This is a genomic window from Micromonospora xinjiangensis (assembly GCF_056150165.1).
Genome location: NZ_JAXCFO010000001.1, coordinates 400,285 through 630,970, shown reverse-complemented (window position 1 = coordinate 630,970; position 230,686 = coordinate 400,285). Strand labels below are relative to the sequence as shown.

208 protein-coding genes, 4 other RNA genes, 1 pseudogene and 1 riboswitch (2 of these 214 running past the window's edge) are annotated in these 230,686 nt (G+C 73.2%); of the genes and pseudogenes, 125 read left to right on the top strand and 88 right to left on the bottom strand.

Features of this window, described 5'->3' with window-relative positions; genetic code table 11:
* The 13 genes from SM573_RS03020 to SM573_RS02960 form a co-directional block, all read left to right on the top strand.
* Positions 1 to 681: the 3' portion of an amidohydrolase family protein gene (locus SM573_RS03020; RefSeq protein WP_474613914.1), read on the top strand. Its footprint begins 399 nt before the window's first position; only the last 681 of its 1,080 coding nucleotides appear in the window; the start codon falls outside the window, past its left edge; it ends in the stop codon at positions 679 to 681.
* Positions 682 to 856: 175 nt separating this feature from the next.
* Positions 857 to 2,263 (top strand): proline--tRNA ligase, encoded by a 1,407-nt coding sequence (proS, locus tag SM573_RS03015; RefSeq protein WP_474615416.1) that lies wholly within the window; start codon positions 857 to 859, stop codon positions 2,261 to 2,263.
* Between the two features lie 76 nt (positions 2,264 to 2,339).
* A complete protein-coding gene (locus SM573_RS03010) occupies positions 2,340 to 2,987 on the top strand; it encodes a ribonuclease FAU-1 family protein (RefSeq protein ID WP_474613912.1) in 648 nt (215 codons plus the stop codon).
* Positions 2,988 to 3,277: 290 nt separating this feature from the next.
* On the top strand, positions 3,278 to 3,724 hold the full coding sequence (gene rpsP / locus SM573_RS03005; RefSeq protein ID WP_474613911.1) for a 30S ribosomal protein S16: 447 nt from the start codon (positions 3,278 to 3,280) through the stop codon (positions 3,722 to 3,724).
* Positions 3,699 to 3,959: an RNA-binding protein gene (locus SM573_RS03000; protein WP_474613910.1), complete on the top strand. Its 261-nt coding sequence runs from the start codon at positions 3,699 to 3,701 to the stop codon at positions 3,957 to 3,959. The genes rpsP and SM573_RS03000 overlap by 26 nt, the downstream gene beginning before the upstream one ends.
* 2 nt (positions 3,960 to 3,961) lie before the next feature.
* Entirely contained in the window at positions 3,962 to 4,516 is a 555-nt protein-coding gene (gene rimM / locus SM573_RS02995) for a ribosome maturation factor RimM (RefSeq protein WP_474614027.1), read from the top strand.
* A 27-nt stretch (positions 4,517 to 4,543) separates the two neighbouring features.
* Entirely contained in the window at positions 4,544 to 5,317 is a 774-nt protein-coding gene (trmD, locus tag SM573_RS02990; protein WP_474613909.1) for a tRNA (guanosine(37)-N1)-methyltransferase TrmD, read from the top strand.
* Positions 5,318 to 5,460: 143 nt separating this feature from the next.
* Positions 5,461 to 5,817, top strand: coding sequence for a 50S ribosomal protein L19 (gene rplS / locus SM573_RS02985; RefSeq protein WP_120328493.1), 357 nt, complete (start codon positions 5,461 to 5,463; stop codon positions 5,815 to 5,817).
* A 181-nt stretch (positions 5,818 to 5,998) separates the two neighbouring features.
* Positions 5,999 to 6,871 carry a signal peptidase I gene (lepB, locus tag SM573_RS02980; RefSeq protein WP_474613908.1) on the top strand — a complete coding sequence of 291 codons (873 nt, stop codon included), beginning with the start codon at positions 5,999 to 6,001 and terminating at the stop codon, positions 6,869 to 6,871.
* A 10-nt stretch (positions 6,872 to 6,881) separates the two neighbouring features.
* Positions 6,882 to 7,514: a signal peptidase I gene (lepB, locus tag SM573_RS02975; protein ID WP_474613907.1), complete on the top strand. Its 633-nt coding sequence runs from the start codon at positions 6,882 to 6,884 to the stop codon at positions 7,512 to 7,514.
* Between the two features lie 48 nt (positions 7,515 to 7,562).
* Complete coding sequence (locus SM573_RS02970; RefSeq protein WP_474613906.1) at positions 7,563 to 8,045, top strand: NUDIX hydrolase; 483 nt, start codon at positions 7,563 to 7,565, stop codon at positions 8,043 to 8,045.
* Complete coding sequence (locus SM573_RS02965) at positions 8,039 to 9,010, top strand: ribonuclease HII (RefSeq protein WP_474615415.1); 972 nt, start codon at positions 8,039 to 8,041, stop codon at positions 9,008 to 9,010. The genes SM573_RS02970 and SM573_RS02965 overlap by 7 nt, the downstream gene beginning before the upstream one ends.
* Positions 9,007 to 9,330: a DUF2469 domain-containing protein gene (locus tag SM573_RS02960; RefSeq protein ID WP_007075222.1), complete on the top strand. Its 324-nt coding sequence runs from the start codon at positions 9,007 to 9,009 to the stop codon at positions 9,328 to 9,330. The genes SM573_RS02965 and SM573_RS02960 overlap by 4 nt, the downstream gene beginning before the upstream one ends.
* A gap of 183 nt (positions 9,331 to 9,513) precedes the next feature.
* Here SM573_RS02960 and SM573_RS02955 read toward each other — a convergent pair whose 3' ends face one another.
* Both SM573_RS02955 and SM573_RS02950 read right to left on the bottom strand, forming a co-directional pair.
* Positions 9,514 to 10,644: a sulfite oxidase gene (locus tag SM573_RS02955; RefSeq protein ID WP_474615414.1), complete on the bottom strand. Its 1,131-nt coding sequence runs from the start codon at positions 10,642 to 10,644 to the stop codon at positions 9,514 to 9,516.
* A gap of 129 nt (positions 10,645 to 10,773) precedes the next feature.
* Positions 10,774 to 11,409: a class I SAM-dependent methyltransferase family protein gene (locus SM573_RS02950; RefSeq protein ID WP_474615413.1), complete on the bottom strand. Its 636-nt coding sequence runs from the start codon at positions 11,407 to 11,409 to the stop codon at positions 10,774 to 10,776.
* A gap of 305 nt (positions 11,410 to 11,714) precedes the next feature.
* Between SM573_RS02950 and SM573_RS02945 the strand changes: the two genes are divergently transcribed.
* Complete coding sequence (locus tag SM573_RS02945) at positions 11,715 to 12,404, top strand: peptidoglycan DD-metalloendopeptidase family protein (RefSeq protein WP_474615723.1); 690 nt, start codon at positions 11,715 to 11,717, stop codon at positions 12,402 to 12,404.
* On the opposite strand, the gene SM573_RS02940 is transcribed toward SM573_RS02945, so the two are convergent.
* Both SM573_RS02940 and SM573_RS02935 read right to left on the bottom strand, forming a co-directional pair.
* Positions 12,338 to 13,519: an aminotransferase class V-fold PLP-dependent enzyme gene (locus tag SM573_RS02940; RefSeq protein ID WP_474615412.1), complete on the bottom strand. Its 1,182-nt coding sequence runs from the start codon at positions 13,517 to 13,519 to the stop codon at positions 12,338 to 12,340. The genes SM573_RS02945 and SM573_RS02940 overlap by 67 nt on opposite strands.
* A gap of 43 nt (positions 13,520 to 13,562) precedes the next feature.
* Positions 13,563 to 14,681: a tyrosine recombinase XerC gene (locus SM573_RS02935; protein ID WP_474615411.1), complete on the bottom strand. Its 1,119-nt coding sequence runs from the start codon at positions 14,679 to 14,681 to the stop codon at positions 13,563 to 13,565.
* A gap of 289 nt (positions 14,682 to 14,970) precedes the next feature.
* On the opposite strand from SM573_RS02935, the gene SM573_RS02930 reads away from it, so the two are divergent.
* Positions 14,971 to 16,398, top strand: coding sequence for a M28 family peptidase (locus SM573_RS02930; protein WP_474613900.1), 1,428 nt, complete (start codon positions 14,971 to 14,973; stop codon positions 16,396 to 16,398).
* A 138-nt stretch (positions 16,399 to 16,536) separates the two neighbouring features.
* Here SM573_RS02930 and SM573_RS02925 read toward each other — a convergent pair whose 3' ends face one another.
* The 3 genes and pseudogenes from SM573_RS02925 to SM573_RS02915 form a co-directional block, all read right to left on the bottom strand.
* Positions 16,537 to 17,745: a DNA-processing protein DprA gene (locus SM573_RS02925; protein ID WP_474615410.1), complete on the bottom strand. Its 1,209-nt coding sequence runs from the start codon at positions 17,743 to 17,745 to the stop codon at positions 16,537 to 16,539.
* A pseudogene (locus SM573_RS02920) lies at positions 17,742 to 19,274 on the bottom strand (YifB family Mg chelatase-like AAA ATPase); the annotation flags it as partial. The pseudogene SM573_RS02920 and the gene SM573_RS02925, both read right to left, overlap by 4 nt.
* A gap of 27 nt (positions 19,275 to 19,301) precedes the next feature.
* On the bottom strand, positions 19,302 to 19,661 hold the full coding sequence (locus SM573_RS02915; RefSeq protein WP_474613898.1) for a YraN family protein: 360 nt from the start codon (positions 19,659 to 19,661) through the stop codon (positions 19,302 to 19,304).
* Positions 19,662 to 20,267: 606 nt separating this feature from the next.
* Between SM573_RS02915 and SM573_RS02910 the strand changes: the two genes are divergently transcribed.
* The 8 genes from SM573_RS02910 (at position 20,268) to SM573_RS02875 (ending at position 29,252) form a co-directional block, all read left to right on the top strand.
* Complete coding sequence (locus SM573_RS02910; RefSeq protein ID WP_474615722.1) at positions 20,268 to 21,257, top strand: hypothetical protein; 990 nt, start codon at positions 20,268 to 20,270, stop codon at positions 21,255 to 21,257.
* Between the two features lie 259 nt (positions 21,258 to 21,516).
* The gene (gene rpsB, locus SM573_RS02905) at positions 21,517 to 22,344 is read left to right on the top strand and encodes a 30S ribosomal protein S2 (RefSeq protein WP_474613897.1); all 828 of its coding nucleotides are present in this window, start codon (positions 21,517 to 21,519) and stop codon (positions 22,342 to 22,344) included.
* A gap of 135 nt (positions 22,345 to 22,479) precedes the next feature.
* Positions 22,480 to 23,307, top strand: coding sequence for a translation elongation factor Ts (tsf, locus tag SM573_RS02900; protein WP_474613896.1), 828 nt, complete (start codon positions 22,480 to 22,482; stop codon positions 23,305 to 23,307).
* Positions 23,308 to 23,467: 160 nt separating this feature from the next.
* Positions 23,468 to 24,235 carry a UMP kinase gene (gene pyrH / locus SM573_RS02895; RefSeq protein ID WP_474613895.1) on the top strand — a complete coding sequence of 256 codons (768 nt, stop codon included), beginning with the start codon at positions 23,468 to 23,470 and terminating at the stop codon, positions 24,233 to 24,235.
* A gap of 81 nt (positions 24,236 to 24,316) precedes the next feature.
* A complete protein-coding gene (frr, locus tag SM573_RS02890) occupies positions 24,317 to 24,874 on the top strand; it encodes a ribosome recycling factor (protein WP_474613894.1) in 558 nt (185 codons plus the stop codon).
* Positions 24,875 to 25,164: 290 nt separating this feature from the next.
* Positions 25,165 to 26,745: a phosphatidate cytidylyltransferase gene (locus SM573_RS02885; RefSeq protein WP_474615409.1), complete on the top strand. Its 1,581-nt coding sequence runs from the start codon at positions 25,165 to 25,167 to the stop codon at positions 26,743 to 26,745.
* A gap of 100 nt (positions 26,746 to 26,845) precedes the next feature.
* Positions 26,846 to 27,994, top strand: coding sequence for a dual-specificity RNA methyltransferase RlmN (gene rlmN, locus SM573_RS02880; protein WP_474613892.1), 1,149 nt, complete (start codon positions 26,846 to 26,848; stop codon positions 27,992 to 27,994).
* A 31-nt stretch (positions 27,995 to 28,025) separates the two neighbouring features.
* Entirely contained in the window at positions 28,026 to 29,252 is a 1,227-nt protein-coding gene (locus SM573_RS02875; RefSeq protein WP_474613891.1) for a DivIVA domain-containing protein, read from the top strand.
* Positions 29,253 to 29,336: 84 nt separating this feature from the next.
* Here the strand turns inward: SM573_RS02875 and SM573_RS02870 are convergent, their stop codons facing one another.
* Entirely contained in the window at positions 29,337 to 29,558 is a 222-nt protein-coding gene (locus SM573_RS02870; RefSeq protein ID WP_474613890.1) for a DUF2631 domain-containing protein, read from the bottom strand.
* A gap of 248 nt (positions 29,559 to 29,806) precedes the next feature.
* Between SM573_RS02870 and SM573_RS02865 the strand changes: the two genes are divergently transcribed.
* Together SM573_RS02865 and SM573_RS02860 are read left to right on the top strand one after the other, a co-directional pair.
* Entirely contained in the window at positions 29,807 to 31,375 is a 1,569-nt protein-coding gene (locus tag SM573_RS02865) for a Rieske 2Fe-2S domain-containing protein (RefSeq protein ID WP_474613889.1), read from the top strand.
* 149 nt (positions 31,376 to 31,524) lie between these two features.
* Complete coding sequence (locus SM573_RS02860; RefSeq protein ID WP_474614024.1) at positions 31,525 to 32,145, top strand: TMEM175 family protein; 621 nt, start codon at positions 31,525 to 31,527, stop codon at positions 32,143 to 32,145.
* 39 nt (positions 32,146 to 32,184) lie between these two features.
* On the opposite strand, the gene SM573_RS02855 is transcribed toward SM573_RS02860, so the two are convergent.
* Positions 32,185 to 33,780 carry a phytoene desaturase family protein gene (locus SM573_RS02855; protein ID WP_474613888.1) on the bottom strand — a complete coding sequence of 532 codons (1,596 nt, stop codon included), beginning with the start codon at positions 33,778 to 33,780 and terminating at the stop codon, positions 32,185 to 32,187.
* Positions 33,781 to 33,969: 189 nt separating this feature from the next.
* On the opposite strand from SM573_RS02855, the gene SM573_RS02850 reads away from it, so the two are divergent.
* Both SM573_RS02850 and SM573_RS02845 read left to right on the top strand, forming a co-directional pair.
* Positions 33,970 to 36,150 carry an MMPL family transporter gene (locus SM573_RS02850; RefSeq protein ID WP_474615408.1) on the top strand — a complete coding sequence of 727 codons (2,181 nt, stop codon included), beginning with the start codon at positions 33,970 to 33,972 and terminating at the stop codon, positions 36,148 to 36,150.
* A gap of 68 nt (positions 36,151 to 36,218) precedes the next feature.
* A complete protein-coding gene (locus tag SM573_RS02845; RefSeq protein WP_474615407.1) occupies positions 36,219 to 37,382 on the top strand; it encodes an alkaline phosphatase PhoX in 1,164 nt (387 codons plus the stop codon).
* Between the two features lie 326 nt (positions 37,383 to 37,708).
* On the opposite strand, the gene SM573_RS02840 is transcribed toward SM573_RS02845, so the two are convergent.
* Positions 37,709 to 40,801, bottom strand: coding sequence for a DNRLRE domain-containing protein (locus SM573_RS02840; protein WP_474615406.1), 3,093 nt, complete (start codon positions 40,799 to 40,801; stop codon positions 37,709 to 37,711).
* Between the two features lie 452 nt (positions 40,802 to 41,253).
* On the opposite strand from SM573_RS02840, the gene SM573_RS02835 reads away from it, so the two are divergent.
* The 6 genes from SM573_RS02835 (at position 41,254) to ispG (ending at position 56,359) form a co-directional block, all read left to right on the top strand.
* Positions 41,254 to 49,056 carry a ricin-type beta-trefoil lectin domain protein gene (locus tag SM573_RS02835; RefSeq protein ID WP_474615405.1) on the top strand — a complete coding sequence of 2,601 codons (7,803 nt, stop codon included), beginning with the start codon at positions 41,254 to 41,256 and terminating at the stop codon, positions 49,054 to 49,056.
* Between the two features lie 697 nt (positions 49,057 to 49,753).
* The gene (locus tag SM573_RS02830; RefSeq protein ID WP_474614023.1) at positions 49,754 to 50,245 is read left to right on the top strand and encodes a YcxB family protein; all 492 of its coding nucleotides are present in this window, start codon (positions 49,754 to 49,756) and stop codon (positions 50,243 to 50,245) included.
* Positions 50,246 to 50,460: 215 nt separating this feature from the next.
* Complete coding sequence (locus SM573_RS02825) at positions 50,461 to 52,305, top strand: LamG-like jellyroll fold domain-containing protein (RefSeq protein WP_474615404.1); 1,845 nt, start codon at positions 50,461 to 50,463, stop codon at positions 52,303 to 52,305.
* Between the two features lie 411 nt (positions 52,306 to 52,716).
* Positions 52,717 to 53,928 carry a 1-deoxy-D-xylulose-5-phosphate reductoisomerase gene (gene dxr, locus SM573_RS02820; RefSeq protein WP_474615403.1) on the top strand — a complete coding sequence of 404 codons (1,212 nt, stop codon included), beginning with the start codon at positions 52,717 to 52,719 and terminating at the stop codon, positions 53,926 to 53,928.
* Positions 53,928 to 55,178, top strand: coding sequence for a M50 family metallopeptidase (locus SM573_RS02815; protein ID WP_474613881.1), 1,251 nt, complete (start codon positions 53,928 to 53,930; stop codon positions 55,176 to 55,178). Before dxr ends, SM573_RS02815 begins: the two co-directional genes overlap by 1 nt.
* Before the next feature lie 8 nt (positions 55,179 to 55,186).
* A complete protein-coding gene (gene ispG / locus SM573_RS02810) occupies positions 55,187 to 56,359 on the top strand; it encodes a flavodoxin-dependent (E)-4-hydroxy-3-methylbut-2-enyl-diphosphate synthase (protein ID WP_474613880.1) in 1,173 nt (390 codons plus the stop codon).
* A gap of 72 nt (positions 56,360 to 56,431) precedes the next feature.
* Here ispG and SM573_RS02805 read toward each other — a convergent pair whose 3' ends face one another.
* The gene (locus tag SM573_RS02805; RefSeq protein WP_474613879.1) at positions 56,432 to 57,013 is read right to left on the bottom strand and encodes a PadR family transcriptional regulator; all 582 of its coding nucleotides are present in this window, start codon (positions 57,011 to 57,013) and stop codon (positions 56,432 to 56,434) included.
* A gap of 120 nt (positions 57,014 to 57,133) precedes the next feature.
* On the opposite strand from SM573_RS02805, the gene SM573_RS02800 reads away from it, so the two are divergent.
* The 3 genes from SM573_RS02800 (at position 57,134) to SM573_RS02790 (ending at position 62,982) form a co-directional block, all read left to right on the top strand.
* Entirely contained in the window at positions 57,134 to 58,342 is a 1,209-nt protein-coding gene (locus SM573_RS02800; RefSeq protein WP_474613878.1) for an MFS transporter, read from the top strand.
* Positions 58,343 to 58,398: 56 nt separating this feature from the next.
* The gene (locus SM573_RS02795) at positions 58,399 to 59,238 is read left to right on the top strand and encodes a GNAT family N-acetyltransferase (protein WP_474613877.1); all 840 of its coding nucleotides are present in this window, start codon (positions 58,399 to 58,401) and stop codon (positions 59,236 to 59,238) included.
* A 264-nt stretch (positions 59,239 to 59,502) separates the two neighbouring features.
* Complete coding sequence (locus tag SM573_RS02790; RefSeq protein ID WP_474615402.1) at positions 59,503 to 62,982, top strand: ATP-binding cassette domain-containing protein; 3,480 nt, start codon at positions 59,503 to 59,505, stop codon at positions 62,980 to 62,982.
* 107 nt (positions 62,983 to 63,089) lie between these two features.
* Here the strand turns inward: SM573_RS02790 and SM573_RS02785 are convergent, their stop codons facing one another.
* The 4 genes from SM573_RS02785 to SM573_RS02770 all read right to left on the bottom strand — a co-directional run bounded on the left by SM573_RS02785 (position 63,090) and on the right by SM573_RS02770 (position 67,486).
* Entirely contained in the window at positions 63,090 to 64,157 is a 1,068-nt protein-coding gene (locus SM573_RS02785; protein WP_474615401.1) for an NADH:flavin oxidoreductase/NADH oxidase, read from the bottom strand.
* An 87-nt stretch (positions 64,158 to 64,244) separates the two neighbouring features.
* A complete protein-coding gene (locus SM573_RS02780) occupies positions 64,245 to 65,546 on the bottom strand; it encodes a dicarboxylate/amino acid:cation symporter (RefSeq protein WP_474614022.1) in 1,302 nt (433 codons plus the stop codon).
* Positions 65,547 to 65,892: 346 nt separating this feature from the next.
* Entirely contained in the window at positions 65,893 to 66,528 is a 636-nt protein-coding gene (locus tag SM573_RS02775) for a DUF998 domain-containing protein (RefSeq protein WP_474613874.1), read from the bottom strand.
* On the bottom strand, positions 66,521 to 67,486 hold the full coding sequence (locus SM573_RS02770; RefSeq protein ID WP_474615400.1) for a glutathione S-transferase family protein: 966 nt from the start codon (positions 67,484 to 67,486) through the stop codon (positions 66,521 to 66,523). Before SM573_RS02770 ends, SM573_RS02775 begins: the two co-directional genes overlap by 8 nt.
* A 129-nt stretch (positions 67,487 to 67,615) precedes the next feature.
* Between SM573_RS02770 and pcaF the strand changes: the two genes are divergently transcribed.
* The 8 genes from pcaF to SM573_RS02730 all read left to right on the top strand — a co-directional run bounded on the left by pcaF (position 67,616) and on the right by SM573_RS02730 (position 80,057).
* The gene (gene pcaF, locus SM573_RS02765) at positions 67,616 to 68,821 is read left to right on the top strand and encodes a 3-oxoadipyl-CoA thiolase (RefSeq protein WP_474615399.1); all 1,206 of its coding nucleotides are present in this window, start codon (positions 67,616 to 67,618) and stop codon (positions 68,819 to 68,821) included.
* Between the two features lie 93 nt (positions 68,822 to 68,914).
* Positions 68,915 to 69,730 (top strand): SAM-dependent methyltransferase, encoded by an 816-nt coding sequence (locus SM573_RS02760; protein WP_474613871.1) that lies wholly within the window; start codon positions 68,915 to 68,917, stop codon positions 69,728 to 69,730.
* Positions 69,731 to 69,735: 5 nt separating this feature from the next.
* Complete coding sequence (locus SM573_RS02755; protein ID WP_474615398.1) at positions 69,736 to 71,901, top strand: putative bifunctional diguanylate cyclase/phosphodiesterase; 2,166 nt, start codon at positions 69,736 to 69,738, stop codon at positions 71,899 to 71,901.
* 40 nt (positions 71,902 to 71,941) lie between these two features.
* Entirely contained in the window at positions 71,942 to 72,442 is a 501-nt protein-coding gene (locus SM573_RS02750) for a DUF456 domain-containing protein (RefSeq protein ID WP_474613869.1), read from the top strand.
* 260 nt (positions 72,443 to 72,702) lie between these two features.
* Positions 72,703 to 74,067, top strand: a complete 1,365-nt coding sequence (locus SM573_RS02745; protein WP_474615397.1) for a glutamine synthetase family protein — start codon at positions 72,703 to 72,705, stop codon at positions 74,065 to 74,067.
* 87 nt (positions 74,068 to 74,154) lie between these two features.
* Entirely contained in the window at positions 74,155 to 75,510 is a 1,356-nt protein-coding gene (locus SM573_RS02740; protein ID WP_474615396.1) for an aldehyde dehydrogenase family protein, read from the top strand.
* Positions 75,511 to 75,512: 2 nt separating this feature from the next.
* Positions 75,513 to 76,280, top strand: coding sequence for a 3-oxoacyl-ACP reductase (locus tag SM573_RS02735; protein ID WP_474613866.1), 768 nt, complete (start codon positions 75,513 to 75,515; stop codon positions 76,278 to 76,280).
* 132 nt (positions 76,281 to 76,412) lie between these two features.
* On the top strand, positions 76,413 to 80,057 hold the full coding sequence (locus SM573_RS02730) for a SpoIIE family protein phosphatase (protein ID WP_474615395.1): 3,645 nt from the start codon (positions 76,413 to 76,415) through the stop codon (positions 80,055 to 80,057).
* 21 nt (positions 80,058 to 80,078) lie between these two features.
* Here the strand turns inward: SM573_RS02730 and SM573_RS02725 are convergent, their stop codons facing one another.
* Positions 80,079 to 80,393: an STAS domain-containing protein gene (locus SM573_RS02725; RefSeq protein ID WP_474613864.1), complete on the bottom strand. Its 315-nt coding sequence runs from the start codon at positions 80,391 to 80,393 to the stop codon at positions 80,079 to 80,081.
* Between the two features lie 94 nt (positions 80,394 to 80,487).
* Between SM573_RS02725 and map the strand changes: the two genes are divergently transcribed.
* Together map and SM573_RS02715 are read left to right on the top strand one after the other, a co-directional pair.
* Positions 80,488 to 81,345, top strand: a complete 858-nt coding sequence (map, locus tag SM573_RS02720) for a type I methionyl aminopeptidase (protein ID WP_474613863.1) — start codon at positions 80,488 to 80,490, stop codon at positions 81,343 to 81,345.
* Positions 81,342 to 82,058 carry a VIT1/CCC1 transporter family protein gene (locus SM573_RS02715; protein ID WP_474613862.1) on the top strand — a complete coding sequence of 239 codons (717 nt, stop codon included), beginning with the start codon at positions 81,342 to 81,344 and terminating at the stop codon, positions 82,056 to 82,058. Before map ends, SM573_RS02715 begins: the two co-directional genes overlap by 4 nt.
* A 39-nt stretch (positions 82,059 to 82,097) precedes the next feature.
* Here SM573_RS02715 and SM573_RS02710 read toward each other — a convergent pair whose 3' ends face one another.
* The 7 genes from SM573_RS02710 to SM573_RS02680 form a co-directional block, all read right to left on the bottom strand.
* Positions 82,098 to 82,835, bottom strand: a complete 738-nt coding sequence (locus SM573_RS02710) for a nucleotidyltransferase domain-containing protein (protein WP_474613861.1) — start codon at positions 82,833 to 82,835, stop codon at positions 82,098 to 82,100.
* A 183-nt stretch (positions 82,836 to 83,018) separates the two neighbouring features.
* Positions 83,019 to 83,519, bottom strand: coding sequence for a nitroreductase family deazaflavin-dependent oxidoreductase (locus SM573_RS02705; RefSeq protein ID WP_474613860.1), 501 nt, complete (start codon positions 83,517 to 83,519; stop codon positions 83,019 to 83,021).
* A gap of 76 nt (positions 83,520 to 83,595) precedes the next feature.
* Entirely contained in the window at positions 83,596 to 86,415 is a 2,820-nt protein-coding gene (locus SM573_RS02700; RefSeq protein WP_474613859.1) for an FtsX-like permease family protein, read from the bottom strand.
* Complete coding sequence (locus tag SM573_RS02695; RefSeq protein WP_474613858.1) at positions 86,412 to 87,146, bottom strand: ABC transporter ATP-binding protein; 735 nt, start codon at positions 87,144 to 87,146, stop codon at positions 86,412 to 86,414. Before SM573_RS02695 ends, SM573_RS02700 begins: the two co-directional genes overlap by 4 nt.
* Positions 87,143 to 87,739: a PadR family transcriptional regulator gene (locus SM573_RS02690; protein WP_474613857.1), complete on the bottom strand. Its 597-nt coding sequence runs from the start codon at positions 87,737 to 87,739 to the stop codon at positions 87,143 to 87,145. The genes SM573_RS02695 and SM573_RS02690 overlap by 4 nt, the downstream gene beginning before the upstream one ends.
* Positions 87,740 to 87,816: 77 nt before the next feature.
* Entirely contained in the window at positions 87,817 to 88,266 is a 450-nt protein-coding gene (locus SM573_RS02685; protein ID WP_474615394.1) for a ferritin-like domain-containing protein, read from the bottom strand.
* The gene (locus tag SM573_RS02680) at positions 88,263 to 88,715 is read right to left on the bottom strand and encodes a hypothetical protein (protein ID WP_474615721.1); all 453 of its coding nucleotides are present in this window, start codon (positions 88,713 to 88,715) and stop codon (positions 88,263 to 88,265) included. Before SM573_RS02680 ends, SM573_RS02685 begins: the two co-directional genes overlap by 4 nt.
* Before the next feature lie 231 nt (positions 88,716 to 88,946).
* Here SM573_RS02680 and rimP point away from each other — a divergent pair, with 231 nt between their 5' ends.
* From rimP to SM573_RS02630, 10 genes are all read left to right on the top strand, one after another.
* Positions 88,947 to 89,618, top strand: a complete 672-nt coding sequence (rimP, locus tag SM573_RS02675; protein WP_474615393.1) for a ribosome maturation factor RimP — start codon at positions 88,947 to 88,949, stop codon at positions 89,616 to 89,618.
* Positions 89,615 to 90,658 (top strand): transcription termination factor NusA, encoded by a 1,044-nt coding sequence (nusA, locus tag SM573_RS02670; protein WP_474613854.1) that lies wholly within the window; start codon positions 89,615 to 89,617, stop codon positions 90,656 to 90,658. Before rimP ends, nusA begins: the two co-directional genes overlap by 4 nt.
* A gap of 15 nt (positions 90,659 to 90,673) precedes the next feature.
* On the top strand, positions 90,674 to 91,006 hold the full coding sequence (locus tag SM573_RS02665; protein WP_474613853.1) for a YlxR family protein: 333 nt from the start codon (positions 90,674 to 90,676) through the stop codon (positions 91,004 to 91,006).
* 93 nt (positions 91,007 to 91,099) lie between these two features.
* On the top strand, positions 91,100 to 94,084 hold the full coding sequence (infB, locus tag SM573_RS02660) for a translation initiation factor IF-2 (protein WP_474615392.1): 2,985 nt from the start codon (positions 91,100 to 91,102) through the stop codon (positions 94,082 to 94,084).
* A gap of 92 nt (positions 94,085 to 94,176) precedes the next feature.
* On the top strand, positions 94,177 to 94,470 hold the full coding sequence (locus SM573_RS02655; protein WP_474613851.1) for a DUF503 domain-containing protein: 294 nt from the start codon (positions 94,177 to 94,179) through the stop codon (positions 94,468 to 94,470).
* 165 nt (positions 94,471 to 94,635) lie between these two features.
* Positions 94,636 to 95,124, top strand: a complete 489-nt coding sequence (rbfA, locus tag SM573_RS02650) for a 30S ribosome-binding factor RbfA (RefSeq protein WP_474613850.1) — start codon at positions 94,636 to 94,638, stop codon at positions 95,122 to 95,124.
* On the top strand, positions 95,121 to 96,194 hold the full coding sequence (locus tag SM573_RS02645) for a DHH family phosphoesterase (RefSeq protein WP_474615391.1): 1,074 nt from the start codon (positions 95,121 to 95,123) through the stop codon (positions 96,192 to 96,194). Before rbfA ends, SM573_RS02645 begins: the two co-directional genes overlap by 4 nt.
* A gap of 76 nt (positions 96,195 to 96,270) precedes the next feature.
* Positions 96,271 to 96,678: a hypothetical protein gene (locus SM573_RS02640; RefSeq protein ID WP_474615390.1), complete on the top strand. Its 408-nt coding sequence runs from the start codon at positions 96,271 to 96,273 to the stop codon at positions 96,676 to 96,678.
* Complete coding sequence (locus SM573_RS02635) at positions 96,678 to 96,887, top strand: DUF6186 family protein (protein ID WP_474614020.1); 210 nt, start codon at positions 96,678 to 96,680, stop codon at positions 96,885 to 96,887. Before SM573_RS02640 ends, SM573_RS02635 begins: the two co-directional genes overlap by 1 nt.
* Before the next feature lie 1,199 nt (positions 96,888 to 98,086).
* Positions 98,087 to 99,412: an MATE family efflux transporter gene (locus tag SM573_RS02630; protein WP_474613847.1), complete on the top strand. Its 1,326-nt coding sequence runs from the start codon at positions 98,087 to 98,089 to the stop codon at positions 99,410 to 99,412.
* An 18-nt stretch (positions 99,413 to 99,430) separates the two neighbouring features.
* Here the strand turns inward: SM573_RS02630 and SM573_RS02625 are convergent, their stop codons facing one another.
* Entirely contained in the window at positions 99,431 to 100,444 is a 1,014-nt protein-coding gene (locus SM573_RS02625; RefSeq protein WP_474615389.1) for a hypothetical protein, read from the bottom strand.
* An 88-nt stretch (positions 100,445 to 100,532) separates the two neighbouring features.
* Entirely contained in the window at positions 100,533 to 100,832 is a 300-nt protein-coding gene (locus SM573_RS02620) for a hypothetical protein (RefSeq protein ID WP_474613845.1), read from the bottom strand.
* 146 nt (positions 100,833 to 100,978) lie between these two features.
* On the opposite strand from SM573_RS02620, the gene truB reads away from it, so the two are divergent.
* The 7 genes from truB to SM573_RS02585 all read left to right on the top strand — a co-directional run bounded on the left by truB (position 100,979) and on the right by SM573_RS02585 (position 109,031).
* Entirely contained in the window at positions 100,979 to 101,863 is an 885-nt protein-coding gene (gene truB / locus SM573_RS02615) for a tRNA pseudouridine(55) synthase TruB (RefSeq protein ID WP_474613844.1), read from the top strand.
* Between the two features lie 78 nt (positions 101,864 to 101,941).
* Entirely contained in the window at positions 101,942 to 102,871 is a 930-nt protein-coding gene (locus SM573_RS02610) for a bifunctional riboflavin kinase/FAD synthetase (protein ID WP_474615388.1), read from the top strand.
* A gap of 239 nt (positions 102,872 to 103,110) precedes the next feature.
* Positions 103,111 to 103,380 (top strand): 30S ribosomal protein S15, encoded by a 270-nt coding sequence (rpsO, locus tag SM573_RS02605; protein WP_474613842.1) that lies wholly within the window; start codon positions 103,111 to 103,113, stop codon positions 103,378 to 103,380.
* Positions 103,381 to 103,605: 225 nt separating this feature from the next.
* Entirely contained in the window at positions 103,606 to 105,960 is a 2,355-nt protein-coding gene (locus SM573_RS02600; RefSeq protein WP_474613841.1) for a polyribonucleotide nucleotidyltransferase, read from the top strand.
* A 184-nt stretch (positions 105,961 to 106,144) separates the two neighbouring features.
* Positions 106,145 to 107,446: a M16 family metallopeptidase gene (locus tag SM573_RS02595; protein WP_474615387.1), complete on the top strand. Its 1,302-nt coding sequence runs from the start codon at positions 106,145 to 106,147 to the stop codon at positions 107,444 to 107,446.
* Between the two features lie 157 nt (positions 107,447 to 107,603).
* Positions 107,604 to 108,377 carry a 4-hydroxy-tetrahydrodipicolinate reductase gene (gene dapB / locus SM573_RS02590; RefSeq protein WP_474613839.1) on the top strand — a complete coding sequence of 258 codons (774 nt, stop codon included), beginning with the start codon at positions 107,604 to 107,606 and terminating at the stop codon, positions 108,375 to 108,377.
* A gap of 165 nt (positions 108,378 to 108,542) precedes the next feature.
* Positions 108,543 to 109,031 carry a GNAT family N-acetyltransferase gene (locus SM573_RS02585; RefSeq protein WP_474615386.1) on the top strand — a complete coding sequence of 163 codons (489 nt, stop codon included), beginning with the start codon at positions 108,543 to 108,545 and terminating at the stop codon, positions 109,029 to 109,031.
* Between the two features lie 60 nt (positions 109,032 to 109,091).
* Here the strand turns inward: SM573_RS02585 and SM573_RS02580 are convergent, their stop codons facing one another.
* On the bottom strand, positions 109,092 to 111,209 hold the full coding sequence (locus SM573_RS02580; protein WP_474613837.1) for an amylo-alpha-1,6-glucosidase: 2,118 nt from the start codon (positions 111,207 to 111,209) through the stop codon (positions 109,092 to 109,094).
* Positions 111,210 to 111,353: 144 nt separating this feature from the next.
* Here SM573_RS02580 and SM573_RS02575 point away from each other — a divergent pair, with 144 nt between their 5' ends.
* The 4 genes from SM573_RS02575 to SM573_RS02560 all read left to right on the top strand — a co-directional run bounded on the left by SM573_RS02575 (position 111,354) and on the right by SM573_RS02560 (position 115,709).
* Positions 111,354 to 112,346 (top strand): LacI family DNA-binding transcriptional regulator, encoded by a 993-nt coding sequence (locus SM573_RS02575; protein ID WP_474615385.1) that lies wholly within the window; start codon positions 111,354 to 111,356, stop codon positions 112,344 to 112,346.
* Positions 112,347 to 112,372: 26 nt separating this feature from the next.
* Positions 112,373 to 113,620, top strand: coding sequence for a sugar ABC transporter substrate-binding protein (locus tag SM573_RS02570; protein ID WP_474613835.1), 1,248 nt, complete (start codon positions 112,373 to 112,375; stop codon positions 113,618 to 113,620).
* Between the two features lie 72 nt (positions 113,621 to 113,692).
* A complete protein-coding gene (locus SM573_RS02565) occupies positions 113,693 to 114,814 on the top strand; it encodes a carbohydrate ABC transporter permease (protein WP_474615384.1) in 1,122 nt (373 codons plus the stop codon).
* Position 114,815: 1 nt separating this feature from the next.
* Positions 114,816 to 115,709 (top strand): carbohydrate ABC transporter permease, encoded by an 894-nt coding sequence (locus SM573_RS02560; protein WP_474615383.1) that lies wholly within the window; start codon positions 114,816 to 114,818, stop codon positions 115,707 to 115,709.
* A gap of 73 nt (positions 115,710 to 115,782) precedes the next feature.
* On the opposite strand, the gene SM573_RS02555 is transcribed toward SM573_RS02560, so the two are convergent.
* Entirely contained in the window at positions 115,783 to 116,388 is a 606-nt protein-coding gene (locus tag SM573_RS02555) for an N-acetyltransferase family protein (protein WP_474612439.1), read from the bottom strand.
* Between the two features lie 35 nt (positions 116,389 to 116,423).
* On the opposite strand from SM573_RS02555, the gene SM573_RS02550 reads away from it, so the two are divergent.
* Positions 116,424 to 117,701: a glycosyltransferase 87 family protein gene (locus SM573_RS02550; RefSeq protein WP_474612438.1), complete on the top strand. Its 1,278-nt coding sequence runs from the start codon at positions 116,424 to 116,426 to the stop codon at positions 117,699 to 117,701.
* On the opposite strand, the gene SM573_RS02545 is transcribed toward SM573_RS02550, so the two are convergent.
* Positions 117,600 to 118,154 (bottom strand): N-acetyltransferase family protein, encoded by a 555-nt coding sequence (locus SM573_RS02545; protein WP_474615382.1) that lies wholly within the window; start codon positions 118,152 to 118,154, stop codon positions 117,600 to 117,602. The two genes, SM573_RS02550 and SM573_RS02545, sit on opposite strands and share 102 nt — an antisense overlap.
* A 79-nt stretch (positions 118,155 to 118,233) precedes the next feature.
* Here SM573_RS02545 and SM573_RS02540 point away from each other — a divergent pair, with 79 nt between their 5' ends.
* The 5 genes from SM573_RS02540 to SM573_RS02520 all read left to right on the top strand — a co-directional run bounded on the left by SM573_RS02540 (position 118,234) and on the right by SM573_RS02520 (position 124,386).
* On the top strand, positions 118,234 to 119,463 hold the full coding sequence (locus tag SM573_RS02540) for a winged helix-turn-helix domain-containing protein (protein WP_474612436.1): 1,230 nt from the start codon (positions 118,234 to 118,236) through the stop codon (positions 119,461 to 119,463).
* Positions 119,453 to 120,175: a DUF2752 domain-containing protein gene (locus SM573_RS02535; protein WP_474612435.1), complete on the top strand. Its 723-nt coding sequence runs from the start codon at positions 119,453 to 119,455 to the stop codon at positions 120,173 to 120,175. Before SM573_RS02540 ends, SM573_RS02535 begins: the two co-directional genes overlap by 11 nt.
* A 753-nt stretch (positions 120,176 to 120,928) precedes the next feature.
* Entirely contained in the window at positions 120,929 to 121,672 is a 744-nt protein-coding gene (thyX, locus tag SM573_RS02530; protein WP_474612487.1) for an FAD-dependent thymidylate synthase, read from the top strand.
* Between the two features lie 46 nt (positions 121,673 to 121,718).
* Positions 121,719 to 122,645 (top strand): 4-hydroxy-tetrahydrodipicolinate synthase, encoded by a 927-nt coding sequence (dapA, locus tag SM573_RS02525; RefSeq protein WP_474612434.1) that lies wholly within the window; start codon positions 121,719 to 121,721, stop codon positions 122,643 to 122,645.
* A 52-nt stretch (positions 122,646 to 122,697) separates the two neighbouring features.
* On the top strand, positions 122,698 to 124,386 hold the full coding sequence (locus SM573_RS02520) for a ribonuclease J (protein WP_474612433.1): 1,689 nt from the start codon (positions 122,698 to 122,700) through the stop codon (positions 124,384 to 124,386).
* Positions 124,387 to 124,469: 83 nt separating this feature from the next.
* Here SM573_RS02520 and SM573_RS02515 read toward each other — a convergent pair whose 3' ends face one another.
* The 3 genes from SM573_RS02515 to SM573_RS02505 form a co-directional block, all read right to left on the bottom strand.
* The gene (locus SM573_RS02515) at positions 124,470 to 125,543 is read right to left on the bottom strand and encodes a hypothetical protein (RefSeq protein ID WP_474615381.1); all 1,074 of its coding nucleotides are present in this window, start codon (positions 125,541 to 125,543) and stop codon (positions 124,470 to 124,472) included.
* A 170-nt stretch (positions 125,544 to 125,713) separates the two neighbouring features.
* Positions 125,714 to 127,399, bottom strand: coding sequence for a YbjN domain-containing protein (locus SM573_RS02510; RefSeq protein ID WP_474615380.1), 1,686 nt, complete (start codon positions 127,397 to 127,399; stop codon positions 125,714 to 125,716).
* Positions 127,396 to 127,875 carry a YbjN domain-containing protein gene (locus tag SM573_RS02505; RefSeq protein ID WP_474615379.1) on the bottom strand — a complete coding sequence of 160 codons (480 nt, stop codon included), beginning with the start codon at positions 127,873 to 127,875 and terminating at the stop codon, positions 127,396 to 127,398. The genes SM573_RS02510 and SM573_RS02505 overlap by 4 nt, the downstream gene beginning before the upstream one ends.
* 290 nt (positions 127,876 to 128,165) lie before the next feature.
* On the opposite strand from SM573_RS02505, the gene SM573_RS02500 reads away from it, so the two are divergent.
* The gene (locus tag SM573_RS02500; protein ID WP_474615720.1) at positions 128,166 to 130,445 is read left to right on the top strand and encodes a DNA translocase FtsK; all 2,280 of its coding nucleotides are present in this window, start codon (positions 128,166 to 128,168) and stop codon (positions 130,443 to 130,445) included.
* Positions 130,438 to 130,818 carry a VOC family protein gene (locus SM573_RS02495; protein ID WP_474615378.1) on the top strand — a complete coding sequence of 127 codons (381 nt, stop codon included), beginning with the start codon at positions 130,438 to 130,440 and terminating at the stop codon, positions 130,816 to 130,818. Before SM573_RS02500 ends, SM573_RS02495 begins: the two co-directional genes overlap by 8 nt.
* Positions 130,819 to 130,909: 91 nt before the next feature.
* Here SM573_RS02495 and SM573_RS02490 read toward each other — a convergent pair whose 3' ends face one another.
* Both SM573_RS02490 and SM573_RS02485 read right to left on the bottom strand, forming a co-directional pair.
* Positions 130,910 to 131,152 (bottom strand): hypothetical protein, encoded by a 243-nt coding sequence (locus SM573_RS02490; RefSeq protein ID WP_474612428.1) that lies wholly within the window; start codon positions 131,150 to 131,152, stop codon positions 130,910 to 130,912.
* Between the two features lie 124 nt (positions 131,153 to 131,276).
* On the bottom strand, positions 131,277 to 131,591 hold the full coding sequence (locus SM573_RS02485; RefSeq protein WP_474615377.1) for a DMT family transporter: 315 nt from the start codon (positions 131,589 to 131,591) through the stop codon (positions 131,277 to 131,279).
* Positions 131,592 to 131,651: 60 nt separating this feature from the next.
* Positions 131,652 to 131,719: riboswitch (guanidine-III (ykkC-III) riboswitch) on the bottom strand.
* Between the two features lie 128 nt (positions 131,720 to 131,847).
* Between SM573_RS02485 and SM573_RS02480 the strand changes: the two genes are divergently transcribed.
* The 7 genes from SM573_RS02480 (at position 131,848) to pspM (ending at position 138,434) form a co-directional block, all read left to right on the top strand.
* A complete protein-coding gene (locus tag SM573_RS02480) occupies positions 131,848 to 132,771 on the top strand; it encodes an ornithine cyclodeaminase family protein (RefSeq protein WP_474615376.1) in 924 nt (307 codons plus the stop codon).
* Positions 132,772 to 132,833: 62 nt separating this feature from the next.
* Positions 132,834 to 134,369, top strand: coding sequence for a 30S ribosomal protein S12 methylthiotransferase RimO (gene rimO / locus SM573_RS02475; protein WP_474615375.1), 1,536 nt, complete (start codon positions 132,834 to 132,836; stop codon positions 134,367 to 134,369).
* Between the two features lie 74 nt (positions 134,370 to 134,443).
* Positions 134,444 to 135,046 (top strand): CDP-diacylglycerol--glycerol-3-phosphate 3-phosphatidyltransferase, encoded by a 603-nt coding sequence (pgsA, locus tag SM573_RS02470; RefSeq protein ID WP_474612424.1) that lies wholly within the window; start codon positions 134,444 to 134,446, stop codon positions 135,044 to 135,046.
* A 160-nt stretch (positions 135,047 to 135,206) separates the two neighbouring features.
* Positions 135,207 to 135,758: a CinA family protein gene (locus tag SM573_RS02465; protein ID WP_474615374.1), complete on the top strand. Its 552-nt coding sequence runs from the start codon at positions 135,207 to 135,209 to the stop codon at positions 135,756 to 135,758.
* Positions 135,759 to 135,965: 207 nt separating this feature from the next.
* Positions 135,966 to 136,418, top strand: coding sequence for a helix-turn-helix domain-containing protein (locus SM573_RS02460; protein WP_474612422.1), 453 nt, complete (start codon positions 135,966 to 135,968; stop codon positions 136,416 to 136,418).
* Between the two features lie 337 nt (positions 136,419 to 136,755).
* Positions 136,756 to 137,625, top strand: coding sequence for a PspA/IM30 family protein (locus tag SM573_RS02455; protein WP_474615373.1), 870 nt, complete (start codon positions 136,756 to 136,758; stop codon positions 137,623 to 137,625).
* 23 nt (positions 137,626 to 137,648) lie between these two features.
* The gene (gene pspM, locus SM573_RS02450; RefSeq protein ID WP_474615372.1) at positions 137,649 to 138,434 is read left to right on the top strand and encodes a phage shock envelope stress response protein PspM; all 786 of its coding nucleotides are present in this window, start codon (positions 137,649 to 137,651) and stop codon (positions 138,432 to 138,434) included.
* Between the two features lie 13 nt (positions 138,435 to 138,447).
* Here pspM and SM573_RS02445 read toward each other — a convergent pair whose 3' ends face one another.
* Both SM573_RS02445 and SM573_RS02440 read right to left on the bottom strand, forming a co-directional pair.
* Positions 138,448 to 142,104, bottom strand: coding sequence for a hypothetical protein (locus SM573_RS02445; protein WP_474615371.1), 3,657 nt, complete (start codon positions 142,102 to 142,104; stop codon positions 138,448 to 138,450).
* Between the two features lie 170 nt (positions 142,105 to 142,274).
* Positions 142,275 to 143,114: a DNA-formamidopyrimidine glycosylase family protein gene (locus SM573_RS02440; RefSeq protein ID WP_474615370.1), complete on the bottom strand. Its 840-nt coding sequence runs from the start codon at positions 143,112 to 143,114 to the stop codon at positions 142,275 to 142,277.
* A 110-nt stretch (positions 143,115 to 143,224) separates the two neighbouring features.
* Here SM573_RS02440 and SM573_RS02435 point away from each other — a divergent pair, with 110 nt between their 5' ends.
* Positions 143,225 to 144,496, top strand: coding sequence for a hypothetical protein (locus tag SM573_RS02435; protein ID WP_474615369.1), 1,272 nt, complete (start codon positions 143,225 to 143,227; stop codon positions 144,494 to 144,496).
* Between the two features lie 79 nt (positions 144,497 to 144,575).
* Here the strand turns inward: SM573_RS02435 and SM573_RS02430 are convergent, their stop codons facing one another.
* Positions 144,576 to 145,415: an SAM hydrolase/SAM-dependent halogenase family protein gene (locus tag SM573_RS02430; protein WP_474612416.1), complete on the bottom strand. Its 840-nt coding sequence runs from the start codon at positions 145,413 to 145,415 to the stop codon at positions 144,576 to 144,578.
* Between the two features lie 22 nt (positions 145,416 to 145,437).
* Complete coding sequence (locus SM573_RS02425; protein WP_474615368.1) at positions 145,438 to 145,929, bottom strand: GNAT family N-acetyltransferase; 492 nt, start codon at positions 145,927 to 145,929, stop codon at positions 145,438 to 145,440.
* Positions 145,930 to 146,080: 151 nt separating this feature from the next.
* Between SM573_RS02425 and SM573_RS02420 the strand changes: the two genes are divergently transcribed.
* Positions 146,081 to 146,635, top strand: coding sequence for a hypothetical protein (locus SM573_RS02420; protein ID WP_474612414.1), 555 nt, complete (start codon positions 146,081 to 146,083; stop codon positions 146,633 to 146,635).
* A gap of 75 nt (positions 146,636 to 146,710) precedes the next feature.
* On the opposite strand, the gene SM573_RS02415 is transcribed toward SM573_RS02420, so the two are convergent.
* Positions 146,711 to 151,342, bottom strand: coding sequence for an ATP-dependent helicase (locus tag SM573_RS02415; protein WP_474615719.1), 4,632 nt, complete (start codon positions 151,340 to 151,342; stop codon positions 146,711 to 146,713).
* 189 nt (positions 151,343 to 151,531) lie between these two features.
* Between SM573_RS02415 and SM573_RS02410 the strand changes: the two genes are divergently transcribed.
* The 10 genes from SM573_RS02410 to SM573_RS02365 all read left to right on the top strand — a co-directional run bounded on the left by SM573_RS02410 (position 151,532) and on the right by SM573_RS02365 (position 161,920).
* The gene (locus SM573_RS02410; protein WP_474612413.1) at positions 151,532 to 151,966 is read left to right on the top strand and encodes a hypothetical protein; all 435 of its coding nucleotides are present in this window, start codon (positions 151,532 to 151,534) and stop codon (positions 151,964 to 151,966) included.
* 213 nt (positions 151,967 to 152,179) lie between these two features.
* Positions 152,180 to 155,017 carry a Na+/H+ antiporter subunit A gene (locus SM573_RS02405; protein ID WP_474615367.1) on the top strand — a complete coding sequence of 946 codons (2,838 nt, stop codon included), beginning with the start codon at positions 152,180 to 152,182 and terminating at the stop codon, positions 155,015 to 155,017.
* Positions 155,014 to 155,496 (top strand): Na(+)/H(+) antiporter subunit C, encoded by a 483-nt coding sequence (locus tag SM573_RS02400; RefSeq protein WP_474612411.1) that lies wholly within the window; start codon positions 155,014 to 155,016, stop codon positions 155,494 to 155,496. The genes SM573_RS02405 and SM573_RS02400 overlap by 4 nt, the downstream gene beginning before the upstream one ends.
* 25 nt (positions 155,497 to 155,521) lie before the next feature.
* Complete coding sequence (locus SM573_RS02395) at positions 155,522 to 157,027, top strand: Na+/H+ antiporter subunit D (RefSeq protein WP_474612410.1); 1,506 nt, start codon at positions 155,522 to 155,524, stop codon at positions 157,025 to 157,027.
* A complete protein-coding gene (locus SM573_RS02390; protein WP_474612409.1) occupies positions 157,024 to 157,617 on the top strand; it encodes a Na+/H+ antiporter subunit E in 594 nt (197 codons plus the stop codon). The genes SM573_RS02395 and SM573_RS02390 overlap by 4 nt, the downstream gene beginning before the upstream one ends.
* On the top strand, positions 157,614 to 157,877 hold the full coding sequence (locus tag SM573_RS02385; RefSeq protein ID WP_474612408.1) for an MrpF/PhaF family protein: 264 nt from the start codon (positions 157,614 to 157,616) through the stop codon (positions 157,875 to 157,877). The genes SM573_RS02390 and SM573_RS02385 overlap by 4 nt, the downstream gene beginning before the upstream one ends.
* Entirely contained in the window at positions 157,877 to 158,209 is a 333-nt protein-coding gene (mnhG, locus tag SM573_RS02380) for a monovalent cation/H(+) antiporter subunit G (protein WP_474612407.1), read from the top strand. The genes SM573_RS02385 and mnhG overlap by 1 nt, the downstream gene beginning before the upstream one ends.
* Before the next feature lie 228 nt (positions 158,210 to 158,437).
* Complete coding sequence (locus tag SM573_RS02375; RefSeq protein WP_474612406.1) at positions 158,438 to 159,796, top strand: hemolysin family protein; 1,359 nt, start codon at positions 158,438 to 158,440, stop codon at positions 159,794 to 159,796.
* Positions 159,793 to 160,857, top strand: coding sequence for a hemolysin family protein (locus SM573_RS02370; RefSeq protein ID WP_474615366.1), 1,065 nt, complete (start codon positions 159,793 to 159,795; stop codon positions 160,855 to 160,857). The genes SM573_RS02375 and SM573_RS02370 overlap by 4 nt, the downstream gene beginning before the upstream one ends.
* Before the next feature lie 130 nt (positions 160,858 to 160,987).
* Positions 160,988 to 161,920, top strand: coding sequence for a sporulation protein (locus SM573_RS02365; RefSeq protein WP_474612404.1), 933 nt, complete (start codon positions 160,988 to 160,990; stop codon positions 161,918 to 161,920).
* A gap of 111 nt (positions 161,921 to 162,031) precedes the next feature.
* Here the strand turns inward: SM573_RS02365 and leuE are convergent, their stop codons facing one another.
* The gene (leuE, locus tag SM573_RS02360; RefSeq protein WP_474615365.1) at positions 162,032 to 162,700 is read right to left on the bottom strand and encodes a leucine efflux protein LeuE; all 669 of its coding nucleotides are present in this window, start codon (positions 162,698 to 162,700) and stop codon (positions 162,032 to 162,034) included.
* The gene (locus SM573_RS02355; protein WP_474612402.1) at positions 162,700 to 163,968 is read right to left on the bottom strand and encodes a bifunctional pyridoxamine 5'-phosphate oxidase family protein/GNAT family N-acetyltransferase; all 1,269 of its coding nucleotides are present in this window, start codon (positions 163,966 to 163,968) and stop codon (positions 162,700 to 162,702) included. The genes leuE and SM573_RS02355 overlap by 1 nt, the downstream gene beginning before the upstream one ends.
* 36 nt (positions 163,969 to 164,004) lie before the next feature.
* Here SM573_RS02355 and SM573_RS02350 point away from each other — a divergent pair, with 36 nt between their 5' ends.
* The 8 genes from SM573_RS02350 (at position 164,005) to rny (ending at position 172,943) form a co-directional block, all read left to right on the top strand.
* Positions 164,005 to 165,345 carry an aminotransferase class I/II-fold pyridoxal phosphate-dependent enzyme gene (locus tag SM573_RS02350; RefSeq protein WP_474615364.1) on the top strand — a complete coding sequence of 447 codons (1,341 nt, stop codon included), beginning with the start codon at positions 164,005 to 164,007 and terminating at the stop codon, positions 165,343 to 165,345.
* Between the two features lie 115 nt (positions 165,346 to 165,460).
* Positions 165,461 to 166,165: a UdgX family uracil-DNA binding protein gene (locus SM573_RS02345; protein ID WP_474612400.1), complete on the top strand. Its 705-nt coding sequence runs from the start codon at positions 165,461 to 165,463 to the stop codon at positions 166,163 to 166,165.
* 121 nt (positions 166,166 to 166,286) lie between these two features.
* Positions 166,287 to 167,612 (top strand): MFS transporter, encoded by a 1,326-nt coding sequence (locus tag SM573_RS02340; RefSeq protein ID WP_474612399.1) that lies wholly within the window; start codon positions 166,287 to 166,289, stop codon positions 167,610 to 167,612.
* 4 nt (positions 167,613 to 167,616) lie between these two features.
* A complete protein-coding gene (locus tag SM573_RS02335; RefSeq protein ID WP_474612398.1) occupies positions 167,617 to 167,817 on the top strand; it encodes a DUF3046 domain-containing protein in 201 nt (66 codons plus the stop codon).
* A 184-nt stretch (positions 167,818 to 168,001) separates the two neighbouring features.
* On the top strand, positions 168,002 to 169,048 hold the full coding sequence (gene recA, locus SM573_RS02330) for a recombinase RecA (RefSeq protein WP_474612397.1): 1,047 nt from the start codon (positions 168,002 to 168,004) through the stop codon (positions 169,046 to 169,048).
* Positions 169,049 to 169,056: 8 nt separating this feature from the next.
* Positions 169,057 to 169,761 carry a regulatory protein RecX gene (locus SM573_RS02325; protein WP_474612396.1) on the top strand — a complete coding sequence of 235 codons (705 nt, stop codon included), beginning with the start codon at positions 169,057 to 169,059 and terminating at the stop codon, positions 169,759 to 169,761.
* A 159-nt stretch (positions 169,762 to 169,920) separates the two neighbouring features.
* A complete protein-coding gene (locus tag SM573_RS02320) occupies positions 169,921 to 170,634 on the top strand; it encodes a 3-keto-5-aminohexanoate cleavage protein (protein ID WP_474612395.1) in 714 nt (237 codons plus the stop codon).
* A gap of 545 nt (positions 170,635 to 171,179) precedes the next feature.
* Complete coding sequence (gene rny / locus SM573_RS02315; protein ID WP_474612394.1) at positions 171,180 to 172,943, top strand: ribonuclease Y; 1,764 nt, start codon at positions 171,180 to 171,182, stop codon at positions 172,941 to 172,943.
* Between the two features lie 104 nt (positions 172,944 to 173,047).
* Here the strand turns inward: rny and SM573_RS02310 are convergent, their stop codons facing one another.
* From SM573_RS02310 to SM573_RS02295, 4 genes are read right to left on the bottom strand one after another with little or no spacing between them, the layout of a single operon-like run.
* Positions 173,048 to 174,019: an amino acid ABC transporter permease gene (locus tag SM573_RS02310; RefSeq protein WP_474612393.1), complete on the bottom strand. Its 972-nt coding sequence runs from the start codon at positions 174,017 to 174,019 to the stop codon at positions 173,048 to 173,050.
* Positions 174,016 to 174,723 (bottom strand): amino acid ABC transporter permease, encoded by a 708-nt coding sequence (locus tag SM573_RS02305; protein ID WP_474612392.1) that lies wholly within the window; start codon positions 174,721 to 174,723, stop codon positions 174,016 to 174,018. The genes SM573_RS02310 and SM573_RS02305 overlap by 4 nt, the downstream gene beginning before the upstream one ends.
* A 25-nt stretch (positions 174,724 to 174,748) precedes the next feature.
* Positions 174,749 to 175,633: a glutamate ABC transporter substrate-binding protein gene (locus SM573_RS02300; RefSeq protein WP_474612391.1), complete on the bottom strand. Its 885-nt coding sequence runs from the start codon at positions 175,631 to 175,633 to the stop codon at positions 174,749 to 174,751.
* 56 nt (positions 175,634 to 175,689) lie between these two features.
* Positions 175,690 to 176,445 carry an amino acid ABC transporter ATP-binding protein gene (locus SM573_RS02295; protein WP_474612390.1) on the bottom strand — a complete coding sequence of 252 codons (756 nt, stop codon included), beginning with the start codon at positions 176,443 to 176,445 and terminating at the stop codon, positions 175,690 to 175,692.
* 199 nt (positions 176,446 to 176,644) lie between these two features.
* Between SM573_RS02295 and selD the strand changes: the two genes are divergently transcribed.
* Positions 176,645 to 177,634, top strand: a complete 990-nt coding sequence (gene selD / locus SM573_RS02290) for a selenide, water dikinase SelD (protein WP_474612389.1) — start codon at positions 176,645 to 176,647, stop codon at positions 177,632 to 177,634.
* Between the two features lie 221 nt (positions 177,635 to 177,855).
* Positions 177,856 to 178,335: a hypothetical protein gene (locus SM573_RS02285; RefSeq protein ID WP_474612388.1), complete on the top strand. Its 480-nt coding sequence runs from the start codon at positions 177,856 to 177,858 to the stop codon at positions 178,333 to 178,335.
* A gap of 16 nt (positions 178,336 to 178,351) precedes the next feature.
* On the opposite strand, the gene SM573_RS02280 is transcribed toward SM573_RS02285, so the two are convergent.
* Positions 178,352 to 178,606 carry a DUF2277 family protein gene (locus SM573_RS02280; RefSeq protein ID WP_474612387.1) on the bottom strand — a complete coding sequence of 85 codons (255 nt, stop codon included), beginning with the start codon at positions 178,604 to 178,606 and terminating at the stop codon, positions 178,352 to 178,354.
* Positions 178,607 to 178,659: 53 nt separating this feature from the next.
* Between SM573_RS02280 and miaB the strand changes: the two genes are divergently transcribed.
* Entirely contained in the window at positions 178,660 to 180,159 is a 1,500-nt protein-coding gene (gene miaB / locus SM573_RS02275; protein WP_474612386.1) for a tRNA (N6-isopentenyl adenosine(37)-C2)-methylthiotransferase MiaB, read from the top strand.
* A gap of 137 nt (positions 180,160 to 180,296) precedes the next feature.
* On the opposite strand, the gene SM573_RS02270 is transcribed toward miaB, so the two are convergent.
* On the bottom strand, positions 180,297 to 181,505 hold the full coding sequence (locus SM573_RS02270) for a DUF349 domain-containing protein (RefSeq protein WP_474615363.1): 1,209 nt from the start codon (positions 181,503 to 181,505) through the stop codon (positions 180,297 to 180,299).
* Positions 181,506 to 181,657: 152 nt separating this feature from the next.
* On the opposite strand from SM573_RS02270, the gene SM573_RS02265 reads away from it, so the two are divergent.
* Genes SM573_RS02265 through dapF form a run of 3 tightly spaced genes read left to right on the top strand, consistent with a single transcriptional unit; the run spans position 181,658 to position 184,243 of the window.
* The gene (locus tag SM573_RS02265; RefSeq protein ID WP_474612384.1) at positions 181,658 to 182,431 is read left to right on the top strand and encodes a class III extradiol dioxygenase subunit B-like domain-containing protein; all 774 of its coding nucleotides are present in this window, start codon (positions 181,658 to 181,660) and stop codon (positions 182,429 to 182,431) included.
* Positions 182,428 to 183,390, top strand: a complete 963-nt coding sequence (gene miaA / locus SM573_RS02260; RefSeq protein WP_474612383.1) for a tRNA (adenosine(37)-N6)-dimethylallyltransferase MiaA — start codon at positions 182,428 to 182,430, stop codon at positions 183,388 to 183,390. The genes SM573_RS02265 and miaA overlap by 4 nt, the downstream gene beginning before the upstream one ends.
* A gap of 7 nt (positions 183,391 to 183,397) precedes the next feature.
* Positions 183,398 to 184,243: a diaminopimelate epimerase gene (gene dapF / locus SM573_RS02255; RefSeq protein ID WP_474612382.1), complete on the top strand. Its 846-nt coding sequence runs from the start codon at positions 183,398 to 183,400 to the stop codon at positions 184,241 to 184,243.
* 28 nt (positions 184,244 to 184,271) lie between these two features.
* Here the strand turns inward: dapF and SM573_RS02250 are convergent, their stop codons facing one another.
* Positions 184,272 to 185,744, bottom strand: a complete 1,473-nt coding sequence (locus SM573_RS02250) for an NAD-dependent malic enzyme (protein ID WP_474612381.1) — start codon at positions 185,742 to 185,744, stop codon at positions 184,272 to 184,274.
* 226 nt (positions 185,745 to 185,970) lie between these two features.
* Here SM573_RS02250 and hflX point away from each other — a divergent pair, with 226 nt between their 5' ends.
* Together hflX and SM573_RS02240 are read left to right on the top strand one after the other, a co-directional pair.
* Positions 185,971 to 187,416, top strand: a complete 1,446-nt coding sequence (hflX, locus tag SM573_RS02245; protein ID WP_474615362.1) for a GTPase HflX — start codon at positions 185,971 to 185,973, stop codon at positions 187,414 to 187,416.
* 49 nt (positions 187,417 to 187,465) lie between these two features.
* Positions 187,466 to 189,133, top strand: a complete 1,668-nt coding sequence (locus SM573_RS02240; RefSeq protein ID WP_474615361.1) for a hypothetical protein — start codon at positions 187,466 to 187,468, stop codon at positions 189,131 to 189,133.
* 97 nt (positions 189,134 to 189,230) lie between these two features.
* On the opposite strand, the gene lexA is transcribed toward SM573_RS02240, so the two are convergent.
* Positions 189,231 to 190,016, bottom strand: coding sequence for a transcriptional repressor LexA (gene lexA / locus SM573_RS02235; protein ID WP_474612378.1), 786 nt, complete (start codon positions 190,014 to 190,016; stop codon positions 189,231 to 189,233).
* Positions 190,017 to 190,642: 626 nt separating this feature from the next.
* Here lexA and nrdR point away from each other — a divergent pair.
* Both nrdR and SM573_RS02225 read left to right on the top strand, forming a co-directional pair.
* Entirely contained in the window at positions 190,643 to 191,143 is a 501-nt protein-coding gene (gene nrdR, locus SM573_RS02230) for a transcriptional regulator NrdR (protein WP_474612377.1), read from the top strand.
* A 37-nt stretch (positions 191,144 to 191,180) separates the two neighbouring features.
* Positions 191,181 to 194,078 (top strand): vitamin B12-dependent ribonucleotide reductase, encoded by a 2,898-nt coding sequence (locus SM573_RS02225; RefSeq protein ID WP_474615360.1) that lies wholly within the window; start codon positions 191,181 to 191,183, stop codon positions 194,076 to 194,078.
* Positions 194,079 to 194,330: 252 nt separating this feature from the next.
* Here the strand turns inward: SM573_RS02225 and SM573_RS02220 are convergent, their stop codons facing one another.
* A complete protein-coding gene (locus SM573_RS02220; protein ID WP_474615359.1) occupies positions 194,331 to 195,491 on the bottom strand; it encodes a Shedu anti-phage system protein SduA domain-containing protein in 1,161 nt (386 codons plus the stop codon).
* Positions 195,492 to 195,882: 391 nt separating this feature from the next.
* Positions 195,883 to 196,995, bottom strand: coding sequence for an FAD-dependent monooxygenase (locus SM573_RS02215; RefSeq protein WP_474612375.1), 1,113 nt, complete (start codon positions 196,993 to 196,995; stop codon positions 195,883 to 195,885).
* Between the two features lie 188 nt (positions 196,996 to 197,183).
* Between SM573_RS02215 and SM573_RS02210 the strand changes: the two genes are divergently transcribed.
* Entirely contained in the window at positions 197,184 to 198,119 is a 936-nt protein-coding gene (locus tag SM573_RS02210) for a DUF2332 domain-containing protein (RefSeq protein ID WP_474615358.1), read from the top strand.
* Positions 198,120 to 198,122: 3 nt separating this feature from the next.
* Here the strand turns inward: SM573_RS02210 and SM573_RS02205 are convergent, their stop codons facing one another.
* Complete coding sequence (locus SM573_RS02205) at positions 198,123 to 199,403, bottom strand: MFS transporter (RefSeq protein WP_474615357.1); 1,281 nt, start codon at positions 199,401 to 199,403, stop codon at positions 198,123 to 198,125.
* Positions 199,404 to 199,706: 303 nt separating this feature from the next.
* Here SM573_RS02205 and SM573_RS02200 point away from each other — a divergent pair, with 303 nt between their 5' ends.
* Both SM573_RS02200 and SM573_RS02195 read left to right on the top strand, forming a co-directional pair.
* Positions 199,707 to 199,991, top strand: coding sequence for a DUF5522 domain-containing protein (locus tag SM573_RS02200; protein ID WP_474612372.1), 285 nt, complete (start codon positions 199,707 to 199,709; stop codon positions 199,989 to 199,991).
* A gap of 91 nt (positions 199,992 to 200,082) precedes the next feature.
* Entirely contained in the window at positions 200,083 to 200,631 is a 549-nt protein-coding gene (locus tag SM573_RS02195; RefSeq protein WP_474615356.1) for a hypothetical protein, read from the top strand.
* Between the two features lie 28 nt (positions 200,632 to 200,659).
* Here the strand turns inward: SM573_RS02195 and SM573_RS02190 are convergent, their stop codons facing one another.
* A complete protein-coding gene (locus SM573_RS02190) occupies positions 200,660 to 201,349 on the bottom strand; it encodes an iron-dependent transcriptional repressor DtxR (RefSeq protein WP_474612370.1) in 690 nt (229 codons plus the stop codon).
* Between the two features lie 98 nt (positions 201,350 to 201,447).
* On the opposite strand from SM573_RS02190, the gene SM573_RS02185 reads away from it, so the two are divergent.
* Genes SM573_RS02185 through SM573_RS02175 form a run of 3 tightly spaced genes read left to right on the top strand, consistent with a single transcriptional unit; the run spans position 201,448 to position 206,103 of the window.
* Positions 201,448 to 202,302 (top strand): sulfurtransferase, encoded by an 855-nt coding sequence (locus SM573_RS02185; protein ID WP_474615355.1) that lies wholly within the window; start codon positions 201,448 to 201,450, stop codon positions 202,300 to 202,302.
* Between the two features lie 47 nt (positions 202,303 to 202,349).
* Positions 202,350 to 203,531, top strand: coding sequence for an acetoin utilization protein AcuC (locus SM573_RS02180; protein WP_474612368.1), 1,182 nt, complete (start codon positions 202,350 to 202,352; stop codon positions 203,529 to 203,531).
* A 22-nt stretch (positions 203,532 to 203,553) separates the two neighbouring features.
* Complete coding sequence (locus SM573_RS02175; protein WP_474615354.1) at positions 203,554 to 206,103, top strand: bifunctional acetate--CoA ligase family protein/GNAT family N-acetyltransferase; 2,550 nt, start codon at positions 203,554 to 203,556, stop codon at positions 206,101 to 206,103.
* Positions 206,104 to 206,158: 55 nt separating this feature from the next.
* On the opposite strand, the gene SM573_RS02170 is transcribed toward SM573_RS02175, so the two are convergent.
* Together SM573_RS02170 and SM573_RS02165 are read right to left on the bottom strand one after the other, a co-directional pair.
* On the bottom strand, positions 206,159 to 206,566 hold the full coding sequence (locus SM573_RS02170) for a VOC family protein (RefSeq protein ID WP_474612366.1): 408 nt from the start codon (positions 206,564 to 206,566) through the stop codon (positions 206,159 to 206,161).
* Between the two features lie 148 nt (positions 206,567 to 206,714).
* The gene (locus SM573_RS02165; RefSeq protein WP_474615353.1) at positions 206,715 to 207,665 is read right to left on the bottom strand and encodes a helix-turn-helix transcriptional regulator; all 951 of its coding nucleotides are present in this window, start codon (positions 207,663 to 207,665) and stop codon (positions 206,715 to 206,717) included.
* Between the two features lie 58 nt (positions 207,666 to 207,723).
* On the opposite strand from SM573_RS02165, the gene SM573_RS02160 reads away from it, so the two are divergent.
* On the top strand, positions 207,724 to 210,030 hold the full coding sequence (locus SM573_RS02160; protein WP_474615352.1) for an ATP-binding cassette domain-containing protein: 2,307 nt from the start codon (positions 207,724 to 207,726) through the stop codon (positions 210,028 to 210,030).
* Between the two features lie 136 nt (positions 210,031 to 210,166).
* On the opposite strand, the gene sigB is transcribed toward SM573_RS02160, so the two are convergent.
* Complete coding sequence (gene sigB, locus SM573_RS02155; RefSeq protein ID WP_474615351.1) at positions 210,167 to 211,183, bottom strand: RNA polymerase sigma factor SigB; 1,017 nt, start codon at positions 211,181 to 211,183, stop codon at positions 210,167 to 210,169.
* Between the two features lie 244 nt (positions 211,184 to 211,427).
* Between sigB and SM573_RS02150 the strand changes: the two genes are divergently transcribed.
* Positions 211,428 to 212,216 carry a sporulation protein gene (locus tag SM573_RS02150; RefSeq protein WP_474612362.1) on the top strand — a complete coding sequence of 263 codons (789 nt, stop codon included), beginning with the start codon at positions 211,428 to 211,430 and terminating at the stop codon, positions 212,214 to 212,216.
* Between the two features lie 44 nt (positions 212,217 to 212,260).
* Here the strand turns inward: SM573_RS02150 and dtd are convergent, their stop codons facing one another.
* Both dtd and SM573_RS02140 read right to left on the bottom strand, forming a co-directional pair.
* Positions 212,261 to 212,683, bottom strand: coding sequence for a D-aminoacyl-tRNA deacylase (gene dtd, locus SM573_RS02145; RefSeq protein WP_474615350.1), 423 nt, complete (start codon positions 212,681 to 212,683; stop codon positions 212,261 to 212,263).
* Between the two features lie 166 nt (positions 212,684 to 212,849).
* Complete coding sequence (locus tag SM573_RS02140) at positions 212,850 to 214,319, bottom strand: DUF7782 domain-containing protein (RefSeq protein WP_474615718.1); 1,470 nt, start codon at positions 214,317 to 214,319, stop codon at positions 212,850 to 212,852.
* A gap of 200 nt (positions 214,320 to 214,519) precedes the next feature.
* On the opposite strand from SM573_RS02140, the gene SM573_RS02135 reads away from it, so the two are divergent.
* The 4 genes from SM573_RS02135 (at position 214,520) to SM573_RS02120 (ending at position 218,602) form a co-directional block, all read left to right on the top strand.
* The gene (locus SM573_RS02135; RefSeq protein ID WP_474615349.1) at positions 214,520 to 215,743 is read left to right on the top strand and encodes a S8 family peptidase; all 1,224 of its coding nucleotides are present in this window, start codon (positions 214,520 to 214,522) and stop codon (positions 215,741 to 215,743) included.
* A gap of 288 nt (positions 215,744 to 216,031) precedes the next feature.
* Positions 216,032 to 216,328 carry a hypothetical protein gene (locus tag SM573_RS02130; RefSeq protein WP_474615348.1) on the top strand — a complete coding sequence of 99 codons (297 nt, stop codon included), beginning with the start codon at positions 216,032 to 216,034 and terminating at the stop codon, positions 216,326 to 216,328.
* A 281-nt stretch (positions 216,329 to 216,609) separates the two neighbouring features.
* A complete protein-coding gene (locus SM573_RS02125; RefSeq protein WP_474615347.1) occupies positions 216,610 to 216,750 on the top strand; it encodes a hypothetical protein in 141 nt (46 codons plus the stop codon).
* A 190-nt stretch (positions 216,751 to 216,940) separates the two neighbouring features.
* Positions 216,941 to 218,602 (top strand): recombinase family protein, encoded by a 1,662-nt coding sequence (locus tag SM573_RS02120; protein ID WP_474615346.1) that lies wholly within the window; start codon positions 216,941 to 216,943, stop codon positions 218,600 to 218,602.
* Between the two features lie 45 nt (positions 218,603 to 218,647).
* On the opposite strand, the gene SM573_RS02115 is transcribed toward SM573_RS02120, so the two are convergent.
* The gene (locus SM573_RS02115; protein ID WP_474615345.1) at positions 218,648 to 218,791 is read right to left on the bottom strand and encodes a hypothetical protein; all 144 of its coding nucleotides are present in this window, start codon (positions 218,789 to 218,791) and stop codon (positions 218,648 to 218,650) included.
* 96 nt (positions 218,792 to 218,887) lie between these two features.
* Between SM573_RS02115 and SM573_RS02110 the strand changes: the two genes are divergently transcribed.
* A complete protein-coding gene (locus SM573_RS02110; RefSeq protein WP_474615344.1) occupies positions 218,888 to 219,172 on the top strand; it encodes a hypothetical protein in 285 nt (94 codons plus the stop codon).
* A 173-nt stretch (positions 219,173 to 219,345) separates the two neighbouring features.
* Here SM573_RS02110 and SM573_RS02105 read toward each other — a convergent pair whose 3' ends face one another.
* The 30 genes from SM573_RS02105 to SM573_RS01960 form a co-directional block, all read right to left on the bottom strand.
* Entirely contained in the window at positions 219,346 to 219,585 is a 240-nt protein-coding gene (locus SM573_RS02105; RefSeq protein WP_474615343.1) for a hypothetical protein, read from the bottom strand.
* Positions 219,582 to 220,112, bottom strand: a complete 531-nt coding sequence (locus SM573_RS02100) for a hypothetical protein (RefSeq protein WP_474615342.1) — start codon at positions 220,110 to 220,112, stop codon at positions 219,582 to 219,584. Before SM573_RS02100 ends, SM573_RS02105 begins: the two co-directional genes overlap by 4 nt.
* Positions 220,109 to 220,459, bottom strand: coding sequence for a hypothetical protein (locus tag SM573_RS02095; protein WP_474615341.1), 351 nt, complete (start codon positions 220,457 to 220,459; stop codon positions 220,109 to 220,111). The genes SM573_RS02100 and SM573_RS02095 overlap by 4 nt, the downstream gene beginning before the upstream one ends.
* The gene (locus SM573_RS02090) at positions 220,456 to 220,650 is read right to left on the bottom strand and encodes a hypothetical protein (protein ID WP_474615340.1); all 195 of its coding nucleotides are present in this window, start codon (positions 220,648 to 220,650) and stop codon (positions 220,456 to 220,458) included. Before SM573_RS02090 ends, SM573_RS02095 begins: the two co-directional genes overlap by 4 nt.
* Positions 220,650 to 221,918: an RNA ligase family protein gene (locus tag SM573_RS02085; protein WP_474615339.1), complete on the bottom strand. Its 1,269-nt coding sequence runs from the start codon at positions 221,916 to 221,918 to the stop codon at positions 220,650 to 220,652. Before SM573_RS02085 ends, SM573_RS02090 begins: the two co-directional genes overlap by 1 nt.
* Positions 221,919 to 221,925: 7 nt before the next feature.
* Complete coding sequence (locus SM573_RS02080; RefSeq protein ID WP_474615338.1) at positions 221,926 to 222,312, bottom strand: hypothetical protein; 387 nt, start codon at positions 222,310 to 222,312, stop codon at positions 221,926 to 221,928.
* A complete protein-coding gene (gene thyX / locus SM573_RS02075) occupies positions 222,309 to 222,989 on the bottom strand; it encodes an FAD-dependent thymidylate synthase (RefSeq protein ID WP_474615337.1) in 681 nt (226 codons plus the stop codon). Before thyX (SM573_RS02075) ends, SM573_RS02080 begins: the two co-directional genes overlap by 4 nt.
* Before the next feature lie 23 nt (positions 222,990 to 223,012).
* The gene (locus SM573_RS02070) at positions 223,013 to 223,255 is read right to left on the bottom strand and encodes a hypothetical protein (protein WP_474615336.1); all 243 of its coding nucleotides are present in this window, start codon (positions 223,253 to 223,255) and stop codon (positions 223,013 to 223,015) included.
* A gap of 15 nt (positions 223,256 to 223,270) precedes the next feature.
* Positions 223,271 to 223,690, bottom strand: coding sequence for a hypothetical protein (locus SM573_RS02065; RefSeq protein ID WP_474615335.1), 420 nt, complete (start codon positions 223,688 to 223,690; stop codon positions 223,271 to 223,273).
* Positions 223,691 to 223,752: 62 nt separating this feature from the next.
* Positions 223,753 to 224,145 (bottom strand): hypothetical protein, encoded by a 393-nt coding sequence (locus tag SM573_RS02060; protein WP_474615334.1) that lies wholly within the window; start codon positions 224,143 to 224,145, stop codon positions 223,753 to 223,755.
* 75 nt (positions 224,146 to 224,220) lie between these two features.
* Positions 224,221 to 224,535: a hypothetical protein gene (locus tag SM573_RS02055; protein ID WP_474615333.1), complete on the bottom strand. Its 315-nt coding sequence runs from the start codon at positions 224,533 to 224,535 to the stop codon at positions 224,221 to 224,223.
* Positions 224,532 to 225,152 (bottom strand): deoxynucleotide monophosphate kinase family protein, encoded by a 621-nt coding sequence (locus SM573_RS02050; protein ID WP_474615332.1) that lies wholly within the window; start codon positions 225,150 to 225,152, stop codon positions 224,532 to 224,534. The genes SM573_RS02055 and SM573_RS02050 overlap by 4 nt, the downstream gene beginning before the upstream one ends.
* Entirely contained in the window at positions 225,152 to 225,565 is a 414-nt protein-coding gene (locus SM573_RS02045; protein WP_474615331.1) for a hypothetical protein, read from the bottom strand. Before SM573_RS02045 ends, SM573_RS02050 begins: the two co-directional genes overlap by 1 nt.
* Before the next feature lie 43 nt (positions 225,566 to 225,608).
* Entirely contained in the window at positions 225,609 to 226,223 is a 615-nt protein-coding gene (locus SM573_RS02040) for a hypothetical protein (RefSeq protein WP_474615330.1), read from the bottom strand.
* A gap of 23 nt (positions 226,224 to 226,246) precedes the next feature.
* Positions 226,247 to 226,310, bottom strand: an RNA gene (locus SM573_RS02035) — hammerhead ribozyme type II.
* Positions 226,311 to 226,565: a hypothetical protein gene (locus SM573_RS02030; protein WP_474615329.1), complete on the bottom strand. Its 255-nt coding sequence runs from the start codon at positions 226,563 to 226,565 to the stop codon at positions 226,311 to 226,313.
* 93 nt (positions 226,566 to 226,658) lie between these two features.
* Complete coding sequence (locus SM573_RS02025; RefSeq protein ID WP_474615328.1) at positions 226,659 to 226,856, bottom strand: hypothetical protein; 198 nt, start codon at positions 226,854 to 226,856, stop codon at positions 226,659 to 226,661.
* 5 nt (positions 226,857 to 226,861) lie between these two features.
* Complete coding sequence (locus SM573_RS02020) at positions 226,862 to 227,215, bottom strand: hypothetical protein (protein WP_474615327.1); 354 nt, start codon at positions 227,213 to 227,215, stop codon at positions 226,862 to 226,864.
* Positions 227,212 to 227,466 carry a hypothetical protein gene (locus SM573_RS02015; RefSeq protein WP_474615326.1) on the bottom strand — a complete coding sequence of 85 codons (255 nt, stop codon included), beginning with the start codon at positions 227,464 to 227,466 and terminating at the stop codon, positions 227,212 to 227,214. The genes SM573_RS02020 and SM573_RS02015 overlap by 4 nt, the downstream gene beginning before the upstream one ends.
* Before the next feature lie 15 nt (positions 227,467 to 227,481).
* An RNA gene (locus SM573_RS02010) (hammerhead ribozyme type II) lies at positions 227,482 to 227,561 on the bottom strand.
* The gene (locus SM573_RS02005) at positions 227,562 to 228,020 is read right to left on the bottom strand and encodes a hypothetical protein (protein WP_474615325.1); all 459 of its coding nucleotides are present in this window, start codon (positions 228,018 to 228,020) and stop codon (positions 227,562 to 227,564) included.
* Positions 228,021 to 228,039: 19 nt separating this feature from the next.
* Positions 228,040 to 228,103: hammerhead ribozyme type II (locus SM573_RS02000), an RNA gene on the bottom strand.
* A 2-nt stretch (positions 228,104 to 228,105) separates the two neighbouring features.
* On the bottom strand, positions 228,106 to 228,387 hold the full coding sequence (locus SM573_RS01995; protein WP_474615324.1) for a hypothetical protein: 282 nt from the start codon (positions 228,385 to 228,387) through the stop codon (positions 228,106 to 228,108).
* A 125-nt stretch (positions 228,388 to 228,512) separates the two neighbouring features.
* Entirely contained in the window at positions 228,513 to 228,980 is a 468-nt protein-coding gene (locus SM573_RS01990) for a hypothetical protein (protein ID WP_474615323.1), read from the bottom strand.
* A gap of 81 nt (positions 228,981 to 229,061) precedes the next feature.
* Positions 229,062 to 229,445 carry a hypothetical protein gene (locus SM573_RS01985; protein ID WP_474615322.1) on the bottom strand — a complete coding sequence of 128 codons (384 nt, stop codon included), beginning with the start codon at positions 229,443 to 229,445 and terminating at the stop codon, positions 229,062 to 229,064.
* 82 nt (positions 229,446 to 229,527) lie between these two features.
* Positions 229,528 to 229,758: a hypothetical protein gene (locus tag SM573_RS01980; protein WP_474615321.1), complete on the bottom strand. Its 231-nt coding sequence runs from the start codon at positions 229,756 to 229,758 to the stop codon at positions 229,528 to 229,530.
* On the bottom strand, positions 229,758 to 230,129 hold the full coding sequence (locus SM573_RS01975) for a hypothetical protein (RefSeq protein ID WP_474615320.1): 372 nt from the start codon (positions 230,127 to 230,129) through the stop codon (positions 229,758 to 229,760). The genes SM573_RS01980 and SM573_RS01975 overlap by 1 nt, the downstream gene beginning before the upstream one ends.
* An 82-nt stretch (positions 230,130 to 230,211) precedes the next feature.
* The gene (locus SM573_RS01970; protein ID WP_474615319.1) at positions 230,212 to 230,526 is read right to left on the bottom strand and encodes a hypothetical protein; all 315 of its coding nucleotides are present in this window, start codon (positions 230,524 to 230,526) and stop codon (positions 230,212 to 230,214) included.
* A gap of 18 nt (positions 230,527 to 230,544) precedes the next feature.
* Positions 230,545 to 230,608: hammerhead ribozyme type II (locus SM573_RS01965), an RNA gene on the bottom strand.
* A protein-coding gene (locus SM573_RS01960) for a hypothetical protein (RefSeq protein ID WP_474615318.1) crosses the window boundary here: on the bottom strand, positions 230,609 to 230,686 show its 3' end. It continues 129 nt past the right edge of the window; the window shows 78 of its 207 coding nt (coding positions 130-207); its start codon lies off the right edge, out of view; it ends in the stop codon at positions 230,609 to 230,611. It lies immediately after the preceding RNA gene.

The following is a 230,686-nucleotide window of genomic DNA, read 5'->3' as shown; positions in this document are numbered from 1 at the left end:
GTGGCCGCCCAGGCCCGGGCCGGCAACGGCTGGGTCAAGCTGGTCGGCGACTGGATCGACCGGGGGGTGGGTGACCTCGCCCCCGCGTGGGACGCGGAGACCATGACCGCCGCCGTCGAGGCGGCCCACGCCGCCGGGGTACGCGCGGCCGTGCACACGTTCTCCGAGTCGGCGGTCGAGATCATGGTGCGCGCCGGGGTGGACTCGGTCGAGCACGGCACCGGCCTGAGCCTGGACCTGATCGACCTGATGGCCCGCCAGGGCACCGCCCTGGTCCCCACCATGATCAACATCCGGACGTTCGGCGGGATCGCGGACCAGGCGCGCGCCAAGTTCCCCGGGTACGCCGACCACATGCTCGCCCTGCGCGACCGGTTCCCGACCGTGGTCCGGTCCGCGTACGAGGCGGGGGTGCCGATCTACGTGGGCACCGACGCCGGGGGTGGCATCGACCACGGGCTGGCCGCGGAGGAGATGCTGCTGCTGCACGAGGAGGCCGGTATGGCGCCGGTGGACGTGCTCGCGGCCGCGTCGTGGGGGGCCCGGGAGTGGCTCGGCTTCCCCGGTCTGGTCGAGGGTGGGCTCGCCGACCTGGTCGTCTACCCGGAGGACCCGCGCACGGACCTGCGGGTCGTCCGCAGCCCCGCCCGCATCATCCTCCGCGGCCACCTGGTCCGCTGACCCGCTCCCGCCCTCCCGTCTCCGCTGCCTCGCCCGGTGACCAAGAGGTTCGCGCCAGCATCCGCTCGCGTCGACGCGAACCTTGATCGCCGGGGCGGAGGGGGCCGGGCCGGGGGGAGGGGTTGGGCGTGGGCGGTGGTGGGGGAGCGGGGTCGGGCGCATAGGATGTGCGGTCATGGCACGCGTGCTCACTCCCCGTGCGGAGGACTTCCCCCGCTGGTACCAGGACCTGATCGCCAAGGCGAAGCTGGCCGACAACGGCCCGGTCCGGGGGACCATGGTGATCCGACCGGCCGGCTACGCCATCTGGGAGCAGATGCAGGCCGAGATGGACACCCGGATCAAGGCGGCCGGCGCGGAGAACGCGTACTTCCCGCTCTTCATCCCGGAGAACTACCTCAAGCGCGAGGCCGAGCACGTCGAGGGCTTCTCGCCGGAGCTGGCGGTCGTCACCCACGGTGGCGGGAAGCAGCTCGCCGAGCCGGTGGTGGTCCGCCCCACCAGCGAGACGGTCATCGGCGAGTTCATGGCCAAGTGGGTCGACTCGTACCGGGACCTGCCGCTGCTGCTCAACCAGTGGGCCAACGTCGTCCGCTGGGAGCTGCGCCCCCGGATCTTCCTGCGCACGAGCGAGTTCCTGTGGCAGGAGGGGCACACGGCGCACGCCACCCGCGCCGACGCCCGCGCGTACGCCCGGCAGATCCTGCACGAGGCGTACGAGGACCTGATGGTCAACGTGCTCGGGATCCCGGTCGTGGTCGGCCTGAAGACCGCCCGCGAGCGGTTCGCCGGTGCGATCGCCACCTACACGTGCGAAGGCATGATGGGTGACGGCAAGGCGCTCCAGATGGGCACGAGCCACGAGCTGGGCCAGAACTTCGCCAAGGCGTTCGACATCACCTACTCCTCGGCCGAGGGCGGCCGGGAGCACGCCTGGACCACCTCCTGGGGCACCTCGACCCGGATGCTCGGCGGCCTCATCATGTGCCACGGTGACGACAACGGCCTGCGGGTGCCGCCGAAGGTCGCGCCGGTCCAGGCGTACGTCATGGTCGTCAAGGAGGGCGACGGCGTCGCCGAGGCGGCGGCCAAGCTGCGGGACGCGCTGCGCGACGCCGGAGTCCGCGTCGGCCTGGACGACCGCACCGACACCCCGTTCGGCCGCCGGGCGGTCGACGCCGAGCTGCGCGGCTACCCGGTACGCGTCGAGGTCGGCCCGCGCGACCTGGCCGCCGGCAACGCGGTGGTGGTGCGGCGCACCGACGGCTCGAAGACCCCCACGCCGGTGGCCGACGTGGTCGGCGCCGTGCTGGCCGCGCTCGATGCCGACCAGAAGGCGCTGCACGACCAGGCGCTGGCCTTCCGGGAGTCGCGCACGGTCGACGTGGGCACCCTCGCCGAGGCGATCGAGGCCGCCGCCACCGGCTGGGCCCGCGTGCCGTGGTCGGCCGTCGGCGCCGAGGGCGAGGCCGAGGCGAACGCTCAGGGTGTGACGGTGCGCTGCCTGCTGCGCGCCGACGGCTCGGTGCCCGACGCCGAGGACGAGCCCGACCTGGTGGCGATCCTCGCCCGCTCCTACTGACGTTCCGTCCCCGGGCCCCTTTCCGTCGCCGCGGCGACCGGGCGGGGGCCCGGTCACCGCGCGGGGGGTGACCGACGTGCACTTCGAGACCGGACGGCTGATCATGCACCGCAGCGTGCGGCGCGGACGGATCGGCTGGGTCCGGCCGGGCCGAGTGGTCAGCGACGACGAGCGCGGCCTGCTGATCTGGATCGCCAGCGACTCGCCGGTGGCCCACGAGGTCACCGAGGCGGGCCTCGGCATGCGCGCCGTCTCGTTCGCGGAGTGGATCACCTCGTCGTACCGGCTGGAGCAGGGCCGCTGGAGCGGGCCGCCGCTGCTGAAGTTCCTGCCGCCCGACGCGGCCCACTCGGTCTGGTGGTTCGCCGACGCCCGGGGCCGGTTCTCCCACTGGTACGTGAACCTGGAGGAACCGGGCGTCCGCTGGGACGACGGTGACGTCGCCGGGGTGGACGTGGTCGACCAGGACCTGGACGTGGTGATCCGGCCCGACCGCACCTGGCAGTGGAAGGACGAGGACGAGTTCGCCGAGCGTCTCGCCTACCCGGGCGACTACTGGGTGGCCGACGAGGCGGCGGTCCGCGCCGAGGGCAAGCGGGTGATCGCCCTGGCCGAGGCGGGCGAGTTCCCCTTCGACGGCACCTGGTGCGACTTCACCCCGCCGCCGGAGTGGACCGCTCCGGCCGCGCTCCCGGCCGGCTGGGACCGGCCCCCGGTGCGCTGAGGCCCGACCGCCGGGCGCGGCGCGGGCGCGCGGCCTCCGGCCCATCGGCTGTGGCGCGCCTCACCCTCCCGGCGACCCGCACGGGGTTGTGCGGCCTCCGGTGTGAGAGATCGGCGCCGGATCTGGCAGAATGGGTCGCTGGTATCCGGCGCGCGCTCCGGCGCCCTCTAACCCGGGCGCGTCGCCAGTCCACCGAGCAGTCTCCGGCCCAACCCCACTGTGCCGGTCGGCGCTCACCCGTGCACACCGCCCGGACGGGCCGGTGAGATCGCAACAGGAGCGAAACAACTGTGGCCGTAAAGATCCGGCTTCTGCGGATGGGCAAGATCCGCAACCCGCAGTACCGCATCGTCGTCGCCGACTCGCGCACCAAGCGCGACGGGCGGGCGATCGAGTTCGTCGGGATCTACCAGCCGAAGGAGGACCCTTCGGTGATCGAGGTCAAGTCGGACCGGGTCCAGTACTGGCTGTCCGTCGGCGCCCAGCCGAGCGAGGCGGTGCAGCGGCTGCTGGAGCTGACCGGTGACTGGCAGAAGTTCAAGGGCCTGCCGGCCCCGCCGCCGCTGAAGGTCGCCGCCGAGAAGGCCGACCGGACGGCGGCCTACGAGGCCGAGGCGAAGGCCGCGGCCGGGCTTGGCGAGGCCGAGGCGAAGCCGGCGAAGAAGGCGGCCAAGGCCGCCGAGGCACCGGCCCAGACCGAGGAGCAGGCCGGTGCGGACTCCGGCGAGCAGGCCTGACATGACACTGCGTCCCGCGCTGGAGCACCTGGTCAAGGGGATCGTCGACCACCCGGACGACGTACGGGTCCGGATGATCGACTCCCGTCGGGGCAAGCGGCTCGAGGTCCGTGTGCACCCGGAGGACCTCGGCACGGTCATCGGGCGGTCCGGCCGGACCGCCAAGGCGCTGCGCCAGGTGATCGGCTCCATCGGCGGGCGCGGCGTGCGCGTCGACATCGTCGACTCGTACTGATGCTGCTCATCGTCGGCAGGATCGGTAAGCCGCACGGGATCCGCGGTGAGGTCACCGTGGAGGTGCGGACCGACGAACCGGAAGCACGGTTCGCCCCGGGGGCGGTGCTGCGCACCGAACCCGGGGCGACGCCCCGGTCGGAGCCCGCGCCCGGGCCCGGCGTGCCGTTCCGGGTCCCGGCCGAGCTGACCGTCGAGTCGGCGCGCTGGCACCAGGGTCGGCTGCTGGTCGCCTTCGAGGGTGTGCTCGACCGCGACGTGGCCGAGGCGCTGCGCGGCACCCTCGTCGGGGTGGACAGCGCCGACCTCACCCCGCCGGAGGACCCGGAGGAGTTCCACGACCACCAGCTCGTCGGGCTGAGCGTGGTCACGCCGGCCGGCGAGCGGTTGGGCGAGGTGGCGCGCATCGACCACGCGCCCGCCTCCGACCTGCTCGTGCTGCGCCGCCCCGAGGGGAAGACGGCGCTCATCCCGTTCGTCAAGGCGATCGTCCCCGAGGTCGACCTCGCCGGCGGTCGCGTCGTCGTCGACCCGCCCGGCGGCCTGCTCGACCTGTAGGGCCCGCACCCGCTGGAGCACCCCGTCATGCGCGTCGACATCGTGTCGATCTTCCCGGAGTACTTCGCCCCGCTGGACCTGTCGCTGATCGGCAAGGCCCGGGGCAACGGCACGCTGCGGCTGGCCGTACACGATCTGCGGACCTGGACCCACGACGTGCACCGCACGGTCGACGACACCCCCTACGGCGGCGGTCCCGGCATGGTGATGCGGCCCGAGCCGTGGGGTGAGGCGCTGGACGCGTTGGCGCCGGCCGACGCCCCGCCGCCCCGGCTGCTCGTGCCCTCGCCGGCCGGCACGCCCTTCAGTCAGGCGATGGCGCACGACCTGGCGGCCGAGGAGCACCTGCTCTTCGCCTGCGGCCGGTACGAGGGCATCGACCAGCGCGTGCTCGACCACGCCGCGACCCGCATGCCGGTCACCGAGGTGTCCCTCGGCGACTACGTGCTCTTCGGCGGCGAGGTGGCGGTGCTGGTGATCCTGGAGGCGGTCACCCGGCTGCTGCCCGGTGTGCTCGGCAACGCGGGCTCGCTGGACGAGGAGTCGCACGCCCACGGGCTGCTGGAGGCTCCGGTCTACACGAAGCCGCCGAGCTGGCGGGGGCACGACGTTCCCGAGGTGCTCCGCTCCGGCGACCACGGGCGGATCGCCCGGTGGCGGCGCGAGGAGGGGCTGCTGCGCACCGCCGTCCGCCGCCCGGACATGCTCGCCGGGCTGGACCCGGAGAGCCTGGACAAGCGGGACCGCGCCGCGCTGGACCGGGCCGGATTTCAGGTGCCGCCGGGGGATGTGGCAAAGTAGAGGGGTTGCCGCAGTCGGCCGCGCCGCGGGCGGCTGCGAGGATCCTCGACCGGGGTCGGCTCCACCGATCGCCACCCGGGGATCAGAATCACCCATTCGCGCACCGACTGACGGTGCGCCGTGAGCCTCACGAGGACGCAGCGATGAACATCCTGGACGCCCTTGACGCCCAGTCGAAGCGGGTCGACATCCCCGATTTCCGCGCCGGTGACACCGTCAAGGTGCACGCGCGAGTGGTCGAGGGTAACCGGTCCCGTGTCCAGATCTTCCAGGGCGTCGTCATCCGCCGCCAGGGTGACGGGCTGCGCGAGACCTTCTCGGTCCGCAAGATCAGCTTCGGCGTCGGTGTCGAGCGGACCTACCCGGTGAACAGCCCGGCGATCGACCGGATCGAGGTCGTGACCCGCGGTGACGTCCGGCGGGCCAAGCTCTACTACCTCCGTGAGCTGCGGGGCAAGAAGGCCAAGATCAAGGAGAAGCGCGAGAAGCAGCCGAGCTGACCTCCCGCTCGCCACGCCTGAGCTGCACCTATGCCGTACCGGTACGACCGCACTACCCTGGTCGGCGCGGGCGCAGCGAGGCCATCGCCCCGCGACGTCGCGGGAAGCCGTTCACTGCCGCCCGGGGAGCCTCGTCGAGGTTCCCGGGCGGTGGTGTCGTTTCAGCGGACTGGGGAGTGGCGTGGCGCAGTCGATTGACGAGGACGGCACCGTCGACCCGTGGCGCCGTCGCGCCCGGCGCCCCCGCCGACAGATGCCGCTCTGGCAGGAGTTGCCGCTGCTGCTGGTCGTCGCGTTCTGCCTCGCGGTGCTGATCCGCACCTTCCTGCTCCAGGCCTTCTTCATCCCCTCCGGCTCGATGGAGGACACGCTCCTCGTCGGTGACCGGGTGCTCGTCAACAAGGTCGTCTACGACGTACGCGACCCGGCGCGTGGCGAGGTCGTGGTCTTCCGGGGCACCGACCGGTGGGCGCCGCAGGTCGGCGAGGAGCAACAGATCGGCTTCGTCGACAAGGTCGGGCGCACGATCGGCGACCTGGTGGGGGTGAGCCGCCCCGGCGAGAAGGACTTCATCAAACGGGTCATCGGCGTGCCCGGCGACCGGGTGCGGTGCTGCGACGAGCAGGGCCGGGTCACCGTCAACGGCGCGCCGCTGGACGAGACGTACGTCATCCGCGACTCGCCGCTGGACGTCCCGCCGAACCCGAAGGAGTGCCGGTCGCGGCGCTTCGACGAGGTGGTGGTCCCGCCGGGCCAGATCTTCGTGATGGGCGACCACCGATTGGTCTCCCAGGACGCCCGCTGCCAGGGGCCGGTGCCGATCGACAACGTGGTCGGCCGGGCCTTCCTGGTGGTCTGGCCATCGTCCCGGTGGAGCACCCTGCCCGTGCCCGAGACGTTCGACGACGTGCCCGGGCCCGTCGTCGCGGCGCCGGCCGGGCCGGGGCCGGTGCGACCGGCCCCGGAGGGCGGTGTGCTGCTCATCCTGCCGCTCACGGCCGCCCTGGCCCGTTCTCGCGCGTTCCGGTCGGTGGCGTCCGGTCGGGCGACGTAGGCTCCTTGGCGTGATTGACGAGCAGACCGACAAGCCGCGCAGCTCCTTCTGGAAGGAGCTGCCGATTCTGCTGGGTGTGGCGATCCTGGTCGCGGTGCTGGTGCGCGCCTTCGTCCTGCAGACCTTCTTCATCCCCTCCCCGTCCATGGAGAACACCCTCCAGATCGACGATCGGGTGCTGGTCAACAAGCTGGTCTACGACTTCCGGTCGCCGCACCGCGGCGAGGTCATCGTCTTCAAGGCGCCGATCGAGTGGAGCGGCAAGGAGGGGGAGGACTTCATCAAGCGGGTGATCGGGGTCGGCGGCGACCACGTGGTCTGCTGCGACGAGCAGGACCGCCTGGTGATCAACGGCCAGTCGCTGGACGAGCCGTACCTCTTCTCCGACCGCGGCCAGCGGGACAAGCCGGCCGACCAGGAGTTCGACATCACCGTGCCCGACGGGCGGCTCTGGGTGATGGGTGACCACCGGTCGGCCTCGGGTGACTCGCTGGAGCACTGGCAGCAGTCCGGGCAGGACATCACGGCCGCCACCATCGCCGAGGACGAGGTCGTCGGGCGGGCCTTCACCGTTTTCTGGCCGGTCAACCGGGCGAAGTGGCTGAGCGTCCCGGAGCAGTACGACGGCATCCCCAACTCCTAGCGCCGGGCGGGCGTGGGCGATGGGGGATGGGTCTGGCAGGCTGGGGCGGTGACCGTCTACACCCCTCGACGCGCGGCGCGTGTGCTGCTGGTCGACGCGGACGGCCGGGTGCTGCTCTTCGCCGGCTTCGACCCGGCCCGCCCCGAACACCGGTACTGGTTCACCCCCGGCGGTGGACTCGACCCGGGTGAGTCCCCGGCCGCGGGCGCGGCCCGGGAACTGGCCGAGGAGACCGGGTTGCGGCTGAGCCCCGCCGAGATGGGCGAGCCGGTCTGGCGGGAGACGGTCGAGTATCCGTTCGACGGGGTGTGGTACCGCCAGGAGCAGGAGTTCTTCCTGGTGCGGGTGCCGTCGTGGGAGGTGGACACCGCGGGCTTCGACGACGTCGAGCAGGCCAGCGTCACCGGGCACCGGTGGTGGTCGGCGACCGAGCTGGCGGCGAGCGGGGAGGTCCACTACCCGGTGGACCTGGCGGCCATCCTGACCCGGGTGCTGGCCGGTCCGGCCGCCGCGGGGGGTGCGCCGTGCTGACGCCGCCGCGCACCATCGTGCGCCGGGAGGCCGGGCTGTACGCGCTGGAGCGGGCGTTGCAGCGGCGCGGCTTCCGGCACGTGGCCGGGGCCGACGAGGCCGGGCGGGGCGCCTGCGCCGGCCCCCTGGTCGCCGCCGCGGCGATCCTCCCTGAGGGGCGGCGCGGCGAGATCGAGGGGTTGGCCGACTCCAAGCTGCTCACCCCGGCGAGCCGGGAACGGGTCTACGACGAGGTGGTCGCCCGGGCCCTCGCGTACGCCGTCGTGGTCATCCCGGCCGAGGAGGTCGATGCCCGCGGGCTGCACGTGTGCAACCTCGCGGCGATGCGGCGGGCGCTCGCGTCCCTCACCACGCGGCCGGAGTACGTGCTGACCGACGGCTTCGGGGTGGACGGCCTCGACGTGCCCGGTCTGGCGGTCTGGAAGGGTGACCGGGTGGCGGCCTGCGTGGCGGCGGCCAGCGTACTCGCCAAGGTCACCCGGGACCGGATCATGGTGGAGCTGGACGGGACGTACCCGGCCTACGGCTTCGCGGAGCACAAGGGCTACATCACGCCGGAGCACACCGCCGCGCTGCGCGAGCACGGGCCGTGTCGCGAGCACCGGTTCTCGTACGTCAACGTGGCGACCGTCTCGGGTCGGGATGGCAGCCCGCCGCGGGCCCGGCGGCCCGTGTCGGCCGGCCGGCGCCTGCTGGCGGGCGAGGCCCCGGAGACGCTCTTCGGCGAGGCGGCGGACCTGCTCGCCGACGGCGCCGCGGGCGGGCTCCGCGGCGGGGCTCCCGCAGCCCCGGGCGACGGTCCGGCAGCGCCGGGTGACGCCCCGGCGGCGCTCGGCGACGCTCCGGACGAGCCGATGGAGCGCTCTTGCGCGGCAGGGAGTACCGTCGGCGTGGCGTTGGGCGAGCGGCCTCGACCGCCCGCGTCGGTGGGGGAAGATGTGGTCATGGAAGGCGGAGAGCGATGAGCGCGGAAGATCTCGAGAAGTACGAGACCGAGATGGAGCTGCAGCTCTACCGGGAGTACCGCGACATTGTCCGCCAGTTCTCCTACGTCGTGGAGACCGAGCGCCGGTTCTACCTGGCCAACCAGGTCGACCTGCACGTGCGCAACTCCGACGGCGAGGTCTACTTCGAGGTCGAAATGCACGACGCCTGGGTGTGGGACATGTACCGTCCGGCCCGGTTCGTCAAGAATGTCCGGGTGATGACCTTCAAAGACGTCAACGTCGAGGAGCTGGAGAAGCCGGACATCTCCCTGCCCGCCGACTCCGGCTTCGGCGGCTGACCGGCCCGCCTTCCCCCCGGCGGGACGCCGCCCACCGCCGCGCCCGGCGCCCCACCCGCCGGTCGCGCAGCCGATCTCCCACCTCGATCGCGGCCGCCAGGCGGCCCCGCCGCTCCCGGTGACGTCGCCCCACTCGTGTCGGGCACCGACCCCGCTCTGCTCGGCGGGGACGGTGCCCGCACCTCACTCCGGGACGACGGCGACCTCGACGCGCTGCACCATGTTGTTGGCGAAGCCGCCCCGGTTCCACGGCTGGTCCACCGGCTGGGTCCGCCCCGACGCGTCCGTGGCCCGCGCGCTCAGCACGTAGCGGCCCGGCTCCGGCGCCCACTCGAAGCGCCAGCGCCGCCAGGCGAAATCGCCGCCGGCCGGGTCGTCCAGAGTGGCCGGTGCCCAGGTGGCGCCACCGTCCGTGGTGACCTCCACCGCCACCACCGGGGCGTGGCCGGACCAGGCGCGACCGTCCACCGTGCACGGACCGGGTCGCAGCACCCGCCGACGGGACATGAAGTCGGGGAAGCCGGGCGGCCGGACCAGGGCGCGCGGCTCGATCCGGGTCACCGGTACGCCCGGGTCGTCCGCGTCCTGCCGCAGCCGGTACGCCACCGCGTTCTGGTAGCCCTCGAACGGCTCGGTCACCACGCGGATCGAGCGGAGCCACTTGACGTGCGCCATCCCGTACCAGCCGGGCACGATGAGCCGCAACGGGGCGCCGTGCTGCGGCAGCAGGGGCGCGCCGTTCATCTCGTACGCCAGCAGCACCTCCTCGCGCAGCGCGTCCGCCACCGGGAGCGCCCGCTGGTAGTCCTGCTCGACGCCGCGCTCGACACCGTGGTCGGCGCCCGTGAAGACCACGTCGACCGCCTCCGGCGCGATGCCCGCCTCGCGCAGCAGGGGCGCCAGCGGGGTGCCCGTCCACTCCGCGTTCCCCACCGCCTCGACCAGCCAGGGCTGGCTCACCGGACGCGGGTCCAGCAGCGCCCGGCCGTTGCCGGCGCACTCCAGCGTGACCCGACAGGTGACCCGGGGGCGGTCACGAAGCTCGGCCAGGCTCAGCGTGAGCGGTCGGGCCACCTCCCCGTCCACGACGAGCGCGTGCGTCGCCGCGTCCAGCTCCGGGATGTCGTAGTGGATGAGGAGATAGTGCAGACCGGCCGGGGTCACGTCGTAGCGCAGCGCCTCCAGCGGGATGCCGTGGTTGCGCGCGGCGAGCTGCAACTCCTCGGCGCTGATCCCCTCACCCGGGTCGGCGAGCCGGGACGGCCCGCTCACCTCGCTGACGGCCGGAAGGTTCAGGTCGTCGACGGTCGTCATGGTGATCTCCCCGTCCCACGGCGGTGGCTCCGCCGCACCGGCCCCAGCTTAGGGCGCACCCTCCCGGTGAGGCAGATCCCGCCCGCGTGAGCGGTGCGGCGCCGATCGTCAGGCCCGGTCCACCGGTCGTCAGGCCCGGTCGACGAACTCGAACATCCGGGTGCCCGCGCTCAGCGGGCGGGGCCGGCCGAGGAAACGGTGCATGCCGACCCCCACCCCGTCGGCCGGGGTGGTCACCGCGACGGGGACGAACTCCTCCTCGGCGAACCACGCGCAGATCGCCGGCACCAGATCGGGGGCGCCCCGGTGGCGGGTCCAGAGCACCGTGCCGCCCGTCGCGCACAGCGAGGCGCAGTGCCGCACGGTGGCGCGGACGTCCGCGTCCGAGATGTTGCCGAAGACGCCGCACACGAGCACCAGGTCGGCAGGGGCGAGGTCCGCGTACGCGTCGGTCCGGGCGGCGTCGTCCACCACGACCTCCACCCCGGCCAGGCCGGCGGCGCCGGCGGCAGCCGCGGCGATCTCCGCGTTGCGCGGGTCCAGCTCGACGAGGCGGGCGGTCACGTCGTCGCGGCGCGGGTGGGTGGCGAGCACCGGAATCAGGTCACGACCCTGGCCCGCGCAGAGGCTGACGGCGCGCACCGGCCCGGCGGGCGCCCGGTCCAGCGCGTCGCGGACGTGCCGCTGCACCTCGGCCAGCCGGCGGGCCAGCGAGGATCCGGGCCGGTCGTAGTCGTCGTGCCACGCGTACCAGTCCCGGGTCATCGGCCCAGCATAGGAGGGACCGCGCATAGCAGATCAACCGTGAGGGCGGGCGCTGTCCACAGGGCGCTCGGTCGTCCACAGCGGAGGGACCGGACGTGGCGTCGGCCGTCCCCCCGGGGCACGCTCGCGCCATGCCACCGCCTCCACCGGTTCGTGCCGCCCCGGCAGGTCCGACGTCCGGGTCGGCGCAGACGCCCGGGCCGGCTCGCACGCCGGTGTCCGCCCGCACGCCCCCGCGCACCCGCCGCGTTGCGGTGACCGGTCCCGTCCGGGACGGGCCCGTCCCGGCGGCGCGTCGCGTCGCGATGCTGCTCAGCGTCCTACTCTGCGTGGCGGTGTTTCCGGGCGCCCCGCCGGTCGCCGCGACCCCGTCCAGGCCCGGCGGGGTCCCGGTGCCGGCCGCGGGCGGCCCGGCGAACGGGCCGCATCCGGGGACGCCGGCGGCGTCGACCGGGGCGGACCCGGCCGGTCCGGATGCCGCGGCCGGGCGGTTCCGCTGGCCGGTCGACGGGCCGCCCCGGCCGGTACGCCGGTTCGACCCGCCGCCCCAGCCGTGGCTCCCCGGGCATCGGGGCGTCGACCTCGCGGCGGCCGCGGGTGCGCCGGTGCGGGCGGCCGGCCCCGGAACCGTCCTCTTCGCCGGCATGGTGGCCGGCCGACCCGTGGTGACGGTGGGGCACGCCGGTGGGCTCCGGACCACCTACGAGCCGGTGCGCCCCGACGTCACCGCCGGCGAGCCGGTCGTCGGCGGCTCACCGCTCGGCGTGCTGGTGACCGGCCACCCCGGCTGTCCCGCCCCGGCGTGCCTGCACTGGGGGCTGAGGCGCGGCGCGGAGTACCTCGACCCGCTGGCCCTGCTCGGCCTCGGCCCGGTCCGGTTGCTTCCGGTCGACGCTCCACCCCGCGCCGCCGGCCAGGCCCGTGGCGCTCAGCGCTGGGCGAGCAGCGCGGGCAGTCGCACGGCGAGGCGCTCGTACTCGTCGGGTGAGTTGTAGACCTGGCCGCACAGTCGCAGCCAGCCACGGCCACCCCAGGACATGACCGCGACCTCGGTGGCGAGCCGCTCGGCGATCCGCTGCTGCAGGGCCCGCGCCTCGTCGATCGTGGTGGCCAGGCCGGGCGCCAGCGGAATGAGCCGCATGGCCACCTCGGGTCCGCCGGGGTCCGGCAGGTGGGCGGGCGCCACCCCGAGCGCGTCCCCGACCACCCGCTGGCCGTACGCCGCCAGCCGGGCGTTGTGCGCGCGGACCCGGTCGACACCGAGGCTGCGCAGTGTGAACAGGCCCACCGGCGCGGCCAGCCACGACGTGTAGTCGAGGGTGGCCTGCCACTCCAGGCGGGCGGGGAAGCCGCTCTCCTGCTCCCAGGAGACGACCAGCGGCTCGATCCGGTCCCGCCACTCGGGGGCGACGACCAACACGGCGGTGCCGCGTGGGGCGTACCCCCACTTGTGCAGGTTGCCCACCCAGAAGTCGGCGCCGACGCTCGCCACGGTGGTGGGCAGCATCCCGGGCACGTGCGCCGCGTCCACCAGGACGGGCACTCCGTGTTCGTGGGCGACCCCGACGATCGCCGCGACCGGGAAGAGTCGCGCGGTGGCCGAGGTGAGCTGGTCGACGACGAGCAGGCGGGTCCGGCCCGGGCGCAGCGCGCCCCGCACGGCCTGGACGACCTCCTCGCCGGTGGCGGCCAGGGGGATCGGCAGGACGCGGCTCTCCGCCCCGGTGCGCCGGCACTCCCGTTGGATGGAGAGCGCGACCGCGCCGTACCCGTGGTCGGTGCTCAGGATCTCGTCACCGGGGCGCAGACCCAGCGACTGGAGCACCACTGCCGCACCGGTGGTGGCGTTGCTGACCAGGGCCGTGCCGTCGGGATCGGCGCCGAGGAAGGCGGCCAGGTGCCGGCGGGAATGCGCGATCCGGTCGACCAGACCCTGGGTGAAGAAGCGCAGCGGGTTGGCCTCCATCTCGTCGCGCAGCCGCTGCTGAGCCCGCTGCACGCTGATCGGCACCGCGCCGAACGAGCCGTGGTTGAGGTGACTGACCGCCGGGTCCAGCGAGAAGAGCAGGCGGGCACCCGGAATCGGCTCCGGTGGCTGCGGGACGCTCACCAGATGATCGTAACCGTGTGTGAATCACCGTCGGCCGGTTCGGTCAGGCCCGGGGGTGGGCCTGCCGGTACGCGGCGCGGAGGCGCTCCACCGAGACGTGCGTGTAGATCTGTGTGCTCGCGAGGGAGGAGTGGCCGAGCAGCTCCTGCACCGCGCGAAGATCCGCGCCGCCCTCCAGCAGGTGCGTGGCGGCCGAGTGCCGCAGTGCGTGCGGACTGGTCCGGGGTAAACCGGTCGCCTCCGCGTAACCGCTGACGATCCGGCGCGCGGTCGTCGGGTTGAGCCGGCCGCCACGGGCGCCCAGGAGCAGGGCGTTCCCGGACCGGGGGCCCGCCAGGGCCGGCCGGCCACGGCGTACCCAGTCGTCGAGCGCGCGCTGCGCGGGCGCCCCGTACGGCACGGTCCGCTCACGTCCGCCCTTGCCGAACACCCGGACGACCCGGCGACCGTCATCGACGTCCGACAGGTCGAGCCCGCACACCTCGCTGACCCGCACACCCGTGCCGTAGAGCAGCTCCAGCAGCGCCCGGTCCCGCAGCACCACCGCCTCGTCGAGACCGCCGGCCGTCGCGCCGGCCGTCCCGCCGGCAGCGCCGCCGACCGCCTCGTCGGCGGTGGCGTCGCCCGTCCCGGTCGGTCGGTGTCCGTCGGTGGCGTCGCCCGTCCCGGTCGGCCGGCGTCCGCCGGCGAGCTGTCGGGCGCGGTCGAGTGCGGCAGCCGCGCCCGCGGACCGGGTGGGGGCCTCGACCAGCGCGCTCGCCTGGTCGGCGCGGAGCACGGCGGGTAGCTCCCGATGCGCCCGCGGTGTGGCCAGCAGGGCGCCCACGTCCGCCGGCAGCAGCCCGTGCCGGTGCGCCCAGGCGCTGAACACCCGGGCCGAGGCGGCCCTGCGGGCCAGCGAGCTGCGCGCGGCACCGGCGGTGCGCAGCCGCGCGAGCCAACTGCGCAGCACCGCCAAATCCACGCTCGCGACCTCGTGGCAGCCCATCCGCGACGCGTGGTCGAGGAGCGAGACCACGTCGGTGACGTACGCCCGGACGGTGTGCGCCGAGCGGTTGCGTACCCGGGCCAGATGGTCGGCGAACTCGTCCACCGCCGCCCGTAACGCGGGTGGCAGTGCCTGGTGGGTGGCCCGGGTGCCACCGCTCCGCTGACCCGTCACCACGCCACCGCCTCGAGACCCGGGCTGCGTGGCGTCGGCCCGGACGTCGTGTCCGCTGGCATGCCGCGAGCCTAGGCCGTGCTGCCGGAACGGTGCACCCGGCGCGCTGCCGCTCGGGTGACCGGTCCCCGCGGGCGTCACCCGGCCGGCCTGGTCAGACCGCTGTACGGCGTGTATACGACCGCCCGAACGGATCTTGGGAGACCGCCGGGGAGCGGATACGGTCACAGGACTTGTGAGCCCGCTCACCCGCCCGGTCGGCGGACTCCACAACGGATCAGGAGGACCCATGAGCAACGGAGGACAACCCGTCTCCCACTCGACCAACCCGATCAGCTCCACTGTGAACCGGCGGCGGATGCTGACCATCGCCCTCGGTGGCGCCGCCACCGTGGCCCTTCCCGCTCCGGCCTGGGCGGCCGCCGACCAGCGGCCCGGCGCCCACCGACCGCCGGCGCTCACTCCCGCTGACCGTAAGGTCATCGCCCAGGTGTCGGCCGAGCGGGCACTGTCGCACCTGCGCGCTCTCAGCGTCGACATCGGGCCGCGCATCGGCGGAACGGCCTCCGAGCGCCGCGCCGCCGACTACATCGCCAAGGAGCTGGACCACCTGCGGTACGACGTCCGGCTGGAGCCGTTCCCCGTGGCGGACAAGTTCCTCGCCCAGCTCGCCTCGCCGGCCGGACTCCCCGCCGACCTGAACTGGCAGGCGGGCGCCTCCCCGCACGCCGCGCTGGACACCGCGGTCAACGGTGACGTGGTGGACGTGGGGGCCGGCGCACCGGAGAACTACCCCGCGGACGTGACCGGCCGCGTCGTGCTGGTCGACTACGTGGCCGCGCGGCGCGAGCAACTGGTGGCCACCGCCGTGGCCCGTGGCGCCGCCGCTGTCGTGTTCCTCGCCGCCGACGGCGTACCGCCCCGGCGGACCTCCGCGTTCTCACCCACCCTGCCGGGGTCGGCCAGCTCACCGGTGCCGATTCCCGTGGTCGGGGTGGCGCAGGCGCAGAAGGAACGGCTGCGGGAGCTGCTGGCCGCCGGCCGGCTCACCCTCGCCGTCTCCACCTCCGCGCACCGGGGGCTCACCTCGCACAACGTCATCGCCGAGCGGGTGGGGCGCTCCGGCCCGGGCGGGCCGGTGGTGATGGTCAGCGCGCACTACGACACGGTCATCGGCGCCCCCGGGGCCAACGACGACGGCTCCGGCACGGTGCTCTGCCTCGAACTGGCCCGGGTGCTCAAGGCCATTCCGGTCGAGGCCACCCTGCGGTTCGCCCTCTGGGGCTCGGAGGAGCAGGGGCTGATTGGCTCCCGCCACCACGTCCGGCAGCTTCCGCAGGAGGAGCGGGACCGGTTCCTCGCGGTGTACCAGAACGACATGGTCGCCACCAGCTGGGACCCGGCGACGCGCTACTGGCTGCTGTCGTTCACCGGCCAGTCCAACCGGGCCACCGACGAGGTGGCGGCCGCGGCCGTCCGCCTCGGATACGACCCTCGGATCTCGCCGGTGACGCAGCGCGGTTCCAGCGACCACCAGGCTTTCCAGGAGGTCGGCATCGCCAGTGCCAACTTCTCCTGGCGGGGTGAGGAGTCGCCGGCGTTGCTCGAGCCGCCGTACCACACGCCGGAGGACACGATTGCCAAGAACATCAGCCTCGAACGCCTCCAGGTGTCGCTCGAGCTGATCGGCTGCGCCGCGTACGCGACGGCCCGCTGACCTGCGCCCGTGGTGCTGGAGCTGGCACCACGGACACGACGGCGACGGGCACCGGCTCCGGGACGAGCTCCGGGGAGGTGCCCGTTGTCGCCCGCGCCGACCTGTCGGGCGGTCCGCCGTGCCGAAGCGGTGTGACCGTCACCCGGGGGTGGGTGTGCCCCGGGACCGACGGCCGTTCCGGTCCGGCGGGGCGAGGGCGTAGCCGTCGTCACGGCGTACCACCAGAGCCAGCTCCTCCAGCATGGACAGCTTGCGCAGCGCGGTGCGGAGGGTCACACCGGAACGGGCGGCCAACCGTTCGACGCCCATCGCGCCGCGACGGGGCATCGCCTCCAACACCTGCGCCGCCTCGTCGTCGAGCCGGTCGCGCGGCCGTTCCGGCGCGCGGGCGGGCGGCGCCAGGTCGTACCCGATCCGCCCCACCTCCTCCAGCACGTGCGCCACCCCGGTCACCAGCCGGGCCTTCGGGTGATCCCGGAGCAGCTCGTGGGTGCCGACCGACATCGCGGAGGTGACCGGCCCCGGAACCGCCATCGCCGGCCGTCCGACGGCGAGGGCCCGGTGCGCGGTCTGCGTCGCACCGCTGCGCGCCGACGCCTCCACGACCACCGTGCCGAGGGTGCCGGCGGCGATGACGCGGTTGCGGATGAGGAACCGTGGTCGCAGCGGATCGGCGCCCGGCGGCCACTCGCTCACCAGCAGCCCGGTATCGGCGATCCGCTCGAAGAGCGACGCGTTGCCCATCGGGTAGGGCCGGTCCACACCGCACGCGAGCACGGCGACGGTCAGGCCGCCGCCGGTGAGCGCGCCGCGGTGCGCGGCGGCGTCGATGCCGTACGCGCCACCCGACACGACCGTCCAGTCCCGGCCGGCCAGGCCGTAGCCGATCTCGGTGGCGACGTGCGAGCCGTATCCCGTGGCGGCCCGCGCGCCGACCACGGCCACCGAGCGCTCCAGCGCCTCGGCCAGCGGCCAGGAACCGCGTACCCAGAAGCAGAGGGGCGGTGCCGTCTCGGTGTCCACCTTCCGGTACGCGTCGGTGAGGTGGAGCTTCTCCAGGTCGACGAGGCGTGCCGGCCACTCGTCGTGCTCAGGGGTGACGATGCGGGCGCCGAGCCGCTCACCACGCGTCACGGCCTCGGCCGCGACGGCCCGCGGGTCGCCGTCGGCCGTCCGGGCGGCGACGGACGCGCGCAGCTTCTCGTCCGGCGCCTCGCCGGCGAGCAGCAGGTCAAGCGTCCCCACCGGGCCGAGGCGGGACACCAGCCGGTACACCGACCGGGTGCCCGGCTCGGTGATCCAGGTCAGCGCGATCCTGGCCAGCGTCCGCTCCTCCTGGGTGCTCATGTCGCGTCCCCCGTTCGCAGTTGGATGGCCTCCAGTACGTCTTCCCGGACCGGCCGCGCGCGGCCGTCGAGGTCCGCGATGGTCCAGGCCAGCCGGATGATCCGGTCGAAGCCCCGGGCCGAGAGCGACCCGGAATCGAGCCGGGCACGCAGCTCCGCGGTGTCGCTCGGAGGCAGCCGCCACGGTCGCCGACGCAGGTGCGGCCCGGGAACCTGGGCGTTGAGCCGGTGACCGAGCCCCGCCCACCGCTCGGCGGCCGCCCGGCGTGCCGCCGCCACGCGGCCCGCCACGACCGCCGACGACTCGCGGTCGCCGTCGCCGGCCATCAGCTCTGCCGCGCGGACCGCCGGCAGGCTCACCTGTACGTCGATGCGGTCCAGCAGCGGCCCCGAGAGCCGGCCCAGGTAGCGCCGTCGCGCCACCGGGCTGCACTCGCAGTACGCGTCGCCGGCCGGCTTCGCACACGGGCACGGATTGGCGGCCAGGACGAGTTGGGTCCGCGCCGGGTACTCGGTGCCGCCCCGGCTGCGGGCCAGCTGGACCCGGCCGTGCTCCAACGGTTGGCGTAGCGCCTCCAGCGTGCCCTTGCTGAACTCGGGCGCCTCGTCGAGGAAGAGCACCCCGCGGTGGGCGAGCGACACCGCACCCGGCCGGGCCAGCCCCGAGCCCCCACCGACCAGCGACGGCACGGTCGCGGTGTGGTGCGGGGCCTGGAACGGCGGGCGCCGCAGCAGCCGGCCACCGGGTGGGAGCAGCCCGGCGATGGAGTGCAACGCGGTGACCTCCAGCGCCGCGCCGTCGTCCAGCTCCGGCAGGATCGACGGGAGGCGCTCGGCGAGCATGGTCTTGCCGGCCCCGGGCGGCCCGAGCAGGGCCAGGTGGTGCCCGCCGGCGGCCGCGACCTCCAGGGCGCGACGGCCGAGCTCCTGCCCGGCAACGTCGGCCAGGTCGGGCCCCCCGGTGACCGGCGGCGCCGCGACCTCCGGTGGCTCGATCAACGGCGTCCCGTCGCGGACGAAGGCGACCAGCCGGTGCAGCGTGTCCACCGCGCGCACCCGTACCCCGGGAATGACGGCCGCCTCGGCGGCGTTCGCCACCGGGACGATCACCCGCTCGACGCCGGCTCGGGCCGCCGCGGCGACCATCGGCAGGACCCCGCGCACGGGACGCACCGTCCCGTCGAGGCCCAGCTCACCGAGGACCACCACCCGCTCCAGCGGCAGCAGCGGCAGCTCGCCCGAGCCGCCGAGCAGTGCGGCCGCGATGGCCAGGTCGAACGCCGAACCGAACTTCGGCAGGGTGGCCGGCAGCAGGTTCAGGGTGATCCGCCGGTTGGGCCAGCGCTGGCCCGAGTTGACGACGGCGGCGCGGACCCGGTCCCGGGCCTCGTGCAGCGCGGTGTCCGGCAGCCCGGAGATCACCACCGCCGGCAGCCCGGCGGCCAGGTCGGCCTCCACCTCCACGAGATGGCCGGTCACCCCGACCAGGCCGACGCTGAGCACCTTCGCGTAGCTCATCTGCCGCCCGGCCCTTCCGGGCTGGTGACGCCGCGCATCTCAGAACGCCCCCTTCAGGTGCTCCACCCGGGCCGGACCCGTGTCGGCCAGCCGGACCGAGAGCACGTCGAAGCGGACCTCCTCGGCGGTGGTGCCGGTCTCCGCCAGCCACCGGGCGGCGAGGACGCGCAGCCGCCGGGCCTTGGCCGGCACGACGGCCTCGGCAGGGCTGCCGAACCCGTCGTCCCGGCGGGTCTTCACCTCGCAGAAGGCGAGGACGGGGCCGTCCCAGGCGATGATGTCGATCTCGCCGGCGGGGCAGCGCCAGTTTCGCGCCACCGGCCGCAGGCCCGCCCCGATCAGGTGCCGGACGGCGCATCGCTCGCCGTACGCGCCGACCGCCTGGTTCCGCGTCGTCATGACCGGCACGGTGCCGTGCGCCGCCCGCTCGCGGCGACCCCGCACGGGTCCGGCTGTGGACGACGGTCGTCCTGTGGACAGTGGGCCGATCATGTCGCGGATGTGCTACGGGCGTGCCGCCGCGGTGCCGACCGGGGCCCGCCACGTGTCACCTGGGCCGGGGCGGGATGACGAGGGCCGCACCGGTCGCATACCGTGCCGCACGTGGACGGACGACGGAGCTTCCCCGAGGATCAGGAGTCACGGTGGTACGCCGGCGAGCGTGGCCCGGCGTACGAGCCGGAGTGGCGTGCGCCGGAAGAGCCCCGTCGCCGGGACGAGGAGTTCCGCGTCCCGGAGCAGCGGAGCGCCGCCGAGGAGGCCCGCTACGGCGATGCCCCCGGCTACCGCGAGCCGGCGCGCTTCGGTGCCGAGCCCGAGCCGGCGCGCTTCGGCGCCGAGCCCGAACCTGCGCGCTTCGGTGCCGAGCCCGAGCCGGCGCGCTTCGCTCCGGATCCGGAGGCCGCGCGGTTCGCCGACCCAGAGCCTGCCCGGTTCGGTGGCGATCCTGACCGCTTCGCCGCCGTCGACCCGGAGCCGAACCGGTTCGGCGCCGGCCCCGAGCCGGTGCGCTTCGACGGCGTGGACGGGGGCACCGGCCGGTTCGCGTCGGCCGATCGCGACGGGGATCGGTTCACGTCCGGGGACACCGACTCGGGCCGGCTCACGGCGGCCGAGGCGGGCGCGCTGCGCTATCCGGGCTACGTGCGGGCGGAGGAGCAGTCGGCGCGTTTTCCGGTGAACTCGCGGGGCGACGAGGATTCCGGGCGGTTCGGCGCGGTCGACGCGACCGGTGACGCGAGGGCGCAGGCGATGGGATCGCCGACGGACCGCCCGCGACGGGAGGAACCGGACACGCCGGTCTCCGGCGACCAGACCGGCCGGCGAGCCGGGCGACGGGCCGCGTGGGAGGCCCCCGCCGCACCCGCACCCGCACCCGACCCGGTCCGGGAGGCCCCGGCCGGGCCCGGCCCCGTTCCGGAGGTGCCCGCCGCCGCGGCGGAGACGGCTGCCGGCCCCCACCTCGCCCGGGAAGCCGCGACCCGACCCGCCGCCGGTCGGGACGGCGGGCCCGCTCCGACCGAGGCCGTCGACCCGCTACGCCCGTTGGCCGGTTACCCGATCGTCGAGCCGACCCGGCCGGGGGAGCACCCGCACCCGCTGGAGGCGCCGACCGGCCCGATGCCGCCCGTCGGCCCGCGCGCCGACGTCCCGCCGTATCTCCCGGGTGGTGTTCCCGGCCCGGGTGGTGACGGGGTCTACCGGACGCGCCGGCCCGTCCTCGCCGTCTTCTTCGCGCTGCTGGTCCTGGTCTTCGAGGTCCCGGCCCTGCGGCTGCTGGCCGCCGGGGCGACCGGGGATCCGGTCTCGGCCGGGAACGTCGTCGCGGGGACCTTCCTGGTCGCCGGGCTGCCGATCTTCGCGATCGGGCTGTACGGGCTGCGTACCGGCGGGCTGTCCCTGGCCGAGGGGAGTCGCGGCTGGCTCCGCCCGCCGACGGCCTACCTGACCGTCGCCCTGGTGCTCTTCGTCGCCGCCGCGCTCGCCGCCGGCTGACGAGCCACGCCGGTGAGCGCCCGCCGCGCACCCGGGGTCTGCGCAGCGGTGGAGGGGCGTACACTGGTCGACTGGCGACCGCCTCGCGCGGTCGACCTCGCGTGCCCTCTCCACGGTTCGATCCTCGTCACGGTTCGATCGTGGGGCGACGGCCTCCCTGGTCCCGATCTTGATCGGGCCCATCATGGCCGGCGACCGGGCGCCAGGACGCCCGGCCGCCGGCCGGGCGGGACAACCAGGGATCACAAGGAGCACCTACATGGCCGTCGTGACCATGCGTCAGCTGCTGGAGAGCGGTGTCCACTTCGGGCACCAGACCCGGCGCTGGAACCCGAAGATGAAGCGCTTCATCTTCACCGAGCGCAACGGCATCTACATCATCGACCTGCGCCAGACCCTCGACTACATCGAGAAGGCGTACGACTTCGTCCGCAACACGGTCGCCGAGGGCGGCAGCATCCTCTTCGTCGGCACGAAGAAGCAGGCCCAGGAGGCCATCTCCGAGCAGGCGACCCGGGTCGGCCAGCCGTACGTCAACCACCGCTGGCTGGGCGGCATGCTGACCAACTTCCAGACCGTGTACAAGCGGCTGCAGCGGATGAAGGAGCTGGAGGCCCTCGGTGACCTGAGCGGCACCGCCGCCGGCTACACCAAGAAGGAGACCCTGCAGCTCTCCCGCGAGAAGGAGAAGCTGACCCGCACCCTCGGCGGTCTGCGGGACATGCAGAAGCTCCCGGCCGCGATCTGGGTGGTCGACACCAAGAAGGAGCACATCGCCGTCGACGAGGCCCGCAAGCTGGGCATCCCGGTGATCGCGGTGCTGGACACCAACTGCGACCCCGACGAGGTCGACTTCCCGATCCCGGGCAACGACGACGCGATCCGCTCGGCCGAGCTGCTGACCAAGGTCGTCGCCTCCGCCGTCGCGGACGGTCTGATCGCCCGCTCCGGCCGTCGCCGGGGCACCGACGAGAAGCCCGAGTCGGGTGTCGCCTCCGACGAGCCGCTGGCCGAGTGGGAGCGCGAGCTGCTCGAGGAGAAGAAGGCCGACGAGCAGGAGCAGCCGGCGGCCGCCGCCGCCGAGTGACCGTACCGTCGCTGCCCCGCTGTCCGTTTCGACGGAGGGCGGGCAGCGGCGGCCCCGGCGGGCACATCGGGCCCGGATCCGGGTAACCGGCACCTCCGACCATCCACACGCCGTCTCAACACCGAAGAGAGAGCCATGTCCCAATTCACCGCCGCGGACGTCAAGAAGCTCCGCGACCTCACCGGCGCCGGCATGATGGACAGCAAGAAGGCGCTGACCGAGGCCGAGGGCGACTTCGACAAGGCCGTCGAGATCCTGCGCGTCAAGGGCGCCAAGGACGTCGGCAAGCGGGCGGGTCGCACCGCCGCCAACGGTCTGGTCGCGCACTCCGGCCAGGCGCTGCTCGAGCTCAACTGCGAGACCGACTTCGTGGCGAAGACCGACTCCTTCATCGCGCTCGCCCAGAAGCTCGTCGAGCACGGCGCGGCCACCGGCGTCACCAACGCCGAGGAGCTGCTCGCCAGCACGCTGGACGGCAAGACCGTGGCCGACCTGATCCAGGAGCAGTCCGCCAAGATCGGCGAGAAGCTGGTCCTCAACCGGTTCGCGAAGCTCGACGGCACCACCGCCGTCTACCTGCACCGCAAGGCGCAGGACCTGCCCCCGGCGGTCGGCGTGATGGTGCAGTACACCGGCAAGTCCGACGAGGCGGGCGACGCCGACGCGCGCGGCGTGGCCATGCAGATCGCCGCGATGCGGCCGCAGTACCTCACCCGCGACGAGGTGCCGGCCGACGTCGTCGAGTCCGAGCGGCGCATCGCCGAGCAGACCGCCCGCGAGGAGAACAAGCCCGAGGCCGCCCTGCCGAAGATCGTCGAGGGTCGGGTGAACGCCTTCTTCAAGGACTTCGTGCTGCTGGAGCAGGCGTCGGTCACCGACAACAAGAAGTCGGTGAAGCAGGTGCTGGCCGAGGCCGGCATCGAGGTCACCCGCTTCGTGCGGTTCGAGGTCGGCCAGGCCTGAGCCGGCACCGGGCGCCGCGGCGCCCGTGGGCAGGAAACGTCGACGAGGAGGTCGCTGGTGTACGTGACAGGCACCGCGGCCTCCTCGTCCCATAGGGTCGGCAGCGGCAGATTCGCGGTACGCGGCGCACGGGGCGCCGGCGTGGGAAAGGGCGGGGCGGATGACGCAGGTTGTGAGTGACCGGACGCTGGCGGTGGACGACCCCACCGCCCCGCCGCCCGGCCGGGCTCGCCGGGTGGTGCTCAAGCTCTCGGGCGAGGTCTTCGGCGGCGGCGCCATCGGTGTCGACCCGGACGTCGTCCAGGCCATCGCCCGGCAGATCGCCACGGTGGTCCGCCGGGGCGTGCAGGTCTCGGTGGTCGTCGGTGGCGGCAACTTCTTCCGGGGCGCCGAGCTGCAGAAGCGCGGCATGGACCGGGCCCGCGCCGACTACATGGGCATGCTCGGCACCGTCATGAACTGCCTCGCCCTCCAGGACTTCCTGGAGAAGGAGGGCGTCGAGACCCGGGTGCAGAGCGCCATCACGATGGCCCAGGTCGCGGAGCCGTACATCCCGCTGCGCGCCATCCGGCACCTGGAGAAGGGCCGCGTGGTCATCTTCGGCGCCGGCGCCGGCATGCCGTACTTCTCCACCGACACGGTCGCCGCCCAGCGCGCGCTGGAGATCCACGCCGACGTGGTGCTGATGAGCAAGAACGGCGTGGACGGCGTCTACACGGCCGATCCCCGGATCGACCCCACCGCCAGCAAGTTCGACTCGATCACCTTCTCCGAGGTGCTGCGCCGCAACCTGCGGGTGGCGGACGCGGCGGCGTTCAGCCTCTGCATGGAGAACGACCTGCCGATGCTGGTCTTCGGCGCGCAGGGGGAGGACACGATCGTCCGCGCCGTGGGTGGCGACAAGATCGGCACCCTGATCACCGCCTGAACGGTCGCCCCCGGCGACGGCAGCGGCCCTCCGACACACAGCAGAGCCCACCACGAGCACAAGAAGGAGGCGAGGAGACCGGTGATCGACGACACCCTCCTCGAGGCCGAGGAGAAGATGGAGCGTGCGATCGAGCACGCGAAGGAGGAGTTCGGCGCGATCCGGACCGGCCGGGCCACCCCGGCCATGTTCTCCAAGGTCATCATCGACTACTACGGCACGCCCACGCCGCTGACCCAGATGGCGTCCGTCGCGATCCCCGAGCCGCGGATGGCCATCATCAAGCCGTACGACAACTCGCAGATCAACGCCATGGAGAAGGCGATCCGCGACTCGGACCTCGGCGTGAACCCGAACAACGAGGGCAACCAGCTGCGCATCCTGCTCCCGCAGATGACCGAGGAGCGCCGCCGCGACATGATCAAGGTGGCCCGGCACAAGGGCGAGGAGGCCAAGGTGGCCATCCGCAACGTCCGCCGCCGCGGCAAGGAGGAGCTGGACCGGATCGTCAAGGACGGCGAGGCCGGCGAGGACGAGGTCCGCCGGGCCGAGAAGGAGCTCGACGACCTCACCCAGCGCTTCGTGGCGACCGTCGACGAGCTGGTCAAGCACAAGGAGACCGAGCTTCTCGAGGTCTGAGCCACCGGCGGCGAGCCGACGGCAGTCCGAGGCCCGTCCCCGTGTGGGGGGCGGGCCTCGTGGTGTACGCCGGGGGCGCGGTGGTGGGCGCACGCGTTCCGCGGCCCGCCTCGTCCGCCGTGCCCGGGCGGCGGGTGCAGTAGGCTCGGCACGATTCCCGGCCACCGGGCGGTGAACGCCGGGAATCGACCGGCCGTCATGTCGGTCAATCCGAAGGAACAGTCGCGCGTGTAGGGGATGCTTGTGGTCTTGCGTCATGTGGTGGTACTCGTGCCGCTTCGCGGTGCGTGATGTCCCACCCCGACCCCTACGGCGGCGCTGAGCCCCGCGCCTGGGACCGGCCGGAGCGGCCGGTGTCCCTGCCCTGGCCGGAGCCGGAGATCGACCCGGGCACCTGGACGCGGCACCGGGGCGCCGGGCCGGAGCTGTACGCCGAGTCGCGGACGCGGCCCCGGCCGCAGGCCGACCCGTACGGCGACCGGGGCGCACCCTACCCGCCGGACCCGTACGACGAGGGCGGCCCGTACCCACCGGACCCGTACGACGACCGTGGACGCCCTCCGGCCGGGCCCCGTTCGGAGCCGGGCGGGCCGCCGCGCCGTGGCCACCGGGGCCCGCGGCAGGACCGCCGTCCCGACCCGTACCGCGACGACGAGCCGTACCGCGGTGAGCCGTTCCGTGGTGACGAGCCGCACCAGGGGCCTCGGCCCGACCCGTACGACGAGCCGCGGTACCCGGACCGTCGGCCCGACCCGCACCGGGACCGGTACGTCGACGAACGCGGCCCCGCGCCCCGGTACGACGACGACCGGCACGACGGCGGCCGCGACCCGTACCACGAGCGGCCCGACGAGCGGCACCGCGGCGAGCGGGACCCCGGCGGCTACGACGGCCCCTCGCGCGCCGGTGGCCTCGACGACGCGACCGCCCAGCTGGAGCCGGTCCGGGTCGAGTTCGCCCCGGAGGCGGAGCCCGAGCCGGAACGGCCCCCGCGCAAGCGCGGCCCGGGCCGGCGGCGGGCCAGCGCGGAGCGACCGGCCACCCAGCAGACGCCGAGCCGGGCGGGCCGCAACCTGCCGGCCGCCATCGGTGTCGGGCTCGCCCTGGGCGCGCTCATCCTCTTGACGCTCTTCCTCTGGACGCCGTCGTTCCTCGCGGTGATCGTCGCCGCGGTCGGCATCGGGATCTGGGAGCTGGCCCGAGCGGTCCGGCGCAGTGGTGCGCACCCGCCGGTGGCGCCGTTGGTCGCGGGCGGCGCGCTCACCGTGGGGCTGGCCTGGTTCGCCGGCCCGGACGCGCTCAGCCTGGGTCTGCTGGTCACCGTGCTCGGCACGATGATCTGGCGATTGGGCGACGGTCCCGGCGGCTACCAGCGTGACCTCACCGCCGCCACCCTGATCGCGGTCTACGTGCCGTTCCTCGGCGGCTTCGCGGCGCTGCTCGCGGCGGCGCCCGACGACGGCCCGTGGCGGATCCTGGCGACCCTGGTGGCGGTGGTGCTCTCCGACACCGGTGGGTACGCGGCCGGGGTGTTCTTCGGCAAGCACCCGATGGCCCCCTCGGTGAGCCCGAAGAAGTCGTGGGAGGGCTTCGCCGGCTCGGTCACCGCGGCGGCGCTCGGCAGCGCCCTGCTGATCTGGCAGGTGTTCGACGTGACCCCGTGGTGGGGTGCGCTCTTCGGGGTCGCGGTCTCCGGCGCGGCGGTCCTCGGCGACCTCGCCGAGTCGATGATCAAGCGCGACCTCGGGGTGAAGGACATGAGCAACCTGCTGCCCGGGCACGGCGGGCTGATGGACCGGCTCGACTCGATCCTCTTCGCGGTGCCGACCGCGTACCTGCTGTTGGCGGTCTTCGCGCCGGTGGCGGGGTGAGCCGTCCGGCCGGCGCCGCCGCCCTGACCGGAGGGTCGGGGTCGGTTCGGCACCTCCGGACAGGTGCGTTCGCCGTTCGGCGTGACAGACTGGACCCGCCATGACGAGCCTGCCCCTGATCCCCGTCGCGCCCGGCGCCCCCGCGCGCCGCGCCGCCATGCCCCCGCAGCACCTCGCCGACCTGGACCTGGCGGCCCGCCAGGCGCTCGTCGCAGAGCTGGGCGAGCCGGCGTTCCGCGCGAAGCAGATCTCCAACCACTACTTCGGCCGGCTGGTCCGCGACCCGCAGCTGATGACCGACCTGCCGGCCGCCACCCGTGAGCGGCTGGCCGACCGGCTGATGCCCCACCTGCTCACCCCGGTGCGGGAGCTGGCCTGCGATGACGGCGCGACGCGCAAGGCCCTCTGGCGGCTGCACGACGGCTCGCTGGTGGAGAGCGTGCTGATGGGCTACCCGGACCGGGTCACCGTCTGCATCTCGAGCCAGGCGGGCTGTGGCATGGCGTGCCCCTTCTGCGCCACCGGCCAGGCCGGGCTGACCCGCAACCTCTCCACCGCGGAGATCGTCGACCAGGCGGTCTACCTGGCCGGTGTGGCCGCGTCCGGGGCGGTCGTCGGGTCCCCGGCCCGCCTGTCGCACGTGGTCTTCATGGGCATGGGCGAACCGCTGGCCAACTACAACCGGGTGGTGGCGGCCATCCGGCGGCTCGTCGCACCGGCGCCGGAGGGTCTCGGCCTGTCGCAGCGGCACATCACCGTCTCGACGGTCGGCCTGGTGCCGGCCATCCGCCGACTGGCCAGCGAAGACCTCTCGGTGACCCTTGCGCTGTCGTTGCACGCCCCCGATGATGATCTGCGCGACGAACTGGTGCCGGTCAACCAGCGCTGGAAGGTAGCCGAGGTGCTGGACGCAGCGTGGGACTACGCGGCTCGGACGGGACGCCGGGTGTCGATCGAGTACGCGATGATCAAGAACGTGAACGACCAGCCGTGGCGAGCCGATCTGCTCGGCCGGCTGTTGGCCGGCAAGCTGGCCCACGTGAACCTCATTCCGCTCAACCCGACGCCGGGCAGCCGCTGGGATGCGAGCCCGAAGCCGGTGGAGCGGGAGTTCGTCCGGCGCTTGCGTGCCGCGGGGGTGTCCACGACGGTGCGGGACACCCGAGGGCGCGAGATCGACGGCGCGTGTGGGCAGCTCGCCGCCGCGGAGGACAGAGACATCGAGAGCGCCGCGGCGGCATCGGCGTGACCGGGCGTGGCGAACGAATCCAGGAGACATAGTGGCGAGTCAGGGTCAGCGTTTCCGGCGTAAGGCGCTCCGCCGGGGATACAAGGTCGACGAGGTGGACGCCTTCCTCGACCGGGTGGAGGCGACACTCGCCGGCCAGCCGGTCGGCGCGCCCGTGGCCTCCCAGGAGGTCCACGACGTCGTCTTCCGGGTCCGGTTCAACGGCTACGACGAGTGGCAGGTCGACCTGCACCTCGACCGGGTCGAGCGCCAGCTGGCCGAGCTGGAGGAGCGGGGCGGCGTCGCCGGCCGCGGCGGCGACTCCCGGATGGGCCCGCCGGATCGGATGGGGCCGCCCGACCGGTTGGGCCCGCCGATGCGCGACGACCGGGGCCTGTCCCCGGTTCCGCAGCCGCTGCCGCCCCGGCCGATGCCGGCCCAGGCCGGTCCCCCTGACCGCTACGGCCGCTACGACGAGCCGACCGGCGCCTTCGCCGGTGGCTACGACGCTCCCCGTGGCTACGACGGTCCGCGTCCGCCGGCCGGCCCCGGCATGCCGATGGGCCCGGGGGCCCCGATGGGTGGTCCCGCCGGGCCCCAGCGCGGCCTGCCCCCGGGAGCGGGCGGTTACGGTCCGGACGACCGCCCGGGTCCGGGTGGCTACGGTCCGGACGACCGTCCCGGTCCGGGTGGCTACGGTCCGGACGACCGTCCCGGTCCGGGTGGCTACGGTCCGGACGACCGTTCCGCCGGCTACCCGCCGGAGGAGCCCCGCTTCGACGGCTTCGAGGCAGGTCGCCGCGCCCGTCCCGACATGACGGCCGAGATCCGGATGCCCGAGCGGGACCCGCGTGACATGCGACGCGGCCCGGTCGGTCCGCCGCCGGTGCCGCCGCAGCAGGGCTTCGGTGGGCCGCCGATGGCGGGTCCGCCGGCCGTGCCCGGCCCGCCGGTCGGTGGCCCTCCGATGGGCGGTCCCCCGGTGGGTGGCCCTCCGATGGGTGGCCCTCCGATGGCCGGCCCGCCCGGCAGTGACCTCTACCGGGTCGACCAGATCCGGCGCCGCTTCCAGGTGCGCCGCTTCGGCAGCGGGTACGACCCGGACCAGGTGGACCGGTTCTTCGAGAGCCTGCTCGGCGGGATGGCCGGCCGCAACCCGATGCCGGTCAACCCGAAGGACCTGGACACGCTGCGGTTCGGCCTGGTGCCCGGTGGCTACTTCGAGGCCGAGGTCGACGCCGCGCTCAAGGACGTGCAGGACATCCTCTTCGGCCGCTGAGGCCGGGTACGACGAGGGCCCGCTCTTCCCGTGGGAAGGGCGGGCCCTCGCGCGTGGTCAGACCGGGTGCGCCCGGCACCCGGGTCAGGACCGCAGGCCGTTGCGCCGCAGCACGGCGTCGCCGATCACGATGATCAGCAGCAGCGCGGCCAGGCCGATCAGCCAGATGTCCTCGACCCTGCCCTCGTGGTTGCCGCAGATCATCGCCACCAGTGCCAGCGCAGTCAGCACCGCGCCGATGCGCCCGGCCTTGCGGTGCCCGGGCTTGTGCTGGTCTGGCGCCGTTACCGGCTCGCTTCCTGCCACTGTCGGTCCTTCCCTCGCGATCGGATCTCCGGTTAGTCTGGCACGCCCCGTGACGGCCGCGGCGCAGGGTCCGGCCCGTTGAGGTCGCCGAAGCGGCCGCACCGACGCGCGACGCCGCCGGCCGCCCGGGCCGAAGGACCTGGTCGGACCGGGGCATTCGGCACTACCGGCGTCGCGGGCCGGGGGCCACAGTCACTCCGGTAGCGTTTGTCGTACACCTTGATTGTCTTTTTGAGGGGGAAACTGCGGTGCGAGTGACCGGTACCGGGCACGCCAGCATGCGGATCGACACGGCCGCGGGCAGCATCCTGTGCGACCCGTGGGTCAATCCGGCCTATTTCGCCTCCTGGTTTCCGTTTCCCGACAACTCACAGCTCGACTGGGAGTCGCTCGGCCAGGTCGACTACCTCTACGTCTCCCACCTGCACCGGGACCACTTCGACGCGAAGCACCTGCGCGACTTCGTGTCGAAGGACGCCACGGTGCTGCTCCCCGAGTTCCCCACCTCGGAGATGGAGGACGAGTTCCGGGAGTTGGGCTTCACCAAGTTCATCAAGGCGCCGAACGAGCAGGTCGTCGAGCTCGACGGCGGCTTGAAGATCATGATTCAGGCGCTGACCAGCCCCACGGACGGGCCGATCGGCGACTCGTCGCTCTGGGTCGAGTACGACGGGGTGCGGCTGCTCAACCAGAACGACGCCCGCCCCACCGACCTGAGCGTCTTCGCCGAGCTCGGCCACGTGCACGCGCACCTGCTCCAGTTCTCCGGCGCGATCTGGTACCCGATGGTCTACGAGCTGCCGCAGGCGGCCAAGACCGCGTTCGGCAAGCAGAAGCGGGACCGGCAGTTCGACCGCACCTGGCGCTACATCGACGACCTGAAGGCCTCGCACGTCTTCCCGATCGCCGGGCCGCCGTGCTTCCTCGACGACGAGCTGTGGCAGTTCAACGACATCTTCGGCGACGAGGGCAACATCTTCCCGGACCAGTCGGTCTTCCTGCGGGAGTACGCCAAGGTGGGCGGCACCAACGGCGTGGTGCTGCTGCCCGGCAGCGTCGCCGAGATCACCACGGAGAGCTGCGAGACCACCCACCCGGTGCCGGTGGAGGAGTTCTTCGCGAACAAGGTCGCCCACCTGGAGGAGATGCGGGAGCGCAAGCGCCCGATCATCGAGGCGGAGAAGGCGTCCTGGCGGCACCCGGAGGTGGATGTGCTCGCCGAGATGAAGCGCCGGATCGAGCCGCTGCTGGACGAGTCGATCTACCTGGCCAAGGGCGTCGGCGGTCCGGTCCGGTTCGATCTGGTCAGCTACGACGGCGAGAGCGTCGAATCCATCGTGGTGGACTTCCCGGGCAAGGAGGTGCGGCCGTACGCGGACGAGAAGGTCCGCTACCGGTTCCGCACCGAGCGGGCGCTGATCGAACAGCTGCTGCACAGCGGCGAGGTGGACTGGGTCAACTCCCTCTTCCTCTCCTGCCGCTTCTCCGCGGCCCGCATCGGGCAGTACAACGAGTTCGTCTACGCCTTCTTCAAGTGCCTCTCGGAGGAGCGGCTCCAGTACGCCGAGGGCTGGTACGACGAGCACGAACGGGCGGTCGACGCGGAGGACATCACCCTGGGCGACTGGGTCGTGCAGCGGCGCTGCCCGCACCTGAAGGCCGACCTGAGCCGCTTCGGCATCGTCGAGGGTGACCAGCTGACCTGCCAGCTGCACGGCTGGCGGTTCGACCTGGCGAGCGGGCGCTGCCTCACCAGCGTGGGGCACAAGATCCGTGCCCACCGCGCCGACGAGCAGGCGCCGGCCTCCGCGAGCTGATTCCGGTCCGTCCCGCCCCCTCGGGGTCGATCATGGGTGTGTGGTGCGCCGTCAGCCCTTGACGGGCACCGCACCTCCACGATCGACGGGAGCGGGGAGTGACCGAGGGGGACGACGAGTCGCGGTACCGGTACGGGCGGGACCGCGAGATGGCCCGGGACGCGTCCCGGGTGGAGGCGTTCAGCGACGCGGTGATCGCGATCGTGCTGACGCTGATGGCCGTCGACCTGCTCCAGCTCGGCCCGGCCCGCAACGACGGGTCGGGGCTGGTGGGCGCGCTCCTGCACGAGTGGCCGGCCTACCTCGCGTACGTCATCACGTTCGCCATCGTCGGGCAGGTCTGGCTGACCCACCACAACATGTGGCGGTACGTGGTCCGCGTGGACCAGACCCTGCTCGTGTTCAACCTGCTCCTGCTGCTGTTCGTGGCGACCATCCCGTTCGCCGCCGACCTGCTCGCGGACAACCTGCGCGGCGGCCCCGCGGAGCAGCGGCTGACCGCCGGGCTCTATGTCGGCGCGGTGCTCGGCGAGGCCCTCTTCTTCAACCTGAGCTGGTGGTGGGCGCGCCGCCGCCAGCTGCTGCATCCCGAGATGGACCCCCGGCTGGCGCTCGCCGTGGCGCGGCGCTTCCTGATCGGGCCGGTGCTCTACGTGATCGCGTTCGCGTTCGTCTTCGTCAACCCGATCCTCAGCCTGGGCCTCTACCTGCTGCTGGTCGGCGTCTACCTGATCCGCGGCCCCGGTGACCTGCCCTCTCACGCCCGCTGAGCAGCGCGGCCCGCAGGGCCGTCCGCGCGTCCGGGCCGGTCAGCGGCTCAGGTCGGTGAGGATGCGGCGGGCCGCGTTGTGCCCGGCGGCTCCGATCACGCTGCCGGCCGGGTGGCAGCCGGCGCTGCCCGCGTACACGCCGTCCACGCCCGTGGCGTACGGCATGCGGTCGGTGAACGAGACCGTGTTGTCGACGTGGTGGATGTGCCCGCCGGTGATTCCGAAGTGCGCCTCGATACCCGGCGGGGGCAGCGGCACGGCGTCCGCGATGAGGTCGCCCGTGCCGGGCGCGTACCGCTCGCAGATCTCCACCAGGCGCTCGACGTAGCCGGGCAGCGCCGCCTCCCAGCTGGTGCCGGCCAGCTCGTACGGGACCGACTGGACGAACAGGGCCGACGAGTGGTGTCCCTCGCCGTCGGAGAGTGACGGGTCGACGGTGGTGTGCAGGTACCACTCGATGGTCGGCTCGGCGGGCAGCCGCCCCGCCCGCACGTCCGCCCACATCCCGCGCAGCGCCGCCATCGGGGACTCACCGCCCCCGTCGACCAGCGACGCCGAGCCGGGCAGCAGGTGGATGGTCGAGCCGAACGGGCTCGGCGCGTCCTGCGGCAGGCAGGAGAAGCGCGGCAGCCCGGTCAGCGCCAGGTTGAGCTTGAGGGTCGTGCCGGGGCGGCGGACCGCCGCCATCCGCGCGCCGAGCGGCGCCGGGAGCGCGCCGTCGGGCAACAGCTCCATGAGCCGGTACGGGTCGCAGGCCCCCAGCACCACCCGGGCGGCCACCTCCCGGCCGTCGGCGAGGACCACACCGCTCGCCGCGCCGCCGTCCAGCGTGATCGCCCGCACCGCCGCGTCGGTGGCGATCCGCGCCCCGGCCGCCCGGGCGGCGTCGGCGAAGGTCCGCGAGACCGTGCCCATCCCACCCTCGGCGATCATCCAGGTGCCGCCGGAGCCGGGCAGCCGGCACATGTTGTGCACCAGGAAGTTGTGCCCGGTGCCCGGGTCGTCCGGGCCGGCGTTCAGCCCGGAGAGACCGTCGGTGACCGCGTACATGCTGACCAGCAGCTCGGAGCGGAACTCGAAGCGGGCGAGGTAGTCGGCCACCGAGCCGCGGACGAGGTCGATGAAGACCTGCCGCAGGCTCGCCCGGACGTACCGCTCGGCGGTCTCCTCCACGGGCAGCGGCTCGGTGAGCCAGGCCGGCGCCAGGTCCTCCCGCAGCGCGGCCAGCTCCGCCTGGAGGGCGTCGTCGGCGGCCACGTCGGCGGGGGAGAAGAACTCGGCGAGCTGCGCCCGGGTGGCGGCGGTGTCGCTGCCGAAGAGCAGGTAGGGCGAGCCGAGACCACCCGGGGTGGGCAGGAAGTAGTGCGGGTCGCGGCGCAGCACCGGGATCCGGACGTCGAGGGTGGCGATCAGCTCGGGCGGCATCAGCCCGAGCAGGTAGGAGCCGGTGGAGTGGCGCAACCCGGGCACCTTCGGGAACGGGTTCTCCGTCCGGGTGGCCCCGCCGACGACGTCCGCCGCCTCGAGCACCAGGACGTCCAGGCCGGCGCGGGCGAGCAGGATCGCGGAGACCAGGCCGTTGTGCCCGGCACCGACGATCACCACGTCGGCGCGGCCGGGAAGCTCACTCCTCATGCCCCCGCACCCTAGCCCTCACCCCCACCCGGCGCCGCCCCTCCCGCCCCTTCCGGTCCGGACCAACCCCTGGTGATCGAGAGGTTTGCGGGGATCCGAGGATCGGACCTGCCGAAGACCTCCTGATCACCGGGGGAGAGAAGCGGGCGGCGGTGGGGGAGCATGGGCGGGGATGGGAGGGAGGCGGTCGTGTTCGGGTGGTGGGGACGAGCGGTCGTACGGCTGCGCTGGGCCGTGCTCGTCGGGGCGGTGCTCCTGGCCGCCGTGGGCGCGACCTGGGGCGCCGGGGTCTTCGGGCAGCTGACCGGAGGCGGTTTCGACGACCCGGCGAGCGAGTCCAGCCGGGCGTACGAGCGGATCACCGACGAGCTGGGGCCGCAGGGGGCGGACGTGATCGTCCTGTGGTCCAGCGACACCGCCACGGCCGACCAGCCGGCGTTCCGCGACCCGGTCACCGCGACCGTGTCCCGGCTGCGCGCCCAGCCCGCCGTGACCAGCGTGACGACCTGGTACGACACCGGGGCGCCCGCGCTGCTCGCCACGGACCGGCGGGCCACGTACGCCCTCGTCCAGCTCCGGCCCGACGACGAGGACGGCAAGACCGAGGCGTACCGGGAGCTGCGCCCGGTGCTGGCGACGCCCGGGGTGCGTACCCAGACCGGCGGCAACGTGCCCTTCCTGGACGAGGCGAACACCCGCACGACCGAGGACATCACCCGCGCGGAGCTGCTGTCGATGCCGGTCCTGCTGGTGCTGCTCGTGGTGATCTTCGGCGGGCTGGTCGCCGCGACCACGCCGCTGCTGATCGGCGGGCTGGCGATTCTCGGCGGCTTCATCGCGGTCCGGGTGGTCAACCTCTTCACCGAGGTGTCGATCTTCGCGATCAACGTGATCACGCTGATCGGTCTCGGCATGGCCGTGGACTACGCGCTCTTCGTGGTCAGCCGGTTCCGGGAGGAGCTGGCGGCCGGGCACGACACGGCGGAGGCGATCCGGCGCACCATGGCCACCGCCGGGCGTACCGTGCTCGTCTCGGGCCTCACCATCGCCCTCGCCATGGCCAGCCTGCTCATCTTCCCGCAGTCCTTCCTGCGCTCCATGGGCCTCGGCGGGATGGCGGCCGTGCTGGTCGCCATGCTGGCGGCGCTGACCGCGCTACCGGCCCTGCTGGCGGTGCTCGGCCCACGGATCGACGCGGTGCGCGTACCGCGGTGGTGGCGGCCTCGGACGGCGGGCGGGCGGCCGACGGCGGACGGGGCGACCGGCGCCTGGGCCCGGATCGCACGCAGCGTGATGCGCCGCCCGGTGCGTTACCTCGTGGGGGTCGCGGTCCTGCTGGTGCTGCTCGCCGCGCCGTTCCTGCGCATCACGTTCGGCGGCTTCGACGAGCGGGTGCTACCCGCCGGCGCCGAGCCCCGGGTGGTCTCCGAGCGGATCGCCGCGGAGTTCCCCGGCGGCACCGTGGCGCCGGTCGAGGTGCTGGTCTCCGGCGCGCCCGCCGCGGCGGTCCGACCGTTCGCCGACCGGGTCGCCCGGGTGCCCGGGGTGACCGGGGTGGCCGTCGCGGCCAGCCGGGGCGAGTCGACCCTGCTCACCGTCACGTACCCGGGGGAACCGACCGGCGACGTGGCCCAGGACGTCGTACGGGCGCTGCGGGACCTGCCGGAGCCGGCGGGGGCGGAGGTGCTGGTCGGCGGCCGGCCCGGCGCCGACCGGGACCTGCTGGACAGTCTCGGCGCGCGGCTGCCGTGGATGGCGCTGCTGATGGCCGCCGCGACGTTGCTGCTGCTCTTCCTCGCGTTCGGCTCGGTGGTGCTGCCGGTCAAGGCGGTGCTCATGAACCTGCTCTCGATCGGCGCGTCGTTCGGCGTGGTCGTCTGGATCTTCCAGGACGGTCACCTCTCCGACCTCCTCGGCTTCACCCCGACGGGCTTCATCGAACCGAGCAACCCCATTCTCATGCTGGCCGTGCTGTTCGGGCTGGCCACCGACTACGAGGTCTTCCTGCTCTCCCGGGTACGCGAGGAGTGGGACCGCACCGGGGACAACGCCGCCTCGGTGGCCGCCGGGCTCCAGCGCACCGGCCGCATCATCACCGCCGCCGCGCTCCTGCTGATCGTCGTGGTGGCCGGGTTCGCGACCGGCAGCATGGCCTACATCAAGCTGATCGGCGTCGGCATGATCGTGGCGATCGTGGTCGACGCGACGCTGGTCCGGGCGCTGCTGGTCCCGGCGACCATGCGGCTGCTGGGCCGGTGGAACTGGTGGGCGCCGGGTCCGCTGGGCCGGGTCTACCGCCGCTTCGGGCTGCGGGAGTCCGACGCACCGGCCGGCGCCGGGGAGAGCCGTCACTCCGCGTTCACCGGATAGTGGCATCCATCGATGCCTTGCCGGCCCTAGCGTCGACGGGGCATCGACCCACGTCCGGGAGGTCCCCGATGGATCGTCGTACCGTCCTGCGCTCCGCCGTCGCCGGCACCGCCGCCTTCTCCGGCAGCCTCTGGGCCGGCGCCGCGCTGGCCGCCCCCGCCCAGCCCGGCCCCAGCCCGTACGGTGAACTGCTCGCCCCCGACGCCAACGGCCTGCAACTGCCCGCCGGGTTCTCCAGCCGCGTCATCGCCCGCTCCGGGCAGCGCGTGGCCGGCACCTCGTACCTGTGGCACTGGGCCCCTGATGGTGGCGCCTGTTTCCCGGCCGGCACCGGCTGGATCTACGTCTCCAACTCCGAGGTGCCGTTGGTCGGTGGCGCGTCGGCGGTGCGGTTCGCCGCGGACGGGACGATCGCGGCGGCGTACCGCATCCTCGGCGGCACCAACGTGAACTGCGCCGGCGGCGCCACCCCGTGGGGCACCTGGCTCTCCTGCGAGGAGGTGCCGCTCGGACGGGTCTTCGAGACCTGGCCGGACGGCAGCCGCGAGGGCGAGGAGCGCACCCGGATGGGCCGCTTCACCCACGAGGCCGCCGCGTGCGACCCGGACCGTCGGGTGGTCTACCTGACCGAGGACGAGGAGGACGGCTGCTTCTACCGCTTCCTTCCGGACGCCTGGGGCGACCTGCGCACCGGCAGGCTCCAGGTGCTCTGCGCCCCCGCCGACCAGGTCGCCGGCGCGGTGACCTGGCGGGACGTCCCGGACCGCGACGGTTTCCCGATCCCGACGCGTCTCCAGGTGGGCGCGGCGAAGCACTTCGACGGTGGCGAGGGGTGCTGGTACGACCGGGGCACCTGCTGGTTCACCACGAAGGGCGACAACCGGGTCTGGGCGTACGACGCGGTCAACCAGCGCATCGACCTCGCGTACGACGACTCGCTGGTGCCCGCGGGCGCCGCGCCGCTGACCGGTGTGGACAACATCACCGGTACCGCCGGTGGTGACCTCTACGTGGCCGAGGACGGCGGCAACATGGAGATCAACCTGATCACCCCGGCCGGCGTGGTGACGCCGTTCGTGCGGATCCTCGGCCAGTCCTCGTCGGAGATCACCGGCCCCGCGTTCTCGCCGGACGGCTCCCGCCTCTACTTCTCGTCCCAGCGCGGCACCAGCGGTGACCGGACGGGCAGCGGCGGCATCACGTACGAGGTGACCGGCCCGTTCCGCCGCTGACCCTCGCGCCGAGCCGTGTTGATCAAGAGGTTCGCGTCATCCGCGCGACCGTTCCCGGCGCAGACCTCTTGATCAACGCTGGTCCTCCCCGGGGCTGGCGGGTGTGGTGGGCGCGCCAGGCGGCGTGCAGCGAGAGGTCGCGTCCGCGCACCGGCCGGAACCCGGCACCCGCGATCCGCGTCGTACGCTGCCACGCGCTGCCCATCGCGGTTCCATTCCCCGGACGGGTCCCGGCCAGTCCTGCGCCGGGCTGGCAAGATCGTGCGGAGACGCGGAACGGGCCCGGACAGTCGCCTGTCCGGGCCCGCCTGCGTCGGTGCCTCCGCTCAACCGAAGGACTTCATGACCCTCCAGTCGTCGCCCAGGACGACCTTCACCGGCGCGTTGGTGTTGGTGGTGGACGGGTAGTAGATCCGCATCTGCCCGTCGACGCCGGACCGGGCCCACATGTCGGGCACCCGGTCGCCGTTGACGTCGGGGATGCCGACGAGCGCGCTGACGTTCGTCTCCGTCCAGCTGGTGCCGTAGGCGACGTCGCCGCTGCGGGAGGCCGCGGCCGTCTTCAGCGAGTCCAGGTTCACGCTGCCGGCGACCGACCCCGGCTTCCCGTGCCGGACGTACATGTTGCCGTTGTCGAGGTTGCGCCACAGCAGGTCCGGCGTGCCGTCCAGGTCGACGTCCGCGATGTTGACGATCTCCCGGCGGGCCCACGCGTCGGCGTTCATGAGGGTCGCCTGCTGGAAGCTGGCCCCCGTGTAGCCGGACAGCACCCAGAAGGTCAGCCCGGACCGCAGGACGAGGTCCGGCTGCTTGTCTCCGGTGATGTCGCCGACCGCCTTGATCTGCGTCCAGGTCGCCGGGTCCGGGGTGCCGGGCGGCAGCAGGACCCGCAGGCGCTGGTCGACGTTGAACGTCCCGTACCCGTCTCCCGGATAGAGCCAGAACCCGCCGTCGGGAGTGCGCGCGAACAGGTCGGTGGTGCCGTCACCGGGGTAGGCGTCGTTGTACTTGGTGATCAGCGCGGCCTGACCGGTCCCGGAGTTGAACCAGTGGCCCGGCGGGTTCAGCGTGCCGGCGTCGTCGTACGAGCCCTGGAGCCACGCGTACAGCTCGCCGCCCTCGTCTCCGACGTAGTTGCGCAGCTTGCCCGCGGAGTCCACGAGGAGCAGGTCGACGATCCCGTCGCCGCCGGTGTCCCCCGGCCCGTCCGCGGTGTCCCGCGGGGGCACGTAGAAGTAGTAGTCGGTGCGGGCACTCCGGTTGCCGACGGCGTCGTACGCGTACACGTGCAGCGTGGTCGGGCCGGCGTGCCGCGGCTTCAGGTCGGGCACGGTGGCGGTGCCGTTGGTCGCGGCGACCTCCTTGGCGCCGATGGCCTCGAACGCGTAGCTGAACTTGGTCGCACCGGCCGCGGTGAAGGTGATGGGGCCGGTCTGGCCGAACTTGACCTTCGACCAGGTCGCGCCGTCGGGCGTGGCCTCCAACCACACGTCACTCGTGACATCGGGTGCGGGGGGAGCCGAGGCGTCGATCGTGAGGCGGCACGGCTCGTTGCCGGGCGGGAAGTACGACGACATCTTCCCCGACTCGTCCTCCGCGCGCACCTCCCACGAGTAGGTCGTCTTGTCCACGAGCGTGGTGGTGGGGATCGTGACGCTGGCCTTGCCGTTGCTCGCGGCGGTCACGACGGTGTCGGCGGGTGCCGTGGTGCCGTTCTTCCAGAACCGGAACCGCAGGCTCTTCAGGTTGCCGTCGGGGTCGGTGGCGGTCGCCGACAGGACGAGGTTGGTCTTGGCGACGGTGACGCCGTTGCCGGGGCCCGGAACGCAGGCGCCGCCGGGCGACGACGCGCCGCCGGTGGGCTCGCGGGGCGGGCGGTTGTAGGTGACGCTGAGCTCCGAGGAGCTGACCTTGAACTTGCGCCAGGTCAGCGTGTCGGACTCGCTGGTGGCACGCATGCCCAGCGTGATGTTCGACCAGCCCTCGTCGGAGGCCTGCTGCGCCGCGCCCTTCACGTTGAAGCTCACGTAGTCGTCGGCGCAGCTGCTGCCGTAGCCGTGGGCGAAGGACCTCCGCTGCTGCTCGGCCCGCCAGGTCGGCTGCTTGTTCCAGGTGGTGCCGGAGGAGATCGCGCCGGTGAGCCAGAGCTGCATCTCCCGCGCCGTGCAGTTCCAGGAGTGGTTGTTCAGCACCTTGAAGGTGGCGGAGCTGACCTCCGCGCCCTTGAGGCCGCTGTTGTAGCCCATCCGCCAGAACGAGCGGGCCCGCAGCGGGGTGTCCTCTTCGTAGCCCACCCGGGCGTCCGTCGTGCCCGAGTTGAAGTTGGTGCCGTTCCACGTGTTGGTGTTGGCGTGCTGCGAGTAGACGGTCGCCCAGGCCTGCCAACCGCTGATGAGGGTCGGGTCGAGGAAGACCGGGAAGAGCGCGTCCGCGCGGGTGAGCAAGCCGGTGGCCGCGGCGTCCAGGCGCAGGCGGGCGTCACCGGTGCCGTCGCCGTCGAGGCGGGTGGGGATCGGGGCCCGCCGCGCGCCCGGCTCGGCGCCGGCGAGGCCGGAGAGGTTCAGGACGTCGGACGGGCTGGACACGGCGGTGCGCGGGGCCGCGTCGGGGTTCTCCGGGTCGCGGCCCGCGGAGTCCCACGCGAACGGCGTGGGGATCGAGCCGATCTCCGTGCCGCTGGCCCGGTCGAGGGCGCGGACACCCCCGGTGGTCGCGTCGTGCCGGAAGACGAGCGTCTCGGACCGTAGGCCGTAGGCCAGCGTCCGGACGGCGTCGATGGTCTCGGGCGCGCGGCTCTTCACGATCAGCAACTGGGCGAAGCCGCCGTCCTCCCGGGCCACGACGAGCAGGTCCACCCCGGGGCGGACCTCCGGGTAGAGGGCACGGGGGCCGTCGAGCACCGGCGTCGGCAACGGGCCGGGCCAGGTGTACGCGACGGTGTGGCCGTTCATGTCCACTTCGGCCAGTACGGTCTCCGATCCGCCGGCGCCGCCGCCGGAGAAGCGTACGGGGCTGGGCGGGTTGACGGGGCGGACGTCCAGGCCGCTCGTCGTGGTCCCGCCGCGGGTCAGCGTGTTGTCGACGGGCACCCACCGCCCCTCGGCGTTCTTCGTCCGCTGGGCGATGGCGTGGATCGTGGTGCGCAGCTGCCCGTCGGGGAGCGCCCAGGTCTGCGAGGTGGCGCTGGTGGCCGTGTCGACGAGCACCTCCTTGCCGGTCTGGAGGGCCTCGGTCATGGCGGCCACCTCGTCGCGCGGGGCGACCGGCACCGGTGTGATCCGGGTGGACGCCCTCCCGCGTTCGTCCGGCCCGGGCCACCAGGGCAGCAGGGCGGCGATGAGTACCAGCAGGAGGCCCAGGCTGAGGGTCAGCCTGGTGCGCGTGCGCACGAGGGGGTTGAGCAGGCGAGGCGCGGTCACGGCGGGTCTACTCCCGTGGGCCAGGCGGACAGGGGGAAAGGCGCGGACAGGCAGCCCGGTCCGGCGGGCCGCCGGGCAGAACGCGGGCACACGATCGCATGAGGGAAGGCACTCTCGTCCATCCCGAGACCGTTATCGATCCGTGACGTTAACAGCGCGCACACGGATGGTTACGGCGGAAATTGATGGCGTGTGCCCGGTTTGGCGGTGATCAAATTAGCCGATCTGTCCACATCGGGGTGGAAGGACGGGGTCCGCCGGAGATTGATGATCATCGCGGCAATATTCGTGTGGCCCACATCACAAAAAATCGATTGCGGTCACCCTTCGTGACCTTGAGTGGCGATCGCTCCTCCCGCAGAGTGCTCACGCACGTGCCGTGCCCGGCGCGTGCCTTCGCGGTCTTTCCGCGCCTTCTCTTTCGTCTTCGCGCCTGGTGGGAGTCGACGCGTATGCGTGGTATCGGTTTGCTGCGGTGGCATGGCCGACGGATCCCCATGGAGCGTCGCCGGATCGCGCCGGAGCCGGGCCGCCTCCGGTGGCGTCGCGCCCGCACCGCGATGGTGGTGTTCCTCTCCACCACCCTCGTCGGCACGATGGTGCCCGCCGAGGCGTGGGCGGTGCCCGGCCCGGGCATGCAGCGCGAGGAGATGCAGGTCGATCTCCCCGACCTCCCGGCGAGCGAGCGCGTCGGCCAGGACGAGAGCGCGGAGACCAACCTCACCACCGCCGACCCGGTGCCGGTAGACCCGTACGAGCCGCAGGCCGTCACGCCGTGGCAGCAGGACAGCGGCGTCGTGGACCTGACCGGCATCGCGCCCGGTGAGACCAAGCCCGTGGACGACCTGCCGGTCGCCCTCGGTGTCCCGGAGGGCGGCGACCCCACCGCCATCGCCGGCAACTGGACCGTCGACCTCGCCGCTCCCGAGGCGTCGCAGGACGCGGGCGTCGCCGGCCTGATCATGAAGATCACGCCGCCAGCGACCGCGGACCCGGCCGCCGAGGTGGCGCTGAGCGTGGACTACACGCCCTTCGCCGACCTGTACGGCCCGCAGGCCGCCGACCGGTTCGGCGTCGTGCTGCTGCCCGAGTGCGTCTACGACGCCCCCGACAGCGGCGACTGCGCGACCGGTGACGGCACCGGAACGGCGGGGCTCACCCTCTCCGCCGGGGACGCCGCCCAGGCCCTGCCGAGCGAGGTGGAGCTGGTGCCCGCGACCAAGGCGCCCGCCCGGATCGCGGCCGCCGAGGACGCGCCCGTGCGGCGCGTCGTGACCGGAAGCGTGCCCGTCGGCCAGCTCCTGGACACGGACGCCGCGCCCGCCGGCCGGGCCACCACCAGCGCCGCCGAACCGTCGGCCGCGTCGGGGGTCGTCGGCGTGCTGGACACCGGAGCTTCCGCGGCCGGCGACTACACGGCCACGCCGCTGCTCTCGTCGGGATCCTGGGCCGCCGGCTCCTCGTCCGGCGCGTTCACCTACTCGTACCAGGTGCAGGTGCCCGAGACCGCCGGCGGCCTCATGCCCAAGGTGGCCCTCGGCTACTCGTCGCAGTCCGTGGACGGCCGCACCTCCGCCTCCAACAACCAGGCCTCCTGGATCGGCGACGGCTGGGACTACCACGCGGGCGCCATCACCCGCAGCTACGCCACCTGCCGGGAGGACTCGAAGAAGCCGGGTGCGAACAACGAGAAGCACCGCACCGCGGACCTCTGCTGGGGCTCGAACAACGCCACCATGTCCCTCGGTGGCACGACCACCGAGCTGGTCTGGGACTCGGGCAAGGACGCCTGGTTCACCGCGAACGGCGACGGCTCGAAGGTCGAGCTGCTGAAGGACACCGGCCGGGCCAACGGCGACGCGTCCGGCGAGTACTGGGTGGTGACCACCCGGGACGGCACCCGCTACCACTTCGGCATGAACCGACTGCCGGGCTGGTCCGACCACGGGACCGCCGCCGACGACCCGGTCACGAACTCGGTGCTCACCGTGCCCGTGTACGGCAACCACGCCAACGACGGCAACCCGGACGAGACCTGCTACAAGGAGGGCAACTGGGCCGGCTCCGTCTGCACCCAGGCCTGGCGGTGGTCCCTCGACTACGTCGAGGACGTCCACGGCAACGCCATGAGCCTGTGGTGGGCCAAGGAGACGAACCACTACGCCCGGAACTTCAACTTCAAGGACCCGGTCCCGTACGACCGGGGCGGCTACCTGACCCGGATCGACTACGGGCAGCGCAAGGACAACATCTTCTCCGCCGCACCGCTGGCGCGGGTGGCCTTCACCGTCGAGGAGCGGTGCTTCGCCGAGGGCTCGATCACCTGCACCGAGGCGAACTTCACGAGCAAGAAGCCGAGCGAGTTCCGCATCTGGTACGACACCCCCGCCGACCTGCGCTGCGCCGGCGGCCAGAAGTGCTGGAACGCCTCACCGTCGTTCTTCTCCCGCAAGCGGCTCGACAAGATCACCACCTCGGCGCAGCGGATCGAGGGCAACAGCGCCCTCCAGGTCGTCGACGAGTACCAGCTGAAGCAGTCCTTCCCGATCCTGAAGACCGGCCCGAACACCGCCCTCTGGCTGGAGTCGGTCACGCGGACGGGCTGGGGCCGCGGCGGCGAGAAGATCACCCTGAACCCGGTGCGCTTCGAGTCCAACACCGAGGACATGCCCAACCGCGTGAAGCGGGACGACCGCCCCGGCTTCTCCCGGCTGCGCATCGCCCGGGTCATCAACGAGTACGGCGGCGAGACCGTCGTCACCTACAAGGCGCCCACGGGCGACTGCGCCACCGGCACGGGCCTGCCCGGCAAGAGTGACACCGCCGAGCTGAAGGCCAACAACCGGCTCTGCTATCCGTCGTTCTGGCACCCCGACCCCGAGGTCGAGGACATCGACTGGTTCCACAAGTACGTCGTCGAGACCGTCGAGGAGCTGCCCGCCATCGACGGCGCGCTGAGCACCGTCACCCAGTACACCTACGCCAACCCGGGCTGGCGCCTCGCGGAGCAGGAGTTCACCAAGAAGGCCACCCGCACCTACTCGCAGTTCGCGGGCTTCCAGCAGGTCACCGTCGTCACCGGCGCCGACGACCCGGACATCGGCAGCAAGCGGACCAAGTCCGTCGTCCGCTACTTCCGCGGCATGGGCGACACCGTGTCGGTGAAGGACATCGCCGGCGTCGAGATCGCCAAGGACGAGGAGCCCTTCGCCGGCCGCGTGGCCGAGGAGCTGACATACGCGAGTGCCGGCGACGCCGACGGCGAGTGGCTCACCCGCAGCGTCACCTACCCCGACGCCCGGGAACTCGCGGTGCGGGTCCGCGACGACGGGCTCAGCCCGCTGCGCGCCTGGCGGGTCACCGAGCCGCGCCAGGTGTCGTACACCCGGTCGTCCGGCACCGGCGACGACACGCGCACGCTGCGGGTCGTCGAGACGAAGACCACCTTCGAGACGACGCACGGCCTGCCCACCCAGATCGAGGTGCTCGGCGACACCGGCAAGTCCGGTGACGAGTCCTGCACCTCCATCGAGTACCTGCACCAGCTCGACAAGAACGTCATCGGGCTGACCAAGCAGACCCTCACGAGCCCCACCACCTGCGCCGCCGCCACGTTCGGTGACCTCAGGACGCTCAGCGGCGCCGGCCGGGTCGCCTACGACGGCAAGGCGTACGGCGTCGGCCTCGACGGCGCGACCCGTGGCCTCGCCACGCAGACCTGGTCGCTCAAGGGCGACGGCTCCGGCTTCCAGTCCGACGGCACCACCGGCTTCGACCAGATCGGCCGGGTGACCCAGCGCACCGACCCGGACGGCAAGATCTCCAAGATCACCTATTCGGCGACCGTCGGTCAGTCCTACCGGGTCACCGAGGAGAACTCGCTCGGCCACAAGCAGGTCCAGGAGCTCGACCCGGGCCGCGCCGTCACCGTCAAGACCACCGACCTGAACGGCCGGATCAGCGAGGCGAAGTACGACGCGCTGGGCCGCCTGGTCGAGGCGTGGGCGCCGGGCCGCACCCCGTCGGCCGCGGCCGTTCCGGACTTCAAGGCCGAGTACGCCGTCCCGGCCGGCAAGCCGCCCTACATCACCACCTTCAGCCGCGGGCACGACAACCGGATCCAGACCTCCGTCACCCTCTACGACGGCCTCGGCCGAGAGCGGCAGACCCAGGAGGAGGCCACCGGCGGTGGCCGGCTCATCACCGACACCCTCTACAACAGCTCCGGCGAGGTGTGGCAGACCAACAACGCCTACTTCGCCGAGGGCTCCCCGATCGGTCAACTGTTCACCCCGCTCGCCGACACGGCGGTGCCCAACGCCACCCGCTACACCTACGACGGCCTCGGCCGGGTGACGAAGGAGACGCCGGTCCTGCGGGGCGTGGAGACGCCGGCACGGGCCACCAGCTACACGTACGGCGCAGACCACTCCACTGTGGTCAACCCGGCGGGGGCGACCTCCTACCGGATGTTCACCGACGCCCTGGGCCGCACCTCCCGCGTCGACACGTTCACCAACGGCGCGCACACCGCGTTCACCTCCATGCGGTACGAGTACGACAGCCGCGGCCAGCTGGCGAAGGCCACCCACTCGGCCGACCCGAGCCACCCGTGGACCTGGCGCTACGACCAGCGCGGTCGGCTCGTGGAGAGCAGCGACCCGGACGCCGGCACCACCCGGCTCACGTACGACCACCGGGATCGGCAGGTCACCGCCACCAACGCCCGCAACATCACCGTCTGGAACGGCTACGACGAGCTGTCCCGCCCGACGCGGCAGCGCCTCGGCGACAGCACCGGCACGCTGCTGGCCGAGTACACCTACGACACCGTGGCCGGCGGCAAGGGCCTGCCCGCGACGGCCACCCGGTACACCGACGGCCTGCCGTACAAGCAGTCGATCGGCGGCTACACCCAGGACTACCAGCCGACGTCGACCACCCTCACGCTGCCGCAGGCGATCGCCGACACGTGGGGCCTGAAGACCTCGTACACCTACGACTACACGTACACCGACACCGGCCTGACCGAGTCGGCGACGTTGCCGGAGATCGGCAACCTGCCGTCGGAGAAGGTCCTGGTCCGCTACACCAAGGACGGGCTGCCGCTCTCGGTGTCCGGCAAGGACTGGTACGGGTCGGAGACCGTCTACTCGCCCTACGGGCAGGTGCTCCGGTCGACGCTCGGCGCGCAGCCGTACCGGGTCTGGTCGATGGCGACGTACGACGACGCCAGCGGCGCCCTCACCGACCAGCAGGTCTACCGGGAGCAGACCGGCGACAAGGGCGTCGTCGGCGGCAACCTGGTCTCGCACCGCTCCTACTGGTACGACTCCGCAGGCAACGTCACCGCCATCCGGGAACGCTCGCTCGGCATCGAGGAGCGGCAGTGCTTCCGGTACGACGCGACGGGCCAGCTGACGACGGCCTGGACGGCCAAGGACCAGGCATCCTGCCAGGCCGACCCACTCGGCTCGGACGGCACCGTCAACGTCACGGCGGGGACCGACGGCGCCGGCTACTGGCAGGAGTACGAGTACGACCTGCTCGGCAACCGCACCAAGCTGGTCGAGAAGGACCTGACCGGGAACACGGCCAAGGACGCCACCAGCACCTACGCCTACGGCAAGGCCGACGGCAGCCAACCGCGCACCCTCACGAAGGTGACCAGGAAGTACGTCACCCCGGCGGGTGCCCAGGTCACCGCGGAGGCGGAGCGGCTCTACGAGCTGACCGGCGAGACCAAGTCGGTCAAGTCGATCGAGAACGGCGACGAGCAGACGCTCTCCTGGACGTACGACGGCCAGGTCGAGCGGATCACCGGCCAGGGCACGAAGGGCCGGACCGAGTACGTGGGTCTCGCCGGCAAGTGCATCGACCTCAGCGCCGGCCAATTGGACCCGGGTCGCCCGCTGCAGCTGTACGGCTGCAACGGCACGCCCGCGCAGAAGTGGGCGTTCACCCCGACGCCGGGGCAGACGAACGCGAACCTGGGCACCCTGACCGCGTTCGACAGCACCTGGTGCGTCCAGCCCGCGGCGAGCACGGCCGGCTCGGCGTTCGGCATCCAGAAGTGTGACGGGTCCGCGATCCAGCGCCTGGAGCGCACCACGACCGGGCAGCTCAAGCACACCGCGTCCGGGCTGTGCGTCGCCGTCAAGGACGGGGCCACCGCCAGCGGCACCCCGATCGTGCTGGCGACCTGCGACAGCGCCGCCCCGGCGCAGCTGTGGGAGGCGCAGGCCGAGACTCGCTACATCTACGGGCCCGGCGGCACCCGCCTGCTGACGATCCAGTCGCGGCAGGCCACGCTGAACCTCGGCGAGTCGATGATCACCGTCCAGCGCGGCGGGGTGCTGCTCGGCGCCCAGCGCACGTACGCCGTCCCCGGCGGCTCGATGGTGCGCTACTCGCACGGAGGCGGGTCCCCCAGCCTGGTCGCCCTCGCGGGGGACCACCAGGGCAGCCCGTACGCCGAGATCGTGCTCTCCGGCGCCATGTCGGTCCGGATGCGCAAGCAGGACCCGTTCGGCAACGTCCGCGGGCGCCCGTACAACCTCCAGGCCAACGCCGGGTTCCTCGGCGCACCCCGGGACGACGCGTCCGGCTACGCGCCGCTGGGCGCCCGCATGTACGACCCCGTGGTCGGCCGGTTCCTCTCGGCGGACCCGGTGCTGGACCTCACGGACCCGGCGCAGAACAACGGGTACGCGTACGCGCACAACAACCCGGTGACCCTCTCGGACCCGAGCGGCCTGTCGGTGGCGCTGACCGCCAGCGAGATGGCGGCGGCCCTGGCCGGTGCCGGCCTGTCGGCCGCGCAGGTGGCCCAGGCGCAGTCGGACATGAACCGCTCGCTCCTGTCGGTGATCCTCGATTCGGCCTGGTACGTGCTGAAGGAGTTCATCGGTATCAACGACGCCATCAACTGCTTCGGCGGTGACATGTGGGCGTGCGGCAGCCTCATCATCGGGGCGATCCCCTGGGGCAAGATCGGCAAGATCCCGGCGGTGATCCGGGCCGTGGACCGGACGATCGCCGCGATCCAGGCGTGGAAGGCGGCCAAACGCGCGGCAGAGGCGGTGATGGCGGCCGCCCGGGCGGCCGAACAGGCGGCGCTGAACGCCAAGAAGCTGGCCATCGAGCGGGCGAAGAAGGCCGCCCAGGCCGCGAAGAAGAAGGCCGCGGACAAGGTCAACACGACCAGTAACAAGGCCGTCAACAATTCGAAGAAGACCGGCAACCCGGTCCAGAAACAGGCCCAGGCCAAGTCCAACCCGAAGGGTTCCTCGGCCGGCTCGGGTGGTGCCGGAGGCAAGGGCGCCGGCGGCGGCGGCAAGGGCGACTCGAAGCCCGGTGGATCGACTGGGGCCACCAACCGCAGCAACGGCGGCGCCAGTGGCAACGGCGGCGCCGGTCGGGTCGAGGGCGGGGATTGCAACAGCTTTGTTCCCGGCACCAAGGTCCTGATGGCTGATGGCTCCACAAAGCCGATCGAAGATGTCGAGCCGGGCGACAAGGTCGTGGTGACTGATCCTGAGACGGGTCGAGCTGAGATAGAGACCGTCACGGCGGCGATCAAGGGCGACGGGCTCAAGCACCTGGTGAAGGTCGTGATTGACACCGATGGCAAGCGCGGTCAGGCGACGGCCGAGGTCACAGCCACTGATGGTCACCCGTTCTGGGTAGCCGAGCTGGGCCAATGGATCGAAGCCGGCGACCTGCACTCCGGCCAATGGCTGAGGACGAGTTCCGGAACTTATGTCCAGATTACGGCGGTCCAGCGTTGGACAGCTTCCCGTGCCACCGTCCACAACCTCACTGTAGCCAATGTTCACACCTATTACGTCCTGGCGGGGAGCACTTCCCTGCTGGTTCATAACACTGCAGTCGGAGCCTGCCCGGTGAATGGAGCCCCCCATGGTCCGATGGGGGCGGCGGCTACGCGCCAGAGGCTGGAGAACGAGGGGTATACGAACATCACCCCGGAAGTAACCTTCTATGCGAGTGATGGAACCGAGTTCCGCGCGGACTTTGTTGCACAGCATCCGGCAGGGCATTGGGAAGCGATTGAAGCCAAGGTCAATACGGGCGACTACACTCCGAATCAACGGATTGGCTACCCGGAGTTGGAGACTATCGGTGCCGAACTCGGAACAGACAAGCTGAAAGAGTTCGGCTTCCACAACGGCGATATGATGCCCCCGATGCCCGTAAAGACCGACAGGTGGTGGTGCCCCGTATGCACGCCTTAAGGGACGAGGTGGTGGGGCTGCTCGATGCAGCCCTCCAGAGAGGCGGGTGGGTGCGGACTGGTGCGCGGAGCGACGAACCGAGGTTCGCTAGGCATCAACCGGGCGGCATCGTGTACAGCATCGGTCTCGTTCCGGAGTCCTTCCCGACGCAGGTGACCTTTCATCCCAACCTGGGCATAGGGCACGCCGAGGTGAGTCGCCTGGTTGCAATATTCAAAGGGCGCCAGCCGCGCGGGCTCGCAGACGCTTCCTCATTTGGAAGGGGTTTGGCGGATATTCTGCGTGAGCGGGGTGTGAGAAATGCTCCGTATGAGCGGTGGACTGCTGGATCGTCAAGTGCGGTCGAGTCCCTGTCGACTGTTCTGCTTCGCGATTTGAATGAGGCGGGAGGCGGATTTTTCGAGGGATTTGAGAGCTTGGATGACATGATCTCTTGGATGCTCGCCGCCCGCCGATATCAGGAGATGAGTGGCCACCTCGCAATTGCTTGTGCCATCAGAGGGCGGGAGTCGGAGGCGCTTTCCTCTCTCCGGGAGTATGCGCAAGCTGGAGCCTCGCAGGTGGGTCGAATGAGGGACGTCACCGTAGCCTTCATGCGTTCGTTCATTTCGCATTTCGGCATCGGGCATGAAGTCTTGGTGGAGCTAGAGGGATCGTAGATGGATCTCCTTCCCTTCAACTATCGTCTGCCGTCGTGATGATCAGCTTCGAGACTCAGCCGGACCGGCGTCTGCTGGCGTACGCGCTGCGCCGCACGCTTCGGCGCAGCCTGCGCCTGTTCACGCTCTGCGGGTTCGTCCTGTTGTTGCCGGCGGCGGTCGCGGTGCTCCTCGACGACAACCCCGTGGTGGCGGTGGGCTGGCTGGTGGGGGCGGTCATCTTCTGGGCTCTGCCGCCGCTGGTCGTGCGCAGCGCGGTCCAGGCGAGCTGGAAGACGTACGGCATCCCGATCGCCTGGCAGTTCTCGGACGAGGGCGTGCGGATGGATTCGGCGTTGATGGAGAGCCGGATCCGCTGGGAGGCGCTGGAGTCGGTCGAGCCGATCCCCGGCCAGCTGGTCCTGAAGGTGAACCGACAGCAGGTCGTCCCGGTGCCGATCGCCGGGCTGTCCCCGGCCGACCGTGACGTGCTCGCCGGTTTCCTCCGTGGCCGGCGGCTGCTGCCTGAGGGCGCGTCGATCTCCGCCTGACCGCGCCCACCGTTTACCGCCGGGCTGTGGCAGGTGGGGGAGAGGGCCGGACGGGGGCGGCTGCGCGCGACGTCAACGGAGGCGCGGCGGGCCAGTGAATGCGGGTGGGGGAGGTTCACGGGGAGTTCGGACGGCGTTGCCGGGCACCATGATCACCGTTCGCGGTCGGGGGGCGTACTGAGCCTGGAGCATTCCCCGATCCGAGGAGCAACACCATGCAAGAAGGCCCGAGTCGGCGCCGATTCCTCCAGGGCGCCGGCCTGGTCGGTGCCGGGCTGGTCGGCGCCGGCACCGTCGGCGCCCTCGCCCCCGCGTCGGCGAGCGCGCACGGCGCGGGCGGTCGGCCGGACCCCGACCTGCCCCGCTTCACGATCGCCGTCATCCCGGACACGCAGTACCTCTTCGACACCGACCGCGGCGACCCCGCGCCGTTGACGGCGAGCCTGCGCTGGATCATCGACAACCAGGCGGAGCGGAACATCGTCTTCACCGCCCACCTCGGCGACATCGTCGAGAACGCGCGGGCCGACGAACTCGCCGCCGCGGGCAGGGTGTTCGAGATTTTCGATCGCCGTCGGATGCCGTACAGCGTGCTCGCCGGCAACCACGACATCGACTCGTCCACGACCGACCAGCGGGGGCCGAGCCCCTACCTGGACGTGTTCGGCCCGCAGCGGTTCCGGAAGCTGCCGACGTACGCCGGGGCGACCCCGGACGGCTACAACACGTACCACGTCTTCACCGCCGCGGGCCGGCAGTGGCTGCTGCTGGCGCTCGACTGGCGGCCGTCCGATGCCGGTCTCGCCTGGGCGAAGGCGGTCCTGGCCGCCCATCCGCGCACCCCGGTCATCCTCACCACGCACGACATGGTGTACGCCGACGACCGTGGTGCGGCGACGCTCTCCGGGCACGGCCAGCGGCTCTGGGGCGAGTTCGTGGCGGAGAGCGACCAGATCTTCCTCACCCTCAACGGGCACTACTGGCCGCCCGGCCGGACGGTGCTGCGCAACGCCGCCGGGCACGACGTGCACCTGCACATCACCAACTACCAGGACCGCTACTACGGCGGCAGCGCGATGATCCGGCTCTACCAGTTCGACCTGGCGCGCAACACGATCGACGTGGAGACCTTCTCGCCGTGGATTCTCGGGCAGCGGCCCGAGCAGCGCAACGCGTTGCAGCGGCGCGAGGTGGAGCTGACCGACGAGACCAACCGGTTCAGCGTCCGGCTCGACTTCGCGGCGCGGTTCGCCGGCTTCGACCCGGTGCCGCCGCGCGCGCCGCGCAACCCGGGCGCCGTGCTGGTCCCCGGCACGCTCGCCTACTGGCGGTTCGACCGGGGGCACGCGGACGGCGCCGCGGTCCCGGAGGGCGCGCGGATTGAGGATCTCTCCGGGCGCGGGAACCACCTCACCCGGGTCACCCTGACCGGTAGCGGGCCGGAGGCGCTGCGCTGGTCCGACGAGCACCACCCCGACCAGCCGGCGCACGCCAGCCTCCGCTTCGACGGCGCCAAGAAGCCGGCCCGGGGTGCGTACCTGCGGACCGTCGACGGTGCCCCGCTGAACACCGAGACCTTCCGCGACGGCTACACCATCGAGGCGTTCGTCAAGCTCCCCGCCGACGTCCGGGCGGGCAACCACGCGTGGATGAGCATCCTGAGCCGCTTCGGTGCCGGCCGCGACGCGGGCAAGACCGGCGGTGACCCGGCGGAGCCGATCGCCACGCTGAGCCTGTCGGACGGCATGGCGTTGCAGTGGGCCGTCTTCCCGCTCAACCGGAACGACATCTCCAGCAACTGGGGCCACGAGATGCCCGCCGACGAGTGGTTCCACGTCGCGGTGGTCAACGACGGGAGAACCACCACGATGTACGTCGACGGCGCCGAACTGCTGCGCAACCCGTCCACCCCGGCGGTCGGCCTGGCCACGTCGAACGAGCCGTGGCTGGTCGGGGCGTACCACTACGACCGGATCGTGGAGCAGGGCTTCTACGGCTGGATCGGCGACGTGCGGGTGGTGAACCGCCCGCTGCCGGTGAACCGGTTCATGCGGGTCTGACGCGGGTGCGGCGTGGGCCGGTCCGGTCGTCCCGGCACCGGTCCACGCCACCCGGCGCACGGCGGGGGCCGGCCACCGGTTGTGCGGGACCGCCCGCATCGGGGCCGCCCCTAGGCTGGCCGGTAGCAGGATCTTCCGCCGAGGGGGTGAGGCGTGATGGCCCAGGCCGTTCGCGCCGGAGCCGGCGCCCGAGCCGGGTGCTTCGCCGCTCCGGCGGCGGGAGGAGCTCCGTACCGAACGAGGAGGCCGTGCTGCTCGGGGAGATCGTCTCGCCGGGGAAGCGGCGTAAGAACGTGATCGACCGGCCCCGGGAGTACCGGCCGGTGGGCGCCGCCGCGCGGGACGAGCAGGTCAGCAGGGAGAATTGAGGCTCTCAGCGGACGTCCAGCGCGGCTGGGGAAGAATGGCGGGGTGACTTCCCCGCGAGATCTCGTCCTGCTCGGGTCGACCGGCTCGATCGGCACCCAGGCCATCGACATCGTCCGGCGCAACCCGGAGCGGTTCCGGGTGGTGGCGCTCGGCGCGGGCGGCGGCAACGTCGACCTGCTCGCGGCCCAGGCCCTCGAACTCGGTGTCGAGGCGGTCGGCGTGGCGAAGGCCTCCGCCGCCCAGGATCTCCAGCTCGCCTTCTACGCCGAGGCGAGCCGGCGGGGCTGGGCCAGCGGCGACTTCCGCCTCCCCAAGATCATCGCCGGGCCGGACGCGATGACCGAGCTGGCGCAGTGGCCCTGTGACGTGGTGCTCAACGGGGTGGTGGGTTCGCTCGGGCTGGCGCCGACCCTGGCCGCGCTGCGCGCCGGCCGTACGCTCGCCCTGGCCAACAAGGAGTCACTGGTGGCCGGCGGCCCTCTCGTCAGGGCCGCGGTGACGCGGGCGGGGCAGATCGTGCCGGTCGACTCGGAGCACTCGGCGCTGGCCCAGTGCCTGCGCGGTGGCACGCGGGGCGAGGTGCGGCGGCTGGTTGTCACCGCCAGCGGCGGCCCGTTCCGCGGCAAGCGGCGTGACGAGTTGACCCAGGTCACGCCCGCGCAGGCCCTCGCGCACCCGACCTGGAACATGGGGCCGGTCGTCACGATCAACTCGGCCACCATGGTCAACAAGGCGCTCGAGGTGATCGAGGCGCACGAGCTCTTCGACGTCCCGTACGCCGACATCACGGTGATGGTGCACCCGCAGTCGGTGATCCACTCGATGGTCGAGTTCGCGGACGGCTCCACCCTCGCCCAGGCCAGCCCGCCGGACATGCGGCTGCCCATCGCCCTCGGCCTCGGCTGGCCGGACCGGGTGCCGGAGGCCGCCGCCGCGGTCGACTGGACGGCCGGCCACACCTGGGAGTTCGCCCCGCTCGACGACGAGGCGTTCCCGGCGGTCGCGCTGGCCAAGGCGGCCGGCGAGGCCGGGTGTTGCCGCCCGGCGGTCTACAACGCGGCGAACGAGGAGTGCGTGGCCGCGTTCGTGGCCGGCCGGTTGCCCTTCCTCGGCATCGTGGACACCGTCGCGAGGGTGCTGGAGGACGCTCCGGAGTTCGGCGAACCAGGTACCGTCGAGGACGTGCTCGCGGCCGAGACGTGGGCGCGCGCGCACGCGCAGGAGATCATCGCCGGGGCGGTGGAAGGAGCTTGATGGCATACCTGCTCGGGGTGGTGCTCTTCGCGCTGGCCATCCTCATCTCGGTGAGCCTGCACGAGGCGGGGCACATGCTCACCGCCAAGGCCTTCAAGATGAAGGTCACCCGCTACTTCGTCGGGTTCGGGCCAACCCTCTGGTCCTTCCGCCGTGGCGAGACCGAGTACGGCGTCAAGGCGATCCCGCTCGGCGGCTTCTGCAAGATCGTCGGCATGACGCCGCAGGACGACGACGTGGACCCGGCCGACGAGCCGCGGGCCATGTGGCGCTACCCGGTCTGGAAGCGGACGATCGTGATGTCCGCGGGCTCGATCACCCACTTCGCGCTCGCCCTGATCACGCTCTGGATCCTGGCCGTCTCCGCCGGCCTGCCCAACCCGGACTTCCCGAGCACCGAGGCGGAGATCCGCAAGGAGCCGGCCGTCATCGCGCTCAGCGACTGCGTGGTGCCGGAGAACGCGGCCCGCGCGTGCCAGCCCGGCGACGTGGCGAGCCCGGCCGCGCAGGCCCAGCTCCGCGACGGCGACCGGATCACCTCGCTCAACGGCCAGCCGATCAACAACTACGGCGAGCTGCTCAACGGCCTGCGCAGCCTCCAGCCCGGCAGCACGGCGACCATCGGCTACGTCCGCGACGGGCAGCCGGCCGAGACCCGGGCGGTGCTCGCGCAGACCCAGCGGCCGCCGCTGGACGACCCGGAGGGGGAGGTCCGCCCGGTCGCCGCGCTCGGCGTGGGGCTCGTGCCCAGCACGCCCACCCGGGTGACGTACGGGCCGGTGGCCGCGTTCGGCGCGACCGCCGACTTCACCGGGGAGATGGCGGTCGGCACCCTGCACGCCCTCCAGCGGATCCCGCAGAAGGTCCCCGCCCTGTGGCAGGCGATCACCGGCGGCGAGCGGGACGTGGACACCCCGATCAGCGTGGTCGGCGCCAGCCGGCTCGGTGGCGAGGCCGTGGAGAACAACGCCTGGCTCGTCTTCTTCATGCTCTTCGTCTCGCTGAACTTCTTCATCGGCGTGTTCAACCTGCTGCCGCTGCTCCCGCTCGACGGCGGCCACATCGCCATCGCCTGGTTCGAACGGGCCCGCTCCTGGGTGTACGCGCGGCTGCGCCGCCCGGACCCGGGCCGGGTCGACTACCTCAAGCTCATGCCCTTCACGTACGCGGTGATCCTGATCGGTGGCGCGTTCACGCTGCTGACCATCACCGCGGACGTGGTCAACCCGATCACGCTCTTCTCAAGGTGAGTGCTGAAGTGACCGCTGTCAGTCTCGGTATCCCTGCCGTACCGCCTCCGCCGCTCGCCCCGCGCCGGGCCAGCCGCCAGATCATGGTCGGCTCGGTCCCGGTCGGCGGTGGTGCGCCGGTGTCGGTGCAGTCGATGACCACCACCCTCACCGCCGACGTCAACGCCACGTTGCAGCAGATCGCGGAGCTCACCGCCAGCGGCTGCCAGATCGTCCGGGTCGCCGTGCCGTCGCAGGACGACGTCGAGGCGCTGCCGGCGATCGCCAAGAAGTCGCAGATCCCGGTGATCGCCGACATCCACTTCCAGCCGAAGTACGTCTTCGCGGCGATCGACGCCGGCTGCGCGGCCGTCCGGGTCAACCCGGGCAACATCCGCCAGTTCGACGACAAGGTCAAGGAGATCGCGAAGGCGGCGAGCGACGCCGGCGTGCCGATCCGCATCGGCGTCAACGCCGGCTCACTGGACAAGCGGCTGCTCAGCAAGTACGGCAAGGCCACCGCCGAGGCGCTGGTCGAGTCGGCGCTCTGGGAGTGCTCGCTCTTCGAGGAGCACGGCTTCCGCGACATCAAGATCTCGGTGAAGCACAACGACCCGGTCGTCATGATCCGGGCGTACCGGCAGCTCGCCGAGCAGTGCGACTACCCGCTGCACCTGGGCGTCACCGAGGCCGGCCCGGCCTTCCAGGGCACCATCAAGTCGGCGGTGGCGTTCGGCGCGCTGCTCGCCGAGGGGATCGGCGACACCATCCGCGTCTCCCTCTCCGCGCCGCCGGTCGAGGAGATCAAGGTCGGCATCCAGATCCTGGAGTCGCTCGGGCTGCGTGAGCGCGGCCTGGAGATCGTCTCCTGCCCGTCCTGCGGGCGGGCCCAGGTGGACGTCTACAAGCTGGCCGAGGAGGTCACCGCCGGCCTGGAGGGGCTGCCGGTGCCGTTGCGGGTGGCGGTCATGGGCTGCGTCGTCAACGGTCCGGGGGAGGCCCGGGAGGCCGACCTCGGTGTCGCCTCCGGCAACGGCAAGGGGCAGATCTTCGTGAAGGGGCAGGTCATCAAGACCGTCCCCGAGGGGCAGATCGTGGAGACGCTGATCGAGGAGGCGCTGCGGCTTGCCGAGCAGATGGGCGCCGAGCTTCCGGAGGAGCTGCGCGGGCTGGTCACCGGCCCCACCGTCACGGTCCACTAGAGGTAGCCGCACCGACGCCGGAGGGTGGTCGTTCCCACGGGAACGACCACCCTCTTCGGCGTACGGGTGCCGTCACTCCGACTCGGCCAGGATCGCGTAGAGCTTGCGCCGGGTCTCGTCGAGCACCTGGGCGGCCCGCTCCCGCTGGTCGTCGGTGCCGGTCGTCATCACCTGCCGCAGCGCCTGCATGGCCTGCGCGCCGGCGTCCCGGATGTCGTGCCAACTGCTGACCGTCGTCTCGGCGAACTCCGCCCAGGGCGGGGTCTGCGCGGCGGTGGCCGCCTCCTCCCGCCCCTGTTCGGTGAGGGTGAACCGCTTCCGACCTCCGTCGGACTCGGCCGCGGTGATGACGCCCTCGTCCTCGAGCAGTTGCAGGGTGGGGTAGATCGACCCGGGGCTGGGCCGCCACGCCCCGCCCGTTCGGGAGTCGATCTCCTGGATCATCTCGTAGCCGTGCATCGGCCGCTCGGTGAGCAGGGCCAGGACGGCGCCGCGCACGTGGGGTCGGCGGCCGCGCCCCCGACCGCGCCCCCGGCCGTGCCCGTGCCCGTGTGGGCCGGGCGGGAACGGCGGCGGGCCGGGCGGCACCGGTGGAAAGCCGAAGCCCCGCATGCGCATCTCGTGCATGGCGTGCATCCGTCGGTGGAAACCCATCGGTTCTCCTCTACATCGTTCGATCGCTGATACGTCGACGATATATCGCCAATGCATCACCGACAAGTCGAAGTTTGGGCGGCTAACAAACCGTACGTACGTCTTGCTATGGTGTCCCTCGTGCTGCTTCCCGCACCGGGGCCGTCCCGGATCCTCGCCCTCTCCACCCTGGTCAACACGGTCGGCCGCGGCACCTGGCTGACCGTCAGCGCGCTCTTCCTGACCCGCTCGGTCGGACTGACGGTGGCCCAGGTCGGTCTCGCTCTCACCATCACGGCGCTGGTGAGCCTGATCGCCAGCACCCCGATGGGCTACCTCGCCGACCGGTACGGACCCCGCGGCCTCCAACTCGCCGCGCTGCTCGCCTCCGCGGCCTGCACCACCGCGCTGGTCGCCGTCCGGTCCTTCTCGACCTTCCTCGTCGTCGGCGTGCTCATGGCCGTCGTCGACGCGGCCAGCCGCGGCTCGCGCGGCGCGCTGATCGCCGGTGCCGTCCCCGCCGAGCAGCGCGTACGCACCCGCGCCCATCTGCGCGCCGTCACCAACGTCGGGATCTCGGTCGGTGCGGTGCTCGCCGGAGTCGGCCTCGCCGCCGACACCCGGTCCGCGTACGTGGCGCTGATCCTGCTGGACGCCGTCACGTACCTGGTCGCGGCGGCCGTCCTGCTCCCCCTGCCGGCGGTGCCGCCCGTCCCGGTGCCGGCACACGGGCCGCGGCTCATCGCCCTGCGGGACCGCCCGTTCCTCGCCTTCACCGTCCTCGACGGGCTGATGTCGATGCACTTCGGGCTGCTCAACATCGCCCTGCCGCTGTGGATCGCCGAGCACACCGAGGCGCCGCGCTGGCTGATCTCCTGCTGCATGCTCGTCAACACGGTGATGGTGGTGCTCTTCCAGGTCCGTGCCTCGCGGGGCACCGAGGACCTCACCGGCGCCGGTCGGGCCGCCCGCCGAGCCGGCGCGGTGATCGCGGTCGCGTGCGCGCTCTTCGCCGCGAGCGGCGACGTGCCCGCCGCGGTCGCCGTACCGCTGCTGCTCGGCGGGGCGCTCGTGCACGTCGTGGGCGAGTTGTGGCACGCCGCGGCCGGCTGGGGCATCTCGTTCGGGCTCGCGCCGGCACACGCCCAGGGCCAGTACCAGGGCGCGTACGGGATGGGCATGCAGCTCGGGTCCATGCTGGCGCCGGTGGTGGTGACCCACCTCGCGGTCGGTTGGGGCGTACCGGGCTGGTTGCTCCTCGGTGGGCTCTTCCTGCTCCTCGGTGCGCTGGTGCCTCCGGTGGTCCGGTGGGCGGGGCGCAGCCGGCAGGACCAGCTCGTGGCCGTCTGAGGCCGGGCTCAGCACTCGGCCCGCGGGGCGGGGGCCGGATCTGGCACGCTGGAGACGTGCTGACGGTGCCCGTACGGCAACTGGGGGAATCGGAACGACGCGCGGTCGAGCGGCTGCTCGACCTGGACCCGTACGCGGGCGCGCAGGTCGCCGAGCGGGTCGCCGCGCGCGGGCTCTCCTGGTGGCGGGCCGAGGGGCGGATCCTGGGCTACGGCGCCCGGCGCAACCTCGAGTCGATCTGCTGGCTGGGCGGCAACCTCACCCCGGTGCTCGCCACCGAGCCCGCCATCGACGCCTTCGCCGACCTGCTCGCCGGCGAGGAGCGGCTCTGCTCGTCAATCGTCGGTCGGGCGGACCAGGTACTGGGCCTCTGGGACCGGCTCTCCGACGTCTGGGGCCCGGCTCGCGACGTACGCCCGAACCAGCCGCTGCTGGCCACCGAGGCGTTGCCCGCGGTGCCCGCCGACCCGGAGGTGCGGCGGGTGCGCGGCGGGGAGATCGATCGGCTCTTCCCGGCCGCCGTGGCGATGTACACCGAGGAGGTCGGGGTCTCCCCGCTGGCCGAGGACGGCGGGCGCAGCTATCGGCGCCGCGTCAACGAGCTGGTCCGGGGTGGTCGGGCGTACGCCCGGTTCGCCGACGGTCGGGTGATCTTCAAGGCCGAGCTGGCGGTGGTGACCCGGCGCACCGCGCAGATCCAGGGCGTCTGGGTGGCTCCCGAGTGGCGGGGCCGGGGAATCGCCACGGCGGCGATGGCCGCCGTGGTGCGCGACGCCCTGCTGCGCGTCGCCCCCACGGTCAGCCTCTACGTCAACGACTTCAACCTCCCCGCGCGCCGGGTCTACGAGCGGTGCGGCTTCCGCCCGGTCGGCACGCTCGCCACCGTGCTGTTCTGACCGCCCCCGGCACGCGCCCGCCCGTGGCGCCGCCAACCGGTCCCTCCGCTGGCCGGTCCGGGCGCGACGCGAGCGAGGAACTGCTGCGACACGGGATCGGCCTGCTCAGCGCCGAGTTCCGGGCCGCCGTTGCCGGGCTGCCACCCCGCGCCGGCCAGATTCGAACAGGACCTCGGCCAGGGGCGAAATTGCGTTGATCCGCCCGGGCTCGCCGACGAGGCTGGAGGCACCGCCCCCACCCGACCAGAGTCCGGAGGACTTCCCATGCGCCTGCTCCGAGACCTCTGGGCCACCGCGCCGCGCCGCATGGCGTTCGTCGTCCTGATGATCGTGCTCGGCGCCGCCGGGCAGGCGGCCGCCTCCGCGCTCGCCGGGCCGGTGCTGGTCCACCGGTCGGTCGGCTGGTTCACCGCGCTGGCCGTGGCGCTGGTCGCCGCGGTCGTGACCGACCTCGTGGTGGGGCTGCTGATGGCCGGCCTGACGGCGGACTGGTCCGCCGACGTGCGGCGGCGACTGTGCCGGGTGGCGCTCGGGCAGGACCTGCCCACCCTGGAGACCACCCCGGTCGGCGAACTGCTCGACCGTATCGACAACGACGTCTACCAGGTCGCCGCCGAGCTGCGGAACACCGGCGTCCGGATCGTCCAGGGCCTCGCGCTGTGCCTGCTGGCGATGGCGAGCGCGCTGGTGGTCTGGTGGCCCGCCGGCGTCGGGATGATCGTGCTGACCGCACTGCTCGCCGTCGTCCTGCGCCGCCCCACCGGGCAGATCGCCCCGGCCCGGATGGCCGAGGAGGAGGCCTGGTCGGACCTCGCGGCGGTGATGGAGGAGGCGGTGCACGGCCAGGACGACGTGCGGACCAGCCTGGCCCGGCCGTACGTGCTGCGCCTCTACGCCCGCCGGGCCGCCGAGGTGATCGCCCGGGCCGGCACGGTGTTCCGGATGTCGGCCCACGTCACCGCCGTCGCCGCCGGTGGTATCCGGGCCGGGATCGCGGTGGTGGTGCTCGCCGGCGCGTGGGCACTGGCGAGCGGCCGGATCGACGGCGCCCGCCTCACCGCGATCTGGCTGCTCGCCATCGCGTTCGGCGCGACGGTCGAGCACATGGCCCGCTGGGTGCCCCACCTGCAGTACGCGCTCGGCGCGTGGGCCCGGGTGCAGCTGCTCTCCGCCGCGCCGCAGGAACCGGTCGGCGGGCTGGCGCCCACCGACGGCGACCTGAGCGTGCGCGGGCTGACCTTCCGCTACCCGTCCGACGACGAGCGGGGCCCCGCGCTGCGGGACATCCGGCTGACCTTCGCCCGGGGCCGCTCGTACGCCCTCGTGGGCCGCACCGGCTCGGGCAAGTCCACACTGGCCAAGGTGCTCACCCGGGCGGTCGACGTGCCCCGGGGCACCGTCTTCCTGGGCGACACCGACCTCGTCGACCTGGACGTCGAGGAGCTGCGCCGGTGGATCGCCGTGGTGCCGCAGCGCACCGAGATCCTCGCCGGCACGCTGGCCGAGAACGTCGCGCTCTTCGACCCCGAGCTGCTGGGCGACGCGAGCCGCGCGCTGGAGGAGCTGGGGCTGGCCGGGTGGATCGCCGAGTTGCCCGACGGGGTGCACACCCGGCTCGGTGAGGGTGGGCACGTGCTCTCCGCCGGGCAGGAGCAGCTCGTGGCGTTCGCCCGGATCCTCGTACGCGACCCCCGGGTGGTGATCCTCGACGAGGCCACCGCCCGTCTGGACCCGGTCACCGAGACCCGGGTGCGGCAGGCCACCGAGCGGCTGCTCGCCGACCGCATCGGCATCGTGATCGCGCACCGGCTCTCGTCGGTGCGTCGCTGCGACGAGGTGGTGGTGCTCGCCGACGGCGCCGTGCTGGAGGCCGGTCCGCTGCGCGAGTCGGAACGCTTCGCCGAGCTGCTGGCGACCGCCGGCGCGTACGCCGGGACGGGCGGGCGGGGCGGGGTGGATCTGCTGCCGGCGCCGGACCCGGACTGGGACCTCGCCGAGCCGGTCGAGCCGGTGGCGGCCGACCGGCCGGCGGCCGTGGCGAAGGCGGACCCGCCGCCGCTGCCCCCGCCACCGCCCGCGCGGACCATGCGGGAGATCCTGCGGCTGGGCCTCAACGACCCGCGCTTCGGGCTCGTCTCCATCGCCCTGTTCGTGGTGCTGACACTCCTCGGCCTGGACGGGTCGGTGCTGCCCTGGCTCTGGGCCGACGTGGTCGACGGGGGCGACCCGTGGCTCCCGGCGATCGGCATCGCCGCCGCGCTGCTCGTCGTGCTGCCGCTGCCCTACCTGACCAATCTGTGGTTCCCGCAGTGGTGGATCCGGCAGATGCTGCGGATCAGCCTGCGCCTGGTGCACGGCCAGACCGGGCCGCGCCGGGTCAGCGGGCACACCCCGGCCGAGGTGGTGGCGCAGGGCGGCGACACCGAGCGGGTGGTGCAGCTCGCCGACAACCTGATGGACCAGTTCATCTCGCTGGTGATCGTGGTGACGATGACCGTGGTCACCGGCAGTGTCGTGCCGGGCCTCTTCTTCCTCGGCACGATGGTGGTCTCCGGGCTGGCCGCGACGCTGTTCGGGCCGCGGCTCGAACGCACCGCCGGCGGCACCGTGAAGGCCCGCGCCGCGTTCGCCACCGCGCTGGTCTCCTCGCTCTCCGCCGCCCGTACGGTGAAGCTCGCCGGAGCGACCGCGCCGGTGCTGCACCATCTCGCGGCGCTGGACACGGTGCGCAGCGACCGGCAGCGCCGGGAGATCTCCATGCAGGTGTGGGCCCGGTCCACCCCGTCGGTGGTCAGCGGCCTGCTGCCGATCGGCGCCTGGGCGCTCTTCCTGGGCGGCGGGCTCTCCGCGGGCGCCACGCTGGTCGCGGTCTCCACCCTCGGCGCGGCCCGCTGGTTCGCGTGGACCACCGCGTCGCTGGTCTCCCACTACCCGTCCGCCCGGGTGTGGACGCGACGGACGGTGGCCATGAGCGGGGTCGCCACCTACTCGGCCGCCGTGCCGGGGGTGGACCTGGCCGCCGGGGCGGCGCCCGCGCCGCAGACGCCGCCCCGGCACCCGCTGCGCCGCCTGGAGCTGAGCGGCTTCGGGGCGCTGCACTCGGACGGGACGCTCGCCGTCCGGGACGTGGACCTCACGGTCGAGCGGGGGCAGCTCGTCCTCGTCGTCGGGCCGGTCGGGTCGGGCAAGTCGTCGCTGTTGCGCGCCCTGGCCGGGATCGTGCACCACACCGGGCGGCTGAGCTGGAACGGGGAGCCGGTCACCGAGCCGGAGCTGTTCCTGCGCCCGAACCAGGTCGGGTATGTGGGGCAGCTGCCCCGGGTGCTCTCCGGCACGGTGGCGGAGAACATCGCCCTCGGGCACGAGGTGGACGCGGGCGCGGCCGTGTCGACCGCTCAGCTCGACCACGACCTGGCCGCCGCCGGCGGCGGGCTGGGGCTGCTGATCGGGCACAAGGGCACGCGCCTGTCCGGCGGGCAGTTGCAGCGACTGGCGCTCGCCCGCGCCCTGGCGCCCCGTACCGAGCTGCTGGTCGCCGACGACGTGTCGTCCGCGCTGGACGTCACGACCGAGCTGGCGCTCTGGGCCGCGCTGCGCGAGCACGGGGTGACCGTGGTCGGCTCCACGTCGAAGCGGGCCGCGCTGGTGCGCGCCGACCACGTGGTGGTGCTGATCGGCGGCACGGTCGCCGCCCAGGGCCCCTGGCGCGATCTGGAGGGCCGCTGGTCCCACCTGGCCGGCTGACCGCACCCCCGCCCCCGCGGTCGCGGTGTTGATCAAGAGGTCTGCGTCGGATCGGAACCGTTCGCTGACGCAAACTCTTGATCGACCGGGAGGGGGCGGGGTGCGGGTCAGGCGGCGCGGAGGTACTGGTCGGGCCAGGTGGGGGTGGCGCCCAGCTTGGCGGCGGCGCGGCGCGGCCAGTACGGGTCACGCAGCAGCTCCCGGCCGAGCAGCACCAGGTCGGCCTCGCCGTCGGCGATGATCTGCTCGGCGTGCTCCGGCTCCACGATGAGCCCGACCGCGCCCGTCGGCACGCCGGCCTCCCGCCGGATCCGGGCGGCCGCCGGCACCTGGTAGCCGGGGCCGAGCGGGATCTGCTGGGCCGTGCTGACGCCGCCCGACGAGGCGTCGACGAGGTCCACCCCGGCACCGGCCAGCTCCGCGGCGAGCACGACGCTGTCCGCCACCGTCCAGCCGCCCTCGACCCAGTCGGTGGTGGAGATGCGGGCGAGCACCGGCACGTCCTCGCCGACGGCGGCGCGTACCGCCCGCGCCACCTCGAGGGTGAGCCGCATGCGTCCGGTCCGGTCGCCGCCGTAGCCGTCCGTGCGGTGGTTGGTGAGCGGGGAGAGGAACTCGTGCAGCAGGTAGCCGTGCGCCGCGTGGATCTCCACGGCGGCGAAGCCGGCGTCGAGTGCCCGGGTGGCGGCGGCCGCGAACGCGTCGACCACCCCGGCGACGCCCGCGGCGTCCAGCGCGGTCGGCGTCCGGTAGTGCGGGGCGAACGGCTCGGTTCCCGGGGCGACCGGGGTCCAGCCGCCCTCGGCGTCCGGCACCCCGCCCGGCGTGCCGGCCCAGGGCCGGTAGGTGGACGCCTTGAATCCGGCGTGCGCGAGCTGCATCGCCGGCACCGCGCCGTGGGCGGTGAGGAAGGCGGCGATCGGGCGCCAGGCGTCCACGTGCGCCCCGGACCAGATGCCGGTGTCCTGGGGGCTGATCCGCCCCTCCGGCACGACCGCCGTCGCCTCGGTGAGCACCAGGCCGACGCCGCCGACCGCGCGGGCGCCGAGGTGCACCAGGTGCCAGTCGGTGGGCAGGCCGTCGGGGCCGGCGGTGTACTGGCACATCGGCGACATGGCGATGCGGTTCGGCAGGGTCTCGGCGCGCAGGGCGAGCGGGGTGAAGAGCGTGCTCATAACGTCATCCTCTCGACGTGCGAAGGAGGGCCCCCGGGTGGGGACCCTCCTTCGGCTCATTCTCGAAGCCGAGGTGCGGCGCCAGCGTCAGGCCGGGACGGGGCTCAGCTCGTCCTTGCGGGTGGCGGAATCCGTGCCGGGCTCCGGGTCGAGCAGCTCCCGCCGGCCGGCCGCGTCGTACGCGGTGCGGTCGAGGGTGCCCTCGCGGGCCGAGACGATCGTCGGCACCAGCGCCTGGCCGGCCACGTTGGTGGCCGTGCGGATCATGTCGAGGATCGGGTCGATGGCCAGCAGCAGGCCGGCGCCGGCCAGCGGCAGGCCCAGCGTGCTCAGGGTCAGGGTGAGCATCACGATCGCGCCGGTCAGGCCGGCCGTGGCGGCCGAGCCGACCACCGACACGAACGCGATCAGCAGGTAGTCGGTCACGCCGAGGTGCACGCCGAACACCTGGGCCACGAAGATCGCGGCGAGGGCCGGGTAGATCGCGGCGCACCCGTCCATCTTCGTGGTCGCGCCGAACGGCACCGCGAACGAGGCGTACTCGCGGGGCACGCCGAGGCGCTCGACGGCCCGCTGGGTCACCGGCATCGTGCCGACGGAGGAGCGGGACACGAAGGCCAGCTCGATGGCGGGCCAGGCGCCCGCGTAGAAGCGCAGCGGGTTGAGCCGGCCGGCGGCCACCAGCAGAAGCGGGTAGACCACCAGCAGCACGATCGCGCAGCCGACGTAGACCGCGGTGGTGAACTTGGCGAGCGGAGCCAGCAGGTCCCAGCCGTACGAGGCGACGGCGTTGCCGATCAGGCCGAGGGTGCCGATCGGGGCGAGCCGGATCACCCACCAGAGCGCCTTCTGCACGATCTCCAGCAGGGAGCGGTTCAGCGCCACGAACGGCTCGGCCTTCTCGCCGACCAGCATCGCGGCGGCGCCCACGACGAGCGCCAGGAAGACGATCTGGAGCACGTTGCCCTCGACGAAGGCGCCAACCGGGTTGGTCGGCACGATGCCGGTGAGGAAGTCCGTCCACGAGCCGGTCTTCTTCGGCGCGGCGGCGCCGGCGGTGTCCAGGGTCACGCCGCGGCCCGGATCGGTGAGCAGACCCAGGCCGATGCCGACGCCCACCGCGACGAGCGCGGTGATGCCGAACCAGAGCAGCGTCTTCAGCGCCAGCCGGGCGGCGTTGGCCACGCCGCGGAGGCTGACCACGCTGACCACGATCGCGGTGAAGACCAGCGGCGGCACGGCCAGCTTCAGCAGCTGGACGAAGAGACCGCCCACGGTGTCGAGGGTGCTGGTCAGCCAGCTCAGGTCGTTGGCGCGGGCCAGGAAGCCGAGCGCCACGCCGAGGACGAGGCCGAGCAGGATCTGCAGGGAAAAGGGGAACTTGCGCAGGGCGGAAGCCATGAAGATGAGTCCAAGCGTCTGGTGGGGTCGGTCAGGGCAGCGTCAGGAGAGCGGCCGCGCCGGACAGACGCCGCTGGCCTGCAGTCGGAGATCGACGTACAGGCGAGCGGTCAGGTGCCAGATGTTGGTCATCGCCGCACGACGATACGCCGAAGCCGTCGGGGGTGGAAGCCGCGGCGGGCGTGACGATCCTTACAAAGGTGGCGGTCGATGGCCGAAACCGACCGTGGCCGGACACGGGGCCCGCCGGGCGACGCCCCACCGGCGGGACGCGGCCGGTCCCGCCACCGCGGGGCAGGGCCACCGGCGGCCGGTGCGGCGCGGCCGGGCGGGGCTACCGCCGGGCGAGGCCGACGGCGGCGGCCACCGCGAGCCCCCAGAGCACCGAGGTCGCGAGCACCAGCCGCTCCAGTACGCCGACCACCGTCCCCCGGCCGACGAGGAGCATCGCCAGCCCGACCGCCGCGCACAGCGGCAGGGCGAGCGCGGCGGCGGCGCCGGAGACCTGCCGCAGCCGCCCGCCGGCCGCCGGGCAGAGCGCGATCGCGATCATCGCGAAGACCACGGCCGCCGTGGCGGCGATGCTCGCCGCACCGTGCACGAGATCGGCCCGGGTGGCCCGCTCGAACGGCGGTAGGGGGCAGCCCGCGCTGCACGTGACCGCGCCGGAGAGCGCCGTGCCGAGGGCGCCGGCCGCGAGCAGCACCGCCGCCACCCGCAGCCCCGGTGGCAGCGCCGCGGCGAGCAGCAGCAGCGCGGCGGCCAGGGCGTAGACGCCGAGCCGGTACGTCGGCGCCTGGTCGCTGGAGGCGATGCCGGCCTCGCTGACGTACCCGGTGAGCGCCGGTCCGGGGCCGGCGAGCACGGCGGCCGTCACCGCGCAGGCCCCGACCAGGGCGCAGCCGGCGGCCGCCGCCGCGGCGGTGGCGCGGAGGGCGGTCGGCGGCTCGCGTCGCTTCCGCTCAGCCACGCCCGTGCGGCGTGGTCCAGCCGGAGGTGTCCGGGCCGAGCGGCACGATCCCGGTCGGGTTGATCTCCCGGTGGGTGGCGTAGTAGTGGCGCTTGATGTGGTCGAAGTCGACCGTCTCGCCGAAGCCGGGGGTCTGGAACAGATCTCGGGCGTACGCCCAGAGCACCGGCATCTCGGTCAGCTTCTGCCGGTTGCACGTGAAGTGCCCGTGATAGGCGACGTCGAAGCGGACCAGCGTCGTGAAGAGCCGCACGTCCGCCTCGGTGATCTCCTCGCCCATCAGGTAGCGCCGCCCCGAGAGCCGCTCCGACAGCACGTCCAGCCGGGCGAAGAGCGCCTCGTACGCCTCGTCGTACGCCTGCTGGGAGGTGGCGAAGCCGCAGCGGTAGACGCCGTTGTTGACGTCCCGGTGGATCTCGGCCATCAGCGCGTCCATCTCCGGGCGCAGCTCGACCGGGTAGAGGTCGGGCGCGTCCGGGGCGTGGAAGCGCCGCCACTCGGTGGAGAAGTCCAGCGTGAGCTGGGGGTAGTCGTTGGTGACCACCCGCCCGGTCACCGTGTCGACGAGCGCGGGGACGGTGACCCGCCCCGAGTAGTCCGGGTCGGTGGCGAGGTAGGCCTCGGAGAGGAAGCCGATGCCGAGCACCGGGTCGAACCCGTCCGGGTCGAGGGCGAACCGCCAGCCCCGCTCGTCCCGGATCGGGTCGACGGTGCCCAGCGAGATGACGTCCTCCAGGCCGAGCAGGTTCCGGACGATCCGGGCGCGGTGCGCCCACGGGCACGCCCGGCACCAGATCAGGCGGTAGCGCCCGGCCTCCAGCGGCCACCGGCCCTGCTCGTCCGGGCCGCCGCCGGGCCGGGACGTCGAGTGCGGGGTGACCCGGTCGGTGAACCGGTTGGGTTGGCGGACGAACCCACCACCCGCACTGGTTTCTGCGCTGAACTGTGCCCGGGCCATGCCGTCAACCTATCCGCTCGGGCCGGTGGATATCCTGGCTGCCGGGTGTTTCTCCCGACCCGGCCGGGCGCTCGCGTCCCGTCCGTCGTACCCCGAAGGACCCCTCTCCCACCCCCCGAAGGACTCGCGATGACCGTGGCATACCTGGTGGCCGGCGTCCGCACCCCGATCGGCCGCTACGGCGGCGCGCTGGCCGGCGTACGCCCCGACGACCTGGCCGCGCACGTCATCCGCGAGCTGGTCGACCGGCACCCGGCGGTGGACTGGGCCAGGGTGGACGACGTGATCCTCGGCTGCGCCAACCAGGCGGGCGAGGACAACCGCAACGTCGCGCGGATGGCCGCCCTGCTCGGCGGCCTGCCCGAGGAGGTGCCGGGCAGCACCGTCAACCGGCTCTGCGGCTCCGGCCTGGACGCCCTGGCCACCGCGGCCCGCGCCATCGTGGCCGGCGAGGCCGACCTGATCGTGGCCGGCGGGGTGGAGAGCATGAGCCGGGCGCCGTTCGTCATGCCGAAGGCGACCTCCGCCTACTCGCGGGCGGCCGAGGTCTACGACACGACCATCGGCTGGCGCCTGGTCAACCCGCTGATGAAGAAGCAGTGGGGCATCGACTCGATGCCGGAGACGGCCGAGAACGTGGCCGCCGAGTTCGGCGTCGACCGGGCGGCGCAGGACGAGTTCGCCCTGCGCTCGCAGCAGCGGGCGGCGAAGGCGCAGGCCGACGGCCGGCTCGCCGAGGAGATCGTGGCGGTGACCGTCCCGGAGGGACGCAAGGGCACCCGCCGGGTCGAGGCCGACGAGCACCCGCGGGAGACCTCGCTGGAGAAGCTGGCCGCGCTGCCGACCCCGTTCCGCGAGGGCGGCACGGTGACCGCCGGCAACTCCTCCGGTGTCAACGACGGCGCCGTCGCCCTGCTCGTCGCGTCGGAGGCGGCGGTCGCGCGGTACGACCTCACCCCGCTGGCCCGGGTCACCGGTGCCGCCGCGGCCGGTGTGCCGCCCCGGATCATGGGCGTCGGGCCGGTGCCGGCGACCCGCAAGCTGCTCGACCGGCTCGGCGTCGGCCTCGGCGAGGTGGACGTGATCGAGCTGAACGAGGCGTTCGCCGCCCAGTCCGTCGCCGTGCTGCGGGAGCTGGGCCTGCCCGAGGACGCGGAGCACGTCAACCCGAACGGCGGCGCGATCGCCCTCGGCCACCCGCTCGGCGCCAGCGGGGCCCGTCTGGCGCTGACGGCCGCGCTGGAGCTGCGCCGTCGGGGCGGGCGGCGGGCGCTGGCGACGATGTGCATCGGGGTCGGTCAGGGGATCTCCCTTCTGATGGAGTCCGCGGCCTAGAGTGTTCTGCACCACACCCTCGACGGGTCGGCCGGTGCGCCGCCACGTGCCCGCGCCGGCACCGGCCCGCGCCGCGGACACGACCTGGGGAGTTTGCACATGCCGGAAGGACTTCCGACCGAGATCGACCTGAGCCGGCCCAGTGCCGCCCGCGTGTACGACTACTTCCTGGGCGGAGCGCACAACTTCGAGATCGACCGGCAGCTCGCCGAGCAGATCGCGGCCATGACGCCGCACCTGCCGGCCACGATGCGCGCCGGCCGCGAGTTCCTGCGCCGGGCCGTCCGGGCGCTGCTGGACGCCGGCATCGACCAGTTCCTCGACATCGGTTCGGGCATCCCGACGGTGGGCAACGTGCACGAGGTGGCCCAGCAGGCCGACCCGAAGGCCCGGGTGGTCTATGTGGACATCGACCCGGTGGCGGTCGCGCACAGCCGGGAACTGCTCGCGGGTAACGAGGGGACCCTGGTCGTCCACGCCGACCTGCGCGAGCCGGAGCGGATCCTCACCGAGGCGCGCGGCCTGCTCGACCTCGACCGCCCGCTGGGCATCCTGCTCGCCGGCGTCGTGCACTTCGTCCCGGACGCCGACGGCCCGGCCGAGATCCTCGCCACCCTGCGGGCCGCCGCCGCCCCGGGCAGCCACCTGGTCATCTCCCACTCCACCTTCGAGGACCAGCCGCAGGAGATGCTCGACGCGCAGCGACTCTCGGCGCGCACCGACACGGAGATCACGTTGCGGTCGCGGGCCGAGATCACCGGCTTCTTCGGCGACTGGACGATCCTCGATCCGGGCGTGGTGCACATGCCGCTGTGGCGTCCCGACTCGCCGGCCGACGTGGACGACCACCCGGAGCGGTTCGGCGCGTTCGGCGGGGTGGCGCGCAACGACCGGCCCGCCGCCGGCTGAGCGTCGTGGCCGGCGTCCCGGACCGCACCGGCGGCGACGTCAGCCGGGCCGGCGCGCGCGGATACGCCGCCGAGTGGTCCCGCGCGGTACGTCGCCTCGGTTTCGTGCCGCACAGCGCGGCCGAGACCGAGCGGCTGCTGCTCGCGCACACCGTACGGCTGGCGCAGGCGCTCTGCGCCGAGCCCTTCTCGGAGGTGCCCGCGCAGGAGGTCGGGCGCGCGCTCGTCGAGGCGCACCTGACCGAGCCGCGGATGCTGCAGTGGTCGGTGCGGGCCCTCGGTGAGGAGTTCCTCGGCCGCGTGGTGCCGCCGGAGACGGCCCCGAAGGACGCGGCGGAGCGGATCGCCGTCATGCAGGGGGCGCTCGCCGCCGACTTCGCCCGCGCCCTGCGCGATCGCACCTTCAGCCAGCAGGAGCGGATCGCCCGCTCGGCCTGGCAGGCGCGTGACGAGGTGGAGCAGGCGCTGCGGGACAGCGAGGCGCGGTTCCGGGCGGTCTTCACCGGGGCGGCGATCGGCATCGGCATCGCCGACGTCGACGGCCGGATCATCGACGTCAACCAGTCGTTCGCCGACATGCTCGGCTACTCGATCGAGGAACTGCGCCGGGTCAACGTGGCGTCGCTCTTCCATCCCGAGGACGCGGCCGGCATGTGGGAGCTCTACCGGGAGATGGTCGAGGGCAAGCACGACTCGGTCCGGGTGGAGAAGCGCTACTACCGCAAGGACGGCAGCAGCCTCTGGACCGACCTCGCGGTCTCCCTCATCCGGCACGACGACGGCCGGCCCCGGTTCACCGTCGCGATGATCGAGGACATCACCGAGCGGTACGCGTTGCAGCAGCGACTGCGTTTCCAGGCGCTGCACGACCCGCTCACCGGGTTGCCCAACCGGACGCTCTTCTTCGACACGCTCGGCCGGGTCCTCGACACGGCGCGGTCGGGGCAGCGGGTCGGCGTCTGCTTCCTCGACCTCGACGGCTTCAAGGCGATCAACGACGGTCTCGGGCACGACCTCGGCGACCGCCTGCTGGTCGTGATCGCCCGCCGCCTCGCCGAGTGCGTCGCGGACCGGGGCCACCTCGTCGCCCGGATGGGCGGCGACGAGTTCGTCATCCTCGTCGACGGCGGCGACGGGCTCGACGACGCGGTGGCCGTGGCCGAGGCGGCGCTCGCCGCGGTCGCCGACCCCGTACGGGTCGACGACCAGGAGCTGACCGTGTCGGCCAGCGTCGGCATCGTCGAGTGCCCGGCCGGCGAGACGAGCGCCTCGGAGCTGATGAAGGCGGCCGACACCACCCTCTACTGGGCCAAGGCGGAGGGGCGGGGCCGGTGGGCGGTGTACGACCCGGAACGCAGCGCCCGCGACATCGCCCGCTCGTCGCTGGCCGCGAATCTCCCGGCGGCCCTGGACCGGGGCGAGTTCGTGCTCCGCTACCAGCCGATCGTGTCGCTGCTGGAGGGCCGGATGGTCGCCGTCGAGGCGCTGGTCCGCTGGCAGCACCCGGAGCTGGGCCTGCTCGGGCCGGACCGGTTCATCGGCCTCGCCGAGGAGACCGGGCTGATCGTCCGGCTCGGCGAGTGGGTGCTCCGGCAGGCCTGCCAGGACGCCGAGCAGTGGCGGCGCCGGTTTCCGGAGGCCGGGCTGGTGGTCAGCGTCAACCTGGCGGCCCGGCAGGCCGAGGACCCGGCCATCGTCGAGACGGTCTCGGACGCCCTCTCCGCCAGCGGCCTCCCCGCCGAGCTGCTGCAACTGGAGCTGACCGAGAGCGCGGTGATGGGCACGGCCGGGGAGCCCCTGCGCTCGCTGCACCGGCTGGCGGCGCTCGGCGTACGGCTCGCCATCGACGACTTCGGCACCGGCTACTCGAACCTCGCGTACCTGCGGCGGCTGCCGATCCACTGCCTGAAGCTGGCGGGGCCGTTCGTGGAGGGCATCCGCGGCGACGAGGCGGACGCGGCGGCCGACCACCGGGACGAGCGCATCGTGGACGCGCTCGTCCGCCTGGCGCACGCGCTCGAGCTCTGGGTGACCGCCGAGGCGGTGGAGACGGGCGTGCAGGCCGAACGGCTGCGGGCGCTGCGTTGCGACACCGGGCAGGGGCGGCTCTTCGGCGCCCCGATGCCGGCCGACCGGATCACCGAGCGGCTGGCCGGGACGGAGGCGGCGTGATCCCGCGTGCGCCGGCCGTCGCCGGGGAAGAGTGTCGTCCATGAGCCTCACCGACTCCGAGACCGCCGTGTCGGTGGTCGCCGCCCTGGCGATCGTGGCCGGCCTGGCGGGCGTGATCGTGCCCGGCCTGCCGGCGCTGCCACTGTGCTGGGGCGGGGTGCTGGTCTGGGCGCTGTTCGGCGGCGCCGGGCCGGGCCGGTGGGCCGTGCTGGCCGCCGCGACGCTGGTCGCCCTCGGCGGCACGGTGGTCAAGTACGCCTGGCCGGGGCGCAACCTGAAGCGCAGCGGGGTGCCCACGTCGTCGCTGCTGGCCGGCGGGGTGCTCGGTCTGGTCGGCTTCTTCGTCGTCCCGGTGGTCGGGCTCGTGATCGGCTTCGTGGGCGGGGTGTGGGCGGCCGAGCGGCTTCGACTCGGCGACTCCCGGCTCGCCTGGCCGGCCACGAAACGGGCGGTGGCCGCGGCGGGCCTGTCGATGCTGCTGGAGTTCCTCGCCGGCCTGGTGATCGCCGCGCTCTGGGTGGCCGGGCTGCTGCTCACCTGAGCCCGCCCCGGCGGGGTGGGTGGCGGCGGCGCGGGGCGTCGTCGGGTACGGCGCGGTAGCCGTACGGGTGAGAGAGAGGTGACCCGCCCCGCGCCGCCGCGCGGCCGGGCGGTCCGAGGCCCGGCGGTGGCCCGTCGCGATCGGGCCTGGTCACAGGCTCAAGGATGCGCCGCCGGGGCGGCCTCCGGCAACGCAATTAGCGCCGTCGGCATTGACGGTCGTCGGGTTTGCCAGTAGACCTTGGGGATGGAGCCCCGCCGATGAGGAAGGCCCCGGTGACGCTGGAGCAACTGCGCGTCGCCGTCGCCGAGGGTGAGATCGACACCGTGGTGCTGGCCCTGGTGGACATGCAGGGTCGGCTGCAGGGCAAGAGGTTCCACGCGCCCTACTTCCTGGAGCAGGTCGTCGCGCACGGCAGCGAGGGCTGCAACTACCTGCTCGCGGTCGACGTGGAGATGAACACCGTCGACGGGTACGCGATGTCGAGCTGGGAGCGGGGCTACGGCGACTTCGCGATGAAGCCCGACCTCAGCACGCTGCGCCGGGTGCCGTGGCAGCCGGGGACGGCCCTGCTCCTGGCCGACCTGGAGTGGTTGGACGGGTCCGGACCCGTGGTCGCCTCGCCGCGGCAGATCCTCCGCCGCCAGCTCGACCGGCTGGCCGGGCATGGGCTCACGGCGTACGCCGGCACCGAGCTGGAGTTCGTGCTCTACCGCGACTCCTACGAGGATGCCTGGCGGCGTGGCTACCGGGAGCTGACCCCGGCGAACCAGTACAACGTGGACTACTCCCTGCTCGGGACGGCCCGGGTGGAGCCGCTGCTGCGGCGGATCCGCACCGAGATGGCCGGCGCCGGCCTGACGCCCGAGAGCGCGAAGGGCGAGTGCAACCTGGGGCAGCACGAGATCGCCTTCCGCTACGACACCGCGCTGACGTGTGCCGACCACCACGTCATCTACAAGAACGGGGCGAAGGAGATCGCCGCCCAGGAGGGCATGTCGATCACCTTCATGGCCAAGCCGAACGCCCGCGAGGGAAACTCCTGCCACATCCACTTCTCGCTGCGCGACGTCGACGGCCGCCCGGCGATGCTCGGTGACGGGCCGGGCGGGCTGAGCGCGACCGGGCGGCACGTGCTGGCCGGGCTGCTCGCCACGATGCGCGAGCTCAGCCTTTTCTTCGCCCCCAACGTCAACTCCTACAAGCGCTACCAGCCGGGCTCGTTCGCGCCGACGGCGCTGCGCTGGGGCACCGACAACCGCACCTGCGCCCTGCGGGTGGTCGGGCACGGCCCCGGCCTGCGGGTGGAGAACCGGGTGCCCGGCGCGGACGTCAACCCGTACCTGGCGATCGCCGCGCTGGTGGCGGGCGCCGTGCACGGCATCGAGCAGGAGCTGGAGCTGGGCGAGGAGTGCACGGGCAACGCGTACGACGACCCGGCCGCCGAGCGGGTGCCGGGCACCCTGCGCGACGCGCTCGCCCGGTGGGAGTCCTCCGCGGCGGCCGCCGACGCCTTCGGCGCCGAGGTGGTCGCCCACTACGCCAACCAGGCGCGCGTGGAGCTGGCCGCCTTCGACGCCGCGGTCACCGACTGGGAGCTGGTCCGTGGCTTCGAACGCCTCTGACCCGCCCGCCGCGCTCCGGCGCTTCGGCGGTCGGTCCCCGGCCGCCCCGGGGACGTCACCGGTGCGATCCCGGGGAGGGGTGAGGGCGTGACCGACGTGCGGAACCCGGCCACCGGGGAGGTGATCGGCGAGGTTCCCGCCACGGCGGCGGCCGACGTGGACGCGGCGATTGCGCGGGCCGCCGCCGCCTTCGAACGGTGGCGGTGGGTCGCGCCGGGGGAGCGGGCGCGGCTGCTGCGGCGGTTCGCCGCCGTGGTGGACGCGCACCTGGAGGAGCTGGCCCGGCTGGAGGTACGCAACAGCGGCCATCCTGTCGGCGGCGCGCGCGGGGAGGCCGGCAACGTGCGCGACGTGCTCGACTACTACGCCGGCGCGCCGGAGCGCCTCACCGGCCGGCAGATCCCCGTGCCCGGCGGTCTCGACGTCACCGTCCACGAACCGCTCGGCGTGGTCGGGGTGATCGTGCCCTGGAACTTCCCGATGCCGATCGCCGCCTGGGGCTTCGCCCCGGCGCTCGCCGCCGGCAACACGGTGGTGCTGAAGCCGGCCGAGCTGACCCCGCTCACCGCCCTGCGCCTGGCGGAGCTGGCCCGCGAGGCCGGCCTGCCCGACGACGTGTTCACCGTGCTGCCCGGCGAGGGCGCCGTGGTGGGCGAACGCTTCGTGACCCACCCGGCGGTCCGCAAGGTCTGCTTCACCGGCTCGACGGCGGTCGGCACCCGGGTCATGGCCGGCTGCGCGGCCCAGGTGAAGCGGCTGACGCTGGAGCTGGGCGGCAAGTCCGCCAACATCGTGTTCGCCGACGCCGACCTGGCCGCGGCCGCGGCGAGCGCCCCGTACGCCGTCTTCGACAACGCCGGGCAGGACTGCTGCGCCCGGTCGCGCATCCTGGTCGAGCGCCCGGCGTACGACCGGTTCCTGGAGCTGCTCGAACCGGCGGTGCGGAGGTTCCGGGTGGAGGACCCGGCCCGGGAGAGCGCCGAGATGGGTCCGCTGATCTCGGCGGCCCACCGGGACCGGGTGGCCGCCCACGTCGAGGGCGCCCGGGTCGCCTTCACCGGCTCCCGCCCGGACGGCCCCGGCTTCTGGTACCCCCCGACGGTGCTGCTCGCCGACTCGCCGGCCGACCGGCACTGGCGCGAGGAGATCTTCGGGCCGGTGGTCTCGGTCCTGCCCTTCGACGACGAGGCGGAGGGCGTCCGACTCGCCAACGACACCGACTACGGCCTCTCCGGCTCGATCTGGACCCGGGACGTCGGCCGGGCGCTGCGGGTCGCCCGGGCCGTCGAGGCCGGCAACCTGAGCGTCAACTCGCACTCCTCGGTGCGCTACTGGACCCCGTTCGGCGGCATGAAGCGCTCCGGCCTCGGCCGTGAGCTGGGCCCGGACGCGCCGCACGCCTTCACCGACGTCAAGAACGTCTTCATCGCCACGGAGGAGTGAGCGTGCGGGATCGGTTGCGGGATCGGGTGGCCGTGGTCACCGGGGCGGGCAGCGGCATCGGGCTGGCCACCGCCCGGCGGTTCGCCGCCGAGGGGGCCCGGGTGGTCTGCGTGGACATCGACGCGGCGGCCGGGCGGCGGGCCGCGGAGGAGGTGGGTGGCGACGCCGTGGTCGCGGACGTCGCGGACGAGACCTCCGTGCGGGACCTCTTCGACGGGGTGGTCGAACGGCACGGCCGGGTCGACGTGGCGTTCAACAACGCCGGCATCTCCCCGCCGGAGGACGACTCGATCCTGGAGACCGGCCTGGACGCCTGGGAGCGGGTGCTGCGGGTCAACACGACGAGCGTGTACCTGTGCTGCAAGCACGTCATCCCGCACATGCGCCGCCAGGGCCGGGGATCGATCATCAACACGGCATCGTTCGTGGCGCTGATGGGGGCGGCCACCTCGCAGATCGCGTACACGGCGAGCAAGGGCGGGGTGCTGGCGATGACCCGGGAGCTCGGGGTGCAGTTCGCCCGGGAGGGGATCCGGGTGAACGCGCTCTGCCCCGGCCCCGTCGCGACGCCGCTGCTGCTCGAACTCTTCGCCGCCGATCCGGAACGGGCCGCCCGCCGGCTCGTGCACGTGCCGATGGGCCGGTTCGGCCGGGCGGAGGAGATCGCCGCCGCGGTGGCGTTCCTGGCCAGCGACGACGCGTCCTTCATGACCGCCGCGCAGTTCGTGGTGGACGGCGGCATCACCGGCGCGTACGTCACTCCCCTGTGACGTCGCTCGCGCCGGGCCGAATCAGCAGCGCCTCGCGCGCCGTGAGCGTTACGTCGCGGGTCCGCCGGGGTACAAGTCCGAGCACGGCAGATGGAGATCATCTGCGGGGACGGCCGGACCGGGAGGGGCTGCATGAGTTCGGCGCTGGGTGGCGCGGACGCCGGGCAACTCCGGGTCGCCGACGAGGAGGTGCCCCCGTCACTGGCCGCGGCCTTCACCGCGGGCGGCGAGATGGGCGAGCGGCTCGCCGCCTTCGACTGGTCCGGCACGCCCCTGGGCCCTCCGCAGCGGTGGCCGGACGCCCTCGTGAGCGCGGTGGGGATGATGCTCGCCTCCAGCGCGCAGATCGTCATGTTCTGGGGCGAGGAGAAGCTCGCCTTCTACAACGACGCCTACCGGCCGACCATCGGCGGGAAGCACCCGGACGCGCTCTGCCGCCCGGCGCGGGAGTACTGGGCGGAGACCTGGGAGGTGCTCGCCCCGCTGCTCGACGGGGTGCGCCGGACCGGCCGGTCCTACCGCGCCCAGGACCACCCGTTCCTGCTCGACCGGCACGGGTTCCTCGAGCAGACCTACTTCGACGTCTCGTACGACCCGATCCGCGTCGCCGACGGCTCCGTCGGGGGAGTCTTCTGCATCGTCAGCGAGACGACCGGCCGGGTGCTCGGCGAGCGGCGGCTGCGGGCGCTGGCCGAGCTTGGCGCCGCGCTCGCCGACGTGGGCACCGCCGCCGAACTCGGCCGGGCCGCCGCCGAGGTGCTCGACCGGCACCGGTCGGACGTACCCTTCGCCCAGATCTGGCTGAGCGACGAGGGGGAGCGGCTCGCCCTGGCCGGGTGCAGCGGCGCCACGCCGGCGTCCGGCACACCGCCGGAGGCGCTCGCCCGGGCCGGAGAGGGACCCGCGACGATCGGCGCCGCCGAGCTGCTCGACCGGCCGCCGGCTGAGGCGGCCGACCGGGCGCTGGTGCTGCCGATCACCGCGAACCACCGGACCGTCGGCGTGCTGGCCGTGGGCGTGGCCCGCCGGCTGCCGCTGACCGACGACTACCGGAACTTCCTCGACCTGGTCGCGGCCCAGATCTCCCGCGCGGTCGGCAAGCAGCGGGCGTACGAGCAGGAGCGCGACCGGGCCGCCGCGCTGGCCGCGCTGAGCCGCGCCAAGACCAACTTCTTCGCCAACGTGAGTCACGAGTTCCGCACCCCGCTCACCCTGGTGCTCGGCCCGCTGGAGGACCTGCTCGCCGACCCGGAGCTGCCGTCGGCGTACACCGACCGGCTGACCGTGATGCACCGCAACGCGCTCCGCCTGCTCAAGCTGGTCAACACGGTCCTGGACTTCTCCCGGCTGGAGTCCGGCCGGCTCACCGCCCGCTACCAGCCCACCGACCTGGCCGACTACACGGCCCGGCTGGCCAGCACGTTCCGGTCGGCGATCGAGCGGGCCGGGCTGCGCCTCGTGGTCGACTGCCCGCCGCTGCCCGCGCCGGTCTTCGTGGACCGCGACATGTGGGAGAAGATCGTCCTCAACCTCCTGTCGAACGCGGTGAAGTTCACCTTCGACGGCGAGATACGGGTCCGGGTCCTCGCCGTGGATGGCGCCGCCGCCCGGCTCGAGGTGGCGGACACCGGCGTGGGCATCGCGCCGGAGGAGCTGCCGCACGTCTTCGAGCGGTTCCACCGGGTGCCCGGCGTACGCGCCCGCACTCACGAGGGAACCGGGATCGGGCTCGCGCTGGTGCGGGAGCTGGCCGGGATGCACGGCGGCGAGGTGGAGGTGACGAGCCGCACGGACGAGGGCTCCACCTTCACGGTGACCGTCCCGTTCGGCGCCGCGCACCTGCCGCCGGACCGGCTGGTCGAGAGCGGGCGGCCGGTCGCCGAGTCGGAGACGGCACCGCTGTACGTGGCGGAGACCACGCACTGGACCGACGCCGGGGCAACGCTGGGCATCCCCACCCGTCCCGCCGCCTCGGCCGGCCGGATCCTCGTGGTCGACGACAACGCCGACCTGCGCGAGCACGTCGCCCGCCTGCTCTCCCCGACGTGGGAGGTGGTCACCGCCCCCGACGGGGCGGAGGCGCTGCGGCTGGCGGTGACCGGCACGTTCGACCTGGTGCTCACCGACGTGATGATGCCCAGGCTGGACGGCCTCGGGCTGGTGGCCGCGTTGCGCGCGGATCCGCGCACCCGCTACGTGCCGATCGTCCTGCTCACCGCCCGGGCGGGCGCGGCCGAGGCGGTATCCGGGTTGTCGGTCGGCGCCGACGACTACCTCACCAAGCCCTTCTCGGGGCAGGAGCTGACCGCGCGGGTACGGGCCAACGTCGAGCTGGGCCAGCTGCGCGGTCAGATCATCCATCGGCTGGGCGGGCTCGCGGACGCGGCGGTGGCGGTCAACAGCGTCCGCTCGACGGCGGACGTGCTCCGCGTCGCCGCCCGGCACGCGCTCACCCTCGTCGAGGCGGCCCGGGTGGTGGTCACCGCCAACGGTGGCCGGGCCGAGGCGGACGCCGGCTCCCCGGTGTCCGCCGAGCCCTCGCTGCTGCTGCCGCTCACCGGCACCGGCTCCGAGCCGCTCGGTGAGCTGCGGGTGTGGCGCCCGGAGCCGGACGGCGCCGAGACCGACGAGGCGGTGCTGACCCAGCTGGCCCGGCTTGTCGGGGTACGGCTGGAGAACGCCCAGCTCTTCGAGGCCGAGCACCGGATCGCGACGACGTTGCAGCACAGCCTGCTGCCCCGGTCGCTGCCGCAGCTGCCCGGGGCGGTGGTGGCCAGCCGGTACCTACCCGGCGCCGCCGACGTCGAGGTCGGCGGCGACTGGTACGACGCCATCGCGCTCGACGACCAGGAGCTGGTGCTGGTCATCGGCGACGTGGTCGGCAAGGGCGTGCAGGCGGCCGCCGCGATGGGCCAGCTGCGCAACGCGCTGCGCGCGTACCTGCTGGAGGGCTTCGACCCGGGCGAGTCGCTCACCCGGCTGAACCGGCTGGTCGGCTCGACCGAGGACCGCTCCTCCGCCACCGTCGTCTGCCTCGTCTTCCACCCCGGCACCGGTCGGCTGCGGTACGCCAGCGCCGGTCACCCCTCGCCGCTGCTCATCCGGGGAGACGAGGTCACGTTCCTGCACGACCGCGCGCTGGGCCCACCGGTCGGCGCCGTGCCGGAGGTCACGTACCGGACCGCGGACGCAGCGCTGCCCACCGGTGGTCGGCTGCTGCTCTACACCGACGGCCTCATCGAGGACCGCCAGGTCGGCATCGACGAGTCGCTGGCGCAGCTGCGCGTGGACGCCGCCACCCCGAGCGAGCACGTGGCCGACCTGATCGACGCGGTGGTGGCACGGTGCGACGGGCGGCACCGCCGCGACGACGTGGCGGTGCTGGCGCTGGAGTCGACCGAGCCGCAGCGGTTCACGCTGCGGCTGCCGGCCGACCCCACCCGGCTGCGGGTGCTGCGCAAGCGCCTGGAGGACTTCCTCGTGGCGCACGGCGTCGGCGAGACGGACCTGTTCGACCTCACCGTGGCGATCTCCGAGGCCGCCGCCAACGCGATCGAGCACCCGGTGGACCCGGTTGAGCCGACGATCTCGGTCGAGGTGGCCATCGAGGACCGCACGGTGACCGCCACGGTGCGGGACACCGGGCGCTGGCGGGAGTCGACCGGCGCCGGGTACCGGGGGCGTGGCCTCGCGCTGATCCGGGCGCTGGGTGAGGTGTCGGTCAGCCGTACCGCGACGGGCACGGAGGTGACGCTGCGCCGCCGGTTGCAGGACTGAGCGGCGCGACCGGCGGTGGGGTCAGCCCTGCTGCAGCCAGGGCTGTTCACCCAGGCCGGAGATGTCCAGCACCCGGCGGACCTGCCGCGACGGCAGCACGGTGAGCGTGTCGGGGAAGTGCCGGGCCAGCAGCACCAGCGCGTGGATGGCGGCCGAGTCGAAGAAGGTGACCGCCCGCAGGTCGAGCGTCACCCGCGCGGCGTGCTCCCGCACCGCGGTCTGGAACATCGTGTCGGCGGTGACCATGTCGACCTCGCCGGTCACCACCACCTGAGCGTGGCCGTCCGTGATCTCGGCCGTGGCGGAGAAGACGGGCGGCGGTGCCCCTAGATCCACCACGTCACCATGGCACATCGGGGCAGACGGGGCAACAAGCGCAGGCCGCCGACCGTCCCGGGGCGGTGGTCGGTCCCGGCGATAGGCTTGGACCATGACCGTCCGTGCGCCCCTGACCCCAGGCACGCTCTCCCCGTGGCGAGCGGTTCCCGCCCACATTCCCCGTCCCGAGTACGTGGGCAAGAAGGGTCCGAAGGAGTGGCGCGGGTCGCACGTGCAGACCCCCGAGACGATCGAGAAGATGCGCGTGGCGAGCCGGCTGGCCGCGCAGGCGACCCAGCTCGCCGGGGAGCACTGCAAGCCGGGCGTCACCACCGACGAGATCGACCGGGTGGTGCACGAGTTCCTCTGCGACCATGGCGCGTACCCGTCGACGCTGGGCTACAAGGGCTTCCCGAAGTCCTGCTGCACCAGCCTCAACGAGGTGATCTGCCACGGCATCCCGGACTCCACGGTGCTCCAGGACGGCGACATCATCAATGTCGACGTGACCGCCTACCTCAACGGGGTGCACGGCGACACGAACGCCACCTTCTGCGTGGGTGAGGTGAGCGAGGAGGCGCGGCTGCTGGTCGAGCGCACCCACGAGGCGATGATGCGGGGTATCCGGGCGGTGGCCCCGGGGCGGCAGATCAACGTCATCGGCCGGGTCATCGAGTCGTACGCCAAGCGCTTCGGCTATGGCGTGGTGCGTGACTTCACGGGGCACGGGATCGGCGAGTCCTTCCACAGCGGCCTCTACGTGCCGCACTACGACAGCCCTCGGCCCAGCGACGTGATGGAGCCGGGCATGACGTTCACGATCGAGCCGATGATCACGCTGGGCACCTACCAGTACGACATGTGGGACGACGGCTGGACCGTGGTCACCAAGGACCGCAGGTGGACGGCCCAGTTCGAGCACACGATCGTGGTGACCGAGGACGGTCACGAGATCCTGACGCTGCCGTGACGGAGACCCCCGCGGCGCTGCGCGAGGCCCACCACGCGGACGTCTCCGGCGGCTGGCTCCGCCCGGCGGTGTTCGGCGCGATGGATGGTCTGGTCACCAACATCGCCCTGATCGCCGGTGTCGGTGGCGGCGGCGTGTCGCCGCGCAGCATCGTCCTCACCGGTGCGGCAGGTCTCGTTGCCGGCGCGATCTCCATGGGGCTCGGCGAGTACACCAGCGTCCGGTCGGCCAACGAGCAGGTCGCCGCGGAGGTGGCCAAGGAACGGCGGGAGCTGGAGCGCCATCCGGAGGCGGAGGCCCGGGAACTGGCTGACGCGTGGGTGGCCCGCGGGCTGCCGCGGGACCTCGCGGTGCAGGTCGCCGAGGCGGTGCGGCGCAACCCGGAGGAGGCGCTGCGGGTGCACGTCCGGGAGGAGCTGGGCGTCGACCCGGACGACCAGCCCAGCCCGTGGGCGGCGGCGATCTCGTCGTTCTTCTGCTTCTCGGTCGGCGCGTTCGTGCCGCTGCTGACCTACCTGCTCGGCTTCACCAGCCTCTGGCTCGCGCTCGGCGTCGGTGGGCTGGGCCTCTTCGTGGCCGGCGCGGTGGTCGCCCGGTTCACCAACCGCCCCTGGTGGTCCAGCGGCCTGCGCCAGCTGCTGCTCGGCACGGCCGCCGCCGCCGCGACGTACGGCATCGGGGTCCTGATCGGGGTCGAGGGCGCCCTGGGCTGACCGCCCCCGCCCGGCCCTGTCGGCGTCGGGTGGGGGTGGTTACGGGGTGAGGAGGTCGTCCACCGTGCCGTCCACGGGCTGGCCCCGGGCGGCCAGCTCCTCGGCCTGCCGGGCCAGCACGGCGCCCACCTCCGTCATGTCCGCGCCCGCCAGGCCGGTGCGCCGCACAGCGTCCCCCGGGTCGCGGAAGTAGGTGCGGCTGAGCAGCCCGTTCACCGTGGCCGCCGCCAGGCGGGCCTCGCCGAGCATGAGCAGGGCCTGGTCCGTCTCGTACCACTCGGCCAGCCGGGCGGCCCGCGCGTGCGCCGCGCAGCCCCGGTACCACGCCTGGCGGGCGGCGGCGCTGAACTCGGCCGGCCGGGCGCGAGCCAGGCGACCGAGGTGCTCGTCGCGCAGGGTTCGCAGCCAGCCCGTCGGGTCGTGCAGCGGCCGGGTGCTGACGTAGCGGTCGGCGGTCAGCGGCCAGAGCGAGTTGATCACCCGGGCCCGCTGGAGGTAGTCCTCGGCGCCGGTCACCGTGAGGTCGACCAGCACGCCGTCGACCCGTCGCGTCGCCGGGGACGGCCCGGCGCCCGGCCGGTACGTCACCACGAGCACCCCGACCTCGCCGTCACCGCCACCGTCGTCGTCGCCGTGTGCCAGCGGTCCGTGCACCGCGACGGCGAGCACGTCGGCGGGGAACCGCCGTCGGGCCGCCTCCGCCACCCGTTCGGCGACCGTCCACCGGGCGTCGGCCGGTTGCCGGTCGATCTCGACGTCCTCGCTGTTGGCGTTCACGCCGACCACCCCTGCGACGCTCGAGGACGCGCGGGCGCGTCCGCTGCCCGGTCAGGGCGTCGCGGTCAACCCCGTGCCGCTCACCCCGCTGGACGCGGGTGCCGCCCGTCGGTCGATGCCGCTCGCCCCGGTGAACGCGGGCGCCGCCGGCCCACCTGCCCGGCCGCTCCGCTGCGCACCACCCTAGCCACCCTGGCCGCCCCCGCCGGGCTCGCCGCGCCCGACCGGGACCAGGCGGAAGATGCGGATCTCCCGGCCACCGGCCCGGCGCACGTACGTGCGGTACGCCGGCCACTCGGTGACCAGCAGGTCCCAGAGGCGGTCCCGTTCCGCGCCGGTGGCGACCTCGGCCCGCACCCCGATCCGACGGCCCTTCACGGTGACCTCGGCCGCCGGATCGGCGAGCAGGTTCATCGACCATCCCGGATGGTGGGGCTGGCCCCAGTTCGAGCCGATCACCACGTACGCGTCGCCGTCCGGGACGTAGAGCAGCGGATTGCTGCGCGGCTTGCCCGAGCGGCGGCCGGTGGTGGTGAGGATCAGGGACGGGATCAGACCGAGCGCGACCACCCGGCCCCGGGTGAGCCGCCCGACCGCCCGGTCGGCCGGCACCAGCAGGCGGGCGGCGGCACCGAACCAGCGGTGGTGGCCGACGCGACGGGTGATGGCTCCGAGGACCGACACGGGGACAGTCTGGCGGTCGGCCGTCCGGCGCGACACCCCCCGAACCGGCCGTCCCGCACCGGTTCTCGGCCGCGCCTCAGTCGAGCCGACGCTCGATCGGCAGCCGGGACCGGGTGAACAGGGCCGCGCCCAGCATCGCCAGCAACGGCACCAGCAGCAGGACGCCGAGGGCCGACCAGGGCACCACGAGCGGGAACGGCTCCTCGATGGGCCAGCTGTCGGCGTACCGCCGGTTGGTCGAGGTGAGGATGATCACGGCGGTGCCGAGGCCGGCCACGATGCCGAGCACCGAGCCCAGGCCGGCGATCACCCCGGCCTGGGCGAGCGCGAGCAGCCGGCGCACCCGGGGACTCGCCCCCACCGCCGCGAGGGTGGAGAGGTCCGCGCGGCCCTCCGCGGCGGCGAGCCCGGTGGCGATGCCGGCCGCGCCGATGGTGATGACGCCGGCCGCCGCGGCGAGCAGGAGCAGCAGCGGGGCCTCTCCGCTGCCCGTGCCGTTCTGCTCCAGCTCGACGGCGAAGGAGCCGTGGGGCCGCAGCGCGGCCGTGAACCGTTGGCGTTGCGACTCGTCGGGGGAGGTCGCCACCGAGATCACCCAGGCCGACGTGTACGAGCCGAGCCCGAGCCGGGCGGCGGCCGCGGGGGAGAGCAGCAGCCGGGTGGGGCCGGGGCCGTCGGGCAGCGCGTACCCGGTCACCATGGTGACGTTGCGGGTGAGCCCCTGTTGCCCGTCGACGCTCCGGTCGACCGCGACCGCCAGCCGCCCGTCGCGCAGGTAGTGCGAGTCGGTGACCACCGCGCCCCCGTCGCGCAGCACGGCCCGGGCGGCCTCCGCCTCCGCCGGGCTCGCCCCCGTCTGCGCCGGGAGCGCCGTCCCGTCGTCCACGCTCACCTGGACGTACCCGCCGTAGTAGTCGCGGGCCCGGAACTGGCAGCGCGAATCGGCGCGGGCGCGCCGCCGATCCGCCGCGCTCAACCCGTCGTCGGGCTGCCACGGGCAGGCCTGACCGGGCGGCAGCATCGGCGTGACCTCGCAGACCATGCTCAGCCGGCGCTCCGGATCACACTGGACACTCCGCACCGGGGCCACCTGCCCGCCGCCGAGGTGGGCCCGGGCCGCCGCGGCCACCGCCGCGTCCGTCTCCGCGTCCGCGCGCGGCGACCGCCGCTCATCGTCGACGCGCATGACCTGCACGTATCCGGCCGACAACGCGGGCTGGTACGTCTCGGCGTCGCGGGCCGAGTCGCTGGCGAGGAAGGAGCCGAGGGCCACGCTGGCGGCGACGGCGGCCATCACGGCGGAGATGGCGGGCGCGGCGGATGCCCGGTTGCGGCTCGCGTCCCGCAACGCGATCCGCGGCGCCAGCGGCAGCGCACGGCCGAGGCGGGCCAGCAGGCCGATCAGGGTGGGAATGCAGAAGACCAGGCCCAACTCGCCGAGGATCAGCCCGGTGAGGATCACCCAGTCGGTGGTCTGGGCGGCGCCGAGCCCCGCGATCGCCGCGCCGCCCGCCACCAGTGCCACGCCGAGAGCCAGCCAGCGCCCCCGGTTGCGAGGTGGCGTGCGCCGGCCGGCCAGCCCGTCGACCACATCCTGGCGGGCGGCCGTCCACGCCGGGGCCAACGCGGCCAGCACCCCGGCCAGCACCGCGACCCCGGCGATCGCGACCAGCGCGGGCGGCCAGCATCGGTACCCGCCGAAGCGGGCGCCGAAGACGTACTCCTCGACCAGGGGACGGCCGGCGAACGCGGCCAGGACGCCGAGTGCCAGGCCGGCCACCGCGCCGAGGCAGCCCAGCACCACACCGTCGGCCAGCACCACGCGACGCAGCTGGGCGGCGTCGCCGCCGGCCACGGCCACCAGGGCGAGGTCCCGTCGCCGGCGGCGAACACCGACGGCGAAGGCGGGCCCGACCAGCAGTACGACCTCCAGCAGGCCGAGCCCGCCGGCCAGGACTCCGGTGCCGAGCCCCGTCACGTCCGTGCCGCCCCGGCCGGGCCACAGGTGCAGGAAGCTGTTCCCGGTCGTGCCGGTGCGCGTGGTCACCAGGACGCCCCGCTCGTTGAGGCGGTGGACCAGCGAGTCGTCCACCTCGCCCGGCACGTCGAGCAGCCACGTGGTGTCCGGACCGTCCTCCGTCGCGGGCACGGCCGCCGGGTGCAGGGCGAGCAGCGGGCCCAGGTCGTCCGGGAACTCGACCACCCCGACGACCCGGTACGACCGGGACCCGTCCGCCCCGGTGACCGTGTCGCCCAACCCGGCGTGCAGGCGACGCAGGGCGGAGCGGCTCGCGGCGATCTCACCCGGGTCGTCCGGTGCCCGGCCCTCCAGCAGCCGGGCGACGCCGCGGGCGAGCGGGTCGGCGAGGTCCAGGACGCGGCTCTGGAACGACTCGTCCCGACCGTCCACCCGGAGGTCGACCGGCACCCAGGCGCGGATCTCGGTGACCCGGCCGCCCGGCCCGAGCAGCTCCCTGATCTCGCCCGTGGTGATCGGCGGGCCGGGAACGGTCGAGTCCGGGTCCCGCGGGTACCAGCCGTCGCCCGAGCTGTCCTGGCGCAGCGGGAGGTCGCTGACGCGGCGCAGGGCGGCGTCGGCGACACCCAGCCGGCGGTCGACGCGCTCCTCGCCGGTCAGCTGCGCCATGTCGTAGCTCACGGCGACGAACGTCAGCACGAGCACCGGCAGCGCGATCATGGCCAGCACCAGCGCGGTGCGCCCCCGCGCGCGGCGCGCCTCCCGGCGCGCGATGCGCAGCGCCGCCCGCCAGGAACCGACCAGTTCGGCGAACCGTCGCGGGCGGATGGGCGCGGGGTCCGGTGGGACCGGCGCGGACGGGAGCGATCCCCGCGAGCCGGCTCCGGGCCGGGTACGACCGCCCGGACGGACGGTCACCGGCCGCTGCCGCTCAGCAGCTGCTCGACGCTGCCCAACGGCGCCGTCGAGTCGACCAGCACCCCGTCGCGCAGGAAGACCACCCGATCGGCCCAGCCGGCATGCCTCGCCTCGTGGGTCACCAGCAGACCGGCCGCGCCGGCGTCGACCCGGCGGCGCAGCAGGTGAAGCACGGCCTCGCCGGTCTGCGAGTCCAGCGCACCGGTCGGCTCGTCGGCCAGCACGAGCCGCCGCTCGCCGACCAGCGCCCGGGCGATGGCCACCCGCTGCTGTTGACCGCCGGAGAGCTGGTCCGGGAAGCGGTCGCCCAGCTCGGGCAGGCCCACCTCGCTGAGCGCGGCCAGCGCCAGCGCGCGGGCCCGCCGCACCCCGGCGCCGTCCAGCTCCAGCGGCAGCGCCACGTTCTCGACGGCGCTGAGACTGCCCAGCAGGTTGAGGTTCTGGAAGATGTAGCCGATGCGGCGCCGGCGCAGCTGGGCCAGTCCGCGCCGGTCCAACGTCGCCAGGGGCTGGCCCTCGACGCGTACCTCACCGGAGGTGGGGCGGTCGAGGCCGCCGGCGAGCGCCAGGAGGGTCGACTTGCCGGAGCCGGACGGGCCCATCACGGCCACCAGCTCGCCGGGCCGGACGGCCAGGCTCACCCCGCGCAGGGCGTGCACGGCGGCCGGGCCGGTGCCGTGGGTGCGGTGGACGTCACGCAGGTCGAGCACCACGCCGTCCGCTCCGCTCACCGCCGCGCCTCCTCGTCGGTGGGTAGCACCGCCTCCGCGGGTGTGGCCGCCTGGGCGGGCGCCGCGCCCCGTTCCGCCGGTCGGTACCGGACCAGACTCGTCTCGCAGTGGTCCAGCCAGCGCACCTCGGCCTCGGCCTGGAACACCATCGCGTCCAGCACCAGCCGCCAGGGTAGGTCCTCCGGCTTGTCACTGGCGTACTTCAGTCGGGTCAACTCCTGCAGGGCGCGCATCGTCGCGGCGCGCTGGGTCTGCACCACGGACCGGACGTCCACGCCCGGCGTGGTGAGCGCCAGGGCCAGTTTGATCGCCAGCTCGTCCCGGGGCCGGTCGGTCCGGCTCACCGGGGTCGCGAACCAGAGGGCCAGGTCCGCGCGGCCCGCGTCGGTAATCTCGTACGGGCGCTGCCCGGCGTCGCTCTCCGGCAGGGGGCGCACCAGACCGTCCCGCTCCAGCCGGGAGAGCGTGGTGTAGACCTGCCCGATGTTCAGCGGCCAGGTCGAGCCGGTCGACTCCTCGAACGCGGCCCGCAGCTGGTAGCCGTACATCTGGCCGCGTTCGAGCAGGGCCAGCAGCCCGTGACGGATGGACATGGCCGGAGTATGCATACCTGGTATGCGCTCCGCAACCGGGAGTGACCGGCGACGCTCCGCCGGGCGGGCGGCCCCCGTCAGGTGGGGCGGCCGGGGAAGGCCACCGTGAGCGGGGTGATGCCGGCCGTCCGCCGCCAGCGGGTGGCGCGTACGGCGTAGTCGAGCAGGGCGTCCAGCGCCTGGTCACGGTCGCTGCCGGTGGTGCCGGCCAGCGCCGCCCGCCAGTGCGCCGCCGTCCGCTCCTCGACCTCGACCGCCAGCCGCAACGCGCTCGCCCGGTCGGTGACCGGGAACGGCAGGCTGTATCCGGCCTGGTCCGGGGGCACCGCGGCGCCCGCCGTCGTGAGCTGCACCACCAGCGCGTCGCGGCGACGCCGGTGCGCGGCCTCGGCCTGCCGGGCGGCGTTGCGGGCCGCGCCGGAGAGCCGTACGCCGATCGGACCGTAGGCGAAGATGGCCGCGTACTCGGCGGTCAGCGCCGCGGCGAGGGCCTCGGCGGGCGCGAGTGGCGCGCTGCGCTCGCTCACTTCAGTGCCTCCAGGTGCGTGGCGCGGGCCGCCGCGATCGACCCCACCAGCGCGGCGCGGTCCGCCGGCGCCGCGGCGCAGGCCGTGAGCGCGGCGTCCCGGGCGGCGCGTTCGCGCTGCCGCAGGCCGGTGAGGGCGGCGTCGGGGTCGGCGGCGGGGCTGCCACCGCCCGGTGTCGCGGCGGGTGAGGGCAGGTCGGCGCCGATGATCCGGGCCAGTTCGGCGGCGTGCGCCTGGTGCGTCTCGGCGATGGGGGTGAGCCGCCCGGCCAGGTCCGGGTGCGCCGCGGCGGCGTCCCGGTAGCCGGCGGCGAGCGCCAGCGCCTCGTCCAGCACCGGGCGCAGGGGATCGGGCGGGCGGGGCTCCTCGTCGTCACGGCCGAGGAGGTCGCAACCGGCCAGCGGCACCGCCGCGGCGCCGAGGGCGAGCAGCCCTCCGGCGCGTAGCAGGCCGCGCCGGGAATGCCCGGGTGCTTCTGGGTGCTGTGCTGGAGTGCCTCTGGCCACCGGACAAGTCAACACCATGTCCTCCGGGTACGTGACGCATCGCCGTCGGTGCGCCGCCCGGTCGGCCGGCCGGCCGGCGCGTTACGCTCTGCGCAGCCACCGGGCGCGTCCGCCCCGGTGGCGTGCCGGCATGGGGCGGGACGAGGGTCACCGCCGGGCAGGAGAGGGTGCGAGATGACGCAGCGTGGCCGTGCCACCAGGTCGACGGGGCGGCCCCGCGGCGGTGAGCGCCCCCGCGGCGGCGGTGACCTCGCCGCGCGGCGCACCCGGTTGCGGGACGTGATCGAGCCGGTGGTGGTCGAGGCCGGCTACGACCTCGAGGACCTCGCCGTCTCCCGGGCCGGGCGGCGGCACGTGGTGCGGGTGATCGTGGACGCCGACGGCGGGATCAACCTGGACGCCGTCGCGGACGTCTCCCGGGCCGTCTCCGCCGCCCTCGACGCCGCGGAGGAGACCGGCGGCGACATCGTCGCGGGGGAGTACCAGCTGGAGGTCAGCTCGCCGGGCGTGGACCGGCCGCTCACCCTGCCCCGGCACTGGCGGCGCAACATCGGCCGGCTGGTCAAGGTGACCACCCGCGCCGCCCTGCCCGAGCAGCGCGGCGAGCAGCCCGCCGGCGAGCGGCAGGTCACCGGGCGGATCGTCGCGGCGGACGAGGAGCGCGTGACGCTGGAGACCGACGCCGGCCGCGCGGACTGGACCTACGCCGAACTCGGCCCCGGGCGGGTGCAGGTGGAGTTCCACCGCCTCGACGAGATCGACGAGGCGGACGAGTTCGGTGACACCGGCGCGGCCGGTGATTCAGACGACATCGACGACGAAGATGTGGAGGACGAGGAGAGGTGAACATCGACCTCGCGGCGCTGCGCGCACTGGAGCGCGAGCGGGAGATCCCGTTCGACACGATCCTCGCGGCGATCGAGACCGCGCTGCTGACCGCCTACCGGCACACCGATGGCGCCGAACCGCACGCGCGGGTGGAGATCGACCGCAAGTCCGGCGCGGCCTCGGTGTACGCGCAGGAACTGGACGAGGAGGGCGCGGTCGTACGGGAGTGGGACGACACTCCGCACGACTTCGGCCGGATCGCCGCCATGACGGCGAAGCAGGTGATCCTCCAGCGGCTGCGGGAGGCCACCGACGAGGCGCACTTCGGTGAGTACGTCGGCCGTGACGGCGACCTGGTCACCGGCGTGGTGCAGGCGCACGAGGCGCGCGCCGAGAAGGGCATCGTCAGCGTCGACCTGGGCAAGCTGGAGGGCGTCCTGCCGCAGTCCGAGCAGGTGCCCGGCGAGCGGTACGTGCACGGCGAGCGCATCCGCTGCGTGGTGGTGCACGTCGCCAAGGGCGCGCGTGGGCCGCAGATCACCCTGTCCCGGTCGCACCCGGCGCTGGTGAAGAAGCTCTTCGCCCTGGAGGTGCCGGAGATCGCCGACGGCACCGTGGAGATCAGCGCCATCGCGCGTGAGGCAGGTCACCGTACGAAGATCGCGGTCCGCTCCACGGCTCCCGGCGTCAACGCGAAGGGCGCCTGCATCGGGCCGATGGGCCAGCGGGTCCGGGCCGTCATGAGCGAGCTGCACGGCGAGAAGATCGACATCATCGACTGGTCGGACGACCCCGCCACCTTCGTCGGTAACGCGTTGTCGCCGGCCAAGGCCCTGCGGGTCGAGGTGGTCGACCTGGCCACCCGGACCGCGCGGGTGACCGTGCCGGACTTCCAGCTTTCGCTCGCGATCGGCCGGGAAGGGCAGAACGCCCGGCTGGCGGCCCGGTTGACCGGTTGGCGCATCGACATCCGTTCCGACGCGGAGCAGAGCGCGCCGGCGGGCCGGAGCGGAGCTGATCACGTCCCGGAGCCGGGCGGCGCGATCTCCGGCAGCTAGGGGTAGACTTTCTCAGTGGCACGACGCGCGCGGCCGGAGCGCACCTGTGTGGGTTGCCGGCGGCGGGCGCCGCGCGGCGAACTGCTGCGGGTCGTAGCGGTCGGCGACGGGGCTGGTTACAGCCTCCGGCCCGATCCGGCCCGCAGACTGCCGGGTCGGGGAGCGAACTTGCACCCGGATCCGGCCTGCTTCGCGCAGGCGGTGCGGCGACGCGCCTTCGGGCGTGCGTTGCGCGTCACCGCGGTCCTCGACCACGGTGAGCTCGCGGAGCACATCGATGCGCCAACCACGACGTCCGGTCAACCCGACCGGGCGCGGGTCGCTAGCAAGGTAGGACGACCGACATGAGCACACGATGAAGTCCCAGAAATGACCAGGCTTCAAGTGCACGAGTGAGGTCGCTGCGGGTGCTGCCCGCACGACCTCGGAGTGAGGAGTGCAGTGGCAGGTAAGGCCCGCGTACACGAGCTCGCGAAGGAGCTCGGGGTCGAGAGCAAGACCGTTCTCGCCAAGCTCAAGGAGATGGGCGAGTTCGTGAAGTCCGCGTCCAGCACCGTCGAGGCGCCCGTCGCCCGGCGGCTGCGGGGCGCCTTCGCCGCGTCCGCCGGTTCGGCGGCGCCGGCCGCCCCACCGGCGGCCGCGCCCACGCCGACCCCGGCGCCGACGCCGTCGCCCGCCCCGGGTTCGCCCCGGGTCTCGGCCAAGCCGATGCCGCCGCGGCGGCCGGCCGCGCCGGCCCCGGGACCGAAGAAGGGCCCCGTTCCGGGCCCGCCGGCAGCCGCGACCCCGGTCGCGAAGCCGGCGAGCGCGCACGACATCGAGGTGGCGGCCGCCGAGGCGCGCGCCGCCGCCCTCAAGGCTGAGCAGGAGGCCGCGGTCAAGGCCGCGCAGGCCGCCCGCCAGCAGCAGCGGGAGAGCACCCGCCGGGAGCCCCCGGCGGAGGGCGGTCCCCGTCCCGGCCCGCGGCCGGGTCCGGGCACCCTGCCGCCCCGTCCGGGTTCCCCGGCCGCCGGTCGTCCCGGCGGTCCGACCCCGGGTCCGGGCGCGCGTCCGGGTGCCCGTCCGCCGGCGCGCGGCGCCGGTAACAACCCGTTCGGCATCTCCGGCGGTCAGCAGCAGCGTCCGCCGGCGGCCGGCGCGGGTGGCCCGCGGCCGAGCCCGGCCTCGATGCCGCCCCGGCCGAGCCCGGCCTCCATGCCGCCCCGGCCCAGCCCGGCCTCGATGCCGAGCCAGCGTCCGGGTCGTCCCGGCGGTCCCGGTGCCGGTCGTCCCGGCGGCGGTGCCGGTCGTCCCGGCGGTGGTGGCGGCGGCTTCCGCGGCGGTCCCGGTGGCGGTGGCGGCGGCGGTGGTTACCGCGGCGGCGGCGCCGGTGGCGGTGGCGGCGGCGGTGGTTACCGCGGCGGCCCCGGTGGTGGCACGGGCGGTGGGTTCCGTCCGGGCGCGCCCGCCGGTGGTGGCGCCGGTCGTCCGGGTGGCGGCGGCCGTGGCCGTGGCGGCGGCGCCGCGGGTGCCTTCGGGCGCCCCGGTGGCAAGCCGACCCGTGGTCGCAAGTCGAAGAAGCAGCGCAGACAGGAGTTCGACAACCTGTCGGCTCCGACCATGAGCTCGGGTGCCCCCCGGGGTCAGGGTCAGGTCGTCCGGCTCTCCCGTGGCGCCTCGCTGTCGGACTTCGCCGACAAGATCAACGCCAACCCGGGTTCGCTGGTCCAGGAGATGTTCAACCTGGGCGAGATGGTCACCGCGACCCAGTCCTGCTCTGACGACACCCTGCTGCTGCTGGGTGAGCACCTCGGCTTCAACGTGCAGATCGTCAGCCCGGAGGACGAGGACCGCGAGCTGCTCGCGCAGTTCAACATCGACCTCGACGCCGAGGTGGCGGAGGACCGTCTGGTCAGCCGTCCGCCGGTGGTGACCGTCATGGGTCACGTCGACCACGGTAAGACCAAGCTGCTCGACGCGATCCGCAAGGCGAACGTGGTGGCCGGCGAGGCGGGTGGCATCACCCAGCACATCGGCGCCTACCAGGTCCACGTCCCGCACGAGGGCGAGGACCGGGCGATCACCTTCATCGACACCCCGGGTCACGAGGCCTTCACGGCCATGCGTGCCCGTGGTGCCCAGGTCACCGACATCGTGATCCTGGTGGTCGCGGCCGACGACGGCGTGATGCCGCAGACGATCGAGGCGCTCAACCACGCCAAGGCGGCGGACGTGCCGATCGTGGTCGCGGTCAACAAGGTCGACAAGCCGGAGGCCAACCCGGACAAGGTCCGCCAGCAGCTGACCGAGTACGGCCTGGTCGCCGAGGAGTACGGCGGCGACACCATGTTCGTCAACGTGGCCGCGAAGCCGGGCATCGGCATCGAGGACCTGCTCGAGGCCGTCCTGCTGACCGCCGACGCGTCGCTGGAGCTGACCGCTCCGATCGACGGGCCGGCGCAGGGTGTGGCGATCGAGGCGCACCTGGACAAGGGCCGCGGTGCGGTGGCGACGGTGCTGGTGCAGAAGGGCACCCTCCGGGCGGGCGACTCGATCGTCGCCGGTGGGGCGCACGGCCGGGTCCGCGCGATGCTCGACGAGAACGGCAACGCGGTCGCCGAGGCGGGTCCGGCCCGTCCGGTGCTGGTGCTCGGTCTGACCGCGGTGCCGGGTGCGGGTGACACGTTCCTGGCGGCCGAGGACGACCGCACGGTGCGTCAGATCGCCGAGCAGCGGCAGGCGCGGCGGCGGGCGGCGGCGTTCGCCAACTCCCGTGGCCGGGCGACCCTCGAGACGCTCATGGAGCAGCTCAAGGAGGGCGAGAAGACCTCGCTCAACCTGGTGCTCAAGGGCGACGTCTCCGGTTCCGTGGAGGCCCTCGAGGACGCGCTGTTCAACCTCGACATCCCCGAGGAGGTCCAGCTCAGGATCATCCACCGGGGCGTCGGTGCGATCACCGAGAGCGACGTCATGCTCGCGAGCGCCTCGACCGAGGCGGTCACGATCATCGGCTTCAACGTCCGGGCCGCGAACAAGGTCCGGGAGATCGCCGACCGCGAGGGCGTGGAGATCCGGTACTACACCGTCATCTACCAGGCCATCGAGGAGATCGACGCGGCGCTCAAGGGGCTGCTCAAGCCGGAGTACGAGGAGGTCGAGCTCGGCACCGCGGAGATCCGCGACGTGTTCCGCTCGTCCAAGATCGGCAACATCGCCGGTTGTATCGTCCGCTCCGGTCTCATCCGCCGCAACGCGCGTGCGCGTCTGCTGCGGGACGGGGCGGTCGTGGCGGAGAACCTCACGATCAACTCGCTGAAGCGGTTCAAGGACGACGCCACGGAGGTCCGGGAGGGCTTCGAGTGTGGTCTGACCCTGGGTGGGTTCAACAACATCCAGGTCGGCGACATCATCGAGACCTTCGAGATGCGGGAGAAGCCGCGGGCCTGATCCCGCGCTGAGAACGCAGGTCAAGGGGTTTACGCCGACACGGCGTAAACCCCTTGATCATGTGGGGCCCGCTACGGGTATCGTCCGGGGCGATGTTCACCGGAACCGCGGTCTTCGACCTGTTGCTGCCGGGTGACTCCCGGTCGCTCAAGGCCAAGAGATCATACGTACGACCGATCGTGGCGGCCCTGCGCCGCTTCGAGGTCTCCGCCGCCGAGGTGGGGGCGCTCGACCTGCACGGTCGGGCCGAAATCGGGGTGGCCGTGGTGGCCGCCGAGGCGGCGCACGTCCGCGAGGTGCTGGACTCGTGCGAGCGCCTGGTCGCCGGCCGGCCGGAGGCCGAGCTGCTCTCGGTGCGGCGCCGGCTCTACGGCGAGGACGACTGACCTGCCCGGCCGCCACCGACGGGCAGTCCCGTCGGTGGCGCTGCCGCCGGCACCGCGCGCCGGGTCAGACCGCGCGGGTAGTGTTCGAGATGTTGGGCGGTCGGGCCGGGGGCGCGTCGCGCCGCCGCGTCCCAGCCGGGAGCGGGACACCGTGGAGGTGGCGAGATGACGGATCCGGCCAAGGTACGCCGGCACGCGGAGCGGGTGCGGGAACTGGTCGCGTCGGTGGTGCGGAGCCAGATCAAGGACCCGCGGCTCGGCATGATCACCATCACCGACGCGCGGATCACCGCCGACCTCCGCGACGCCACGGTCTTCTACACCGTCCTCGGCGACGCGGCGGCCCAGTCGGGCACCGCCGCCGCGCTGGAGAGCGCCAAGGGCATGCTGCGCAGCACCGTGGGCAAGGCCCTCGGGCTGCGGCACTCGCCGACGCTGACCTTCGTCCTCGACGACGTGCAGGACCAGGTCAAGCACATCGACGACCTGCTCGCGGCGGCCCGCAGCGCGGACGCGGAGGTGCAGCGCCTCGCGGCCAAGGCACAGTACGCCGGCGAGGCGCAGCCCTACCGGCTCGACGAGGACAGCGAAGAGGCCGAGGAGACCGACGACACCGAGGACGAGACCCCGCCGGCCGGCGGGGAGCGGCGGTGAGCGGGTCCGGTGGCCCGGCCGGTGCCGTCGTCGAGGCGGCGCCGGCCGGATCCGGCCCGGGCGCGGCCGACTGGGCCGCGGCCGAGTCGCTGCTGCGGAACCTGACAGCCGACTCGCGCGTACTGCTGATCTGCCACGTGAACCCGGACGGGGACGCGCTGGGCAGCATGCTCGGCTTCGCGCTGGGCCTGCGGCAACTCGGCGTACGTCGGATGCAGGCGACCTTCCCGGGCCCGCCGGAGGTGCCCGAGCCGTTCCGCGAGCTGCCGGGGCTCGACCTGCTGGTGCCGGCCGCGGAGGCCGAACCGGCGCCGGACCTGGTGATCTGCTTCGACGCCGCGAGCGAGTCGCGCCTCGGTGAGCTGGCCGACCGGTTGGGCACGGCCGAGGCGGCGCTGGTGCTGGACCACCACGCCTCGAACACCCGCTTCGGCGGGGTGAACCTGGTCGATCCGCACGCCGCGGCGACCTCGGTGGTCGCCGAGCAGTTGCTGACCCGGCTCGGCGTCCAGCTCGACGCCGGGATCGCCGAGTGCCTGTACGTGGCGCTCACCACCGACACCGGTTCGTTCCGGTTCGAGGCGACCACCCCGGCCGTGCACCAGATGGCGGCCCGGCTGCTGGCCACCGGCATCCGTCCCGGCGACATCTCCCGGCGCGTCTTCGACACCCGCCCGTTCGGGGCGGTGCGACTCTTCGGCGAGGTGCTCGGCCGGGCCAGCCTGGACCAGACCGCGGCCGGCGGGCACGGGCTGGTCTGGACCTGGGCGACCCTCGACGACCTGGCCCGGCACGGCCAGCGGCCGTACGTGCTCGAGGCGCTGATCGACTCGGTGCGGTGCACCGCCGAGGCGGACGTGAGCTGCGTGCTCAAGCAGACCGCGCCGGGCGAGTGGGCCGTGTCGCTGCGCAGCAAGGGGGCCGTGGACGTCAGCCGGGTGGCGGTCGCGCTGGGTGGTGGCGGGCACCGGTTCGCGGCCGGGTTCACGGGGCGTGGCGGCGCGGAGGCGGTCCTCGACAGCATCCGTGGGCAGCTCGACGCGGCGGTGATCGTGCCGGGCGTCGGCTGACCCGTTCCCGCGGATCAGGGGCGGCTCCGGGGCGTCGGGCCTTTCCGCTCGCGGTGCCGGCGGGGAGAATTGCGGGATGGAGCAGCCCCGCGAGCTCACCGTCGAGGCGCCCCGCGCCTGGGACCGTCCCGCCGTCTCCGTGCCCGTGCTGGTCTGCCTCTCGCTGGTGGGCGGCCGGTTCGCGTCCTTCTCGGCGGAGGCCAACCTCTACACCCTGGGCACCGGTGGCGTGCTGATCTGGCTCGGTCTGAGCAACCGGGTGCCGCGCCGGCCGGCACCGGTGCGGCTCGGGTCCGGCGCGGCCTGGTGGGCGTTGCCGATCGTGGTGTTCGGAGTGTTCGAGGGGGCGGCCTTCGTGCTCGCCGCGGGTGACGAGTTTCCCACCTTCTCGCGGCTGGCCGACCCGCTCCTGGAGGACCAGCTGGTCCGTTCGGCGGCCTGGTTCGCCTGGCTGTCCGCGTTCTGGGGGCTGGTGCGGCGATGATGCGGGCACTGGCGATCGGCGGTTTCCTCACCGCCCTGGCGCTCTTCGCCACCGTCGAGTGGCTGGCCCGCCGGGAGGGCTCGCGGGTCCCCACGCTCGGTGAGGTGTGCGCGTACGTGATGCGCTACGAGGTGGGCTCGGTGCCGGTGGGCCGGATCGGACTCTTCGGGTTCTGGTGGTGGCTGGGCTGGCACTTCCTGGCCCGCTGACGTCCGCGGCCGGACAGTCCAGATGCCGGGAACCGTACGCGGCGCGGCTGACTGAACGCTAACTTGGGAAACGGCCGGCGCCACATCGATTGGCGCAGGTCGTGGGGGTGGTGCCGCACCCGGCCCCGCCTCCCTCCAGGGTCGACCGACCCGGGTTCGCGCCACCTGATCGGCCGCTCCGGTGACCCCGGACCGCCGTCGGAAGCGCCCGCAGGACCGCCCGCGAGGGCCGCCGCCTGCCGGTGGCTCGCACCCTGGAACGGAGCATCACGATGCCGAGCAAGCCCAAGCCCGAGACCACTGACGAGGCCCGCGAGCAGGCCCGCCGCGCGTTGCAGACGTCGATGGACACCCGTCAGTGACCCGTACCGACCGGCGGTGACGCCGCCGACGCGCCGCGCCGACAGCGTCACCGCCCACCCCGCGCCGAGCCCCTCCCGGCCGCCCCGCCCGCGGCACTTCCGCCGCCGGTGACCGTGGCTCTTCCGCCGCCGTCCGGCGCGACGCTCATTCCTCCCGTCGGCTCTCCCGTCGCGCCGGGCCGCCTGTAGCCGGCGGAGCCCGTCGGCCCGATCCCTCGCCTGTCGGCCCCGCGCCCGTCGGCCCGGAACCCTCGTTCGTCAGGCTCCGCGCGTCCGTGCCTGTGCCTTCGCCGGTCGGGCTCCGTGCGCCCGTCGGCCTGAGTCATCGCCGGTCGGGCTCCGTCCGCCCGTCGGCCTCAGCATTCGCGCATGGGCTCCGCCTGTCCGTCGGCCTGAGCCTTCACCCGTCGGGCCCCGCGTCCGTCCACCGAACCGCCATCCGTGCCGAGCCCGTCGTTGCGGGCAGCCGCTCCGGTCGCCCGGGGTCGTGTCGCCGCCCGTCCCCGGATGGACCTTCCGCAACGAGGCCTGCGTGGCCCTACGGCTGGTGACCGCGTTGCCGCGTGGGCGCCCGGCGATGCGCCGGATCCCACCGCGGCTGCTCGGGCCTGGAGCCTCGCCGTTGGAGCTGGGGCGGTGCGACCGGCGCCGAGCCGTCGGCAGGCCCGGCAGCCATGGCGGCATCCCGGCGCGGACCCGGAGGCGCGCGGGATCGACGCGGGCTGCCGAGTCGTCTGCCTCCGACGCGGGCGCGGGCGAGCGTGGCCGCACGCCGCCGTACTGTAAGTCTTCAGACGTCTTGCGATCCTTACCTCGGTCGTGTCAGGATCGGCGGCGATGAGCCAGACCGTCGCCACCGCCCGGACCGCCGCCTCGCCGCGCAGGATCGCCGCGCTCGCCCTGCCGGCCCTCGTCGTGCTCGCCGCCGAGCCGCTCTACGTGCTCGTCGACACCGCCGTGGTCGGTCACCTCGGCCGGGTGCCGCTGGCCGCACTCGCCGTCGGCGGCACGGTCATGACGCTCACCGCCTGGCTCGGCACCGTGGTGGCGTACGGCACCACCGGGCGCTCGGCCCGCCGGTTCGGGGCGGGGGACCGGGCCGCCGCCGTCGCCGAGGGCGTTCAGGCGTCCTGGCTCGCGTTCGGCGTCGGGCTGCTGGTCGCCGTCGGCATGCAGCTCGGCGGCGGGGCGTTGACGCGTACCCTCGTCGGCGGCCCCGGCGAGGTGGCCGACGCCGCCGCGCACTGGCTGCGGATCGCGGCGCTCGGCGCCCCGGGCCTGCTGCTGGCGGCCGCCGGCAACGGCTGGCTGCGCGGCATCCAGGACACCCGGCGTCCGCTGCTCTTCGTGCTCGCGCCCAACCTGCTCTCCGCGCTGCTCTGCCCGCTGCTGGTCTATCCCGTCGGGCTCGGCCTCAACGGCTCGGCGGTGGCGAACGCCGTCGCCCAGACGCTCAGTGGCGGGCTGTTCGCCGCGGCCCTGGTGGCCGAGCGGGTCTCGCTGCGACCCCGACCCCGGCTGATCCGGCAGCAGCTCGTGCTCAGCCGCGACCTGCTGATCCGGGGCGCGGCGTTCCAGGCCAGCTTCCTCTCCGCGACCGCGGTGGCGTCCCGCTTCGGCGCGGCCGCCGTGGGCGCCCACCAGATCGCCCTGCAGCTGTGGTTCTTCACGGCGCTGGTCCTCGACGCGCTGGCGATCGCCGCGCAGTCGCTGGTCGGCGCGGCCCTGGGGGCCGGCGACGACGCCGTGGCCCGGGGACTGGCGCGCCGCATCGCCGTGCTGGGCGGTGCGTGCGGGGTCGCGTTCGCGGTGCTGATCGCGGCCGGCGCGGGCGTCGTGCCGTCCTGGTTCAGCTCCGATCCGCTCGTCCGCGACCAGGCCATGGTGGCCTGGCCCTGGTTCGTCGCGATGCAGCCGCTGGCCGGGGTGGTCTTCGCCCTCGACGGCGTGCTGATCGGCGCCGGCGACGTCCGTTACCTGCGCAACCTCACCGTGGTGGCGGCGCTGGGCGGGTTCCTCCCGGCGATCTGGCTCGCCCACGGCCTCGACCTCGGGCTGGGCGGCATCTGGGCCGGCCTCACCCTCTTCGTGGTGCTCCGCCTGGTGGCGCTGCTGCTGCGGCTGCGCTCCGGCCGCTGGGCCGTCGTCGGCGCGGTGCGCTGACGGGCTCGCGGTCCCACCTCAGCAGGACTCGCCGGCCCCGGCCCGCAAACCCGGATCGTAGATGTCGGCGGTAGCCGCCGGCCGCGGAGCGGCCAGGCGCCTCGGATCGAACTCCAGGTCGATGAAGCCCTTCGCCATCGCCGCGCAGGTGGCGTTCGCGACGGTCACGTCGGCGGACCCGATCCAGAGCCCCCGGGACGATGGCCCGACGTCGTCCGGGTGCGGAAACTGCCACACCACCTCGTCGCGCAGGGTCACCAGTTCGGCTCCGGGCCGGTACCTCTGGGCCTGGAACAGGTCGAAGGAGTAGACCCAGATGAACCGGGTGGTGATGGTGAGCAGCCGCGTGCCGTCCGACGTGGTGGCGGCGTACTCGACGGTGCCCTGGGCGCGGATGCCGTCGCCGGGGACCCAGCCCGGATCGGCGCCCTCGAGGATCCGGGTGGCGTAGCCCAGGTTGTTGCCCTTGGCCAGGTCGTCCGTCACCCCCGCCCGCGCGTCCGGAGCGAGTCGGCTGAGGAACGCGCGCGGATCGCCGCGGAGCATGGCGGGGCTCAGTCGACCCTCGACCAGCGCGTCTCGTACGGCGGCGAGTGCGGCAGATACCTGTGCGGCGGTGAACGGACCCGTCGCCTGGGCCGGCGGCAGCGCGATCGCCGCCTCACCAACGGCGAAATGTTCGGCGGGGGTGCCGAGGTAAACGCCCAGGGTGTTGCCGTCGGCGTCGACCGGCCTCGGCGCCGGGGTCGGGCTCGGCCCCCACGTGACCTCGCCGCGCTCGACCTTGTCGAGGAAGCGCAGACCGGCCGTGCCGAGGACGCCGAACAACCCCACCACGAGCAGCAGACCGAGGGCTCCGAAGAGCTTCCCGCGGTGCCGCTCCCACGACAGCCAAAGCCGGTCCGCGCGGCTCAGCTCGTGCTCCTGGACCGGGTGGCGCATCCAGTCGGGAACCCTGACCGGCTCGGCGTCGTCGGGGAACACCTCGGCGAGTCGGCGGGGCGGCGGGGGATTCGGTGGGTCGTCGGTCATTCCTGTCCCAGTGGGCGCGATCGGGTCGTGATCTTCGCACGCGCGGCCGCCGGAGGCTCTCCGCTCCCGGCCCCACGGGCCGTCCAGATCAGACCCCGCCGTGGATCGTCTCGTAGAACACGTAGAGCGCCCCGACCACCAGGCAGGTAGCCACCACGAGGACGATCACGAACGACACGATGGCGGAGGCCACCGGGTGTCGCTCGCTGAACCTGCTCCGGTCCCGCCAGGCCCACATCCTGCGCCGTGCCGTCCCCATCGCCGGGACCGCGTCGACGAGGTCGGAGAGCCGGCGGCCGAGCGTACGGCGCGGCGGCTCGGGGTTGCGCATCCACTCCGGCAGGTCGACGCGGGCGCGGTGCTCGTGCGACGGCAACGGGTCGCTCATGAGATCTCCTCCGGATGCGTCGTCGCCGCCGGCGCGGGGCCTCCCTCGTAGGCGTGTGCGGCGCAACACGTGGATCTTGGCAGCCGCTTGATCAGGGCGGTATCCCCCGCTCGTGCGATCACCGCGGTCTGGCAGGCTTGGCGGTCGTGAGCACTGACGGTCTGATCGTGGTGGACAAGCCCGCCGGCATGACGTCGCACGACGTGGTGGCGCGGATCCGCCGCCTGGCCCGCACCCGGCGGGTGGGGCACGGTGGCACCCTCGACCCGATGGCGACCGGGGTGCTGGTCATCGGCGTGGGCCGGGCCACCCGGCTGCTGACGTACGTGATCGGGGCGGGCAAGAGCTACACGGCCACCATCCGCCTCGGTCAGGCGACCGTCACCGATGACGCGGAGGGCGAGGTCATCCGGACCGTGCCGGCCGGGCACGTGACCGACGAGGCCGTGCGGGAGGCGCTCGCCGCCCAGACCGGCGAGATCGACCAGGTGCCGAGCGCGGTGAGCGCCATCAAGATCAACGGTCAGCGGGCGTACAAGCGGGTCCGCGAGGGCGAGAGCGTCGAGCTGCCGGCCCGGCGGGTCACCGTCTCCCGGCTGGAGCTGCTCGCCGTGCGCCGGGACGAGCCCGATGTCGTCGATGTCGACGTGGACGTCACCTGCTCCTCCGGCACGTACATCCGGGCCATCGCCCGGGACGCGGGCCTGGCGCTCGGGGTCGGCGGGCACCTGACCGCCCTGCGGCGCACCGCGGTGGGGGGCTTCACCCTCGGCGAGGCCGCGACCCTCGACGAGCTGGAGCAGCGCGCGCCGGAGGTGGTCACGCTGCCGCTCGCCGCGGCGGCGGACCGGTTCTTCCCCCGACGTGACGCCACCGAGGCGGAGGCCGCGGTGCTGTCGCACGGTGGGCCGCTCGACCCGGCCGGGATCGCCGGGCCGTACGCCGTCTTCGACCCGGCCGGCGGCCTGATCGCTATCGTCAGCGAGCGGGAGGGGCGGGCCCGCGCGGAGATCGTGCTCGCCCCGGCCTGACGGGCGCAGCCGGCGGAGTGGACCGGTGCCGCCGACGGTCGGCGGACGGACGCGGGAGAGGGACAGGGGAGGAGCGGCATGCAGCGGTGGCGGGGGTACGACGCGGCACCCGGTGGGTGGGGGCGGTCGGTCGTCACCATCGGCGTCTTCGACGGTGTGCACCGGGGGCACCAGGCGACCATCGGCCACGCCGTGGCGCGCGCCCGGGAGCTGGGTGTGCAGTCCGTCGTGGTCACCTTCGACCCGCACCCGGCCGAGGTCGTCCGCCCCGGCTCGCATCCGGCCGTGCTCACCGAGCCGGCCCGCAAGGCCGAGCTGATCGAGGCCCTCGGCGTCGACGTGCTCTGCGTGGTGCCGTTCACCCCCGAGTTCTCCCGGCTGCCGGCCGAGGCGTTCGTGCACGACGTGCTGGTCGAGGCCCTGCACGCGACGCGGGTCGTGGTGGGCGACAACTTCCGCTTCGGGCACAAGGCCGCCGGTGACGTGGCGCTGCTGGAGCGGCTGGGCCGCACGTTCGGCTTCTCGGTGGAGGGCGGCCCGCTGGTGGCCGAGGACGGCACGGTGTTCTCCTCGACGTACATCCGCTCGTGCGTGGATGCCGGGGACGTCGGCGCGGCGGCGGCCGCGCTGGGCCGGCCGCACCGGGTGGAGGGCGTGGTGGTCCGGGGCGACCAGCGCGGGCGTGAGCTGGGCTTCCCGACCGCCAACCTGCTCTGCCACCGGTACGCGGCGATCCCCGCCGACGGGGTGTACGCGGCCCGGCTCGTCCGGCGCGGCCGGCGGGAGCCGCTGATGGCGGCGGTCTCCGTCGGCACCAACCCCACCTTCTCCGGGCGGGAGCGGCGGGTCGAGGCGTACGCCCTGGACTTCGACGGTGACCTCTACGGCGAGCGGTTGGCGCTGGACTTCGTGGCCCACCTGCGGGGGCAGATCCGGTACGACTCGATCGAGCCGCTCGTCGCGCAGATGCGCCAGGACGTGGAGCGGACGCGCGAGGCCCTCGCCTGATCCGCCCGGTCGCGCTCCCACAGACGTCGGGCGGGGCCGTCCGCGGGTGCCGACGCCCCGCGCGCGTGCCCTTGCCCGGCCGGTCGGGGCGGCGGCTGGTAGTCTGGCGGGGACGTCGGAGGACCGACGTGGGGCCTCGCGTGCCTGCTCGACGCCGCGGGTGCGAGGTGCCGGTCCGGATCCGGTCCGCTGGACGGGCTGACGGACATCAGTGATCAACCCATCGAAACAGGGAGAACATGGCGCTCGACCAGGAGTCCAAGGCCAAGATCCGCGCGGAGTACGCGACCCGCGAAGGCGACACCGGTTCGCCGGAGGTGCAGGTCGCGGTCCTCACCAAGCGGATCGCCGAGCTCACCGAGCACCTGAAGGTGCACAAGCACGACCACCACAGCCGCCGTGGGCTGCTGCTGCTGGTCGGCCGTCGCCGTCGGCTGCTCAACTACGTCCAGAAGAAGGACATCAACCGCTACCGGTCGCTCATCGAGCGGCTCGGTCTGCGCCGGTGACGTGACGGGGGAGCGGCCAGTCGGCCGCTCCCCCGTTCCCGCACCACAGGAAGAGAACAGGGCGACGCGACCACCCGAGCAGGGAGCCGGTCAGCGTACCGGTCTCCGGTAGTGGCCTCCGGGCACGCGGCATCCGCCGCCACCCGGGCGCTTCGATCGAAGACCGGCCGTCTGAACAGCTTCCCGCGTCGCGAGCCCCCCGATGCGAAGGAGCACGACCGCACCATGACCGAGACCAAACTCGGCACCGAATCCCGCACCGCCGTGATCGACAACGGGTCCTTCGGCACCCGTGAGATCACCTTCTCCACCGGCCGGCTCGCCCGTCAGGCCGCCGGCTCGGTCATCGCCCAGCTGGGCGAGACCGTCGTCCTCTCCGCCACCACGGCCAGCAAGCAGCCCCGGGAGCAGTTCGACTTCTTCCCGCTGACGGTGGACGTGGAGGAGCGGATGTACGCCGCGGGCCGGATCCCCGGCTCGTTCTTCCGCCGCGAGGGCCGCCCGAGCGAGGACGCCATCCTCACCTGCCGGCTCATCGACCGGCCGCTGCGCCCGTCGTTCGTCAAGGGCCTGCGCAACGAGGTCCAGGTCGTCGAGACCGTCCTCGCGCTCGACCCGGCGCACCCGTACGACGTCGTGGCGATCAACGCCGCCTCGATGTCGACCAAGCTGTCCGGCCTGCCGTTCTCCGGCCCGATCGGGGCGACCCGGATGGCCCACATCGACGGCCAGTGGGTCGCCTTCCCCACCCACGAGGAGCTGGCCCGGGCCACCTTCGACATGGTGGTGGCCGGCCGGGCGCTGCCGGACGGTGACGTCGCGATCATGATGGTCGAGGCCGAGGCCACCGAGCACACCGTGGCGCTGGTCGCCGGCGGCGCGCCCGCCCCGACCGAGGAGGTCGTCGCCAGCGGCCTGGAGGCCGCCAAGCCGGCCATCCGCGAGCTGTGCCGCGCGCAGAGCGAGCTGGCCGAGGTGGCCGCCAAGCCGGTCGCCGACTTCCCGGTCTTCCTCGACTACCTCGACGACGCCTACGACGCGGTGGCCGACCTGGCCCGCGCCGACGTGGCCGAGGCCCTGAAGATCGCCGGCAAGGCCGACCGCGAGGAGGCCCTGGACCGGGTCAAGGCCCGGGTCGCCGAGGAGCTCGGCCCGCGCTTCGAGGGCCGCGAGAAGGAGCTCTCCGCCGCCTTCCGGTCGCTCACCAAGGCCGAGGTCCGCAGCCGGGTGCTGCGCGAGCAGGTCCGCATCGACGGCCGCGGCCCGCGCGACATCCGTCCGCTGACCGCCGAGGTCGGCGTGCTGCCCCGGGTCCACGGCTCGGCGATCTTCGAGCGCGGCGAGACCCAGATCCTGGGCGTCACCACGCTCAACATGCTGCGCATGGAGCAGGCGCTGGACACCCTCTCCCCGGAGAAGTCCAAGCGCTACATGCACAACTACAACTTCCCGCCGTACTCCACCGGTGAGACCGGCCGGGTCGGCTCGCCGAAGCGGCGCGAGATCGGCCACGGCGCGCTGGCGGAGCGGGCGCTCATCCCCGTCCTGCCCTCACGCGAGGAGTTCCCCTACGCCATCCGGCAGGTCTCCGAGGCGCTCGGCTCCAACGGCTCCACCTCCATGGGGTCGGTCTGCGCCTCGACCCTGGGCCTGCTCTCCGCGGGTGTCCCGCTGAAGGCGCCGGTGGCCGGCATCGCCATGGGCCTCATCTCCGACGAGGTCGACGGCAAGACGCAGTACGTGACGCTCACCGACATCCTCGGCGCCGAGGACGCGTTCGGCGACATGGACTTCAAGGTCGCCGGCACGCGGGACTTCGTCACCGCGCTGCAGCTCGACACCAAGCTCGACGGCATCCCGTCGGACGTGCTGGCGGGCGCGCTCCAGCAGGCGCACGAGGCCCGGCAGACGATCCTCGACGTGATGCAGTCGGCGATCGAGGGCCCGGCCGCGATGAGCGACTACGCGCCGCGGGTGACCACCGTGAAGATCCCGGTCGACAAGATCGGCATGGTGATCGGTCCCAAGGGTCAGACGATCAACGCGATCCAGGACGAGACCGGCGCAGAGATCTCGATCGAGGACGACGGCACGATCTACGTCGGCGCGACCAACGGGCCGTCCGCCCAGGCCGCCGTCGAGCGGATCAACGCGATCGCCAACCCGACCCTGCCGAAGGTCGGCGACCGGTTCCTCGGCACCGTGGTGAAGACGGCCGCGTTCGGCGCGTTCGTCTCGCTGCTTCCGGGCCGCGACGGTCTGCTTCACATCTCCAAGGTGGGCGACGGCAAGCGGGTCGAGAAGGTCGAGGACTTCCTCAACGTGGGCGACCGCGTCGAGGTGGAGATCGCCGACATCGACCAGCGCGGCAAGATCTACCTGGACAAGGTGCGCCCCGAGGGCGCCGAGGCGCCGGCCGCCCCCGAGGCGGCCGGTGGCGAGCGTCCCGCCGGCCGCGAGCGGGCCCCGCGAGAGCGCGGTGACCGTGAGCGCGGCGACCGGGAGCGCGGCGGCCGCGCCCCGGAGGGCGGCGAGGGTGGCGGCGAGTCCCGCCCGCGCCGTCGCACGCGGCACAGCTGATCACCGACCGGCCGGACGGCGCCCGAACGGGCACCGTCCGGCCGGTCTTTTCTCCGTGGCACCCCACCCCCCGTCGATGTGAGAGCAGGTTTCCGTGAGTCGGGCCCAGCGTTCGCCTTTCCCTGCGGATCGACGGGGGGCGGCGTCGTCCGGCCCCGCGCGCTCCGGTGGCGCCGGCCGGGCGGTGACCCGGACGATCAGCGAGGACCCGCTGGGCGGCACGGTGCGGCGTACGGTGCTCCCCAGCGGGCTGCGCGTGCTCACCGAGGCGATCCCGGCGATGCGCAGCGTGTCGTTCGGGATCTGGGTGGCGGTCGGCTCGCGGGACGAGGTCGGCCCGCAGTCCGGCGCCGCGCACTTCCTGGAGCACCTGCTCTTCAAGGGCACCCGCAAGCGCAGCGCGCTGGAGATCTCCTCCGCGATCGAGGCGGTGGGCGGCGAGACCAACGCGTTCACCACCAAGGAGTACACCTGCTACTACGCCCGTGTGCTGGACGAGGACCTGCCACTGGCGATCGACGTGATGTGCGACCTCGTGGCCGACTCCGTGCTGGAGGCGGCGGACGTGGAGACCGAGCGCGGCGTGATCCTCGAGGAGATCGCCATGCACGACGACGAGCCCGGTGACGAGGTGCACGACATCTTCGCGCGGGCCGTCTACGGCGAGCACCCGCTCGGCCGGCTGATCTCCGGCACCGAGGAGACGGTCACCCCGATGACCCGGGGTCAGATCAACAGCTTCTACCGGCGGCACTACACGGCTCCGCAGATCGTCGTGGCCGCCGCCGGCAACCTGGACCACGCGACGGTGGTCAAGCTCGTCCGGCAGGCGTTGCGGGACACCCCGCTCGACACCGACCCGGCGGCGCCCGCACCAAGGCGCGCGGCGACCCCGGCCGTACGCACCCGGTCCGCCGCCACGGTGGTGGAGCCGAAGGAGACCGAGCAGGCGCACGTGATCCTCGGCTGCCCCGGCATCGACCGGACCGACAATCGCCGCTTCGCGCTCGGAGTGCTCAACAACGTGCTCGGCGGAGGGATGTCCAGCCGGCTGTTCCAGGAGATCCGGGAGCAGCGCGGCCTCGCGTACTCGGTCTACTCCTACGCCAGCCAGTACGCCGACACCGGCCTCTTCGCCGTCTACGCCGGCTGTGCGCCGGGCAAGGTCGACGAGGTCCTGGAACTGACCCGCGCCGAGCTGGCCCGCGTGGCCGCCGACGGGCTGACCGAGGCCGAGGTGGCCCGCGGCAAGGGGATGTCCAAGGGGTCCTTCGTGCTGGGCCTGGAGGACACCGGTTCGCGGATGAGCCGGCTGGCCAAGGGGGAGCTGCTCTACGGGGACCTGATGCCCGTGGACGAGTTGCTCGCCCGGGTCGACGCGGTGACGGTCGAGGACGTCAACACCCTCGCCGCCGACCTGCTCGGGCGCCCGATGTCCCTCGCCGTGGTCGGCCCCTTCGGCGCCGGAGACTTCTCCACCCCCTGATCCGCCCGCGCCGACCACGCAGCGTGCTGCCCGGGATCATCCGTCTCGCGCCCCTCTCGTCCCCGCCGCGACCGCCTCATCGACGGGAGGTGACGGCGGGGCGGGCGCGGGAGGTCCGGGGGGTTGGTCCCGCCCCGATTGGGATAAGTTGTGCCCCGTGACTGACGAGCAGGAGAGAAACCCGGCCGAGCCGCTGCGGGTCGGCGTCCTGGGCGCCCGTGGCCGGATGGGCGTCGAGGTGTGCAAGGCGGTCGACGCCGCCACCGACATGGAGCTGGTGGCGATGATCGACCAGGGCGACGGCCTCTTCGCCGCGTCCGACGCCGCCGCCGAGGTGGTCGTGGACTTCACCACCCCGGATGTCGTCATGGACAACCTGCACTGGTGCATCGACCAGGGCATCAACGCCGTCGTCGGCACCACGGGCTTCACCGAGCAGCGGTTGGAGCGGGTGCGCGGCTGGCTGGCCCGCAAGCCCGGGGTGGGCGTCGTGATCGCCCCGAACTTCGGCATCGGCGCGGTGTTGATGATGCAGTTCGCCGCGCGGGCGGCCCGGCACTTCGAGTCGGTCGAGATCATCGAGCAGCACCACCCGCGCAAGCTCGACGCGCCCAGCGGCACGGCCACCCACACCGCCCGCCAGATCGCCCAGGCCCGTGCCGAGGCCGGCCTCGGGCCGATCCCCGACGCCACCAAGGACGAGGTGCCGGGCGCCCGGGGCGCGGAGATCGACGGGATTCGCGTACACGCCGTGCGCGCCACCGGCCTGGTCGCGCACCAGGAGGTGCTCTTCGGCACCACCGGCGAGACGCTGACCATCCGGCACGACTCGTACGACCGGGCCTCGTTCATGCCCGGCGTGCTGCTGGCCGTCCGCGCGGTGCGCAACCGGCCGGGTCTCACCGTGGGCCTGGACCCGCTGCTCGACTGAGCGGTGCGCCGGGCGCGGCACGGCGACCGCGCCCGGCGGTCACGGAGCACCACCCCTGGGACGACCGGCGCCGGCGAGGTCCGGCGGAGTGCCGACGCAGCGGTGGTCGCCGGGGCCGTTGGAAACCCCGTCGCCGTCGGGGCGGGCGGCCCCTAGGCTGCCCCGATGATCGATGCTGGACACCGGGACCGGGCCGGGCGTGCCGTCACCCTCCGCCCCGTGGCCGACGACAACTGGCGGGCCGTGGCCGACGTGGCACCCCGGGACGACCAGCGCGCCTGGGTGCCCGCCCTCGCCGCGCGCTACCTGCTGCTGACCATGCGCGGCGACGTCTGGACCTCCCTCGCCGTGTACGCCGACGAGACGGTCGTGGGGCACGTCATGTGGGGCGCCGACGACGACGGCTCGCACTGGATCGGCGGCATGGTCATCGACGGCGCCGAGCAGGGGCGGGGCATCGGGCGGGCGACCGTGGCCACGTTGGCGGGGTGGCTGGCCGCGAGGGACGGGCATCCGCCGGTGCGGCTGTCCTACCACCCGGAGAACGTGGCGGCGGTGGCACTCTACGAGGCCCTCGGTTTCCGCCCCACGGGCGCGATGGAGGACGACGAGATCGTCGCCGAACTCGTCACCCCGCCGTCCCCCTCGCGGTGATCGGGGCGTTGTTGCCCGACGCCCTGCGGCGTCGGGCAACAACCTCCGAGGCAGGGGCGCTCAGGCCCGCACCGAATCCTCGGCGGGGGCCGGGCGCGGGGCGGGGATGGTCGCCGTGTCGACGGTGACGGTCAGGCCGGTGGGGAGGCCGGTGATCGTGGGCCGGCCGGCCCGGTCCACCGCCACGTCGACCGGGGAGCCGGCGACCGTGAGGCGCCGCGCCGCGACCGCGCCGAGCCGCGCACCGGCGAGCGGAGCGACCCGGACCGTGCCGCCGGGCACGTCGGGGTAGAGCCCGGTGGCCGCCTGGAGCAGCAGCACCGCCCCGGCGGCGGCCCACGCCTGCGGCCGGCACGCCGCCGGGTAGGGCACCGGACGGCCCAGGGAGCGGTCGTCGCCGCCGTACAGCTCGGGCAGGCGGTAGTCGAACGCCTCGGCCGCGCCGAGCAGGCCGTCGGCCAGGGTGAGGGCGGCGTCCCGGAATCCGGCCCGGGCCAGGTTGCCGAGCACGATCGCGGTGTCGTGCGCCCAGACCGAGCCGCAGTGGTACGACAGCGGGCTGAAGCCGGCGTCGTCGGTGGACATGGTGCGCAGCCCGTAGCCGCCGGCCAGCGCCTCGGTGCCGAGCAGCCGCGCCACCTGCGCCTCCTCCTCGCCGGTGAGGATCCCGGTGCCGAGCAGGTGCCCGATGTTGCTGGTCAGCGAGTCGACCGGCCGCTTGTCCCGGTCCAGTGCGAGCGCTGGCTGCGGCCCGTACGGCCCGTCGACCCAGAACGCGTCCCGGAACCGGCGCGCCAACCCGGCCGCGTGCTCCCGCCAGCGGTCCCCGCCCGGGCGGCCGAACGCGTCGAGCAGCGCCGCGCCGTTGACCGCGGCCTCGTGCGCGTACCCCTGCACCTCGGCGAGCACGATGGGTGGCGCGGCCAGGGTGCCGTCGCGGAACCGGACCGCGTCGCCGGAGTCCTTCCAGCCCTGGTTGGCCAGGCCGTGCCCGGTGGTGTCGATGTACTCGACGAGCCCGTCGCCGTCGGCGTCGGCGTGGTCGCCGAGCCAGCGCAGCGCCGCGTCCAGGTGGGGCAGCAGCGGTTCGATCTGCTCCGCCGGCAGGCCCCAGCGCCACGCGTCGTGCAGGAGGTTGACCCAGAGCATGGTGGCGTCGACGGTGCCGTAGTACGCGGGCGGCAGCCGTAGCCCGTCGCCGGGGGCGAACTCGTGCCGGCGCAGCTCGTGCAGGACCTTGCCGGGAGCCTCGCCGGTGGCGGTGTCGACCCGGGTGCCCTGCCGCCGGGCGAGCACCCGCAGCGTGCCGGCGGCCAGGTCGGTGCCGAGCGGCAGCATCATCCGGGCGGCCCAGAGGCTGTCCCGTCCGAACAGGGTGAGGAACCAGGGGACCCCGGCGCCGAGGAAGACGTCCCGCGGCGCGTCCACCTCGGCGAGCCGCAGCCCGCGCAGGTCGTCCAGGCCGCGGTCGAGGAGCCGGACGAGTCGCCGGTCGTCGGCGTGCAGGGCGGGCCGGGACCAGCTGGGCTCGCCCGGCGGGCAGACCACCACGGCGCGGGGGTCGTCGACCGTCAGCCGCCAGCGCAGCGTCGTGGTCCCGCGCGGTGGCAGCTCCACCGGCCAGGTCAGCCGGGGCGCGCGGGCCCGCTCGCCGGCGGCCTGGGCCGTGGCGCCGTCGCCGGTCGCGGTGACGGTGATGCCCGCGCCGGACCAGACGAGCCGGCCGGGTTCGCCGGTCTTGGCCTCCAGCGGCTCGGCCGCGCCGCCGGTCTTCACGAGCTCGATGGGGGCGAGGTCGCACGCGAGGTCGACGCTCACGGTGGCCCGGACCGGCGCCGAGGCCGTGGAGACGACGCGGATCTCCTCGGTGAGCCCGTTCGCGGTGGCCCGCCGGCTCCGTTCGACGCGGACGGTCGGGTCGGCGCCGGGGTCGCCGAGCCAGCGCGCCAGGCCGACGAAGCGCACGCCGTGCGGGCCGTCGGGCCCCCGGGTGAGCCCTTCCGGTTCCCGGTCGTCGACGCGCAGCTCGGCCCGGGACAACACCCGGGCGTCGGCGTGGAAGACGCCCTGGACACCGGTCGGGCGGATCTGCCCGGCCGCGTCCCCCAGCGCGCTGGTGGGGGCGAGGACGACCCCGACCAGCTCGTGCAGCAGGGGTTGCAGTTGGCGTTCGGTCACGATGTGGCTCCAGATCCTGTCGCTGTGGAACGACGTCTTGACAAGTCGTTCCGGCCGGTGCAAAGTGCGAAACATTCCAGAAACTTGAACGATCTAATCCTGCCGTATCCAAATTGGATCGTTCAAGATGGCGAGAGGGATTTTGTGGCCGAAAAGGTGACCATCGCGACGGTGGCCCGGCACGCCCGTGTGAGCCGCCAGACCGTGTCCAACGTGCTCAACACCCCGCACATCGTGCGGGAGGAGACCCGGCAGCGGGTCCAGGAGGCCATCGCCGCCCTGGGCTACCGCGTCAGCCAGGCCGCCCGGCAGATGCGCACCGGCCGTTCCCGCCTGATCGCCGTCCGTATCGAACCGACCCGGGACGGCATCAACGGCTCGGTGCTCGACCGCTTCCTGCACGGCCTCACCGAGACCGCGGAGGTGGCCGGCTACCGGACCATGCTCTACACCGCCGGCGACACCGCGCGGGAGATCGCCGCCTACGACGACCTGCTCAGCGCGTACGACCTCGACGGCTTCGTGCTGACCGGCACGGACCACGGCGACCCCCGTACCGCCTGGCTGGCCGAGCGCGCCGTGGCGTTCGTGACCTTCGGCCGCCCGTGGGACGACCTCACGGCGCACCCGTGGGTCGACGTCGACGGCGCCGCCGGCACCGCCCGCGCCACCGAACACCTGCTCGGGCGCGGTCACCGCCGGATCGGCTTCCTCGGCTGGCCCGCCGGCTCCGGCGTGGGCGACGACCGCCGCGCCGGCTGGCGGGACACGCTGCGCGCCGCCGGGACCGACCCGGCCGGGTTGGACCGCGAGGTCGAGGACGGCGTCGCCGAGGGCGAGTGGTCGATGCGCGACCTGCTCGCCACCACCGAGCCCCCGACCGCCGTGGTCTGCGCCAGCGACTCCCTCGCGGTCGGTGCCCTCGCGGCCGTACGCGCCGCCGGCTCCGACGTGGCGGTGATCGGCTTCGACGACACCCCGGTCGCCGCCGCCATCGGGCTGACCAGCGTCAGCCAGCCCCTCGGCGAGGCCGCCGCGCGCTGCGTGGACCTGCTCACCGCGGTCCTCGACGGCGACCAACAGGCACCCGAACCCGTGCTGCTCCAGCCCTCGCTGGTGCTCCGGCACACCGCGTAACCCTTCCCCCCGAACAGGAGAACCAGATGGCACCTCGACCCCTCGCCCGGGTGGCGGTCGCCGGCCTCGCCGCCGTCGCGCTGCTCGGCTCCGCCGCCTGTGGCAGCGGTTTCGACGACAACTCCGGTGACGCCGCCCAGTCCAGCGGCCCGGCCAACCTGCAGATCCTGATCGGCTCGTCGGGTGAGGCGGAGACCAAGGCGGTGCAGGACGCGGCGGCCAAGTGGGCCAGCAGCTCGGGCAACACCGCCACGGTGACACCCGCGCAGGACCTCACCCAGCAGCTCGGCCAGGCGCTCGCCGGCGGCACACCGCCGGACGTCTTCTACGTCGACGCGACCCGGTTCGCCGACTACGCGAGCGTGGGCGCGCTCGAGCCGTACGGCGACAAGATCAGCAACACCGGCGACTTCTACGAGAGCCTGCGCACGACGTTCACCTACGACGGCAAGCTCTACTGCGCCCCGAAGGACTTCTCCACCCTCGCGCTGCAGATCAACACCGACCTCTGGACCAAGGCCGGCCTGACCGACGCCGACATCCCCACCAGCTGGGACCAGCTGACCGCCACCGCGCAGAAGATCAAGGCGAAGGGGCAGGTGCCGCTGGCCCTGGGCGACACCCGGGACCGGATCGGCGCGTTCCTGGTGCAGAACGGCGGCTGGCTCATGAGCGCCGACGGCAAGCAGCCCACCGCGGACACCCCGGAGAACGTCGCCGCCCTGCAGTACGTCAAGGACCTGCTCACCAAGGGCCTCGCGCAGTACCCGAAGCAGCTCGACGCCGGGTGGTCCGGTGAGGCGTTCGGCAAGGGCAAGGCCGTGATGACCATCGAGGGCAACTGGATCAAGGGCGCCCTTCAGAACGACTTCCCGAACGTGAAGTACAAGGTCGTCCCGCTGCCGGCCGGCCCGAAGGGCCAGGGCACCCTCTCCTTCACCCAGTGCTGGGGCATCGCCGCCAAGTCCAAGTACAAGGAGCAGGCGATCAAGTTCGTCGAGGCGATGACCAGCGGCGAGCAGCAGATGGCCTTCGCCACCGCGTTCGGCGTCATGCCGTCGCGGCAGTCCGTCCGCGACCAGTACACCAGCGCCTTCCCGGCCGACAAGCCCTTCATCGACGGCGTCGAGTACGCCCAGGGCCCGGTGAACGCGCCGAAGATGGACAGCGTCCTGCGCGACCTGGAGGCAGGCCTGCAGGCCCTCTCCACCGGCGACCCGAAGACGATCCTGGGCAACTTCGACAAGAACGCCAAGGCGGCGCTCGGCGGCTGAGGTGTGCGCGAGGGCCCGCCGCGTCGGCAGCGGGCCCTCGCCCCGCACCTCCTACCTCGTGAGGGAGGGGAGATGGCAACGGAGGCACCGGCGGCGCGGGTCGCCGCACGCGGCGGCGCGCCACGGCGGCGCGGGCGCGGCACCCGGAGCAACGAGAACCTCGCCGGATGGCTCTTCGTCGCGCCGGTCGTCGTGATCCTGGGGCTCTTCCTGCTGCTGCCGATCCTGATGGCGCTCTGGGTGAGCCTCACCGACTGGAACGGCCAGGGCAGCCCGTTCACCCGGAACGTGCCGTTCGTCGGGGCGGAGAACTACACCCGCCTCTTCACCGAGGACGGTCTGGACCGGCGTGACTTCATGACGAGCATCCGGAACAACATCTACTACGTCGGGATCGTGGTGCCGGCGCAGACCGCGCTCGCCCTCGGCCTGGCGCTCGTGGTGAACAACCGGATGCTCAAGGGAAAGGGCTTCTTCCGCAGCGCCTTCTACTTCCCGTCGGTCACCAGCTCGGTGGCGATCAGCGTGGTCTTCCTGTTCCTCTTCGCGAACTCGGGCGCGGTCAACCGGCTGCTCGGCCTGTTCGGCATCTCCGGACCGCAGTGGTTCGCCGACTCCCGAGGCGTGCTGCACCTGTTGCTCGGCACGGTCGGGGTGGACGATCCGCCCGCCGCGCTGACCGGCGGCGGCCCCTTCGGCCTGAGCTGGTGGGACTGGCTCTCCGGGCCGAGCGTCGCGATGGTCTCGATCATCACACTGGTGGTCTGGACCACCTCCGGCACCTTCATGCTGATGTTCCTCGCCGCGCTCCAGAACGTGCCGGTGACCCTGGACGAGGCCAGCACCCTCGACGGCGCCACCCGGTGGCAGCGGTTCCGCTACGTCACCCTGCCGATGATCAGGCCGACGACCTTCCTGGTGGTCACGCTCGGCCTGATCGGCTCCTGGCAGGTCTTCGACCAGGTGTACGTCATGAGCCAGGGCGACCCGGCCAAGACCACCCTCACCCCGGCCTACCTGTCGTACCGCACCGCGTTCCGCGACTTCGACTACGGCTCCGGCGCGGCGATCTCGTTCGTGCTGTTCCTGATCATCATCGGGTTGACCCTGATCCAGCGCCGCGTCATGGCCGACCGGGACCCGGTCGGGCGGCGGCGCGGCGGGTGGCGTCGACGCGTACCGGGAGGGTCGTGACATGGCCGTGCTGACCGACCGCCCGCCGGTCGCGGCGACGCCCGCGCGGCGGCGACCCCGTGGCGGCCGCACCCTGGTCTCCCGCGTCCTGGGATACGCCACCCTGATCTTCTTCGGGTTGGTCTTCCTCTACCCGTTCGTGATCCAGCTGGGCAACTCGCTCAAGACCGAGCCGGACGCGGCGGCCAACCCGCTCTCACCGATCCCCGACCCGGTCACGCTGGCCAGCTTCGAGCGGATCTTCGCGGGCACCAACTTCCCGCTCTGGCTCGGCAACTCGCTGCTGGTCACCGTGCTGGTCACGCTCGGCCGGGTGTTCTTCGACTCGCTCGCCGGGTACGCGCTGGCCCGCCTGCGGTTCCGCGGACGCTCCGGGCTGTTCGCCGCGGTCATCGCGATCATGGCGGTGCCCGGCGTGGTGCTGCTCATCCCGAAGTTCCTCGTGCTCAACCAGCTCGGCATGTACAACAGCTACGCCGGGCTGATCGTGCCGCTGCTCGCCGACGCGGCCGGCGTGTTCATCATGAAGCAGTTCTTCGAGTCGATCCCGGTCAGCGTGGAGGAGGCGGCCCGCATCGACGGCGCCAGCGTCTTCCGCACCTTCTGGTCGGTGGTGCTGCCGATGGCGAAGCCGGCGCTGATCACCCTGACCATCCTGTCGTTCCAGGGCTCCTGGAACGAGTTCCCGCACAGCCTGGTCGCGGTGCAGGACCCGGACCTGTTCACCCTGCCGCGTGGCCTGGCCGACCTGGTCAGCGGATCGCTCGGCAAGGGCAGCCAGTTCCCGCTCAAGCTCGGCGCCGCCCTGCTGGCCACGATCCCCGTGGCCATCATCTTCGTGGTCTTCCAGCGCTACTTCGTCCGCGACGCCAACGACGGCTCCGACAAGGGCTGACCCGTCGCCCCCGCCGGTTCGGCGCCGGCGGGGGCGACGGCCGTTCGCGTCCGGACACGCGGTCCGGCCGCGTTCAGTCGGCCGGGGTGGCCTGGGCGGGCGGGGTGGACCCGGCCTCGGCCGGCAGCGCGACGTGCAGGCGGAGCTGGGGCACCAGCATGTCGTCCACGTCGAGGGCGCGGGCCGCCCCGTCGGCCTCCCAGCCGGCGCCGGCCAGGAACCCGCGGGTCGCGTCGTCAGCGTCGAAGGCCCAGGCCACCGCCCGCGTGAAGCCGTCGCCGCGCCACAGATCCACGCATGCCGCGAGCAGTCGACTGCCGTGCCCCCGCCGGCCCCACCGGGGCTCCACGAGCAGGTCCGTGATCGCCGCGACGTCGCCCGCGAGCGCGTCGGCCGGCTCGTTCGGGGCGAGCGCCTCGGCATCGGCCGGCCCGGAGGCGGCGAAACCCACCAGATACGATTGCTCGGCCTGCTCGACGGCGACCAGCACCCGGTGGGCGTCCGACGGCGGCTCCTGCACCGCCGCGCTCCACCGCCGGGCGAGCCACGCCTCGTCCAGGTTGTCGAGGACGTGCCGGGGCAGGATCCGGCGATAGGCGACCCGCCAGGTCGCGAGCTGGATGCGTGCGATCTCGCCGGCGTCTTCCGGACGCGCCGGGCGGACGTACCCGAGAGCCATGGGACGTGAGCCTACGCAGGGCGAGGGAGGCGACGGTGGCGCAGGGTGCCAACAGGACGGTCGCGCAGGTCATCGGCGTGTTCCTGCTCGCCGTCGCGGTGGCCGCCTTCCTGTCCGTCGCCGCCGTGCGGCACGGCTTCTTCGACCTGCAGGTCTACTACGGCGCCCTGCGCTGGTGGGCCCGCGACGGCGGGGAGATCTACGACTACCTGCGGCCCTTCACGCAGTACGGGTTCACCTACCCGCCCTTCGCCGCCCTCGTCATGCTGCCGATGGCGTACGTCCCGTGGCTCGTCGCCATCATGATCAGCGTGACGCTGACCGTCGCGGTGACCGTGGTGCTCTTCTGGTGGCTCGTCGACCCGATCTCGCGCCGGGCCGGCTGGACGCGCTGGTTCGCCCTCGCCGTGGCGCTCTGCCTCGTCGCCGCGTACGAGCCGATGCGCGAGACGGTCAACTTCGGCCAGGTCAACATGCTGCTGCTCTTCCTGGTCGCGGTCGACCTGCTCCGGCTGCTCCCGGGCGGCAGCCGCTGGGCGGGCGTGGGCATCGGCCTGGCGACCGCCATCAAGCTGACCCCCGGCATCTTCATCGTCTACCTGCTCGTGACCCGTCGCTGGCGCGCGGCGCTCACCTCGGCGGCCACCGCGGCGGTGGCGACGCTGTCGGCCGCCGCGCTCTTCCCCGACGCGTCCCGGGAGTTCTGGACGGAGGCGCTGTGGAACACCGGTCGCGTCGGCGAGCTGGCGTTCGTCTCCAACCAGTCGCTGCGCGGGGTCGTCGCCCGGCTGAACCCGGAGCACCCGAGCACGCTCGTCTGGCTCGTGCTGGTGCTCGGCACCCTCGCGCTCTGGGCGTGGCGGTGCCGGGTCGCCGTGGCCGCGGGCGACGAGGCGGCCGGGCTCGCCCTGACCGGCGCGGTGATGTGCCTCGTCAGCCCGGTGACCTGGGTGCACCACCTGGTCTGGCTGCTGCCGGCGCTGATCCTGCTCGTGGACGACGGCATGGCGGCCCCCGCCCGCAGCCGCCGGCGCCGGCTGCTGCTGGCCGCCGCGCTCGTCGGGTACGGGTTCCTGACCAGCCGGATCGTCTGGGCGTGGGAGAAGGACTTCACCGGGTTGGACGGGTTCCTCGGCAGCAACACCTACGTCTGGATCAGCCTGGCGTTGCTGGCCTTCCTGCCGATCCGCCGCCGGGTGGCGCCGGCGGGGTCATCCGTGCAGGTGTCCGGCGTACCGCAGCTCGACGAGCCGGACGGGCGAGCGCCCGCCGGAGAGCGGCACCGGGTAGGTCGTCCACTCGCCGTCCGGTGACAGCCCGGCCCGCGCGCAGAACCGCCGGGCCCGGTGGTTCTCCTCCAGCACCCACAGCCGGTACGCCGACCAGCCCTGGGCGGCCAGCCCGTCCCGGGCCGCGTCGAACAGCGCCGCGGCCGTGCCGTCGCCCCAGTGCCCGGGCTCCACGTAGAGGGCGAGCACTTCCCCGCAGGTCGGGTCGAGGTTCGCCCGGTCCTGGTCGACGCGGTACGGCCCGAACGAGGTGAACCCGACGACCCGGCCGTCGTCCGCCTCGGCCAGCAGGGTCGTGAACGGATGCGCGGGGTCGGCCGTGCCGAGGTCGCGCCGGCGCTGCGCCCAGGCGGCCACGTTGAGCCGCCGCAGCACCTCGTCCGGCATGACGCCGGCGTAGCCGGCCTGCCAGCCGTGCACGTGCACCCGGGCGACCGCCTCGGCGTCGTCCGGCTCCTCCGGTCGGATGGTGAGCACGTCCCCGTTCTATGCCCGGTCGGGCCGTCGGTCCAGCGTCCGCGCCGGGGTGTCGTACCGCCGGGTTAGGGTGCCGACGATGGTCGCACCGGAATCGCTCTCGCTCGCCCAGGCCCGTCGGGTGGCGCTCGCCGCCCAGGGCTTCGCCGACCCGGCGCCCACCGGCGTGCCGACACGCCGTCACCTGCGCCGGGTGCTCGACCGGGTCGGGCTGATCCAGATGGATTCGGTCAACGTGCTGCAGCGCGCCCACTACCTGCCGCTCTACAGCCGGCTCGGGCCCTACCCGACCGCCCTGCTCGACACGGCGGCCTACCGCCGCCCCCGGGAGCTCTTCGAATACTGGGGGCACGAGGCGTCGCTGGTGCCGGTCGGGCTGCACGCGGCGCTGCGTTGGCGGATGGCGCGCGCGCACACCGAGTCGTGGGGCGGCATGCGCCGGATCGCCCAGGAGCAGCCGGAGCTGGTCGCCTGGGTCCGCGACGAGGTGGCCGCCCGGGGGCCGCTGACCGCCGCCGAGATCGAGCACGACGCACCCCGTGAGTCGGGCAACTGGGGCTGGAACTGGTCGGCGGTGAAGCGGGCGCTGGAGTTCCTCTTCTGGGCCGGCGAGGTGAGCGCCGCCGAGCGCACCACCTCCTTCGCCCGCCGCTACGACCTGCCCGAGCGGGTGCTCCCGGCCGCGGCGCTGGACGCGCCCACCCCGACCGACGCCGAGGCCTACCGCACGCTGGTGTCCGTCGCCGCCCGCTCGCTCGGGGTGGCCGCCGAGCCCGAGCTGCGCGACTACTTCCGCCTGCCCCTCGCCGGGGCGCGGCAGGCGATCGCCGAGCTGGTCGAGGCCGGCGAGCTGTTGCCGGTCACCGTCGCGGGTTGGCGGCAGCCGGCCTGGCTGCACGCCGCCGCCCGGCTGCCGAGGTGGGTGCGGGGCAACACGCTGGTCAGCCCGTTCGACCCGCTGATCTGGGAGCGCAACCGCACCGAGCGCCTTTTCGACTTCGCCTACCGCATCGAGATCTACGTGCCGGCCCCGCAGCGGGTCCACGGCTACTACGTGCTCCCGTTCCTGCAGGGGGAGCGGTTCACCGCCCGGGTCGACCTGAAGGCCGACCGGAAGGCCGGCGTCCTGCTGGTGCCCGCCGCGTGGGTCGAGCCCGGTGCCGATCCCGGTGACACGGCCGTGGCGCTCGCCGCCGAGCTCTACCGCCTCGCCGGCTGGCTCGGCCTCGACTCGGTGGCGCCGCCCGCCGCCGGCGACCTGGCCGGTCCGCTGGCCGCCGCGCTCGTGGGCGTCGCGGGTGTACGGTGAGCGCGTGACGAGCGTTGACCCGTCGGCCGTTCCGCCGCAGGCCCCGACCGGCGCGTTCTCCCCTCCCGGCGCTGATCCGGCCCCCGGACACGGCGTGCCGCACGGTGCCGCCCCGGCCCACGGTCAGGCCGTCCCGGGCTGGGGCACCGCTCCCGGAGAGGCTGCGCACCCGGGCTGGGGCACCGCTCCCGGAGAGGCTGCGCACCCGGGCTGGCCCGCGGGTGCGGTGTCGCCCTATCCGGCGCCGCCCTACCCGGTCCCCGAGTCCGACCGGTTCACCCGGTTCGTGGTCCGGCTCTACGAGCGATCGCCCCGGTGGGCCGTGCCGTTGGCCGCGCTCGGCTGCGTCGCGGCGGGCATCGGCTACGCGCTGATCACCGACCCGACCCGGTCGGATCCCGACGCCCCGCCCTCCTGCATCCTCAAGCTGACCACCGGGCTGGACTGCCCGGGCTGCGGAGGCACCCGCGCGCTCTGGTACGTGCTGCACGGCGACCTGCCCGCCGCCGCCCGGCACCATTTCCTCTTCGTCTTCGCGCTGCCCTTCCTGGCCTACCTCTTCGTCGCGTGGGCCGGCCGGCAGGCCTTCGGCTGGCGTCTGCCGGAGCTGCGGATCAGCAACAAGATGATCGGCGGTTTCCTCGCCGCCTGGCTGGCCTTCACGGTGCTGCGCAACCTTCCGTGGGCCCCCTTCACCTCCCTCTACGTCTGACCGGCCGGTGCGTCGACCGGCCGGCGTCTGATTGATCGGTGCTTCTGATTGGCCGGTGCGTCTGACCGTTGTCTCCTCCGGCGACGGCCGTTCCTCGCTGTGTGATCCGGCCTCCCCCACCGCACGTGCCGACCCTGAGAGCTGTCGAGCTGCCCCAGATCTGAGACGGAGGCCGGCGCCGACCTCGCGCGCCGCGAGCCCGTCCCGACGGGTCGCTAGGCCGACCAGCAAAGGGCAGCACCGGACGGTGACGTATCAGGTGGTGCGCGATCGGCGGCGGGGTTCCGTCTGCGGGGCCGGCGCTCCATTTCCGGGCCGGCGCCCCACTTCTGGGGCAGCTCGACAGGCGGTGAGGGTACGTCCCGCATCTCCCTGCCGGTGAGGCATCAGGTGGTGCGGGATCGGCGGCGGGGTCCCGGCTGCGGAGCCGGCGCCCCATTTCTGGGGCAGCTCGACAGGCGGTGAGGGTACGTCCCGCATCTCCCTGCCGGTGAGGCATCAGGTGGTGCGGGATCGGCGGCGGGGTCCCGGCTGCGGCGCCGGCGCCCATTTCCGGGGCAGCTCGACAGGCGGTCGCACCTTCCTGCCGAGCGGGGTCGTCCGCGACAGCCCGACCCCGGCACCCCCGCGTGGGCGGTCCGCCCCGCCGACCGGCCGGCCCGGAGGCCCGCGCCGGCGTGACCGACGTTGCACCACGGTGAGCCGGACTTGGGCCCGGCTCCGCGCGCCACTACAGTCCCAGGAATGCCGGAGATGGTGCAGCCCCAGGTGAAGCTGATCGCGTGGACCCACTTCGAGGCGCCGGACGACGTGCCCTGGTCGACCGACGCCGAGGGGGGCCAGGCGCTGGCCGAGTTCGCCGGCCGGGCCTGCTACCAGTCCTGGCGCAAGCCGAACCCAGCGACCGCCACCAACGAGGGTTACCTGGCGCACATCCTCGAGGTGGGGCACCTGTCGGTGCTCGAGCACGGCTCTGTGAGCTTCTACTTCACGGGCGTCTCCCGGTCCTTCACCCACGAGCTGATCCGGCACCGGCACTTCTCGTACTCCCAGCTCTCCCAGCGCTACGTGCCGGAGCGTGACGCGGCCATGGTCGAGCCGCGGGTGATCGCCGAGGACCCGGAGCTGCACCAGAAGTTCGTCGAGGCCGCCGAGGCGAGCGTGCGGGCGTACACCGAGCTGCTGGAGGGGCTGGAGAAGCGCTACGCGGACGTGGAGAACGGCACGCTGCGGCGCAAGCAGGCCCGGCAGGCGGCCCGCGCGGTGCTGCCCAACGCCACCGAGACCCGGATCGTGGTCACCGGCAACTACCGGGCCTGGCGGCACTTCATCGCCATGCGCGCCACGGAGCAGGCCGACGTAGAGATCCGCGAGCTGGCCGTCGAGTGCCTCCGGCAGCTCCAGAAGGTCGCCCCGAACGTCTTCGCCGACTTCGTGATCTCCACCCTGCCGGACGGCACCGAGGTGGCGTCGAGCCCGCACGCCGAGCTGTCCTGAGCCCTTCCCCGGCGGCTGCCACCGGGTCGTCCGCTAGGTTTAAGGGATGACGCACGACCACCCTGACACCCCCGCCCGGGCGGTGTCCCGTCCCTTCGGGCGGGTGCTCACGGCCATGGTGACCCCGTTCACCGCCGACGGCTCCCTCGACCTCGACGGTGCCGCTCGGCTGGCGAACCACCTCGTCGACGAGCAGGGCAACGACGCGCTGGTGGTCAACGGCACCACCGGTGAGTCGCCGACCACCAGCGACGCGGAGAAGGAGCGCCTGATCCGGGCGGTGGTGGAGGCGGTCGGTGACCGGGCCAAGGTCGTGGCCGGGGTCGGCACCAACGACACCCGGCACACCATCGAGCTGGCGGCCGCCGCCGAGAAGGCCGGCGCGCACGGGCTGCTGGTGGTCACGCCGTACTACAACAAGCCGCCGCAGAGCGGTCTGCTGCGTCACTTCACCGCCGTCGCGGACGCCACCGGCCTGCCGGTGATGCTCTACGACATCCCCCACCGCGCCGGCGTGCCGATCGCCACCGAGACGATGGTGCGCCTCGCCGAGCACGCCCGCATCGTCGCGGTGAAGGACGCCAAGGGCGACCTGACCGCGACCAGCTGGGTGACCAGCCGCACCAACCTGGCCTTCTACAGCGGCGAGGACTCGCTCACCCTGCCGGCGCTGGCCGTCGGCACCGTCGGGGTCGTGGGCACCTCCACCCACTTCACCGGTGCGCTGACCAAGCAGATGATCGAGGCGTACGACGCGGGGGACAACGCCTCCGCGCTCGCCCTGCACCGCCGGTTGCTGCCGCTCTACACCGGTATCTTCCGTACCCAGGGCGTCATCCTGGTGAAGGCGGGCCTGACGGCCGCCGGCCTGCCGGCCGGCCCCGTGCGGCCCCCGCTCGTGGACGCCACCGACGACGAGATCGCCCAGCTGCGCGCCGACTGCGCGGCCGCGGGTCTGGAGCTGCCCGAATGACCGAACGACACGACGGACGCCCGGTGACGGCGTCCCAGAATGAGGTGAACGCGTGACCGAGGCGCACATCGAGGCGGAACTCCCCCCACCGCTGCCGGAGGGCGGACTGCGGATCATCCCGCTCGGCGGGCTCGGCGCCATCGGTCGGAACATGACCGTCTTCGAGTACGACGGCAAGCTGCTCGTGATCGACTGCGGGGTGCTCTTCCCGGACGTCGAGCAGCCCGGCGTGGACCTGATCCTGCCCGACTTCGGGCCGATCCTGGACCGCCTCGACGATGTGCAGGCGATCGTGCTCACCCACGGCCACGAGGACCACATCGGTGCCGTCCCGTACCTGCTCGCCCACAAGCCGGACATCCCGCTCGTCGGTTCGCAGTTCACCCTCGCCCTGGTCGAGGCGAAGCTCGCCGAGCGGCGGATCCAGCCCTACACGCTGACCGTGCGGGAGGGCGGCCGGGAGCGGCTGGGCCCCTTCGAGTGCGAGTTCTTCGCGGTGAACCACTCGATCCCGGACGCGCTCGCGGTGGCCGTGCGTACGCCCGCCGGCCTGGTGCTGCACACCGGCGACTTCAAGATGGACCAGCTCCCGCTGGACGGGCGGATCACCGACCTCGCCGGTTTCGCCCGGCTCGGCGCCGAGGGCGTGGACCTGCTCCTGTCCGACTCCACCAACGCGGAGATCCCCGGCTTCGTCACCCCGGAGCGGGAGATCGGCCCGGTGCTCGACTCGATCTTCGCCAAGGCGCGTGGCCGGATCATCGTGGCCTCCTTCGCCTCCCACGTGCACCGGGTGCAGCAGGTGATGGACTCGGCGGCCGAGCACGGCCGCAAGGTGGCCCTCATCGGCCGGTCGATGGTACGCAACATGGGTATCGCCCGCGACCTGGGCCTGCTCAACATCCCGCCCGGCCTCGTGGTCGGGCTGGAGGAGGCGACCACCCTGCCGCCGGAACAGATCGTGCTGATGTCCACCGGCTCTCAGGGCGAGCCGATGAGCGCGCTGGGCCGGATGGCCAGTGGCGACCACCGCCACATCACCATCGCCCCCGGCGACACCGTGGTGCTCGCCTCCTCGCTGGTGCCCGGCAACGAGACCTCCGTCTACCGGGTGATCAACCGGCTGGCCCGGGCCGGCGCGGTGGTCGTGCACAAGGACGTGGCGAAGGTGCACGTCTCCGGGCACGCTCCCGCCGGTGAGCTGCTCTACCTGCTGAACGTGGTGCGTCCGAGCAACCTGATGCCGGTGCACGGCGAGTGGCGGCACCTGCGCGCCCACGCGCGCCTCGGTGTGGAGTCCGGAGTCGCCCCCGACCGGGTGGTGCTCTGCGAGGACGGCGACGTCGTGGACCTGGTCGAGGGCCGGGCCAGCCTGGTCGGCCACGTGAAGAGCCGGTACGTCTACGTCGACGGGCTCGCCGTCGGCGACGTGAGCGAGTCGCTGCTGACCGAGCGGCGGATCCTCGGCGACGGCGGTTTCATCGCGGCCACCGTGGTGGTGGACTCCGTCACCGGCAAGGTGGCCGCCGGTCCGACCGTCTCCGCGAAGGGCTTCTCGGAGGACCCTGAGGTGTTCAACGCGGTGATCCCGTTGATCACCGAGGCGCTCAACCGGGCCGCCGCGGACGGGATCACCGACCCGCACCAGCTCCAGCAGATCGTCCGCCGCACGGTCGGCCGCTGGGTCAACGACGCGTACCGCCGGCGGCCGATGATCGTGCCGACCGTGGTCGAGGTCTGACCACTCCCACTCGTGGCCGGGCCGGCCGCCGGCGTCCCCGTGCACGTCGGCGGCCGGCCCGAGTCGTACCGGCGCGAAGGTGCTCAGTGCCGGGCGAGCCGGCGTCGTACGCCGAGCAGCAGGGCGACGCCGAAGGCCACCAGCGCCGTGCCCGCCAGCGCCCACGTGACGGCGGCCGACCCGGTCCGGGGCAGTGGCCCGTTCCCCGTGCCGCCCGACACGGCGGTGCCGGTCGGCGTCGGCTCGGCGGTCGGCGTCTCGCTCGCCGTCGGGTCGTCGGTCGGCGGGGGCGCGCCGGTTCCGGACGAGGGTGTGCTCCCGCCGCCGGTGCCCGAGGCGGGCGCGAGCCGCAGGGTGAGCGAGGTGTCCGGGTTGGTCCACCGCGTCGTCGGCGCGAGATGGAGCTGGATCGTCCGGGTACGGGCGGGCGCCGTCAGGTACACCGTCACCGTGTCCGTGGCCCCGACGCCCAGCTGGCCACGGGGGAGCTCGCAGCCCACGCCGTTCATCCGGCCGCTGTCGGAGCACCGGGGGCTGACGACGCTCACGCCGTCCCCGGTGCGGAGGTTCAGGGAGTATCCGCCGACGGCGAAGGCGCCGGTGTTGGTCACTGCGACCGTCACGGTGGCCTGGCCGCCGACGGTCGGGCCGGCGGTCGCCCGCAGCCGCAGCGACGTCCGGTCGGGCCAGTTGACCCGGAACTCCGTCGGCGGGGCGGTGCGGCCGGCGGCGTCGCGGCCGGCGACCGAGCCCCAGGCGGAGACGCCGAACACCGGCTCCCCGGTGCCGGAGGTGAGGGTCAGCCGATACGTCCTGCGGCCGCCCGGCGGCAGCTCCGCGCCGCCGCACGTCCAGGCCGGCGGTGAGCCGGTCGGCGGACGGCACTCCTCTCCGGTCAGGTCCACGCCGGCCGGCAGGCGCAGCACGAAGGAGCCCGCCGTGGCCGTGCGCCCCTCGTTGACGAGGGTGACGACGAGCGGCGCCGACGGCCGCCACGGATCCCCGTTGAGGAAGACGTGCTCCGCCAGCGCGCGCACGGCCGGGGCATGCGGCGAGGTGGTCGGCGAGGCCGACGGCGCCGGGGCGGCCGCGACGGGCGCGGCGGCGAGGAGGGTGAGCAGGGCGCCGGTGGCTGCGGCGCGGAACAGGCGTGTCATGGTGGTGGCCCCCTTGGTCGGGTACGAGGTGCAGATGCCACGCCCGGGGCCGGCGCCGGGTTGCGCCGGTGTCGGAAATGCGGCTGTACCCGCTCTCGACGGAGGCCGGGCCGTGCCGGTGCCCGACCTGTTCCGCGCACCCGGGCGGCGAGCGACCGAGGAGCCAGCGGTCAGGGCAGGGCGGCCGCCGCCTCCGCGTACGCGACGCCGGTCGTGATCGCGGCGTTCACCAGCACCGCGAGCTGCGCCGGGGCGACCCCGTGGGCGAGGTCGGTGCTCACGTCGCCGGCCAGCACCAGCTCGCCGCCGAGGTCGTGCACGTACGCCTTCGGCAGCAGCCGGTCGTGGTTCCAGGCGTTGCAGAAGGCGTACGCCTCGCCACGCCGGGCGGCCGGTAGCCGGCGGGTGGCGAGGGCCCGGGTGTGCAGGATCTCGCCCCGCTCGCCGAGCTGCCGGAACTGGATCACCGCCTCGCCCCACCGGCCCACCACGGTCGCGCCGGGCTCCACCGCGTACCGGTCACCGCGGCGGTCCAGCACAGCGGTGATCATCGACAGGGTCAGCGGCGCGGGTTCCAGCTCGGCCGGCCCGCCCTCGTCCGGCGCGACCTCCTCCGCCTCGTCGGGTGGGGCGTCGTCGGCGGGGAGCGGCACCGGCGTCGCCACCGGTCGCTCGGCAAGCCAGGCGGCGATGCGGCCGGACTGGTGCCCGGACCCGTTGCGGGCGTCGAAGCTGCCGGCCAGCTCGGTGGCGAGGCCGAGCAGCAGCGTGCCGAGCGTCGCGACGTCGAGGTCGGCGGCCGGCCGGTCCCCGTACGCGGGCCGGCGCACGATCCTCCCGCCGAGCCCGGTCTCGACGGCGAGGGCACAGACCATCGCCCCGGCGGCGGCGAACTCCATCGCGGAGAGATCGTCGTGTGGCTGGTCGAGCCGGGGGAGCTGCTCGGCGAGGAGGTCCAGTCCCCGGCCCGGGTGCCCGGCGAGCGCGCAGAAGCGCAGGTGGGTGGCGAGGTGCGGGAAGGCGGCGCGTTCGCGACGGTGCCGCCGGTACGCCCGCACGTGCGCCGCCGCGGCGCGCTCCGGCTCGCCCAGCCGCAGCCACGGCAGCAACGCCGCGGTGAGGGCGCGTTCCGGCTGGTCGGTGCAGTCGACCCCGCCGTCGAGGACGTCCCGCAGCTCGGCCAGCGCGGCGGCCGGGTCGCCCCAGGCGGCGAGCAGTTCGGCCCGGCGGGCCGGCGCGCAACCGGGGCAGCCGCCCTCGGGCCCGGGCTCGGCGGTCGTCCAGCGGGCGTACCACTCGCGGGCGGTCGGCTCGTCGCCGAGGTGGTCGGCGATCCGGCAGCGCAGCTCGGCCACCGCCTCGGCGTCGGCGCCGACCCGGCGGGCGAAATCGTCGACGGACCGCGCCTGGTCCAGCCCGACGCGCGGGGTGCCCAGCAGCGCCTCGATCGCGTAGCGCTGGTAGCGCGTCAACGCCGCGACCTCGGTGTCGCTCAGGAGGCCGGGGCGGCGGTCGAGGACGGCCAGGCAGCGGCGTACCGGCTCGACGAGCCGCCACCGCTCGCCGTGCAACAGGGCGGCCTCGACCAGCGCGAGCCGGGCGTCCACGGCGGACCGGTCGTCGCCGGCCGCGTCGGCCTCGGCGGCGATCCGTTCCAGCTCCACCAGCCGGGCCGGCCCGTCGGGCAGGTCGAGCGCCTCGGTGAGCGCGGCGACCAGCTCCCGGTCCCGGGCCACCGGCCCGCGGGCGCGGCCGATCAGGTCGAGCCCGTCGAGGGGCCCGGGCCGCCGCTCGCCCCGCCCCGCCCAGCCGGGCGCGCCCAACGCTCCGGCGCCTCGCTCGTCGCGACCGCTCACCGTGCCGCTCCGCCGGGAAGCCGGCGCACCTCGGCGGCGAGCTGGCAGCCGGTGGTGATGCCGCAGTCGAGCAGCTGGTCGAGCTGGTGCGGGGTGACGCCGCGTTCCAGGTCGGCGATCACCTCGCCGCAGACCCGGGCGCGGCCGTCGTCGTCGACGTGCACGAACGCCTTCGGCCAGAGCCGGTCGTGGTTCCACGCGTTGCAGAACTCGTGCAGGGCCGGGACGTGCTCGATCCGGAAGGTCGGCGCCGCCATGGTGCGGATCTGGAGCAGCTCGCCGGCCTCCCCCAGCCGCAGGAACCAGATCAGGTCGTCGTCCCAGCGGCCCACGAAGTCACCGTCGGCGTCGGCGGTCACGGCGTACCCCCGGCTGCCCAGCACCGCGGCGATCAGCTCGTGGGTCAGCGGTCGCAGCCGCCGCGGGTGCCCGGCCAGGGGGTCGTCCGGACCGTCCTCGATTCCCGGCGACGCCATCGGGCATCCCTTCTGAGGCAGATATCACGGCATGCGGCGGAGTCCGTGCTGCGACGCGCGGACACGACCCGGAAAAGCGGCGATCCACCGGGCCGCGCCGTTACGGTGATGCTATGGCGGGCCGTACCTCTCAGGCGAGCCGGCGGCGCGGCGCGTCGCCGCGCGGTGCGACGAACAGCCGCGCCCGCCAGCCGGCGAAGAAGACCACACGCGCGGCGGTCCGCCGCCGCACCCGGCCGACCCGACCGGGCCCGGCCGTCTACATCGGACGAGCGCTCGGTGCCCTGTGGATGGGCGTGGCACACGGCCTGGGCTGGGCGGTACGGGCCGCCGGCCGGCAGGCGGCGACGGCCCGCGACCTGGATCCGGAGCACCGCCGTGACGGTGCCGGGCTGCTGCTGTTCGGCCTGGCGCTGCTCAGCGCGGTGGGGATCTGGTTCTCCGGCGCCGGCCCGGTGGGGGAGCGGCTCGCCGACACGGTCCGGCTCTTCCTCGGGGCGATCTCCGTGGTCGTGCCGGTGCTGCTCGCCATCGGCGCGTGGCGCCTGATGCGCCAGCCCGGCGATCCGCAGCACCGCGGCCGGGGACTGGTCGGCTGGGGCTCGATGCTGCTGGCGACCGCGGCGATGCTGCACATCGGACAGCACCCCGTCGACACGATCCAACGCGACTACGCCGGAGGGTTGCTCGGCGCGGGGATCGGCAGCCTGCTCGAACGGGCGGTCACTGCCTGGGTCGCGATGCCGCTGCTGGTGCTGCTGCTCCTGTTCGGCCTGCTGGTGGTCACCGCCACGCCCATCAACAAGATCCCGGAGCGGCTCGGCCTGCTGGCCGGCACCCTCGTCGCGGCGCCGGGCAAGGAGGAGGAGGCCGAGGAGGCCCCGGCCAGGCCGGCGCGGAAGCGGCCGGCGAAGCGGACCCCGCCGCCGGTCGACCCGGAGGACTTCGAGGACATCGAGGGCGTCGACCTGCAGGAGACGCTCGTACTGACCCGCACGCCACCGACGAAGGTGCCGGCCAGCCGCAAGCCGGTCGAACCGCCGGAGCACTCGCCGTTGCCCACCCGGGCCGAACAGCTCGCCCTGACCGGGATGGCGGGCGACTACACCCTGCCCCCCGCCAACCTGCTCGGCAGCGGTGCCGCCCCGAAGACCAGGAGCAAGGCCAACGACGAGGTGATCGCCGCCCTCACCGGGGTGTTCGAGCAGTTCGACGTGGACGCCGCCGTTACCGGCTTCACGCGCGGCCCGACGGTGACCCGCTACGAGGTCGAGCTGGGCCCGGGCGTGAAGGTGGAGCGGATCACGCAGCTCTCGCGCAACATCGCGTACGCGGTGAAGTCGCCGGACGTGCGGATCCTCAGCCCGATCCCCGGCAAGAGCGCGGTGGGCGTGGAGATCCCCAACGCCGACCCGGAGAACGTGGCCCTCGGCGACGTGCTGCGGTCCCGGGCCGCGACCAGCGACCACCACCCGATGGTCGTGGCGCTCGGCAAGGACATCGAGGGCGGCTACGTGGTGGCCAACCTGGCCAAGATGCCGCACATCCTGATCGCCGGCGCGACGGGCGCGGGCAAGTCGTCCTGCCTGAACTCGCTGCTCGTGTCGATCCTCACCCGGGCCACGCCGGACGAGGTGCGGCTGCTGCTCATCGACCCGAAGCGCGTCGAGATGACCGGCTACGAGGGCATCCCGCACCTCGTCACGCCGATCGTGACGAACGCGAAGAAGGCGGCCGACTCGCTGGAGTGGGTCGTCCGCGAGATGGACATGCGCTACGACGACCTCGCCGCCAACGGGGTGCGGCACATCGACGACTTCAACCGCAAGGTGCGCAACGGCGAGATCAAGGCCCCGCCGGGCAGCGAGCGGGAGATGCGGCCCTACCCGTACCTGCTGGTGATCGTGGACGAGCTGGCCGACCTCATGATGGTCGCCCCGCGCGACGTGGAGGACTCGATCGTCCGCATCACGCAGCTCGCCCGGGCCGCCGGCATCCACCTGGTGCTCGCCACCCAGCGGCCCTCGGTCGACGTGGTGACCGGTCTCATCAAGGCGAACGTGCCGTCCCGGCTCGCGTTCGCCACGTCGTCGCTGGCCGACTCGCGGGTCATCCTCGACCAGCCGGGCGCGGAGAAGCTGCTCGGCCGCGGTGACGGGCTCTTCCTGCCGATGGGCGCCTCGAAGCCCATCCGGATCCAGGGCGCCTGGGTGACCGAGCGCGAGATCACCGACGTGGTGAAGTTCTGCAAGGACCAGCGCGAGCCGGAGTTCCGCTCGGACGTGCTGACCGTGGCGCAGGAGAGCAAGAAGAAGATCGACGAGGACATCGGCGACGACCTCGACCTGCTGCTGCAGGCGGTCGAGCTGGTCGTCACCTCGCAGTTCGGCTCCACGTCGATGCTCCAGCGCAAGCTGCGGGTGGGCTTCGCGAAGGCCGGCCGGCTCATGGACCTGATGGAGACCCGGGGCGTGGTCGGCCCGTCCGAGGGCTCCAAGGCGCGCGACGTGCTGGTCAAGCCGGACGAGCTGGAGGAGGTCCTGGCCGGCATCAGGGGCGCCGATGACTGACGGCGAGCCCCTGGCCGAGGAGCTGTTCCCCATCCTCACGAGCGGCGACCTGCCGGCGGCGCTGCGGTTCTACCGGGGCCTGCTCGGGGGCGCGGTGACCTACCGGTTCCCGGAGGCCGGTGAGCCGGCGTACGTCGGGCTGCGGGTCGGCGCGGGTCAGCTCGGCCTCGGGCGGCAGGAGGAGCCGGGCCGGCTGGCCAACGACCGGGTGACGCTCTGGGTGTACGTGGCAGACTGCGCCGCCGCCACCGACCGTTTGCGGTCCGCCGGTGTGCCGGTGGTGGCCGAGCCGGCGGCACAGCCGTGGGGGGAGCGGATGGCGGTCGTGCTCGACCCCGACGGCAACCGGGTCATCCTGGCCGACCGGGGCTGACCGCTCGCCGTACGGCGCACGGACGCGCCGCCGGGGGCCGTGGACGCGACGGGCCCGCCGGGGTCGGCCGGCGGGCCCGAGGTCGGCCGGATCAGGAGTTGATGATCGCGGCGGCGATCACGAAACCGAGGATCGCGCCGATCACGCTGGCCGCGGCCGCGTACCAGCCGAGCGGCTTGTCGCCGAGGACCGCGCCGACGATGCCGAGGACCAGGCCGACGACACCGAAGATCAGCGGGGACAGGAACAGCGCGAGCACGGCGAAGACGAAGCCCAGGATCGTGCAGACGCGGGCCGCGTTGCTGCGCGGGCGGGCGGTGGGAATGTCGGCCATGACGTCCTCCGTGGGTGAGTGCCCTTGACGGTCGGCCGATCACTACCCAGTCCGCTCCGGAGATACGCACCCGGGTCGATACCGGTCGTCCGGACCCGTCGACGGCCGGACCACCCGGGTGCCGTCAGCTGAAGAACTTTAGGCCGACCACACCGGCGACCACGAGGAACAGGCAGGCGACGCGCGGCAGGCTGGCCGGTTCGTGCAGCGCGAGCATGCCGACCAGTGCGGTGCCGACCGCGCCGATGCCGACCCAGACGGCGTACCCGGTGCCGACCGGGATCTCCCGCAGCGCGTACGCCAGGCCGGCCATGCTGAGCACCAGGGTCACCGCGAAGACCACCGAGGGCAGGGGTCGACTGAACCCGGCGCTGCGGTCCAGGGCGACCGCCCACGCCGTCTCGAGCAGGCCGGAGAGCACAAGAACGATCCACGCCATCGCCGTCACCTCTGCGTGCAGCGCCCGGACCGCGCGGGCCGGGACGAGTCGGGTTCACCTGTCGGGGCGTCTTCGCCTGACCGGGTACGCCCACCGCTCGTCCGGGGTGGCCCCGATGGAGCCACCGGACCCGACGGTAGCACCACCGGCGGCGGGTGACCCGGCGGTGCTCCGCGGCCGCACCGGTCCGGGGTGGCGTGAAGCCGGCCACCCGCCGTTGACTTGAACCTTACTTCAACTTGCAGTATTGGCGTTCATGACGCTGCTCTTCTCCGACGCCGAGGTGTCCGCCGCCCTGGACGCCGCCACCACGGTCGATGCGATGCGCGCCGCCCTGCTGGCCGCGTACGAGGGACGGCTCGTCGCCCCGCCGCGGGCCTCGGCGTCACTGGGCGGCGGCCGGATGGTGCTGACCGCCGGCCACCTGACCGGCGAGTGGTACGGCTACCGCTCGTACGACACCTTCAGCCACCCGGAGACCCAGCAGCTCGTGGTCCTGCACGACGGTCGGACCGGCGCGGTGCGGGCGGTGGCGGTCGGCGAGGAGCTGGGCTCCCGCCGTACCGGGGGCCTCGGCGGTGTCGCGGTGGACGCGCTGGCCCGCCCGGACGCCGCGACGCTCGGCGTGATCGGCTCCGGACGGCAGGCCTGGACGCAGGTGTGGGCCGCCGCCGCGGTGCGCCGGCTGCGCGAGGTGACCGTGTACAGCCGCTCGGCGGCCCGGCGGGAGGCCTTCGCCGCCCGGGTCCACGCCGAGCTGGGCATCCCGGCCCGGGCGCTCGGCGACCCGGCCGCCGCGGTGGCCGGCCGGGACGTCGTGGTCCTCGCCACCACCAGCCCCACGCCGGTGCTCGACGCCGCCGATCTCGCCCCGGGCACGCACGTCAACGCCGTCGGCTTCAAGCAGCGCGACCGCGCCGAGCACGGGGCCGACCTGCTCGACGCGGCCCACCTCCTGGTCACCGACTCGCCCGCCCAGGCGTGCGCGTACTCCCCGCCGCTGCTCGCCGCCGAGCCCCCGTACGCCGATCGGCTGCGCGACCTGGGCGCGGTGCTCGCCGGGGCCGTCCCGGGCCGGACCACCCCGGAGCAGATCTCGGTCTTCTGCTCGGTGGGTCTCGCCGGCACCGAGGTCTTCCTGCTCGACCACCTCGTCCGCGTCGGCGCGGCGACGGTCTGAGCGCACCCGCCGCCGGACCGGCCGCCGTGCGCGGGGACCCCGGCGCGGCCCGGTACCCTCGGATGGTGTCTGCCACCTCCCCTTCCGCGCACGTGACCTCGCCGCGCCGCGACCCGAAGCCGTCCGCCGAGGGCCGCCGCGTCGCCCTGCTGACCCTGGGCTGTGCCCGCAACGAGGTCGACTCGGAGGAGCTCGCCGCCCGGCTGCACGCCGACGGCTGGCAGGTCACCACCGACGGTGAGGGCGCCGACGTGGTGGTCGTCAACACCTGCGGCTTCGTCGAGAAGGCCAAGCAGGACTCGATCCAGACCCTGCTCGCCGCCGCCGACACCGGCGCCAAGGTGGTGGCGGCCGGCTGCATGGCCGAGCGCTACGGCCGTGAGCTGGCCGACAGCCTGCCCGAGGCGCAGGCGGTGCTGAGCTTCGACGACTACCCGGAGATCGCGGCCCGGCTCGACGCGGTGCTCGCCGGCGAGCAGATCGGCGCGCACACCCCGCGCGACCGCCGGGAGCTGCTCCCGCTCACCCCGGTGAAGCGGCGCGAGGCGGCCGTGTCGCTGCCCGGCCACGGCACCCCGACCCGCGAGGCGATCGAGGCGGACGAGCACACCCCGGCCCACCTGCGCCCGGTGCTGCGCCGCCGGCTCGACGCCGGCCCGGTGGCCTCGCTGAAGCTCGCCAGCGGCTGCGACCGGCGCTGCGCGTTCTGCGCGATCCCCGCCTTCCGTGGGGCGTTCGTCTCGCGTACCCCGGACGAGCTGCTGGCCGAGGCGGAGTGGCTGGCCAAGACCGGCGTCCGGGAGCTGGTGCTGGTCAGCGAGAACTCCACCTCCTACGGCAAGGACCTGGGCGACCCGCGGGCACTGGAGAAGCTGCTGCCGCAGCTCGCCGCGATCGACGGCATCGTCCGGGTGCGGGCCAGCTACCTCCAGCCGGCGGAGACCAGACCGGGCCTGGTCGAGGCGATCGCCACCACGCCCGGCGTCGCCCCCTACTTCGACCTGTCCTTCCAGCACTCCAGCGAGCCGGTGCTGCGCCGGATGCGGCGGTTCGGCTCCACCGACCGGTTCCTCGAGCTGCTGGCGAGCGCCCGCGCGCTGGCGCCCGAGGCGGGGGCCCGGAGCAACTTCATCGTCGGGTTCCCGGGCGAGACGCGGGCCGACGTCAACGAGCTCGTGCGGTTCCTGACCGAGGCGCGGCTCGACGCGATCGGCGTGTTCGACTACAGCGACGAGGACGGCACCGAGGCGGCCGGCCTGCCCGGCAAGGTCTCCGCCGCCACCATCAAGCGGCGGTACGACAAGCTCAGCGCCCTCGCCGACGAGCTGTGCGCACAGCGGGCGGAGGAGCGGCTCGGCTCGACCGTCGAGGTGCTTGTCGACTCGGTCGACGACGGTGTGGTGGAGGGTCGGGCGGCCCACCAGGCCCCCGAGGTCGACGGGTCGACGACCCTCGTGGCTCCGGTGGGCGGCGGCGTCGACCTGGCGGCGTTGCGCCCCGGCGACCTGGTACGCGCCACGGTGACGGGCACCGAAGGGGTCGATCTGATCGCCGTACCGGATGAGATGATCTCGGCGGCGCCCGGCGCGGCACGGTGACGGCGGGGCCGGACGGAGCGGGGGGGCCAGGTGGTGGGGTACGCGGGCCACGGCCACCCGAGCGGGGGGTGGCGGTGACCGAGGCGACGGACTCCACGCCGCCCCGGGTCGTCGCCCCGGTGCCACTGCTCAACGCGGCCAACGCGCTGACCGCGCTGCGGCTGGTGCTGGTGCCCGTGTTCGCGGCCACGGTGGTCGTGTCGGCGATGACCCACGCCGGTTGGCGGATGGCCGCCTGCCTGATCTTCGCGGTCGCCTCCGTGACCGACCTGGTGGACGGCTGGATCGCGCGCCGGTTCGGCCTCGTCACCTCGGTGGGCAAGGTGGCCGACCCGATCGCGGACAAGGCGCTCACCGGCGCCGCGCTGGTGCTGCTGTCGTGGTACGACCGGCTGCCCTGGTGGGTCACCGGGGTCATCCTGCTCCGTGAGCTGGGCATCACGGCGATGCGCTTCTGGGTGATCCGGCACGGGGTGATCGCGGCCAGCCGAGGCGGCAAGATCAAGACAGCGCTCCAGATCCTCGCCATCGCCTGGTACCTCTGGCCCATGCCGGCCGCGCTCGCCCCCGTCGGCCCCTGGATCATGGGCGCGGCGGTGGTGGTGACCGTGGCCACCGGCTTCGACTACCTGGCCCAGGCGCTCCGCCTACGCCGCCCCAACCCCCCACAGCCCTGACCACCCCACCCCACACCCCGCCCCGCCCCTGCCCCGCCCCCAGCCGCCACGCCCCACCCCCGCCTCGAACCGGGCGGGCGGGAGGGCGGGGTGCGGCGGTGCGGGAGCGGGGTGGGTGGGGGTGGTGTTCGGGTTGGTTGGCCGGGGGAAGGATGGGGGCATGGAGAGCGAGAGCGACGCGAACGGTGAGCGGCCGGTCGGCAGCCCGGCGGCGGGAGTGGTGCACAGCCTGTCCCAGCGGCACGAGACGCTGGCGACCGTGGAGTCGCTCACCGGTGGGCTGCTCTCCGCCGCAGTGGTGGAGATCGCCGGTGTCAGTGGGGTGTACCGGGGCGGCCTGGTGGTCTACGCCACCGAACTGAAGTCGCAGCTGGCCGGCGTACCGGCCGGGTTGCTGGACGAGCGCGGCCCGGTCGACCCGGACGTGGCGATGGCGCTCGCCGAGGGCGGGCGGCAGCGCTGCGGCGCCGACTGGGGCCTGGCCACCACCGGGGTGGCCGGTCCGGAGCCGCAGGACGGCAAGCCGGTCGGGTTGGTGTACGTGGCGGTCGCCGGGCCGGGAGGCACCTCGGTGCGGCAGCTGGACCTCGACGGGGGCCGTGACCACGTCCGGTCGGCCGCGGTGATCGAGGCGCTGCGACTGCTCACGGAGCGGATCCAGGGGGCCGACGAGGCGGCCGAACGGGCCGACGCGGGGAACGGGCGAGGCTGACGCCGGAAGATCCAGCTCGTGTGGTCCCGAGGATCGGGACGGCCCGGGGGGTGCGGCCGCCCGGGAGCCGGGTGCCGCAATCCGACGGGCGGGGCGGGATGTCGTCCGGGCGGGCAACGGGTACGGTTGCGGGAAGGCTCCGTCGGTCGTCGGTGGGGGATCCGCCGGGCCGCCGGAGGGAAAGTACGGCCCTGAGGGGGAGGTGCGATGGTCCTGCTACGCCGAGTGATCGGTGACGCACTGCGGGCGCGCCGGCAGGGGCAGCACCGCACCCTGCGCGAGGTCTCCTCCGCCGCCAACGTCAGCCTCGGATACCTCTCCGAGATCGAGCGCGGCCAGAAGGAGCCCTCGAGCGAGCTGCTCGCCGCGATCTGCGACGCACTCGGCGCGCGCCTGTCCGAGCTGCTGCGCGAGGTGAGCGACACGGTGGCGCTGGCCGAGCAGATGCCGAACGTGCTGGTGCCCGTCCAGGACGAGCCGGCCGAAACCGCCGCCAGCTCCGCCCCCGCGGCCAAGGCCACCAACCGGGCCGTCCGGCAGGTCAGCTCCGACGGCAAGGTCGCCGTCTCCGTCCGGCAGGACTCGCCGCTCAAGGCCACCCTGCGCAGCACCCGCGTGCGCCCGGCCGAGCGTGACCGTGACGTGGTCTGCGCCGCCTGACACCTCGGCGATCTCGCCGAGCACCCGCTCCGACGTGAACGCCGCGCGCCCCCGGTGCGCGTGACCGCGGCCGTCCCCCTGTCGGATGACCGTGCCGGTCCGCCGACCGTGCCGTCCGCGGCCTCCTGCGCGCCACCAGCGCCTCGCGCGCGGCCGTGGCCCGCCTCGCGCTGTGCGGATACGCTTGATCGCGGAATGTGTCGGCCCTTCGCTCGCGGGTACGGGTGCCGGTCTGGCGCCCGACTGGGACGATGGAGGGGCTGCCGCGCCGCTGGTCCGTCGTGACGTCCGGCACGGTGCGGGCGCGGAGCGACGCTACTGAGGGGATACCGCGGAGATGGCGAACCCGTTCGTCAAGGGGTGGAAGTACCTGATGGCGCTCTTCGGCGCCCGGATCGACGAGCACGCCGATCCGAAGGTCCAGATCCAGCAGGCCATCGAGGAGGCGCAGCGCCAGCACCAGGCGCTCGTGCAGCAGGCTGCCGCGGTGATCGGCAATCAGCGCCAGCTGGAGATGAAACTCTCCCGGCAGATGTCCGAGGTCGAGCGCCTCCAGGCGAACGCCCGGCAGGCGCTGGTCCTGGCCGACCAGGCGCGTGGCCGCGGCGACGACGCCGAGGCGGGGCGCTACGAGCAGTCCGCGCAGACCCTCGCCACCCAGCTGGTCTCCGCCGAGCAGGCCGCCGAGGACCTGAAGACGCTGCACGACCAGGCGCTGGGCGCGGCGGCCCAGGCCCGCCGGGCCGTGGAGAACAACTCGATGATCCTCCAGCAGCGTCTCGCCGAGCGCACCCGCCTGCTCAGCCAGCTGGAGCAGGCCAAGATGCAGGAGAGCGTCGCCCGCTCGCTGGAGTCGATGTCGGCGCTGACCGCCCCCGGCACCACCCCCTCCCTCGACGAGGTGCGGGACCGGATCGAGCGCCGCTACGCCACCGCGATGGGCCGCGCCGAGCTGGCCGGCAACTCGGCCGAGGGGCGGATGCTGGAGATCCAGAAGGCGACGCTGGACTCGGCCGGCTCGGCCCGGCTGGAGCAGATCCGTGCCAGCATGGCGGGGGAGCAGCTCGGTGCGCAGCAGCGGCAGGGCGCGGAGCAGCCGGCCCCGGCCGCTCCCGCCGCCGACCCGGCCGCCGCGGCGCGACTCGACGAGCTGCGGGCCACCATGGCCCGTGAGCGCGGCACCGGGGACACGACCGCCGCCGGTTGAGCGGCCGGCCCGAGGAGGTCAGGGTGGCAGACGAGCGTACGCGGTACTTCCGGCGACTGGACCGGCTGCGCCGGTCCGCGCGACGGTGGAGCGCCCTGGCCGGGGGTCTCGGTGGCGCGGCGGCCGTCCTGACGCCGTACGCCGGGCTCGGGTTGCCCGACGCGGCCTGGGCCGGCGCCGCGGGCAGCGCCGTGGTCCTCGCCGCGTGGCGCTGGATCGACCTGCGGGCGCTGGCTGCCCAGCCGGCGCCGCCGCCGCCCGACCCGGCCGTGGAGGCGGCCCGCTCCCGGGCGCGCCTGGTCGCGGCCGTCGAACGCCTCCCCGCCGGTCGGGATGTGCTCGCCGAGGTGCGCCGGGTGCGGGCGCGGGTCGCGTTGCGCGGCACGACCGCGGCGCAGCCGTGGGCCCGGCTGGACCGGGCGGCGCTCACCCTCGCCGGCATGGCGCCGCGGCTCACCGGCCTGGCCGAGCCGGCCCTGCAGGAGGCCACCGCGGCCGACCGGTCGCTGCGGGAGCTGGCGCACCGGGTGGCGAGCGTGCAGAGGGCGGTGCAGCTAGCCCCGGTCGACGCCCGCGCCCCGCTGGCCGACACGCACCGGGCGCTCACCGAGCAGTTGGAGAGCGGTGTCGCCGCGTACGAGCGGCTCGTGGTGGCGGCGGCCGGGTACGTCGCCGAGGACTCCCGGCCGGACGCGCCGCACCCGGCCGCGTCCCGGCTGACCGAGGCGACCGACCTGCTGCACGGTGTGGCCGCCGCGCTGTCCGAGCTGCGTACGGTCGGCGACCCGCTGCGCGCACCCCTGCGCTGAGCCGGCACCCGTGTCACGGCGGGGTGCTGACGGTCACCGGAGCCGTGAACGCGGAGCTGCCGACCACGTTGAACGCGCGGATCCGGTAGTGGTAGCGCACCCCGCGGGCGAGGCCGGTGTTGGTGAAGCCCCGACCGCTGACCGTGAAGTTCGCGACCTCCCGGCTGAAGGCCGGGTCCAGGGCACGCTGGACGATGAACCCGGCGCCCGCGCTGTTCGCCGCCTCGGCCGACCAGCCGAGGATCACCGTCGCCGTGTCCGGCCCGGTCGAGTCGACGGAGACGGTGACCGCGGTGGGTGTCACCGGGGCGGGCGGGGTGGTCGCCGTGGCGACCGTCGACCACGGTGACGCGGCGCCGAGGTACGTGGTCCGCACCCGGTAGTAGTAGGTGGTGTCCGGCGCCACCGCCGTGTCCAGATGGTTGTCGCCGACCCCGATGGCCGTGGTGCCGGGGCCGCTGGTGAAGGTGGGGTTCGTGGCCCGCTGCACGTCGATGCCGGTGGCGAAGGAGCGGTTCGACCAGCGCAGCGCGACCCGCAGCGGCGCGGCCGGCGGAATCGCGGCGGTCAGCCCGGCCGGGGCGGCGAGCTGCACCGACGCCGGCACGCTGTTGGACCAGGACGAGCAGCTCACCGCGTTCTCCGCCCGGATGCGGTAGTGGTAGGTGACCCCGGGCGTGACGGTGGCGTCGGTGTAGCGGGTGGCCGTCGCGGCCACGGTGATCGTGGTGACGCCGGTGGTGAAGGCCGCGTCGGTGGCCCGTTGCAGCAGGTGGCTGGTGGCCGGCGGCCGGCCGCCGTTGCCGGTCCAGGCCAGCGTGATGGCGGGCAGCGCGGTCGCCGAGCCGGGCGCCGGGGTGGCGGTCAGCCCGGTGGGCGCCTTCGGGGAGACCCGCAGCACCAGCGGGCGGCTCATCCCCAGGTCGCGGCGGCCGCCGGACTGGCTGTGCCAGCGGTACTCCCAGCCGAGGTTCACCAGCTGGTTCACGACCGTCGCGGGCCGCCCGTCGACGGGGCTCACCGGGGTCGAGCCGGTGCGGGCGCCGGCCGGGCGGGTCGGGTCGAGCAGCCGTACGCTGTCACCGATCTTGAACGGCAGCGTCGGGGCGACCGGGCGCAGCGCCACGATCACGTCCTCGCGCGGATTGACCCGGACGACCTCCTTCCAGCCCAGCTCGCCGGGCTCCGGCGGGCGGATCGTGCCGTCGTGGCCGACCCGGTTGACGACCTGGAGGTCGCAGCCGTCGAGGCGCACCGCCTCGGTCTGCCGGCTGTCGCCGACGATGCGCCAGACCTGGGTGCCGTCCGCGGGCGCGCCGATCGGCACGGCCGGGTCGGCCGCGAAGAGGATCTCGGTGGCCGGGTCGGTGGGGCCCAGCGGCAGCGTCGAGGGGGAGAGCGGCCCGGCGTGCGGGTGGGCCACCCCGAGGCGGCCGGCCAGCCGGCCGTACGCGGACTCGAACACCTGCCGTACCGCCTTCACGGCGATCGGCACGGTCACCGGCACGGCGCCGCCGGCCGGGGTGAAGCCGACGGTGGTGGCGTGCACCGGCACCACCGTCGCGTGCGGTGTCCGGGTGCCGATCGCCGCGTCGTACGCCGGCTGCGGCACGATCGGCGGGCGCTGGCTGGCCGCGTACGCCCGGGGCAGCCGCTCGCGGAGCCGGGCCAGGTCGTACGGTGCCGCGGGGGTGCCGCGTACCCGGAACTGGAGCAGGGTGCGGGTGTTCGGGCCGTATCCGGGGAGGGTGGGTGGCGGGCCGCCCTCGGCGGTGCGGTCCGGGGCGTCGGTGTGGTGGTCGTACCGGGGGTCGAAGCCGGGCAGCGGGGCGGGGCAGTCGTTGTAGAGGATCACCGTCCCGCCCGGCGCCACAGTGGAGAAGTCGACCACCACGTCGGCGCGTTCACCCGGGGCGAGCAGCAGGGCGTGCCCGTCGACGTTGAGCACCGTCGGGTCCCGACGGTCGTAGCGGAAGCCGACCGGGCGGTTGCGGATCACCACCGGTGCGGGCAGCAGCCCGCCGTCGTTGCCGATCTGGATGAGCTCCGGCCCGGCGGCGCGCGGGTCCGGCACGCCACCGTCGCGCCCGTCTGCCGGCCAGTCCGCCGGCCGGCCCGGCGCCCGCACGGCCGGCACCATCGGCACCTCACCGGCCTCGGCGTCGAGCAGGTTGCCCTCGTCGTCCCACATCGGGCCGTCCGAGCAAGCCCGGTAGAGCTGGAGGTTGAGGCTGCGGTCGAGGCACGCGTTGAGCACCCGGAAGCGGTACGCGCGCGGCTCCACCTCCAGGTACGGGTAGGCGATCCCGTTGACCAGCGGTGTGTCGCCGTACGCCTCGGGGACGGCGCTCGGGTGCGGCACGCCCGGCGTCAGCGGCGGCTCGTCGGGGGCGGCGACCGGGTCGTGGTGCGGGTTCGGCATCGGCCCGGGACCGGTCGTCCCGTTCGGCTCGCCGGGGGCGTCGAAGGCCGGGCCGCGGTCGGCCGTACGCGACCACGGGCCGTAGTCCCAGCGGCCCGTCGGATTGACCCCCTCGGCCCGGTGGGGGTTCTGCCGGGGTTGGTAGACGTGCGGGTGCCAGAGGCTGCCCCGGGCACCCCAGCGGTCCCGGTCCCAGGTCGGGTCCTCCCCGGCCAACTGCGTGTCGTCGGGCACGAAGGTCTTGTCCTGGATCACCAGCGGCAGGTCGTCGCCGGGGAGCACCCCGTCGGCCACGAGCTGCTCCTCGACCGGGTCGGTGAGCACGTAGAGCGCGATCTGGCCGGAGTAGACGGTCAGCCGGGACAGGCCCAGCGTGTTGTCGTGGAACCACATGAGCCGGCCGCTCTGCTCGTTCGGGTAGTAGAGCGTGGTGGCGCCGGCGCCGGGCGGCGGCATGTCCGGCACGTGGACCAGGCCGACACCCGTCGGGTACGGGGTGATCTCACCGGCCGGCGTGACCCACTGCAACGGGTTGCCCGCGCTGATCCAGCCGGTCTGCGCGCCGGCGAGGTGCAGGACCGCCCGGTTCTGCGGGTACGGGGCCGGGCCGTCCAGCGGGCCGATGCCGGCGCCCTCGACCGTCTCGTCGACGGGCAGGAAGAGCTCGCCCGCCCGGCCGGTCGGGAGCTGGTTGATGAACTTGACGCGGACGGGCCGGCCGCGGCGGGCGCGGATCAGCGGCCCGAGGTGCCACGGCCGCCCCGGCGGCGACACGGTGTTGTGCCCGGACGCGTCGGTGCCGAGGTTGAGCTGCCGGTAGCCGCGCAGCCGGGTGGCCGGCAGGTCCCGGTGCAGCCGCTGGGCGTACTGCTGCAGACCGATCTCGTAGTAGTCGCACCCCGGGTAGGTGATGGTGTCCGGCACCGCGACCGGGAGGTGACCGCCCAGCTCGGTGCGGTGCAGCGGACCCGGCCCGGGCAGCGCGTCGACGAACTTGCGCAGGCCGGTGCCGGGCAGCGGCCGGCCCTCGGCGTCGCGGACCGGCAGCGGGCTGTGGGCGAAGTTCGGCACCGGGCCGAAGCAGCGCGGCACGGCCGCCGGGTCGAGGCTGGCCGGCGCGGGGACGAGCACCTCGTCGGGGGCGCGGGCCGCCGGTACGCTCGTCGCCCGGTCGGCCTCCGTGGTGCGGCCGTTGCCGCGGGCCACCCGCTCGGTCCAGGTGCTGCGGAGTCTGCGGAACATCGCCATGGCACTCCCCGGGGTCGGGGCACGACCGCCGCCACCCCGGCGTGGCGGATCCGGTCGGACCGGCTCTGCTGACGTCTGGTGAACGCCCAATCGCAGCATGCGACGCCGGAGGTGGGGTTAGGAATTACCCAATCGTCCCAATCTGGGCAACAGGGCAGGAGGAGTCGCCGTCAGCCGGCCCGCTCCGGTTGGCAGACCGGGCACCAGTAGGTGACCCGCTCGCCCAGCTCCTCCTTGCGGATCGCCGTGCCGCACCGGCGGCAGGGCTGCGCCCGCCGCCCGTACACGTAGCTGGTCTGGCCGCGGTGCAGCGAGCCCGTGGTGCTCTGCGCCCAGCGCCCGCGGTTGGCGGCGAGCAGCCTCTGCGCGAGCGCCACCAGGCCGGGCAGGTCGGGCACCGCGCGGACCGGCGTCCAGGGGGAGACGCCGCGCAGGAAGAGCACCTCGCACTTGTAGAGGTTGCCCACCCCGGCCAGGTTGCGCTGGTCGAGCAGCGCCTCACCGATCGTGGCGTCGGGCTGGGCGGCGAGGCGGCGGACGGCCTCGGCCGGGTCCCAGTCCGGCCCGAGCAGGTCCGGGCCGAGGTGGCCGAGCAGGCGCTCCTCCTCGGCGGTGGGCACCAGCGCCAGATCGTGCAGGTGGTAGCCGACCGCCACGGCGCCCGCGCTGCGCAGGACCGCCCGGATGAGGTGCCCCGGCCGCGCGGCCCAGCGTTCCCCCGGCGCGTACGCCCGCCAGGCGCCGTCCATCCGCAGGTGCGAGTGCAGCGTCCAGTGCGCGCCGCCGCCGGTCGTGCCAGTGGCGCCGCCGGGCGCCCGGTTGCCGGTCGGCGCGGCGGTGAGGCGGAGCAGCAGGTGCTTGCCGCGGGCGGCCGACTCGCGCACGGTCCACCCGGTCAGGTCGGCGGTGGCGAGCTGCGGCACCCGGAACTCGCTGGCGGTCAGCGTCGCGCCGGCCAGCGCCCGGTGCAGGACGCGGGCCGTGTTCCAGACGGTGTCACCTTCGGGCATGCTCCCATCCTCCACCTGCCGAGCCGGATTCGCATGTATCGCTATTTGTACCTTGGTTCCCCTTGATCTCCCGACATGGGCACCATCAGGGGGTTCTGAGGAGTTTGCCCATGAGATCTGTCCGAACCGTCCTCCTCGTCGTCCTGACCGTCACCCTCACCGCCGCACTCGTGCCCGCGGCCGGCCCGGCACCGGCCGCGCCGCTCGACGGCACGACCGTCACGCTCCGCCCGGTCGGCGCCGCCCCGAAGGGGCCCGCCGCCGAGCGGTGGAACCTGAACCTCTCCGTCGTCGACGGCGACGACGTCAACGTCCGGTCCACCGCGGCCGGGCTCCGCCTGCGCGACACCCGCTGGGGTCTCGCCCGCGCGGCACGCAGCCCCCGCAGCACCCTGGCCGAGGGCACCCTCCTGACCGCGCCGCGCACCCTGTCCCGGCCGGCCACCCGGGTCCGCGCCGAGGTCTCCGCCCAGGTCGCCCCGGGCGCCACCGTCGAGACCCAGGTGCGGGGCTGGCGTACGGGGGGCGGCTGGACCGAGTGGCGCGGCGCCGGCGGGGCGGTCGTCTTCGACCAGCCGGTCAGCCGCGTGCAGTCCCGCGTGGTGCTCACCGCCCGCGACCCGCGGGCCGTCGCGACGGTACGCGAGGTGCGGGTCACCGCCGACTCGCTCGCCGTGGTGACCGCCGCCACGCCGGGCCGCACCTACCGCGTCTTCGCCACCCGCATCGGGTTGGTCGGGGAGGTGACCGCCAACGGGCGCACCATCGTGCCCCGCGACCACTTCGTGGCGCTGCCGTCGCGGCGTGGCCTCGCCCCGAACAACACCGGCGACTACACCGTCCGGGTCTGCACCACCACCGGCAGCCGCTGTGCGTACGCCCCGGTCTGGGACGTCGGGCCGTGGAACACCCGCGACGACTACTGGAACCCGAGCGCCGTGCGGGAGAACTGGAAGGACCTGCCGCAGGGCCGGCCCGAGGCGCAGGCGGCCTACCAGAACGGCTACAACGGCGGGCGGGACCAGTTCGGCCGGCGGGTGCTCAACCCGGCCGGCATCGACCTCGCCGACGGCACCTTCTGGGACGGGCTGCTGCTCAGCACCAACGCCTGGGTGGACGTCGCGTACCTGTGGACCGGCTCCGGGCCACGCGGGATCGTCGGCGACGGCCCGCTGAACATCCGCGCCGGGGCGAGCACGAGCTACGCGGTCCGGGGGCTCGCCGCCCGCTACGCCAACGTGCCGATCCAGTGCTACGTGACCGGCCAGACCGTCGCGGGGCCGTTCCGCACCACCAACCGGTGGAACCGCCTGGCCACCGGCCAGTTCGTCAGCCACGCGTACATCTCCGCCGTCTACGGCGGCACCGTGCCGCGCTGCTGACCGCCGGCGCCGGTCCGGGGCCGTACCCCCCGGACCGGCCCCGGCCCCGCGCGACCAGGCCAGGACCCGGTCCGCCGGGTCAGCCGCTGATCCGCACCAGGTCGCCCGGCCGTACGCCGAGCAGGTCCACGGCTCGCCCGCCGTTGACGGAGACGGCCACGCGGTCGGCGGAGTCGGGGTGCACCACGAGGCCGCCGATCGGCGCGTCGCCGAACGTCCGCCCGCGTACCGCCGGCCGGCCGGCGCCGGTGCCACCGGCCGCCGGCTCGGGCGCCGGCAGGGGCGGGCCCGCCGGCGCGGTGACCCGCACCGCCGCCGGGAGCCGCTCCAGCAGACCCGCCGCGGCGGCGAGCTGCACGTTGCCGAAGTGGTCGACGGTGAGCACCTCCGCGGTGACGCCGTCCGCGTCGGCCGCCACGAGCGGCTCGGGCAGCCGGACCAGCTCCGCCGGATCCACCGGGGGGCCGGCGTCGGCCAGCGGCGCGCCGAGCGCCAACCGGGCCGCGACCGGCGCGAAGACGTCCCGGCCGTGGAAGGTGCGGGAGACCCGTGCCGCCAGCCAGGCCGGGTTGGTCAGCTCGACGGCGGCGGTGACACCGCCCAGCGCGTCGGCGGCGTCCGGCAGCAGCCCGTTGTCCGGGCCCACCAGGGCACCGCCCGGGGTGGCCAGGGCAACGCCGCGCCGCGCCGTGCCGACCCCCGGGTCCACGACCGCGACGTGCACGCCGACCGGCAGGTACGGCACCGTCTGGGCGAGCACCGCCGCACCGTGGCGCACGTCGGCGGGCGGGACCAGGTGGGTCACGTCGATCACCCGTGCCTCCGGCGCGATGCGGGCGATCACCCCGTGGCAGGCGGCCACGAAGCCGTCGCGGAGACCGTAGTCGGTGGTCAGCGAGATCCAGGGCGTGGCGGGCATGGAGTGCAGGCTAACCGGCGGGCTACGGGGAGGTGCGCAGCTCCAGGATCAACTCGTCGTGCAGCGGGATCCCGTCCTCGCCCACGAGCGGGATCTCCGGCTTGCGCTGCCGGGCGCGGTCCACCGCGCCGGGGTCCACCGCGACCAGCCGCAGGCCGCGCCGCTGGTAGAACCGCAGCGCCCGCAGGTTGTCGTTGGTCGTGACCAGCCAGAGCCGGTGGAGCCCGCCGGCCCGCGCGGTCGCCGCGGCCGCCGCCAGCAACGCGGTGCCCACCCCACCACCCGGCTCGGCGGCCACGAGGCTCACCACCTCCAGCCCGTCGGCGTCGGCGTGGTGGGCGAGGGCGCCGACCACGGCGCCGGCACCGTCCACCGCCACCAGCGTCGGCAGCGTGCGCAGGTCGTACCGGGTGTCGTGGACGATGACGTACGGCCCGCCCCACTCGCGTTCGTGCAGCGCGTCCACCGCGACCCGGTCGCCCGGCGCCGCCTCGCGGACAGTGGTCCCGCCCATGCCGTACCCCTCTCCGCTGCTCGTGCCGGCAGCGGATGCTACCGGTGGCGTACCCGCCCGCCCGCGCGGTTTCCGTGCAGCCGGATACGGGACAGTGGCACTGGCCGACCGGCCACTGCCGTCGTCGCGTCCCGTTGGGCAGACTGCCGTGGTGACACATCGGAACCTGCCCGCGGCCGCGGCGCTCGCCCTCACCCTCACCCTCGTCGCCGGATGCGGGTCGGACGGGGACGAGCGCCAGGAGTCCGCCGCCACCCCGTCCGCCGCCGCGTCCGCGACGGCGTCGCCGACCGCCGAGGGATCGCCAGCCGCCCCGCCGGCCGGTGACGCCCCCGCCGTGCAGCCGCCCACGGAGCGCCGCCCGGCCAGCCCGCCGCCGGTGGTGCTGCCGCGCCGCCCCGCCGGTTCACCCGGCGCGAAACAGGTGGTCGACGCGTTCCGGGCGGCCGGTCTGAAGGTGGCCCACCCGCGGGACAGGTCGGTCGACTGTGGACCCGACGGGCTCGGCCTGGGCTGCTCCGAGATCATCGCGACCGACGCGGTGACGGTCTACGTCTTCCCCGACGAGACCAGCGCGGGTGACATCGCGGAGACGTGGAGCGGCCAGTCCTTCCGCAAGGGAGCGGTGGTGCTCAACTACCTGGAGGCGCGCACGCCCGCCGCCGACCGCCCGCGCTACGAGAAGGTCCTGACGGAGCTGGGCTGACGATCCCGTCCAGGAGATCCTGGTGGGAAGCGGCCCTACCGAGGGAACCGTCCGACCAGGATCTCCTGGGCGTGGTCAGCCGCGTAGGCGCAGGCCGCGGGGGGTGGTTCGGAAACCGGCGGCGGTGAGCGCGTCGCGCAGCGGTGAGGAGTGCACCGCCTCGCCGTCGGCCCGCTCCACCGACATGGCGCCCAACGCCCCGGTGTGCACGGCGTCGGCCAGCGCCTTGCCGGCGGCGGCGAGCGCGTCGGTGTCGTCGGTGAAGGAGAGCAGCGTGCGCCCGCCCCGCTCCACGTAGAGCACGAGGTCGCCGCCGACCAGGACGACCAGGGCGCCCGCCTTGCGGCCCGCCCGGTGCCCGGTCGCCGGGGTGTCCCCGTCGCCCGAGTCGACCGCCCGTTCCGGCCACGGCAGCGCCGCCCCGTACGGGTTGGCCGGGTCGGTGGCGGCGAGCACCATCGTCGGCCCGCCTCGGCCCCGGGCCCCGTCGGCCGGCTCGGCCAGCGCGCGGATCCGGTCCACCGCCCCGGGCACCGCGAACTGCGCCGCGCCGAGCCCTTCCACGAAGTAGCCCCGGCGGGCCGCCCCGCGCTCCTCCAGCGCGGAGAGCACCGGGTAGACCGCCGAGAAGCCACCCACCACCTGCTCGGCCACGACCGCGCCGCGGGTGAGGACGCCGTGCCGTTCCAGCAGCACGTCGGCGAGCGCGGCGGCCCGGCGGGTCGGGTCGGTGTCCCGCTCGGGCAGCCGCGACCAGCGCCCGGCGACCGTCGGCGGGCCGCTGCGGGTGGGCAGCGCCACCCGGCCGGGACGCCGGTAGCGGCTGCGCGGGGCGGACGGCCGGGAGCGGTGCGCCCCGCCGGCCCCCAGCACCGCCCGCAGCGGGGCCAGCGTGTCGTTGGTGAGGTGCCCGGCCCAGACCAGGTCCCAGACGGCGGCGGTCAACGCCGCGTCGTCCGTCGAGCCGACCCGGTCGGCGAGCGGGCGGAAGAAGAGCGCCTGCCCGTCGGCGAGCGCGTCGAGCACCGCCTCGTGCAGCGGTGTCAGCGCCAGCGCGTCGTCCGGGAGCGGGAGCAGCAGCGGAGCGGTGTCCGCGTACGCGAGGGTCACCCAGCCGTCCCCGCCGGAGATAGCGCCGGAACCGGCCCAGACCACCTCGCCGCTGGCGCACAGCTCGTCGAGCTGGGCGGGCGAGTAGTCGGCGACCCGGCCCGGCAGCACCAGCCGCTCCAGCGCCGACGCCGGCACCGCCACACCCTGCAACTGCTCCACGGCCGCCGCCACCGCCTCCACGCCGCGGGCGGACGAACCGACCTGCTGCCACCGGGGCAGGAACGCGGCGAGCGCCCGGGGCGGCACCGGCTCGATCTCCCGGCGCAGCGCGGCCAGCGAACGGCGGCGCAGTAGCCGCAGCACCTCGGCGTCGCACCACTGCGTGCCGACGCTCTCCGGGGTGAACTCGCCGGAGACCACCCGGCCAGTGGCGGCGAGCCGGCGCAGGGCCTGCTCGACCACGAAGACGCCGAGGCCGAACCGCGCCGCGCAGCTCGCCGCGCCGAAGGGCCCGTGGGTGCGCGCGTAGCGGGCCACGAGATCGCCCAACGGGTCGGCGACCGGGGCCAGGTAGGCCTCGGCCACGCCAACGGGGAGCGCCACCCCGAGCGCGTCGCGCAGCCGCGCCGCGTCCTCGACGCCGACCCACCGCTCCTCTCCGGCGATGCGTACGCGCAGCACCCGGCGGGCCGCCTCCAGCTCGGTGAGCCAGTCGGCCGGCACCCCCCGCTCGGCCAGCTCGGCGGCGTTGAGGTCACCGAGTACCCGCAGCAGCTCGACCACGTCCTCGGCGTCGCGCGGTCGGCGCTGCTCGGTCAGCCAGCGCAGCTGCCGCTCGGTCTCGGTGAGGACGGTCGGGTCGAGCAGCTCCCGCAGGTCGACCCGCCCGAGCAGCTCGCCGAGGAGCGCCGAGTCCAGCGCCAGCGCGGCGGCCCGCCGCTCGGCGAGCGGGGCGTCGCCCTCGTAGAGGAACGCCCCGACGTAGCCGAAGAGCAGGGAGCGGGCGAACGGCGAGGGCTGGGCGGTCTCCACCTCGACCAGGCGGACCCGCCGGGCGGCCAGGTCGCGCATCAGCTCGGCCAGCGCCGGCTGGTCGAAGACGTCCTGGAGGCACTCCCGGGCCGCCTCCAGGGTGACCGGGAAGTCCGCGTACTCGCGGGCCACGTCGAGCAGCTGGGCGGCACGTTGGCGCTGCTGCCAGAGCGGCTGCCGGCGGCGCGGGTCGCGGCGGGGGAGCAGCAACGACCGGGCCGCGCACTCGCGGAACCGGGCCGCGAAGAGCGCGGAGGTGCCGACCGACTCCTCCACGAGCTGGGCGATCTCGTCGGGCTCGAAGGCGACCACGTCGGCGCCGGGTGGCTCGTCGGCGGTGTCCGGCAGGCGTACGACGATGCCGTCGTCGGACGGCATCACCTGGGCGTCCACTCCGTAGCGCTCGGCGAGGCGGCGCCCGATCGCCAACGCCCACGGGCCGTTGACCCGGGCGCCCAGCACGCTGTGCACGGCGAGGCGCCAGTCGCCCAGCTCGTCGCGGAACCGCTCGACCACGATCGTCCGGTCGTCCGGCAGGGATCGGGTGGCCGCCCGCTGTTCCCGCAGGTACGCCATCAGGTTGCCGGCCGCCCAGTCGTCCAGCCCGCCCGCGCGCAGGGCGGCGACCGCCGCGTCGTCGCTCTGCCGGAGCAGGGTGCGTACGCGGGCGCCGATGGCCCGGCCCAGCTCGACCGGCCGACCGAGCTGGTCGCCCTTCCAGAACGGCATCCGTGCCGCCTGACCGGGGGCGGGGGAGACGAGCACCCGGTCAGGGGTGATCTCCTCGATCCGCCAGGACGAGGAGCCCAGCAGGAACACGTCGCCGACGCGCGACTCGTAGACCATCTCCTCGTCGAGTTCACCGACCCGGGCGGCGCGCTCGGCGCCGGCCAGGAACACGCCGAAGAGGCCCCGGTCGGGGATCGTGCCGCCGCTGGTGACGGCGAGCCGCTGCGCGCCGGGGCGACCGGTGAGCAGGTCGGCGGCCCGGTCCCAGACCAGCCGGGGACGCAACTCGGCGAAGGCGGTCGACGGGTAGCGGCCGGAGAGCATGTCGAGGACGGCGTGCAGGGCCGAGTCGGGCAGCTCGGCGAACGGCGCCGCCCGGCGCACCACGACGGCGAGGTCACCGACCCGCCATGGCTCCAACGCCACCATCGCCACGATCTGCTGGGCCAGCACGTCGAGCGGGTTGCGGGGGAAGTGCAGCTCCTCGATCGCGCCCTCGCTCATCCGTTCCGCGACCACGGCGCAGGAGAGCAGGTCACCGCGGTGCTTGGGGAAGACCACGCCGCGGGAGACCGCGCCGACCTGGTGCCCGGCGCGGCCGACGCGTTGCAGCCCGGCGGCGACGCTCGGCGGCGCCTCGATCTGGACGACCAGGTCGACCGAACCCATGTCGATGCCCAGCTCGAGGCTGGAGGTGGCGACCACGGCGGGAAGCTGCCCCGACTTGAGCGACTCCTCGATGTGCTTGCGCTCCTCGCGCGAGACGCTGCCGTGGTGGGCCCGGGCGATCACCGGTGCCGCCCCGGAGGCGGCCCCGGACTGGGCCATCACCTCGGCCGGTGGGCGCGGAGCGCGCAGCGGGCCGACGGGCCCACCGAACGCGTCCGCCCCGCGCCCGCCCCGCTCGCCGACGGGCCCGCCGTCGACGCCGCCGGCAAGCTCCTCGGCGGCCAGCTCGTTGAGCCGGGCGCAGAGCCGTTCGGCGCTGCGCCGGGAGTTGGTGAACACGATGGTCGAGCGGTGGGCCCTGATCAGGGCGTGGACCCGTTCCTCGACGGCCGGCCAGATCGACGCCCGCCGGGGGCCGGGGCCGCCCAGCTCGTCGTCGACCGGCTGCTCCTGCTCGTCGAGACGGGTCATGTCCTCCACCGGGACCTGGACGGCGACCTCGATCGTCTTCGCGGTGGCGGGCTGGACCACGTCGACCGGCCGGGCGCCGCCGAGGAACCGGGCGCACCCGTCGATCGGCCGGACCGTCGCCGAGAGACCGATCCGCTGGGCCGGGGCGGGCAGCAGCTCGTCGAGGCGTTCTAGGGAGAGCGCGAGGTGGGCCCCGCGCTTGCTGCCGGCCACCGCGTGCACCTCGTCGACGATGACCGTCTGCACGCCGCGCAGCGAGTCGCGGGCCGCGGAGGTGAGCAACAGGAAGAGCGACTCCGGCGTGGTGATCAGGATGTCCGGCGGGGTGCGCGCGAAGGCCCGCCGCTCGTCGGCGGGGGTGTCGCCGGTGCGCATGCCGACGGTGATGTCCGGCGGGGCCACCCCGAGCCGGGTGGCGGCCTGGCGGATGCCGGCGAGGGGGGTGCGCAGGTTGCGCTCCACGTCGACGGCGAGTGCCTTCAGCGGGCTCACGTAGAGCACCCGGCACCGCTGGCGGGCGTCGGACGGGGCCGGCTCGCGGGCCAGCCGGTCGAGTGACCAGAGGAAAGCGGCGAGCGTCTTGCCGGAGCCGGTGGGCGCGACCACCAGGGCGTTGCGGCCGGCCGAGATCGCGCGCCACGCACCGGCCTGGGCGGCGGTGGGCGCGGCGAAGGCAGCCGTGAACCACTCCCGCGTCGCCGGGCTGAACCCGCCCAGCACGTCCGTGTCGCCCGCCTCGGGGCCGGCTGCCATCTCCGCCACCCGTCCATCCTGCCGCGCTGCTGTGACAACCCCGTCGGACCGCGAGGGATTATGTCCGGCAACAGCGTTTACGGGACGGAAAATCCACTTGAGGCATTAAGTCTCACTTAACTGCTTGCTTGTGATGAGCAACATAAAGTAACTTCACTCGCGACGCGGGACCGGGGTGGAGGGGATCGGATGGCCGTCGAGCAGCGGAAGGTCGAGCCCGGCACCGACGTGCTCATCCGCAAGGTCGACAGCCACCTCGCCGCGGTCCGCGCCGGACTGCGCGGCCCCGAGCTGGAGCTCGCCGAGCGCCTGGCCCGCTGCCTGCGCGAGCTGGTCCTCTCCACCGCGCACGCCAGCGCGGCCGACCGGGGGCAGGTCCGCGCCGCGGTGCACTATTTCGTCCTGCGGCGGGAGAGCCGGGGCCGGTTGCTGTCGGTCCGCTCGCTCGCCGCGGCCGAGCGGGTGGTGCAGCGGGTCGCCCGCCAACTGGGGCGTGCCGACCTGCTGACCGAGCCGGCGTGCCAGGACCAGGCCGGCCTGGAGGCGCGCCGCCCGTCCGCGCCGGCACGCGCCGCCGAGGACCCCGCCGGCCACGCTCTCGCCAGCCGAGCCACCTCCCGCTGAACGGCCGCCCGTCAGCTGCTGTCGGCGCGCGCCGTTCGCTGCTCGCGCCGTCGTGGGTCTGCCCCTCCGCCGGTCGCGGCCCGAGCCGGACATCGGGGCGATGCGGGCGATTTTCGGAGAATACGCCCGCAGAGCGCCGAACTGGCGTCTGATCGCACCTAGACGCCGACCCGCGGGGAGGCGACCGCCGCTGCCACCTCGACGGGAGTGCGGGTGCTCGTACTGCTGATCCTCCACCTCGTGGCGGCACTCCTCGCGCCGCTGCTCGTCCACCGGTGGGGTCCGCGCGCCTGCTACCCGTTGGCCCTCGCACCGGCCGCCGCCTTCGGGTGGGCGCTGGCCCAGACCCCGAGGGTCCGCCACGGCGGGGTGCTGGTCGAGACGTACCCGTGGATCAGGCAACTCGGGCTCGACCTGGCGTTCCGGCTCAGCACCCTCTCCTGGCTGATGACCATGCTCGTCGGGGCGGTGGGCGCCCTCGTGCTGGTCTACTGCGCCCGGTACTTCAGCCCCGGATCGATCGGGCTGGCCCGCTTCACGGGGGTGCTCGTCGCGTTCGCCGGGGCCATGCTCTGCGTCGTCCTCGCCGACGACCTACTCCTGCTCTACGTCGGCTGGGAGCTGACCACGATCTTCTCCTACCTGCTGATCGGGCACAGCACCGAGCGGCGGGCCAGTCGGTGGGGGGCGGCCCAGGCGCTGATCGTCACCACGCTGGGCGGCCTCGCCATGCTCGTCGGCTTCATCCTGCTGGGCGTGCAGGCCGGCACCTACCGGTGGTCCGAGATCTCCGCCGCGCCGCTGCCCGGCGGCGGCTACCTGGTCGCGGCGGTGCTGCTCATCCTGGCCGGCGCGCTGTCGAAGTCGGCCGTGCTTCCGTTCAGCTCCTGGCTGCCGGTGGCGATGGCGGCGCCGACGCCGGTGAGCGCGTACCTGCACGCGGCGGCCATGGTGAAGGCCGGTGTCTACCTCATCGGCCTGCTCGCGCCGGTGCTCGCCGCCGTCGGCCCGTGGCGCCCGGTGGTCCTCGTCGCCGGGCTGGCCACGATGATCGTCGGCGGCTGGGCGGCGCTGCGCCAGACCGACCTGAAGCTGCTGCTGGCGTACGGGACGGTGAGCCAGCTCGGCCTGCTGGTGGTGCTGACCGGCGCGGGCACCCCGGACGCCGCCCTGGCCGGGGTCGCCATGCTCCTCGCCCACGCCCTGTTCAAGGCGGCGCTGTTCCTCGTCGTGGGAGTGATCGACCACGGCGCCGGCACCCGCGACCTGCGCGAACTCTCCGGCCTGCGGCACGGCGCGGCACCCCTGGTCGTGGTGGCGCTGCTCGCCGCGGCCTCCATGGCCGGACTGCCTCCGCTCGTGGGCTTCGTCGCGAAGGAGGCCGCGTTCGCCGCGTTCACCGACCAGCCGCTGGTCCTCGCCGGGCTGGTCGCCGGCACCGTGCTCACGGTCGCCTACAGCGTCCGCTTCCTCTGGGGCGCCTTCGCCGACCGCCCGGGGGTGGCCCCCGCCCGCCTCGACCGGATCGCCGCCCCGCTGCTCCTGCCTCCGGCCGTGCTGGCGGTGGCCGGGCTGGTCGCCGGTCCGCTCGCCGGCGGCCTGGACGTCGTCCTCCGCCCGTACGCCGAACTCTTCGGCACCGTCCACGCGCACCTGACGCTGTGGCCCGGCCTGACCCCGGCGCTCGGCCTCTCGGCGTTCGTGCTGGTCGCCGGCGGCGTGCTGTTCGCGCTGCGAGGCCCGCTGGCGCCGCTGCTGGCCCGGCTCCGCGCGCCGGTGGGCGGCAACCCCGGCTACGAGTGGGTGATCAACCGTTTCGACCGGTTCGCCGTCGAGGTCACCGGCGCCACCCAGCGCGGCTCCCTGCCGCAGTACCTCGGCGTCATCCTGGTCGTCCTCGTGCTGCTGCCCGGCAGCGCGATGTTCGCTGCGGGGCCCTGGCGGGACCGGATCACCGCCTGGGACACCCCGCTGCAACTCGTCGTCGCCGTGGTGCTCGCGGTCGCCGCGGTGCTCGCCGTCGGCGCCCGCCGGCGGCTGACCGCCATGTTGCTGGTCGGCGTCACCGGCTACGGCACGGCGATGCTCTTCGTCCTCTACGGCGCGCCCGACCTGGCGCTGACGCAGTTCCTGGTGGAGACCGCCACCATCGCGGTCTTCGCCCTGGTGCTGCGTCGCCTGCCGACCCACTTCTCGGCCCGACCGCTGCGCCGCACCAGGTGGGTGCGCCGTGGGATCGGCGCGGCGGTCGGCCTCGTGACCGCCGGTCTCGCGCTCGTCGCCGCCGGCGCGCGCCGGGAGCCGACCGTGTCGAGCGCCTTCCCCGACCTGGCGGTCAGCGAGGGGTACGGCCGCAACGTCGTCAACGTGACCCTGGTCGACATCCGGGCCTGGGACACGATGGGGGAGCTCGCGGTGCTGGTGGTGGCCGCCACCGGCGTGGCAAGCCTGGTGTTCGAGCGGTCCCGCACCGGCCCCCGGCCGAGGCGGCAGCGGCCCGTGTCCGGCGTCCAGCCGCCCGGCCAGCCGGTCTGGTTGCGCGGGGGCGCCCGCCTGCGCGAGGCGCGCCGCTCCATCGTGCTGGAGGTGATCACCCGGCTGATCTTCCACACCGTGGTGCTCTTCTCCCTGTTCCTGCTCTTCTCCGGCCACAACGCGCCGGGCGGCGGGTTCTCCGGCGGGCTGGTGGCGGGCCTCGCGCTGGTCGTCCGCTACCTGGCCGGCGGGCGGTACGAACTGGCCGAGGCGGCGCCGATCGGTGCCGGGACGGTGCTCGGCGCCGGACTCGCCGTCTCGGTCGGCTCCGGCGTCGTCGCGCTGCTCGCCGGCGGCTCGGTGCTGGAGAGCGCCCGCATCGATCTCTACCTGCCGGGCGTCGGGGATTTCTACCTGATCACGTCCCTCTTCTTCGATATCGGCGTCTACCTCGTGGTGGTCGGGCTGATGCTCGACATCCTGAGCAGCCTGGGCGCCGAGGTGGACCGGCACATCGAGGCGGCCGGCGGCGGCTCCCGGGGGCTCGCCGTCGAGCGGGGGGAGGCGGCACCGTGACCCGGGGAGCGGCGGGCCCCACGCTGGTGCTGGTGATCGCCGTCGGCGTGCTCGTCGGCTGCGGGGTCAGCCTGCTGCTGGAACGCAGCCTGACCCGGATCCTGCTCGGCATCGTCCTGCTCGGCAACGGTGTCAACCTGCTGATCCTGGTCGGCGGCCGCTCGGGCGCCGCACCGATCGTCGGCACCGGCCCGGTCGACCGGATGAGCGACGCGTTGCCGCAGGCCATGGTGCTCACCTCCATCGTGATCACGTTCGGGCTGACCGCGTTCCTGCTCGCGGTCAGTTACCGGAGCTGGTACCTGACCGGTGACGACGAGGTGGCGGACGACCCGGAGGACCGGCGGATCGTCCACCGCGCCGAGCGGGACGAGGTGACCACCGTGGATCGAGGCGGCGAGGGCCCGAACGGCGACCCCGAGCAGGTCGACCCGGAGCCGGCGCGACGCCGGCTGCGGCGCGGGGACGAGGTCGGATGACGGGCGCGTGGACGGGGGTGCCCCGGTGAACCGGCTGCTGCCGCTGCCGGTGGTGGTGCCGCTGCTCGGCGCGGCGCTGACCCTGGTGCTGGGCAGGTGGCCCCGGCTGCAACGCGGGATCAGCGTGGCCGGTCTGGCCACCACGTTGGCGGTCGCCGGGGTGCTGCTCGTGGAGGCCTACCGGCACGGGCCGGTGGTGCTCGCCGTCGGGGCCTGGCCGCCGCCGGTCGGCATCGTGCTGGTCGCCGACCAGCTGGCCGCGCTGATGCTGGTGGTCTCCGCGGCGGTCACCCTCTGCGTGCTGCTCTTCTCGATCGGGCAGGGCCAGGCGGAGACGGCCGAGAGCACCCCGATCAGCATCTACCACCCGACGTACCTGGTGCTGACGGCCGGCGTGACCAACGCCTTCCTCGCCGGGGACCTGTTCAACCTCTTCGTCGGCTTCGAGATCCTGCTCGCTGCCAGCTTCGTGCTCATCACGCTGGGCGGCACCGAGGTGCGGATCCGGACCGGGTCGACGTACGTGGTGGTCAGCATCCTCTCCTCAATGGTGTTCCTGGCCGCCGTGGGACTGGTGTACGCGGCCACCGGCACGGTCAACCTGGCCCAGCTCGCCCAGCGCCTCGACGCGCTGCCGGACGGCCCACGGCTCGCGTTGCAGGTGATGCTGCTGCTCGCCTTCGGCGTGAAGGCGGCGGTCTTCCCGCTGTCGGCGTGGCTCCCGGACAGCTATCCCACGGCGCCGGCGCCGGTCACCGCGGTCTTCGCCGGCCTGCTCACGAAGGTCGGCGTGTACGCGGTGATCCGGACGGAGACGTTGCTGTTCCCGGACGGGAGGGTGGCGCCGCTGCTCATGGTGGTCGCGGGGCTGACCATGCTGGTGGGCATCCTCGGCGCGGTGGCCCAGTCGGACATGAAGCGGTTGTTCTCCTTCACGCTGGTCAGCCACATCGGCTACATGATCTTCGGGGTGGCGCTGAGCACCGTGGCCGGGCTCTCCGGCGCGATCTTCTACGTGGTGCACCACATCACCATCCAGACCACGCTGTTCCTGGTCGCCGGCCTGGTCGAGGTGCGGGCCGGCAGCACCGACCTGCGCCGCATCGGCGGGCTGGCCCGCCTGGCGCCGACGCTCGGCGTGCTCTTCTTCGTGCCCGCGATGAACCTCGCCGGCGTGCCGCCGTTCTCCGGGTTCCTCGGCAAGCTCGGCCTGCTGCAGGCCGGGGTGGCGGCCGGTGGCCCGCTGCCCGTCGCGCTGGTCGCGGCCGGGACGCTGACGAGCCTGCTCACCCTCTACGTGGCCTCCCGCGTCTGGAACATCGCCTTCTGGCGCTCGCCCCGGGTCGCCACCGAGGAGTCGACCGCCCGGCTCCCCGCGCTGATGGTCGGCGCCACCGTCGCGCTCGTCGCGTTCGGGCTGGCGTTGACGGTGGTCGCCGGTCCGCTCTTCGACGTCACCGCCGACGCGGCCACCGACCTGCGCGACCGCACCCCGTACATCCGGGCCGTCTTCCCCGGTGGCACCCCGTGACCGGCGCGGGCGGCGCGTCGGCGGGCGGGGTGCGCGGCCGGGTGGGGCGCTGGCGCGACCAGGGCCTCGCGCTCGGGTGGCTGGTGCTCATCTGGAACCTGCTCTGGGGCGAGTTCAGCTGGGGCAACCTGATCGGCGGAGTGCTGGTGGGGCTCGCGGTGCTGCTCTTCTTCCCGCTGCCGCCGGTGACCTTCGGTGGTCGGCTGCGGCCGCGGGCACTGCTGGTGCTCCTCGGCGGGTTCCTCGTCCAACTGGTCGTCGCGAGCGCCCACGTGGCCCGGATCGCGGTGCAGCCCGGCTTCCGGCCGCGCAGCGCGATCATCGGTGTCCCGCTGCGCGTCCGCACGGACCTGAACCTGGCGCTGACCGCCGAGGTGGTCTCGCTGGTCCCCGGCACGCTGATCATCGAGGTGGACCGGGACACCGGAATCCTCTACCTGCACGTGCTCGACGTGCGCCGCCCGCAGGACCTCATCGACAACCGGGCACGGGTCAGCGAGGTCGAGCGGCGCATCGTCCGGGCGGTGGGCTCGGCGGCCGAGGTGCGCCAGGTCCACCCCGATCCCGTCGACAAGGAGAACCAGCCGTGACCACGTTCCTCGCCGTCGTCCTCACCGGGCTCTTCTCGGTGACCGCGCTGCTCGTGCTGGTGCGGCTCTACCGCGGCCCCTCGCTGCTCGACCGGGTGGTCGCCGCCGACATGCTCCTCGCGACCATGGTCGGCGCCGTCGGCGCCGAGGCGGCGGTCAACCGGCACGCGAGCACGCTGCCGGTGCTGGTGGTGCTCTCCCTGCTGGGCTTCGTCGGCTCGGTCTCGCTGGCGCGGTTCCTCGTGCGGGAGGAGGACTGATGCTCACCACGCTCGCGGACTGGCTCGGCGCCGTCTGCCTGATGGCCGGGGCGCTGCTGGCCCTCGCCGCCGGGATCGGGGTGCTGCGGTTCCCCGACGTGCTGGACCGGATGCACGCCGCCACCAAGCCGCAGGTGCTCGGCGTGCTGCTCCTGCTGGCCGGGGTCGCGCTGCGGCTGCGGACCCTGGGCGATCTCGGCATGTTGCTGCTGGTCGCGGTCTTCCAGCTGTCCACCGCCCCGGTGGCCGCCCAGATGATCGCCCGGGCCGCCTACCGCTCCGGCCGCGTCGACCGCACTCTCATCGACGTCGACGAGCTCGCCGACCGGTGAACCGCCCCCCGCGCGCCCGCCCGGGTGTGGGAGGACTCCACCGACCGGTTGTCCGCCAGTCGGGAAACCGGACAACCGGGAGCCTTCGCCCCTCCTTCAGCGGACGTACAGCGAGCGCCGATAAAATGACCGCATGATCGACTCCTCTGCCCAGGAGGGCAGCAGTAGCCAGCCGGGTCGTGCCCGGCATCCGATGGCCCCGACGTCGTGGGGAGCCCTGAGCCTCCCGTGCTGATCGTCCTGGGCCTCGTCCTGATCATTGTTCTCACCGCACTCACCGGCTACTTCGTGGCCCAGGAGTTCGGCTACGTCGCCGTGGACCGGGGCAAGCTGCGACAGCTCGCCGACGACGGCGACCAGTCCGCCGCCCGGGCCCTCGAGGTGACCGGCCAGCTCTCCTACATGCTCTCGGGAGCCCAGCTCGGCATCACCGTCACCGCCCTGCTGGTCGGTTACGCCGCCGAGCCCTACCTCGGCGCCGGCCTGGCCGACCTGCTCGGCGTCGCCGGGGTCTCCGAGACCGTCAGCGTGACGGTCTCCGTCGCGTTGGCCCTCATCATCGCCACCGTGGTGCAGATGGTCCTCGGCGAGCTCGCGCCGAAGAACCTCGCCATCGCCCGCGCCGAACCGGTGGCCCGCGCCCTGGCCCGGTCCACCCTCATCTACCTGCGGGTGGCCGGCCCGGTGGTCCGGCTCTTCGACAAGGCCGCGGTCCGGCTGCTGCGCCGGGTCGGCATCGAGCCGATCGAGGAGCTGCCCAGCGGCGCCACCCCGGAGGACCTCGAACAGATCATCGCCGAGTCACGCCAGGAGGGGCATCTCGACGTCGAGATGTCCACCCTGCTCGACCGGGGGCTGGACTTCCGCGAGCTGACCGCCGGCGAGGCCATGGTGCCTCGGGTGGACGTGCACACCGTACGCGCCGACGAGCCGATCAGCCGGGTGGTCGAGCTGCTCGACACCGGCCACTCCCGCTTCCCCGTGCAGGGCGCCGAGGGCGTTGACGACCTGGTCGGCGTCGTCGGGATCGCCGACGTGCTCGGCGTACCCCCGCACGAGCGCGCCACCACCCCGGTCAGCGCGGTGGCCGGACCGCCGCTGCTGGTGCCCGAGACGCTGCCGCTGCCGACGGTGCTGGACCGGCTCCGGTCCGGGCACCGGCAGCTGGCCTGCGTGGTCGACGAGTACGGCGGCTTCGCCGGCGTGATCAGCCTGGAGGACATCGCCGAGGAGCTGGTCGGCCCCATCCGGGACGAGGACGACCCGCCGGAGCGGGCGCCGGCCCGCCAGGCCGACGGCTCCTGGGTGGTCCCCGCCCGCTGGCGGATCGACGAGGTGGCCGACAGCACGGGCATCGCGCTGCCCGAGGCCCCCGAGTACGACACCCTCTCCGGCCTCGTGATGCGGGAGCTGGGCCGGGTGCCCGAGGTGGGTGACCGGCTCGAGATCAGCCTGCTGACCGAGGGTGAGGACGGCGGGGGCGAGCCGCGCGCGCTCGTCGAGGTGCTCGCCGTCGACCGGCACGTGGCCGACTCCGTCCGGCTCCGGCTCACCGAGCCGGGCAACCGCCCGGAGGTGTCCGCGTGAGCCCCGGCGTCGCGTTGTTCACCTCGGTGGTGCTGCTGGCCCTCAACGGCTTCTTCGTGGCCGCCGAGTTCGCCCTGGTGGCGAGCAAGCGGTACCGGCTGGAACAGGCCGCGGCCGGTGGCGGCCGCGCGGCCCGCGCCGCGCTGGACGGCGTCCGCGAGCTGTCGCTGATGCTCGCCGGCGCGCAGCTCGGGATCACCCTGTGCACGCTGGGCCTCGGTGCGCTCGCCGAGCCCACGATCGAGCACCTGGTCAGCCCGGCGCTGCACGCGGTGGGGCTGCCGGAGGCGGCCAGCCACGCCGTGGCGCTGGTCTTCGCGCTGGCGCTCGTCACCTTCCTGCACCTGGTGGTGGGCGAGATGGCGCCGAAGTCCTGGGCGATCACGGACGCCGAGCGCTCGGCCATGCTGCTGGCCCTGCCGTTCCGCGCGTTCGCCCGGGTCGCCCGGCCCGTGCTCTCCGCGCTGAACGCGCTCGCCAACTCGATACTGCGGCTGGCCCGGGTCAACCCGCAGGACCAGCTCGCCCAGGTGCACGGCCCGGACGAGCTGCGGATGCTGCTGGAGCAGTCCCGCGAGCACGGGCTGCTGGGCGCCGAGCAGCACCAGCTGCTGACCAGCATGCTGGAGTTGCAGGGCACCACGGTGGCCCAGGTGATGGAGCCGTTCTCGACGATGGTGACCGTCCGGCGGGACGACTCGGCCGAGCGGATCGAGCAGGTCAGCCGGGAGAGCGGCCGGTCCCGCCTGGCGGTGCTGGACGCGGCCGGCGACGTCTGCGGCCTGGTGCACGTACGCGAGGCGGTCCGTGCCGTCACCACCGGTCAGCAGACCACCGCCGGTGAGCTGATGAGCAGCGCCTTCACCCTGCCCGCGGAGGCGTCGGTGACGGAGGCGGTGGCCGCGATGCGGGCCCGCCAGTCACAGCTCGCCCTCGTGCGCAACGGCGGCGGGCCCACCCGGCCGGTCGGGTTCGTGGCGCTGGAGGACCTCCTGGAGGAGGTCATCGGCGAGTTCGACGACGAGACCGACCCGGTGCCCCGGGGCCGCCGGTTGAGGTGACCCGCGGTCCGGTCGCGCGTCAGCGGGACCGGACCGCCCGCCGGCGGACCGGCCGCTTCGGCGAACCCGGGGTGACCGGGGGCGTGTTCCGCCACAGTGGGGGTGGGTGCGCGTTCGGGGAGGTGGTCCGGTGCGGTTCACGGGGGTGTCGCCGGAGTCCAGCTGGACCGGCCTGACCGTGCGTACCGCCCTGACCAATCCGAGCACCCGGCCCGGGCTGCCGCTGCCCGGCCGGGTGACGGTGACCGCCGGCTCGACGGACGTGCCGGTGCAGCACATCCGGCTGGGCCTGGTGACCACGGCCGAGACGGAGGACCCGTCCGCGCCGCGGCGCCTCGTGCAGTTCCACGAGGCGGCCCTGACCGACGGGTTCGTGCTCCGCGCCGGGCGCGGCCGGACCATCCCCTTCCAGTTCCCGGTGCCGTGGGAGACCCCGGTGACCGTCTTCGGCGGGGTGCCGCTGCTCAGCCTGCGGATGGGGCTGCGCACGGAGGTGGCGATCGAGCCGCGGCTGGACCAGGGAGCCATGGTGCCGGTGTTCGTGCATCCGCTCCCCACCCAGGCGCACGTGCTCGCGGCGCTGGACACCCTGGGGTTCGCGTTGCGACAGGCCGGGCTGGTGGACGCGCGGCTGCCCGGGGTGGAGCAGACGCTGCCGTTGCACCAGCGGATCGGCTACTGGGCCGCGCCGCTCTACGCGGGACCCATGACCGAACTCGAACTGATCTTCGTGACGAACTCGGCGGGCCTGGAGGTCCTCCTGTGGCTGGACCGCCGGCTCGCCCTCGCCGGCGTGACGCACCAGAGCATCAGCCGGTTCCGGGTCTGGCACGCCGACGCGGAGAAGCGGGACTGGGTGGCGACCGTGGACGGCTGGTTGCGTACGGCGATCAACCGCCACGCGGCCGTCGCCGCGCACAGCGACTGGTCCGCGCAGATCACTGAGTCGGCGCACGTCAGCCGCCCGCCCGACGACCCCGTGCCACCCGGGTTCGGCCTGGGCGGCACGGCCGGCGCCGCGGGGATCGGCGGGGGCGGTGGCGGTGGGGGGGACGGCACCTGACGGCGTGCGCCTCGGCCGCTTTTCCGCGACCCGACGCGCGCGCCGCCCGGAGCCGCGGCCGTCAACCTCCCCCGGCCAGGCCACCGCCGGCGGCCTGGCCGGGCGCGGCGGTCAGATGCTCGCGGTCGCGAGCTTGACGCTGAAGCCCAGGAAGAGGGCGGCCACGCCGGTGGTGGCGCCCGCCGCGAGCCGGCGGCGCTGCCGGAACTGGGCGGCCAGGAAGGTGCCCGTGAAGATGAGCACGGTCAGGTAGAGCGCGCTGGTCACCTGCGCGATCAACCCGAGCAGCGCGAAGGAGAGCGCCGGCCAGGGGTAGTCCGGGTCGACGAACTGGATGAAGAACGAGACGAAGAAGAGGATCGCCTTCGGGTTGAGCAGGCTGATCACCAGCGCCTTGCGGAAGGGGCTGCGCATCGACGCCGGCTCGGCCGCGTCGATGAGCCGCGGCGCGGCGGGGTCGTTGCGGTCGCGCCAGCGACGCCAGGCGCCGCCCAGCATGGTGAGGCCCACGTAGCCGAGGTACGCGGCGCCGGCGTACTTGACCACGAGGAAGAGCGACGGGTACGCCTTGAGCAGCGACGCCACCCCGGCGGCGGAGAGCACCATCAGCACCCCGTCGCCGAGGAAGACGCCACCGGCGGCCCGGTAGCCGGCACCCACGCCGCGCTTGGCCGCCGTGGAGAGCACGAAGAGCGAGTTGGGCCCGGGCAGCAGCACGATCGCCACGGTGCCCAGCACGTACGTCCAGATGTCGGTGATCCCCAGCACGCCGGACATCATCACGCCACCGGCGCCGTCGGGCGAAGCCTTTCCCGCAGGGCGGCCTGTGCGCTCGGCCACTCCTCGACGGTCATGGCGTACTGCACGGTGTCGCGCCACGAGCCGTCCGGCCGCAGCCGGTGCTTGCGCAGCACCCCCTCGCGGGTGGCGCCGAGGCGCTCGATGGCCCGCTGCGAGCGCTCGTTGCGGATGTCGGTGTGCCACACCACCCGCACCGCGCCGAGCTCCTCGAAGGCGCGGGTGAGCAGCAGCAGCTTGGCCTCGGTGTTGATCCCGGTGCGCCACCACGGCCGGCCGAGGAAGGTGTAGCCGATCGCCACCGAGCGGCGGTCGGGCTCGACCTCGTAGTACGACGTGGTGCCCACGACGGCGCCGGTGACCGCGCAGCGCTGCACCCACGGCACCCGCTCGCCGCGGTGGTGGGCGGCGAGCGCGGCGGCGATGACGGCGCGCACCTCCGCCGCGTCGGCGGGCTGGCGGTTGCCCAGGTGCCGCCAGACCTCGGCGTCGGCGGTGGCGGCGTGCAGCTCCTCGGCGTGCGCGAGGTCGAGCGGTTCCAGCAGCACGTGCGCGCCCCGCAACGCCACCGGGTCGTGCCAGGGCGAGCGCGCCGGCCGCAGGTACGCGGGCACCGGAGCGGTCACGCCCGCGTCCGGCTCGGGCGGGCCCGCGGTCAGCCGCAGCGGCACCACGCCGGCCCAGTGCGGCAGCGCGAGGTCCGCCTCGTCGTCGCCGACGCCACCGGTGCGGGCGCGCAGCGAGACCTCGCGCAGCGGCAGCGCCAGCACGGCGGTCTCGGCCAGTTCCCTGCGGGTCGGCGGGCGGCTGTCTGCGCTGCGCCCGGCGGCGACCTTCTCCACGAGCGCGGTGAGCACGTCGGCCTTCTCCCGCTCGTCGGTCACGAGGTGGGCGGTGCCGTGGGCGATCACCGAGCGGTAGTTGGCGCTGTGGTGGAACTGGGAGCGGCCGTAGACGAGGCCGTCGAGCAGGGTGACCGACACGCACACCGGCAGGCCGGCGCCGCGCGCGGCCAGCAGCGGTCGGCTGCCGGTGGAGCCGTGCAGGTAGAGCGTGTCGCCCACGCGGACGTGCAGTGTGGGCAGCACGCGCGGTTCACCGTCGACGGTGAAGCCGAGCGCGCAGTGGTACGCCTCGTCGAGCACCGCGTGCGCGGCGGCGCGGTCGTAGCGCATCCGGTCGCGGGTGCGGCTCGCCGTGGTCCGCTCGGTCCGGGGGTACGCGCTCCGCTCGGTCAGGGGGGTGGTCATCGCGGCCCGCCTTTGTTCTAGTACAATGCTTTGTTTGTGTCAGCACGGTATCAGGTCACCGGTTCCACAGCTGCCGGGATTTCGGCCAGCATCGAGTCGGGCATCCGCTCCGCCGCCCTGCCGCCCGGGACGGTCCTGCCGCCCGTCCGGGCGCTCGCCGCCGAGCTGGCGGTCAGCCCGGCCACCGTCGCGCGCGCCTACCAGGAGCTGCGCCAGCGCGGACTGGTGGCGACCGCCGGTCGGCACGGCACCCGGGTCCGGCCCCGCCCGCCGGTGGCCGCCCGCCGCTCGGCGCTGCGCCCGCCGACCGCGCCCGGCCTGCGCGACCTGTCCGCCGGCGAGCCGGACCCCGACCTGCTGCCGCCGCTCGGCCCGCACCTCGCCGCCCTCGCCGCCGACGCCGGCCCGCCGATCGGCTACTCCGGCGCCGGGGTTCTCCCCGCCCTGGCCGAGGCGGCGCGTGCCCGGCTCACCGCCGACGGCGTACCGGCCGGGGAGCTGACCCTCACCGGTGGCGCGCTCGACGGCATCGAGCGACTGCTCGGCGCCCACCTGCGCCCCGGTGACGCGGTCGCGGTGGAGGACCCGGGCTGGGCCAACCTGCTCGACCTGGTGGCCGCCCTCGGGCTGCGCCCGATCGGCGTACCGGTCGACGACGACGGGCCGGTGGTGGCCGGGGTGGCGGCGGCGCTCGCCGCCGGTGCCCGCGCGCTGATCGTGACCAGCCGCGCGCAGAACCCGACCGGTGCCGCCGTCTCCGCCGCCCGCGCGTCCGGGCTGCGCCAGCTCCTCGCCGGCTGGCCGGAGGTGCTGCTGATCGAGGACGACCACGCCGCCGAGCTGGCCCGCGTACCACTGCACCCGCTGGCCGGGGCGACCCGCAGCTGGGCCTTCCTCCGCTCGGCCAGCAAGCCCTTCGGCCCGGACCTGCGCCTGGCGGTGCTGGTCGGGGACGAGACCACGGTGGCCCGGGTCGCCGGGCGGTCCCGGGTCGGCGCCGGCTGGGTATCCACGGTGCTGCAACGGCTGCTGCTCTCGCTCTGGCGCGATCCGGCGGTCGCCGACCTGGTGGACCGCGCGGCGGAGAGCTACGAGCGGCGCCGCGGCGCGCTGGTCGCGGCGCTCGCCGAACGGGGGGTCACGGCGTACGGGCGCAGCGGCATCAACGTCTGGCTCCCCGTGGCGGACGAGACCAGCGCGGTCACCGCCCTGCGCGACGCCGGTTGGTCGGTCGCGCCCGGCGCCCTCTACCGCATCGCCGCCGCACCCGGCCTCCGCGTCACCGTCAGCCCGCTGACCGAGGCCGACATCTCCGCCCTGGCCGACGCGTTGGCCCGGGCGACCGCCCCGCCCCCCGCCCGGGGCCTCACCGCCTGACCCCTGCCAGCAGCGCCGCGATCCCGCACCCGGCGCGCCGGGAGGCGGCGGGCACCGACCGCGCGGGGTGCCGCGTACCCGGCACCGCTCCCCGAACGGGTATATAACAGTCGGCATGGCCGAGCAGACCGGGAGCGCGCCGGGCGCCCAGAAGTTCATCCCGCCAGCGGCGGACACGCTGGACGAGCTGCGCGCCGCGGCCGCCGGGTGCCGGGGCTGCGAGCTCTACCGCGACGCGTCGCAGACGGTCTTCGGGCGCGGCGACGAGGGCGCGCGGGTGGTCTTCGTGGGCGAGCAGCCCGGCGACATGGAGGATCAGAAGGGCCTGCCCTTCGTCGGTCCGGCGGGAAGGCTGTTGCGCCGCGCGGTCGACGACGCCGGCCTGGACCCCGGGTCGATCTACCTGACGAACGCCGTGAAGCACTTCCGCTTCGAGCTGCGCGGGAAGCGGCGCATCCACCAGACGCCGGACCGCGTGCACATCACGGCCTGCCGGCCCTGGCTCGTCGCGGAGTTCGCCCGGCTGCACCCGGAGGTCGTGGTGGTGCTCGGCGCGACGGCCGCCAAGGCGTTGCTCGGCCCCGCCTTCCGGGTCACCCGGCAGCGCGGCGAGCTGCTGCCCTGGCCGGCCTCGGCCCAGCACCCCGAGGACTTCCAGCGCGTGCCGGTCGACAGCGCCGGGAAGCTCGCCGACACCCCGCCGGCCCAGCTGCTCGCCACGATCCACCCGTCGGCGGTCCTGCGCGCCGACGACCAGGACAAGGCGTACGAGGGGCTCGTCAGCGACCTGCGCGTGGCCGCCGACGCCCTCGCCGGCTGACCCGGTGCCCCGCCGCGCGGGCCCGCCGATTTCGGCCCGCCGCGAAACCGGGTGCCGCCCGGTGCGGTCGGTGCGCAAGGATGAGCGGCATCCGCACTCCTTACCGCCCCGGGAGCCGCCCATGGCCACGGACCTGACCGCGCGCGTCGCCGCACCCGACGTCGCGCCCATCCAGCGGCGAACCCTGCGCCTGCTCTTCGTCACCCAGATCATCGGCGGGATCGGCGTCACCATCGGCATCGCGGTGGGGGCGCTGCTGGCCGCGCGGGTGGCCGGGACGGCGCTGGCGGGTGTGGCGCAGAGCGCCGCCGTGGTGGGTGGGGCGCTGCTCGCGGTCCCCGTCACCCGGATCATGAACGCCCGCGGTCGACGGCCGGGGCTGGCCGTCGCGTACCTGGCCGGCGCGGTCGGGGCCGTGCTGGTCGTGCTCGCCACGGTCACCGACTTCGTGCCGCTGCTCTTCCTCGGCATGCTCTTCTTCGGCGGTGGCACCGCCGCCAACCTCCAGGCCCGCTACGCCGCCGTGGACCTCGCCGAGCCGGCCCGGCGAGGCCGCCAACTCTCGCTGATCGTCTGGGCCACCACGATCGGGGCCGTGGCCGCGCCGAACTTCGCCGCGCTCGCCGACCACACCACCAGCGGCTGGGGCCTGCCGCCGCTGGCCGGCCCGTTCGCGTTCAGCGCCGTCGCGTTCGTGCTGGCCGCCGCCGTACTCCTGGTCCTGCTGCGGCCCGACCCGCTGCTCACCGCGCGCCGGATCGCGGCGGCCTCCGTCCCCGTGGCGACCGCCGCGCCGGCCGAGGCCGTCGTGGCGCCGACCCGGGCCGGCCGGCGCGGCTCCGGGATGCGGGCGGCGTGGCAGGTGGTACGCGGCCTGCCCCCCGCCCGGCTCGGCATCGCCGCCGTGGCGGTGGGCCACGTGGTGATGGTGGCGGTCATGTCGATGACGCCGGTCCGGCTCGGCGAGTCGCACGGGGACGCCGACGTGCTCCGGGTGGTCGGCATCGTGCTGAGCCTGCACATCGCCGGCATGTACGCGCTCTCCCCGGTGGTCGGCTGGCTCACCGACCGGCTCGGCCGGCGGGCGGTGATCCTCGTCGGCGTCGCGCTGCTGCTCGCCGCGTGCGCGGTCGCCGGCACCGCCGGGCACCACACCCCCCGGCTCTCGATCGGTCTGGTCCTGCTCGGACTGGGTTGGTCCGGCACCATGGTGGCGGGTTCCACGCTGCTGTCGGAGTCGGTGCCGGTGGCGGTCCGGCCGAGCGTGCAGGGCTTCTCCGACCTGATGATGGGCCTGGCCGGCGCGGCGGCCGCGGCCGCCAGCGGGTTTGTCATGCGGGCCGCCGGTTATCCGGTCCTCACCCTGCTCGCGGCGGTCGCCACGGTGCCCCTGGTGGCGCTAGCGTTGCGGCCGGTGCCGGCGGGGGCACCGGACGAGGAGGGCTGATCACGTGCGGCTGACCGACTTCTGGGCGCGGCTGGAGGAGGCGTTCGGTCCCGGCTACGCGGCCAGCATCGCCGCGGACCAGGTGCTTCCCCAACTCGGCGGGCGGACCATCGAGCAGGCCCTCGCCGGTGGAGAGGAGACGCACGTCGTGTGGCGGGCGGTCTGCGCGGCCTATCCCGACCGGGTGCCCGCGCGACTACGCTGAGCAGCGATTTCCGCCGATCCGCGTGTCGCTTGCCGAGTCGTACACCTGTTCGGCTATTGTCCACAGCGGGGTGCTCGTCCACAGCTCGCGGCCCGTCGGCTGGTTTTCTGTCGGACCCAGCGCCTAGCGTGTCCGCGTGACGCGAAGCTCAGCAAAGACGCCGGCGAAGGCAGGGGTGGCAACGATGGCGGCAGCGCCTGACCGGGAGAAGGCACTCGACCTTGCTCTCGCTCAGATCGACAAGCAGTTCGGCAAGGGCTCGGTGATGCGCCTGGGGGAGCGGCCGGTCGTGCAGACCGCCGTGATCCCGACCGGCTCCATCGCGCTCGACGTGGCGCTCGGTGTGGGCGGTCTGCCGCGCGGCCGGGTCATCGAGATCTACGGCCCGGAGTCCAGCGGTAAGACCACGGTCGCGCTGCACGCGGTCGCCAACGCGCAGCGGGCCGGCGGCATCGCCGGCTTCATCGACGCGGAGCACGCGCTCGACCCGGAATACGCGAAGGCGCTGGGCGTCGACACCGACGCGCTGCTGGTCTCCCAGCCCGACACCGGTGAGCAGGCGCTCGAGATCGCCGACATGCTGGTCCGCTCCGGGGCGCTCGACATCATCGTCATCGACTCGGTGGCCGCGCTGGTGCCACGCGCCGAGATCGAGGGCGAGATGGGCGACAGCCACGTCGGCCTCCAGGCCCGGCTGATGAGCCAGGCGCTGCGGAAGATCACCGGTGTCCTCAACAACACCGGCACCACGGCGATCTTCATCAACCAGCTCCGCGAGAAGATCGGCGTGATGTTCGGCAGCCCGGAGACCACCACCGGTGGTCGGGCCCTGAAGTTCTACGCCTCGGTGCGGCTCGACGTGCGCCGGATCGAGAGCCTCAAGGACGGCACCGACGTGGTCGGTAACCGCACCCGGGTCAAGGTCGTGAAGAACAAGGTCGCCGCGCCGTTCAAGCAGGCCGAGTTCGACATCATGTACGGCAAGGGCATCTCCCGCGAGGGTTCGCTGATCGACGTCGGCGTCGAGCAGGCGATCATCCGCAAGTCGGGCGCCTGGTACACCTACGACGGCGACCAGCTCGGCCAGGGCAAGGAGAAGGCCCGCGAGTTCCTCCGGGAGAACCCGGACGTGGCCGCCGAGATCGAGAAGAAGATCCTGGAGAAGCTCGGCGTCGGGGTCGCCGCGAGCGACGCGGCCGGTGGCCCGGAGCTGCCGCCGGTCGACTTCTGACCTGACCCGTGGCAGGACGACGAGCCCGGACGGGGCGGGGCTGGGACGCCAGCCCACCCCGCCCCCCGGGCGACGCCACCACGCCCCGCCCTCGGCGCGGTCGCCGAGAGCGCGCCGAAGGGTCCGATCCCCAGGCCGACGCTCCGGCGGCTCCGCCGCGTGACGAGGCGGAGGTGGCCCGGGAGATATGCCTGCGTCAGCTCGCCGTGCGGCCGCGCACCCGGGCCGAGCTGGCCGCCGCGCTCGCGAAGCGGGGCATCTCCGAGCAGGTCTCGGCCGAGGTGCTCGACCGCTACGACGAGGTCGGCATCATCGACGACGCCGCCTTCGCCCGAGCCTGGGTGACCAGCCGGCACGCCGGTCGGGGTCTGGCCCGCCGGGCGCTGGCCAACGAGCTGCGCCAGCGCGGAGTCGACGGCGACGTGGCGAGCGAGGCGCTCGGCGAGCTGGACGAGGAGACCGAGGCGGAGACCGCCCGCGCCCTGGTGGACCGGAAGCTCCGTTCGGCCCGGGGCGAGCCGGACGCGGTGTTCCGCCGGTTGGTCGGCATGCTGGCCCGCAAGGGCTACCCGCCCGGCGTGGCCATCCGAGCGGTGAAGGAGGCCCTGGCCGCGCAGAGCGCGGAGGCCGCCGAGTTCGCCGAGCAGATCGACGCGGACGCCCTGGCCGAGGCGGAGACCGAGCTGGACCGCGACGGTCGGGCCGTCGAGTGAACGGTCGCGGTGGAGGCCACCCGGCGAGAGCGCCTGCCGGGGCGCCGACGTGAGCGGCGAGGGGGCGGGTCCGGCGTGGACGGGATGCCTGCCGGGTTCCGCGTGCCGGCGCCGGGCCCACCGCGCGGACGTCGAGGCGCACGGGAGGTCGAGCCAGCGATGTTGAAGGCGTGCCTCAACGGCGGTCGGGCTCGTGAGGAACACCCCGCCGTGCCGGTCACCGCGGCCGAGCTGGCCGCCGACGCGGGGCGCTGCGCCGATCTCGGCGTCGCCGCGGTGCACGTCCACCCGCGTGACGCGACCGGCGTCGAGTCGCTGCGTCCCGAGGTGATCGCCGAGGCGCTGACGGCGATCCGGGCCGCCCGGCCCGGGCTGCCGGTCGGGGTGAGCACCGGCGCCTGGATCGCCCCGGATCCGGCCGCGCGGGTGGCCGCCGTCCGATCCTGGCCGGTGCTGCCGGACTTCGCCTCGGTCAACGCCCACGAGGAGGGCGCGGAGGCGGTCGCCGCCGCGCTGCACGAGCGGGGTGTGATGGTCGAGGCGGGTCTCTGGACGCTCGACGCGGTGGAGGCGTATCGCCGGTGGCGGGTGCCGGCCGGGCGGATCCTCGTCGAGTGCATGGCCGAGGATCCGGCGGAGGCGCTGGCGGACGCGGCGCGGATCCTCGCCGCGCTGCCGGCCGCGACCGCCGTGAGCCCGCCCGTGCTCCTGCACGGCGAGGGACCGGCGACCTGGCCGGTGCTCGTCGAGGCGGTCCGTCGGGGCCTGCCGACCCGGATCGGCCTGGAGGACACGCTGCGGCTGCCCGACGGCGCGGTCGCCGCGGACAACGCAGCCTTGGTGGCGGCGGCCGTGGCTGCCGGCGCTCGCTGACATTTCCCGGCTGGTCCGCCTGCCCGCCGAGCGCGGCGGAAGGTCCGCCGGTCAGGGCCGTGCGGGGGGCCCGGTGGTCGTCCGTTCGGTGCCTCCGGTCGCGGTGTTTGTCCGTGCTGTCCGGGACCCGGGTCACCAGGGGTGACGAGACAACTTCTCTCCGTTCGGGGGGTTTGATCATGAGTTCTTGACCAGACCGCCCTCCGCGACCTAGCCTCGCCATACAGGCTCACTTTGCCCGACCAGCGCAGGCTAAGCGCACAACATAGATCGCGTAACAGAACAGCATCACTTTGGCCGACAGGATCGGTCTTCGGCACCAGCTCCGGGCAGGCCGGCCCGGAGCCGGCGCGACAACTGCACCCGGTCGCCGACGATGCCCACGGGCACCGCCGGCGAAGGAGGCTACCCACGGCCAGCCGCTCCGGTCGGGCGTCCAGAGTCGCAGGAGCGTGCCGTCGGCACGCCACCGCGGCGCCGACGTTAGGGGAGGCGGCCATGTCGGGACGGCACAGGTTCACCGGTGGTCCGCGCGGGGTCCCGGCATGAGCGCCTTCGACACCATCCTCCTCGTCGCCGTCCTGGTCCTGACCCTCGTGGTGGTCGGCGCGATGGCGGTCGGCCTGCGGACGCTGCGCCGGCTGGGCGGGGCGCCGGTGACGGACCCCGCCTTCATCGCCGAGAAGGACCGGCAGGAGCAGTCGCTGGCGGCGCTGCGCACCGCCGCGGACGAGGCGAACAGCACGATCGACGTGGCGAAGTCCGCCGCGGCGGCGGCGCGGGCCGAGGCCGCCGCGGCGAAGGCGGAGGCGAAGGCGGCCCGTGCCGAGGCGCGCCGGGTGCTCGACGACGCCCGCGCGGAGGCCGACACGATCCTGGAGCGGGCCCACAAGCAGGCCGAGGCGGACGCCGAGCAGCTGCGCCTGACGGCGCGGCGCAGCGGTGAGCGGGAGGTGGCGGTGCTCGCCGCGACCACCCGCGAGCAGGCCGCCGAGGTGGAGCGGCGGGCGGCCCGCATGGACGAGCGTGAACGGCTGCACACCGAGGAGGTGGAGCGGCTCGCCGAGCGGGAACGGCAGCTCACCGCCGCCAGCGCCGCGCTGGCCGCGCGGGAGGCCGCGCTCGACCAGCGGGAGGCCGAGCTGGCCGAGGCGGAGGAGCTGCGCAGGCGGGAGCTGGAGCGGGTGGCGGGGCTCACCGCCGAGGCGGCCCGCGCGGAGCTCGTCGAGGCCATCGAGGGGCACGCCAAGCGGGAGGCGGCGCTGCTGGTGCGCGACATCGAGGCGGACGCCCGCAGCACCGCCGAGGAGCGCGCCCGGCACATCGTGGTGGACGCGATCCAGCGCGTGGCCAGCGAACAGACCGCGGAGAGCGTGGTCAGCGTCCTGCACCTGCCCGGTGACGAGATGAAGGGGCGGATCATCGGCCGGGAGGGCCGCAACATCCGGGCCTTCGAGTCGGTGACCGGCGTGAACCTGATCATCGACGACACCCCCGAGGCGGTGCTGCTCTCCTGCTTCGACCCGGTCCGCCGCGAGGTCGGCCGGCTCACGCTGGAGAAGCTGGTCCTCGACGGGCGGATCCACCCGCACCGGATCGAGGAGGTCTACGACCTGGCCCGCCAGGAGGTCGAGCAGCTCTGCCGCCGGGCCGCCGAGGACGCGCTGGTCGAGGTGGGCATCACCGAGATCCACCCCGAGCTGGTCAGCCTGCTCGGCCGGTTGCGCTACCGGACGTCGTACGGGCAGAACGTGCTCAAGCACCTCGTCGAGACCGCGCACATCGCCGGTGTCATGGCCGCCGAGCTGCGCCTCGACGTGCCGCTCATCAAGCGGTCGGCGTTCCTGCACGACATCGGCAAGGCGCTCACCCACGAGGTGGAGGGCAGCCACGCCATCATCGGCGCCGACCTCGCCCGCAAGTACGGCGAGAGCGAAGAGGTGGTGCACGCCATCGAGGCGCACCACAACGAGGTGCCGCCGCAGACCGTTGAGGCGGTCCTCACCCAGGCCTCGGACGCCTGCTCCGGCGGACGGCCGGGCGCGCGGCGGGAGAGCCTGGAGGCGTACGTCAAGCGGCTGGAGCGGATCGAGGAGATCGCGGCCGGCAAGGGCGGCGTGGAGAAGGTCTTCGCCATGCAGGCCGGCCGGGAGATCCGGGTGATGGTCAAGCCCGACGACGTGGACGACATCGGCGCCGCGGTGCTGGCCCGGGACGTGGCCAAGCAGATCGAGGAGGAGCTGACCTACCCTGGCCAGATCCGTGTCACGGTGGTCCGCGAGTCCCGGGTCACCGAGATCGCCCGCTGACCCTCCCGCGGAGGGGGTGAGACACACGAGGACCTCCCTGGTCAGGGAGGTCCTCGGCGATCACGCGACCCGGCGCGCGCGTCAGGCGCCCGGAACGGGAGGAGCTACGTCGTGGTGCCCGCGACGGCCTCGGTCTCCGCGGCGCCCTGGGCGGCCGGCTTGGCGACCGTCTTGCGCCCGCGCGACATCCGGCGCTGGACGTACTCGGCGAGCTTCGACAGCAGGTAGTTGACGGCGATGTAGATGAACCCGACGACGGCGTACACCTGGATCGGGTTGTCGAGCACCTGGATGACGAAGCTGCTCTTCCGGAGCACCTCCTCGTAGCTGATGATGAAGCCCAGCGAGGTGTCCTTGAGCACGACCACGAGCTGACTGATCAGGGCCGGCAGCATGATGCGGAAGGCCTGCGGCAGCAGGATCAGCCGCGTCGCCTGGAACGAGGTGAGACCGATCGCGTCGGCCGCCTCGCGCTGGCCGCCGGGCAGGCCCTCCATGCCGGAGCGCAGGATTTCACCGATGACGACACCGTTGTAGATGGTGAGGCCCAGCACCAGGTACCAGAGGATGTCGCCCAGGTCGACGCCGAGCACCGGCAGCCCGCTGGCGCAGAAGAAGATCGTGATGACGACCGGGAGCCCACGGAAGACCTCGACGAAGAGGCGGGTGACGCCGTTCAGGAGCCAGCTGAGCGCCCGCACCCCACGTGCCGCCAGCGGCGACAGGGTGGTGAACCGGCGGCGCATCAGGGCCTTGAGCTGGACGCGCACGATCGCGAGGAGGGTGCCGAAGACCAGCGAGGTGACGATGGCGAGCGCGGCGGCCGTGAGGGTCGACCGGAAGCCCTGGCCCAGCTGCGTCCAGACCTGGCCGAAGACCTCGTTACCGGGGTCGATCAGCGGACCCCACTTCTCCATCGTGAACTGGCCGCGCTCGTCGAGCGGGCGGTAGATGAGGAAGTAGACGCCGACCACGGCGGCGATCGCGGCGAGCACGCTCCCGATGAGCGTGATCCGGCGGGCCCTCGGGCCCGGCGCGTCGTAGAGGACGGAGGACGTCGAGTCGTTCGCGCTCACCGGGCCACCGCCCGCCGCCGCTCGACGCGGTCGAGGAGCAGCCCGAGGGGGACCGTCAGGATCAGGAAGCCCACGCTGATTCCGATGAAGACGGGGATGATGGGGTAACCGCCGGCGCTGGTCAGGGCCTGGGCGCCGGAGGAGAGGTCACCGGCGACGCCGAAGAAGCCCGCGAGCGCCGAGTTCTTGATCATGGCGATCAGCACGCTGCCGAGCGGCACGATCGCTCCTTTCCATGCCTGTGGCAGGACGACGTGGCGCAGGTTCTGACCGAAGGTCAGCCCGAGGGCACGCGCGGCTTCGGCCTGGCCGCTCGGCACGCCGTTGACGCCGCTGCGGATCGCCTCGGCCACGAACGCGGCCGTGTAGACGCTGAGCGCGATGAGCGCGAACCGGAAGTACGGCAGGTCGGTGCCGAGGCGCTCGAAGAGCTGGTCGAGCCCGGGGATCCGGAGGAAGTCGGCGTTGGAGCCGAGCGCGGGCAGGCCGAACGCCGCGAAGAACATCACGATCGTGAGCGGGCAGTTGCGCAGGACGGTGACGTAGGCGCCGCCGAGCCACCGCAGCGGCGGCACCGGTGAGATCCGCAGGACGGCCACGAGGACACCGATGATCAGCGCCCCCGTGGCCGACAGGAGACAGAGCTGAAGGGTGACGAGGAATCCGCCCCGAAAGACGTCGAAGTTGTTGACGAGAACGTCCACCAGATCACCCTTCAGCTAGCTCGTATCAGTAGCGGTCGACGGTCGGGATCTTCGGGTCCGCCGAGTCGACCTTGCCGGCCGTGTCCTTCCACGCCTTCAGGTAACGGCCGTCCTGGAAGATCTTCTCCAGGGTGTCGTTGAGGAAGGTACGGAAGTCGTTGTCGCCCTTCTTCAGGCCGATGCCGTACGGCTCCTCGGTGAACGGCTGGCCGGCGAGCTTGAACTGGCCCTCGTTCTGCGACATGTAGCCGGTCAGGATCACGTTGTCGGTCGTGATGGCGTCGACCTGGCCGCCCTTGAGGGCGTCGAGGCACTTGGAGTAGACGTCGAAGACGACGAGCTGCTGGGCGACGTTCCCCAGGTACTGCTCGATGTTCTTCGCCGGGGTCGAGCCCTGGACGGAGCAGACCTTCTTGCCCGTGGTCTTGAACGACTCGGGGCCGGTGATCTCGTTCTCGCTCGCCTTGACCAGGATGGTCTGCCCGGCGATGTAGTACGGGCCGGCGAAGTCGATCTTCTGCTTGCGGGTGTCGTTGATCGTGTACGTCGCGATGACGATGTCCGCCTTGCCCTCTTCGATCCGCTGCTCACGGACCGCCGACGGCGTCTCGATCCACTCGATCTTGCTCTCGGGGATGCCCAGCTCGTCGGCGATGATCTTGCCGACCTCGACGTCGAAGCCCTGCGGCTTACCGTCGAGCCCCTTGAGGCCGAAGAGCGGCTGGTCGAACTTCGTGCCGATGGTGATCTTCTGGGCCTTGTTCAGCCGCTCCATGGTGGTGCCGGCCGCGAAGGACTTGCTCTCGCCGCCGCTGCCGGTGTCTCCGTCGGACCCGTTGTCGCCACAGGCCGCCAGCCCGAGGGCGAGGACCGCGGCCGTCGCGACCGCCGCCACGCGCTTCATACGCATACTCTTCTCCTTCTTCGACGAAGCCCGCCGGGGGACGGCGCGCTCCAGGTGGACGCCTAGTGCGTGAGGATCTTGGAGAGGAAGTCCTTGGCCCGCTCGCTGCGGGGGTTGGCGAAGAACTCGGTCGGCGCCGCGTCCTCCACCAGCTGCCCGTCGGCCATGAAGATGACCCGGTTGGCGGCGTGCCGGGCGAAGCCCATCTCGTGGGTGACCACGACCATCGTCATGCCCTCGCGGGCCAGCGATGTCATCACGTCCAGCACCTCGCCGACCATCTCCGGGTCGAGCGCGCTCGTCGGCTCGTCGAAGAGCATGGCCTTGGGCTGCATGGCCAGCGCGCGGGCGATGGCGGCCCGCTGCTGCTGACCGCCGGAGAGCTGGGCCGGGAACTTGTCCGCCTGGTTGGCGATGCCGACGCGGTCGAGCAGTGCCATGGCGCGCTCGCGCGCCACGGACGGCTTCTCCTTGCGCACCTTCACCGGGCCGAGGGTGACGTTGTCCAGGATGGTCTTGTGCGCGAAGAGGTTGAACGACTGGAAGACCATGCCGACCTCGCTGCGCAGCTTCGCGAGGGCCTTGCCCTCCGCCGGCAGTGGCTGACCGTCGAAGGTGATGGTGCCGGAGTTGATCGGCTCGAGCCGGTTGATGGTCCGGCAGAGCGTCGACTTGCCCGAACCGGAGGGGCCGATGACCACGACCACCTCGCCGCGGCCGACCGAGAGCGAGACGTCGTCCAGCACGTGCAGCGGCCCGAACCACTTGTTGACCGAGTCCAGCACGATGAGCGGTTCGCCCGTCGTCACGTCGTCCACCGTCCCTGTCGTTTCCCGGGGGCGGGGTCCGTTGACCCCTGGTTGGGCAACTCTAGGCGGCTGGTTGTGGCGGAATGCAACTCAGTTGGTCACGGAGCGGTAACACCCGCGCGGACGCGTGTCGGGTGTCCGATTTCGACCGTGGACCGATCTGGGACGACGCTGGCGACCGCGCACCGGATGGGGCGATCATGTGGAAATGACTGAACCGGTACGGCTGACCCGGTACGCCCGCGGCGGTGGCTGCGCCTGCAAGATCCCGCCGGGTGAGCTGGAGGCCATGGTGGCTGGCCTCGGTGCCGCGACCGGCACCGCCGACCTGCTGGTCGGGCTCGACCACGGCGACGACGCCGCGGTGGTGCGGCTCGACGAGCGGACCGGTCTGGTGAGCACGGCCGACTTCTTCACCCCGGTGGTCGACGACGCGTACGACTGGGGTCGGATCGCCGCCGCGAACGCCCTCTCCGACGTGTACGCGATGGGCGGCACGCCGCTGGTCGGGCTGAACCTGCTCTGCTGGCCGCGGGACGTGCTGCCGATGGAGCTGGCGCGGGAGGTCCTGCGCGGCGGGCAGGACGTGGCCCGCGACGCGGGCTGCCACCTGGCCGGCGGGCACAGCGTCGACGACGACGGCCCGAAGTACGGCCTGGCGGTCACCGGTGTGGTCCGGCCGGAGGAGCTGATCACGCTGGACGCCGGCCGGGCCGGTCTGCCGCTGTCGCTGACCAAACCGCTCGGGGTCGGCGTGCTGAACACCCGACACAAGGCCACCGGGGAGGTGTTCCCCGAGGCGGTGGCCTCGATGAGCGCGCTGAACCGGGACTCGGCCCGGGCCGCGGTCGCCGCCGGGATCCGGTGTGGCACCGACGTGACCGGCTTCGGCCTGCTCGGTCACGGGTCGAAGCTCGCCCGGGCCAGCGGCCTCACGGTGGCCATCGACGCCGCGCGCGTGCCGTACCTGGCCGGGGCGCGCGAGGCGGTGCGCGACGGGCACGTCAGCGGGGGGACCCGCCGCAACCTGGACTGGGTGCGCCCGTGGACCGACTTCGGTGCGGCGGGGGAGGAGGAGCGGCTGCTGCTGGCCGACGCGCAGACCTCCGGTGGGCTGCTGGTCGCCGGGGAGTTGCCGGGCGCGCCCGTGGTCGGCGAGCTGCTGCCCCGCGGCGAGCACCTGGTGGTCGTCCGCTGAGCCGGTGGGTGAGGTGTCCGACCGGTGCGGCGCGACCGGATGGGGCACCATACCCGATAAACTGTCACCTTCTCGCTACTCCGGGCGAGCCGAGGGCAGGAAATTTTGCCCGGAATGGTCACAGACCGGTAACTTGCCCCCGGCTGCTGTCAAATGCACCGCACCATCGTCAGTAAGGCCCGATCCGGAGGCCGGTGGGACGAACGCAGCGAGGAGGCGGCGTGACCGAGCTGTGGAACTGGAGAATCGACCAGGTACGACCCGTGGAGGTCTACCCGGCGCTGGCCGAGGCGCTCGGCCAGGTGGTGATGCCCCTGGCGATCGCGGACCCGGCGCGAGTGCCGACGTACGCGGTTATCTGCGACGTCTGGCAGGCGCCCGGCGAGTTCGCCACGATCGTGGACTGTTACGGCGTGCCCGAGCGGCTCTCCGAGCACGCGAGCATCGCCGCGCTGGCCCAGCTGCTGGACCGCAACTGCCTGCTGCGCGACGACACCCTCGACGCCGGCCGGCACCTGCTCGTCGCCCCCGACGGCACCATCCGGCCGGTGCACTTCGACGTGCGCGAGACCGACGACGGTGAGGTGCTCAGCGACCAGCGCCTCTGCACCGAGGCGAACCCCGGCTGCCGGGGATGGTCGCAGTGCCACCGCTCGCGGTGGGCGCCGGACACGGTGGCACCGGCGCTCGCCGCGGCCTGACCGCCGGGGCCGCCGCTCAGCCGGCGGCCGCGGTGGCGCGGCCGGCGTCGGGCGTGGTCCCGCCGCCGCCGCGCACCACGAGCTGGTCGAGCAGCGTCCGGGTGGCGTCGGCCACGGCGGTCACGGCCGCCTCGAAGGCGGCGGCGTTGTGCGCTGCGGGCGCCCGGAAGCCCGAGATCTTGCGGACGTACTGCAACGCCGCCGCCCGGACGTCGTCGTCGGTCACCTGCGGGGTGTACGGCTCACGCAGGGTCTTGATGCTTCGGCACACGGCTCCTCCTCGGTTCCGGTCGATCCGGTCGGCCCGGATACGCTGTCCTCGTCATGACTACCGCAGCGGCGGGCAGCCCGCGCACCTACCAGGTGCGGACGTACGGCTGCCAGATGAACGTGCACGACTCGGAGCGCATCTCCGGCCTGCTGGAGCAGGCCGGCTACGTACGCGCGTCCGAGGCCGACGAGCACCCGGACGTGGTGGTGTTCAACACCTGCGCCGTCCGGGAGAACGCCGACAACCGGCTCTACGGCAACCTGGGTCATCTGCGTCCCGTCAAGGACAAGCACCCGGGGATGCAGATCGCCGTCGGCGGCTGCCTGGCCCAGAAGGACCGCGGTGACATCGTCCGCAAGGCCCCCTGGGTGGACGTGGTCTTCGGCACGCACAACATCGGCTCGCTGCCGGTGCTGCTGGAGCGGGCCCGGCACAACGCCGCCGCCGAGGTGGAGATCCTCGAGTCCCTCGACGTCTTCCCCTCCACGCTGCCCACCCGCCGCGAGTCGACGTACGCCGGCTGGGTGTCGATCTCGGTGGGCTGCAACAACACCTGCACGTTCTGCATCGTGCCCTCCCTGCGCGGCCGGGAGAAGGACCGCCGCCCCGGCGATGTCCTCTCGGAGGTCCGGGCCCTGGTCGACGAGGGCGTGCTGGAGGTGACCCTGCTCGGGCAGAACGTCAACTCCTACGGCGTCGAGTTCGGCGACCGGCTCGCCTTCGGCAAGCTGCTGCGCGCCTGCGGCGACATCGACGGGCTGGAGCGGGTGCGGTTCACGAGCCCGCACCCCCGTGACTTCACCGACGACGTGATCGCCGCGATGGCCGAGACGCCGAACGTCTGCCACTCGCTGCACATGCCGCTCCAGTCCGGCTCCGACGCCGTGCTGCGGGCCATGCGCCGGTCGTACCGGGCCGAGAAGTACCTGGGGATCATCGAGAAGGTCCGGGCCGCCATGCCGGACGCGGCGATCACCACCGACATCATCGTCGGCTTCCCCGGCGAGACCGACGCGGACTTCGAGCGCACCCTCGACGTGGTGCGGGAGGCCCGGTTCGCCTCGGCGTTCACGTTCCAGTACTCGAAGCGCCCCGGCACCCCGGCCGCCAGCATGGACGGCCAACTGCCCAAGCAGGTGGTGCAGGAGCGCTACGAGCGGCTCATCGCCTGCGTCGAGGAGATCACCTGGGCGGAGAACCGCAAGCTGGTCGGCGAGACCGTCGAGGTGCTGGTCGCGGTCGGCGAGGGGCGCAAGGACGAGCGCACCGGGCGGATGTCCGGTCGGGCGCGCGACGGCCGGCTCGTGCACTTCGAGGCGGGTTCGCTCGCCGGGCGGATCCGCCCCGGCGACATCGTGCACACCACCGTCACGTACGCCGCCCCGCACCACCTCAACGCCGACGGCGAGCCGAAGGCCCACCGACGTACCCGGGCCGGCGACGCGGCCGAGGCGGGACGTTCCCCGCGTACGCCCGGTGTGCTGCTCGGACTGCCCACGATCGGTGCGCCGGCCGCGGCGCCCGCACCCACCTCCGGCTGCGCCGCGCACTGAACGTCCGGCGGCCCGAAGGCTGCGCCGCGCACTGAACGTCCGGCGGCCCGAAGGCTGCGCCGCGCACCGACCTCCGGCGGCCCGAACGTGACGGAGCCCCGGTCCCGCGAGGGGCCGGGGCTCCGATCGTCCTCGGGTCAGCTGGACTGCTCGGCGAGCTGGAGGAACTGACGCTTGGAGGCGAGCGCCTGCTCGGCCTCGCGGATGCGCCGGGCGTCCCCGGCGGCCTGGGCCCGGGCCAGCCGCTCCTCGGCCTCGGCGACCTGCGCCCGCATCTGGGCCAGCAGCGGGTTGTCCTCCTTGGAGGTACGCCGCCACGCCGAGTCCATCACCTCGCGGACCTTCTCGTCGACGGCCCGCAGCCGGCGCTCCAGCCCGGCGGCCGACTCGCGGGGCACCCGCCCGGCCTCGTGCCACTGCGCCTGGATCTCCCGCAGCTTCGCCTGGGCGCCCTTGGGGTCACCCTCGACGTCCAGCGCCTCCGCCTCGGCGAGCAGCGCCTGCTTGCGCTCCAGGTTGACCCGCAGCTCGTTGTCGCGCGCCGAGAAGACCTCGCTGCGCCGGGTGAAGAACTCGTCCTGCGCGGCCCGGAACCGTTCCCACAGCCGCTGCTCCGCCTCCTTGGACGCCCGCGGGGCGGCCTTCCACTGCGTCATCAGCTCCTTGAGCTGGTTGGCGGTGGCCGCCCAGTCGGTGGAGTCCTTGAGCTTCTCGGCCTCGGTGACCAGCTCCTCCTTCACCGCCTGCGCCTGCTTGCGCTGCGCGTCCAGCGACGCGAAGTGGGCGCCCCGGCGGCGGGTGAAGCCGTCCCGCGCGGCGGCGAACCGCTTCCACAGCTCACCGTCGGTCTTCTTGTCGACGCCGCGGATGGTCTTCCACTCGTCGAGGATCTCCTTGAGCCGGTCGCCGGCGGTCTTCCACCCGGTCGACTCGGCGGCCAGCTTCTCCGCCTCCTCGACCAGCGCCGTCTTGCGTGCCAGCGCCTCGCTGCGCGCCGCGTCCCGGGCGGCGCGGGCCTCGCCGGCCTTCTCCTCCGCGACCGCGGCGAGCCGGTCCAACCGTGCGGCCAGCGCGTCGATGTCGCCGACGACGTGCGCCTCGGCGAGCGAGGCCCGGATCCGGCGGATCGTGCTCAGCGAGTGACCGGCGTCCGCCGCACCCGAGTTGAGGCGGGCCTCGGTCAGGTCCACCTCGGTCACCAGATCGGCGAAGCGGCGCGCGAAATGCGCCAATCCCTCCTCCGGCGCTCCTGCCTGCCAGGATCCGACCACCCGCTCGCCCTCGGCGGTCTTGACGTAAACGGTGCCGTCCGCGTCCACCCGTCCGAAGGCAGTCCAGTCGCTCATGTGCCCATCCTCGTTCTCCCGGCGTCGGGGGAGCAGTGTCCCGATCGCCGCCACGGCGCAGCCAGTTTTCTCCCCGGCATTGTCACAGGTACGACCCCGTCCCCGTCGAGCGCCTATCGCCGACCGTGACCATACGGTGTCCTAGCGCCCGGATGACCGGATCGGCGCACGGACGCACCGGGACGTCCCGCTACCGTGAACGGGTGCCACTGGTCTGCGCCGCCGTCTGCCCCCACCCGCCCCTGCTCGTCCCCGAGGTGGCCGGTGCCGCCGCCCCGGAGCTGGACGACCTCCGTGCCGCCTGCGACACCGTCGTGGGCCGGCTGTACGAGTCCGGCGCGCGGACCGTCGTGGTGGTCGGCAGCGACGACCGCAGCGCCACCCTCGACTTCCCCTACCGGGGCACCTTCGCGCCGTGGGGGGTGCCACTGGAGGTACGGATCGGTCCACCGTCCGCCGCCGGGAGCGACCTGCCGCTCAGCCTGCTCGTGGGGGCCTGGCTGCTTCGCCGGGCCCGCCCCGAGGAGCCTGCACCGGTCTCGTGGCGGATGGCGACGGTGGCGTACGACGAGCCGACGGCGGTCTGTGCCGCCGCGGGCGCCCGCCTGGGCTCCGACCACCCGTGGGCGCTGCTGGTGATGGGCGACGGGTCGGCCTGCCGGGGAGAGAAGTCGCCCGGCTACGACGACCCGCGCGCCCAGTCGTACGACCGGTCGGTCGCCGCGGCCCTCGCCGCCGCGGACACGCGGGCGCTGCTCGACCTGGACCCGGCGCTGTCGGCGGAGCTGAAGGCCGCCGGCCGCGCGCCGTGGCAGGTGCTCGCGGGCGCGGTGCGCGCGGCGGGCGGTCAGTGGCGCGGTGAGCTGCGCTACGACGCGGCCCCCTACGGCGTGGGCTACTTCGTCGCCGGCTGGGAGCCGGCGTGACCGGAGCGGGCAGGACCGGGCCGGTCGGGGCCGGCGGCAGCCGTCCGCCCGTCGGGACGGTGGTGGCCGTGGTCGGGCCGACCGCGGCGGGCAAGTCGGCGCTGAGCATCGCCCTCGCGCACGCCCTCGACGGTGAGGTGGTCAACGCCGACTCGATGCAGCTCTACCGGGGCATGGACATCGGCACCGCCAAGCTGACCCCGGCCGAGCGCGACGGCGTGCCGCACCACCTGCTGGACATCTGGGACGTCACCGAGCCGGCGAGCGTCGCGGAGTACCAGCGGCTGGCCCGCGCGGCGGTCGACGGCATCCTGGCCCGGGGGCGGGTGCCGCTGCTGGTCGGCGGTTCCGGGCTCTACGTGCGGGCGGTGCTGGAGCAGTTCGAGTTCCCCGGCACCGACCCGGCGCTGCGGGAGCGGCTGGAGCGGGAGTTGGCCGAGGTCGGGCCGGCGCCCCTGTACGCCCGGCTGCGCGCCGCCGACCCGGTCGCCGCCGCGGGCATCCTGCCCGGCAACGGCCGGCGGATCGTCCGGGCGCTGGAGGTGATCGAGCTGACCGGTGCGCCGTTCACGGCCTCGCTGCCCGAACCGACCCCCTACTACCCGTCCGTGCAGATCGGCGTCGACCTGGACACCGCGCTGCTCGACGAGCGGATCGCCCTGCGGGTCGACCGGATGTGGGCTGACGGCCTGGTCGCCGAGACCCGCGAGCTGGTCGGCCGCGGCCTGCCGGACGGGCGTACGGCCAGCCGGGCGCTCGGCTACCAGCAGGTGCTGCGCTTCCTCGCCGGCGAGCTGACCGAGACCGAGGCGTACGAGGAGACGGTCCGGGCGACCCGGCGCTTCGTCCGCCGCCAGCGCTCCTGGTTCCGCCGCGACCCGCGGATCCACTGGCTCGACTCGGCCGACCCGGGTCTGGTCGCCGAGGCCCTGCGGGCGGTCGGCGCCGCTGCGGGATGATGGGGGCGTGGAGTTCACCAAGGGGCACGGCACCGGCAACGACTTCGTGATCCTGCCCGATCCGGACGGGGCGCTCGACCTCACTCCGGGACTCGTCGCGGCGCTCTGCGACCGTCGGCGGGGGATCGGCGCGGACGGGGTGCTGCGGGTCGTCCGCGCGGCGAAGCACCCGGAGGGCGCGGCGCTGGCCGGCGAGGCCGAGTGGTTCATGGACTACTGGAACTCCGACGGCTCGTTCGCCGAGATGTGCGGCAACGGCGCCCGGGTGTTCGTCCGCTACCTGGTCGAGGCCGACCTGGCCGCGCCCGTCGGCGGGACGCTCCCGGTGGCGACCCGGGCCGGGCTGGTACGCGCCCGGGTCCACGGCGAGACCATCGCCGTGGAGATGCGCCGCCCCCGGCTGTACGACGCCGCCACGGCCACCCTGGGCGGGCTCACGCTCGCCGGCACCGCCGTGGACGTGGGCAACCCGCACCTGGTCTGCCCGCTGCCGACCGCGCTGGAACTGCCCGCCCTCGACCTGACGCGGGCACCCGAGGTGGACCCGGCGATCTTCCCCGCCGGCGTGAACGTGGAGTTCAGCACCCCCGGCGCGCCGGTCGGCGGGGCGGACGCGCACGTGCTCATGCGGGTGTACGAGCGCGGCTCGGCCGAGACCCTCTCCTGCGGTACGGGCGCCTGCGCGGTGGCCGCCGTGGCCCTGCGCGACGCCGACCGCGACACCGGCGTGGTCGCGGTCGACGTACCGGGTGGCCGGCTCACCGTCACCGTCACCGACGAGACCTGCTGGCTCGCCGGCCCGGCCGTCCTGGTCGCCACCGGCCGGATCAACCGGCCCGCGCTGGGGGCGTGAACAGCCGGCCCAGGTGGTAGGTCAGGACTCAGGGGGTGGCGCTGGCGTTGGCGGCGATCTCCGGGAGGTCGGCCGGGCCCGGGTCGGCGGCCGGCGGGGGCGTGGCCGCGGGGTTCTGCGCGGCGGCGCGGACGGCGGCGGCCACCGCCGGGGCGACCCGGGCGTCGAAGACGCTCGGCACGATCACCGTCGGGTTGATCTTGTCCTCGCCGACCACGTCCGCGATGGCGCGGGCCGCCGCGATCGCCATCTCCTCGGTGAACTCCTCGGCGTGCGCGTCGAGCATGCCTCGGAACACGCCGGGGAAGGCGAGCACGTTGTTGATCTGGTTGGGCTGGTCCGACCGGCCGGTGGCGACGACCGCGGCGTGCTTGCGCGCCTCCCGCGGGTCGACCTCCGGGTCCGGGTTGGCCAGCGCGAACACGATCGCGTCCTTCGCCATGGTGGCGATGTCCTCGCCGGTCAGCAGGTTCGGCGCGCTGACCCCGATGAAGACGTCCGCGTCGCGGATCGCGCCGCGCAGGTCGCCCGAGTAGTTGTCCTTGTTGGTGTGCTCGGCCAGCCACTGCCAGGCCGAGTTCAGCCCGGTCTGGCCGCGGTGCAGGGCGCCCTGCCGGTCGTACGCGATGATGTCGCCCACGCCCTGGCGCAGCAGCAGCTTCATGATCGCGGTGCCAGCGGCGCCGGCGCCGGAGACGACCACCCGGACGTCCTCGAGCCGCTTGCCCACCACGCGCAGCGCGTTGGTGAGAGCGGCCAGCACGCAGATCGCGGTGCCGTGCTGGTCGTCGTGGAAGACCGGGATGTCCAGCGCCTCGCGCAGCCGGGCCTCGATCTCGAAGCAGCGCGGCGCGGCGATGTCCTCCAGGTTGATGCCGCCGTACGCGGGCGCGATCGCCTTGACGATGGAGACGATCTCGTCGGTGTCCTGGGTGTCGAGCACCACCGGCCAGGCGTCCACGCCGCCGAACCGCTTGAACAGCGCCGCCTTGCCCTCCATGACCGGCAGTGAGGCGGCCGGGCCGAGGTTGCCCAGGCCGAGCACGGCGGAGCCGTCGCTCACCACGGCGACCGTGTTGCGCTTGATGGTCAGCCGCCGGGCGTCCGCCGGGTTCTCCGCGATCGCCTGGCAGACCCGGGCCACACCCGGGGTGTACGCGCGGGACAGCTCGTCGCGGGTGCGCAGCGCGACCTTCGAGCTCACCTCGATCTTGCCGCCGAGGTGCAGCAGGAAGGTACGGTCGGACACCTTGCGCACGTCCACCCCGTCCAGCGCGGAGAGCGCCTGGACGACCTGGTCGGCGTGGCTGGCGTCGGCGGTGTCGCAGGTGAGGTCGACCAGGACGTGGGTCGGGTCGGAGTCGACCACGTCCAGCGCGGTCACGATCGCTCCGGCCTCGCCGACGGAGGTGGTCAGCCGCCCGATCGACGAGGCGTCCGCCGGTACGGCGATCCGGATCGTGATCGAGAATCCGGCACTCGGCAGTCGGGTGATGGCCACAGTTTCCCTCCGTCAGCACTGAGCGGCTCGACTGGCATTTCTACTCGCCCACCCTGGTCGGCCGGCACCCGACCCCGCTACCGGCGGGTACGGCCACACTCGGGTCGGGTGCGCCCGCGCGGAACGGTGGCCGGGCATATAGCAGGCCGGGCATATAGCGGGTGCGCGGGACGTTGTCACATGTCAGGATTGCTCGGTACCCCGACCAAACGGACAGGAGATCGGCTTGCGCGACCAGGACACCGTCGTCGTCCCCTTCGAGGACGAGGAGCTCGAGGCCACCACCGGCGAGTTCGAGCTGTCAGAGCGGCAGGCGCTGCGGCGGGTCCCCGGCCTCTCCACCGAGCTGACCGACATCACCGAGGTGGAGTACCGCCAGCTGCGGCTGGAGCGGGTGGTGCTGGTCGGGGTCTGGACCGAGGGCACGCAGAGCGACGCGGAGAACTCCCTCGCCGAGCTCGCCGCGCTGGCGGAGACCGCCGGTTCGCAGGTGCTCGAGGGGCTCATCCAGCGCCGCAACCGGCCCGACCCGGCGACCTACATCGGTCGGGGCAAGGTCGGAGACCTGGGGTCCGTGGTGCTCGCCACCGGCGCCGACACCGTCATCTGCGACGGCGAGCTGTCCCCGTCCCAACTGCGCAACCTCGAACAGCGCACCAAGGTCAAGGTGGTCGACCGCACCGCCCTGATCCTCGACATCTTCGCCCAGCACGCGAAGAGCAAGGAAGGTAAGGCGCAGGTCGAGCTGGCCCAGCTGGAATACCTGCTGCCGCGCCTGCGTGGTTGGGGTGAGACCCTCTCCCGGCAGAGCGGTGGTAGCGCCCGCGTCGGCGGCGCCGGCGGTGGTGTGGGCCTGCGTGGTCCCGGTGAGACGAAGCTGGAGACCGACAGGCGTCGCATCCGCACCCGGATCGCCCGGCTGCGCCGCGAGATCAAGGGCATGCGGACGGTCCGCCAGACCAAGCGCGCCCGCCGCACCCGCAACTCCGTGCCCGCGGTCGCCATCGCCGGCTACACCAACGCCGGCAAGTCCAGCCTGCTCAACCGGCTGACCGGGGCGGGCGTGCTGGTGGAGAACGCGCTCTTCGCCACCCTCGACCCGACCACCCGGAAGGCCACCACGCCCGACGGGCGCGTCTACACGCTCTCCGACACTGTCGGCTTCGTCCGGCACCTGCCGCACCAGATCGTCGAGGCGTTCCGCTCGACGCTGGAGGAGGTCGCCGAATCCGACCTGGTGGTGCACGTCGTGGACGGCACCCACCCGAATCCGGAGGAGCAGGTCCGGGCGGTGCGCGAGGTGCTCGCCGAGGTCGGCGCCGACCGGCTGCCCGAGCTGCTGGTGGTCAACAAGACCGACGCCGCGGACGAGGAGACGCTGCTGCGGCTCAAGCGTCTCTGGCCGGACGCCGTCTTCGTCTCGGCCCGGTCCGGGCGCGGGATCGACGGGCTGCGCACGGCCGTCGAGGCGCGACTGCCGCGGCCGGCCGTGGAGGTCCGGGCGATCCTGCCGTACGACCGCGGTGACCTGGTGGCCCGGGTGCACCGCGTCGGCGAGGTGCTGAGCAGCGCACACCTGGCCGAGGGCACGTTGCTGCACGTCCGGGTGAACCAGGCGCTCGCCGCCGAGTTGGCGCCGTACGTGGAGGGCACCGTCCCCGCCCGATCGTGAGCCGTGCCGCGTGACCCGCCGGAAACCTCGGGCATGCGACACTTGCGCAATGCGCCGCGCTGTTTCTTCGGTCACGGTCGCCCTCGGCCTTCTGGGGGCGACCGTGGCGCTCACCGGGGTCGCGTCGGCGGCTCCCGCCGCCCCCGCCCCAGCCGAGCCCCAACCAGGCAAGAAGCGGTGCACCGTCACCGACGAGCGGCTGCGAGAGATCTCCGGTCTGGTGGCGACGAGCAGCGGCTACGTCGTGATCAACGATGGCACCGAGGTCGAGTCGCGCAAGCGGGTCTTCTTTCTGGACGCCAAGTGCAAGATCTCCAAAGATCCGGTGAGCTACCCGGGCGACGGCCCCGCCGACACGGAGGATCTGGCCCCCTCGCCGGACAAGAAGACCCTCTGGATCGCGGACACCGGTGACAACCCCACCGGGGAGCGCCGTAAGCGGGTGGCGGTCTGGACGATGCCGCTCAGCGGCACCAAGAAGCCGACGCTGCACCGCCTCACCTACCCCGAGGGGAAGCCGCACGACGCCGAGGCGCTCGTGGTCGGCGACGACAACGTTCCACTGATCATCACGAAGGTGACCTCGGGCAAGGCGGGGATCTACCGCCCGACGGGGCCGCTGACCAACGGTGACGCCGAGCCGGTGCCGATGGAGAAGGTCGGCGAGGTCGCGCTGCCGAAGACCCAGACGGAGAACCCGTTGGGCGTCTTCGGCCGGGTGGCGATCACGGGTGCCGCCCGCTCGCCGGACGGCGGCAAGGTGGTGCTGCGCACGTACGCGGACGCCTTCGAGTACGACGTCGCCGGCGGCGACATCGTCAAGGCGCTCACCACGGTCGAGCCCCGGGTCACGCCGTTGAGCGACCCGTTCGGTGAGGCGATCACCTATTCGCCGGACGGCGGGAGTTTCCTGACCGTCTCCGACATGGCGCAGATCGGCGAGACCGAGGCGAACGCCGACATCCTCGCCTACACCCCGTCGACCAGCAAGGCGCCGGTGATCTCGGACGACGCGGCCGGCCAGCCCGGAGCGAACCGTTCCTGGTACGACGGCCTCAGCATCACCGACATCACCTACATCATCGCCGCGGTCGGGGTGGTGGGCGTGCTGCTGGTCGGTCTGGGCATCTTCGGCATCCTGCGGGCCCGGAAGAACCGGACACCCACCGACCGGTCGGACGATGTGGACGAGTTCGCCGGTGGACGTCCCGACGACGATCTCCCGGGCGGCGACCGGCCCCGGGGCGGGGTCTACGGCGGCGGTCCGGCCCGCGACGGTGGGGCGCCCGCCGGTGGTGGCGTCTATGGCGGCGCTCCGGGTCGCGGCGGCGCCGCGACCGCCGGCGGCGGCGTCTACGGCGGTGCTCGCCCGGCGAACGGCACGGGGGGTGTGTACGGCGGCGCCCGGCCTCCCGCGCCCGGCGGCGCCCGTCCGGCTGGCGGCGGGGTCTACGGCGGTGGCGGTGGTCGGCCCCCGGCCGGCGGGCGTCCGGCCGGCGGTGGACGCCCCGGCGGTGGGGTCTACGGCGGTGGCGGCGGCCAGCCGGGCGGCGGTGGCGTCTACGGGGGCGGTGGACGCGCGGAGCCACCGCGACGTGGTGGGCCCGACCCGGACTACCGGGGTCAGCGCGGCGGACGCCGGCGCGACGAGGATGTCGACCCGTACGGTCAGTATCCCGGTGGCCACAACGGCTACCGCGGCGGCGACCGCTACTGATCCTGCCGTGACTCGGCGCTGACGTGGGCTGCCGACGCCTCGACGAGCGTCGGACCGCGCGGGTGACCACCCCTGCGAGGTGGTCACCCGGTGCGGGTCAGATGCGGCGCAGCACCGCCACGACGCGGCCCATGATGGTGGCGTCGTCGCCGGGGATCGGGTCGAACGCCGGGTTCTGCGGCATCAGCCAGACGTGCCCGTCGCGGCGCCGGTAGGTCTTGACGGTGGCCTCGCCGTCGAGCATGGCCGCGACGATGTCGCCGGACTCGGCGGTGGGCTGCTGCCGGACGACCACCCAGTCGCCGTCGCAGATCGCCGCGTCGAGCATCGAGTCGCCCTTGACCTGGAGCATGAAGACCTCGCCCTCGCCGACCAGCTCGCGGGGGAGCGGGAAGACGTCCTCGACGGCCTGCTCGGCCAGGATCGGGCCGCCAGCGGCGATCCGGCCCAGCATCGGCACGTACGCGGGCGTGGGGCGTTGGGAGCGGGCCAGCTCGTCGTCGAGCACGTCGCTGGGGGCGCGGACGTCCACGGCGCGCGGCCGGTTGGGGTCGCGGCGCAGGAAGCCCTTCTTCTCCAGCTCCTTCAGCTGGTAGGCGACGCTGGAGGGCGACACCAGCCCGACCGCCTCGCCGATCTCACGGACGCTCGGCGGGTAGCCGTGCCGCTCCACCCAGGTGCGGATGAACTCGAGGATCCGCCGCTGACGCGCGGTCAGGTCGACCGTCGCCGGGTCGGGGAAGGTGCTGACCACCGGAGTGACCGGACGCAGGGCGGGCTGCCCCGTCCGGCTGCGCGCGGCGCCCCGGCGCCGAGTGGCCGGTGGACCCGCCTCGGCGAGCTGCTGCGGGGTCTTCGGCCGGCTGGCCCGGTCCTCGGTCACGTCCGTCCTCCCTGTCGGCGCTGGGTGCCCCCGGCGCCCCGTGCTGCATGCGGTGATGCCGGTGTGCGTGCTGCTGCGACGGATCCCGCCGCAACCGCTTGGTCATGACGGTATAGGTGAGATCGGTCATTTTCAAACATCTGTACGACCTCTCACCGGCGTGTCGCGGGGAAAAGCGATTCCTTCGTACTCCTGTTCTGGTAAATGGTACGTCGGTTGGCACGGGTGTTCGAATTCCGGGCGACCGGGCGGTACGTCTTCCGGTGGCCGTGGTCGGGCGACCGGTAACCCCGGACGGTCCCGGCCGTTGGGCTCACCGGCGGGTCGGCCGGGCGTCGCCACCGGATCGGGTGGCGAGGTCGGGCCCGTCCGCGGAGGGTGGTCGACGGTGGTGCCGAAGTGACACGCGGGACACGCCCCTCAACTTGACCCCGGTCCGCTCGCGTCATACGGTCAACCCCTAGATGTAGTAGTGACACGGGCGTAAGTTGCCCATAGGTTGGGTCCGACTACTGACCGCACTCCCGTACAGTGGCACGGCGGGCGGCCATCGGCTGATGGCGCCGCCGTGGTGGACCGTGCCCGGGAGTGCCCGGTGCGGCCGTGGTCGATCGAGGAGGTCAGTGATGCGTTGCCCGTACTGTCGGCACGCCGACTCCCGAGTGGTCGACTCCCGGGAGGCCGACGACGGCCAGCTCATCCGGCGGCGGCGGTCGTGCCCGGAGTGCGGCAAGCGGTTCACCACGGTGGAGGAGGCGGTCCTCGCGGTCGTCAAGCGCAGCGGGGTGACCGAGCCGTTCAGCCGGACGAAGATCATCAGCGGGGTGCGCAAGGCGTGCCAGGGCCGGCCGGTCGACGACGACTCGCTCGCGCTGCTGGCCCAGCGGGTGGAGGAGACCGTGCGGGCCAAGGGCGCCGCCGAGATCCCGAGCCACGAGGTGGGGCTGGCCATCCTCGGCCCGCTGCGCGACCTGGACGAGATCGCGTACCTGCGGTTCGCCAGCGTCTACCGGTCCTTCGACTCGCTCGCCGACTTCGAGCGCGAGATCGAGTCGTTGCGGGCCGCGGCGCGAGCCCGGGAGAACGGCGGGGCCGAGGCGGTCGAGGCCGCCGGCCGTACCAGTTGAGCTTTTTCGGTTTTCTCTTAACGGATTGGGACGCGCGGTGGGTGACCGCGCAGACAAGGGGGGCGACGGCGTGACAACGAGCAGGTCGCGGAGCAAGGCAGGCGCGGGCCTGAAGGTCGAGCGGGTCTGGACGACGGAGGGGGTCCACCCGTACGACGAGGTCACCTGGGAGCGCCGGGACGTCGTGATGACGAACTGGCGGGACGGCTCGATCAACTTCGAGCAGCGCGGGGTGGAGTTCCCCGAGTCGTGGAGCGTCAACGCGGCGAACATCGTGACCACCAAGTACTTCCGGGGAGCGGTGGGGACCCCGGAGCGCGAGTGGTCGCTCAAGCAGCTCATCGACCGGGTGGTCACCACCTACCGGACGGCGGGTGAGGAGTACGGCTACTTCGCCAGCCCGGCGGACGCCGAGATCTTCGCGCACGAGCTGACCTGGATGCTGCTGCACCAGGTGTTCAGCTTCAACTCGCCGGTCTGGTTCAACGTGGGCACGCCGTCGCCGCAGCAGGTGAGCGCGTGCTTCATCCTCGCCGTCGACGACTCGATGGACTCGATTCTCGACTGGTACAAGGAGGAGGGGCTGATCTTCAAGGGCGGCTCCGGCTCCGGGGTGAACCTGTCCCGGATCCGCTCCTCCAAGGAGCTGCTCTCCTCCGGCGGCACCGCCTCCGGCCCGGTGAGCTTCATGCGGGGCGCCGACGCGAGCGCCGGCACCATCAAGTCCGGCGGCGCCACCCGGCGCGCGGCCAAGATGGTCATCCTCGACGTGGACCACCCGGACATCGAGGAGTTCGTGGTCACCAAGGCGCGCGAGGAGGACAAGATCCGCGCGCTGCGGGACGCCGGGTTCGACATGGACCTCGGCGGCGCCGACATCGTGAGCGTCCAGTACCAGAACGCCAACAACTCGGTCCGGGTCTCGGACGAGTTCATGGGGGCCGTGGAGAACGACGGCCCGTTCGACCTGCGCGGCCGGCTCGACGGCGCGGTGATCGAGACGATCAACGCCAAGAAGCTCTTCCGCACCATCGCCCAGGCCGCCTGGGAGTGCGCCGACCCCGGCCTCCAGTACGACGACACGATCAACGACTGGCACACCTGCCCGGAGACCGGGCGGATCACCGCGTCGAACCCGTGCTCGGAGTACCTGCACCTGGACAACTCCTCCTGCAACCTGGCCTCGCTCAACCTCATGAAGTTCCTCCGTGCCGACGGGGGCTTCGAGGTGGAGAAGTTCGTCAAGTCGGTCGAGCTGGTCATCACCGCGATGGACATCTCGATCTGCTTCGCCGACTTCCCGACCGAGAAGATCGGTGAGACCACCCGGGCCTACCGGCAGCTGGGCATCGGCTACGCCAACCTCGGCGCGCTGCTGATGGCCTCCGGCCTGCCGTACGACTCGGACCAGGGTCGGTCGGTGGCCGCCGCGATCACCTCGCTGATGACCGGCACCGCCTACCGCCGCTCCGCCGAGCTGGCCGGCATCGTGGGCCCCTACGACGGCTACGCCCGCAACGCCGAGCCGCACAAGCGGGTCATGCGCAAGCACGCCGCCGCCAACGACGAGATCAAGCCGGCCGGCACCGTGGCCACCGCCATCCAGCGAGAGGCCACGAAGCAGTGGACCCTCGGCAACAAGATCGGTGACAAGAACGGTTGGCGGAACTCGCAGGCCAGCGTCCTCGCGCCGACCGGCACCATCGGCCTCATGATGGACTGCGACACGACCGGTGTGGAGCCGGACCTGGCGCTGGTCAAGTTCAAGAAGCTGGTCGGCGGCGGCTCGATGCAGATCGTCAACCAGACGGTGCCGCGGGCGCTGCGCAGCCTCGGCTACCCGGAGGAGCAGGTCGAGGCGATCGTCGAGCACATCGCCGACCACGGCCACGTGGTGGACGCCCCCGGCCTCAAGCCGGAGCACTACGCGGTCTTCGACTGCGCGATGGGCGAGCGCTCCATCGCCCCGATGGGCCACGTGCGGATGATGGCGGCCGTCCAGCCGTTCATCTCCGGCGCCATCTCCAAGACGGTCAACATGCCGGAGCAGGCGACCGTCGAGGACGTCGAGAAGATCTACTTCGAGGGCTGGAAGCTCGGCCTCAAGGCGCTGGCGATCTACCGGGACAACTGCAAGGTGGGTCAGCCGCTGTCGGCGGCGAAGCCGAACAAGGCCACCGTCGAGGCGCCGGCCGCCGAGGTGGAGAAGGTCGTCGAGAAGGTCGTGGAGTACCGGCCGGTGCGCAAGCGGCTGCCGAAGAAGCGCCCCTCGCAGACCATCTCCTTCTCGGTCGGCGGCGCCGAGGGCTACCTCACCGCGTCGTCCTACCCGGACGACGGCCTCGGCGAGGTGTTCCTCAAGATGTCGAAGCAGGGTTCGACCCTGGCCGGCGTGATGGACGCCTTCTCGGTGGCCATCTCCATCGGTCTCCAGTACGGCGTCCCGCTGGAGACGTACGTCAGCAAGTTCACCAACATGCGCTTCGAGCCGGCCGGCATGACCGACGACCCGGACGTGCGGATGGCCGCCTCGGTGATGGACTACATCTTCCGTCGGCTGGCGCTGGACTTCCTGCCGTACGAGCGCCGCGCGGAGCTGGGCATCTTCACCGCCAAGGAGCGGGCCGCCCAGCTCCAGGCCGAGGCGGAGGCGGAGGCGAGCGGTGCGGACCTCACCGCGATGGCCGCCTCCGCCCCGGTCGAGACGCGGACGGAGGAGCCGAAGACCGGCCCGGTCGCCCAGCCGGCGCAGGAGACCGTCGACATCGCCGCCGTGAAGCCGGCGCCGTCGGTCGGTTCCAGCACCGAGCTGCTGGAGGCCGTGCTGGGCAAGGCCGCCGACGCGCCGCTCTGCTTCACCTGCGGCACGAAGATGCGCCCCGCCGGTAGCTGCTACGTCTGCGAGGGCTGCGGCTCGACCAGCGGCTGCAGCTGAAACTGGGAGGGTATGTCTCCTGTCTCCGAACTCTAAGAGGATTCACTGGATGACAGCCTGGTGAAGCTCCAAAGCAGGTGCCTCCCAACCGATTCGGTTGGGAGGCACCTGCTTTGGACGTACGGGGAAGGGCAGACATGTCGGTGAACGTCGTCTAGCCGCGCCCAGTCGATCGCGACCAAAAACCCGATGACGAGCTCGGGCCGCTGCCGTCCGGGCCAAACCCGGTCAATATCCGCGCGGACCCGCCACTTATTCCACCAGCCGCAGAACCCGATCGGCCCGATTCACCACCTGTTTATAGGTGATCACCTCTACCCGGGACAGATGGCTGTTGTAGACGCGCAGCGCCGCGTCCACCTCGTTCTCGCTCGCCTCCTCCTCGAACTGCGGATGCCCAATGATCACCGCCGCTGAGGCCCGCCGTACGTCGATGCCCTGCTCGGCGAGCCGCGCCCGGTCCTCGTCTAGGACCACGAGGTAGTTCATCGCCTGCGCTACCGCCCGATGTACCTCGTTGGTCGGCACCCACCGGCCCCGCTGATGGGTGAGCAGCGGAACGGCGGCCCGCTTCAACTCGACCACGTGCACCGTGCCGTCCGGCCGGAGCAGCGTCAGGTCCAACTCGATGCCGCGACTGACTCGCCGTGGCCCGAGCCTGTCCGCCAGCTGCGTCCCACCGAATATCCAGAGATTCTTCTCCAGCGCTCGCTGCAGGTCGCGCTCGCTGCTGTGCCGGTTGAGGACGACGGCGTCTAGTTCCCGAAGCGCCCGGCGCCGTGCTCGCAGCAACACCACGTCGGCGATTTCCTCTGCCGAAGCCTCAGCGGTTGGCGTGACACCGGCGCCTGAATCGCCAATGTGCAAGCGGTCGAGCAGCACCTCCGTCATCCAGGTCGCCTGCTCGTTCATGCTGCGGCTGACCTCGAAGACCCCGGCTGCCCCGGCCACGTCCGTAATGGCCAGACGCTTCATCTCGTCGAGAAATGCCATGAGCTCGTCGCGGGTTGCCTGCGGGTGTTCGTCGAGGAACGTGCGAACCTGGTCGGCGACGAATGTCGCGGAAATCGACACGAAGGCGGTCAGCGCGTTCGCATGTTGGCTACGGGCGTCCCCTAGCAGCTGATACTTGATTTCCAAATCCGGCGCGAGCATGACGTTGGTCGCGTATGAGAGGGCGTCCTCCAAACGCTCGGCGGCATCTTGGTCGTCTTCGGCCCGGGCTGCGGTGTGGGCCTGACGCAGCAGGTCGGTGAGCGTCCTCCCGCCGCGATAGGGACTGCGGTGTCCCATGTGCCGCTGTGCATCCTCGACGAGGTTGCGGATGTGGTCGGAAAGGCCGTACTCGACGATCTTCTCGAGCAGCAGACGCAGGGCAAAGTCGGATCGGACGCGCGAGCGAGGTCCAGGCATGTCGGAGAGCGTCGCTCGAGGGTATGACACGACCGTCTGGGCGCAGCAGCCGTGCCGGGTGCGGCCAGGAAGCGGGGTCGTTCGCCGTAGCTGAACCGGAAGACCGACCCGGGACGGCCGGCGGCATGGAGAACTTGCCTGGACAGCGTCAACTGCTCGGAGGGGATTACGACACGTATCGAATATGTGTCCTCCACCAGTACGTACGCGACGAGCCCCGGGCGTTCCCGCGCCCGGGGCTCGTGAGCCGCGCGACGCCCGACCCCGCCCGGCTCTACCCACCCGGAACAGATCGTCGGATCCGCGAACGGGACGGCTACGACGGCGGCCCCGATCCTTCGGGGGACGCACATCAGGAGGAAGCCGCGCGGGTGATCCGTCCAGCCCGGGACTAGGGCTGGGCGAACAGCGGCCCGTAGTTCGTCCGGAACATCTTCTCGCCGAGCCGTCGCATCACGGTGTCGCGCAGCACCGGCGGCAGGCCGGCCGCCTTGTCCCGGCGGTGGGTCTGGCCGCGCACCCAGTCCGTCCGCGGGCGGCGGCGCGCCTCGTACGCCCGCAACGCCTCGGCGATGTCGCCGGCCGTGGCGAGCGAGTCGGCCAGCACCACGGCGTCCTCCAGCGCCATCGCGGCCCCCTGCGCCATGTTCGGGGAGGTGGCGTGGGCGGCGTCACCGACCAGCAGCACCGGCCCCCGCACCCAGGAGTCGAGCGCGACCTCCTGGTTGGGGCCGGCGTGCAGGGTGCTGTCGTCGGCGTCCAGCGCGTCGAGCATGGCGGCGACCGGCCCGGCGAACGTCGCCCGCAGCTCGTCGCGCCAGCCCGGCCGGTCGGCCACCGGGCCGTCGTTGTAGTAGCAGTACGTCAGCTCGTCGCTCACCGGGATCGTGAGGAACTGGGTGCCGCGCCCCAGCAGCACCGACCACACCGGCTCGGGGTCGACGCGGGGTGCGATCCAGCGGTACGCGTACTGGCCGAGGGGGCGGGCCGCCTGGCCGTCGAAGGCGAGCCGCCGGACGGTCGAGTGCACCCCGTCGGCGCCGATCACCAGGTCGTACCGTCCGGTGCCGCCGTCGTCGAACTCGACGGCGACCCGGTTCCCCTCGCGGTGCAGCGCCACCGGTTGGCGGCCCCAGCGGATCGGACGGTCGTCGACGCCGGCGAGCAGCGCGTGGTGCAGCTCGGCGCGGGGGAGCGAGACGCAGGGTCCGACGCCGTCCCAGAGGGCGGCCACGTCGATGTCGAAGAGGCGGCGACCGCGCTGGTTGTCGCTGCGCTGCCGTTTGATCTCCACGGCCACGTCGGCGACCCGCTTCCACACGCCCAGCACGTCCAGCATCCGGGTCGCGTTGCCGGTCAGGTAGATGCCGGTGCCGGACGTCGTGGCGACGTCCGCCCGCTCGACCACGTCGATCGTCGCGCCCCACCCGCGCAGCGCGGCGACGGCGGCCAGGCCGGCGACACCCCCACCGACGACCAGGACGTCAACCCCGTCACCCCGCACGATCAGCCTCCCGTTGCGCGCACCGGCCGGGCCGCCACTCGGGTCCCGGGCCGCCGCAGACTCTAGGAGTGAAGGGTTACGCGCCGGTGGCTCGTCCCACCGGACGAGGTGTGCCGTTGGACTCAGTGCGCCGTCCGTCACAGCTGTCGGGGGTCCCCTCCGACGTCTTCCGCTGCGACCATCGGTGCATGTCCGTCGCCGCCGACTACGCCGACTTCGCCGCCCGCGAGTTGCGCGGCGTCTCGCCCGCGTACGAGCGTCTGGCGCTCGCCGTCGCCCGCGACGACACGCTGCTCGCCCTGATCGGCGCGCTGCCGCCCGCCAAGCGGCAGCCCAACCTGCTGTTCGGCGTCGTACGGCTGCTCGGTGGGCCCGTCGACGACCCGGCGGCGTTCCGCGACTTCGCGGTGGCGCACTGGCCGGCGATCGCGGCGGAGATGCGTGTGCGGGCGACCCAGACGAACGAGGCGGGCCGCTGCGCCGTCCTGCTGCCCGTGCTCGCCGCGCTGCCACAGCCGCTCGCGCTGCTGGAGGTGGGCGCCTCCGCCGGGCTCTGCCTCTACCCCGACCGGTACGCCTACCGCTACGGCGACCACCGGCTCGGCGCCGGCGAGCCGGTGCTGGACTGCGCGGCCGAGGGTCTGGCGCCGCCGCTCCGGCTGCCCGAGGTGGTGTGGCGGGCCGGGCTGGACCTGAACCCTCTCGACGTGACCGACGGCTCGGACGTGGCGTGGCTGGCGGCCCTCATCTGGCCGGAGCACGACCACCGCCGGGAGCGGTTGCGGGCCGCGGCGGCGGTCGCCGCCGCCGAGCCGCCCCTTCTGGTACGCGGCGACCTGGTGGACGACCTGCCGACGTTGGCCGCCCGGGCTCCGGCCGGCGCGACGCTTGTGGTGTTCCACACCTCGGTGCTCTACCAGGTGCCGCCCGCGCGCCGGGCCGCCTTCGTCGACCTGGTCCGCGGCCTGCCGGGGCACTGGATCTCCAACGAGGCCCCGGACGTGCTGACGTACGACGGGCTGCCGGAGCCTCCCGGGCCCGCGCTGCACAACGTGCTCGCGCTCGACGGCCGGCCGCTGGCCTGGACCCGGGGGCACGGCCAGTCGATGGTCTGGTTCGGTTGACCGCTACGACACCGCCGGCTCGGGCATGTCGCGCATCCTCCGCAGTGGCGAGAAGACCACGAACAGGCAGGCGCTCCACGTGCCCAGCACGCAGATCCACAGTGCCCCGCGCAGGCCCAGCGCCGTGCCGAGCGCCCCACCGGCCAGCGCGCCGAGCGGGATCACGCCGAAGCAGATCCACAGGAACGCCGCGTTGACCCGGCCGAGGATCGCCGGCGGGGTGACCCGCTGCCGGTAGGTGGTCGACGCCACGTTGAACAGCACGGCGTTGGCGGAGAAGGCGGCCAGCCCGACACCGAAGATCAGCACTCCCCAACCGGGCCGGGCCAGCGGCATCAGCAGGTAGACCGGGCCGGGCACGGTCATCGCCACCCAGATCACCCGGGCCGTGCCGATCCAGGTCGTCAGCCGCCCGGCCAGCGCCCCGACCACCAGGCCGCCGACCGCGCTCACCGAGAAGACCAGGCCGACCTGCACCGACGACGCGTGCAGCTCGCGCGCCATGAACGTGACCTCGATCGAGCCGGCGGCCATCACCCAGAAGTTCGAGGTCGTGGTGCAGGCCAGGATCCTGAGCAGGATCGGCTGCCGGCGGACGAACCGCAGCCCGTCGGTCATCTCCACCCGCAGCGGCACCCGCTCCCGCTCCGGCGGCGTGGCGCGGGGGTTCCGCCGGAGCAGCAGCAGCGTCACCGCGCTGACCGCGAAGGCCAGCCCGTTGCCCACGAAGGTGCGCGCGGCGCCGACCAGCCCGATGAGCACACCGCCGACCGTGGGGCCGACCAGCTCGGCGCCGTCCTCGCTCATGGTGAGCTTGGCGTTGCCGTCGACCAGCTGCGCCGCCGGGATCAGCGCCGGCAGCATGCTCTTGTACGCGACGGTGAAGAACACGGTGAGCACGCCGGAGAGGCCGACCACCGCGTAGAGGAATCCGAGCGTGAGCTGCCCGGCCAGCGCGGCCGCCGGCACCGACAGCATGAGCGCGGCGCGACCCAGGTCGCAGACGATCATCAGCCGGCGTTGGTCCGTCCGGTCCGCGATGATCCCGGCCGGCAGCGACACGAGCAGGTACGGCAGCCAGGCCAGGAACGTGAGCAGGGAGATCTGGAAGACGCTCGCGTGCAGGGTGTCCGCGGCCAGCAGCGGGACGGCAACGCTCCCCATCCGGGTACCCAGCTCGCTGACCGTCTGGCCGCTCCACAACAGCAGGAAGTCGCGGCTCCGGAGCAGCGACGGCGGGCGGACGGTCGCGGACGCCGGGGGATCGGCGACGTGCTGGCTCACAGGTGTGCCTGTCTGTGGGTGGGGACGCGACCACCGCCGGAACGAGCCGCCCGGCGGATCGCCGGACCCGCTCCCGGCTGCTCACCCCAGGCCGGGCCGGGATCCCGGTCGCGCGGGCCACCGGCCGGCGGCCCGGCGGCACCCTACCGGCGCACCGTCGAGCCCAGCGCGCGATTTATCGACACCGGCGCCGGCGTCCAGCGCGGCGGTCGTGGCGACCGGGATCCGCGCGGGCCGGGCGGAACAGCCTCGTGGCGGTGGCCCGCTCCGGCGACCGGGAAGCGCTGTTCCTAGACTGCGCCGGTGACCGGGGAGCGACGTCCGTTGGCGGACCGACCGCTGACCGAGCCGCATCCGTCCCGGCTGCCGCTCGACCACCCGGACCGGGAGCGAATCCTCGCCGCGCACACCGCCGCGCTGGTCGCGGGGGAGGCCGGCTACCTCGACCCGTCCACCGGGCTGTTCGTGCTCACCGCGGGTTTCCTGGCCCGCCGCGGCACCTGCTGCGGCCGCGGCTGCCGCCACTGCCCGTACGTGGACGGTCCGGACGGTGACGGCGACGTGACGCCGCGACGAAGCGACGGGTGAGGGCTTCCGCGCGCGCCGGACATTCCGTACGGTGTGCCACGGATCTCCGGGGGCGGGCGCGCCCCGTCGTCGACGACCGGGAGGATGGGGCGTGCGCGGACGGATCGTGGGCGTCGGGCTGGCGGTGCTGGCGATGGGCGGCTGCGGCGCGGAGCGCGAACCGGTGGAGGTGCCGCCGCCCGCGCCGATCGCGGTCGACGTGCCCGCCGCGTCCTCCGGCGGCGCCTGCCGGCTGCTCGACTTCGCGTTGATCGAGCAGCACGTCAAGGTCCGCTTCGACGTGGCGGCGGCCAGCGACCGCGGCGACACCCACACCTGCGTGGTCCGGGCCGGAGCCGCGGTCCTCCCGGAGCTGACGCTCACGGCGACGGAGACCTCGATGGACAAGTCCGGCTTCGCGGCCGACGTGGTGCCCGACTCGGCCGCCAAGGTCTCCGGGCTGGGTCAGCAGGCGTACCGGCGTACCACCGCCGCCGCCGACGGGCACGGCCCGGTGGCCGAGGTGGGTTGGCTCTCGGCCGACGGGCGGCTGGTCACGCTGCACTGGACGACCCCGAAGGGCACGGCCAGGTCGGCGGCGGACACCGTCGCGGCGAACCTCGTGGCGCTCGCCAAGAAGATCGACACCCGCGCCCTCTGACCCACCGCGTCCCGCCCGCCCGCGGAGGTCAGGCCGCGGCCACGAAGACTCGGGAGGCAACCTCACGGGGGAGCCGGATCCGGTCACCGGAGCGGTCGATCGAGACGCCGTCGCGCTCCTGGGCCACGGTCACCGTGGCGCCCGGGTCGACGCCCGCGGCGTGGAGCTGCCGCAGCACGTCCGCGTTGGTCTGCACGCTCTCGCAGATCCGCCGGACCACGACCTTCCCGCTGAGGCCGGGGAAGGCCAGGTTGCGCTCGCCCTCGACGACGGCGGTCTCCTCCGCGCCCGGGGAGCCCAGCTCCTCCAGACCGGGGATCGGGTTGCCGTACGGCGAGCGCGTCGGCCGGTTCAGCAGGTCGTAGACCCGCTTCTCGACCGCGTCGCTCATCACGTGCTCCCACCGGCAGGCCTCGTCGTGGGCCTCCTCGTAGGGCATCCCGATCACGTTCACCAGCAGCAGCTCGGCGAGCCGGTGCTTACGCATGACGGAGACGGCGGCGTTGCGGCCCTGCGCCGTGAGCGTCAGGTGCCGGTCGCCCTCGACGGTGAGCAGGCCGTCGCGCTCCATCCGGGCGACCGTCTGGCTCACCGTCGGGCCGCTCTGCTTCAGCCGCTCGGCGATCCGCGCACGCAGCGGCGGCACCCCCTCCTCCTCCAGTTCGAGGATGGTGCGCAGGTACATTTCCGTCGTGTCGACCAGGTCGTGGGATTTCACAGTCAGCGGCCCTCCAGTGATCGATGTTACCGCGCCGCAGGTGTAACGACCGAGGCCGAAACGCGAGCCCTCCGCCCGGATGGTGTTGACTGTTCGGCATGTCCGGTACCGACGCCTTGCTGGTCGAGCCCGAGCGGTTGGCCGCCGAGCTCGACTCCGCCGACCCGCCGACCGTTCTCGACGTGCGCTGGCGGCTCACCGGCCCGCCCGGCCGTGACGACTACGTCGCCGCCCACCTGCCGGGCGCGGTCTTCGTCGACCTGGACACGGCGCTCTGCGGCCCGCCCGGCGCCGCGGGCCGGCACCCGCTGCCCGACCCGGGCGCGCTGCAGGCCGCGCTGCGGGCCGCCGGCGTCCGCGCCGGTCGTCCCGTGGTGGTGTACGACGGCGGCGACGGCATGGCGGCGGCTCGCGCCTGGTGGACGCTGCGGTGGGCCGGGCACCGGGCGGTCCGGCTGCTGCACGGCGGCTACCCGGCGTGGGTGGCGGCCGACCTGCCCACCACCGCCGAGGTGCCGCAGCCGGAGCCGGGCGACGTGACGGTGCGCCCCGGCGCGTTGCCGGTGCTCGACGCCGCGGCGGCCGCCCGCCTCGCCGCCGGCGACGGGCTGCTCCTGGACGTGCGGGCCGCGCCCCGCTACCGCGGCGAGACCGAGCCGGTCGACCCGGTCGCGGGGCACGTGCCGGGGGCCGTCAACCTGCCCGCTCCCGAGTACGTGACCGACGGCCGCTTCCCGGCCGCCGAGGTGTTGCGGGAGCGGTTCGCCGCCGCCGGGGTGACCGACGGCACACCGGTGGGCGCGTACTGCGGATCCGGGGTGACCGCCGCGCAGGCCGTGCTGGCCCTGCACCTCGCCGGCCGTGCGGACGCCGCGTTGTACGTCGGTTCGTGGAGCAACTGGGTGGCCGATCCGCAGCGGCCGGTGGCCACGGGGACGACACCCACGGTCTGACCAGCGCGTGCGGGGCGGTTGCCCGGTCCACGTGCGACGATGGGCGTATGTCCGACGACACGGTGGTGGTGTGGGACGAGTCCCTGCTCGCCTACGACATGGGTGATCATCCCCTCGACCCGGTCCGGGTGGAGCTGACCGTGGCGCTCGCCCGGGAGTTCGGCATCCTGGACCGTCCGCGGGTGCGCCTCGTGAAGCCGGAGCCGGCCGACGACGCCCTGCTCACCCGGGTGCACGACCCGCGCTACCTGGCCGCGGTCCGGTCCGCGCCGAGCGACCCGCTCTTCGCGGGCTTCGGCATGGGCACCTCGGACAACCCGATCTTCGACGGGATGCACGAGGCCAGCGCCCTGATCGCGGGGGCCTCGGTGGCGGCCGCCGAGGCGGTCTGGCGGGGCGAGGCCCGGCGGGCGGTCAACGTGGCCGGTGGGCTGCACCACGCCATGCCGGCCCGCGCGGCCGGCTTTTGCGTCTACAACGACCCGGCCGTGGCCATCGCCCGCCTGCTCGACCTCGGTGCCGAGCGGATCGCGTACGTGGACGTCGACGTGCACCACGGCGACGGGGTGCAGCAGGTCTTCTGGAACGACCCGCGGGTGCTGACGGTCAGCCTGCACGAGACTCCGCTCGCGCTCTTCCCCGGCACCGGGTTCCCGGACGAGACGGGCGGCCCGGGGGCCGAGGGGAGCGCCGTGAACATGCCGCTGCCACCCGGCACCGACGACGCCGGCTGGCAGCGCGCGTTCCACGCGATCGTGCCCTCGGTGCTGCGCGCGTTCCGGCCGCAGCTGCTGGTCACGCAGTGCGGCGCGGACGCCCACCGGCTCGACCCGCTGGCCGACCTGCACCTCTCCGTCGACGGGCAACGCGCCACCTACCTGGCGCTGCGGGCGCTCGCCGACGAGCTGTGCGAGGGCCGCTGGGTCGCCACCGGCGGTGGCGGGTACGCCCTCGTCGAGGCGGTGCCCCGGGCCTGGACGCACCTGCTGGCGGTGGCCACCGGCGAGCCGCTGGACCCGGCGACGTTGACGCCGCCGGCCTGGCGGGAGCTGGCCGCGGCGCGCTGCCCGGGTCGGCAGGTGCCGCTGCGGATGAGCGACGACGTCGACCCGGCGTACGAGCCGTGGCAGCCCAGCGGCGAGCCCACCGCGGTGGACCGGGCGATCGCGGCCACCCGCAAGACGGTCTTCCCGCTGCTCGGGCTCGACCCGCACGACCCGCGCGACTGAGCCGGCCGGGGATGGCCGGCCGGTGACGACCGTGGAACAACCGGTGGACGTGCTGCTCAGCGACGGCAGCACCGTCCAGTTGCGACAGATCCGCGAGGACGACGCGCCGGAGATCGTGGCGATGCACTCCCGGTTCTCCGAGCGCACCCGTTACCTGCGCTACTTCTCGCCGTACCCGCGGATCCCGGAGCGGGACCTGCGCCGCTTCGTCACCGTCGACCATCGGGACCGGGAGGCCCTGGTGGTCCTGGCCGGCGGGCGGATCGTGGCGGTCGGCCGCTACGAGCGGCTCGGCCCGGAGGCCCCGGAGGCCGAGGTGGCCTTCGTGGTGGAGGACGCCCACCAGGGCCGGGGGATCGGGTCGGTGCTGCTGGAACACCTGGCCGACGCGGCCCGGCGGGTCGGCATCGTGCACTTCGTCGCCGAGGTGCTCCCGGCCAACGGCGCCATGCTGCGGGTCTTCTCCGACTTTGGCTACCAGGTGCAGCGGCAGTTCGCCGACGGGGTGGTGCACCTGACCTTCCCGATCGCGCCCACCGAGGCGACCCTCGAGGTGCAGCGCGGCCGGGAGCACCGCACCGAGGCCCGGTCGATCGCCCGGCTGCTCGCCCCGCGCGGCGTCGCCGTGTACGGCGCGAGCGCCACCGGCCAGGGCGTGGGCGCCGCGGTGCTCGGGCACCTGCGCGACGCCGGGTTCGCGGGCGCGCTGGTCCCGGTGCACCCGACCGCCACGACCGTCGCGGGGCTGCCGGCGTACCCCCGTGCGGCCGACGCCGGTGTCCCGGTGGACCTGGCGGTGGTCGCGGTGCCGCCGGACGCGGCGCCGGCGGTGGTCGCCGACGCGGCGGCCGCCGGAGTGCACGGGCTGGTGGTGATCTCGGCGGGTTTCGCGGAGGCCGGGGCGGAGGGCGCCGCCGCGCAGCGGGCGCTGGTGCGGGCCGCGCACGCCGCGGGGATGCGCGTGATCGGCCCGAACTGCCTGGGCGTGGCGAACACCGACCCGGGCGTACGCCTCAACGCCACCCTCGCGCCGGTCCTGCCGCCGCCCGGCCGGGTCGGGATCTTCAGTCAGTCCGGGGCGTTCGGTGTGGCGCTGCTGGACGAGGCGGACCGGCGGGGGCTCGGCCTGTCCAGCTTCGTCTCGGCGGGGAACCGCGCCGACGTCTCCGGCAACGACCTGCTCCAGTACTGGCAGGACGACCCCGGCACCGACGTGATCATGCTGCACCTGGAGACCTTCGGCAATCCGCGCAAGTTCGCCCGGCTGGTCCGGCGCATCGGGCGGACGAAGCCCGTGGTGGCGCTCGCCTCGCCGGCCCGCCCGCGTGGGGTGGGCGACTCGGCCGGCCCGGACGAGGTGGCCGTGGCGGCCCTGTTCGCCCAGTCCGGGGTGATCCGCGTGGACACCGTCGCCGAACTGCTGGACGTCGGGGTGCTGCTCGCCAACCAGCCGTTGCCGGCCGGCCCACGGGTCGCCGTGGTCGGCAATTCCTCGGCGCTCACCGGGCTGGCCGCCACCGCCTGTGCCGCGCAGGGCCTCACGCTGGCCGACGGCTACCCCCGTGACGTCGGGCCGCACGCCACCGCCGCCGATTTCGCCGCCGCGCTCGCCGAGGCCGCCGGCGACGACCGGGTCGACGCGCTCGCGGTGACGGTGGCGCCGCCGCTGCCCGGCCAGCCGGCCGACGCCGACCTGACCGTCGCCCTGCCCGCCGCCCTCGGCACCGGCAAACCGGTCGTGGCGACCGTCCTGGCGGGACGGTCGCCGGGTGGCCTGCCGGCGTACGGGGGTGTCGAGGAGGCGGTGCGGGCGTTGGCCCGGGTGCAGCGGTACGCGGACTGGCTGGGCCGCCCGCCCGGCGGCCAACCGGACCTGTCCGGGATCGACCGGGCCGCCGGCCGGGCGGCCCTGCGCCCCGAGGGCGCGGACGTGCCCGGGCTGCTCGCCGCGTACGGCATCGAGCTGGTCGGTTCGGTGCCGGTGCGCTCGGCGGACGAGGCGGCCGAGGTCGCCGTGCGGCTCGGGTTCCCGGTGGCGCTCAAGGCGGCGGCGCCCGGGCTGCGGCACCGGCTCGATCTCGGCGCCGTCCGGCTCGACCTGCCCGACGCGGCGACGGTCCGCCGGGCGTACGCCGAGATGTCCGCGTCGTTCGGCGGGGAGGTCCTGGTGCAGCCGATGGTCCCGCCCGGCGTGGCCTGTGTGGTCGAGCTGGTCGAGGATCCGGCGTTCGGCCCGGTCGTCGGCTTCGGTCTGGGCGGGGTCGCCACCGAACTGCTCGGTGACCGGGCGTGGCGGGCGGTGCCGCTGACCGACCGGGACGCCGCGGAACTGGTCGACGAGCCGCGGGCCGCTCCACTGCTGCGCGGGCACCGGGGAGCGGCGCCGGTGGACCGTTCGGCCCTGGCCGACCTGCTGCTGCGGGTCGGGCGGCTCGCCGACGAGCATCCTCGCGTCCGCGCCCTCACGCTGAATCCGGTGCTCGCCCGCCCCGACGGCCTCTCGGTGCTGCACGCCACCGTGCGTCTGGGCGCCGCCGTGGACCGGCCCGACACCGGCCCGCGCCGGCTGTGACGGCGGGCCGGGGCGCGTCGGTCGGGGAGCGCCCGCGGCCGGTGCGACGGGCGGGTCAGGCGCGGCTGGAGATCTGCTGGACGGCCCAGGCGTTGCCGTCGGGGTCGGAGAAGAAGACGAAGCCCACGTTGTCCAGCGGGTCCGGCACCGGCCGGGGGTTCTCACCGATCACCTGGACCTCGCTGACGTCGACACCCCGCTCCACCAGCTGAGCGTGGGCCTTGCGTACGTCGGGCACCACCAGTTGGAGCCCCTTGAGCGAGCCCGGGGGCATCTCCGGCACGACCCCCTTGCCGATGACGATCGAGCACCCGGAGCCCGGCGGGGTCAGCTGCACGATCCGCGCCTGGTCGTTGATGACGGTGTCGTGGTCCACGGCGAAGCCCAGCCGGTCGGCGTAGAAGGACTTGGCCCGGTCCACGTCGGAGACCGGCACGATCACGACTTCCAGCGTCCAGTTCACGTGCGTCCCCTCACGATGTCGGCGCAGCTGTCACGCTCTTGGTAGTCCATGCCCGGGGCCGAGGCAAAGACCCTCGCCGGTCGGCGGGGCGAGAGGCACCGCGAAACCACGGCCGTGTCGCCGAAGCGAGGTCACCCCTCCGGCTCGCCTACCGTTGCCGCAGCCGGGCGCCGAACCGTCGGCACGCGTCCCGGAAGGCGGCGGGTTCGTCGACGGTGAAGTCGGCGTCGACGAAGGCGAGGTTCAGCACCAGCCACTGCCAGGAGTCGAGCACGAGGGCGGCACGGGTCCGGTCCGGGGCGAGCGGGGTGAGTTCGACGTCCTGGTGCCGGAAGGCGTCCGCCACCGTGGTCATGGGGGCGTCGATGGTCAGGACGACGCGCCGGCCGTGCCGGTGGAGGCCCTGCCGGAGGTAGTCGACGCCGGTGCCGGCGGGCAGGGGGCGGGGTGGGAAGGTGCCGCCGCCGACCTGGAGGTCCGTGATGCGGTCGGTGCGGAAGACCCGCCAGCCCTCCCGTTCGACGTCCCAACCGAGCAGGTACCAGCGCAGGCGTTGGTGGATCTGGCGGTGCGGCTCCACCCGCCGTGCGCTCGGGCGTCCCGCCGAGTCGGAGTAGGCGAAGGTGACCGGGCGTCGGTGGTGGATGGCGTCGGCGAGCGCGCTCAGCGTCTCGGCCCGGGTGCTCGGTGCCGGCGCCGGGCCGGTCTCCAGGCTGGCGCGCAGCGCCGCCGCGCGGGGCCGCAGGCGCCGGGGCAGGTACTGGTCGACCTTGCCGTAGGCGCGGGTGGCGGCGTCGTCGAGGCTTCCCTCGCCGGCGCTGCCGGTAGCGGCGAGGGTGGCTAGCCCGAGGAGGGTCGCGATCGCTTCGTCGTCCTCCAGCAGGAGCGGGGGCATCGCGCTTCCGGCCGAGAGCCGGTAGTAGCCGCCCGGCCCCGGTCGGGTCTCGACGGGGTAGCCGTAGCCGCGGAGCCGGTCCACGTCGCGCCGGAGCGTCCGCGGGCTGACGTCGAGGCGGGCCGAGAGTTCGTCCCCGGTGTACGCCCTGCCGGTCTGGAGCACCGCCAGCAGGGCGAGCAGCCGTTGGGTGACGTCAGCCATACCGCCATCATGAAATAGCGGTCAGGATCCGGCCACATCTATCCGTAGCGTCGGTTCCATGGCCACCCGAAGCATCCGGATCCGCGGAGCCCGGACCAACAACCTGACCTCGCTCGACATCGACGTGCCGCGCGGGCAGCTGGTCGTGTTCGTGGGGTTGTCCGGCTCAGGCAAGTCGTCGCTGGTGTTCGACACGATCGCCGCCGAGGCCGGGTACCAGCTCAACGAGACCTTCCCGCCGTTCACCCGAAACCGGCTTCCGAAGTGGACGCGACCCGAGGTCGACCAGATCGACGGTCTCTCGCCCATGGTCGTGATCGACCAGCGTCGGCTCGGCGGGAACGCCCGCTCCACCGTCGGCACGATCACGGACACGTGGACGTACCTGCGGCTTCTGTTCTCCCGCCTCAGCACGCCGTACGTCGGCGAGTCGAACCACTTCTCCTTCAACGACCCCGCCGGGATGTGCCGCACCTGCTCCGGGCTCGGAGAGCGTATCGTCAGCGCCGTCGAGCGGTTCCTCGACCTGGACCGGTCGCTGGGCGAGGGCGCCATCCTGCTGCCGGGCTTCGGTGCCGGCGGCTACTGGTACTCCCAGTACGCCGACATCGGCGCCTTCGACGCCGACACCCCGTTGCGGGACTGGACGCAGGCCGAGCGGGACGCACTCCTCTTCGGCGGCGAGCACGCCGCGCGCCTCGGCAGCCGGCCCCCGAAGGACTACGAGGGTGTCGTCGAGCGGTTCGAGCGGATCTACCTGCGGGCCTCCGGCGACCTGTCCGACCGCAAGCGGGAGGCCATCGCCCGGTTCACCCGCTCCGCCGTGTGCCCGGACTGCCACGGCGACCGGCTCAACCCCACCAGCCGCACCGCCACGGTGCTCGGCCACACCATCGGCCAGCTGGCGCGGATGGAGATCAGCGAGCTGGCGGACCTCGTCCCGACGGTGACCGAGCCGGCGGTGGCTCCCGTCGTGGCGGCCTTGAAGGACCGGCTGGACGCCCTGGTCGAGATCGGGCTCGGCTACCTCCACCTCGGTCGCGCCACCACCACCCTGTCCGGCGGCGAGTCACAGCGGATCAAGACGGTCCGCCACCTGGGCAGCAGCCTGGTCGAGATGGTCTACATCTTCGACGAACCCACCGTCGGTCTCCATCCCCATGACGTGTCCTCGATGACCACCCTGCTCAAGCGGCTACGCGACAAGGGCAACACCGTCCTCGTCGTGGAGCACGATCCCGCCGTCATGGCCGTCGCCGACCAGATCGTCGAGATCGGGCCGGGCGCGGGCGAGCAGGGCGGCCGCCTCGTGTTCCAGGGCACCTTCGCCCAGCTCCGCCGCGCCGACACGCCCACCGCGACCGCCCTGTCGCGGCAACGCCCGGTGAAGGACCGCCGACGGACACCGCACGGCAGCGTCACCGTCGTCGACGCCAGCCGCAACAACCTCAGGAACGTCACGGTCGACATCCCGACCGGAGTCCTGACCGTCCTCACCGGCGTCGCCGGCTCCGGGAAGTCCAGTCTCGCCGGGGAACTCGTCGCCCAGCACGGCGCCGTCGTCGTCGACCAGCGCCCGGTCAGCCCGAACCGCCGATCGAGTCTCATCACCTACACCGGCATCGCCGCGCCCATCCGGCGGCTGTTCGCCCGGCACAACAACGTCCCCGCCAGCCTGTTCAGCGCGAACTCCGACGGCGCCTGCCCGGACTGCCAGGGCGCTGGCGTCATCCACACCGACCTCGCCTTCATGGACGGGCAGGAGACGGTCTGCGAGACCTGCCAGGGGCGGCGCTTCACCGCCGACGTACTGCGTCACACCGTGGACGGGCTCTCCATCGCCGACGTCGACGATCTCACGATCACCGAGGCCATCCACCGGCTTTCCGACCGGGCGATCGCGCGGGCCCTGCGCCACCTCGGCGACGTCGGTCTCGGCTACCTGCGGCTCGGCCAGTCACTGACGACCCTCTCCGGCGGCGAGTCGCAACGGGTCAAGATCGCCAAGGAGCTCCGCGACACCACCAGCCCGACGCTGTACGTCCTCGACGAGCCCACCACGGGACTCCACCTCCGGGACATCGACACGCTGCTCGGCGTCCTGGACGGCCTGGTCGACCGCGGGCACACCGTCGTGGTCATCGAGCACAACCTCGACGTCGTCCGGCGGGCGGACTGGCTCATCGACCTGGGCCCCGGGCCAGGGAGACACGGCGGGCAGATCCTCTACCAGGGCCCGGTCGCGGGCATCACCGGCACCGCGACCGCCGCGGCGCTCGCCGAGCACGAGCCGGCCGGGCGAGCAGGTCGGCCAACGGCTCGTCGCGCGGGACGCGAGGCGGCGTTCGTCGATTCCGTCACGTGAGGCCCGGCTCCGGATCCGGCCCTCGTGCGCACCGGTGGACCGGGCCCGCTGGCGTCTGCGATCGGGATGGAGCGTGCCGGGGCGCCGCCCTCATGAAGGGCGGCGCCCCGGGTGTCTGCCGTCGGGTTACGCCCGGTCAGCAGGCGTACGCCTCCAGGCGCTGCGCCCGCTCGGGGGCGCGCAGCTTGAGCAGCGTCACCTTCTCGATCTGGCGGATCCGCTCCCGGGAGAGGCCGAACTCCCGACCGACCTCGTCCAGCGTGCGCTGCCGGCCGTCGTCGAGACCGAACCGGAGCCGGATCACCGCCTGCTCCCGCTGGGAGAGGGTGGCCAGCACGATCCGTACCTCGTTGCGCAGCTCGCCCTGCGCGGCGGCGTCACCGGGCTCCTGGCGCGGGTCGACGGCGGCCACGAAGTCACCGAGCGCGCTCTCGCCGTCGTCGCCGACCGCCTGGTCCAGGCTCACCGGTTCCCGGTCGTACGAGATCAGCTCGATGACCTGGAACTCGGGGACGTCGAGCGCCCGGGCGACCTCGGCGACGGTGGGCTCGCGGCCGAGCGTCACGGACAGCTCGCGGCGGGCGCGGACCATCCGGTTGACCTGCTCCACCATGTGCACCGGGATGCGGATGGTGCGGGCCTGGTCGGCCATGGCGCGGGTGATGGCCTGGCGGATCCACCAGGTGGCGTAGGTGGAGAACTTGTAGCCCTTGGCGTAGTCGAACTTCTCGACCGCGCGGATCAGGCCGAGGTTGCCCTCCTGGATCAGGTCGAGGAAGGCCATGCCACGCCCCGTGTAGCGCTTGGCGATGCTGACCACGAGCCGCAGGTTCGCCTCGAGCAGGTGGTCCTTGGCCGCCCGCCCCTCGGCGACGATCAGTTCCAGGTCGGCCCGCAGTTCGGGGGAGACGGGAGTGCAGGTGGCGAGCTTCTCCTCGGCGAAGAGGCCGGCCTCGATCCGCTTGGCCAGCTCGACCTCCTGCGCCGCGGTGAGCAGCTTCGTCCGGCCGATCCCGTTGAGGTACGCCCGGACCAGGTCCGTGGAGACGCCCCGTTCATCGGTGGCGTCCAGGTCGGTGAGAACCTCGGCGCCCGGGTCGGTGTCGGTGCCCGCGGCCGGGCGCATCTGGTGCTCCGTCATCTGCAGGGCCATTTCTCGTCTCTCCCCGTGTCCGTGTCGTGCGGTCCCGGCCGAGTGCCGCCGGTGACACACAGCTTGGCGGGCGGAGCGTGAAACGGGAGTGAGGCGATCGGGGACCCGACAGGAATCCGGTCGGATCGGCGGTCCGAGCGGCCCCGGCGCCCGGAGTGTCGACGCCCGGCGGGCTTGCCGGGCCCGGTTACGGTGCGACCGACCGGCCGGCGTGGCCGGCCCGGTAGAGGTGACGGAGGGTGTCGTGGTCTTCAAGCGGCTCATGCAGGCGATGGGCGTCGGTGGTCCCTCGGTGGAAACCGTGCTGGCCAACCCGAACTGCCGACCGGGCGGGCAACTGGAGGGCCGGGTCCAGGTCCTGGGCGGTGACCACCCGGTCGACATCGAGTACGTGCAGCTCGGGCTCGTCACCCGCGTCGAGGTGGAGAGCGGCGACAACGAGTACAACACCAACCAGGAGTTCCACCGCCAGCGCGTCACGGGCGCGTTCCGGCTGGAGCCGGGGCAGCGCCACGACATCCCGTTCCGCTTCGACGTGCCGTGGGAGACGCCGGTCACCGAGCTGTACGGGCAGCACCTGCACGGGATGACCATGGGGCTGCGTACGGAGCTGGAGGTGGCCCGGGCGGTCGACAAGGGCGACCTGGACGCCGTGGCGGTGCATCCGCTGCCGGCGCAGGAACGGCTGCTGGAGGCGCTGCTGCGGCTGGGATTCCGCTTCGCGCGGGCGGACGTGGAGCGCGGCCACATCTACGGCGTACGGCAGACGCTGCCGTTCTACCAGGAGATCGAGTTCTACCCGGCCCCGCAGTACGCCCGCGCGATCAACCAGTTGGAGGTCACCTTCATCGCCGATCCGCGGCAGACGCAGGTGGTGCTGGAGCTGGACAAGCGGGGTGGCCTGTTCACCGAGGGCCGGGACGCCTTCGGCCGGTTCACCGTCGACCACGCCACCGTGGACCGCGTCGACTGGACCGCCCAGCTGGACGGCTGGCTGCGCCAGTCCCTCCAACGCCGCGGCCTCTTCTCCTAACCACTCCTCCCCCCACCCTCCCGGGGAGACCCGGGGGGGTGGGGTTAGAGGTCCAGGAGGATGGTGCGGGGGCCTACGTTGACGCTCTCGACCAGCATGTGGGCGCGGAAGCGGCCGGTCTCCACCTTGGCGCCGCGCTCGCGCAGCGCCTCGACCACGGCCGTCACCAGAGGCTCGGCGACCTCCGCCGGGGCGGCGGCCGTCCAGCTGGGGCGGCGGCCCTTGCGGGCGTCGCCGTAGAGGGTGAACTGGCTCACCACGAGGATCGGGGCGCCGGTGTCGGCGGCGGAGCGCTCGTCGTCGAGGATGCGCAGCTCGTGCACCTTGCGGGCCATCGTCCGGGCCGTCTCGGCGCTGTCGGTGTGCGTCACCCCGAGCAGCACCAGCAGGCCCTCGTCGACCGCGCCGACCACCTCGCCGTCGACCGTGACGCTGGCCCGGCTGACCGTCTGCACCACCGCTCGCATCAGTACGCCCCCCACTCGCCCCGCCCCGGGCCGCCCGGTCGCCGGCCCGGTGTCGCTCGGTACGCCGCCACCCATCCGCCACGGCGCGAAGCGGCCGCTCGCCGGCGCGGCGCCGCGGACCGCCCGCCCGGCGTCGGGGGCCGCCGGTGCGGGGCCGCAGGCCGCATCAGCGGGCCACCGGCTCGATGATGCCGCGTTCCACGAGGTGCGCCACGATCGGGCCGGCCGCCTCGGCCAGCTCGTCGACCGCCACGTCGTGGGCCGCCGCGAGCAGGGCGAGCTGGTCACGCAACGGCAGGTGACCGTCGCAGCCGCCGACCAGCGCCAGCACCAGGGGGTCGATCTCCTCGGTCCAGCGCAGCCCGCGCGGCATGGCCAGCACCTGCCGGTCCACCGCCCAGCCGTCCGGGCCCATGGTCGCCTCCTGGCGGAGTTGGAGCCCCTCGGCGGCCCGGTAGCGCTCCGCGAGCAACCCGTCCGTGTCGCGTACGCGCAGGAAGTCCTGCCGGTCGAACCAGGCGGCGATCTGGTCGCCCATCGGCGGCTCCACCCGCTGCCGCAGGTCCTCCACCCGGACCACCGGGTCCTCGTGGCCGCCGCGGCGCAGCGAGACGATGCCGAAGCCGATCGCCTCGACCTTGTGCGCGTCGAACCAGTCCAGCCAGGCGGCCATCCGGTGCGGGTCGGGCGTGTGGCCGACGTCGGTCAGCCACAGGTTCACGTACGCCATCGGGTCGGCCACCTCGCGCTGGACGACCCACGCGTCCAGGCCGGTGCCGGCGAACCAGCCGGCCACCCGCTCGTCCCACTGCTCGCCGGCGACGTGCACCCAGTTCGCCAGGTACTGCATGGTGCCGCCCTCGGTGAGCAGCCCGGGCGCGGCGGCGGCCAGTTCCGAGCCCATCGTGTCGCCGACCCGGCCGGAGTCCCGGTAGACGTGGGTGGTGGTGCCCGGCCCGACCACGAACGGCGGATTGCTCACCACCAGGTCGAAGCGGCGGCCGGCCACCGGCGCCACCATGTCGCCGCGCAGCAGCTCCCAGTCCTGGCCGTTCAGCGCGGCCGTGGTGGCGGCGAAGCGCAGCGCCCGCGCGGAGACGTCGGTGGCGGTGACCGAGCGGGCGTGGGTGGCCAGGTGCAGGGCCTGCACACCGGAACCGGTGCCCAGGTCCAGGGCGGAGTCGACGTGACGCCGGACTGTCGCGCCGATCAGCGTCTGGGTGGCCCCGCCGATGCCGAGGACGTGCTCGGCGTGCAGGGGCCGCCCGGGACGGGCGCTGGCCGGCACGTCGGCGAGCACCCACCAGTCGTCGCCGTACGGCTCCAGGTCCACGCCGGCGCGCAGCCCGTCGCCGTGCCGCTCGACCAGCCCTCCGGCGATCGCCTCCGCCACGTCGAGCGGGGCGAGCGCGGCGGCCACCGCGGCCTCCGACTCGGTCTGGTCGCAGATGAAGACGCGGATCAGCGTGGCGAGCGGGTCCCGCTCCTCGGTCGCGCGCAGCGCGGCCCGGAAGTCGTTGCGGGCCACCCCGCCGGTCGCCTGCGGCCCGAGCCGGTCGGCGATGCCGTTCGAGGTGAACCGGGCCCGGGTCAGGGCGGTGCGCAGCGCCTCGACGCCGGCGGGGGAGAGCAGCATGTCGTGTTCGGCCACCTCGCCATCCTGCCTCCTGGCGTCCGGCGGGGCGGGCCCACCCGGAACATCCATACCGTCACCAGGATCTATCGAGAGACATCTCTTTCATAGACGTCGATGTATGGCTAGCATCTGGGCCACGATCCGTCGAGGGTACGACCGCGCGGTCCACGAGCCGGCCGGCGTACCAGAGGGAGGCACACATGCCAGCAGGGTCCGTTCCGCGGCGACGTCTTCTCCGGGCGTTCGCCGTGGCCGCCACCGTGGCGGCCGTCGCCGCGGCCACCACCACGCCCGCCTCGGCCGCACCCACCGGGGAGGTCCGGGGCGCCGACGCGCCGAACGCGATCAGCGGCAGCTACCTGGTCGTCCTGAAGGGTGACACGGTCGGCGCCGCGGGCACCTCGGCCGCCCGCACCGCCGTTCCGGACCGGGCCGGCGCGCTGGCCGAGCGGTACGGCGCCCGCGTCGGCGACGTCTACAGCGCGGCGCTGACCGGCTTCAGCGCCCGGATGAGCGCCGCCCAGGCCCGCCGCCTCGCGGCCGACCCGGCCGTGGCCTACGTCGAGCAGGACCAGGTGATCAGCCTCCAGGCCACCCAGTCCAACCCGCCGTGGGGCCTGGACCGCATCGACCAGCGGGCGCTGCCGCTGAGCGGGACCTTCACCTACCCCAACACGGCCTCCAACGTGCGGGCATACATCATCGACACCGGCATCCGCACCACGCACACCCAGTTCAGCAGCGGTCGCGCCACCTGGGGCACGAACACGGTGGACAGCAACAACACCGACTGCAACGGTCACGGCACCCACGTCGCCGGCACCGTCGGCGGCTCCACGTACGGGGTCGCCAAGCAGGTGCGGCTCGTCGCCGTGAAGGTGCTGAACTGCGCGGGCAGCGGCAGCACGACGAGCGTCGTGAACGGCGTGAACTGGGTCACCGCCAACGCGGTCAAGCCCGCGGTGGCGAACATGAGCCTCGGCGGCGGCGCCAGCAGCGCCATCGACAACGCCGTCGCCAACTCGATCAGCTCGGGGATCACGTACGCGGTCGCGGCCGGCAACTCCAGCGCGAACGCGTGCAACTACTCCCCGGCGCGTACCGCCTCGGCGATCACGGTCGGCTCCACCACCAGTAGCGACGCCCGCTCCTCGTTCTCCAACTACGGCTCCTGCGTGGACCTCTTCGCGCCCGGGTCGAGCATCCTGTCGGCGTACCGGACGAGCGACACCGCGACCAGCACGCTCAGCGGCACCTCGATGGCCTCGCCGCACGTGGCCGGCGCCGCCGCCCTCGTGCTCTCGGCCAACCCCGGCTGGACCCCGTCCCAGGTGAGCAGCTACCTGAACAGCAACGCCACCACCGGCCGGGTCACCAACCCCGGTTCCGGCTCGCCGAACCGACTGCTCTTCGTGGTCAACTGACCGCCGCGTCGGCCCGGCGGCACGGCGTCCGTGCCGCCGGGCCGGCCGCGTCACTCCCGCGTGTGTCCCGGTCACCGGCCCACCCCGGTCTGGCAGCATGGCGGCATGGCGCTCACGCTTCCGATCGACCCTCCGGCGAACGATCTCCTCAACCGGGATCCGTTGGCGCGTGTCCTCGGGGATGGTCCTCGACCAGCACATGTGCTGACCACGGAAAACGTGTTCTGACCGAGAAACGACATCTAAGATTGTCGTACCCCTCGACTTCACTGGTCTAAGGTGCAAGCCATGGAGGAGAGGCGGGGCCCCGACATGATCAGCCAGGAAACTCTCCACTACGAGCTGTCAGGCCGGTTCGCCGAGCTGCTGGATGACATCGGGAAGAATCACCTCAGCGTTCGCTGGGAACCGGGACCGCGCGTCGTCCGCGTGGGTGCTTGCATCGAGCAGTACAACTGGGACAATCGCATGCGCGTAATCGAAACCATGCTCAAGTTCGAACGCGATCATGCTGACGAGTTCGCCGTAGAGTTTGACGTCGTGCCGTTGGCTCCTGTCCAAGACGATGACTTCGCCGAGGTCTGATGGGCCACCGTAACTGGCATCTTGCGAGGGCACGCCACCACAAGGAAGTTGCTGACTTCCTGGCCACGCAGCACGAGGATTGGGCCTGCGTTGCGCTTGCCTACTCTGCCCTTCACTACGTTCACTCTTCCTTGGCTGACGAGTTGAGTGTGCCGAAGGATGAGCGCCATCCAAGGAAGCACACCGCGCCCGCCGGTCATGGGAGTGGTGGACGTGGCACGAACCAGATGGTGCGCGATCTCTATCCGTCTATCCATCCTGCCTACATCAGCCTCTTCGAGATGGGTCGCCGGACCAGGTACGACATCCAGCAGTTGGGCCCTCACGCCTACAAGCTGCTGCTGGTCCAGTTCGACTCGGTACGCCAGTTCTGCGAGTCGCTGAACGGGACGAGGGGCCCCGTACCTACTCAAACGCCCTAGGCTGCCTCCGCGTGTCCTCCCGACACGTTGAGGCCTCAGTCGGGTGTTGAGAGAACATGGCTGTCATGACGCTCTCCTTGCCTATCGACCCTGCGGCGAACGAACTTCTCAATAGGAATGCGCTGGCCCTTGTCCTGGGGCTCGTGCTCGACCATAACATGGTCGACCCATAGAGAGGTAAGATGAGGGGGTGCTGAACCTCCCTCACATGCTCCGCCACTCGATCGCGGACCTCGACGGCGTCACCGTCTCGGGCGACGACGCCCGCGCGCAGATGGGCGTTGACCTGGCCCCGGAGGCTCTACGGACCCTCGAAGGGCAGGACGTCGGAGTCTATCTGCGCATCTCAGACGACAAGGCCGAGGACTACGGCGGCGTCCGCCGGCAGGGCTTCGACGCTACTGGGCATGTGCTGCGTCAGGGCGCTGCCTCCGTAACCTTCTACGTCGAGAACGACACCAGCGCCTTCAAGAAGCGCCGGATCGTCAAGCACGACGGCAAGGGCAACCGGTACCACGTGTGGCGGGTAATCCGGCCCCGCTGGGATGCCATGCTCGCGGACCTCCGCCGGGGCACCATCCGAGCTGTCGGCGTCTACGACATCGACCGCCTGGTCCGCGACAACCGCGACCTGGAAGACGCCATCGAGGTCTGCGAGTACATGGGCCGGCGCTTCGAGGGCTACACGGGGATGCTCGACCTGAACACGGACAGCGGCCGAGCCATGGCCCGAGTCCTCACCGCCATGAACAACAAGCAGAGCGCCGACACGGCCCGGCGAGTGAAGCGCAAGCACCAGGAGCAAGCCGAGGAGGGCGTCCCGGTCGGTGGCTGGCGGCCGTTCGGCTGGAAGGCGGACAAGCGCACCTTGGAGCCAGCCGAGGCGGCAGAGGTCCGCGAGGCGGTCCGTAAGATGCTGGCCGGCGCGACGCCCTACGCCATCCGCGCTGACTGGCGGAAGCGGAACATCCTGACCACGCCGGGCAACCACTGGAACTGGGCCCCGTTCCTGACGTACTTCCGCAACCCTCGCCTGTGCGGCTACCGGGGCACGGTGAAGACGACCATCGACGACGATGGGCGCACCTCGTACGAGTGGGAGATCGTCACCAGGGCAGACGGCACCGAGGTCAAGGGGCAGTGGGACGCGATCATCTCCCGCGAGGACTGGGACGCCCTGATCCTGAAGCTCGGTAAGCGGTCGGCCCCGTCCAGCGACTACAAGCCCGGCAGCCGGCGCAAGTACCTGCTGACCGGTATCGCTCGGTGTGGCCGGTGCCGGCATCACCCGGTGATGTGGGGCAACGCGCAGCGCAAGGGCGGCAAGACCTACGTCTACTACCAGTGCCCAGCGAAGAATCTCGGCGGCTGCGGCGGGAACAGCCGGCAGATGGCCAAGGTCGACGCGCTGATCACGAAGCTGGTCTTCGCCTACCACGACGGCCTGGGCGACGTCGGGGAGGAAGCCCCGGACGAAGCGGCGAACGAGATGATCGAGGCCCGTCTCGCCGAGATCGACGAGCTGATGACAGACGCCTTCAACGCCTGGAAGGCCAAGGAGCTGCCCTCGAAGCGTTACTTCCCGATGGCTCGGGAGCTGGAGGAGGAGGCGGAGTCGCTGCGGGAGGGCAGGGCGAAGGCCCAGAAGAAGGCAGCCGAACGCGGCAAGCTCGACGTCCGGCACCGCTGGGACTCCCCGGAGACGACGATGGAGGAGCGGCACGACTTCATCCGCAAGTACCTCCAGGCGGTGCTGGTGATGCCGATCGAGGACGTGTGGGACGAGAAGAAGGGTCGGATGGTGCACCCGACTCGCTGGCAGCCCGAGCTGATCGAACCGGTCTGGGCTTGACCCTGGAACGCAAGAAGCCCCCCAGCGCGATACTGGGGGGCTCTCTTACTTCTTGCGCCGAACGTGGATGCCGAGGATGGCGTTGGCCTCCGCCCACCGTTCCCAGGTGAGGGGAGGGGCGTCGCGGAGGTGGCGCTCGATCCACTCCTCCTCGCGCTCCTGTTCGGTCTTCTCGGTGGCAGGCGGCACTGTTACTTAGTCCTCGATTCATGCTGCAAGGCTGGCGCACCCGGCCCGAGCCGAGTAGGAAGGGCCAGGTAGGGCAAGTGGCGATGGGGGACTGGGATGGCGGAAGGCGAGCCAGGCCGGCGCGTGCACGTGCTGTGGGCCGGCGACCGGGCGCTCTGGTTGGGACAGGACCGCGCGGTGGTGCCCGTCGAGATCGAGTTGGTGACCAGCGAGCGGGTCTACCTGCGCGCCCTGGCCACTGCCGCCGGCAAGATCCGCGACCAGGTCTGGTACGAGGGCCGCTTCACCCGGCGCGTAGTCCCCGAGCGCTGGACGTACGTCTTCGAGGGGAAGGGTCACTTCGGCGGGCAGGTCGTCCTGCGAGATCCCGAGGCCGCCTGATACGACGAAGCCCCGAGGCCGGGCACCTTGCGGTGAACCAGCCTCGGGGCTGTTCCGTCAGGCGTATCCGTTGGCGGTCAACCAGAGGACCGCATAGCCGGCGGCGGCCAGGGCCGCGACCACGAGCAGGGCGTAGGCCGCGAGAACCGCCAGCACGAGCAGGGCCCGGCCGATCACCGGTCCACCAGCTTCAGCACGAAGGACGTGCCGCTCTGCTCGACCTCCACCGGGGAGAACGGCTCGTCGAACAGCACCCAGAGCGGGTCGCCGTCCTTGAACCCGACGAACCCCCACTCCGCCCCGGCGGGGGAGACGAAGCTCGTCAGCCCGTCCTCAATCCGCACCTCGCCGTGCATCGGCCAGCCACGGCGCACGACCTCCGCGTTGTGGTCGACGACCACTGGCTCCGTCACTGTGGCACCACCTTGACGATGTTGCGCACGTTGTGGATGGTCACCGGGGCCGCCGGGTTGTGGTACTCCTCGACGTAGTCCTTCAGCACGCCGGAGACGTACTTCGACTCGTACTTGCGGCGCTCCCGCCAGGACGCATCGTTCTGCCCCCGGTAGGAGTAGGCGCTCCACCCGATGTCGATCGGGTACCGGCGATTCAGCTCCTCCTCGGAGATCACCTCGCCGGTCTCCTTGTGGGTGTACTCGTAGTGGCTCCGGCTCTCCCAGTGCTTGTGGCTGGCATAGGGGTCGATGTTCTTGCCGGTCCGCTTGTCCCGGTACCTGGTGCGCTGGTAGCTCGCGTTCCAGCGGGAGCCCTCGGCCCGCTCGATCTTCGCCGTCTTGCCGTTGTAGGAGACGAGCTTGCCCAGCACCATCTGCACGGAGCGGCCGGACATCTGCGGGTAGACAACCGGGTCGCCCGGCTCGATGACGTTGCCGAGGATGTCCGTGAGCTGGGCCTCGTCGGTCTGCTCTGGGGCGCTCACGCCGCCGCCTTCGTGTGTTCAAGTTGCAGTATCGCGGCGGCGATGACGGCGTTGACGTCGTCCTGCTGGTCCTGCCAGTACCAGTCGACGTGCTTGATCTCCGCGCCGCCAGACATCCGGGCGATGCGGTCCAGCTCCTCGGCGAACGCCGGCCAGCGGTGGTGCTTCACCGCCTGGTCGGTGATGTAGATCCGCCGGAAGCGGCGGCCCATCAGGGCGAAGTGCGAGTTGACCGAGACCACCTCGCGCTCACCGAACTGCGGGTACTCCTGGGCTTCCTTCAGCCAGCCCACCACCAGCAGGTCGCCGAGGGGCGGGAAGGTCGGCTCGTTGTTCTCCGTGCTCACTGCTCGTATCTCCCGGTGACGTCGATGGGGTGGCCGGCGACCAGCTTGATCGTGATCTCCGGCGGGTCGTACGTGTCCTGCTTGAAGCCCCGCAGCGCGGCCAGGAGCTTCTTCTCGCCGACGTAGACGCGCTCCTCGTCGCGCCTATCGCGCTTGTTCCAGTGAAGGGTGACGATGAAGACGGCGACCATCAGGCGACGGCCTCGACGTCCAGCACGTCCTTGTCGAGCATCTTGGTCTCGTGCCGCAGGAACTCCGGGCTCTTGGCCTTCACGACGAAGGGCGTGATCCCCTCGACCCGCAGGCACACGCCCTCGTCGACCATCGAGCCGTCCGTGGGCAGGGCGTTCGGGTAGAGCTGCGAGTGGTCGGCGAATCGCACGTCCAGGAACTCCTGGACATCCCGCTCCGTCACGCCGGACAGGCTGACCAGCTCGGGCACCGCGTTCACGCCGATCGAGGCGCAGAACTCCTTGACCGCCGGCCAGGACAGGTCGACCGCCCGCCCGTCCTCGTTGATGGTGGCCACGCGGTAGACGTACAGCTCGGCCACCCCCTCTGGGATGCGGTAGGTGTAGCCCTTCTGGATCGGAGTGTTCGTGTCCGGCACCCAGCCCACGATCTCGCCGTAGACGACGTAGCCCTTGGGCAGCAGGCCCTTGGCCCGCGAGCCGACCTGCGAGTAGAGGTCGGTGCCGTAGAACTCGCCGGCCGCGAACGGGTTGTCCGGGTCCTTGATGACGTTCCGGCTGCCGTAGACGTACGCCCACTCGGTGTCGCGGACCTTCACGCCGAGGCGCTTGGCGACCCGCTCCAGCCAGCCGAGCTTCCGCTCGACCAGGGTGTGCCCGATGCGTACCGAGGTGCCGTGGAGCTTCTGGGTGATGACAACGTGATCCTCCGGGCGGATGGAGCTGGCGACCCGGAAGTAGTTGCTCGTGTCGAAGTGCTTCGGCAGCATCGCGTCGTCGACCCGCTGCTTGTGCACCGGCCTGACCGCCGAGCCGGCACCACGCTCGCGCGGAGGGCGGGCCTCGTACTTGCGGCAGATTTCCAGGCCGTCGAGCTGGTCGAAGGTGTCGCCCTCCTGGAGCTGGTCCCACTCCGAGGCCAACCCCGACAGGCTGGACAGCGGCATGAACAGGGCGTCGCTGCGGTGGCCCCGGAACTTCAGCGCCTTGACCCGGCGGTTGTCCTCCAGGTACCCCTTCTGCGAGGGGTCGACGTTCAGATTCTCGTGCCGGTGCAGGTTGTTGGCGGCGGCGTACGCCTGGCTGAGCTGGGTCTCGGCACCGAACAGGATGCCGAGGTCGCCGACCTGCGTGTCCTTGGAGACGATCGCCTGGTAGCCCAGGAGCGGCACGCCCACCACGTTGTCGCAGTTGGCGAGCTGGTTGATGTGCCGGACCCGAACGACGGTCGCGGCGTAGTTGATGTTCTTCGGAGGCTGGATCTTCACCGGGGCTCTACTCCTCGATCTGCTTGCGTGCGATGGCCGCCAGTTCGGCGACTCGGTCTAGCTGGAGCAGGACGGCTTCGCGGTCGCCCTTGAAGTTCTTGCCCAGGGCCTCGATCTCGTGGATCAGCCGGCGCAGCGTGTCTCGCGCCAGCGCATCCTGGACTCGCGGGTGGTCGGCCGGCACCAGCTCGGAGCTGTAGTAGCCGCTGCCAACCGGGCGCAGCCGCTCGCGGTTGTACCGCCGGCCGTTGGCCAGGACGATCTGCGTCTTCGTCAGGCGCTCGATCGTGGTCAGCCGGGCCGCGTCGCCGCTGTAGGTCCAAGACCACTCGGCGACCGCCGCGCCCGCGACCACCCAGGAGCGGTCCTTCTCGTGCGGCTCGTTGCCCATCACGGGGCCACCCGCCCGTACTTCTCGAACGCCTTGTGCACGGCCGGCAGAGCCCAGCGGAAGTGCTCCTCCATGCCCTCGGCAACCATCTCGATCTCGGCCTGCGGGTGGCTGACCACCTGCGCGTTCTCCCGGCCGCTGGTTCGCAGGCTGAGGAAGTGCATCAGGCTGCGAGCGTTGACCGTGATGTATCCCGAGGTGTAGATGCTGACCGGCAGGACGTCGCGGGCCAGCTCGCGGGCGATGCCCGCTTCGAGCTGCGCCTCGTACTCCTCCCAGGCGACGGCGGTCACGCGCTTCGTGCTCGCCACGTACTGGGCGTACTGCTCGTCGGTGCCGGGCTCGAACCGGTACGCGCCCGGCTTGCCCACCTGCACGAGATGCCGATCTCGCGCGGCCAGGAAGAAGACCGGCTCCAGCTTCGAGTACCGGCCGGACCACTCACTGATCGAGGAGTGCCGGTGTTTGAGGATCTGGCGGACCACGCGGATCGGGGCCTCGATGTAGAAGGTGAAGCCAACGTGCTCGAACGGCACGCCATGCCTCTCGCCGCCCAGGAAGTTGATGAAGCCCTCCTGCGCGGCCTGGTCCATGTTGGCCCCGGTGCGCTTGATCGAAGCCTTGGCCATGCGGATGACCTTGGCGTCGTCGCCCCACCGGTCATCGAGTCGAACGGTCACATCGGACCGGTATCGCGGTTCAGTCACAGCACAGATCCCGTCAGCTTGTTGAAGTTGCGCCGGCTCTGGCTGGTCAGGTGGTACAGGCCGTTCTCGCAGTCGTAGTAGCGGTTCTCGCGGTGCATCCCGCGCCGGGTTGCGGCTCCGGCGAAGATGCGCTCCCGCTTGGCCTGGGCCCTGCCCAGCGCCTTCTCGGCGTCGTGCTCGTCGTGGAAGCCGTGCTTCCCGCAGACGGAGCAGCGGGTCCACTGGACCTTCTTGCTCACGGTTTCCTCCCCCACTCACTTCTTGAACTTGGAGCAGTCCTCGCAGCTCACGCACCCACCTCTGGAGCTGCCGTCCTGCATGTGCCACACGGCGTCGTGCTTGCAGGTCTTGCAGTAGCCCGGCCAGTCCTTGCCCTCGCTGAAGGCGATGAGCCGGCCGGGGCTGTAGAGCTTCACGGTTCGGGCCACACCGCCCACCCCGTACTTCTTGAAGGTCATCAACGCCTCGCTCTCGGAGGCGAAGGGACCGTAGGGGAGCCAGTGCGGGGAGTCCTCACGCAACTTGCTGCCCAGCGCGTACCAGTCGCGCATCCAGAGGATGTCGGCCGATTCCTTCAGCAGGGCCTTGGCCATGTCCTCGGGGGTGTCGTAGCCGTCGCTGGTCAGGATGTCGACGAGGCGTTGGACCTCGTCCTTGCGCGGGGTTATCCGCACTCGCTACCTCCTCCTCACTGGCAGGGCCCGGCCCCACGCCAAGCCCTGCCAGCCTTGCAGTATCAGATCGGCGTGATCTCGCTGTTGTGGAACGGGAACATCAGGTCGCCGCCGGCCAGCCGGACCCGGATCAGCCAACCGCCGAAGCCGGCGGTCAGGTCGACGACGCGGCCGACCTCGCCTCGCCGGACCACGGGGTAGAAGATGTCGGTGACGACCTTCACCTCCTGGTTGGCGATGAAGCGGCCGGGGTTGAGGATGGCGGGGTTCTTCAGCTCCAGCGGCGCGTAGGCCGTGAGCGCCACGGCGTCGAAGTCCAGGCCGCCGATACCCTTGAAGCGGCCGTCCTCGGCCTTGGTGAACTCGTCGCCCTCGACGTCGTAGACGATCGCGCCGACCGGCAGCTTGCGCAGGTCCGCCCACGTGCTGAGCTGGGCGATCTTGACCTGACTCATGGTGCACCCCCTCTCGCCGGTCTCCCGGCCTCGTGTCAAGGTTACAGTATCAGCCTTGAAACTGCAACGCTTACATCAGCAGTCGTCGTCACCATCGACGATGATCGGCACGTAGATCGGGTAGCCGTGGCTGTCGTACCCGCTGGTCCGGTACCCGCGCGGCGGGTTGGCCGGCTTCGCGTTCGCGGGCGGGTTCACCTTCGGCGGGGCAGCAGGCCGGGGAGCCGGCGCGGGCCGGGGAGCCACGGGGGCGGGCCGGGCCGGAGCCACCGTGACCGGGCGCGGAGCCGGCGCGATGGGGCCGGCGGCGCAGGCGTCGTCGTCGTCGCAAGCGACGAGAGCGGCAGTGGCCAGGGTGGCGGCGGTCAGAACCGCCAGAGCGCGCTTCACTGAGGGAACCTCCTGCTGATCTGTTCGGCCAACCAGTCGGTCTGCTTGGCGAGGAAGTCGAGACCCGCATCGTTGTGGATCTCGTAGTCGGTGGCCCGGTCCAGCAGCTCGGTCTCGCTGTCGTGCAGGTCCAGGTCGTCGTGGCCGGGGCGGGTGACGCGGACCAGCAGGCCGCCGGTCCGCCTGATCGCCTCGGCCTCGTTGTGGAAGCGGACGTCGGTGATGACCACGGGCCGGACGTCGGCCTCCACCAGGTGCATCACCGCGCGCACCCAGAAGTCGGGGTCGATGGCGCGGATCGCCTCGGTGCCGATGTGCTGGAGCAGCCGGCGCACCTCGGGGTAGCGGTCCTTGGCCGCTTCCCAGCCCATCTTGCGGATCACGTCGGACAGATGCACGCCCGAAGCCTCGGGCACGGGGTACAGCTCGCCGCCATAGCCGTAGTCGTAGCCGGTGCTCGCCTCGACATCCACGATCGGGTCGATGGCCAGGGCCACCTGGCGGACGTTGTCGGCGAAGGCGTACCGGACGTATCCGTGCCGCTCGACAAGGCCCGTGGCGACGCTGTCCTTGCCGGCTCGCTTGCGGCCGATCAAGCCGACCAGTGGACGGGCCATCAGGCGGTCACCGCCGGCTGCTTGACCACGATGTGCGAGAGGCGGACGCAGTTGGCCTCGCCGCAGTTGACGGTGACGCGGTCACCCTCGGCCAGCGGACCGTAGGCCAGCTCCCAGAAGACCCGGCGGACCGGCTGGTTGAAGCCCTCGTACTGCGCCTGCGGGACGCCACGAGCGAAGGACCCGGTCCAGATCCAGTGCTCGGCCTCCTTGCGGACGCGGTTCCAGATCCGGTCGATCTCGGTCTCGCCCTCGTAGTGGGCCCCGCTGCGCGGCTTGGTCAGGTTGTACTTGCGGATCGGGACGTCGGCCAGGACGTCGTTGTACCGCTTGAACCGGTAGAGGTGCGTCGAGCAGATCCCCAGGGTGCCCGAGGAGTCGTTGGTGCACTGCTCGTCCTGGCTGCTGGTCACGGTGCACTGCATAGCGGGTCTTGCTCCTTGCTCTAAGGGGTGATCAGGCGAAGTGCGTGGAGGCGGGGGCGTGGGACACGAGCTGAGCCGTGCTCATGCGGAAGACCGCCTGCCGGCCGCCCTGGATGACGTCCTCGACGGGGACGAGGTACTGACTGACGCGGAAGCCGGCCTCGTCGAGCCGCGCCGCCCATCCGTGGAACCACTTGACCAGCGACGCCTTCGTGGCGAATCCGAAGTGGTGGTTGCCGAAGAAGCCGCGCTCCTGGGTGATGCCGTCCCGGTGCGGGCCGGGGTGGATGAGGGAGAAGTTGTGCGCGTCGCGGACGTCCTGGCTGAGCTGCTTCTTCGTCTCGTCGTCGCCGAAGTAGCTGATGTAGGGGCCGCGCTTCCGGTCGTCCTCGACGCGGTAGACGATCATCTGGCCGTCGACCACCTCGGGCGCGTCGTCAGCCGGCGGAAGACCGGCCACCTCGCGGCCGGCGGCGGTCAGGAAGTAGGCGTACTTGTAGTAGCCCGTCGTCGGGCGCTCCTCGATCCAGCCCTCGCGCTCCATGACCCCGGCGGTGCGCGGGTTGATGGTCAGGCTGATCTTGCCGCCGTCCTGCGCCGCCTCGTTCATCTCGCGGAGCTGGACCGGGCTCGGCTTCTTGGCCATCGTGTTAGCCTTCCAGTATCGAATCGTGGCAGCCATCGTCAGCGAGGGGATGCCAGCCCCTCGGACGCCCCGGAGGGCGTTTCGGCATCAGAAGGTCTTCAGCCAGACCCGGTCCTCGTCGGCGACGTTGTAGACGCCGTGCATGTAGAGGACGTAGTCCTCTCGGGTCTGGGCCGCGATCAGCTCGCGGACGTACCAGTGCAGCCGGCTGTCCTTGCCGTAGCACTTGAACCACTCGCTGTCCTGGACCGCCTTCACGACCGCGTCCCGCCGCTCCTCGAAGGCATCGCCCTCGGCATCGGGTGCGCCCGTCAGGTCAACTTCGTCCAGCCAGATCGCCATCGCCTTGCTCCCTGCTCTTGATCAGTATGTCAGCCTTGCAGTATCGGCGTCAAGAGAGGGGCCCGACCGAATCACCGGGCCCCGCCCTCTCGACTACGGCCGCAGCTCGTTCGGCGCAGCCTCGGTCTCATAGGTGCCGTTCGTAATTCGCACGGTCAAGCCCTTGTGGCTCCGGGCGTCCCGCAACGGCTCCAGCACCTCGGCCGACACCCACTGCCGACCGTCGTAATACTCGACGAAGTCGCCCTTGTTGAGCTGGGCGGCCTCGTCCTTGGTGTATCCCCTGGGCACTATCGTTACCTCTCGATCCAGACCCGGTCCATGTCCGCCAGGTCGTAGAGCGCCGACCACGGGGGATCGAAGTCGTCCGGGCCGGTCGAGTCCTCCAGCTCCTCGACCACCTGGTGAAGCTCGCTGTCCTCGCCGGCCTTGCGGTACCACTGGCTGGCCCGCAGCCGGCGCACGATCTCGTCGCGGCGCTGCTCGAATCCCATGTTCGGGTTCTTCCAGACGTCCTTGATGTCGACCTTGTGTCGCCAGCCCTCGCGGGTGGCGCGCTGGTTGCGCATCGCCTGCGTCTCGTGCTCGTGCTCGCGGAGCGCCCCGACCATCCGCTGGACGTACTGCTCGACAGGGCTCTGCTCGGTCATGCGACCTCATCCTCGGCCAGCAGCTTCGCCGCGTGCGCGATGATCACCAGTAGGTCGGACCGGCTGAGCACCACCTCGGCCTCCTCCTGCCCCTCCTTCTCCTGGCGGTAGCGGTCCTTCACGTTGAGGAAGAAGTCGCCCCGCGCGTGCTTGCTGCGCGCCAGGAAGACCATGCCGTCGTCCTGCGTCGCCAGCTCCAGCGCGCCCGGCACGTCGATGTCCAGAAGGTTCAACCCCGTCTGGTCACTCATGTTCTGTCCCATCCCTCATGGCAGCCATCATCAGGAGCAGGATGCCACCCCTGCCCGACACCGGCCCACCCCCTCGCGGGCCCGGTGTTTCGGCTTCAGTCCTCGTCGATCTGGCGGGACAGGTTCTCGGCGACCCGCTCGGCCGCGTCGAACGCCTCGCCCCAGGTCGCTCCGCCGTCCTGGAGGCGCTGGGCCTCCTGGAAGTACGCGACGGCTTCGGGCGTCAGCATCCCGTTGTACGTTTCGGCCAGGTAGGCGACGCTGCCCCGGAACGCCCGGTGCCGGGTCTCGCCGGCCAGGGCCAGGGCCTCGCCGACGACGCAGCCGGTCTTGACGCGCGGGTCGGTCGCGTCGACCTTCGCCCCGTACCAGCTCTCGTCGATGGGCTCGTAGTAGCACATCGCCATCGGGTTCAGGTTGTAGACGAAGTCCCGGCCCTGCTTCTCCACGGCCTGCTTCAGCAGCTCGCGGGCCTTCTCCAGCGTGACCGCCTCCGCGACCTTGCCGGTCGGCTCGGTCGTGGTCTCGACGGTCTCGACGGTCGTGGTGCTCACTCGATCATCACCCCAGGTGTGTTGGCAGCCATCATCAGGAGGGGCATGCCAAGCCCCCCGACCCCCTTGCGGGGGTTTCGGCTTGTCAGTCGCGCCCGTTGGTCCAGAAGGTCTGGCTCGGCGCGGCCTCGACCACCCCGCTGTCGGTGGTGATCCGGTAGATCCGCCGGGCCCGCCGGCCCTCCACCATGAAGGCGGTGACGGTCTCGACTCGGGCCGACCGGACCTTGGTCTTGCGCCGGGCGGGGTACCACTTCTCGCCCTCGCCCTGGTCTTCGCCGCCGGCCGGATTGCGGGTGATCAGGATGTTGACCCCGGCGTCCTGCTCGGCGAGCTTGGCGGCGGTGATCTTGCCTGCTGCGGTCATCGTTGTGTCAACCTTCCAGTTTCGGCAGCCATCATCAGGAGGGGCATGCCAAGCCCCCCGACGCCTCCCGGCGTTTCGGCAGGCCGGGGCCCTGCCCCCTCGACAGGGCCCCGGCGGTCCGTGTGTCAGGCGGACGCGGTCCGCCAGTCCTGGCGCAGCTTGTGGCGGAGGGCGGCCTCCTCGCGGTCGATCTCCGCCCCCCTGATCGCCTCGTAGTGCGGCAGGTCGCTCGACAGGCCGGTGTTCGGCAAGCCGGCGAGCTTCCAGAGTCGGGCGTACAGGCCGAAGCCCGTAGCAGTCAGCGGTGCCGCCAGGCTGGTCTCGCGCATCACGGCGCAGCCCTCGGCGGCGGTACCCGGTCGGGTGTCCTCGCCTCGCGCGACCCGGTCCAGCAGCTCCCGGCAGTGCGCCCGGTACAGAAGCTCGACCATGTCGATCTCCGGCCGGAGCAGCCGGAAGCTGTGCCAGATGCGGTCGGCGGCGTCCGGGTGCCTCCGCTGCGCCGACTTGATCTCGTCCTCGGCCTGCTCCATCACCCCGAACATCGGCGTGACGGTGTCCAGCAGGTCGGCGATCTCGGCCAGAACAGTCATGTGTGTCAACCTTCCAGTATCGGCAGCCATCTTCAGGAGGGGCATGCCAAGCCCCCCGACCCCCTTGCGGGGGTTTCGGCACTACTGCGTGCGGAACAGGTCGTCGGCGTACGACTCGGCGAAGGCGTACGCCTCGCCCCAAGTCCTGCCGTTGTCCTGGAACGACTGCGCCCGCTGGAGGTAGGTCACCGCCTCTTCGGTCAGCATGTCGTCGTGGACCTCGGCCAGCGTGATCACGCCGCCCCCGAAGTCCAGGTGTCGCGCCTCGCCGGCCAGCTTCAGCGCCTCGCCCACGAGGCAGCCGGTCTTGCGGCGCGGGTCATCCTCGGCGAGGCCACTCTCGTCCCGGTCGGTCAGCGGCCGGTAGCGGCACGCCCCGTCACCACCCTGGCTGTAGACGAAGCCGGGCCCCTGCGTGTCCATGGCCTGCTTCAACAGCTCTCGCGCCTTCTCGATGCCAATCACAGCCTGTCAACCTTCCAGTATCGGCAGCCATCATCAGGGGAGGCATGCCAAGCCCCCCTACCCCCTCGCGGGGGTTTCGGCGTCAATCAGGAGTCCCCTCGGCGAGGTAGTAGACGCGCCCCTCGGCGTCCACGTAGAACGACCGGCCCTTGCCCTTGCCCTCACCACTGCCGCGCGTCTTCGCGTCCCAGATGCACGGCCCAGGGCTGTCCTCGGTGGCGCACGGCGGTACGCCGTGGCCGGCGTGGTACCCGACCAGTCCGGCCCCTGCCAGCAGGGCCACCAGGACGACGACCTCTCGCAGCCGGGCCATCAGAGGATGCCCGCCAGGCGGCGCTGGTGGAACTCCTCCGCCCGGTCGTACGCCTCGCCCCAGGACTTCCCGCTGTCCTGCTGGTCCTGCGCGACTCGGAAGTACCGCGCCGCGTCTTCGCTCATCAGGTCCGGCAGCGTTCCGGCCAGAGCCATCACCGTCAGGTCGTACCGGTCTTCGAGGTGCCGCGTCTCGCCGTTCAGCGTCAGCGCCACGCCGACCAGGCAGCCGGTCGTGCCCTGCGGCCCGTCGTAGTCCGGCACCGGCCCGTACTTGCACGCGCCGCCGCCACCGGGGTTGTAGACGAAGTCCCGCCCCTGAGTCTCGACGGCCTTGCGCAGCAGCTCGCGCGCCTTCTCGATGTCAATCATCGGTATGTCAACCTTCCACTATGGCAGCCATCGTCAGGGGAGGCATGCCAAGCCTCCCGACCCCCTCGCGGGGGTTTCGGCGTTACCAGGGCTTGGGCTGTGCGGCCCCGTGGCCGTACCGCCATCCGTGCAGGAACATGGACGCCTCACGCCGGGTACGGAAGCCCCGGTGCGACCGGAGGACTTCGTCCTCCCACGAGTCCGCCTTGCCGTCGCGCCGGACTGCGGAGGCGGCCCAGGCGTCGCCGGACTTCCACACGCGGCCGACCAGCGTGCCGAGCGGCTTGCCCGGACCAGTCGACAGCGGGGCGTACCCGTTGGCGTACATGCTGTAGACGCGAGTACCGTCCGCCAGGATCGTCACGTCACCGGCAGTGAAGTACAGGCCCTTGCGCATATCTGTGTCAACCTTCCACTATGGCAGCCGTCATCAGGGGTGGGATGCCAGCCCACCCGACCCCCTCGCGGGGGTTTCGGCGTCACCCGGCGGCGATCCCGAACAGCTTGGCCTCGGCCTCATCGAGAAGCTGGCGGTACTGACCCTCATGGATCTTCGG

Coding starts and splice junctions, on each gene's coding strand:
- dtd (WP_474615350.1), bottom strand. CDS start 212,683: ATGCGAGCGGTGGTGCAGACGGTCAGCCGGGCCAGCGTCACGGTCGAC.
- SM573_RS02110 (WP_474615344.1), top strand. CDS start 218,888: ATGGCGGAAGGCGAGCCAGGCCGGCGCGTGCACGTGCTGTGGGCCGGC.
- SM573_RS02160 (WP_474615352.1), top strand. CDS start 207,724: ATGGCCACCCGAAGCATCCGGATCCGCGGAGCCCGGACCAACAACCTG.
- SM573_RS02320 (WP_474612395.1), top strand. CDS start 169,921: ATGTTGAAGGCGTGCCTCAACGGCGGTCGGGCTCGTGAGGAACACCCC.
- SM573_RS01975 (WP_474615320.1), bottom strand. CDS start 230,129: ATGATTGACATCGAGAAGGCGCGCGAGCTGCTGCGCAAGGCCGTCGAG.
- dapA (WP_474612434.1), top strand. CDS start 121,719: ATGACGCACGACCACCCTGACACCCCCGCCCGGGCGGTGTCCCGTCCC.
- SM573_RS02540 (WP_474612436.1), top strand. CDS start 118,234: ATGGTCGCACCGGAATCGCTCTCGCTCGCCCAGGCCCGTCGGGTGGCG.
- SM573_RS02185 (WP_474615355.1), top strand. CDS start 201,448: ATGTCCGGTACCGACGCCTTGCTGGTCGAGCCCGAGCGGTTGGCCGCC.
- SM573_RS02915 (WP_474613898.1), bottom strand. CDS start 19,661: ATGACGACGCGGAACCAGGCGGTCGGCGCGTACGGCGAGCGATGCGCC.
- SM573_RS02410 (WP_474612413.1), top strand. CDS start 151,532: ATGGCCGTCGAGCAGCGGAAGGTCGAGCCCGGCACCGACGTGCTCATC.
- SM573_RS02620 (WP_474613845.1), bottom strand. CDS start 100,832: ATGAGCGACCCGTTGCCGTCGCACGAGCACCGCGCCCGCGTCGACCTG.
- SM573_RS02690 (WP_474613857.1), bottom strand. CDS start 87,739: ATGTCCATCCGTCACGGGCTGCTGGCCCTGCTCGAACGCGGCCAGATG.
- SM573_RS02300 (WP_474612391.1), bottom strand. CDS start 175,633: ATGCGTATGAAGCGCGTGGCGGCGGTCGCGACGGCCGCGGTCCTCGCC.
- SM573_RS01980 (WP_474615321.1), bottom strand. CDS start 229,758: ATGGCCCGGCTGCGAGAGGTCGTCGTCCTGGTGGCCCTGCTGGCAGGG.
- proS (WP_474615416.1), top strand. CDS start 857: ATGGCACGCGTGCTCACTCCCCGTGCGGAGGACTTCCCCCGCTGGTAC.
- SM573_RS02355 (WP_474612402.1), bottom strand. CDS start 163,968: ATGACCACCCCCCTGACCGAGCGGAGCGCGTACCCCCGGACCGAGCGG.
- SM573_RS02455 (WP_474615373.1), top strand. CDS start 136,756: ATGGCGAACCCGTTCGTCAAGGGGTGGAAGTACCTGATGGCGCTCTTC.
- trmD (WP_474613909.1), top strand. CDS start 4,544: ATGCGCGTCGACATCGTGTCGATCTTCCCGGAGTACTTCGCCCCGCTG.
- selD (WP_474612389.1), top strand. CDS start 176,645: ATGACTGAACCGGTACGGCTGACCCGGTACGCCCGCGGCGGTGGCTGC.
- SM573_RS02835 (WP_474615405.1), top strand. CDS start 41,254: ATGCGTGGTATCGGTTTGCTGCGGTGGCATGGCCGACGGATCCCCATG.
- SM573_RS01970 (WP_474615319.1), bottom strand. CDS start 230,526: ATGCGCAAGGGCCTGTACTTCACTGCCGGTGACGTGACGATCCTGGCG.
- SM573_RS02625 (WP_474615389.1), bottom strand. CDS start 100,444: ATGACCGACGACCCACCGAATCCCCCGCCGCCCCGCCGACTCGCCGAG.
- SM573_RS01990 (WP_474615323.1), bottom strand. CDS start 228,980: ATGACTGTTCTGGCCGAGATCGCCGACCTGCTGGACACCGTCACGCCG.
- mnhG (WP_474612407.1), top strand. CDS start 157,877: ATGCTCACCACGCTCGCGGACTGGCTCGGCGCCGTCTGCCTGATGGCC.
- SM573_RS02480 (WP_474615376.1), top strand. CDS start 131,848: ATGACGCTGCTCTTCTCCGACGCCGAGGTGTCCGCCGCCCTGGACGCC.
- SM573_RS02030 (WP_474615329.1), bottom strand. CDS start 226,565: ATGGCGATCTGGCTGGACGAAGTTGACCTGACGGGCGCACCCGATGCC.
- SM573_RS02130 (WP_474615348.1), top strand. CDS start 216,032: ATGGAGGAGAGGCGGGGCCCCGACATGATCAGCCAGGAAACTCTCCAC.
- SM573_RS02630 (WP_474613847.1), top strand. CDS start 98,087: ATGAGCCAGACCGTCGCCACCGCCCGGACCGCCGCCTCGCCGCGCAGG.
- SM573_RS02040 (WP_474615330.1), bottom strand. CDS start 226,223: ATGGCCAAGAAGCCGAGCCCGGTCCAGCTCCGCGAGATGAACGAGGCG.
- SM573_RS02560 (WP_474615383.1), top strand. CDS start 114,816: ATGGCCGTGCTGACCGACCGCCCGCCGGTCGCGGCGACGCCCGCGCGG.
- miaB (WP_474612386.1), top strand. CDS start 178,660: ATGACTACCGCAGCGGCGGGCAGCCCGCGCACCTACCAGGTGCGGACG.
- SM573_RS02600 (WP_474613841.1), top strand. CDS start 103,606: ATGACCGAGACCAAACTCGGCACCGAATCCCGCACCGCCGTGATCGAC.
- SM573_RS02060 (WP_474615334.1), bottom strand. CDS start 224,145: ATGAGTCAGGTCAAGATCGCCCAGCTCAGCACGTGGGCGGACCTGCGC.
- SM573_RS02790 (WP_474615402.1), top strand. CDS start 59,503: ATGCGCCTGCTCCGAGACCTCTGGGCCACCGCGCCGCGCCGCATGGCG.
- SM573_RS02165 (WP_474615353.1), bottom strand. CDS start 207,665: ATGGCTGACGTCACCCAACGGCTGCTCGCCCTGCTGGCGGTGCTCCAG.
- recA (WP_474612397.1), top strand. CDS start 168,002: ATGGCGGCAGCGCCTGACCGGGAGAAGGCACTCGACCTTGCTCTCGCT.
- SM573_RS02960 (WP_007075222.1), top strand. CDS start 9,007: ATGAGCGCGGAAGATCTCGAGAAGTACGAGACCGAGATGGAGCTGCAG.
- SM573_RS02090 (WP_474615340.1), bottom strand. CDS start 220,650: ATGGTCGCCGTCTTCATCGTCACCCTTCACTGGAACAAGCGCGATAGG.
- SM573_RS02555 (WP_474612439.1), bottom strand. CDS start 116,388: ATGGCTCTCGGGTACGTCCGCCCGGCGCGTCCGGAAGACGCCGGCGAG.
- SM573_RS02845 (WP_474615407.1), top strand. CDS start 36,219: ATGGATCGTCGTACCGTCCTGCGCTCCGCCGTCGCCGGCACCGCCGCC.
- SM573_RS02925 (WP_474615410.1), bottom strand. CDS start 17,745: ATGAGCACCCAGGAGGAGCGGACGCTGGCCAGGATCGCGCTGACCTGG.
- rlmN (WP_474613892.1), top strand. CDS start 26,846: ATGACGAGCCTGCCCCTGATCCCCGTCGCGCCCGGCGCCCCCGCGCGC.
- SM573_RS02495 (WP_474615378.1), top strand. CDS start 130,438: ATGACTGACGGCGAGCCCCTGGCCGAGGAGCTGTTCCCCATCCTCACG.
- SM573_RS02825 (WP_474615404.1), top strand. CDS start 50,461: ATGCAAGAAGGCCCGAGTCGGCGCCGATTCCTCCAGGGCGCCGGCCTG.
- SM573_RS02435 (WP_474615369.1), top strand. CDS start 143,225: ATGAGATCTGTCCGAACCGTCCTCCTCGTCGTCCTGACCGTCACCCTC.
- rpsO (WP_474613842.1), top strand. CDS start 103,111: ATGGCGCTCGACCAGGAGTCCAAGGCCAAGATCCGCGCGGAGTACGCG.
- SM573_RS02415 (WP_474615719.1), bottom strand. CDS start 151,342: ATGGCAGCCGGCCCCGAGGCGGGCGACACGGACGTGCTGGGCGGGTTC.
- rimP (WP_474615393.1), top strand. CDS start 88,947: ATGACGCAGCGTGGCCGTGCCACCAGGTCGACGGGGCGGCCCCGCGGC.
- SM573_RS02515 (WP_474615381.1), bottom strand. CDS start 125,543: ATGACACGCCTGTTCCGCGCCGCAGCCACCGGCGCCCTGCTCACCCTC.
- SM573_RS02750 (WP_474613869.1), top strand. CDS start 71,942: ATGAGCCTCACCGACTCCGAGACCGCCGTGTCGGTGGTCGCCGCCCTG.
- SM573_RS02570 (WP_474613835.1), top strand. CDS start 112,373: ATGGCACCTCGACCCCTCGCCCGGGTGGCGGTCGCCGGCCTCGCCGCC.
- SM573_RS02140 (WP_474615718.1), bottom strand. CDS start 214,319: ATGCTGCTCTCCCCCGCCGGCGTCGAGGCGCTGCGCACCGCCCTGACC.
- SM573_RS02950 (WP_474615413.1), bottom strand. CDS start 11,409: ATGACCCGGGACTGGTACGCGTGGCACGACGACTACGACCGGCCCGGA.
- SM573_RS02020 (WP_474615327.1), bottom strand. CDS start 227,215: ATGACCGAGCAGAGCCCTGTCGAGCAGTACGTCCAGCGGATGGTCGGG.
- SM573_RS02440 (WP_474615370.1), bottom strand. CDS start 143,114: ATGCCCGAAGGTGACACCGTCTGGAACACGGCCCGCGTCCTGCACCGG.
- SM573_RS02240 (WP_474615361.1), top strand. CDS start 187,466: ATGCGCCGCGCTGTTTCTTCGGTCACGGTCGCCCTCGGCCTTCTGGGG.
- map (WP_474613863.1), top strand. CDS start 80,488: ATGACCGTCCGTGCGCCCCTGACCCCAGGCACGCTCTCCCCGTGGCGA.
- SM573_RS02505 (WP_474615379.1), bottom strand. CDS start 127,875: ATGGCGTCGCCGGGAATCGAGGACGGTCCGGACGACCCCCTGGCCGGG.
- SM573_RS02640 (WP_474615390.1), top strand. CDS start 96,271: ATGGAGCAGCCCCGCGAGCTCACCGTCGAGGCGCCCCGCGCCTGGGAC.
- SM573_RS02770 (WP_474615400.1), bottom strand. CDS start 67,486: ATGGCCCGGGCACAGTTCAGCGCAGAAACCAGTGCGGGTGGTGGGTTC.
- rplS (WP_120328493.1), top strand. CDS start 5,461: ATGAACATCCTGGACGCCCTTGACGCCCAGTCGAAGCGGGTCGACATC.
- SM573_RS02015 (WP_474615326.1), bottom strand. CDS start 227,466: ATGAGTGACCAGACGGGGTTGAACCTTCTGGACATCGACGTGCCGGGC.
- leuE (WP_474615365.1), bottom strand. CDS start 162,700: ATGATGTCCGGCGTGCTGGGGATCACCGACATCTGGACGTACGTGCTG.
- tsf (WP_474613896.1), top strand. CDS start 22,480: ATGTCCCAATTCACCGCCGCGGACGTCAAGAAGCTCCGCGACCTCACC.
- SM573_RS02860 (WP_474614024.1), top strand. CDS start 31,525: ATGGCCCGGGACGCGTCCCGGGTGGAGGCGTTCAGCGACGCGGTGATC.
- SM573_RS02430 (WP_474612416.1), bottom strand. CDS start 145,415: ATGCCCGCCACGCCCTGGATCTCGCTGACCACCGACTACGGTCTCCGC.
- SM573_RS02460 (WP_474612422.1), top strand. CDS start 135,966: ATGGTCCTGCTACGCCGAGTGATCGGTGACGCACTGCGGGCGCGCCGG.
- SM573_RS02730 (WP_474615395.1), top strand. CDS start 76,413: ATGAGTTCGGCGCTGGGTGGCGCGGACGCCGGGCAACTCCGGGTCGCC.
- SM573_RS02340 (WP_474612399.1), top strand. CDS start 166,287: ATGGCCACGGACCTGACCGCGCGCGTCGCCGCACCCGACGTCGCGCCC.
- SM573_RS02930 (WP_474613900.1), top strand. CDS start 14,971: ATGAGCAACGGAGGACAACCCGTCTCCCACTCGACCAACCCGATCAGC.
- SM573_RS02785 (WP_474615401.1), bottom strand. CDS start 64,157: ATGAGCACGCTCTTCACCCCGCTCGCCCTGCGCGCCGAGACCCTGCCG.
- pcaF (WP_474615399.1), top strand. CDS start 67,616: ATGACCGTGGCATACCTGGTGGCCGGCGTCCGCACCCCGATCGGCCGC.
- SM573_RS02270 (WP_474615363.1), bottom strand. CDS start 181,505: ATGAGCGACTGGACTGCCTTCGGACGGGTGGACGCGGACGGCACCGTT.
- SM573_RS02210 (WP_474615358.1), top strand. CDS start 197,184: ATGTCCGTCGCCGCCGACTACGCCGACTTCGCCGCCCGCGAGTTGCGC.
- rimO (WP_474615375.1), top strand. CDS start 132,834: ATGGTGTCTGCCACCTCCCCTTCCGCGCACGTGACCTCGCCGCGCCGC.
- SM573_RS02635 (WP_474614020.1), top strand. CDS start 96,678: ATGCGGGCACTGGCGATCGGCGGTTTCCTCACCGCCCTGGCGCTCTTC.
- SM573_RS02855 (WP_474613888.1), bottom strand. CDS start 33,780: ATGAGGAGTGAGCTTCCCGGCCGCGCCGACGTGGTGATCGTCGGTGCC.
- nrdR (WP_474612377.1), top strand. CDS start 190,643: ATGCGTTGCCCGTACTGTCGGCACGCCGACTCCCGAGTGGTCGACTCC.
- SM573_RS01995 (WP_474615324.1), bottom strand. CDS start 228,387: ATGACCGCAGCAGGCAAGATCACCGCCGCCAAGCTCGCCGAGCAGGAC.
- SM573_RS02815 (WP_474613881.1), top strand. CDS start 53,928: ATGGCATACCTGCTCGGGGTGGTGCTCTTCGCGCTGGCCATCCTCATC.
- SM573_RS02610 (WP_474615388.1), top strand. CDS start 101,942: ATGCAGCGGTGGCGGGGGTACGACGCGGCACCCGGTGGGTGGGGGCGG.
- SM573_RS02445 (WP_474615371.1), bottom strand. CDS start 142,104: ATGGCGATGTTCCGCAGACTCCGCAGCACCTGGACCGAGCGGGTGGCC.
- thyX (WP_474612487.1), top strand. CDS start 120,929: ATGGTGCAGCCCCAGGTGAAGCTGATCGCGTGGACCCACTTCGAGGCG.
- SM573_RS02220 (WP_474615359.1), bottom strand. CDS start 195,491: ATGCCTGGACCTCGCTCGCGCGTCCGATCCGACTTTGCCCTGCGTCTG.
- rbfA (WP_474613850.1), top strand. CDS start 94,636: ATGACGGATCCGGCCAAGGTACGCCGGCACGCGGAGCGGGTGCGGGAA.
- SM573_RS02745 (WP_474615397.1), top strand. CDS start 72,703: ATGAGGAAGGCCCCGGTGACGCTGGAGCAACTGCGCGTCGCCGTCGCC.
- SM573_RS02425 (WP_474615368.1), bottom strand. CDS start 145,929: ATGGGCGGGACCACTGTCCGCGAGGCGGCGCCGGGCGACCGGGTCGCG.
- pyrH (WP_474613895.1), top strand. CDS start 23,468: ATGACGCAGGTTGTGAGTGACCGGACGCTGGCGGTGGACGACCCCACC.
- SM573_RS02050 (WP_474615332.1), bottom strand. CDS start 225,152: ATGGCCCGTCCACTGGTCGGCTTGATCGGCCGCAAGCGAGCCGGCAAG.
- SM573_RS02180 (WP_474612368.1), top strand. CDS start 202,350: ATGTCCGACGACACGGTGGTGGTGTGGGACGAGTCCCTGCTCGCCTAC.
- SM573_RS02885 (WP_474615409.1), top strand. CDS start 25,165: ATGTCCCACCCCGACCCCTACGGCGGCGCTGAGCCCCGCGCCTGGGAC.
- SM573_RS02485 (WP_474615377.1), bottom strand. CDS start 131,591: ATGGCGTGGATCGTTCTTGTGCTCTCCGGCCTGCTCGAGACGGCGTGG.
- SM573_RS02265 (WP_474612384.1), top strand. CDS start 181,658: ATGACCGGATCGGCGCACGGACGCACCGGGACGTCCCGCTACCGTGAA.
- SM573_RS02345 (WP_474612400.1), top strand. CDS start 165,461: ATGGCCGAGCAGACCGGGAGCGCGCCGGGCGCCCAGAAGTTCATCCCG.
- sigB (WP_474615351.1), bottom strand. CDS start 211,183: ATGGCCCTGCAGATGACGGAGCACCAGATGCGCCCGGCCGCGGGCACC.
- SM573_RS02125 (WP_474615347.1), top strand. CDS start 216,610: ATGGGTCGCCGGACCAGGTACGACATCCAGCAGTTGGGCCCTCACGCC.
- rny (WP_474612394.1), top strand. CDS start 171,180: ATGAGCGCCTTCGACACCATCCTCCTCGTCGCCGTCCTGGTCCTGACC.
- SM573_RS02830 (WP_474614023.1), top strand. CDS start 49,754: ATGATCAGCTTCGAGACTCAGCCGGACCGGCGTCTGCTGGCGTACGCG.
- SM573_RS02465 (WP_474615374.1), top strand. CDS start 135,207: ATGGAGAGCGAGAGCGACGCGAACGGTGAGCGGCCGGTCGGCAGCCCG.
- SM573_RS02945 (WP_474615723.1), top strand. CDS start 11,715: ATGCTGCTCAGCGTCCTACTCTGCGTGGCGGTGTTTCCGGGCGCCCCG.
- SM573_RS02490 (WP_474612428.1), bottom strand. CDS start 131,152: ATGGCCGACATTCCCACCGCCCGCCCGCGCAGCAACGCGGCCCGCGTC.
- SM573_RS02585 (WP_474615386.1), top strand. CDS start 108,543: ATGATCGATGCTGGACACCGGGACCGGGCCGGGCGTGCCGTCACCCTC.
- rpsB (WP_474613897.1), top strand. CDS start 21,517: ATGGCCGTCGTGACCATGCGTCAGCTGCTGGAGAGCGGTGTCCACTTC.
- SM573_RS02955 (WP_474615414.1), bottom strand. CDS start 10,644: ATGACGACCGTCGACGACCTGAACCTTCCGGCCGTCAGCGAGGTGAGC.
- SM573_RS02500 (WP_474615720.1), top strand. CDS start 128,166: ATGGGCGTGGCACACGGCCTGGGCTGGGCGGTACGGGCCGCCGGCCGG.
- SM573_RS02655 (WP_474613851.1), top strand. CDS start 94,177: ATGTTCACCGGAACCGCGGTCTTCGACCTGTTGCTGCCGGGTGACTCC.
- SM573_RS02135 (WP_474615349.1), top strand. CDS start 214,520: ATGCCAGCAGGGTCCGTTCCGCGGCGACGTCTTCTCCGGGCGTTCGCC.
- SM573_RS02565 (WP_474615384.1), top strand. CDS start 113,693: ATGGCAACGGAGGCACCGGCGGCGCGGGTCGCCGCACGCGGCGGCGCG.
- SM573_RS02805 (WP_474613879.1), bottom strand. CDS start 57,013: ATGGGTTTCCACCGACGGATGCACGCCATGCACGAGATGCGCATGCGG.